Origin of the sequence: Trichococcus patagoniensis, from assembly GCF_003051085.1 — a bacterium.
GTDB classification, from domain to species: domain Bacteria; phylum Bacillota; class Bacilli; order Lactobacillales; family Aerococcaceae; genus Trichococcus; species Trichococcus patagoniensis.
In genome coordinates this window covers 1-199784 of the sequence record NZ_QAOM01000004.1, presented here as the reverse complement: position 1 = coordinate 199784, position 199784 = coordinate 1, and the positions used below count along the sequence as shown (strand labels likewise).

The following is a 199784-nucleotide window of genomic DNA, read 5'->3' as shown; positions in this document are numbered from 1 at the left end:
GGTTTATATACGGAAAAAAACTGCCCCCACATTACTGGGAGCAGTCTGTAAAACTGTTTAAATATTTTACTGTCCTATTGACGGGTGGCACACCAAAGCGAGGCAGCCCCTTCTTCCAATTTTTAATGTTCGTTTGGGTCGTTTTTTGCATCTTCGTGGGTCGGGTGGACGGTTCCGGGCACGTGGTCAGGGCCTGCATAGATCGTATACAACTTGAGTGGTTTGTCGCCTGTGTTGGTGATGTTGTGCCATTTGTCGGCAGGGACAAAGACAGCGTCATCGTCGGAAACTTTCTGTTCGAAATACAGATCATCCTCTGAGTCGCCCATCACGCACAGGCCATCGCCTTCTTCGATGCGGATGAATTGGTCGATGCCATGGTGGACTTCCAATCCGATATCATCATTCGGTTGGATCGTCATCACCGTCACCTGTAATTTTGCGCCGGTCCAGATGGTTGTGCGGTAGTTTTCGTTCTGCAGGGTTGCGTCCTCGATGTTCACTACGTAAGGTTTTTTGCCGTGGTCCTTAAAATCGATACTCATTTGAATTCCTCCTAATTTAAATTAATTATTTTATTGTAATAATTATAAACTAAGTATAGCAATGTGAGCCGGATTTGCAAACGATAGGCTTCAGCTGAGATCGAGTGCCCATCTGCTTCCATTGTAACGCTCCTGAAGCGCTTTCTCAAGGAATCAATGCCATTCGGTCGGATTATTTGTGATATAATTGACGATATAACTTTGAACGTGGAGGTGCGCATGTGTCAATCGATTGGGGAGAAGTGATCACCTGGAGCAATGCCTTTGATATAGTGGATATCCTATTGGTATGGTATCTGGTCTACAAGTTGATCATGATTTTAAAAGGTACGCGTTCCATTCAATTGCTGAAAGGTATCGGGATCATCGTGCTGATCAAACTGGCTGCGGTCACGCTTCAGTTGCAGACCATAGATTGGATCATGAACCGTGTCATCCAATGGGGTGTCGTGGCGGTCATTATCGTGTTCCAGCCGGAAATCAGAAGAGGTTTGGAGCATCTGGGCAAGACCGGATTCAGAAAGAAAGCCAAACGCTCGGTCAATATGAGTGAACGCTTGGTGACGGAGTTGGATAAGGCTGTCCAATATATGGCAAAGCGGAAAATCGGAGCATTGATATCCATCGAGCAGCAAGGTTTGCTGGACGAGTACGCTGCAACGGGGATAAGGATCGGCGGAGAGGTAACCAACCAGCTGCTGATCAATATTTTCATCCCCAATACGCCTTTGCACGATGGCGCGGTCATCATCCAGGATTACAAAATCGCGACCGCAGCAAGTTATCTGCCGTTATCAGAAAGTTCCTTCATCCCGAAGGAACTGGGAACAAGGCATCGTGCCGCAATCGGCCTTTGTGAAGTCAGCGATGCCATCACGATCATCGTTTCGGAAGAGACCGGGGGCGTCAGCATTGCCCATAAGACGAGCCTGTTGCGTGAAATGAACCGCGATGATTTTGTCGCCTACCTGACGGAACATTTAGTCGTGGAGGAAGAGGAAGAAAAGACTACCAATTTCATTCAGGATTTCTTTGACAATACGAAGTGGGGTGGTTCTGAATGAAAAAGCAGCAAGACGATAAGTTTTTGGAAAATAAGTGGGTCGTCAGAGGCCTCTCTTTCTTGATTTCCTTATTGTTGTTCGCCTATGTCTACTCAGAAAACTATGGCTGGTCCACGAGTACCAGCAACAGTTCCATCAGCACCAGCAAGCGGGAAACCATTTCGAATGTCCCGATCCAAGTGAATATCGATACGGACGAGTATTTCATTTCAGGATTGCCGGAAACGGTGGTTTTGACCCTGACCGGGCCGGATAGCGTACTCGTGCAGACGATTTCCGCTGCGGATTACCGCATCGTCACAGAAGACCTGGACGAACTGGGGCCGGGCAACCATACGATCCAGTTGACAGCCGAAAATCTCTCGAATGAAATCGACTATGCGATCACGCCATCGCGTGTGAATGTCGTCATTGAGGAGCGGGTTGCCATCGAGAGCCCGGTGGAAGTCCGCTTCGATGAATCATTGGTCGATCCGCAATATCTAGCGGGTATTCCGGAACTGAGTGCGGACACCGTAACGTTGACCGGACCGGCCTCGACGATAAGCCGTGTGGATAGTGTTTACGTGACGGTTGCGGCTGAAAATGGCTTGACAAATACTGTGAATATGAATACTGTAGTACAAGTAGTGGACGCGGGTGGGAATAAGTTGAATGTTTCCATCGATCCACAGGAAATTTCCGTCCGGATTCCGATTTCTCTTTACGGGAAAGAAGTGCCGTTGGTCATCCAACAGATCGGTGTTCCGCTTGAAGGCAAAATCTATACGATTGAAGTGGATGGGGAATCCAGTGTGACCTTGACAGGCGATAAGTCTGTGCTTGCCAAAATTGATGAAGTGATGCTGCCGGTCAGTGTCACGGGTGTGGAGAGCAACACCACCCAAACACTCACGATCCCGGTCCCGAATGACACTTTGACGGCTACGCCGACCACAATCAAGGTAAACATCCGCGTGTCGGATGCTTCCGAAGCTGCAGCCGATTCGGAGGCCATCACTGATGAAGGGGAATCCTCCTCTTCCACCGACGAAAGCAGCGCTATCGCATCTTCCGCTTCGGATAGTCTGGACAGCGCAGAAGGTCAATCGGAGAGCAGCTCATAAAAATAAACTAATCCAGGAACAGAAAATAAATGAAAAATCTAAAGGAGATTAACAGGTAATGGGTAAATATTTTGGAACAGACGGTGTCAGAGGCGTTGCGAACAGCGAATTGACGCCGGAATTAGCTTTCAAATTAGGCCGTTTTGGAGGATATGTCCTAAGACAGCACGCAAAAGATATCGCACATCCGCTTGTGCTGGTTGCGCGTGATACGAGAATTTCTGGCCAATTGTTGGAATATGCATTGGTTTCCGGCTTATTGTCAGTAGGTATCGAAGTATTGCAATTGGGAGTCATTCCAACACCCGGCGTTGCTTATCTGACGCGTATTCAAGGTGCCGTTGCTGGAGTCATGATTTCTGCATCCCACAATCCTGCAGGCGATAACGGCATCAAATTCTTCGGATCTGACGGTTTCAAATTGTCGGATGAACAGGAATACGAAATCGAAGCCTATTTGGATCAAGAAGGGGACGATTTGCCGAGACCTTCCGCAGACGGCTTGGGTACGGTGGATGAATATCCTGAAGGCGTCCTGAAATATGCACAATATTTGCAGACGACTATCCCGGACGATCTTTCCGGCATCACAGTCTGCCTGGATGCGGCAAACGGGGCAGCATCACCGGTCGTCAATCGTTTATTCGCGGACTTGGAAACAGACTTCTATACAATGGGTGCAAATCCGGACGGCATCAACATCAACAAAGGCGTTGGTTCCACGCATCCCGATGTCCTAGGTAAATTTGTCGTTGAGAAAAAAGCGGATGTCGGCTTGGCATTCGATGGCGACGCCGACCGCTGTATCGCTGTGGATGAAAATGGGCGCATAATTGACGGCGACAGAATTATGTTCATTTGCGGTAAATATTTGAAAGAACGCAATAAATTGAATCAAAATACAATCGTCTCCACTGTCATGAGTAACCTAGGCTTCCATTTAGCGGTGGAAGCTGAAGGCATGACTGCCTTGAAGACACAAGTCGGCGACCGTTATGTTGTTGAAGAAATGCGCAAAAATGGCTATAATTTGGGCGGCGAGCAATCCGGACACGTTGTCTTCCTTGAAATGAACACGACCGGGGATGGCCTTTTGACGGGTATTCAATTGTTGAACGTCATGAAACAAACCGGCAAAAAACTTTCCGAATTGGCTGATGAAGTGACGCTTTACCCACAAGAATTGGTAAACGTACGCGTTTCCGAAAAAGATGGCGTAATGGAGATTCCGGCTGTGAAAGCTGTCATTGAAGAAGTGGAAGCTGAAATGGCAGGCAAAGGCCGCATTTTGGTGCGCCCAAGCGGAACAGAACCGTTGTTGCGCGTTATGGCTGAAGCTGAAACGGATGAAAAATGCCATGACTACGTTATGCGCATCGTAAATGTCGTAAAAGCCGAAATCGGCATCTAAGATAGAAAGCCAGTAAAACATTTTAGGGTCGTGGAACACTGCAATGGTGGTGCTTCACGGCTTTTTTATTTTTCAGCATTTGCCATTCAGGATAATGATTGCAAATGTACACAAGCGTATGATTATATGTATAATGAGTTGGAAACATGCGCGGAAATGTAAGCGAAACCAACGTGATGCGGGATGTACCTTGGTATAAATGAAAGGGAGGTGTGATCATGAGAAGACCAAAACGATCCTATGCGAAGGAAGCAACGTTTGATTTACTGAAAATAAAGCGGTTTGGCCATTATCTCAGCGGAATGATCATGCCGAACGTCAGCGTCTTCATTACTTGGGGGATCATAACGACGCTTATCCAATATTTTCAGGGTCCGCTTCAACAATCCTTTATCGAAATGGATCACCTCATGATTCAGTTTCTCCTCCCTGTTTTGATTGCCTATACCGGGGGGCGCTTGATCGAGAAACGGGCCGGAGTCGTGGCGGCCATCGCGGTGATCGGCATGCTCGTGGATTCTGAAGACCCGCAAATACTGGGAGCCATGGTGATAGGTCCGCTGGCAGGCTGGAACGTTTTTCTCTTCGATAAATATATTTTTCCGAGGGTTAAAGCAGGGTATGAAATGCTGGTCCGTAATTTTTCAGCAGGGATCATCGGCATGCTACTCGGCTATTTGAGTTTGGTCTTCATCGGTCCGTTCATTGCGGGCGTCACGCAGCAAATCAGTCTGCTTGTCGGCTGGTTGATCCAGCGGAATCTGCTGTTGTTGACAAACATTTTTATAGAGCCACTGAAGGTCTTGTTCTTGAACAATACGCTCAACCACGGCATTTTGACGCCATTGGGGATTGAACAGACGGAGGTAGCAGGAACGTCGCTTCTGTTTCTGATCGAAACAAATCCCGGTCCGGGGTTGGGGGTTCTGTTGGCTTTCATTCTGTTCAGCCGGAAAGAACTGAAAGCCAGTGCCAGTGGGGCTTTTATGATCCAACTGATCGGCGGGATCCATGAGATATACTTCCCGTTTGTTTTGTTGAACACCAGGTTGTTCGCGGCAGTCATTTTTGGCGGGATGAGCGGCACGCTGGTTTTTGAGTTGTTTCAAGTGGGTCTGAAAGCGCCGGCTTCGCCTGGATCGATCGTGACGATTCTGGCGAATACGCCGCAGGATATGTTGCTGGGGGTTGCCTGCGGCATTACGGTAAGCACGCTGGTAAGTTTTTTGCTGGCTGCCTTCGTGATCAGAAAAGACCAGACAAAAAAAGAAATTTCAGAAAAGGTGACGAAAGTGACGGAAGTTCAGAAAATTTTATTCGCGTGCGATGCGGGCATGGGCTCAAGTGCGATGGGTGCCAGTCTGATGCGGCAACAACTGAAAAAGAGCGGCCTCGCCATCCCGGTGGATTACACGTCCATTTACCGCGTGCAGGATGATCCGCATTTGTTGCTTATTACCCAAAATGAATTGAAGCATTTGGCCGAGTTTCAAGCGCCGCATGCCCAAATTGTTACGATCGGAAATTTTTTGGATCAGTCCGAGTATACGAAAGTTTTGGCGCTGCTGACGGATGAACAAGAAAACGATGCCGCTCCAGAACAGCTCGGGGAAAAACTGCCGTATCAAAAAGTCATCTTTTTATACGCAGATGGCGTGCGGGGTTCGCAGACTATGGCGGTGCAAGCGTTCCGCAATTTGGCGGAAAAACATAATGTTAGGGTGGACGTTGAAAAGCAGCCCTTGGACCAGGTGATTGCGGACCAAAGGAATCTCTATATCGTCACTGCAAACTTTACTGCTGAAAACGTCCTGCCGGAGTGCCCGCTGCTGGTCGTCGAGCATCTTATTGCAACAAACAAATACGAGAAACTATTAAGGGGGGACTTGTCGGATGTTTCTGACGCCTAGAGAGACCATCATTTTAAAAGAATTGCTGCATTCTGCCTCGCCGGTCACCGTGGAACGCTTGATGAGCCTGCTGAAAGTCAGCAAGCGTACGGTCTACCGCGAATTGGCGAATCTGGAGCTTTCTTTGGGAACCATCGGGGCAAAGTTGGAAAAAGCCAGCCGGGGCAGTTACCGCTTGATCGCTGAGGATGCCGTCAGAGCGGAAATTATCTCCATCCTTTCCGAGGATGAGCCTTCCGAATTGTCCGCAACGGAACGCCAGCATGCCATTTTGCTGCAGCTGTTGAACAGCGATGAGCCGATCGGCATGCAGACTTTTTTGGATGAATACCTGATCAGCAACACCACCTTTTTTGCCGACATCAAACAGTTGGAGCTGCGTTTGGCGCGCCTGCCCTTGACGATCACGCGTAACCGCGGTTATGAGCTTGCCGGCAGCGAAAAGTATCGACGGCTCCTGTTGGCCAATATTTTGGGCATCGAAATCAACGAGTATCACTTCTTCCACTTTTCGGAATTGGAAGATAAGGAAAGTTTCTTTCTGCAATTCGTCAATCAAGAGCAGTTGCTTTTTGCCCAAAAACTGGTGCGCGAAATCGTCGAGCCGCGTTTTTCCGACTTGAGCGATCGGAAACTGGAATTTTTGATTTTGATGCTGACGATTTCCATGGAACGCGTCCCGCGCGGCTACCACCTGGTGGAAGATTCCTATGCGAGCCAGATCAATAAGGAGTTGTTGGATTTGGCGAAGCAAATTTTCGCCAAAATCGCAGCCCACACGAAGCAATTGTATGCTGTCAGCGAAGTCGTTTTCTTCGCTAATCTGTTGGGCGATTTCTTCAGCGACTTGGATAACGATTTTTTTAACGAAAGCTTTGATACGCGCTTGGCGTATCAAGTGAAGCAATTGATCGAAAACGTCAGCCGCGAAGCGGAAGTCAATTTCTTTGAGGATGCCAATCTGTATAAAATGCTCTTGACGCATCTTTCCGCGGCATTGAGTCGTGCCGTCCTCAATCAAGGGAACCTCAATAATCCTATCCTGGAACGGATCATGGCGCAATATTCGGAAGTTGCGGGTGCGATCCGCAATGCCTTGCCTAAAGTGTTCCCGCAGCAGGAATTTTCCGAAGAGGAGATCGCCTATATGGTGCTGCATTTCGCCAATTCGCTGGAACGCAGCCCGAAAGTCATTGCGGTGGATATCGCCGGCATTTCCCCAAGCGGCCTGGCTTCGACGCGCATGCTGGAAATGCGCTTGCGGAAACATTTTCCTTTCATCAATGAAATCGTCTTTTTCCGCATCGCCGATCTGGGGAAACGCAATCTGGAGGAGAAGTTCGATTTGACCATCTCCACTTCCTTGTTGCCCGGCTACAGCGGGAAATATCTGTTGATTTCACCTTTGCTTCTGGAGGACGAGATCAAGCAGCTCAAGGAAGCGTTCCGTGCAATCGATCATACGAAGAGGCATATTCAACCCACGGCGAAGCCGAGCCTGCCCGAAAATGATGACTATCAGGAAGTCATGACGTTCATTGATGAAATCAATCAACTGTTGAAGCACTTTTTCGTCAATCCGCTGGAAAACAGCGCCAACATTTCCGAAACGGTTGCTTTGGCCGTGGAAAACATTTCCTCTGAAATCGTTGCGGAGCCGGCACTGGTCCGGGATAAATTGATGAATCGCTATCAGCAAGCGCCGATCGGGATCCCCAATACCCATTTCGCTCTGTTCCATGCCTCCCATGCCGCTGTCCTGCAGCCTTGTTTTTGTGTCTTTGATCTGCAGACGCCGCTGGAAATAGTCGGCATGGATAAAGAAACGATGACTTTAACCCGGATGCTGGTCATGCTGGCACCCGATCCAATCGAAGAGAATGTCGCCAAAATGCTGGGGAAAATCAGTGGAGCGATCATCATGAACGATTTGGGGATGGAAATCTTCAATTCCGGCAATGAAGCGATCATCTACCAACTGTTGTCCGCGCTCTTGATCGAAGAAGTGAAGAAATGAAAACTGAGGAAGTGAGGGATCCGCATGATTACAATCAAAGATGAGCATATTCTGTTGGATCAAACGTACAGCAGCGCCGAAGCCGCGATCGTCGCTGCCGGAGAATTTCTGGTGGCGCAAGAGTTGGTGTCCCCGCCTTACATCCAATCGATGCTGGCGCGCCATCGCAAAGTGAGTGTCTACGTCGGTAATTTTGTCGCCTTGCCTCATGGGGACAGCGACGGGCAGGCCTATATTGAAGAAGAGGGCATCTGTTTGATTCAGGTGCCTGACGGCGTCAACTTCGGCAGCGGCAAGGAACCGCAAATCGCAACGATTCTTTTTGTGGTAGCCTTGAAGGAAAAACAATTAGAAGCCTTGCAGGACATCGCTTTTTTCTGCTCGGATATCGATAACGTGATGGCATTGAGCGATGCCAAAGATCTGCGCGCGGTCCAAAACATTCTCCAAAATAGCTAACAGACACAAATCAAATGAAGTGCAAAAAGCAAGCAACGTCCCACTCGGTGGAATGTTGCTTGCTTTTTTTGTTTTCGTGCGCCGGCTTAGCCGGAGGAACGCGAAGGAAAGCTGTTGTAGCTCCGGTAAAGAGGGCGTTCCCCGGAGTTGGTCGGTAACAATCCTACTTAACTCCGATGAAGCCGTGCTTATCGGAGAACACAAGCAGAATGTGGGCCGAACTCCGGTGAAGCCTCCGTTCCCCGGAGAAGAACAGTGCAGATCCTAGCAACGGCAACGGCGCCCGAATACGCGTATCAAGACCTGGCACAAATAAACGTGCCAAAGCACGACTATAAACCCGAAAGGGAAGCGCATACAATAAAGACATCAAAAGAAACAGTTTGAAGGGAGAAACAAAAGATGGAACAGACACAACAAGCCTCGCTGAAGGCAAAGGTTCAAAAGTTAGGCAGTACGCTTTCGAGTATGGTGATGCCGAATATAGGGGCGCTCATCGCCTGGGGAGTTTTAACGGCATTATTTATCCCGGACGGCTACTTGCCGAATGAATCCTTCGCTTCGATGGTAGTCCCGATGCTAACGTATTTAATCCCTCTGTTGGTCGGTTATACAGGAGGTAAGGTTATCGCAGGCGAACGCGGTGCGGTAGTCGGCGCCATCGCCACAATGGGTGTGATCGTAGGGACAGAAATCCCGATGATCATGGGTGCCATGATCATGGGACCGTTGGGCGGTTTCGTGATCAAGAAATTTGATGCGATGTTCCAGAGCAAAATCAAGACCGGTTTTGAAATGCTCGTCAACAATTTCTCGGCAGGCTTGATCGGATTCGCTTTGGCACTTGTAGGGTTTCAGGCTATCGGCCCGGTGGTTGACCGTTTGACACAAGCAATGGCGGCTGGGGTGGAAACGATCCTGAACGCACAATTGATTCCTTTAACGAATATCTTCATCGAACCAGCAAAAATTCTTTTCCTGAACAATGCAATCAACCACGGCATCTTGACACCGTTAGGAACAGAACAAGCCAGCGAAACAGGCCGTTCGATCCTCTTCCTGCTTGAAGCAAATCCTGGTCCTGGTCTGGGCGTGTTGTTGGCTTTCACCCTGTTCGGCAAAGGCTCAGCGAAATCAACAGCACCAGGAGCTATGATTATCCACTTCTTGGGCGGGATCCACGAAATCTATTTCCCTTACGTCATGATGAAACCGATGTTATTTCTGGCAGTCATCTCAGGCGGCGTTTCCGGAAGCTTTGTGTTCCAACTGTTGGGTGCAGGTTTGCGGGCTCCGGCTTCACCAGGTTCGATCATCGCGATTTTGGCCATGACACCGATGGGATCCTATCTGCCGGTCATTTTGGGAGTCATCGCCGGTGCAGCAGCGTCATTTGCGGTAGCAGCAGTCATCTTGAAAGCCGACTCCAAAGAAGCGGTCGATACTTTTGAAGAAAGCGTCAAAGCGACCCAAGCCGCAAAATTAAGCGCAAAAGGCTTAGCGGGACAAACAAGCATGACAAACATGACCGGAATCCAACACATCATTTTTGCTTGTGATGCAGGGATGGGATCAAGCGCAATGGGCGCTTCTATCCTGCGCAAAAAAATCAACGCAGCTGGGTTACCGCAAGACGTCACCAACCGCGCCATCAATAATCTGACGGATGCAGCCAACACGTTGATCGTCACTCAGGAAGAACTGAAGAATCGAGCCCAACAGAAAGCACCGAATGCAACTTTTGTGGCGATCGAGAATTTCCTGAATTCGCCAAAATACGATGAAATCGTGGCTACCTTGTCCGGTACCAATCTGAAAAAAACCGTCGTTGCAACACCAGCGCCAGTCCTGGACTTTGACTTGGCGAACATCAATGAAATCATTTTGGTCCATGATGACCGCAAAGGCTCCGCGACTATGGGGCAAAAAGTAGTGGAACGGATATTGGAAAGAGAAGCGCTGAAAATACCTTTGAAAAAAATGCACATCAACGAATTGCAGGCCTCTCCGCAGACGTTGGTGATCAGCAAAAACAGTCTGACACAAGCGGCCAAGCAAAAATTTCCGAAAGCCGTCCATCTGTCAGTCGACAGTCTGATCACAACGCCGAAATATGAGAGCGTCGTCGCCAGCTTGAAGCAAATCGCCTAAGGAGAGGAAGATTTAGATGAATAATTTAGATACAGAAATGATCGTTTTGAATAAAGCTTTTGCTTCAAAAGAAGAAGCCATCCGTTTTTGCGGCCAAAAATTGGTGGAAGCAGGCTGTGTGGACTCGGATTATGTGGAGGCCATGGTGCAACGGGATCAGCTGTTGTCAGTGTATATGGGGAATTTCATCGCAATTCCCCATGGCACTGATGCAGCCAAGGACCACGTGAAAAAATCAGGCATCTGCGTTGTACAAGTGCCTGACGGCGTTGACTTCGGCGACGAGCAGGAAGAAAAATTGGCAACCGTTCTGTTCGGCATTGCAGGGGTCGGGGATGACCACTTGCAGTTGATCCAAAAAATCGCGCTGTATTGCAGCGACGTGGATAACGTCGTGACTTTGGCGGACGCTTTGACAAAAGATGAAATCACTGGCAGCTTAGCCATTGCATAAGGAGAGATGAAAATGAAAGCAGTACACTTTGGCGCCGGAAACATCGGCCGCGGCTTTATCGGGGAAATTTTGAATCACAATGGGTACGCAATCACCTTTGTGGATGTGAATGAAACAATCATCGACGCCTTAAAAACGCGCGGCGCGTATACGATCGAGTTGGCGGACGAGTCACGCGAACAGATCCAGATCGAAAACGTCACCGGCTTGAACAATGCCAAGGAAGCAGACAAAGTCGTGGAAGCGATCGTGGAAGCGGATCTCCTCACGACCGCCATCGGCCCGAATATTCTGCCTAGAATCGCGCAATTGATTGCGCAAGGGATTGAGGCGCGTGCAGCCCGGAACATCCAGCAGCCCATCGATATCATCGCCTGCGAAAATATGATCGGCGGCTCGACGTTCTTGGCGGAGGAAGTCAAGAAATATTGTACGGATACTGCTTACCTTGACGCATACGTCGGATTTCCGGATGCGGCAGTGGATCGTATCGTTCCGATGCAGCAACATGCGGATCCGCTCTTTGTGCAAGTGGAGCCCTTCAGCGAGTGGGTCGTACAAGGGACCGCCTGCAAAAGCCCGATCCGCCTCGAAGGTGTTTCCTATGTGAGCGATCTGGAGCCTTACATTGAACGCAAGCTGTTCAGCGTCAACACGGGACACGCTACGGTAGCTTACACAGGCGCTCTGCAGGGCTACGAAACCATCGATGAAGCGATGCAGGATCATCTGGTCGTCATCCAATTGCGTTCCGTCTTGCATGAAACCGGCAAATTGTTGATCGCGAAATGGGGATTCGATGCAGCGGAACATGAGAAATATATCGAGAAAATCATCGGCCGTTTCCAAAACAAATACATTTCCGACGCGATTTCCCGGGTGGCGCGTACGCCTCTGAGAAAGTTGGGCAATCATGAGCGCTTCATCCGTCCGATGGTTGAATTGACCCAACTCGATGAGATGCCGTTCCACTTGCTGGAAACGATCGGAATGGTCTTCAATTATTTCGACCCGGAAGATGAACAATGTCAAGAACTGAAAGAAATGATCCTGCAAAAAGGCTTGGATAAAATCATTCCGGAAATAACCGGGATCGACAATCAAAAAATCCTGGGCAGCATCAAACAGAACGTCGAGAAGTACGCTTATAAAGTAGCCTAAGCACGGCTTTCCATTTTGGGTATGCAAACTGTGCTCGTTGGGCCGATTGACTGAGTCAATCGGCCCAACGAGTATAATTTTTTCTTAAATAATGTCTGAAACCGGCATCACGAGTGAAACAAGATTAAAAACATTTTGACAATAGAACTGTTTGTAGGATAAAATGCATGTATTCTGGAAAATATAAGGCTAGGAGGATAGAGGAAGAGCAAATGGATAGCGCCAGACTTCAGGGAGCACAGGAACATTGGCCCTGAAGTGACGAGGATTGGGTTTATCGAAGGATTCGGCGGATGACCCAAGGCAAGTGTAGTCTACAGGATTGAAGCAAAAAAGACCCTTTTGCGGCCTCAGAGCCCGAAACGGTCTTACAGAGATCAATCCCCACACCCAGAAAAAATCGAGATAAAAGGGGATTTTTACGCTTATGTGTGGAATAGTTGGATATGTAGGAAAAGGCAATGTACAAGAGGTATTGTTGCATGGATTAGAGAAATTGGAATACCGTGGTTATGATTCAGCCGGTATTTTTGTCGTAGACGCTGAGAACCAAGGTCATGTGTTCAAGGAAAAAGGCCGCATCGCGGATTTGCGTGCAATCGTCGACAAGCAGGTCGATGCGCATGTAGGCATCGGACATACAAGATGGGCAACGCATGGCGTGCCGAGTGCAGAGAATGCGCACCCGCATCAATCGGCGGATGGCCGTTTTACATTGGTCCACAACGGAGTCATCGAGAACTTCAAAGAAATCAAGGATGAATACTTCCCGGGTGTTACTTTCGTCAGCCAAACGGATACGGAAATCGTTGTCCAGCTGATCGGTAAACTTGCTGCGGATGAAAACTTGGATGGTAAAGAAGCTTTGCGCCGCGCTTTGTCGATCGTAAAAGGATCCTACGCTTTCGCTTTAGTGGATGCACAAGCACCGGACGTCTTTTACGCGGCCAAAAACAAAAGCCCAATGTTGATCGGTTTGGGCGATGACTTCAACGTCGTTGCCAGTGATGCGATGGCTACTGTTCAGATCACGAATCAATATGTGGAGATCCATGACGGTGAAATGATCACATTGACGGCTGATGGCGTCACAATCGAAAAGTTGGACGGAAAAACAGTAATCCGTAATCCGTATACGGCCCAAATCGATGCCAGCGACCTGGAAAAAGGGACATATCCTTACTACATGTTGAAAGAAATCGATGAGCAGCCTGCTGTTATGCGTAACATCATCCAAAGATACCAAAACGCAGAAGGTCGCTTGACTGTTCCTGAAGAATTGGTCACTGCTATGTTAGAAGCTGACCGCATCCATATCGTTGCTTGCGGAACAAGCTACCATTCCGGTTGGGTAGGGAAACATTATCTGGAAAAAATTGCACAGATCCCGACAGAAGTGCATGTCGCCAGCGAATTTTCCTACAACCCACCCCTATTGAAAGGCAATCCGTTCTTTATCTTCCTTACCCAAAGTGGGGAGACTGCGGATAGCCGCCAAGTATTGGTGAAAGTAAAAGAATGGGGATACCCAGCTTTGACGATCACAAACGTGGCTGGTTCAACCTTGTCGCGTGAAGCGGACTACACGTTGCTGTTGCATGCAGGTCCTGAGATCGCAGTCGCTTCAACAAAAGCTTACACGGCGCAAATCGCTGTCTTGGCCGTCTTGTCGGATGCGTTAGGCGCGAAAATCGGTCATGATATGGGCATCGACATGGTCCATGAATTAGGGATCGTCGCAAATGCGATGGAAGCGATCATCGATGACAAAGAGCGCATCGCTGAATTGGCCGACATCTACTTGCCGAACACCCGCAATGCTTTCTACATCGGACGCGGTTTGGATTACTTCGTATCGATGGAAGCTGCTTTGAAACTGAAAGAAATTTCTTATATCCAGACGGAAGGCTTTGCTGCCGGCGAATTGAAGCACGGTACGATCGCCTTGATCGAAGAAGGAACACCTGTATTGGCTATCATTACTCAAGCAGACATGGCAAGCCATACCCGTGGAAATATCGAAGAAGTGCGTTCGCGCGGCGCAAACACTTGCGTCTTCGCGATGGACGGATTGGCTAACGACAACGACCAAATCATCTTGCCGGCTGTTCACCCAGCGTTGGCGCCACTGATGACAGTCGTTCCGACCCAATTGATGGCGTACTACGCAACGCTTCACCGTGGCTATGACGTCGACAAGCCAAGAAACTTGGCTAAATCGGTTACGGTTGAATAAAGAACTATCAGTAATTCCAATTAAATGAATCGACTCGAGCAGTACGGAACCCATTTACGGGATTCCGTGCTGCTTTTTTTGGTATGTGTGCCTGTTAATCGGAGGAGAACGACGGAATCGGCTCTCAGCTCCGGTAAGGCGCCCGTCCCCCGGAGGACACCGGAAACATTCAGCCGCAGCTCCGACGAAGCTTTCCTCATCGGAGAACGCAAAAAAATATATGCGGAACTCCGGCGAGTCCTCCGTTCACCGGAGGAACCGGTGAAGTGCCCGCTAACCTTATACTGAGTGAGGGATCAAACAAAAATAGACTGTCTCAGCAAGACAGTCCTCTGTCATTCATATTTGAGGTTGCTATTTTTACAGAGTATCCCAATCGATATCCTCCAGAGCAACGAATTCGTTCTCATGCTTACGTTCGCGGATGCTGTCAGTTGCTCCAGAAGGTCGAAGGTACAAGGTTTCTTGGATAGCATCCCAATCTTTTTTGCTGACCATAACCGCTTCACTTTCTTCCTTTTTTCCTGATATATAGACGGGTTCATGGGATTCGTTGACATCTTTCAATAATTGATAAAAGATTTTTCGAGCTTGGCTAGGGTTGACCATCCGCATTGAGTTTTCCTCCTTTAAGTTGCTTACATCATTGTAGCGTACTTGATTTGGTTCGTCGAAGGGGACGTATGAAATAGTTTGCATTGCTGATAAGTCGAAGAATTTCTAGTTTCCTTGCTATTTTTTTCAATTTCACAGGTCCGATTAGTTCAAAGATAATAGCACTGCAGCGAAGGGATGGTTGCACTAATTCGGTATTTTAATTGAAAAAATTTTTGCTGCTCCTGAAACCGCAAGCGTAAAACATCAGTTTTTCCCAATGATGGCGCGCTTTTTCCTGAATCGGACCCACATCATTATGTTAACCCCTCTCCCACCAAATTCCAGCAGTTGAATTAGTTCAAAAACCGGACACCTTTTCCGGTCCGAGGTCTGTATTAATTTATTTTTTATTTGGTCTATACTCTGGAATATAGAGATTGAAAGGGGATACAAAAAATTATGGCAAACAACTGGTTGGAATTAGACGGAAAAACGGTTATCGTTACAGGAGGAAATTCAGGCATCGGATTACACATCGCGGATCACTTGAAAGAACAAGGCGCAAACGTCGTTGTAGCGGATTTAAGTGTTGAAACGGGAACAAGTGTTTATGGTAAACTGAATGTGAAGACAGATGTGACTTCCATCGAGAGTATCGAGGCAATGGTCGAAAAAGCTGTTGAGAAATTTGGCAAGATCGATGTCTTGGTCAATAATGCAGGCATGAACTTGCCGCGTTTATTGGTGGATGTCTACAGTGACGAAAGAAACTACGAAATCGATGAAGCCTCATTCGACAAAATGACAGCAGTCAATCAAAAAGGAATGGTATTCACTACCCAAGCCGTCGTCAGAAACATGCTGAAGAACAAAGTGGAAGGCACAATCATCAATATCTCTTCCGAGTCCGGCATGGAAGGTTCGGTCGGTCAAAGCATCTATTCAGCAACTAAAGGCGCTACAAATTCTTACACGCGGTCATGGGCAAAAGAACTTGGGAAATTTGGCATCAAAGTCGTCGGTATCGCACCGGGGATCAACGAAAAAACAGGATTGACAACTCCTGCCTACAATGAAGCATTGGCTTACACAAGAAACATACCGGTTGAGCAATTGGACACAGGGTATGAAAAGAGCATTCCACTGGGGCGCGTCGGAAAATTGGATGAAATCGGCTACTTGGTTGCATTCTTATCTTCCAACAAATCCGCTTATATCACTGGTACAACAATCAACATTACAGGCGGGAAATCTAGAGGATAGTATGGGGGCATTTACATGTCAACGGCAAGCGATAGAGAAGTTTTGCTGAGAAGTTTACTTTCAAATCAAGACACAGATTTTCAAAGTCTCGAGGAAGCATCGGGAAAAAACAGCTATCAGATCAAAACGATCATTTCGGAATTGAACGATGTCTACAAGGGGTTCTTAACAATCCGGCACACGGAGGAATCGCAAGTAGCCATCGTCAGAAAGGAGGGGGTGAACATATTCAACACACTTCGTTACAACATCCATCAGGACTTCAATAAAGTAGAATGCAGAGTCGCTTATCTGTTATACCGCTTGATCTGCACAGAAGAGTATCTGAATATCGGAGACCTCTCCGAAGAAATGAGCGTAAGCAGGAGCACTGTGAATAACGACCTTAAAAAGCTGAAGCTGCTTTTGGAGAAATACAATGCGAAAGTCGTCGGAATTCCGAACAAAGGCATCACCTTCCAGTGCAGTGAATTCGGCACCCGCCTGGTTCTCATCTATGAAGTCTTCGAGCTGCTGCAGATGACCTTTCTGCCGGACCAAGAAATTCAGGGGGCACTTGACGGACTAGGCCAAGCCTACAAGTTGGATGAGCAGGCAAAAGAACTGCTTTATAAGGCTTTGGCTGTAAGCGTTCACAGAGTAGCGCAGGGACATACGATCGATTCCGAGATCCCGATGTACAAAAACTTCGAAGCGGATTCGGCAAACATCATCGCCTATATCCAACTGTTGCAAAAGAAATTTTCGGTTTCATTGAATGACCATGAAATTGCTTTTCTCTCTTTTCCGATCAACACAAGGAACTCCGCTTACGTAAAAGGAACGGAGAATACCGAAAACGAAGAGGTTTTGAGACAAGTCGTTTCCAGCATGCTGCAGACGGTACGCGATCAGGTCATGATCGAGATCGATGAAGAAGCCTTCTTCAATAAAGTCAAATATCATCTGCTTTTCTTGATTAACAGGCTCGTCTTCCGGATTCCGAATACGGATCTGTATCTGGAACAGATCAAACTCAAGTATCCTTTGGCTTTCGAGTTGGCGAAGATTTCGCTTTCCGAACTGAATCGGTTGTACCAATTGAGCGCCAGCGCGGATGACATCAGCTATCTGGCTGTGTATTACGCACTGATGCTGGACGAAAGGCAAGCGAACGATTCCAAAGGGAAAAGTACAAAGGATGTCGGCATCATCACTAATCTTGGAAGAGGGAGTTTTGAGCTGATCAGCAGGCAGATCAAAGAAATAGTCGGAAATGAGATGAATATCGTTCACCTGAACACCGACAGTCTGCCGAAAGAAAAATTGAAGCGATTCCGACTGCTGTTCACAACCGAAGAGATCTCCGTGGATACCGAAGTCCCTGTCATCAAGATCGACAGATTGGTCAGCCCGGATGATTTGGCCCAAAAGATCTATGCGGTGGAGAAAGATCAATATAACATCAAATACCTGACGAATGAGAACATCAGTTATCACCTCATCAATCTGAAAGGTCAAATGGGTTACTTTGATTATTTGGAAGAAATCATGTCCTACCTTTCCAGAAGATATCGTCTGTCCGAGGATATCCTGGACCGGTTCGTGGAAAAAGAAGAACGACATACGATGATTTACGAAAATAAGGTAGCTTTCCCGCATTTGACCGACCCCAACATCAATAAGTTGGTGTTTGTCCTGGGAAACATCACGATGGCCAACCGCAATGATGCTTTTTCCTTGATGTTATTTCTGGTGACACCCGAGAACATTTCTGAGCAGCAAGAAAGAATATTGATGCAAGTGTATGATTTTGTCTTTAAGGTCATCAATGATCCCACTTTGATCAATGATTTGAAAAAAGTGGATGATGTACAAGGGTTGATTGAGATGCTGGAGAAAAGAGGTACAAAATAGATGAATAATATGCTTGCATTAGGTATTCTGGTTGTCGGCGCTTTTTTGATCCAAAGCGCATTGGGTTTTTTTCAGATCAAACATTTCGGCACTGAATACAACGAATTGAAGGCGGACGGCAGAGTTGCGATAGGCAAACGGGCAGGGAAACTGACTTCCGGAACGATCATCATGTTCCAACTGGATGCGGAAGGCGTCATCGTCAGAGGCAAAAAGCTTCAGGGGACAACAATCTTGGCCAGGTTCAAACCATACAACAATTTCAACGGCAGACTGATCGAAGCCATCAAAGCGGAGGATCCGGATGTGCTGTCGGAAATAAAGATCACGCGCAAAACCATCATGAATGCGGTCACTAATTACCGGATGTTCATCAACGGAGAAATCATTCCGGAGAAAGAATCGCCATTTAAGGAACTGACCAAAAAAATTACAAACATTAAGTTCGGGTAAATCGTGTAAGAAATAATACATATAATAAGGAGTGTTAAATATGGACTTTCTAGTTAAAGGTGCAGAAAGCTTTATCGGATTATTTCAATTAGGTGCAAATACATTTATGAGCTGGATGACCGGCATCGTCCCAATCGTCTTGATGCTGATGGTATTCATGAACGTCGTGATTAAACTGATCGGTGAGGAAAAAATCAATGGCCTCGCACAACGCTTCTCCAAGTATTCCTTGGTCAGAAACTGTATTTTGCCTTTCTTGGCAGCCTTCATGTTGGGGAATCCCGCATCATTCACCTTAGGAAGATTTTTGCCAGAATTCTACAAGCCAAGTTTCTACGCGGCACTTGCGCAATACAACCACACGAGTAACGGTCTTTTCCCACATATCAATGCAGGTGAATTGTTCGTATTCCTGGGAATTGCTTCAGGCGTTGAAACGTTAGGCTTGAGCACCACACCACTGGCTATCCGCTATCTGCTTGTCGGGCTTGTGATGAATGCTGTAGGCGCATACGTAACCGACTTCACAACTGCTTATGTCTGCAAAAAGTCCGGCATCCAATTGAGCAAAACCGCGAAAGTTCAATAATAAAGACGAAGCAAATGTTGCATATAACAGACCGAATGCATGAGAATGAGAGGGGTATTCATTATGACAAAATATAACAGCATCAAAATTGAAAAAGGTTCCGGCGGCTGGGGCGGACCACTGATCATCACACCAACAGAACAAAAACATAAATTCATCTACATCGTCGGCGGAGGGGAAAAACCTGCCATTGTCGACAGAATCGCTGAACTTACAGGGATGGAAGCTATAAATGGATTCAAAACATCCATTCCGGATGATGAAACGGCGCTGGCTATCATCGACTGCGGCGGCACTTTGAGATGCGGCATCTATCCTCAAAAAGGGATCCCGACAATCAACGTCGTTGCCACCGGCAAATCCGGTCCTTTGGCTAAATACATTAACGAAGAAATCTATGTTTCGAGCGTTGGCCTGAATCAAATCCAAGTCACTGGCGAGACGGCAAATGTAGCAGCTGCAGAACCAGTAGTTGAAGAGAAAGTCGCTTACACTACAGACAAAAAGCTGACGCAACAAAACGCAGAAAAAGGCAGCATAGTAGCAAAAATCGGTTTGGCTGCAGGTAAAGGGATTGCCATCATGCTGCAATCAGCCCGTGAAGCGGTGCAGACAGTCTTGCAGACAATCATCCCGTTCATGGCATTTGTAGCGATGCTGATCGGTATCATCCAAGGCAGCGGCATCGGCAATATGTTCGCTAAACTGATGATTCCGTTGGCAGGCAATGTCTGGGGCTTGATGGTCATCGGGTTCATCTGCTCCTTGCCTATCCTTTCTCCGCTATTGGGACCTGGTGCTGTAATCGCACAAGTAATCGGAACCTTGATCGGTGTCGAAATCGGCAAAGGCAATATCGAACCAAGCTTAGCATTACCGGCTTTGTTCGCCATCAATACACAAAATGCTTGCGATTTCATCCCAGTCGGGTTAGGCTTGCAGGAAGCAGAAGCTAAAACAGTAGAAGTCGGCGTGCCATCCGTTCTTTACTCTCGATTCCTGAACGGTGTGCCCCGCGTATTCGTCGCTTGGTTAGCAAGCTTCGGATTGTATTAAGAAAATAAAAAAACTAATAATCGGAAAAGGTGAAGAAAAATGTCAATTTATTCAACGGTAGTCACAGAAATCGGACCTAATGCTAAGGAGTTTTTAGCTGAAGATATGATGGTATTGTTCGGAGACGATGCTCCAGAAGCATTGCGTCCTTATTGCTTCCTGATCGAACAAAATGCACTGGAGCAGGATATTCAACTAGGACACGCGTTGGTTATCGGCGACGATAGTTATCGCGTCACAGCCGTAGGTAATGTGGTCAACAAAAACCTCAGGGATCTGGGGCACATCACCATCAACTTCAGCGGAGAAACAGTCGCTGAATTGGCAGGCTCGCTGTATGTTGAAAACAAAACAGTGAACGAAATCGCGGAAGGCACCATCATCAAAATCACTGAAACTGTGGGGTAGTAGCATATGTACATAGATTCGAACGACATCAAAGCAATCGGAAGTTTTTTGAAAAGCGGATTTCTGAAAGGAGTCACCACCAACCCGACGATTTTGTCGACCGGTTCCGGCAGTCGCTTCAAACAATTACAAGATTTATTGGCTTTGGAGCCGACGGAACTTTTTGTGCAATTGCTGGGTACGACTTCTGAAGAAATGTTTGCCGATTATGAAGCAATCAAGACATTTGATGCAAATCACCGACTTTCGATAAAGATTCCCGTGACACAAGCAGGCTTGGAAACAATCAACAAAGTGAAAAAGGATGATCCGGAAAGAGCGATCCTGGGTACACTGATCTACTCTGCAGATCAGGGGATCCTGGCCGCCACCGCAGGATGCGATTATCTGGCACCTTATGTGAACAGGATGCTGAACAATGCGATCGATCCATTCAAAGCGATCCGTTCCATGCGGACATTCATCGATGCTAGAGGATACAAGACCAAAATCATGGCAGCGAGCTTCAAAAATTCCCAACAAGTCATCGATTCCTTGGAGTCGGGCGCCCATACCGCCACAATCCCTCCGGATGTCCTGAACAGTATGCTGAACAAGGATTTGGCATTGCAGGCACTGCAGGTTTTTGAAGCGGATGGACAAGCGTTGTTGGCTGCATATGGTGAATAACAACAAGATACGCTAAGGTTTTGTGCAACGGTTCAAGTTGACTTCCGGAAAAATTATGATACGATTAGAATAACAACAAATGAACTGAATATTCTTTTTAACCACTAGGGGTGCTTTACCGGCGGATGACTGTCCGCCAAAAAGCTGAGATCGAAGTAGGACTTCGAGACCCTTAGAACCTGATCTGGTTTGTACCAGCGTAGGGAAGTGGCAGCCTCTTTTGGCTAAGTAAGTCCCTATCATATAAGGAACATACAACCACTTTTTTCCGTTGGGAAGAGAGTGGTTTTTTTGTTTGAAAAAATAAGAGCGGCCGGCAGGATCGATCGGGATCTGGCGGAGCGCTCACAGCTTATGGAGGGACAGCAATGACATTTTCAGCACAAATCCGCCAAGCGGTCGAACCGATCTGGGCAGCCAGTATGGAGCATCCGTTTGTGAAAGGGATCGGGGACGGAACCTTGCCTTTGGAAAATTTTCGTTTCTATATCCAGCAGGATTCCTATTACCTGACGCGCTTCGCCAAAATTTTGGCCCTTGGTGCGGCCAAAGCACCGGACATCGAGACGACCAACCAGTTCGCCGATTTTGCGAAGCACACGTACAGCGCCGAAATCGGGTTGCATGAACAATTTTCGAAAAGGCTGGGCATCACTGCGGAAGAAAGAGCACTCTTCAAACCCGCACCGACCGCTTATGCCTACACTTCCCATCTTTATCAGGCCGGCCACTCGGGGCATTTGGGGGATGTCATCGCCGCGGTCCTGCCCTGCTACTGGCTCTACGCTGAAATCGGGGATACCTTCCAGGACGCAGCACCGGAGGAACCGATCTATCAGGAATGGATCGCTACCTATGGCGGGAAGGATTTTCAGGACCGGGTGGATGAACAGATCGCTCATCTGGATAAAATCGCCGCAGCTGTGAGCGAAGCGGACCGCGAAAGGATGAAAGAGCATTTCATCATCAGCAGCCAGTACGAATACGCTTTTTGGGAAATGGCCTACCAGATGGAGACATGGCCGGTACCGTTGGAGAAATAAGAGACCAAATAAAACACAAAGAGGAGACAGAATAAATGAAAAAAGAATTGAAGCTTACAGATATTTTGGTGACAATCGTCATCGCCATCGCATTCGGGATCGTCTACATCCTATGGGGGACAGTGTATTACGCAGTCCAGCCGTTGGGTCTGCATCTTGATCAGCTGCTGTACGGCATGTGGTTCATCGCCGGTACCGTCGCCTATTTCATCATCCGCAAGCCCGGTGTGGCACTGTTGGCGGAAATCGCTGCGGCTTCGGGCGAATTCCTTTTGGGATCGCCTTGGGGTCTGACGGTTTTGCTTTCCGGTGTGGTGCAGGGATTGTTTGCGGAATTGGTGTTCATGGCTTTCCGCTACAAACGTTTTGACCTGAAGGTTGCCGCTTTGGCGGCTTCGGCATCCTGTGTGGGCTCGCTGTTGGTGGATGCTTTGAACGGGCAGATTGCGGAGCTGGCTCCTTGGAACTTGGCGCTTTACTTATTGGCCCGTTTTGCCGGCTCGATTTTCTTTGCCGGTGTGCTGGCCTACTACTTGGCGGAAGTTTTGGAGGATACCGGCGTGACGAACCTTGTCCGCCCGCTTACGACTGAAGATTTCACGGATATGGATTAAGGAGGACGGCGGAAATGGAGCAGCAAATCTATGTCGAGAAGCTGAAATTGAAATTTCCCGGTGATGCCGAGTTGTTGTTCCGAGACTTGACCTTTTCGGTGGCCCCGGGCGAAAAAGTGCTGCTTTTGGGACCGTCCGGCTGCGGGAAATCCACGCTTCTGCAAGTGTTGAGCGGGCTGATTCCGCAATCGATCGAAGTCCCGGTGAAGGCCGACAAAATCGCGACGCCGGCTTCCTGGGGTTACGTTTTCCAGGATCCGGACAGCCAGTTCTGCATGCCGTATGTCGACGAGGAACTCGCTTTCGTGCTCGAGAATCTGGCGGTTCCGCGCGAGGAAATGGCTGCCAGAATAGACTTTGCGCTCCAACAGGTGGGGTTGGAACTGGCTGACAACCACATCCCGATCGCAAGCCTTTCCGGCGGGATGAAGCAGCGGCTGGCGATCGCCTCGGTGCTGCTTTTGGATCCCGAAGTGCTCTTTTTGGATGAACCATCGGCCATGCTGGATCCGGAAGGAACGAAGGCGATCTGGGAAGTTCTGCAGCAAGTCTGCAGGGACAAAACGGTCGTCATTGTGGAACACAAGATCGATCATGTGCTGGCGTTGGCCGAACGCCTTGTTTTGTTCGATGCATCCGGCCGCATCATCGCCGATGGGCCGAACGAAGCAATCTTCTCGGCCTACAAGGATGAAATGAAAGAGCAAGGCATCTGGTTCCCGGGCGTATGGGAACGTCAGCTGGAAGAGTCGCCGCTGCAAAGAGGGGAGGCGTTCCTTGAAAGGCAAAATCCATTGTTGGAGCTGCGGGATTTCAAAGGCTTCCGCAACGGGGAAACCAAAATCGAAGGAACCGAATTGGCGGCCTGTCCTGGTGAATGGGTCATCATCCAAGGCCAAAACGGAGCCGGCAAAAGCACTTTCCTCCATGCCGTCATGCAGTTCATCAAAACAAGCGGCCGCTGCGAACTGGAGGGAAAGCCGATCAAAAAAGTGAAGAAATTGGCTGAAAGGGTGGCTTTCGTTTTCCAGAATCCGGAGTACCAGTTCGTGGCGAACACGGTTTATGAGGAGATGGCCTATTCGCTCCGTTTGGACGGGAAGGCAGAGCTGGAAATCGGGCGGCTAGTGGAGGAACATCTGGAGCTTTTCCAGTTGAGCGGACACAGGGACAAAAATCCCTTCCAGCTTTCAATGGGGCAAAAACGGCGGTTGAGCGTAGCGGCGACGATCATCCAGGGCCAGCGTTTGATCCTTTTGGACGAACCGACTTTCGGGCTGGATTCCAAAAACACCTTCGCTTTGCTGGGTTTTTTGGAGAGCTACCGCAAAAAGGGCGCTGCGATCCTGATGGTGACGCACGATGAAGTGCTCGCCCGGCATTACGGGACAGCTTTTTGGACAGTTGCCGAAGGAGAAATCCGCGACATGACCGCTTCTGTTGCCGACGCGCAGGCGGAGTTGTGCGCTGATCTGCGCTTGGAAGGGGGGCTGTGCGGATGAAGGAATGGGAACTGGCCAAAGAAACCTGGCTCCACCGCGTCAATCCCAGCCTGAAATTGGGTATGGCGTTGCTGGTCTGCATCGTTGTGTTGTTTGTCCGCAATCTTGAGATGATGGCATTCATCGGAATCGGGCTGTTGCTCCTTTTCCTGCTGTTCACGGGACAACCGCTGAAGCGGATCTTGTTGCTGTTGATTCCGTTCTGCGCGATTTTCGTGTCGACCGCTTCCGCCATGATCCTGTTCGGGAACGGGCAGACGCTTTGGTTCGAATGGGGATTGATCCGCATCACCGAAGAAAGTTTCTTACGGGGCATGCTGATCGGCTTGCGTGCGTTTGTCTTTGCCGTCTTGGGTCTGACCTTTGCATTGACGACCCGACCGGTCAATTTATTTTATTCGCTGATGCAGCAGCTGCGGCTGGATCCGAAATACGCCTACAGTTTCATGGCTGCGCTGCGCTTGATCCCGATCATGACAGATGAGTTCGATACGATCCGCAATGCCCGCAAGGTGCGCGGCGGCGAAAGCGCGAGGGGACTGCGGGGCATCCTCTTCAAGATGAAAGTCTACACAATCCCGCTCTTGTCCGGCAGCATCCGGCGTGCGCATCGCATCGCCGTGGCTATGGAAGCGAAACGTTTTTCCGGCAAGGAGAGCCGGACCTACTATTACGATTTCGGATTTTCCGGAAATGACGTCCTTTTCCTTGCTTATATGCTGCTGTTGGTGGTCATGGGCTATTGGACAAAGCGTTGGATCGGTTGAAGAACCTAGATACTTGGGGAATAGGGTCTATCATATGAAATCTTGTCGGATAACCGGGAAAAATCCGACAACCAGAGCGCGGCCACGCCGTAGGATGTCGGATAACCGGGAAAAATCCGACAACCAGAGCGCGGCCTTGCCGTAGGATGTCGGATAACCGAGAAGAATCCGACAACCAGAGCGCGGTCTTGCCGTAGGATGTCGGATAACCGGGAAGAATCCGACAAGAGCAACGCTTTCTCCTTTCAAAACAAAAAAACAGCAGTGGGTGCCTCTCGATTCGAGGCACCCACTGCTGTTTTTGGTTATAAAGGACTGTTATTCGGCTTGGCAAGATTGATCGCGGACGCCATTCTGGCCGTCGTTGTCAGTGGCGTCCGTTTCGGCCGCACCGTATTGGTTGCCGTCACCGTCTGCTTCGCCGGTGGCATTTTGCTTGTTCTCCTGCTTGGCTTGCGTACCAGTTCCGTCGCACGTTCCGCTTTTCTCGCGGGCGCGCTTCATGGTTGCCTCTTCGTTGCCTTGTTTTTTTGCGCCTTCATTTGTGCATTCGCCTGACTTGATTTGCTCCTGAGTGGCTGTTCCGTTCTGGGCTGCTGAGTCGCTTGCTGCCAGTACTGGTGCGGCACCTCCGACAAATAAGCCTGCAACGGATAGGATAGTCATGATTCTTGTCTTGTTCATTTTTGTTTCCCCCTGGAATGTTTTTTGTTTTTCTTGCTTGACCTAAGAATAATCAAAAAGTATGGCAGAAGCGTGTTTTTTACGGCACATTTGTATGGTATTATCGGGGTGACAACATAATCTCGCCATATTTTTCCAGTATGATTTCCACGAGGAGTGATTACGATGGTAAAGCTATTGATAGCGGATGACAATAAACAGATCACAGCCATCCTGAAGGAGTATGCAGAGAAGGATGGGTACGAAACGGCCGTCGCCTATGACGGCGAGCAGGCGCTGCAGGCGTTCGGGAAAGGCAAATTCGATCTGATCTTGCTGGATGTGATGATGCCGAAAAAGGACGGTTTCGAAGTGTGCCGGGAAATCCGGAAAGCTTCTTCGGTGCCGATCATCATGGTGACGGCGCGGGGGGAAGACTTTGAGCGGATCATGGGCTTGGATATCGGAGCGGACGATTACATCGTCAAGCCGTTTTCGCCGGGCGAAGTGATGGCGCGCGTCCGGGCAATTCTGAGGCGATTGGACCAGACGCCCGAGAACGAGAGCCACCACAAACTCTACATCCATGAAGATCTGGAGATCCGGTTGGATGAGTTCATCGTAAAAATCGCTGGGCATCAGGTCCATCTGACGAAAAAAGAGATCGAGCTGCTATGGATCTTGGCGACGAACCGGAACAAGGTGTTCAGCCGCGACAACTTATTGGACAGCGTCTGGGGCTACGATTATTTCGGCGATAACCGCACGGTCGATTCGCACATCAAACGGCTGCGGGCAAAAATCTACCAGATCCCCCATCCGGCCTGGGACATCAAAACGGTGTGGGGCGTTGGTTATAAATTTGAGGTAGAAGCTGATGAAGTATAAAATAACCCGCAAACTGGTCCTTTATTTCACTGCCGTCATCCTGCTGTTTTCCTTGGTTGTCGGCGGGGCCTTCCTGCTGTTGTTCACCCGGCATACCGAAGAGATCTATCGGGCGGATATGCAGGAGCGGGCCGAGGCAATCGCGGCCGGTGTCGCGGATTATCTGGAGAGCGGAAGTTCCAGTTTTGAGGAGGCAGTGGTCATTACTACTGGAAATGTTTCCGCAAAACAAGCGGGAAATTCCCAGCTCGCACAAAGCGGCGCAACGGGGACAACCGGCCACAGCACGATGAGTGGATACAACACCTACATCACCGCCATCCAGGATATCGCGATGGGCGAGGTGTGGATCGTCGACCAATCCGCAGAGACAATCAGTGTCGGGACCGGCAAAAAAGAGATCACTTATGCGGAACTACCGGGCGCCGCGCTCGCGCTTGTCGATGAGGTATTCGAGGGGGACGTCGCCTTCAGCGAAGGCTTCAGCCCTTTGTTGGAGGATGCCTCCATCACGGTCGGGGCGCCGGTGCTTTCCGAGGAAGGCGAGGTCATTGCGGCGGTCCTTTTGCACGGTTATGTCGCAAATATGCAGACTGCCGTGCGGTCGGGATTTTCGACTTTGGGTATCAGCTTGGCTTTGGCTTTGATCGCTGCAGTCAGCATCGCGGTCCTGTTGGCGAAACGCTTCATCGAGCCGCTGAAAAGGATGGAAGAAACGACGCAGCAGTTGGCGGACAACCATTACGAAGCCCAAACGGGGATCATCCAGAATGATGAAATGGGTTCGCTTGCTGCCAACATCGATATTCTGGCGGATAAGCTGGCGGAAGCCGCGCAAGAAAGCGCCAAACTCGACAAAATGCGCAAGGACTTCATCACGAGCATTTCCCACGAATTGCGCACACCGGTCACGGTCATCCGCGGTTCATTGGAAGCACTGAACGATCATGTGGTCGAGGATCCCGCCAAAATCGATGAATACCACCAACAAATGCTGACCGAAAGCATCCATCTGGAGCGGATGATCAATGATTTGCTGGAACTGTCGCGGCTGCAGAACCCGGACTACCACATGGAGATGACTTCTCTGAATTTTGTGGACGTTGTGGAGAACGCCATCCGCTCCGTCCGCTACATCGCAAGGGAAAAAGGGATCACGCTGACTTTCGCGAAAGAGCCGCTAGCGTTCATGCTGATGGGGGACTATACCCGGCTGCGGCAGATGCTGCTGGCCGTGATGGAGAATGCCGTCAAATTTTCATCCGAAAAGGGCGAAATCCGGGTCAGCTTGACCGCATCAGATGCTGGCTACCGCTTGAGCATCAGCGATGACGGGCCGGGGATCCCGGAAAAGGACCAACCGTACATCTTCGAAAAGTTCTTCAAATCGAATGAGGAAACCAACAAGCAAGGCACCGGCTTGGGCTTGGCGGTCGCCAAGCAGATAGCCGACCGCCACGGCATCGCTTTGTCGGTAGAAAGCACTCCGGGAAAAGGCTCCACCTTCATTTTTGACCTGAAACAATAAAAAAACTCAGCTGCAGCGATAAACGCTGCGGCTGAGTTTTTTTGTTTGTCAGGAGGTTTCTCTGAATTTCCATTGCATATGGTCATAGACATGGCCGCTCAAAATCCGCTCGGAAACGGTACGGAAGCCGACTTTTTCATAGAGTTTTTTTGCCTGCAGATTGTCCTTTTCGCAATTCAGGCCGATGACGGTTTCGCCGGCGACCGAGGCGAGTGTCGGCAGTGCCTGCAGCAATTGGTGGGCGACGCCTTTTCCGCGCGCTGACTGCTTCGTCACGATGGAATCCAGATACCATTCTCCGGCAAACGTTTCGCTGTCGGGGAAAAGTCTGGGCGCTGTGACGCGCATTTCCTTAAAAGCGGTTCGGAGTGCGGCATCGATGATGGGTTCAGTTGCTCCCGGATAGCCGAAGCAGCAGCCGAGGATTTCGTCTGCCTCTTCGTAGACAAGGCCGTTGCGGTAGCTGAACCGGTAGACGTCCTCGTGCATGGCCCGGACCACCGCGGCTTTCAGCACATCCGGATCCAACAGATCCAGCAGCGGCAATTCCATATCCACAAAGATTTCGTGAATCAGGTCATACAGTTCCGGGCAATCCTCTTTTCGCGCTTTGCGTATCATCCACATCGTTCCTTCCGTTATTTTTGATTCCAGTATACCATTAGTTGCGGGGGCGTATCAGTTACTGTCCGTAGCTTTTGCGCTGTGGTAAACTGTTTCGGTAGAAGCGAGCGTCTCGTCCAAAAGGGGGAATCGGTTTGGAAAAGTTTAAGGGTAGCGGGAGTGAGCGAATTGGCAAGCGGATCGTCGTCATCGGCTGCAGTGGGTCCGGGAAGTCGACCTTTTCACGAAAATTGCACCATTTAACGGGTAATCCATTGTATCATCTCGATAAACTATTTTGGCTGCCGGATTGGGAACTGCGCTCCGCCGAGGAACAGGACCGGATCCAAAAAGAACGGATCAAAGAAGACAAATGGATCATCGACGGCAACTATCAACGGACGCTTCCGATCAGGCTAGGACGGGCCGATACGGTTATCTTTTTCGACTACCCAAGAAGAGTGTGCCTTTACCGCGCGTTGAAACGGGTCCTTTTGAACCGCAAGCGTACCCGTTCCGATATGGGGGAAGGCTGCCCGGAGCGCTTCGATTGGGAATTCATGAAATTCATCTGGAACTTCAATAAAAACAACCGCCCGGGCTTGGTCGCCTTGCTGGGGCAGGTGCCGGACGGTATTGTGATCCATCATTTCCGCAGACCGCGCGAGGCGGCAGACTGTTTGTGGGCATTGGGTGAACAAGTGGAACAAAAAGAAGAAGCCGCATAAGCAACGGCTTCTTCTTTTTGTTGTATTATTGGTTTCCTTGACGACGGTACTGTGAAGGCGTGCAGTTCGACAATTCCCGGAATGTTTTTGAGAAGTGTGACGGTGACTGGAAGCCGACCAAGTGGGCAATATCGGCGATTGCGATATTGGTGTTGCGCAACATTTTTTGCGCTTCATCGATACGGATATGGATCAAGTAGTCGATCGGCGACATGCCGACTTCCTGTTTGAAGATCCGGATCAAGTAGAATTTGTTGATGTGGACCAGATCCACCAAGTCATCCAACGTGATGTTCTTGTGGTAGTTCACTTTCATGTAATTCTTTACCGTTTGGATTTCTTTGTGGTTCTTCTTGTTCAGTGAGTTGCGGATCGAGAATTCTTCCAGACGCAACAAGTGGATCAGGATGATCTCGACGAAGCGTTTGCTGACCTCTTCGTAGCCTTGGTTGCGTGTGCTCATTTCATCCAGCAATAAATTCAGGAAAGTTGCGGTTTCTTTTTCACCGTCGTTGTGGCGGTAATAAGAGAAATCGCTTTCTGCGTCCCCGATTTTTGAGAACTCCAGACCGTGGATGCCGACTTCGATGATTTCTGCTGCTTTATCTCCTGTCAGGTCCCAATAATACTCTACATTTGGATTCAATAAGATCAACTGATCTTTTGAAAGCTTTTCCGTCGTTTCTTTCATGATTAAAGAAACATCCCCAGATGTAACGTAGAAAAGTTTAACATAAGGGAATTTTTGGTAGTTTGTAGGTTGGGCCGATGTGATTGTATTCTTTTCGGCGAGTACAATCTTCAAGGAGAGGTTTTTTATGTTGGACATGGTATACATATTTATCCTCCTGACGTAATCTATCTGATAGCAATGGTTCGACAATTTGAAAATTAATTGACTCAAATTCCATATCATCCGAACGAGCCAATAACAATAATAATATACTATTTTTTTAGTTTGTCTAGTATATTTTATAAAAATATAAAAATTTAATCCTTGTCATAAAAAGGCTTATTTGTAATATGTCTGTAATTAAATCTGACATGTACAAACTGTGGGCTAATGATGATAAGTTTGTTGCAGAAAGTATGTTGCCGTTAACGAACCCAATTTATTGATGCGACAGAGGGGGCAAATATTTTGCCATTAAAGCGTATGAATTGAAGGATCGGTTCCGCTCATCCCAATCGCGACCGATTGCAAAAAAGTATCTGGCTGAAGGATCACTATCCATTTTTGGCGTGCAATTTAATGGCCGCTTCAACATGGATTTCCGTTCCCAAGGCAACGGAAAGATTCTCGGAATATAATCGACAGAAAGTCTGTTTTTGTTTATTAAAAACCAGAGAAAAAACAAAATAACTACAGTCATTTGCAGTTCGGAGTCTGTTTAAAGGCGTTTGTGACGATTTTTTATTGTTGAAATTCGCAATATAACTGATGTAAAAATATTTGTTTTATTGGATGCTGATATTTCTGCTGATCAAAAAGTGAGGGACGGGAGAGAACAGGGAGGGATGCTTTTCGTAAAATCCTTATAGGTTGGGATTCATCAGTCACTGTGCTATATTTGTACGCTAATGTGACAAATGTCATTTCATGTATAGTATAGCACCATCGCATGAAAACGTCATCTAATAACTGAACATTTTTATATCAACTGATTGGAATTTGTATAAATTTCAATAAATTCTATGTAGGATGTTTGTTTCAGCTTTCAGTTAATTGCAAAATTTTCAGTATTTGGCAGCCGAACTGGTTCGGTACGTAGGCTTTCTTGCTTTGTTTTGTAAGCAATATGGTAAAATAGATTTAGAGTTGTAAGGGATTACGTTCCGGAGGTGCGGAAGATGAAAGGTGATTACGATCTATTTTTTGAGTATTATTGCGCGGTTTATGACTATGTGCTAGCTGGAAAAGTCGTGGTGACTGAGCATACGTTGCATGATTTCCTGCATACGCAACACTATTATCGATTATCCCGCGAGGCGCAACGTTTCGCGAAGCAGTTTGCTGATGAAGATATCGCTGTGGATCGGCTGCTGCTGAACGAACAAGAAGCACACGAATGGTACCTCTTCTATTACAAACAAAACTTTCCTGCGGGATATCCTTTCAATCATGCGAACTTGGAATTCATGGAAGGGGAATATGAGTTAAAGGACTTTTCGCCGATAATCGGTCCTCTTGGGCACCAGCCCTTGCATGCGGGGATCTTGCGGAAAAGAGTGAATGAAGATTATTTTATTTTCCCTTATTTCAGGAATCAAGTGAAGTTGTCGCACCTCATTCTCAGGCCTATTGTAAACAAATTAATGACAGAAAACAAATATAATGTCAGGAAGTCGATTGAACTCGTTCAGTTGTTTGAAGCTGAGGCAATTGGGTCGGGTTGGAAACCTGACAGAATCAAAGCACAGATGGAAGAAGTGTTGCGGCAACAGTTACACTACCGCGTCAGTTATTCTGACATAAAAAAACTGTGGCTGCAGATGATTTTCATCAGCTTCCGTTACGAAAAGGATGAGACGAGCTATATCCAGTGGGAGCAGCATGATTATGCAGATACCGTCCGGAAATTGGAAAATTTTGCGGCGGTTTTGGATGGTAATCCGGACATTCAGCTGACAGCCGAAGAAGGCGCGTTGCTGAAATGGGTCCGTTTCGTCGTATTTCGATCCCGTGGCATGCATGACAGGGCAAAGGGAGAGGCGCACAAGCTATTGGAACGCGAAGAATTGGTGGTGGGGGCAAGTAGGCAACCGTTGTACACTAAGTTGGAAATTGTGCCCGTCAATGATACTTACAAGGATTTGGTTGTCCGTAAACTGTCGATCGATTTTCGGGATATTTTGGTCTCCTACTTATTGGATAGCTACATAGCCGATCGGAAATATGAAGCAGCCTTTTTCCTGTTGCAACAATCCGATCCTTATTTCAAGCAATTCATCCCTCGTTATTACCGCAGTGCAAACAGCAACAAATGGATGTCCGGGGAGGGCGAAGTTTCGACCGAGCAGCTTTTTCGGGAGCAGTTCCAACGGGTGCGTATTGTTCTGGGGGATCATTGGGTCGATGCGCTGCACAAAGAGATCGAACAAGAAGCGAAGGAAGGCGTTTCCCTGAAGAAGGACGCGTTTGATTGGTTGCTGCGATACTTATACAATGTGATGAGCATCTTCCATGAAATGCAGGAAAGCGAATTGGCCGATCAGATGAACGCCTTTTATGCGCAGATTCGCCTTGCGGAATAAACAAAAAGAAGCAGCCGACAAAATCCGGCTGCTTCTTTTTGTTTATTCTTAGTGCTCGACTTCTGGAGCGGGATTTGTCGTATCCTTATAGTTGAGTTCTGATTCGCAGATACCGCTCCCGTTTCGCACCCCACGATGTGAACAAAAGAGGTTCACTTCGTGGGGTGCTCCAACGTCCGGGTATCTAAACGCGAATCATCACATCCTTATAGTTGAACTCTGAATTGCAGGGGGTTCCGCCTAAGTTGACATTACGTCACGGCCAAAAAACGGCCGTTCTCGTAATGTCCTCTTAGTGCTCACCCCCTAACCGCAATTCATCGTATCCTGTTTTTAATCGTGTCTGAGGGCTTCTACTGGGTCGAGGCGGGCTGCTTTTTGGGCTGGCATCAGGCCGGCAACCATACTGATGATCACGCTGGTGACGATGCCGAATACCGCAAACGCCGGTGTCATATTCAGGATGGCTGTGTCAAACAGATTCTCCACAACAATGTTTCCGACAACGGTGATGAGATAGGCGATGCCTACACCCAGAATTCCGCTGAAAAGACCGATCAGGAAGGACTCGGAAACGAAGATGCGGCGGATATCTTTCTTCCGGCCGCCGATCGCTTTGATGACGCCAATTTCTTGAGTTCGTTCGACAACGCTGATGTAGAGTACCGTCAGAATCATGATGGCGGACACGAACAAGGAGATGCCGGCAACGCCGGAAAGGATGTAAGTGAAAATATCCAACATCTGGGTGAAAGTGGACGCCAGGGCATCCGCTGAAGAACCGCGGTAACCTAAAGCGGCTACCTCATCTTTGATGGATTGGGTATTTTCAGGATCGTCGGATACCAAGTAGACAACGTTCGGCTCCACTTCCATATTGTTCTCTGCAGTCAATGTTTCAAAGGAAGCAGCCGACATGTATACCGACTCGAATGCGCCGATAGCTTGGCCGGCTGTGTAAATGCCGCTGATGATGTAATTTTTTTCCAACGACTCGCCGTCTATGGTAACGTCCAGGGTTACTTCTTTTCCGATGGCTTCTTCCGGAGTAGCGCCCATCTGATTGGCGATGCCTTCTGTGACCAGGATCTCGCCTTCTTCGGGAAATGCACCATGCAGGATGTTGGAATCGGTCATGCCTGAGGTTGTTCCGAAAGTCATGAAGGAGTATTTATTCTCCTCAAAGATGACATTATCGCTTCCGATCGTAAAGGAAGTATAGGCCAGATTGACTTCGGCGACATGCGGAATATTCCGCAATTCCTCAATGTTTTCTTCTTCGAACGGATCGGACTGCGTTACGCCCGCAGGAGGACCCGATGGCGTAGATCCGGCAGGTATCTCAGCCCCGGTGGGAGTTGTGATCATCATGGATGAATCAGTGTTTTCGCTATTGTTGGTTTCGATGACGATGGGCATTTGGACCTCGCTGACCAGTGGGTTGACATTGGCGTTCATCGTTTCGGTCAGGTAGTCATTGACGCCTTCGCCAAGGGACAGCATCACGATGATGCTCATGATTCCGATGCTGCCGCCAAGAGCGATCAGGATGTTCCGGGCCAACTTTTCCTTCATATTAAGAAGGGCCAGACGGATTGCCGCAAAAAAAGTGAGATTTTTACTCTTACTCTTCTGCTGCAGTTCAAACGCGTTGTCGTGCAAGGCAATCTCGCCTTGTCGGATATCCCCGATGATTTTTCCGTCATCGATTGTGACGACGCGCGTGGAGCGGGCCGCTACTTTCTCCGAGTGGGTGACCATGATGACAAGTTTGCCGGTTTTGGCGATGTCCTGGATGATGTCCAAAACCTGGTCCGTCGTCTGTGAGTCCAAGGCTCCGGTAGGTTCATCGGCAATGATGATATCCGGATCGTTGACCAAGGCTCTGGCGATGGCGACACGCTGCTTTTGCCCGCCGGATAACTGGCTGGGTTTCTTTTTGTATTGGTCGTCAAGGCCGAGTTGCTTCAGGACTTCTCTCGCCCTTGCGACGCGGGTCTTTTTATCGACGTTCGACAAGGTCATCGCCAACGTGACGTTATCCAGCACGCTGAGGTGGGAAACAAGATTGAAACTCTGGAAGACGAAGCCGATCTTTTCTTTATGGTAATTCACGAAATCTTTTTCCTTGAACGTGCTCATGTTTTGGCCGTCAATGGTTATTTCGCCTGAGAACTGGCTGTCCAGACCGCCCAACAGATTCATCAAGGTTGATTTACCGCTGCCGGATTCGCCGACGATTGAGACCAATTCGCCTTTGTCCAAGGAAAGGTTGACGTCCTTCAGTGCCTGGAAATCTTCCGAGCCGCTGATCGGGTAAAATTTATTCAGATTTTTTAGTTCGACAAAAGCCATAGTGATGGGTGCCTCCTTATTATTTTAAAAGAAATGACGATGAGTGAGTGTTTACTCACTGTTTGATTAGTCAAGTATAGCGATTCGGGAACGGGCTGTCAATGCTATTACTTATCGGGTCTGAGTCCTTTGACGATCTGTTGGGTCAAATAAGTGATTTCGGCTTCCTTATCACGCTTTGCATCCGTGAAAAGAACGTAATGGGTCAGGTGATTGCCGAACAGGAGGCTCATGATATATTGCCAAATGACGGGATTCGGCCAATCGACGATCTCGTTTTTCTCTTTATATCCGTCGAGGATCATATAAATGCTTTCTATCAAATCTTTGGGGATCATGGTGATGAATTCTTGGCAGCGCTGTTTGTCGTACATCATTTCGCTGATGAAAATTTTGCCGGATTGGAAATGCTCTTCGGGCATCATAACATCCTTGCGCACGATGAATTCCACGAACCGCTCGAACGGCGCGTTCTCTGCAGAACTGCGGAACTGCTGCACTTGGGCGAGCGCTTCCGTTGAGATGATGTCGCGCAGAATCGGGAAAATCGTAGCATAAAGCAAATTTTCCTTGGTTCCGAAGTGCTTATAGATGGTCCCTTCGGCAACATTGGCCGCTTTGGCGATATCCTTTGTGCTGGTGTTGGAGAATCCTTTTGTCGAGAAAAGCACCACGCAAGCATCCAGAATATCCTGCATTTTGGGGGTCAAACCTTCTTTACTACGAATTTTTTGTTTTAAAGCTTCCACAAACTTTTCCATTTAACGTATGCTCCTCTTGGTGATGTTGCTTCCATAGTACTCGGACCGACGGATTATTGCAAGCCGACAACATGACAGGCTGCTTTCGCGAAATACATGTGATAAATCGCCGGAAAGATGCTAAGATGAAAGTATGATGAGAACTGGAGGGAAAAAGATGCACAAAAATAAACTTGTTGTGGTGGGTGTGGGTCACGTAGGTTCGTATGTGTTGGCGGATGCGATGAAATTGAGGCTTTTTGCGGAAATCGCGACAATCGATATCCTGGAGAATGTTGCCCATGGGGAAGCCTTGGATCAGGCGCACGCGACCGCGTTGACCTATATGTCCAATGTGGATGTACACGCCGGGGATTACTCTGATTGCGCGGATGCGGACGTGATCATTATCGCTGCCGGGCCGAGTGTCCTGAAGGATGATAAGAACCCGAATGCCATCCCGGATCGCGCCTCCTTAACCGGGAAAAATGCGGCGGTCATCCGTGAAGTGATGGCTGAAATCATAAAATATACAAATGAGGCCATCATCATTCTGATCACAAATCCATTGGACACGGTGACCTATATCGCGGCCAGCGAATTCGATTATCCGGAAGGGCGGATTTTCGGGACCGGTACGATGCTGGACTCTGCCCGTCTGCGGAAAGTGATTTCGCAACAGTATGGTGTCGATCCTAAGAGCGTGACCGGCTACATGATGGGCGAGCATGGATTCACCGCCTTTCCGGTGGTGAGCCGATTGGCCATCAACGGCATCCGCTACGATGAGTTCGGCACCCATTTCCCGGAAGTGGAGACATTGGATCCCGAAGCAATCGGGGCGGCGGTCGTGAAATCGGCTTATGATGTCCTGAATGGGAAAGGTTGGACGAATGCCGGGGTTGCGCAATCAGCCATCACCTTGGCGCAAGCAGTCCTGTTGGATGAAAAGAGCATCCACCCCGTCTGCACTATTCTGCGCGGGCAGTACGGCCATGACGGCGATGTTGCCTTGAGCATGCCTTGTCTGATCGGCCGCAACGGCGTGGAAAAACAATTCGGGGTCGCTTTGGATGAGTGGGAAACCGCCAAACTCCATGCTTCCATCGACTATATCCAATTGGCGATGAAGGATGCGAAGACGGGTCCGTTCAAAAAATAAAAAATGTAAGGGTGGGACAGCGGAGAGCGATAAACATATATCGCTCTCCGCTCTTTTTATTTTTAAGGTTATGCAGCGCTGTAGGCTCCCGCAAAATTTGACAAATACTGGACAGCGTACCCATAATTAGGGTGTAGGAGTTTCTTCTTGACAGTGATAAATTCACTTTTGGGTACGTTTGCAGTTTTTTGGGAAAGTCAGGTGGAATGATGGTAGCCATTATCGATGTGAAGGGTTTTTCGAAATATTATGGAGATTATCTTGCGGTAGAGAATGTTTCTTTCGAGGTGGAGGAAGGCAGCAGCTTTGCATTTCTTGGGCCGAACGGTGCAGGTAAGAGTACGACAATCAATACCTTGTGCACGATAATCGATAAGACATCCGGAACGCTCTTGATTGATGGGCAAGATGTTTCTAAGCAACAAAAAAAAGTCCGCAAAGCAATCGGCATAGTATTTCAGGAACCTACGCTTGATCAGCAGATGACCGTGCAGGAAAATCTGGTTGCCCATTGTATCCTCTATGGGGTCCCTAAGGATGAAATCGGGGAAAGAATCGGAATCTTGCTGGACCTTGTTGATCTGGTGGAATGGCGGAACAGTTTGGTATCCACCCTTTCCGGCGGGATGAAGCGTCGGGTTGAGATTGTCCGTGCACTTGTCCATTATCCGAAAGTCCTTTTTTTGGATGAACCAACGACCGGACTGGATCCGCAGACCCGCAATCGCATGTGGGAATACATCCTTAAGCTCCAGAAGGAGAAAAATATAACGCTTTTCTTGACGACCCATTATATTGAAGAAGCGGAAGTGTGCGACCGGGTTGCCATTATGGATGATGGGAAAATTATCGTCAACGATAGCCCGCAAGCTTTGAAGGCGCAGTACACGAAGACGCGGGCCATATTGAAGGTGAAGGATCCGCGCAAAGCGGAAATCTGCTTATTGCAACAAGAGTTCCAATATGAAAGGAAAGGGGGATACTTGCATCTTGACGTGGCCGACATGGGGAAGTTCATCGAGATGATCCATTCGTTGAAGCAGAACATTCTGGATATGGAAGTCACAAAAGGTAGTCTGAATGATGTTTTTCTTGAAATTACAGGCAAGGAAATCCGGGAAGGCGGTGACACGGATTGAGAGCCATCTGGACATTATGCTTGCGTAATCTCCGTAATTTTATGCGCAATCGCATCCGATTATTGATTACTTTTCTTACGCCTTTCGCTTTCATTTATGTATTGTCATCCCTCTTTCAAAATCAGCTGCAAGAGAATTCTGTTAACCATGTTATTGCCGGGGTGACCATTGCCACTGTATTTCAAACATCATTGAATATCGCAGCTACGACGATTGAGGACATCAGTTCCGGTTATATGAAGGAAATTCTGGTCAGCCCCATCAACCGATTCCAGATAGCGTTCGGACAGTTGTTGGCAGGTGCCTTGATTGCGACTATGCAGGGTTTCAGCATTTTTGTGATTGGAATGTTTACTGGCTTAGGTTTCGAAAAGCCGCACACAATTGTGTTGGTTTTCCTGTCGATGTTCTTGGTGGGGATGGTCTATTCGGCGCTGGGGCTTTGGATTGCGACAGTGGTGCGCGATGCGCAAACCTATCAAATCGTCGGGCAAGCGGTCGTTCTTCCGCTGGTTTTCCTATCCGGGGCGTATGTGCCTGTGAGCCTTTTTCCGAAGTTCCTGGAGTATCTGTCCTATGTCAATCCCATGACTTACACAACCATGTTTTTTAGGGCGATTGTTTTGGAAAATAACGGAACGGATGCTGAAATGGTCAGAAACGGGTTGGCACTTAATCTCGATGGGTTCATATTCAAACCGTGGATGAGCGGCCTGACCGTATTTGGCTGTGGGCTTGTATTCATTACTATGGCCACAGTTACATTCCAACGGGCGGATTTTACACATAAGCGAAAACGAAGAAAAAAGGCAGAGAGGGTCAGCTAGAATTTTTCCCCATTGTCCATACTGTAATAAAGGAGTGGTAAAAATGAAATTCAAAGACGCAATGCGGACGGCCTATAAAGGGATGGGGCGTTCGATCAGTCGTTATCCGTTGACTGTTCTTTTTCTGATTGCAGTCGCGGTATTGAACAGCTTCATGATCGAAAATCCGCGCGAGGATTATGCCCGCTATCTGTTTACTTTCTTGGTTGGGGCGATGCTGAGCATCGTCGGCCAAATGATTTATGAACGCTTCTTTACGCAAATGAATGCCCGCTATCTGCTGATGGGCGGCGCTGTGTTGCTTGCGACTGGCTACTACTTCGCGGTCGGCCCGCAGACTCAGTACAATATAGCCATCAGTGTAAAAACAGGGGTAGCGCTGTTTGCGCTTTTGATCGCCTTTATTTGGATCCCTTCGATAGCCAGTGTGAAAGTGCCGTTTCATCGAAGCTTCCTGTCCGTGTTGAAGGCATTCTTTATTACGATCCTTTTTTCAGGAGTGTTGACAGCCGGAATCAGCGCCATTTTTTACGCTACTGACTATCTTCTCTTCAACATCGATTACAAAATTCTTACGCATCTTATGAATATCGTCGCCTCCTTGTTCGCACCGATCTATTTCTTGTCGATGACCCCACTTTACCCGGGCAAACGCGAAGAAATGATACCGGATGAGGCATGGGCGAAGCGAGGGGAAACACTCGACCGTCAATTTATGGTTCCTCGTTTCCTGGAGATCCTGATTTCCTACATCATCATTCCTTTGACGGCTATTTATACGTTGATTCTTGTGATTTATGTCGTCATGAACATCCGCGGGGATTTCTGGACAGACAATCTGTTGGAGCCGCTGCTTGTTTCCTATGCGATCATCGTCATCATCGTCTATATCCTCGCCTGCAATCTCGAGAATAAATTTGCCGATCTGTTCCGCAAGGTTTTTCCTAAGATCCTGATTCCGATCGTCGTCTTCCAGACCATCGCTTCCTTCCTGAAGATCAGGGAGATGGGCATAACGCATGGCCGCTATTATGTGATCCTGTTCGGCATTTTTGCTACATTCGCTGGGGTGATCTTCAGCTTCATGAAACCGAAGCACAATGGGTTGATCGCCATCGCATTGTTGGTGCTGTCGGCTATTTCCATCATTCCGCCAATCGATGCCTTCACGGTCAGCAAAAATAACCAAATCAGCTTTTTGGAACAGAAACTGCTGGAAAACGATATGCTCATCGCTAATGCAATCGTTCCGAAAAGCGATGTCTCCCTCAGCGACAAGATCGTCATCACGAAGGTCGCGTCCTATATCGACAACATGGGCTACAATAAAGAGGTGGGTTATCTGCCGAGCGACTTCAATGTCTACAGCGATTTCACCGATACCTATGGATTTGACATGACCTATTCCGAAACGGATTATCCGCAAGGCGAAGGCGAGTTCGTCTATCTGAACTGGGATGCCGATCCTATCGTCGGAATTGCGGGCTTCGACGTCATGGTGCACCAGTATCTTTACTACTCCGAAGTCGAAACGAGCACCGTAGAAAGTACCGATTTCGAAGCGAATGGACAACAATACCAATTGGAAAAAAGATTGGATGGCGCGTATTACGTCCTGACTGTGAAGGATGCGGCAGGAGCTGAACTGATAGCCTACGATACCCGAGAAGTGTACGATACCATTTTTGAGCAGGCCGCAACATCCGGTTTCGACAAAGGGAATCTGACGATTAAGGATGCGACGATAACTACCGAAAATGAACGCATCAGAATGAATATTTTGGTCAATTCCTTGGAACGCACGCCGGATTTCACCGGTGGAGATCTTTACCTCTTCATTGAATTCAAATGAATAAGAGGTCAGCAAGAACACTTTTAAAGCCTTGGATGCGCAAATGGAGCGTATCCGGGGCTTTTTTTATTTTTTTCAGCGAATGATCGTGTGAGGAATGATGACGTATGGGAAACGGTTATTGCTTAGGCTTTTGGAGTTGGTTTTGAATTCCGTGTGAGCTTTTGTGACTGATTTTGTTATGAAAAATTCGACATGAACCGAAAATCCCCTTATAGTTAATTTCATGATTGAATTGCACTTATTAATAAGGTGTTGATCCGACTCTTGTGTGATTAAATCTTACACAAGGAGGAAGGGAGAGATAGATAGTATGGTGTACGGGATGGAGATTGAAGGAAACAAAAAAATATATGATTTCGAATCGGTCATCAGCAGAAAAGACAAAGGCTCCGTGAAGTGGCAACAGATGTATCAATGGATGCCGGATGTAGCCGATGATGTGGTGCCGCTTACGGTAGCGGACATGGAATTCCGGACTGCGCCTGAAATCACGAAAGGCTTACAGGAATATTTGGAAGACAACATATTGGGCTACAGTATTCCTACCGAGGACTACTATCAAGCCATCATCGATTGGCAACGGCGCCGGCACAATTTTGAGGTGGAGAAGGAATGGATCCTGACCAGTCCTGGCGTCGTCTCTGCCTTTTATGCGGCGGTCAGGGCTTATACTCAGCCAGGTGAGGGTGTCATCATCATGACGCCGGTTTATTATCCTTTCTTTGGAGCCATTGAAAACGCGGGCCGGAAAGTCGTCAGGAATCCGCTCTTGAATCGCGCGGACGATTATACGATCGACTTCAAAGGGCTTGAGCATCTCTGCCGCAAGAAAGAGAACAAGCTGATCATTTTCTGCAGCCCGCATAATCCGGTTGGAAGAGTCTGGACTGAAGAAGAGCTGGCCCGTTTAGCGGATATTGTGCTTCGTTATGACATGATCATTGTAGCGGATGAAATCCATCATGACTTGATCATGCCCGGTTACGAACATAAGGTCTTCCAGACGCTTTCCCACGCAGTGGCGGAAAGGACGATCACCTGCACTGCGCCATCCAAAACATTCAATCTGGCTGGGCTGTGCACTTCCAATATCATCATCAAAAATGAGACTTTGCGTAAGAAACTGTCCGCTGCGCTTGGAAGCGTCGCCTGCGGTATGGTCGGGACGCTTGGGTTGGAAGGGTGCCGGGTCGCCTACAATGAAGCGGAACAGTGGCTCGACCATCTGATTCCGGTCATCGACAGGAACCAGCATCTGGTGCGCGACTTCTTCGCCGCAAATTTCCCTAAAATAACCGCACCCTTGGTTGAGGGGACGTATCTGCAATGGGTGAACTTCAAGGCACTGGGATTAGCGCCGGAAGAATTGGAGCGGTTTATGCGTGAAGAAGCGCAGTTCTTTACTGATGAAGGTTATATTTTCGGTGAAGAAGGCGAAGGATATGAGCGCATAAACCTAGCGGCACCGACCAAAGTGATCGAAGACACGCTCAACCGTCTCGGAGAAGCGTTGTACAGAGTTTACGACAAATAAGATAGAGTACGGAACGCGGCTAGTTGTGCGTTCCGTATTTTTCTGCGCGGAAATCATCCACGGCCGGTGAACTCTGTGATATGATGGGTGTACTATTTTTTATCAATCAGAGGAAGGTGTGGGGTTGTGTCGAAAGGAAAAGGGAAAGTGATGCTGTCGATGCTGATTTTCGGGACGATCAGCATCTTCGTTAAGAATATCGATTTGGCCTCTAATCAGGTTGCCTTCTTCCGGGGTGCTTTGGGGAGTCTGTTTTTATGGGGGACTTTGTGGGTGCGCAAGGAAAGGATTCCACTGGCGTTGGTCAGGAAAAATGCGAAGTTCCTGTTGCTGTCGGGTTTTGCGGTCGGCATGAACTGGATCTTGCTGTTTGAAGCTTTCCGTTACACGACTGTATCGAATGCGACCTTGAGCTATTATTTCCAGCCGATTATCATGACGTTGTTGGCGCCGTTCGTCTTCAAGGAATCCTTGACCGCGAAGAAGATCGCTTGCGTCCTGTTGGCGATGTCGGGGATGTTCCTGATCATCGGCGTGAGTCCCAACTCTGGGAGTTATAACCATCCGGTCGGGATCGGTTTCGGGTTGGCTGCGGCGTTCTTTTACGCGGTTGCTATCCTCTCAAATAAAAAAATCAGCGGTCTGGGCGGCATCCCTTTGACGGCTTTGACGCTCGTCATCGCAACCGGAATTCTCACTCCGTATGTCGCCCTTACTTCCGGTTTCGGATTGGGAAAATTGACTGGAGGCTCCATCACCAGTCTGCTGGTTTTGGGGATCATCCATACGGGGATTGCCTATGTGCTGATGTTTGCAGGCGCACAAGCGGTCGAGAGCCAGACCTTCGCTGTGCTCAGCTATGTCGATCCGGTGACGGCAATCGCGGTTTCGGCGCTGTTTCTGAAAGAAGAACTGGCGCCTCTACAGCTGGCGGGTGGCGTGCTGATACTGGTTGCGGCCTTCCTGAACGAATTTCTTGGCAGCAGAGAGAAGCAAATAGCGATCAGCGAAGAGTAGCGGAATAAGCCGGTATGCTTGAGCGGCCGTTCGCCGACCGGAGGAGGATGACGGAATGTGCGTTCAGCTCCGCTGAAGGGGCTGCTCGCCGGAGGACGCCGGCAACAATCGGGCTTAACTCCGGCGAAGCCGTGCTCATCGGAGAACGTAAACGGAATGCATCCTGAACTCCGGCGAAGCCTCCGTTCGCCGGAGAAGAACAACCCATCTGCCGGGTTTTGAGAGTGCGCGAACAGAAAGTAACCATCTAACGGCAAAAAGGACAGTCTCTAAGTGAGCCAGTCCTTTTTGCCGTTAGGCATACATTCAGATGTTAAGCGATTTTCGTCATGCGCTTCAGGATGGCCTGCTCCCACCTGTCATAGTGATTGACTGCGAACTTGAGGAGTGTCCCGTCTTTCCTTTCGATGACCAGCGCTTTGCGGAGGCCGTAAGTGCCCGGGCTGACGCTCTGGATGTCATCATATGGGATGGCGATGTCGTAGATGCCGTCCTCGAATGCTTTTGAAAAAGGTTTGAAGAAAATTTTCGTCATAATCTTGGATACTTCAGGCATATCGAAGCGAAGCTGTTTATCGGTCAGAAAGCCATAGCCGTCCAACGCCGACCGTTCACTGCGGCACCAACTCATCCTCCCGCTGTACAAGGTGATTTCCCCGGATCTGTCTCCCATTTTTTTGAACATATGAATTCCTTCTTCCGCAAACAAAAAAGTGGCAATGTTTCTGCCTTCATTATACCAAGAAGCCTTCTGATGGACCAAAAAATATACAAAAAAACCCGAACAAGTTTGTCCGGGTTCAGTCGAGCAGAAATCCTCGCTACGTATGGCAGTACATAGTTGAGATGGCTTCTGCTCAAGGGTGGAACCAAAATTGATTTCCGACGCTTACTGACTGAGCGATCTCACGTCGGGAGGAGGATCCTGTCATTAAGAAATGAAGGTTCCTCTTTTATGGATGTTTTCAGTATAAGCCATAACTATTTGCGAAAAAAGATGCCGAGCCACTAATGAAAGAAATCTCTCACAACTTGCATCCGTATGGCTTGAACGGTGAGAGAAACCTTTCAGAAGGAGTGGCTTTCCGATGGTCATCACCAAGTGATTCGGCTGATTTTTTTGTAGTAATCCATCTTCAGTGCGACATTGTGATCGTAATCCAGTTTGAAATAACTGGTATAGAGGCAGTCCAGCAAGAACAGCAAAGAAAGTCTGGTCGAAAACGAAGAAATTTTGTTGTAGTGGCTCTCGTTCGAACTCATGTACAGGTGGTGCGTGGCAGCATCCGCAAAGGAGATCTCATCGGTGGATGTGATCAACAGGATAGGCGATTGGTTATTCTTCAGGATCTTTACGATTTCGGGAATAACCGTACCTCTGCCTCCGTATGAGACAACGATGGAAAGATGCGAAGAATCGCTGGCGGCCGCAGTCAGACGTTGATGATATTCTTCGATCGGGACGTTGACGAATCTGCCGATTTCCTGCATCTGGAACTTGAAGTTCTCGGCGAAAAACAGATTCCCGGCTGAGGTATACAGATCGATGGCCGGCATTTTTTTCATCAAAGAAGCCGCCTGCCGTAGCTGTTCCAGATCCAAGTTGTTGAGCGAGGACACCACGGTCTGCTCATAGAGTTCCTGCATCGTCCGTGTGATCTGGAATTGGGTTTCATTGGAATGAATCGGATAGTTGAAATCCAAGGTCGTCCGTTCCTTCAGATAGTCGCCTACCGAAGAAGAAACCAGGATCTTCAATTCGGAGAGACCGGCCAAATCCAATTTTTTGCATAAACGATAAATCGTTGCGTTCGAAATGAAGCTGGCTCCGCTGATTTCTGCGGAAGTCATCTTCACGAAAGCTTCGGGATTTTCTTTTATATATGCAACCAAAATTTTTTCATTTTCTGTCAAGCTCACTAAATTGTCCATTTTGCTGAAGATATTCATGGTTGGCACCTCATTGTTATTACTGCTTCAAAAAAACACGCAGGAAATCCGATTCGGAAAGCAAGGTCAGATTGTGGCCGCTGCCCTGGAGTTCGCGGACAGTCTGGATTTTTCGGCTTTCGCCGGGTGTGCCGATCTTGCGCCAATCGCTATCGGAGACGACCAAGTAGAGCGTTTCATAGCTCAGGTTGACGTCGAAATGGCCGCCGACATCGACGACGAGCTGGGCCAAATCAGTGCGCTTCAATTTTTTGAAACGGCCGGTGAAGCAGACATGCTTGTCGTAAAAAGCGTGCTCTTTGTCGAACAGCAGGCTTTTCGGCTTGAGCGGGGCCGTCTTGGTCCGGGCTGCCGGCTTGCGGGCGCCGCCTTTCGCCACTCCGAAAGCGTGCGAGAACAGTTTGCCCATCCGGTACTGGTATTCGTCCAGAAAGCCTTGGATGTCGTAATCGTATTGCGCCAGCATTTTGCTGGTGATCAGTCCGCAGGCGACCGCATCCTCCACCGCATTGTGGTGATTATCGATCGTCATGCCGAAGTAGTCCAAGACGGTCGGCAAGCGGTTGTTGTGCAGATCCAGCATGCGCTGTGCCATTTTGCAGGAACAGAAAAACTCATTCTGCATTTTCGGCAGTCGATGGGTTTCAATCGTCTGTTGCAGACAGCTCATATCGAATTGGGCGAAGTGCGCCACGAGCGGATATTCGCCGATGAAGGAGCGGATTTCCGGATAGAGTTGGGCAAAGTCGGGTTCCGCGGCGATCATCTCCTCCGTGATGCCGTGGATCTGGATATTCCCGCGGCTGAAATATTGGCGCGGATTGATGAGCGCGTAGTAGCGGTCGACTTCCTTGCCGTCGGAAAATCGGCTCAGTCCGATGGAACAGACGCTGTCACCACGGCTGTTTGCAGTTTCAAAGTCAATGGCGACGTAATCCATGTGTGTGCTCCTTTGTTTGTTTGAATGGGTTTATGCTGCATCAGCGACTATTGCTGTTGCATTTCCATGACTTGTTGGTAATAAGGGATCATACTGCCCAGAGCGGCACCGATGATGAAGAACAACAGCATGCGGATCAGCATATAGGCCCAGCTTTCCGAGTAATCGCGCGCCGGATTTTTATTGGAGAGTCGGAAGAGAAAGAACATGCCGATACCCGCAATCCAACCGATACCCGACAGGAGCGCCTGCGAGGTGACCGGGTTCAGGTAGCCGACCACAAAGCCGACAACCACAGCAAAGACCAGCAAGATCCGCTGCTTCATTTTTTCTGTCATCTATAGTTCCCCCTTTTTGGTAAGCCTATTCTACCATAAAGCCGGCTCAAGGAATACGGGGGTGAACCGGCAAAAAAGGAGCAGATTTTGGATCTGTCGGGCGTTCTAAGCGCAGCGTGACGCAAACAGTCGAGAAAAAGCCTATCTGTCAGGTAATCCAAGCGTCGCGCGCCGCAAACAGTCGGGAGAACGCCTATCTGTCGGGTGATCCGAGCGTCGCGCGATGGAAACAGTCGAGAGAACGCCTATCTGTCGGGTAATCCAAGCGTCGCGCGCCGCAAACAGTTGAGAGAACAGTTATCTGTCGGGTGATCCGAGCGTCGCGCGCCGCAAACAGTCGAGAGAACACCTATCTGTCGGGTAATCCGAGCGCAGTGCGACGTAGATAACCAACATTCTGCTTCTCATTTGGCTGCAAATCAAAAAGCCGTCTCATTAAGAGACGACCCTTAGGAGTTTCACAGGAACAACAAACCATCCAGATCGAGGATGACGATTTCCCGGTGGTTCAATTGTTTGATGAGATGCTGGTCCTCCAGGGAACCCATTTTGCGGCTGATTGTTTCCGGGGTCGTCCCGAGGTAGGAAGCCAAATCCTTCTTCGCCATCGGCAGCGTGATGGTGTCGCCGTCTTTCGTTGCCAATTCGGCAAGGTAGAGGGCTAAACGGGCTTCGACTTTTTCGGTCGCCACGTAGGTCGTCTGCCTTTCTGATTTTTCCAGACGGTTTGAGAATTCCTGAAGTAATTTAAAGGAAATCGCCGGATATTTCAATAAAAAGTGCTGCAGATCGCTCCGTTGCATCCGGCAGACTTGGGTGTCCTTCACCGCTTCGGCGTAGGCTTCATGCTTCGATTCGCTGAAGAGAGCCAGTTCGCCGGTGAAATCGCCCGGGTTGAGGAAGCGCACGAGCTGCTCTTTCCCGGATTCAGCCAGCCGGTAGATGCGGATCAGGCCGGAATGGATGATGTAGAGCGTATCCGAGGTGTCTCCCGGACGATAGAGCAGTTCGCCTTTTTTGTAACTTGCCGGATGGGTGACGGACATGATTTCGTCCATCTGATCCGGCTCCAGGTGATTGAAGATCGGCACGAGCGAAATGCAGGAATTGTGCGTATTGCAGGCGCAGGATTTGCCGCAATCGCGGGCATTTTTCTGAGTATGGTTCATATATATTTAAAATCCTCCTTTTCGGAAAGGGACAGGTAATTGTTCGGTCATCTAAATTGTACCGCAATCCAGTGTAAGTCTGCGATGTTTAGCTTGGAGAAAAAACTTTCTTCCGCTTGAAGCCAATCAAACGCATGGCGTTCAGGATGACGGCCAGGATGCTGGCTTCATGGATGAACATGCCGCTCGCCAGATGGACCGATCCCATCAAGACGCCCGCCAAAAGGATCACGACGACGGCCACTGCGATGGTGATGTTCTGCTTCATGTTGCGCATCGTCGCCTTTGACAGCGAATAGGCATGGGAAAATTGCAGCAACTTATCGGCCATCAGCACGACATCCGCCGTTTCCATCGATATGTCGGTCCCGCCTTCGCCCATGGCCAACCCAATATCGGCGGTCGCAATGGCCGGCGCATCGTTGATGCCGTCCCCGGCCATCGCCACAACGGCTCCGTCCGCCTGCAATTGTTTGACGAAACGCACTTTATCCTCCGGCAGCAGCTCGGCATGGAAGGCATCCAATCCCAATTGTTCGGCTACTGCTTGGGCAGTGTGGCGGTTGTCCCCCGTCAGCATGATGATCTGTTTGATGCCGTTTTTGCGCATCTCGGCCAGAGCCTGCGGTGCGTCCTCGCGGATCTGGTCGGCAATGGAGAAGAGTCCGGCGAGCGTCCCGTCGATGGCGACGAAAACGACGGTATTGCCGGTCTTTTCGCGTGCGACGGCATAACTTTCCGCGCTTCCGCTGATCGGGATACCGGCCTGCGCCATCAGTTTGCGGTTGCCGGCTACAAGGCGGCTGCCAGCGACGGTCGCCTTCAAGCCATGGCCCTTGATGATTTCCGTGTCCGTCGGGGATTCCGCAGTTTCCAAACCGTGATGATGTGCGTATTTCACGATCGTCTGGCCGAGGTGGTGTTCGGAAATGCGCTCGGCAGCGGCAGTCAAGCGCAGCAGTTCGTTGCGGCTGACTGCGTCATTCACGATCTGGATGTCGGTCACTTCCGGTTTTCCCTTCGTCAAGGTGCCGGTCTTGTCGAAGACGATCGTATCAACTTTGGAAAAACGATCCATGACCTCGCCGCCTTTGACCAGCACGCCATGCTTGGCTCCATTGCCGATGCCGGCAACGTTCGAAACGGGCGCTCCGATCACGAGTGCACCCGGGCATGCAATCACAAGGAAGGTGATGGCCAGGTGCAGATTGCGCGTCAAAACGTAAACGATGATGGAGAGCGCAACGATGGCCGGTGTGTAATAATTGGCGAAGGCATCGAGAAAGCGCTCGGCCTTGGATTTGGACTCCTGCGCCTCTTCAACCAGCTCGATGATTTTTGCGAATGTCGTGTCGTCGCCGACTTTTTCGGCAATCATTTCGATGTAGCCTTCGTCCACCAAGGTCCCCGAAAAGACTTTGTCGTCCAAGGACTTGTTGGCCGGGATCGCTTCGCCCGTCACGGCGGCTTCGTTGATGGCTGCCTGGCCTTTCACGATGGTGCCATCGACCGGTATTTTTCCGCCCGGCTTGATGACCAGCCGATCCCCGACGGCAACTTCTTCTACCGGAACCACTGTCTGAACGTCCTCGCGCAGAATGGTGGCCTCCTGCGGCGCCATATCAACCAAGGAACGCAGAGAGGAGCGGGTCTTCTCCAACGTGCGGGCCTCCAGGAAGTCGCCGAACAGGAAAAGGAAAGTGACGACGGAAGATTCCGTGTATTCGTGGATAAAAAGTGCGCCAACGACGGCAATCGTCACCAGCAGCTCGATGCTGAAAGCTTTCATCCGCAACGCCAGATAGGCTTTGTGGGCGATCGGAACCACCGCGATGAGCGTCGCGAGGATAAGAGAGTAGTCGGCTGCGGTTGCGTATCCGAGGGTTCCGAGCGTGAATCCCAGTGCGATCAGGATACCCGAGAGCGCGGTGATGCGGTTTTTGTATGTGTTGATCCATTTGATCATTTAAATGACCTCCTATTGTATTTCCTATAGCTTAAGCATACGCCATCAAACGGGAAAGCGACTTGATGATGGTCAAGCTTTGGAAGCGGAAATAGGCGATGGTGCCTTCGCGGAATCGGCGCGGCGGATGAGGGGGAGCGTAGCCCCAGCTCCGGCGAACGGAGGCTGCGCCGGAGTACGGCCCGCATTTAAGTCGTGTGCTCCGATGAGAACCTGCTCGCAGGAGAAGAGCCCGCACATTACCGCTGTCCTCCGGCGTGGGGAACCTCGTCGGAGGAACGCAGCGTTCCCGGTCGCTCAATGGCATCCGAACAAAAAAAGCTGCCCGCAAATTGCGGGCAGCCAAGTCCTTCGCCAGGACAGATGATTATTTATAGAAGAAAAGACTAGATGGCATCCCCATCAACAACAGCAGCGTCATCGTTCAGGACGGAGGAGTCGAATTCCCCGATGTTGCGGGAAGAAACGACACCGGCCAGCATGCTGTCGTTTACGTTGGTCAAAGTACGCATCATGTCGATGACCGGTTCAACCGAGATGACAAGTCCGGCGATCGTGACAGGCAAGTTCATGGCGCCCAATACGATCAAAGCTGCGAAGGTCGCGCCGCCGCCGACACCGGCAACGCCGAAGGAACTGATCGTAACGACCAGGATCAGCGTCAATACGAAGCCGATGCTGGTGACGTCAATGCCCAGAGTGGGCGCAACGATGGTCGCCAGCATGGCAGGGTAGACGCCCGCGCAACCGTTCTGACCGATCGACAGTCCGAAGCTTGCCGCGAAGTTGGCGGAGGCATCATCGACGCCCAAAGCCTTTGTCTGCGTTTCAACGTTCAGTGGCAGTGCGCCAGCGCTGGAGCGGGCAGTGAAGGCGAAGCTCAATACTGGGAAAGCTTTTTTGAAATAGGTGATCGGATTGACGCCGACTGCTGCCAGAATCAAGCTATGCATTAGTAGAACGACAAGCAAAGCAGCATAGGAAGCGACCACGAACAGCCCCAAGTTGACGATGGCTTGGTAATTCGAGGTTGCCATCATTTTGGTCATCAAAGCCAAGATTCCGTAAGGAGTCAAGCGTAGGACCAAAGTGACGATGCGCATAACGATCGAGTGGATGACCTGAATTCCTTTATTGAACAAAGCGGCATTTTCGGGTTGTTTTTTCTTGATGCCCATATAGGCGATCCCGACAAAAGCGGAAAAGACAACGACGGCGATTGTGCTTGTGCTGCGCAGGCCGGCCAGATCCTGGAAGATGTTGGTCGGGATGAAGCTGAGTACTTGGCCAGGGATCGTCAAGTCAGCGACCTGCGTCTGTTGGGTCGTCAACGCTTCGATCCTTGCGGTTTCGGCGGTGCCTTGCGTGAATTGTGCGCCGTCAAGATTGAAGAGGATGACGGATGCCCATCCGATCAGGGCAGCGATGGCGGTTGTGCCAAGCAACGTGCCGAGAACGGATCCGCTGATTTTGCCAAGATTCTTGGTTTCTTCGATGCGGGTAAATGCGCCCACGATCGATACGAAAATCAACGGGATGATCAGCATCTGCAGGAAGCGGACATAGCCGTTTCCGACGATGTTGATCCAATCGATGGCAGTGATTGTGATTGTGCTGTCCGGTGCAAAAAGCAACTGAATGGCTGCCCCGAAGATGATACCCAAAGCTAACGCGATAAAGACGCGTTTTGAAAATTTGACATGTTTGGCGCCCAAACGGTAAAGTGCGAAAAGCAATGCCACAAATACTGCTAAAATAATGACAATGGAAATGATGTCCATTTGAATTCCTCCTTTGATTTATCTATCCCGAGAACGTAAAAAAGCCCTCGTCCCTATACTCCAAATGCTTGGAATACAGGGACGAAAGCTCTTCGTGATCCACCCTTATTCGCACGACCCTCGCGGATCCTGCCTTATGGAGTACGCAAAATCAGCCATACTCCTGTACGCTATCGGGTACAAACCGAAACGGCACTAACGCACCGTCTTGCTCCGAGACGCATTTTCGCTTACCAGACCATGCCTCTTCCCACCGACCGAGGCTCTCTTTGATGACCGTGAAAGGTACTTCTTCTCTTCAACGCACAACTGTTTTCATTTGTGTTTTCATGATAGCACGCTTATTTTTTAAAAGCAAACGATATCCCTCGATTCGGGAATAAATAGATTCGTGGGAGTGATGGATGCGGGCGGAAATGATGGATAACTGATAGGAATCCATGGTTCTGATCCCGAATCCGGATGAAAAGATGGATAACTATCAGGAATCCATGGTTCTGGCCCCGGATGTGGCTGAAATGATGAATAACTGACAGGAATCCATGGTTCTGGCCCCGAATCTGGATAAAAAGATGAATAATTAACCGTAATTCATGGTTTGGGAAGACACCGACAACAAAAAAGCAGGGGCCGCCTCGAAAATGAGGCGGCCCCTGCTGATAATCTAGGATTCTTTGACCGATTGGACTTCGTAACCCAACTTTTGGATCGTTTCGCTGATGTCGTCACCGGAAGTTTTGTTGCCATCGAACGCGGCTTTGACTTTGCTGGAGTTGAACAACACTTTGACGGATTCGACACCATCGATTTTGCTGACGGCGGATTCGATTTTCTTGACGCAGGACGGGCAAGTGACGGGGCCTAATTGGATAACGGCTTGGCTCATGATTCATTCCTCCTATTTGTCTGGTATTACTATAGTATAGACGGAATTTCCGGCAAAGCACTTGACCGGCATCAAGTATTCGAGATCATTTTACGTCGTAATCGTAGAAGATGCGGCCTTCCAATTTGCAGCGGTCGTAATCTTCCAAAATGCCCTTGACTTGATTGGACAAGTAGAAGAGACCGAACAAGTTGGGGATGACCATCAAGGCATTGAAAGTATCGGCAAGCATCCAAACGATATCGACTTCCTGTAGCGCACCCAAGAAGATGAAGATCGCCACTAGAATCTGATAAGGCAGCACGCCTTTCGTTCCGAAAAGGTACTTGATGTTCGATTCGCCGAAATAGTACCAGCCAATGATCGTCGTGAAGGCGAAGAAAGTCAAACAGATAGCCAAAAGGACGGATCCGCCGCCTCCGAAGGCGATGGAGAAGGCGGCTTGGGTGACTTGCGCACCCTTTAGAGCAGGATCCAGATAGGATTCGGTCACTAAAATGATCAATGCTGTGGCCGAACAGACAATCACCGTATCGATGAAGACACCAACCATCGCGGCCAATCCTTGCTGCACCGGGTGATCAACGTGCGCCACGGCATGCGCATGCGGCGTCGAACCCATTCCGGCTTCGTTCGAAAACAAGCCACGTGCCACACCTTTTTGGACCGCTGCTCTTACGGAAGCACCAGCGATACCGCCGATTGCGGCTTGAGGCGTAAAGGCTCCAACAAAAATCATTTTGAAGGCAGGGACCACATTATCGCGGAAGAGGAATAAAATAACGAGACTGGCAACGATATAAACAAGCGCCATGATAGGAACGACGAATTCGGCAAATGAAGCGATGCGCTTCATTCCGCCTGCGAAAATCAGGATGGCTGCCACAGCGACCAAGAGTCCGGTCACCCATTCCGGAATGGCGAATGCGGTAGTCAAGGCCGAAGCGATCGAGTTGGATTGCACCATGTTACCGATGAAACCCAAAGCTACGATAAGCGAAACAGAGAAAAATTTAGCCAAAGCATTGGAACCGACCCCTTTGGAGAGGTAGAACGCCGGTCCGCCGACAAGATCACCCTTGTTGCGGTCGCGCATCCGATAGACTTGCGCCAGGATAGCTTCGTTGAAGATTGTGCCCATACCGAGGAAAGCGGACACCCACATCCAGAAAATGGCTCCCGGTCCGCCACCTAGGATGGCCGTAGCCACACCTGCCACGTTTCCTGTCCCGACCTGAGCGGCAATGGCTGTCGCAAGGGCTTGGAAGGAAGACATCGAGCCTTCCTGAGAAGCGTCTTTTTTGAACAATTTACCGAAAACTTGTTTGAAAGCTTCCCACATGCGCGTGACTTGCGGGAAACCGAAGCGGATCGAAAAGTACAATCCGGCGAACAGCAGGCCATATGTCAGAAAGTAATCCCATAAGAGAACATTCACATAGTCGGCCAAAAAATTATATATTGTATCCATATAATACCAAATCCTCCAATAAGTGCATACACACCATTTTATTATATATCTTTCACATTCTATCGATATCACCTAGCCATGTCAACGGAATTGTGAAACTTTCATTAGAAAAAGCCGTCACAAGGGAGGAAAGGATTAGATTTCCGTGATTAAAAACACATGTTTCATTCCGGGAGCTATGTTTGCACGCGGCAGTAAGCTCGGTTTTTTGTCCGTTAAATTAGAAAATGATGAGAGTTCAGCCTGGGGCAGGCATTTTGGGATCTTGTTTCGCGGAACAACAAATGGTGGTTGTAAGCGATACATTCTTATTTTGCGGAACATAGCATTGCGAATGCGCTTGTCCTATACTAATGACATCAATTCATATCCGGAAATCACGGCACAGCAACATTCCGGAGCGATCATCACGCCCGAAGCGATGGAGCGGGTTTAACATTGCCAAATAAAAAAAGAGTGGACAAGCTATCCGATGGGGATACTTTGTCCACTCTATTTGTTTGCACTACAACGTCTTCAGCGCTTCTTCGATCGGATCGAGTTCATCGGTTGCGGGAACGGCCGCTTCGCCTTCGATTTCGGCGTCGTATCTTTCTTCGGCTTCCGGAACTTTGGCGGCGAATTTTTGTTTTACGGTGTCGGTCGTTTCCTGGGCCTTTTCTTTTGCTTGATCGACGGCCTCTTGCGCAGTTTCCTTCACGGTTTCTTTGACCTGATCGGTGTAGTCCATCACCTTGTCCAACGCTTCATCGGCTTTGTCGGCCAAATCTTTGCGGATGTCCTTCCCTGGCTTCGGTGACAACAGCAGGGCGATTCCTCCGCCGATCATAAGCCCTTTGACGAAACTGGAAAATTTTCCCATCTTTGGTTCCTCCTTTATTCACTACGAATACTGAATGCAAAAAACGGATTGGGTGCTTGAAGTCAAAACACAGACGATTCTATACCTTCAGTATAAGCCACGCCCGAGCTGAAACAAAACAAAAACAACTGGCCGCCGCTAACTATCGCCCATCTTGCTGTTGATCTGAAGCATGCTCATCCGGCCGGTGTGTTCCAGCATAAATTCTTGACAATCCCACCCCTAAAGGAGGCATTGACACACCTTGGTGGGCTTTCTCAGCGCCAAGGCCGGCGATATGGGAATCCTGGCCGTGAGGAAGGAGCACGAGCGCTCGCTGCTGGTGTATCTGCTCATATTGCCCGGCCTGTTCTTTGCGTTCGCCATCGTCGGTTTTTTGATCGCCAATCTGATCGGCCCGCCGGACTGATACGATAGGAAAAGCGCCCTTTTCGGGGCGTTTTTTGTTTGGGGAAAGGGATGCGCTTTGAACATTAAGAGGTATCAGCTTAATCCGCTTGCTCATCTCCGATGAGCGCCTGCTGGCCGGTGTTGGATGCCTTGCGGAGGTCTGTTCTCCGGCGAAGCCACCGTGGTCGGAGGTGATGATCTTTTTGGGATCTCCTTCTCCGGCAGGGAGTGTCCTCACCGGAGGAAAAGGCCATACGCTTTCAAAATAAAGACAATTTCGGCTCCATTTTTGTCTGTGCGTCCACAATAATTTGATTTCTTGTCCCACAATATTTACATTGACCATCCAAAAGTGATAATATTATTAATGTAACCGATGCCGATAAGATTCAATCGAATGGTAACGATTACCGAAAACTTTTACATAAGCAAAACTGATTAAGTTGTAGGCAATATTTTATGTGTAAAAAGATCGAGGAGGATGGACAATGGCTTTAAGAGAAGACTTTTTATGGGGCGGCGCTACTGCTGCCAATCAGTGTGAAGGTGGATACAACGCAGGTGGACGTGGTTTGGCGAACGTTGACGTAGTTCCCGTCGGCAAGGACAGATGGGCCATCATCACAGGCAAAATGAAAATGTTCGATTTTGACGATGATCATTTCTATCCTGCGTTGGAAGCTATCGACATGTACCACCGCTATAAAGAAGACATCGCACTATTTGGCGAAATGGGCTTCAAAACATACCGTTTATCAATCGCGTGGACACGCATCTTCCCTAACGGCGACGAGCAAGAGCCGAATGAAGAAGGCCTGAAATTCTACGAAGACTTATTCAAAGAGTGCCATAAATACGGAATCGAGCCATTAGTGACAATCACGCATTTCGATTGCCCGATGCACTTGATCAAAGAGTACGGCGGCTGGCGCAACCGCAAAATGGTCGGATTCTATGAGAATCTGTGCCATGCCATTTTCAACCGCTACAAAGGTCTGGTTAAATATTGGTTGACTTTCAATGAAATCAACATAATCCTGCACGCGCCATTCATGGGTGCCGGTCTGTACTTCGAAGAAGGCGAAAACGAAGAACAAGTCAAATTCCAATCTGCGCATCACGAGTTGATAGCCAGTGCAATCGCTACCCGCATCGCGCATGAAGTGGATCCTGAAAACCAAGTAGGTTGTATGTTGGCGGCTGGTAACTACTATCCATATACTTGCGATCCTAAAGACGTATTCAAAGCGCAACAAGAAGACCGCGAAAACTACTTCTTCATCGATGTGCAATCACGCGGCGAATACCCTGCTTACGCACTGAAAAAATTGGAGCGCGAAGGCATCAAAATCGAGATGGAGGAAGGCGACAAAGAAATCCTGAAAGCAAACACAGTCGATTTCATTTCCTTCTCCTATTATTCTTCACGTGTGACTTCCGCTGATCCTGAAGTGAACGCAAAAACAGGCGGCAACATTTTTGAATCCGTCAAGAACCCGTATTTGGATGCAAGTGAGTGGGGCTGGCAGATCGATCCGTTGGGACTGCGCATCACGATGAACGCGATGTACGACCGCTACCAAAAACCATTATTCATCGTTGAAAATGGCTTGGGTGCCGTCGACGTTCCGGACGAAAACGGCTACGTGGAAGACGATTACCGCATCGCCTACATGGCGGCGCATATCGAAGCCATGAAAGATGCCGTGAACTTGGATGGCGTCGATCTGTTGGGTTACACCAGCTGGGGCTGTATCGACCTTGTCAGCGCCGGAACAGGCGAAATGAAGAAACGTTACGGTTTCATCTATGTCGACCGCGACAATGAAGGCAACGGCACGCTGAAACGCACGAAGAAAAAATCCTTCGACTGGTACAAACAAGTCATCGCCAGCAACGGGGAAGATTTGTCGATCTAAGGGACAATTGGTTCGCTTGCTGACGTAGGCGGATATTGCGTAAGACACAAAAAAAGCAGCAGTGAGGCAAAAAAATGCCTCGCTGCTGCTTTTTTTTCGCTGTTTATGCTGATCAGGGTTGCCGATCTCCGGCGAGGGGCTGCTTACCGGAGTGGACGGACGGAATATGCTTGTCAACTCCGACGAGGATCCGCTCATCGGAGTTGATGATTGAAACCGGTTAGCCAGCTCCGACGAAGCCCCCACGCTCATTTCTTCCGGTAAAACGCGGTCGGCCGCCCGACCGTTCCGTATTCCAGCCGCATTTCGATGACCTGTTTGTCCTCCAGGTAACGCAGGTACTTCCGCACGGAAACGTGCGACAGGTTCGCCAGTCCGGTGATGTCGTTCACGGTGAAATCGCCTTTCTGTTGGTTGATGCAGGATAGAATCAGATTCAGCGTTGAAGGGGTCAGACCCTTATCGATGGCGTCGTCTATCTTCTCGACTGATTGGTTTTCCAATGAACGGTGCTGATCCAACTGTTTTTGTGTGATCGGTTTCGGCGAATGGAGCAGCTCTTGACGCTGCACGAAAGCCTCGATGCTTTTCTCAAAGCGTTTGAACTGGAACGGCTTGAGGATGTAGTCGACGATGCCGCACTGCAGGCCGATCCGGATTGCTTCCTGTTCGCCGGCCGCCGTGATCATGATCAGCTCGGCCGGATACTCGCGTTTCCGCAGGGCGCGGATCAGATCCAGACCGCTCTTCCCTTGGATGTTGACGTCGACCAGGAGCAGGTCGTAGGTGTGTTTGCTGGTCAAACGGATCGCTTCTTCATAGCTGCCGCAGGTCCCCGATACGAGGAAGCCGGGGATTTTCTCGAGGTAGCGGCGATTGATGGACAGCACCATCGGATCGTCCTCCACAATCAATACGTGATATACCATCAGTTTTTCTCCTCTCGGTACGCTGTTCTCAAAGAAATTTTGATCCGGCGCTCATTGCCTTCGAATTCCAGTTGTCCGTCCACTCTTTTCAGCAGTTGGCTAATGAACGGCGCGTGGAGTTCTTCCGTCAGCCGCTGCTTCATGGCAGGCTCCAACTGCAATTCATACACGGTCTCCAAGCGGTCGTCCCAGAAGCCGAAATGGATCTGCAGGTCATCCGCCAACCTGTTTTCCAAAATGAATTGGTTCAGGAACCGGATGATGTTGATCCAGCATTGGACAGCCGTATGATCGGTGGTCGGCGGCACATCCGGATAGACTTCGATCATGAACGGGTAGTTCCGCTCCGTGAATTTGCTGCGCTCACCGATCAGAAAGCCTGCGATGACAGGGTTTTTGACCAAAAAAATCATGCGATGCGAAAATTCCTGCTCCGGTTCGAGTATTTTGCCTAAGTAGTCGTTCAGTTCTTCGTATTCCTCCAAGTCCGCCAAACCGTAAATGACATGCAGCTTATTCAGGAAGTCATGCGATTGCGTCTGCAGGGTGGTGGTGTAGGTGGCCGCGTTGAACAACTGATCCGTCAGCAGATAGAGCTCCGTGGCATCGCGCATCAGGATGATCTGGCCGATGACTTTCTTGGAGACGGTTATCGGGGCTGTCGAAAGCAGGTAGTCCACGCCGTCCTGATGATAGATCCGGTCAGTCGTTTTGTCCTGTCCGGCCAACAGCTTCAAATCCTGCGCCACAGGCAACAGCGATTGGATGGGCATGCCGACGATGGCCTCATCCATCTCGTCCCGTTGGAACAGTTTTTTCGCCTCCAGATTGGACAGGACGACACGGTTGTCCTTGTCGGTGACGATGATGGCATCCTTTGTGTTCTCCAGCATCGCGTTGCGTTCCTCCAATAGCCGGGCGATCTCGATCGGCTCCAGGTTGTACATCTGGTTTTTGAGCTGGAAAGCCGTGAAGATCGCGGCGGCCGCGCCGAACAGCAGGCTGACGGCGAAACTGACGGAGAAGGGCTGCATCGTTTTTTTGGCGATCGAAGCGAGCGTTGTCGTCTTGATGCCTATTGCGACGACGCCGATTTCCACGTTTTCCGCATTGAAGACAGGGACGAAAGCGCGCAATGATTGGCCAAGTGTGCCTTGCGCGATCGAAGTCGTTTCCTCTCCCGATAGCGCGGCTTCCTCATCGCCGCCTTGGAACGGTTCGTTGATTTTCTCCGGATCGGGATGGGTGAGGCGGATGCGGTCCATTGTCATGACAACGACGAAGTCCAATTGGTAGGTTTCGGTTATCTGGTCGGCATAGGTCTGCACTTCCGGGTTGGTGGCGCCAGCGCTCAGAGTCTGGATCACCAACGGCTGCGCGGCCACGATTTCGGCGATGGACAAAAGCTGTTCCTCTTCTTGTGCCTGCGTCGCTTCATAGATGCGGTTCGTCAGCAACAAATACAGGACGCTGACGGTCAGAGCCACCGTCACCAATACCATCATGGTCAGCTTCACCCATAAGCGCTGGTTTTTCCATTTTTGTTTCAGTTTGATCATTCGCTCAAATTCCCTTCCTATTACACAGCCATTATATCAAATGGAAAGTAGGCGTTCTCAATTTAATTAATTGAATAACACTTAAATTAATTAAATAATCTATTTTAATTATGGAAGCGGTAGCATAATGAAACCAGGTTAAAGAAAGCGCTTCAAGGAGCGCGGGTAATCAAAAGGAGGAGAAGGAAAGTGAGAGACACGACAAAAGAATTGGAGCTGGAACAGCTCCCGGGCATTTCGGAGTTGACGGTTTTCGACAGATTCAAAAACGCGAAGGTAGGCGCGATTCCGTTGCCGACTTATCTCGTGATGTCAGCCATTATAATAGCTTCTGCTTATCTGGGCGAATTGCCCGTCAACATGCTGGGCGGTTTCGCGGTCATCTTGACTTTAGGTTGGCTTCTGGGAGGGATCGGCGCAAGCATACCGGGATTGAAGAATTTCGGGGGATCGGCCATCCTGTCGCTGATGGTGCCATCGATACTGGTATTCATGAATGTATTCAACCAAAATACGCTGGATGCAGCGAACATGCTGATGAGGGAAGCCAACTTCCTGTATTTCTACATCGCTTGTCTTGTCTGCGGCAGCATTCTGGGGATGCACCGCAAGATTCTGGTGCAAGGTTTGATCCGGATGATCATCCCGATGGCTGTGGCGATGATCGCCGCTTTGATCGTCGGAACTTCAGTGGGAACATTGTTGGGACTGGGTTTTGAGCATACGCTCTTCTACATTGTGACACCGATCATCGCCGGCGGAATCGGCGAAGGCATCTTGCCGTTATCGCTCGGCTATAGCGCCATCACCGGTATCCCGAGTGGGGAATTGGTTGGACAATTGATTCCGGCAACGATCATCGGTAACTTCTTCGCAATCATCTGTTCCGGTGTTTTGAACCGTTTGGGTGAAAAATATCCTGAGAAAAGCGGCAAGGGCCAACTGATCAAATTCGGCGCTGACGATGATATGGCTGATGCCATGCAGGAAGACAAGAGCCCGCTGGACATCAAGTTGATGGGTGCCGGCGTTCTGACGGCCTGCACACTGTTCATCGCTGGCGGACTTTTGGAAAGACTTACCGGCTTCCCGGGCCCGGTGCTGATGATCCTGATTGCTGCAAGCATCAAGTATTTGAGCCTGTTGCCTAAAGATGTCGAAAAAGGCTCAAAACAGCTGTACAAATTCATTTCCGGCAACTTCACTTTCCCGTTGATGGTCGGACTGGGCTTGTTGTACATCCCGCTTAAAGATGTCGTCGGCATGCTTTCTTGGCAGTATTTCGTGGTCGTGATCTCGGTCGTGTTGACCGTTGTCCTGACCGGTTTCTTCATCGGCGGAAAAATGAACATGAACCCGATCGAAGCAGCAATCGTAACGGCTTGCCAAAGCGGCATGGGCGGAACCGGGGATGTCGCCATCCTATCGGCTTCCAACCGTATGAATCTGATGCCGTTTGCCCAAGTAGCTACACGTTTGGGTGGAGCCATCACCGTCATTTCGATGACAGCCTTATTGCGTTTCCTGTTCTAACGATATAAAAAAAACCAAAAACCAAAACGAGAAGAAAGAGAGAGTGTTCACTATGACAGATGTAAAAGAAAAAGCATTGGCAATCAGCAAAAAATTCGGCGGTAAATTGGAGGTCATCTCGAAAGTGCCGATCGAAACGATGGAAGATCTGAGCATCGCCTATACACCGGGTGTCGCAGCTGTCTGCATGGAAATCGCGAACAACAAAGAATCCGTCTATACCTATACTACCAAGAAAAACTTGGTTGCCGTCGTGACGGACGGTTCGGCTGTCCTAGGCTTGGGCAATATCGGACCGGAAGCAGCCATTCCGGTCATGGAAGGCAAAGCCGCTCTGTTCAAACGCTTCGGGAATGTGGATGCCGTTCCGATTTCCTTGAATACGCAGGATGTCGAAGAAATCATCTCCCACGTCGCAGCCATCGCGCCTTCCTTCGGCGGAATCAACCTGGAGGACATCAGCGCGCCTCGTTGCTTCGAAATCGAACGCCGCTTGAAAGAGATGTTGGACATCCCGGTCTTCCATGATGACCAACACGGCACCGCGATCATCGTTCTGGCTGCACTCTATAATTCCTTGCGCCTGACCGGCAAAAAAATCGGGGAAATCCAAGTGGTCGTCAACGGTGGCGGTGCCGCAGGGATCGCCATCAGCGAAATGTTCCTTTCCGCCGGCGTCAAGAATCTGATGGTAGTGGACCGCACCGGAATCATCTCCGAAACGGATCCTGAGTTGGCTGAACGCCATGTGGAAATCTCCAAAGTGACGAACCGCAGTTTCAGAACCGGAACTTTGGAGGATGCAGTGGTAGGGATGGATGTATTCGTCGGCGTATCCGCACCAGGTGTTTTGAAGAAGGAATGGATCGCAACGATGAACGAAAAACCGGTGATTTTCGCGATGGCGAACCCGACACCGGAAATCTTCCCGGATGAAGCAAAAGCGGGCGGCGCTTATATCGTCGGCACCGGCCGAAGCGACTTCCCGAACCAGATCAACAATGTGCTCGCATTCCCAGGAATCTTCCGCGGCGCCTTGGATGCACGCGCCAAAGACATCACGATCGAAATGCAGCTTGCTGCAGCACGCGGTATCGCCAGCATCGTCAGCGATGAGGAACTGAACGTCGACTACATCATGCCGGATGTCTTCACTCCGGGCGTGGCCGACATCGTAGCCGCCAGCGTTATGAACGCAGTCAAAAAAGAGGAAGTACTAGTTTAAAGGATAAAGATATACGAGAAGAGGCTGTCTCCAAAAAGAGGCAGCCTCTTCCTGCCTTCTGTGCGTCCGCTGGTCGGAGGAGAGCGACGGAATGCGTGCCCAGCTCCGATGAAGGCTCCGCTCACCGGAGAACGCCGAAAAATCCGACGACCCGCTTGCGCGCTGTTTCCGGATTGCTTAGTCAGTTTGTCGGTAAAGTGTTTTTCTTTTGTTTTCGATGCACCTATCATGTGTGCAAAGAGCAGTCTAATCTGTTATGGTTGAACCAACAATAAAATCATAAATGGAGGCGCGATCATGAGCGAGAACAATCAAAAAATGGGTTTCAGAATCATCACGGACATTCCCCGGCCGACACCCGAACTGCTGGAGAGGCTGAACAAATTCACAGTGCCGGAGCTGTGCGACGGGATGGATGTTTTCCGGGCGATGGATTACCAGATCAAGCCGATGGTGACGAGGCAAAAAATCATCGGACCGGCCGTCACGCTGCAGTTGATGCTCGGCGACAGCCTGATTGTGCCGAAAGCGCTCGAGGCCGCGCAGCCCGGTGACATCATCGTCATCGATGCGAAAGCCAGCTGCAACAATGCGGTTTGGGGCGATAACCGCAGCCGCGTCGCCAAAGCGATCGGGGTTGGCGGTGTCGTGATCGACGGGGCTTTCCGCGATATTGATGAAAACGAAGCAATCGGCTTCCCAATCTACGCGCGGGCGAATACCTGCGGCCGGGGCACAAGGGGCGCGAAGGGTGAAGTCAATGTGCCGATTTCCTGCGGCGGCGTGTCTGTACGTCCTGGCGACATCATCGTCGGGGACCGCAACGGGGTCGTTGTGATTCCGCTGGAGCATGCCGAAGAAATCATCGAAGCCGCGCAGGAACAAGTCGATAAGATGGAAGCGCAGTTCGCCAAATTCGAAGAGACCGGCCAGATCGTGCCGGCCAGCCTGGAGATGGAATTGAACCGCTTGGGCTACTAGGACAAAAACACCAAAACAAAAGCCATCCGCATACGCGGATGGCTTTTGTTTTGGATGGCGATTGCATTGATGCGGTCAGAGATTCCCCGCCAAAACTACTTTGGTGGGGAAAATCAGTTCAAATCACAGTCAGAAAACCCGCCAAAACTGCCTTGGCGGGGAAAAACGCCAGCAGACGACAAGAGATTCCCCGCCAAAACCATTTTGGCGGGGAAATCCGCCCTGGACGCTCTTTTGGGTTTCAGCTTTCCGCATTCATTTTCAGATTCTGGATGTTCAGGAAATTTTGTGTGGACTTGGCCACACCGCCGAATAGGGTCGCTTTTTTCTTGAGTGAGCTGTTCGCGACTTTGGTTTCGCACGAAAATTTGCCTTTGAGATCGCCTTTAAGAATGCTGATCAACTCAGGGAGTTGCGAATAGATGGAACTGTTGATCACCACCAGATCGGGTTCGTAGATCACCGCCAGATTGTTGACGGCGATGCTCAAATAATGCGCATTGGTCCGCAGCGCTTTTTGGACAATCGGATCGTCTTTTTTGTAGCGTTCGATCACAACGGATGAATTGATGTCCGGCAGCGCCAACGCCTGTTCCAGCTCGTTGTAGATGGCTTGATGGGAAGCGTACTGCTCGAGACAGCCTTCATTGCCGCAAGGGCATTTCCGGCCGTCCGGGAAGAGGATGCTGTGCCCGATTTCTCCGGCAGCGCCTTTTTTGCCGGTCCTCAGTTTCCCGTTTTCGACGATGCCGGCACCGATGCCCGTGTGGATGCTCAGGCTGACGATGCTGTCGGAAGCGGCTCCGAAGGTATATTCACCGAGCCCCGCCAGATTCGCTTCGTTTTCCAGATGGATGTAGAATGGATAAATCTCTTCCAGTTGCGCCTTCAGATCGCTCGGCAGCGTATAGTAGGGCGTAAAAAGGATCGTATCCTGATTGACCAGTCCATGGATCGCAACGCAGATTCCGATGATGCCGTGCGGTGTTTCTTCGGCATGTCGCGTCAATTTTTCAACCATTTCCGCGATATAGGCGAGGACATTGTCGGAAGAAACTTTGATTCCTCTGATTTCAGTTTCATACAGGACTTTTCCGTCAATATAGGCGATGAGCCCTTCGATGTAATTGGGCGCGACATCCAATGAAAGGGTAAGCGCAGCTTTTCCATTGAAAGTCAGCATAATCGGTTTCCGCCCGCCGATCCGGGCTGCATCGCCGATCCGGTCTTCATGGATCAACTCGTCATCCAAAAGTTTTTTGGTGATTGCGGAAACCGAAGCTTTGTTCAGGCCGATATGGACAGATAATTCAGCGCGGGAAATTTCTTTCTGGCTGATAATGGCATTCAAAATATTAGCCTCATTGTTTTCGCGGATTGTGTATTTGCTGTGAATCAATAAAACCACTCCTTCTTCCTTCATGATCTATCATATATCTTCTGAAAGCGCTTGACAACTAAAAAAACATAGTTTATATTATGGTTATGAGTTAGTTGAGCGAACTAACCCAAAGACAACATATCATTTTTTAGGAGGAAAAGAAATGAGTTATTTTTCTACAGTAGATAAAATTAAATATGAAGGCGTTACCACAGAGAATCCAATGGCGTTCCGCCATTACAATCCGTCCGAAGTCGTGATGGGCAAAACGATGAAAGAACATTTACGTTTTGGTGTCGCATACTGGCACACAATGACGCAGGATGGTTCCGATCCTTTCGGCAGCCCAACGAACATCCGCACATGGGAAGGTTCCACTCCGATGGAAACCGCAAAAAACCGTGTGGACGCTTTCTTTGAAATTTTGGAAAAACTTGACGTTGAATTTTTCTGCTTCCACGATGTAGACATCGCCCCTGAAGGTGATTCATTGGAAGAATTCTTCAATAATATTGATGAAATCACAGACCTGATCAAAGCGAAGATGGATCAAACCGGCATCAAACTGTTGTGGAACACAGCAAACATGTTTTCCCACCCACGTTATGTGAACGGTGCAGCTTCTTCCAACAGTGCTGAAGTTTTTGCATATGCGGCTGCACAAGTCAAAAAAGGCCTCGACATCAGCAAGAAATTGGGCGGCGCAAACTACGTCTTCTGGGGCGGCCGTGAAGGCTACGAGTCCTTATTGAATACGGACATGAAATTCGAGCAAGACAATATTGCTCGTTTGTTCAAAATGGCGGTTGCTTACGGCGAGAAAATCGGCCACAAACTACAGTTCTTGATTGAACCGAAACCGATGGAGCCATCGAAACACCAATATGATTTCGATTCAGCAACAACAATGGCCTTTATCCAAAAATATGGTTTGGAAGGCGACTTCAAACTGAACTTGGAAGCGAACCACGCGACATTGGCTGGACATACATTCGAACACGAAATGAATGTGGCGCGCTGCTACGATGCACTGGGATCGATCGATGCCAACCAAGGCGACATGCTGTTGGGCTGGGATACGGACGAATTCCCGACGAACATCTACGATACGACCTTGGCTATGTATGAAATCCTTGAGAACGGTGGGATTGCGCCGGGTGGAATCAACTTCGATTCCAAAGTGCGCCGCTCCTCATTCGAGATGGAAGATCTGCTGTTGGCACATATCGCCGGGATGGACACATTCGCACGCGGCTTGAAAGCTGCCGCCAAATTGAAGGAAGAACGCTTCTTCGATGATCTGAAGGAAAAACGCTATGCCAGCTACAATGACGGCATCGGCGCAAGAATCTTGTCGGATGAAGAAACTTTAGAATCATTGACAGAGTATTCCATGCAAAACGGAGACATCAAACTGGAGTCAAGCCATCTTGAATTCGTCAAATCCCGTTTGAACGACTACCTAGTATAATCCATCCAGAAGTTGTTCGGTTGATGGATGCAACAGAATAGGAGCAAAAATTATGGCGTATGTGTTAGGAATAGACTTGGGAACCAGTTCATTGAAGGGGTTGCTGCTGGATGAGCACGGTAAAGCAGTAGCTTCCGCCCAAAAAGATTATCCGCTGATCCATCCGAAATCCGGCTACAGCGAGCAGGATCCGGGGCAATGGATTCTGGCCTGTGAGTATGTTGTGGATAAGTTAAAAGATGAGGTTGCGGATTTCACCGAAAAATTGGAAGGAATCAGCTTCTCCGGCCAGATGCACAGCTTGGTTGTGCTGGATGAAGACAACAATGTCCTCCGCAATGCGATTCTGTGGAACGATGTCCGGACCACCAAACAGTGCAAGGCGATCACGGCTGCCTTCGGAGAAGAACTGCTTGCGATCACGAAAAATATCGCGCTAGAAGGGTTCACTTTACCGAAAATTCTCTGGATCCAGGAAAATGAGCCGGAAATCTGGGAAAAGGTGCGGCATCTGCTGCTGCCGAAGGATTATCTTGGCTATTGGATGACCGGCACCATGCATATGGATTACTCGGATGCAGCCGGAACGCTGCTTCTGGATGCGGAAAAGAAAGAATGGGCCAAACCGATTCTTGAAAAATTCCATATCCCGGCAACCCATTTGCCTGAATTGATCGGATCTTCCGGTATGACCGGAAACCTGCGACCGGAACTGGCGAACCGCTTCGGCTTTGAAAAGGAAGTAAAAATATTTGCGGGTGGTGCGGATAACGCCTGTGCTGCGATTGGTGCAGGTATCGTGAATGCTGAGACAGGCATGGCGAGCATCGGAACATCCGGTGTGTTCCTTGCATTCGAGGATTCGGCTGAGCAGGATTACCAAGGCAAATTGCACCTGTTCAATCATACCATTGAAGATGGCTACTACTCGATGGGCGTCACTTTGGCGGCGGGCCACAGCCTCAACTGGTTCAAGGATACGTTCGCACCGGACAGCACGTTCGAAGAACTGCTTGAAGGCATGGATGCGATCAAACCGGGGGCAGACGGCTTGTTGTTCACCCCTTATATCGTCGGGGAACGCACGCCGCATGTCGATAGCCGGATCCGCGGCAGTTTCATCGGGATGGACACGAATCATACGATCAAACATTTTGCGCGAGCGGTCCTGGAAGGGATCACCTTCTCCTTGAAGGATTCGCAAGTGTTGATGGAGCAAGTGGCGGGCAAGTCCTTCAAGCGGATTGTTTCTGTCGGCGGAGGCGCCAAAAATCCGGATTGGCTGCAAATCCAAGCAGATGTTTTCGATGCCGAAATCACCTGTCTGGAAGTCGAACAGGGACCTGGATTGGGTGCTGCAATGCTGGCAGCCGTCGGACTCGGCTGGTTCCCGACAGTGACTGCTTGCGCGGACGTGTTTGTTGCCTACAAAGGTGTCGTCCGGCCGATTCCGGAAAATGTGGCAGCCTACCAAGAAATGTACGCGTTGTATACGCAAGTTTACGGAGCTACAAAAGAGATTTGTCACGCGTTGGCGAAAGAATAAGCAAATAGTCGGTTTGGCGACATATCGCCAAACCGACTATTTTTATCGTTTTCCTCCGGCGAACGGAGGCTACGCCGGAGTACGGCCAACATTTAACGTCTGTGCTCCGATGAGGGTGGGCTCGCAGGAGGAGAGCCCGCAAGATACCGCTGTACTCCGGTGTGGGAATCCTCACCGGAGGAGGGCAACGATTTGGTCGCTCAGCTCCGGTCAGAGTTACGTCAACGTTTTCCTCCGGCGAACGGAGGCTTCGCCGGAGGACGGCCCACATTTTGAGTCTGTGCTCCGACGAGGGTAGGCTCGCAGGAGAAGAGCCCACAAGATACCGCTGTCCTCCGGTGGGGGAAGCCTCACCGGAGTAGGGGGCAACTGATCCCGCCGCTTAACTCCGGTCAACGGGCACTCAACCGTTTTCCTCCGGCGAACGGAGGCTTCGCCGGAGGACGGCCCACATTTAAAGTCTGTGCTCCGACGAGGGCAGGCTTGCAGGAGAAGAGCCCGCAAATTACCGCTGTCCTCCGGCCGGCAGCAGCCTCACCGTAGGAACACATCCGATCCGGTCGCTCAACTCCGATGAGCGGCACGCACCTAAATAATTTCCTCAAACACCCAAGCATCGTAAGGCTGCATCCGCATCCGCTTTTCGACCGCTGACTGCTCCACATTCGTCAGCAGCATTCGCCAGTTTTTGTTGGCCACCCTTGTAGGAAGGTCTATCTGGCAGGGTTTCCGGCTAAGGTTCGTGAGGACGAGCATTTGTTTTGTGTCGGTTTTCCGCAGATAAGCGAAGACCTGCGGATGATTTTTCAGAATCAGTTCGAAGGTACTATCCGAAAGTACGGGCTGATCCTTTCGCAATCGGATCAGTTGCTTGTAATGACTCAAGACGGATTGCGCATCCTGTTCCTGCTCGGCGATATTCACATGCGCGGTGTTGCCGTTCACGGACATCCAGGGCAACAACTCGGAAAATCCGCCAAATAGTCCGCCTTCCCACTGCAGCGGCGTGCGTGAATGGTCCCGTGTCCAATGGGTGACGTTCCTTAACGCTTCTTCCGGAGAAGAGCCGCTTTCCAACAGAATGCGATAGAGATTGTGCGAATCCTGGGCGTCGACTTGATCCATCGACTGGAAAGCGAAGTTGGTCATGCCGATCTCCTGGCCCTGATAGATGAAGGGCGTCCCTTTCAGCAACATGTACATTGTCGCAATCGCTTTGGCGGATTTGGGCGATTCGTCCCCCAGAATTGAAGCGATCCGCGGATTATCATGGTTCTCCACGTACAGGGCGTTCCATCCGTTCGACCCCAAGTCCTTTTGCCAACGGGAAAGCACCTTTTTGAATCCCAACAGATTGAGCCGTTCCGCACCCGGCTGGCCTTCGCGCACGTTATGTTCCAACTCGAAGATCATGTTCAGATAGCCGTCCTCTTTGGTCCAATTCACCGCTTTTTTGCTGGAAACGCCGCTTGCTTCCCCGACCGTCATGATCGGGTACGCATCAAAAATTTCCTTCAGCTCTTGCATATAGACTTCGATCCCCGCGACATTCATGAAGGGAGCCCAAGTGTTGTCGGTGATTTTGAAATCCCACGGTTCTTTTTGAATATGGCTGATCGCATCCAGACGGAAGCCGTCGATGCCCAAATCCAGCCACCAGCGGATCATCCGGTAGATTTCTTCCCGCACTTTCGGGTTTTTCCAATTCAGGTCGGGCTGTTCCGGTGCAAACACATGGAAGTAGGCCTGGCCCGAACCGTCGTAAGTCCAGGTCGATCCGCCGAAGAAACTTTTCCAATCGTTCGGCATCTTGTTTTCCATCGCATCTGCCCACAAATAATAATCGCGGTACGGGTTGCTTTTGCCTTTTTTCGCTTCCAGAAACCAAGGATGCTGATCGCTTGTATGGTTCACGACCAAATCCATGATGATTTTGATGCCTGCCGCGTGGGCTTTTCCCAACAATTCCTCGAAATCGGCCATCGTCCCGAAATCGGGATGGATGTCCTGGTAATCGGAAATGTCATAGCCGTTGTCGACATTCGGCGAAGCATAGACTGGGTTCAACCAAATGAAATCCACGCCCAATGACTTCAGATAAGGTAGCTTTTCGATGATCCCCTGCAGGTCGCCGATGCCGTCGTGGTTGGCATCCCGGAAACTCCGGGGGTAAATCTGATAGCCTACCGCATTTTTCCACCATCTGTTCATGCGGCCACCTTCACCACGAAAGCTTGCCAAGGCTTCAGCTGCAGGTCCTTCAAACCGGTAATCTCATCCCCGTCATTCTGGATGATGACTTCGACTATTTCATCCTCAACCGAGAATGGCTGCTTCTCATCGGAGAAGTTGGTCACTACCAGCCAACGTTCGCCTTCGTATTCCCGGTAATAGCCGATGACTTCATCGACCGTATCGACCAGTTCGAAATCGCCCCAAACCATGATTGGATTTTCTTTGCGTAGGCGGATCAGCTTTTGGTAAGTATAAAAAATCGAATCCGGGTCCGCCAATACAGCCTCCGCATTGATGAGCGGATAATTCTCATTCATGCCGATCCAAGGCGTACCGGTCGTAAAGCCGCCGTGCAGGGAAGCGTCCCACTGCATCGGACGGCGGGCGTTGTCGCGGCCCTTGGCGTTGATCGAAGCCAGGATATCCGCCTCGGGATAGCCTTGCGCCAAGCGCTCGTGGTACATATTGATCGTTTCGATGTCCCTTGCTTCCGCAATGGTTGTGATCGGTGTGTTGGTCATGCCGATTTCTTCGCCTTGATAGATGTAGGGCGTGCCTTTCATCATGTGCAGCAGGATCGCCAGCATTTTGGCGCATTCCGAACGGTATTCTTGGTCGTTGCCCCAGCGCGAAAGCATCCGCGGCAAGTCATGGTTGTTCCAGAACAGGGAGTTCCAGCCGTCGTTCCCGAGTTCCGTCTGCCATTTGGCGAAAATCCGTTTCAGTTCGGCGACTTGCATCGGCTGCAGATCCCACTTCTCGCCGTCCGGTTTTTGGTCCAGGCCGATGTGTTCGAATTGGAAAACCATGGACAGTTCGCTGCGTTCGGGGGCGGAATACAGTTTGGCGATTTCCGGGGTCGCTCCCCAGGTTTCGCCGACGGTCAACAGATCGTGATTGCCGAAAGTCGCTTGCTGCATTTCCTGCAGGAATTCATGCAGCTGCGGTCCGTTGCCGGTGATTTCCTCTTCAGGAATTTTTCCGATCAGGTCAATGACATCCATGCGGAAGCCGCCGATGCCTTTAGCGATCCAGCGGTTCATCATCGCGTAGATTTCCTGGCGCATGGTCTTGTTTTGCCAGTTCAGGTCAGGCTGTTTTTTGCTGAAAAGATGCAAGTAATATTGGCCACTCGCTGCATCCCATTCCCAGGCCGGGCCGGAGAAGGCTGAGCCCAATCCATTCGGCACGCCGCCATCTGCAGCCGGATCTGCCCAGACATAATAGTCGCGGTACGGATTGTCTTTGCCTTTTTTGGCTTCGACGAACCAGGCATGCTCGTCCGAAGTGTGGTTGACCACAAGATCCATCACCACTTTGATGTGCCGCTTGTCGGCCTCCGCGATGAAATGCTCCATCTCCTCCATCGTTCCGAATTCATCGAGAATGGCTTCGTAATCGGAAATGTCATAACCGTTGTCGTCGTTCGGCGACTGGTAGACAGGCGAAAGCCAAATGGCCCCGATCCCCAATTTTTCCAAGTAGTCCAATTTTTCGGTCATGCCGGCGATATCGCCGATGCCGTCGCCGTTGCTGTCCCTGAAGCTCCGCGGATAGATCTGATAAACGACAACCTCTTGCCACCAATGTTTTTCCATGCTGCAACCTCATCCCTTATTCATTTCAAAAAATTCATTGCTTAACTGCGGTTCCCAACTTGCAGTAATCATTCTTTCATCAACACAAAACCTTTGCGTTCCAATTCGACCGAGCCGTCCGATACGTCCGCAAGGTTCGAAAACAAGGCCTCCCCGATCAACTCGACCCTTGCCGTATGTTCGCCGGTATTGAAGGCACCGCGTATGACCTCGCCGCCCAGCATGCGTTCAAAAATGATCACGCCGGATTCTTCAGATACTTGCCGCCAATAAACAGTGCCTTCCGAAAGGATTTTTTGCTGTCCTTTGCGGATGCCGTTCAGATTTTTCACGAATTGATGCAGGTTGCGGTCCTGTTTTTCCTCTTCCCAGACCATGCACTTGCGGCAATCCGGGTCCATTCCGCCGGTCAAGCCGATTTCATCTCCATAGTACAGGCATGGGACCCCAGGCTGGATATAAGTGAACGCCATCGCTTGTTTCATGATGTCTTTGTCCTCGTTGGCTTCCGTCAAAAGGCGTGGCGTATCATGGGAATCCAAAATGTTGAACTGCATCTGGTTTGTCTGATCGCGGTAGAGCATCAGCTGGTTGTTCATTTCCGACACCATTTTACTCAATGATAGTTCATTCTTCACAAAATAGCCCATGATCGCATCGGTGAAGGCGTAGTTCATGACTGCATGGAATTCGTCTCCCTGCAGCCAGTTTTGGGAAGAGTGCCAAATCTCGCCGAGAATATAGAAATCTTTTTTGGCTTCATCGCAGACGATCCGGAATTTTTTCCAAAAAGCGTGGTCGACTTCGTTCGCGACATCCAAGCGCCAGGCATCGATGTCGAAGGCTTCTATCCAATAACGGGCGATGTTCAGCAGATAATCCTGAACTTCCGGATTGGCCGTATTCAGTTTCGGCATATGCGGGTTGGCGGCAAAAACATCATAGGTGATATCATAGGCATCTTCATAATTTTCGCCGCGCTTGTACGAAGCGGGGAACTCATTGATATGGAACCAATCGACATATTTCGAATCTTCCCCATTTTTAAGCACGTCCTGCCATTGCGGAGAAGAATCGCCGATATGGTTGAAGACGGCATCCAGCATGACTTTCATGCCGCGCTTGTGGCATTCGTCCACGAGTTTTCTGAAGGTTTCGGCATCGCCAAAAGCCGGGTCGATCTTCAGGTAATCAATCGTGTCGTACTTATGGTTGGAAGAAGCTTCGAAAATCGGGCAGAAATAAATCCCATTGATGCCCAGGTCCTCCAAATAATCAAGCTTGTCGATGACCCCCTGCAGGTCGCCGCCGAAGAAGTTCTGTCTGTTCGGGTCTTCCGAGCCCCAAGCCATCGTGCCTTCCGGATCGTTGCTAGGATCCCCATTGGCGAAACGCTCCGGAAAAATCTGATACCAAATGGTTTCTTTGACCCATTCAGGTGTTTTGTAGCGATCGACTTCATGGAAGAAGGGCATCCGGAAGTAATTATTCGGCATCCGCAAATATTCTTCTTCTAATGGGTAAACACCGTGATCGCCATAGAAGACGGAGATTCCGTCATGGCCTGTTAAGGCGAACGCATAGGATAAGCGTTTTAAAGGTGCGTTCACTTGCACGAACCAGTAATCGTAAAGGTCGGTGGAAAGTGTTTTGATCATTTGAAGCGGTTTGCGGAACCACTCCTCTTTGTCCAAAAAATAAGGGTCCCCGTAAAGCAAACCCATCTCCCGGACGTCTCCGCGGGCGGTCCGCAGACGGACGTGCATCGTTTCTGGGTCATACAGATAGGCAAACTCGCTTTCGGGACGATGGTAAAGCGCTGAAGTATTCATAGTAGTATCGGCTCCTTTTCATTCTTTGTTTTCCCACATTGTGGCACATCGCATAATCGGTTGCAAGAACTTTTAGCAATCGGTTGCATTTTATTTTCAGGATGAGAAATTGTGTCCCTTAGTTTCCCGCTCGTTGAAAAACCTTGATTTACCTATATAATTAAGCTTTTCACAATCAATTGGACTCCTCACAAAGATAAACCGTTTTCTTTTTATGAGAAATAACGCTTGACTATTTAAGCAATCGGTTGCATAATCTAATTTGTAAAGGAAATTCATTTCAAGGGGGACACGAAAGTGAGAACAAATTGGAAAAAATATTTTGGAAGCGGTTTAATTTTAGGGGCGTCTGCTTTAATCTTGGGCGCATGCGGCGGCACAGCTGATACAAGCGATACAGGCTCGGCTGAGAACACATCCGGGGAAGTAGTTGTGGAAGGCGATGTCAAATTGTGGGTGGATACGGATCATGTAGAAGTCTTCAAAGGTATCGTCGCGGACTTCGAAAAAGAATTCCCTGAAGTTACGGTTGAAGTGGCGGCAGGAAGCTCAGCGGATGCAAAAAAAGATGTGTCGAAAGATCCGAAAGCGGCTGCCGATGTTTTCATGATGCCGCATGACCAAGTCGGTCAAATGGCTGAAGCCGGTCTGTTGTACCCGAACACAAAATACGCAGATGAAGTAAAAGCGAACAACGTGGAATCGGCAGTGGAAGGCGTAACCTGGAACGACGAGCTTTATGGCTACCCATACGGCGTCGAATCGCAAGTTCTCTACTATAACAAAGCGAAACTTACTGAAGACGATGTGAAGAGCTGGACGACTTTGTCGGAAAAAGGCAAAATCGGCACAAACTTTGCTGAAGCCGGTGCCAACTATATCTTTGGACCGCTGTTCATGAGTAACGGTCTTTACTTGTACGGTGAAAACGGTGAAGATCCAAGCGGAACTAATTTCAATGACGAAAAAGGTGCTGAAGTACTTGCATGGATCGCAGCCCAAAAGAACAATCCAGGCGTAATCCAGTCCGGAGCTGAAGCTTTGGCAAATTTGGAAGCAGGCGTTTCCGATGCTTTCCTTTCCGGTCCTTGGTCCAAAAATGATGTCATCAAAGCATTGGGCGATAACATGGGTGTTGCGGCTTATCCGACAATCGATTTCGGCAGCGGCGAAGTTCAAATGAAAGCTTTCTTGGGCGTCAAATTGTTTGCGGTCAACCAACAGACAGATGCTCCTTTAGCATCTATGGCTTTGGCGAACTACCTGTCCAACGAAACTTCCCAATTGACTGAATTCCAGGAAATGGGCGTCATCCCATCGAACAAAGTTGTTCAGGAAACAGCGGAAGTGCAAGAAGATGTTGTGGCAAAAGCGGTCATGGAAATGTCCCAAACCACTCATTCAGTCGTAATGCCTAAAGTTCCGGAAATCGTTTCGTTCTGGCCAGCAATGGATGCCATCATCAATGATGCATACAAAGGCAACATCACAGAAGACGAATACATGAATAAACTGGACAAACTGGTCACAGACACATCCAAAGTGACAGAACCTGAAGAAGAAAAAGAATAAAAAAAAGAAAAGCGGAACGGGTTCGTTCAGCCCTGAAAGAAATTTAGGAAATCGGTCCGACTGAGCATCGTAGAGCGCAATAGGACCGATTTATCTAATTTCCGAAGGGCTAACCCGTGAAGCTAGACATCATTTTAGATGTATGAAATATTCTCTTATAAGTTAGAGCAGGGAGGGCGAAAGATCAAGCATCTTTCGTCCCTCTTATTTAAATCATGAAAGTGAGTGGGGAAGCCATGTTCAAGAAAAAAAGTTACGGCCAGCAGATGACCTTTCGGGAATTGTTCAAAGAAGGGGACGTCGCAACAAAACTTTCCTTTGTTGTCATGGGAGCTGCCAATCTTGCCAATAAACAATATTTAAAAGGTTTGATTTTCCTGTTTTCGCAGATCGCCTTCTTCTATTGGCTGATCCGCAACGGACTGCAGGCGCTGTCCATGTTGGCGACGTTGGGTACTCAGGGGCAAGGGCTCGTTTTTGATGAACGCTTAGGGATTGAAGTGCTGCAAGAGGGCGACAACTCGATGTTACTGCTATTATTCGGCATTGCTGCCATTGTGATTTGTGTGCTCCTTGTTGGGTTGTACATCATCAATCTGAAAAGCGCCCGGAATATCCACGAACTGAAGCAAGCGGGCAAAACAATCCCGAGCACGATGGATGATCTGGCGAGTCTGCTGAACGAACGGTTCTACCTTACCCTGATGACGATTCCGTTGTTGGGCGTATTGCTGTTCACAGTCCTGCCGTTGCTCTATATGATTTCGATTGCCTTCACGAACTATGACCACACGCATCTGCCGCCGAAAAACTTGTTCACGTGGGTCGGCTTTGTGAACTTCGGCAACGTCATTTCCGGTAATATGGCAGACACCTTCTTCCCGGTCTTGGGCTGGACGCTGATCTGGGCGACGCTTGCGACTGTCACTTGCTTTTTATTCGGCATCCTGCTGGCGCTCCTGATCAATACCAAAGGCTTGAAATTCAAAGGCGTTTGGCGCACGATTTTCGTCATCACGATGGCAGTGCCGCAGTTCATCTCGCTGTTGGTCATGCGCAATCTTTTGAATGGCGCAGGTCCCATCAACGCAACGTTGCTGAATCTCGGTTTGATCGATTCCGCCATTCCGTTTTTGACGGATCCGATTTGGGCCAAGATCACGGTCATCGTCGTCAACATGTGGATCGGTATTCCGGCAACGATGCTGGTTTCGACGGGGATCATCCAAAACCTGCCGACGGATCAGATCGAGGCTGCGCGGATCGACGGCGCGAACAAGCTGCAGATTTTCCGCAACATCACTTTCCCGCAGATTTTGTTCGTGATGATGCCGGCTCTGATCCAACAGTTCATCGGCAACATCAACAACTTCAATGTCATTTTCCTGTTGACCGGCGGCGGACCTTCGAATTCCGATTTCTACGGTGCGGGTTCGACGGACTTGCTGGTTACCTGGCTGTACAACTTGACGGTCAACACGATGGACTACAATTTGGCGTCCGTCATCGGCATCCTGATCTTCATCCTGTCCGCAGTATTCAGTCTGCTTGCTTACACAAGAACGAATTCATTCAAGGAGGGCTAAAAAAATGGCAAAAGCAAAGAAAACAACAGGATACAAAGCGCAGCGGCGGTATTCGCTGGCTGCGGTCTACGCCATCCTGGCTGTACTGTCGGTCATTTGGCTGTTCCCTATCGTATGGATCGTTTTGACCAGCTTCCGGGCAGAGGGCGGCGCGTTCGTACCGTACATCATCCCAAAATCATTCACTTTGGAAAACTACAGGATTCTGCTGCAGAACACTTCCGGGAACTATCCGTTTGTACGCTGGTTCCTGAACACGCTGTTCGTTTCCGTGATCAGCTGCATCCTGTCGACTTTCATCACGATCGCAATGGCCTACGCACTGTCGCGCCTGCGCTTCAAGATGCGCAAACCATTCCTGAAAGTCGCGTTGGTGCTGAACATGTTCCCCGGATTCATGAGCATGATCGCCGTCTATTACATCCTGAAAGCCCTGAACCTGACGGAAAGCTTGCTTGCTTTGATTCTGGTCTATTCCGCCGGCTCCGCTCTGGGCTTCTACATCGCCAAAGGCTTCTTCGATACGATCCCGATGGCGCTGGACGAATCGGCCATGATCGACGGCGCGAACAAATGGGAGATTTTCACGAAAATCACTTTACCGTTGTCGAAGCCGATCATCGTGTACACGTCTTTGCTGGCTTTCATGGGCCCGTGGATGGACTTCATCTTCGCAAAAATCATCATGGGCGACAACATCCCAAACTACACGATAGCGATTGGCCTCTTCACGATGATGACCCGCACGACCGCCAACTCGCTGTTCATGGCATTCACCGCCGGCTGCGTGCTCATCGCCATCCCGATCACGATCCTGTTCATTTTCATGCAACGCTTCTACGTGGAAGGTGTGACTTCCGGATCCGTCAAAGGATAGGAATGTTAAGTGCATACGCAAAAAGGCGCTCTTGCCGGAGCGCCTTTTGGGCTTTTCGGAGTTTTCGAGGGCTGACGCGATTCCTTCCTGAGTAAATGGTTTTCCGGAGAGTTCGTAGACAGTGTTTTCCTGTTCGTCGCTGATCAACGCAGCAGCCGCAGCAACAGCGTTGTCGGGGCATTCTGGCGGATCCTCGTTTCGTTGTCTCAGTACGTTGAATCTGGATAAACGAAAAAATAACTGCCTCGATTTAAATCGAAAAGAGGTACTTTATATTTTACTTTCGATTTAAGGTGTACCCAAAACTGACACGACACTATGTTGAATTTATCGCTCTCCTCATGTAAATTTAGAGTGTCGAATAAACATACAGAGTAGAAGGAGAAAAGATGAGGGAGGCTATGCTCATGTGCGGCTACGTCAATCAGAATCTGAACTGACTTAGCACTAAAGCCAGTGTTCTATATATTATTTATTACCAAACCCTCGCATAATTTTTAGGTCCTCAGATTCCCATAACATCGAGTGAGGATTAAAATGCTGCACGGTAGAATCTTCCATTAATTCATCATGCTCTCCAAAAAAGGTTGTTTTACGAATCTCCTTTAACAATCCGTTCCCCCTTTCTGTATACGCAGCATTATAAAATATAACTAACATCTCTTTTTCATTTATAGTTGCTCTTAAAAAACCTAAGTAATCTTTTTTAATTTCTTCATCTGATACTTTATCATTAATATATTTTACTATCCTATGAAAAATTCTAAAGTATGCACCAATTCTACTATAATGTTTATTAATAGCACGTTCGATTCCTAGTCTTTTTCTGTCAAAAGATAATAAATTTAAATGCCCTGATTTATATTCGTACAATGTGGCGTTTAACTGGAGCCATTTCTCTGGAATATCGGAATGAAAAGCCCTATATTCTCGAATATACTTATCTAATTTTTCATATGCACCTTCGAAGACAGTATGAGAAAAACAATTTATTTTTTTATTCTCGATATCATTTAAAAAATTTTCTATACTACCGATTTCTTCTAATGCATAGCAGAGGTCGTTATATAAATTCGAATCCTCTGTAACTGGATAACTATCGGAAAAGGTTTCTCCTGTTTTTCTCCTCTCCCAACGTTCTAAGAATTCAGCTGATACGCATTGTTCATTATTTTCAATATAATTTTTATATCCTCTTATGAATTCCTGCAACATCGAACTGATTATATCTTTTCTGAGTAAAAAAAATCTAATCCTGCTTCTAAAAGCTGATTTTTTAGTTCTTTATTAAATTCGGAATATATTTCTTCAAATATACGATCGTCGTTTAGCGTATTTTTTTGATCATTATGTAGTGTTAGTAAATTAAAGAAAGTATTATCAATTTTTTCAACCTCTCTACCTTCCCTATCCTCCTTCAATTGTATCTGTACTACAAAAATTGCTCCAGCTATCCCAATAATAGCACCTAAATATCCACCCCAAAAGCCTAACCAACCGTCGTCCGACCCTTTATTAATCGTATCTATATTAATTAATATCTGAGTCAAGAGAGGGATTATTATAAAGAGTCCAAAAAAACCGCTTGATAGCCATTTCCAATTATCTTTAATATATTTTTTCATGTCAGCTCCTCATACTAATGTATTTTTTACTAAATAAACTACATAATATAATTATATCAGATGAACTCTCTCTTTTCGTATATAAGATGGAAAAGGGTATTTTAATTTGAAAATAAAATTCGTAGTCAAAACTCAAGAGTATTGACTATGCTTCCTTGCTCTAATAAAACCAGGGAATACAAAGGTGTCATAACTTATGTTCAAAAGCGAAGGCGAAAAAAGATGAAATATGGCTATGCACGTGTGAGTACCCGCCAGCAAGATTTGGAAGGACAGCTGCGTCAACTCGAGGAGGAACGCTGCGATCGAGTCTACTTCGAGAAAATTACCGGAACAAAAAGTGATCGTCCCGAGTTTCAAAAACTCCTTCAGGAAATCCAGACAGGGGATACGTTTGTTGTAACGAAGCTGGACCGCTTCGCTCGCAGCACGCAAGACGCATTGAATACGATTAAACTCCTATTCGAGAAGGGCGTTCGAATCAACGTGCTGAATTTAGGAATTATCGAAAACACGTCCACTGGAAGATTGATCTTCACGATTTTCAGCGCTTTTGCGGATTTTGAACGCGATCTGATTGTGGAGCGTACGCAAGAGGGAAAGGAATTGGCTAAACAGAAACCCGATTTCCGGGAAGGGCGACCAAAAAAATTCAATCAGCAACAAATCAATCTGGCCATGAACTTATTGAAGGATCATTATTATAAAGAGGTAGAAAAAATGACCGGAATCAGTAAAAGTACTTTGACTCGCAATAAAAGAAAAATTCAAATAAGTTCTGAGGCATAGAACCTGCATTCCCGGGAATTTATAACGAGGATTTCTTAGGAATTCAGTAATATCAAGGCTTTAAGAGATTTTTCAGCTTAATTACACCTCGTCACAATAAGTATTTATAAGCTACCATTTGATGAACGCTATCCAGTGATTTGTATGGACGAAAAACCCTATCAGTTGACTGATGAGAAACGCAATCCCATTCCGATGCAGCCACTCAAGCCCGAACGGAAAGATAGTGAATATGTTAGGAAAGGGACCTGTAAGTAAACCTCTCAGCTGTTGGTCGTGCATTAACCATAACAGATGGATTATTTTTTATATCTTTTGGATGTGAAAGAAAAATAAAAAATATGTTAATAGCACAACGTTTCAAGGTGTTTTCTGAAAAAATATGAATAATCTAAGAGCCAAGTGAAAAATAAACATTGACATTCCTTAGGATTGTCATATAATGAAAACGTAATCAATTGAATAATCCAAAATTGGGTGTTACTGAAAAGGCATAACCAGATTGGAAGAGTGTTTGTACAAAACACATCTTTCTATTTGGTTTTTTTGTTTTAAAATAGCGGAAATAAAGGAAGAGGGTGTTTATGTGAGGTTCAGAAAAGTATTAAATAATAACGCTGTTTTAGCAGTTGATAACGATGGAAAGGAATATGTGATATTCAGCCGGGGAATTGCTTTCGATTTAAAAAAAGATCAAGAGATTCCTGAAGAAAGAATAGATAGAATTTTTTTCTCTGGAGAAAAAAATTCTATTCAGGAATTACTTGAGACAATTCCACAAAATTATTTTGATCTATCTTGTGAAATAATTGAATTTATTCAAAAGAATTTACAGACCAAAATTAGCAATAGTATTTATATTACTTTAATGGATCATATCTCTTTTCTCAAAGAAAGAGCCCAGAACGGGATGTTACTTAAAAATGCTTTGAAATGGGAAATAAAAAATTTTTATCCAGAAGAATATCGAGTAAGTAAAAAAATAGTTGAATTACTCGAGGATGAATTAGAAGTAACGTTAAACGATGATGAAGTAGCTAGTATTGCATTGCATATTATCAATGCTCAAATGGGAAATTCATCTATTCAAGAAAGTATTAAGTATGTTCAATTAGTAGATGATATCATTCAGATTATTTTTTATCAAACCAATAAAGAGATTCACGAAGAAGATTTAATTTATCAAAGATTGGCAACACACGTAAAATTCTTTGTAAAAAGAATCTATCAGATGAAAGATCATAAAACTCAAGATAATCTCAATCAACCTATAAAAAATAGCTTCCCTAAAGCATATGAAATTTCAAAAAAAATAACAGAATTTGTTGAAAAGAAAGTAGACTGTAAAATCAGCGATGAAGAAATCTCGTACTTAGCGATACATATTCAAAGAGTTTTAATATATTAATATTCGTAGAGAAATAGAAGTGTTACTCTTGAAAGAGAGGCAGAATCTAACTATGAGAGACAAATTTATGTCTTTTATAGTTAGATTTTTTTTGAAAACTATATTACCAGTATTCTAAATATAATTTTAAAAGGAGAGAGAGTTATGCAAAACGAAAAAGAACTAGCAAAGGAAATAGTTGAGAAGGTTGGAGGAGCTCGAAATATAAAAACTGTTACACATTGTATTACTAGATTAAGATTTGTTCTAAAAGACAAATCCAAGATTGACGAAAATGGATTGAGAACTTTAAAAGAGGTTCTAGGGATTGTTGATCGAGGTGGTCAAATTCAAATAGTAATAGGAGGAGGGGTTGAAAGAGTATTTAATGCTGTAGAGCCTTTACTGTTAACTCAAGATAAAGAGGAAGAAAAAGCTACCGATAGTCCAGAAGATAAATCTAAAGAAAATAGTATAGTACAAGTTATTATGAGCTACGTAGCTGCAAGTATTACACCAACGATTACAGTAATTGTTGGTGCCGGATTGATTAACGCTATTTTAGCTGTTGCAGCACAATTTGGTCTAGCAAGAGATAGTGGAACGTTTGTTGTATGGAGTAGTTTTGCGCAGCTTGCATTTACTTATTTGCCAGTATGGATTGCTATATCTGCGGCGCGTTATCTGAAAACAGACAGTTATTTAGCCGCCTTTATTACAGTCTCTACGATTGTATATTTTAGTGGTCCCGAAACGCTTTCTATGTTTGGTGTTAATATCCCGGAAGTAAATTATGCAGGAGCTATTGTCCCAGTACTAATGATGGCTCCAGTATTAGCTTTCATAGATAAGTTTTTATCAAATCATTTGCATAAGAATTTAGTGTTTATGTTTAAACCTCTGCTTAGTATATTAGTAATGCTTCCGTTGCTCCTCTTTATTTTTGGCCCATTAGGAGCATTGGTTGGGACGCTTATTGTCAAGCTGTCTTTTGCATTAATGGAATTAGGTCCTATTTCGATGGCTATATTGGCTGCTCTACATCCGATTACTGTAATATTTGGTATGCATTCTCTTTTCACTCCTATACTAGTGAATGAATTAACAACACTTGGATATACTTATGTATTATCTCGGGCTCTTGCAGCTAACTTTGCAATGGCTGGAGCTGCCTTGGCAGTGGGGGTAAAGTCAAAAAAGATACCTAATAAATCTTTAGGGATTTCTACATCTGTGACTGCCTTACTAGCAGCAACTGAGCCCGCCTTATATGGAGTCCTACTTCCTTTAAAAAGGCCTTTGATTGCATCCTGTGCGGCAGCAGGTGTAACAGGATTTTTTGTTGGACTATACAAAGTTCATGCATATTCCTTAGGTTCATTTAATTTGTTTACACTGAGTTTTACACTTGGTGGAGACTCAATGAATAATTTTTATATTGCAGTCGGATGTGCTCTATTAGCATTTGTTTTAGGATTTGTTTTTACATGGCTCATGGGTTTCAAGGAAGATTAACACATTTAATAATACGAATTGGAGGTAAATTATGAAAGAGAATTTTTTATGGGGCGGAGCTAGTGCAGCAAATCAATATGAAGGTGGTTGGCAAGAAAACGGTAGAGGTATTGCAAATACTGATGTAATGACAAAAGGGACCAAAGATACTCCAAGAGGAGTTACTTATCGTTTGCCTGATGGAACGGAACATCAAACAGGAGGTATAATGATAAATGACTTACCTTTTGATGCTGAAATTAAAGTGCTTGATGGATATGATTATCCATCACATCGAGCAGTGGACTTCTACAATCATTATAAAGAAGATATCGCTTTATTTGCGGAACTTGGTTTTAAAGTATATCGTATGTCTATTTCGTGGACGCGGATTTTCCCAACAGGTCTTGAAGATGAACCAAATGAAGCGGGCTTAAAATTTTATGATGATATATTTGATGAGTTGTTAAAATATGGGATTGAGCCAATGGTAACTCTTCACCATTTTGAAGTCCCTCTAGAATTAACTAATAAATGGGGAGCTTGGGCAGATCGCAGAACAATAAAATGTTTCATGAATTATTGCGAGGTAGTTTTCAAAAGATTCGAAAAAAAAGTTAAATATTGGATAACTTTTAATGAAATAAATAATATATTTTTTGGATTTTTATCATCCGGGTTACGTTCCAGTGATATTCAAGCAACTATGCAAGCTGCTCACCACCAATTCCTAGCTAGCGCTATGGCTGTTAAATTAGGTCATGAGATTAATTCAGATTTCCAAATTGGGTGTATGTTAGCCGCTTCTCGGTGTACAGTTTACCCCCAAACATGCAAACCTATAGATGTTTACGAAGCATGGCAACAATCTAGCAGACAATATTTTTTTTCAGATGTTCAATGTCGCGGATACTACCCTAATTATCAGATTAAATACTTTGAACGTAACGGTATTAAGATAGATATGCATAAAGACGACAAAAAAATACTTGAACAAGGAACAGTTGATTTCATATCTCTTAGCTATTATCGTAGTATGATTAATTCATCAGGCGATATAGAAGAAAATAGTAAAGATCCTCTACAGTTAGGAGAGATAAATCCATATTTAGTTGCAACGGAATGGGGGATTTCTATCGATCCAATAGGATTTCGTATTACTTTAAATAACTTATATGATCGTTACCAACTACCATTGATGGTTGTTGAAAATGGTATTGGAGCTATAGATAAAGTTGAAGACGATGGGACAATACATGATGAATATCGAATTGACTTTTTTAGAAATCATATAAAAGAAATGAGAGCTGCTATTCAAATAGATGGTGTAAATGTTATGGGATATACTTCATGGGCACCAATTGATATAGTTTCAGCAGGAACCGGAGAAATGCGAAAACGGTATGGATTTATTTATGTTGATATGGATGATAACGGAAATGGTAGTTTAAAGAGAATAAAAAAAGATAGTTTTTATTGGTATCAGAAAGTGGTTGCTTCCAATGGAGAATTTTTGAAATAATCCCGACTTGGAGAATTGGATAGTTTACAAAAGAAAAACCAGCTAAAAACCGTTATATCACGGTCTTTAGCTGGTTTTTACCATTTTCAGATGATTGTTGTGTCACAAGTTACTCTCCATAAGGTCTTAGGAATTCCACCGGAACAAATGGCTGGAGCTATTTTCCAATAAAATAAAAAACTGTAAACCGAAAATAAAACATTGTGAAATCAAATTTTTTACTGATATTAATGTACGCCTGAATATGTTTTAAAATCCATAGAAAGTGTCCGTTTCTTTTAGTATATCCCCTGCAGTCCTTATTGCCTCTCTTAACTCTTCAAGCTTATCTTGCACACGCTTGATTCCTCTTCCTAGTTCAGGAGGAATTGCGCTGGTGTCCACCATCATGATTTTTCCTATCGGATAGGTATCGTCTAGTAGTTTCTTCATTTTTTGGTGTTGGATTTCAGTCAGCGCTAATTTTGACATGGTTATCTCTCCTTTAGCTTCATTCCAATTGATGTTATGGGCAATGATTCGCGAATAAGGCTTCAAATCACTCACACTTGTTCCGTATTCTTTTCCTCTAATTTGCTGAGATAACGATAAATGGTTGTACGGGAAACATTCCATCTTTCGGCAATCGTTTTAATAGGCGTTCCATTATCGATTAACGTCTTCATTAGTTCCAAGTCACTTTTACTCAACTTTTCTGGGCGTCCACCAAACCTACCTCGTGCCCGTGCAGCGGCACGTCCGGCTGCAGATCGTTCCAGAATTAGATTCCGCTCAAATTCCGCAAACGCTGCAAACAGGTGGAACATTAATTGACCGGTCGAGCTTGATTTATCCATCGTGATATTTTCTTGTAAACTGTGAAAACTAACACCTCGATTATTCAAACGATTGACGATCGTAATCAAGTCTTCCATATTTCGCCCAAGCCGATCTAATCTCCAAACAACGAGTGTATCCCCTGAACGAACAAATTCAATCGCTGTTTCTAATCCTGGGCGATTACTCTTTGCGCCACTCATGTGATCTGTAAAAACTTTCTCACAGCCAAATTTTTCCAGACTATCTTCCTGGAGATCCAAATTCTGTAATCCAGTAGAAACACGTGCGTATCCAATTTTCAAAAAATCACCTTCTTTTTTATTTCGTTGTACCATAACTTTATCCAGGGTGATTAATTGGACATAGAATTTGTAACGGGTTTATGGACACGTATTTCAGCTCTTTTAAAGAAAAACAATACCAAAAATACAGTGTCCAGAAATGAACCCATTTTCTGGACACTGCTTTTGTGCCACCCACAAAAATGTCATTTTACCCACTCAAGGAAAATGGTTTTAAACTCTATTTCTTTAAGCGCTGTTTCCAGTTATAGTATCCGATATTGACAGAAGAACGAGTACACTTGTGTTTGTGTGCAGAAGTAGGTTTGAATGAGACCACGATATATTGTTTCAGGAATGAAGGGTATAATAGTGAAATAAGCATCAAAACAGACTGGCACAAATATATGGATGGCTGACACCCTCGAAACCGGATCTTATGCAAAGAGAACTGTTTCCTGACCATCGTTTTAAAGTCCGTATCATAAATAAACAGACAACAGAGGATACCCTATGAGTGAAAAACTATTGAAGGATCTATTTTTTAAAGAATATTATTTCTCGGATTTCTTCTTTTTCAATGTAGGATACGAGAAATGCAAGAGCAAGCATCGCTTTTGCCCTTCATTGCGGGACAACTACATCGTGCACTTTGTGATTAGTGGAAAGGGCAGATATACCGTGAACGATACAACGCATCGCTTGGGTGCGGGGGATTTTTTTCTGATCCGACCGAATGAACTGGTCGAGTATGAGGCGGATGCGGAAGATCCTTGGGAATACTATTGGATAGGCTTTTCGGGCAGCAAGGTGAAGGAAATCCTGCATACGAACGGCATCGGAGTCAAAGACTATATAGGCCAAGTCGGCGCAGAAGAAGAGTTGCAGGGGAAATTCGCGCATTTCATGCAATCCGATTTCTTTGACGATTCTCAAAAACTAGTAAATCAGGCTCTTTTCTGTGACATTTTTTCGTTCTTCAAAATCCATAATGGGAATATGGAAATGGAAGTCCAAACCAGCCAAAGGACAAAATACAGTGAAGCCTTTTTATTGTATGTGGAAAATAATTATTATCGGGAGGATTTGACGATCGAAGAAATTGCGAAATCGATGTACCTGCATCCTTCCTATTTCAGCCAAGTGATCAAAGAGGAATTGGGCTTGAACGCCCTGAAATATTTGAATCTGTACCGTATGAACAAAGCCAGCCAACTGTTGAAAACAACCGAATTGTCGGTTGAGGAAATAGCGAGCGCAGTAGGATACCAGAACAGGCACTCTTTTTCACGGGCCTTCAAAAGTCGGTTCCACAGTTCTCCGACCCGGTATAAGCTCGAAAAATAAGAACTACAAAATTGTAACCTGTAACTAAAATCATGCACTTTTGTTTCAGTGAGAATAAACTATACTGGAGACATCAAATGGAAAAAGGAGCATGGATATGGTTAAAATTTGTTTTATTGGTGCGGGAAGCACAATTTTTGCAAGAAATGTTTTAGTAATTAGGCGATTCATCTCGTGACTTCAGTCATGAGATGAATCGCCGTTCGGGATTAGGGGTGCCAGAGGCACCTCAAAGCCCGAAAGTTGACTGCTTGAAATGAATGATCCCCTTGTTTTAATGCGCTGTAATCCATAGGCTATCGCTTGGAAAAGCGAACGTACTTTCGGTATAATGTGTATATGGGGAGGTGAAATCAATGTCAGTAGAAACAGTTAATCGTGGTTATGTGTACAGCGGAACACCAACATCTGATGAAGCAGAACGCTATTTCCGTCAATGTTTTGGTGCAGACAGATTGATGTATAACCTTCACGTAGCTCATTTGTATGCGTACCTTGAAAAAAATGGGCACACCATCGGTGAAAAGCTGCCTACTTTCAAAGAAATGGGGATGCCAACAGTCAAAGAGTTCAAGCAGGTTCGAGTGGACGACGATGGCAACAAGTACCTGTATGAAGTGGATGCATTCGCTTCGAACGAAGCAAAACAGCATTTCAAGAAAGCAATGAATTTATTCAATAAGGACGCGTTCAAAGGACAATTCAAGAAATCTGCACTGAAACGTCAGAAAACGCTTGGGATTGAGCCTACTTTCCGCGACCTTAAAGGGATGCCGAAATTCCATTCCCGCAAGAACAGTAAGCTGAGCTATACCACATTCAACCAAAGTGACAATATCTTCATTGATGAGAACAACGTTCTCCATCTCCCGCTTGCCCAAAAGAGTAAATTGTCAGGAGTGGCAATCAAATTGAACACGCATCGTCCCTTACCGAAGGACGGCCGTATCCAGAATATAACGATAACAATGGACTCTCAAGGAAGATTTGCGGTGACCATCAATGTTGCGTTTGAAATGGAAATCGAAAGCATTGGTATCCCTACTGCTGAATGCATTCTTGGGCTGGATTATTCACAAGCCAATTTCTTCGTAGATAGTGAAGGTAAGAAAGCCAATTACCCACACTACTATCGAGCTATGGAAGAACGTCTGGCAACAGAACAGCGCAAGCTATCCCGCATGGTCCAAGGCTCTAAACGATGGGAACGTCAGCGATTGGTGGCAGTGAAACTCCATACGAAAGTTGCGAACCAACGGAAAGACTGGCTCCACAAAAAGGCCTACACCCTCGCAAATCGTTATGACATGGTTGTAGTGGAAGATCTCGACCTTCGTGCGCTTGGACAAACCTTGAAGTTGGCGAAAAACCAACAAGATAATGGATTCGGCAACTTTCGCCTGTATCTCAAGTACAAACTTGAGCAACAAGGTAAATATTTCGTGAAAGCCCCCAAAAGCTTTGCTTCCACACAAATCTGTTCGGATTGTGGCGTCAAAAACACGGCCCTCAAGGGCGATATTTCCACTCGTGAATGGACGTGTACCAATTGCCATGAACAGCACGACAGAGACCATAACGCCGGGTTGAACCTACGCAATTATGGACTCCGTTGGATTGATGAAGTATTGTTGGCACCATCATTGGTGGTTGCTTAAACATAGAAACAGGTTCGCTTGGTGCCTGACAGTTCCTCTCGCAAGGATTAAAGGGCGTGTCAATGGATGCGTAGTCCGCTGTATACAAACCAGAGCCTCGTAAGAGGCTCACAAGCCCGTGACTTTAGTCATGGGTTGTTGACGGGACGCGATGTTGACGCCAAGTCTCCAAGACGCAGAGATCGCATTATACGATATTGATGAAAAAAGATTGAAAGAATCCGAATTGATGCTTCAGACGATCAATAAAAACTCGAACCAAAACCGCGCCAACATACAGTCTTTCAGCGACAGGAAAGAAGCTCTGAAAGGCGCGAATTTCGTCATCAATGCGATTCAAGTGGGCGGATACAAACCGAGCACGGTGATTGATTTTGAGATTCCGAAAAAATATGGCTTGCAGCAGACGATCGGGGACACTACCGGTATCGGCGGTATTTTCAGAGGATTGCGCACACTTCCCGTCATGTTTGATATCGCCAAAGACATGGAAGAGGTTTGTCCGGATGCCTGGCTATTGAACTACACCAATCCGATGGCGATTTTGACGATGGGCATGCTGAAAGCGACGAAGATCAAAACAGTCGGATTGTGCCACAGTGTCCAAGTCTGTGTGCCGGAACTGTTCGAACATCTGGGGATAAAAGATCAGTACAATCTGGATGAATTCCAATGGAAAATCGCCGGCATCAACCATATGGCGTGGCTGTTGGAAATCAACCGAAACGGCAAAGATTTCTACCCGGAAATCCGCAGTCTGGCTTCAAAAATCGCTGATCTACACAAGGATTCTGTGCGCTTTGAATTGATGAAACATTTTGGCTACTATATTACAGAATCCAGCGAGCATAACGCAGAGTACCATCCTTACTTCATCAAGAAAAATTATCCGGAATTGATAGATCAACTGCAGATCCCGATTGATGAATATTTACGCAGATGCGTTGAACAAATCGAACGCTGGGAAATTCAAAGAGACGAGATCGTCAATGACGGTTCGCTGGAACATACAAGAAGCCGCGAATATGCCTCTTATATTATGGATGCGATTACAACCGGGACGCCAGCCGTGATTGCCGGGAATGTTTTGAATAAAGGTCTGATCACCAACTTGCCGGAAAATTGTTGTGTGGAAGTTCCCTGTTTGGTGGACAAAAATGGCGTTCAACCCACCTATGTAGGTAATCTTCCTACGCAATTGGCCGCATTGGATCGAACAAACATCAATGTCCAGGAATTGACAGTTGAGGCTGCAATGACACTTGAAAAAGATAAAATCTATCAAGCGGCATTGTTGGACCCTCATGCGAGTTCAGAACTATCCATTTCAGAAATAAAAGCGATGGTCGATGAATTGATCGCTGCCCATGGCGATTATCTGCCGACTTATAAATGATAAAAAACAGGTGCGCGCGCAATCGGCTTCGTTGCACCATATGATAAATCGAACGTCTTTATATGCAAAAAACGCAGGAGCCGCCCCGAAAAATTGGGGCGGCTCCTGCGTTTTTGGGACTGGGGCGAGTTCGTCGTGCGAAAACCATGAATAACTTGCGTTTATTCATGGTTTCGGCCGGCATCCGGCCCAAAAAGATGGATAACTCGCGTTTATTCATGATTTCGGCCGGCATCCGGCCCAAAAAGATGAATAACTCAAAGTTATTCATGGTTTCAATCACCGGCTACCGCGGTGACCGCAAATGAGCTTCACTAACAGGCTTTTCACTAGCCGGTATCACGGCTGGAGAAAACCGACGAAATCGAAGGTCTTCAGATCGGGAATTCAGGGTAATAAAAAGAGTGAAATAAGCGCTCAAATTTTTGATTGTCAGGGCTGTTTGATATAATTATGAAAACGCGAATAACGCTATTGTTTTTTCAGTAAAGAACAGAAAAAATTCAGGGTTTGTTTGTCTGGTTTTAAGCGTTATTTTTTTGAAAGGTCTATATTTTTTAACAGGGAAAACGCGAAACATTTGAAAGAGGTGCACTATGGATAAAAAAAGAATTGTCATTTATTCGGTATTGTTTTTAGCGACGTTAGGCATAGCGACACAAGGGTTTACTAGCTTCGGTTTGGGGGGACTCCTTGTTCCGTTCATTTTTACTTTTGTTTACTTCACGATTATTTTTTTCATAGCAACAGCGATTAAAAATAACTCGATTGTTGATATTGGTTGGGGGATGGGTTTTGTAGTTGGCAGTTGGCTGACCTTACTTGTGACTGAAAATCCGACTGTTTTATCGTATTTTATTGTTGGATTTATTAGTGTGTGGGGTCTGAGGTTATCATTGCGATTATTAAAAAGAAATTATGGGAAACCCGAAGATTTCAGATACGCACAGTGGCGTAAAGAGTGGGGCGATAAAGTAGTCGTCATTGCCTTCTTTAGAGTATTTATGATTCAAGGCATCATTAACTTTATCGTCGGATCTGCAAGCTATGCAGTAATCAAATATAACGAATTTAGTTTTGGTTCCTCTCATCAATATTTCGTCTATGCTGCCTTGCTTGTAGCACTAGTTGGCCTATTCTTTGAAGTAGTGGGTGATGAACAATTAAGACGACACATCAGTAAAGGCACACGAACCCTACTACAAACCGGACTATGGTCTATTACACGTCATCCAAACTATCTTGGAGAGATCTTGATTTGGATCGGATTATACGCCAGTGGGATTACATTGTTCTTCACTAATTCTTTGAGCCCGTTGTATTATACCTTTTTAGTCATTTCACCGATTTTAATGAGTACTGTACTAATCAAAGTATCCACGCCATTACTAGAAAAAAATATGGAGAAATATGCTGCATGGGAAGAATATACAAAAAGAGTGCCAATGATTTTCCCATGGGCCAAAAAATAATATCCTGTAGTTTATCGCTAAAAATACTGCGATAAATAAAGATTGCGGAGCTGGGTGTGAGGAATGATTTATTTATTCCTCGCGCCCAGCTTTTTGAATTGTTCAGCAGCTGCTGCTTCCACGGCCGGAACTCCGGCCAAACACCCCTTCTCCTGAATCTGGTACCTGGTTGTCCGATTCATTGCAGTTATCGGACAAGTACGCCAGAATCGAGTGCCTGGTTGTCCGATTCTTCGGAGTTATCGGACAAGTACGCCAGAATCGAGTGCCTGGATGTCCGATTCATTGTAGTTATCGGACAAGTGCGACAGGACCGAGTGCCTGGATGTCTGATTCATTGTAGTTATCAGACAAGTGCGACAGGACCGAGTGCCTGGATGTCTGATTCATTGTAGTTATCGGACAAGTCCGCCAGAATCGGGTACCTAGTTGTCCGATTCTCCAGCGTTATCGGACAAGTCCACCAAAAACTGCCCCCAACCAGAAAAAGCTGCCTCTAAGAGACAGCTTTTTCCTTTTATTCAACATTAATAGTCACGCATACGTGACGGCGACCCCATAATGATCCGACACGCAAGCCAACTTATTCCCGTCGAACTTGACTTCGTAGGTCTCGACCGCTTGCGGGCGGTCGGAGAAAATGTAGTCGATGCGCAGCGGTACTTCGTTTCCTTCCCAGCCGGCGATTGCCGGCGGAACGGTCGCGGATCCGATACGGACAGCTGCAACGGTGTAGGCATCCTGCCAACCGGCGTGCGTAATCAGGTCGTAGCCTTCGTTGCGGGCGTCGGCCGGGTTGTTGAAGTCGCCCATCACGTAGATGGGCTTGCTGCCGCGCATTTTTTTGACAGCCGTCTCAACCGAAGCCCACTCCCGCAAAAACGGATTTTCTTCTTCGTCTTTCCACCAGGACAGATGGACGGAGGCGAAAGCGGCCGCTTCGGTTTCGACGACCAAGGCGCGGCGGGTGTGGATGCTTTCGAAATCATTGACTTCTGAAAGTTGGACCTGAGTGACTGACTGAATCGGCGCTTTGCTCAACAGGGCGACGCCTTCATCGTAGATGTCGTAGCCTACGTGGCAGGGCACCCAGGACCACTGATAAGCGAGCCCTTTTTCGGCCAACGCCTGCACGAGAAAGTACGCAAAATTGTTCTCCTTGATCGGGATCTCCTGCTGCGTCGCGTGGTAGCCTTCCGGTTCGTTGATGACCGGGGCCGAAGAGAGCTGATTCACTTCCTGCAGGGCGATTGCCTCGTAGCCGTTTTCGAGAATGTCGCTGATCAGGGGCGCATAAAAGCTTGTGTCGTCCGTATCGACCCAGCTGTAAGCATTCAACGTCAGTAGTTTCATTTGGTCCACACCTTTCTATCTTCCAAGTAAGTCTATTATATCAGATTTCAGGACATCTGCCTGAGGACCGTACACGACTTGGATGCCTTTGCCTTTGCGGATGACGCCGCGAGCGCCCAATGTGGACCATTTTTTGTCTTCCGCCACTTGCGCTTCGTCTTTGACTGTGACGCGCAGACGCGTCATGCAGGCATCGACTTCTGTGATGTTTTCTTGGCCGCCGAATGCGTTGATGATGTTCCAAACAAGTTTGTCGTTGTCGGATGCACCAGCATCGCCTTCCGGAATCGCAGCGGAAGCAGTCGTTTCTTCAGCTTCACCATCGAAGTCCGTATAGTTGCCCAAACGTCCCGGTGTTGCGAATTTGAAGCGCTTGATCATGAAATTGGCGACGAAGTACATAATGACGGCGAAAGCGATCGTCACCCAGATGTAGTTGACGACATCCAGCCACAAGCCGGCTTTCAGGGACATCGGGACGCGCGTCAGGAATTCCAGCGTACCGAAGGAGTGGACGCGCAGGCTGATGATGTCGGCCATGGCGAAAGCGACCCCTTGCAGGACTGCGTAGACACCGTAAAGCAGCGGTGCAGCGAACATGAACATGTACTCAAGCGGTTCGGTTACACCTGTCAGGAAAACAGCAATGGCTGCCGAGAAGAACATGGATTTGTATTTCGGACGTTTGTCGACATCGACGTTGCGGTACATGGCGTACGCCAAGCCCATCAGGCTGCCGGCTGCCCCGATCATTTGGCCGACTTTGAAGCGGGCCGGAGTGAATGCGTTCAGCAACTCACTGTAGGCTGTTGTATCACCAGTGTTGTTCAAATTCACCAAATCACTGGCCCAAGCCAACCAAAGCGGATCCTGGCCGAACACTTGCGAACCTGCAGCAGCACCCGTCAAGATTGTGTAGGTTCCGCCCAAAGAAGTGTAGTTCATCGGAATCGTCAGCATATGGTGCAGACCGAAAGGCAACAACAGACGCTCCAGTGTACCGTATACGAACGGCGCCAAGATCGGTGCTGTATCCGCGGAGTCGGCGATCCAAATCCCGAAATTATTGATGCCGGTCTGAACGACTGGCCAGATGATTGCCAAGATAAGGGAAATAACGACGGACCCACCGATGACGACGAAAGGCACGAAACGTTTGCCGTTGAAGAAGGACAAAGCTTCAGGCAGTTTGCGATAGTTGTAATACTTATTGAAGATAACGGCACCGACAAAACCGGCGATAATCCCGACGAATACCCCCATATTCAAAGCGGGTGCGCCCAAAACGTTAGTGAAGTAGCCGTTCACCAGGATATCCTGACCGAATAACGTCTTGGTTGTTGCGCCGTCCGTAGCCAACATATCTCCGGTTACTGCGAAAAGTTTACCGGTCGTGCGGTTGATCAGGATGAAGGCAAGCAACGCGGCGAATGCTCCTCCGGCACGCTCTTTCGCCCAAGATCCCCCGATGGCGACGGCAAACAGGATATGCAGGTTGACGATGACAGCCCAGCCCAGGTCTTCGATAACCCCAGCCGTTGTCAGCAACAATTGGACATCCCCCGAGAACATAGCGATCATCTTGCCGATACTGATCATCAAACCAGCTGCCGGCATGACCGCGATGACAACCATCAAGGCCTTACCGAATTTTTGCCAAAAATCGAACGTAAATATTTTCTTCATTTTTAAAACTCCTCTCAAAATGTTAATGCAATCGATTGCAACGTTTACGATTCGAAGTATAGACCAAATCCGGAAATTATGCAAGCGTTCTATTTTAGAATAATATGCTTTTCTAACGCATAGATGAAAGGAAAGGCGGAAAGCCTACGAAAAGTCACAGCAGAAATAATAATGCAACCTTTGCATTGACAATGCAACCGATTGCACGTAAACTATGGGGGAAGAACAAATAAGGGGGAACCAATGATGACACAACAAATTTTTGAAATCGATCCATGGAAAGTGACAACTAAACAATTAGACAAAGAAAACCGCCGCCTGCAGGAAAGTTTGACCAGCCTCGGCAATGGCTATATGGGCATGCGCGGGAACTTCGAGGAAGCCTACACGGGCGATCACCACCAAGGCACGTATCTGGCGGGCGTTTGGTATCCCGACAAAACCCGCGTGGGCTGGTGGAAAAACGGCTACCCGGACTATTTCGGCAAAGTGATCAACGCGATGAATTTCCTCTATATGCACCTCTTTGTGGACGGGGAAGAAGTCGACTTGCATAAGGATGAGCTGAAGGATTTCGAGTTGACGCTGGATATGGAAAAAGGCCGCTTGGAGCGCTTCTTTACGGTCGTGAAGAACGGCAAGGAAGTCACAGTCCATTTCACGCGCTTCCTGAGCATCGACATCAAGGAACTTTGTGCCATCAAAGTGGAAATTACAGCTTCGGAAAAGGCGGCTATCCGCATCGAAAGCGCGCTGGACGGGAATGTCCAAAACGAGGATGCCAACTATGAAGAGATGTTCTGGGAATGGATCGAGCAGACGGATGATACGCTGGTCGTAGAAACGATCCCGAACAACTTCGGCATCGAGCGTTTCACCGTGGCTGCCACGATGCACCACAAAACGGACGGTTTCGAGCCTGCCGGAAACAAGAGCAAAGAACTGTTCGTCTCGCAAGTGTTCGAAGGCGAAGCCGGAAACGGCCAAGTCCTTTCCTTGGAGAAATACGTGACGCTGACGACGAGCCGCGATCATGCGAAGGACGAGCTTTCGGCTGCGGCCGAAGCAATCTACGCCACAAAAGTCGCCGGCCAAAGTTTCGCAGCTTTGGAAGCGAAACAAGCTAATCTGTGGGCAAAACGCTGGGAACTGGCGGATGTCGAGATCGGCGGAAACGATGAAGCGCAACAAGGCATCCGTTTCAATCTGTTCCAACTGTTCTCCACCTATTATGGGGAAGATGAACGCCTGAACATCGGGCCGAAAGGCTTCACCGGCGAGAAATACGGCGGCGCTACCTACTGGGATACGGAAGCTTACGGCGTGCCGTTCTACTTGGCGGTAACCGAACCCGAAGTCACCCGCAACTTGCTGAAATACCGCCACAACCAATTACCTGGCGCTTTCCATAATGCGAAGCAACAAGGCTTGAAGGGCGCGTTGTATCCGATGGTGACCTTCACCGGAGTGGAGTGCCACAATGAATGGGAGATCACTTTCGAGGAAATCCACCGCAACGGCGCGATTCCTTACGCAATCTACAATTATACCGCCTATACGGGCGATGAAAGCTACTTGGCCGAAGAAGGGCTGGAAGTGCTCGGCGCCGTCAGCCGTTTCTGGGCGGATCGCGTGCACTTCTCGCAGAACAAGCAATGCTACATGATCCACGGCGTGACCGGACCGAACGAGTATGAAAACAACATCAACAACAACTGGTACACAAACCGTTTGGCCGTCTGGGTGCTGCGTTATACTCTGGAAAGCTTGGAAAAATATCCGGAACGCGAAAAAGCGCTGGGGATCACCGCAGACGAAAAAGCCAAATGGCAGGATATCATCGATCGCATGTACTTCCCTTATGATGAAGAGCGCGACGTTTTCGTCCAGCATGACACGTTCTTGGACAAGGATCTGAAACCGGTCAGCGCTTTGGACCCGGCTGAATTGCCGTTGAACCAAAAATGGTCATGGGATAAGATTCTGCGCTCTTGCTTCATCAAACAGGCGGATGTGCTGCAAGGCATCTACCTGTTCGGCGACCAATTCTCTATGGAAGAAAAAGAACGCAACTTCGACTTCTACGAGCCGATGACTGTGCATGAATCAAGCTTGTCGCCATGCATCCATGCCATCCTTGCTGCCGAACTGCACAAGGAAGAAAAAGCCGTGGAACTGTATCAACGCACCGCGCGCTTGGATCTGGACAATTACAACAACGACACGGAAGACGGTCTGCACATCACCTCGATGACCGGCAGCTGGTTGACGATCGCGGAAGGCTTCGCCGGCATGCGCGCCAAGGACGGATTGCGTTTTGCACCTTTCCTGCCGAAAGACTGGACGAACTACCAATTCCACATCAACTACCGCGGTCGCTTGATCCTGATCGCAGTGGACGAAGAGGCAGTCAGCCTGACCTTGGTGAAAGGCGAAGCGTTGCCTGTCCGTATCTATGATGAAGAACTGCAATTGGAAGATGAAATCAAAGTCGCACTTAAAAAGACCGTGTCCGTGTGAGCGACACTAAAGGAGAGAAAGAAATGTTGAAAGCAGTATTGTTCGATTTGGATGGCGTCATCACCGACACCGCCAAATTCCATTTTTTGGCCTGGCGCGAACTCGGCAAAGAGTTGGGGGTCACGGTCGACGAAGCCTTCAATGAAGAGCTGAAAGGCGTCAGCCGGATGGACTCGCTCGAGCGCATCCTGGCATTCGGCGGATTGGCTGACAAATATTCCTTGGCTGAAAAAGAAGCCTTGTGCACAAAGAAAAATGACCACTATCTGGAATTGATCCAGGAAATGACACCGGCCGACATCCTGCCGGGGATCCTGCCTTTATTGGAAGAACTGCGCGCAGCCGGTCTGAAGACAATCATAACTTCCGCCAGCAAGAACGCACCCGGCATTTTGGAGTTGCTGCAGGTGAAAGACTACTTCGACGGCATCGTCGATCCGGCTTCAGTTGCTGCAGGCAAACCGGCTCCAGACATCTTTTTGGCGGGAGCAGCCTTGGCTGATGCGGAACCGGCCGAATGCATCGGCGTTGAGGATGCCGCTTCCGGAGTGGAGGCCATCAAAGCCGCGAACATCACTGCGGTCGCGATCGGAGATGCAGAAGTGCTGGCGCAAGCCGACCGCGTATTGCCTGACACAAGCGCATTGTCGCTGGCCGTCCTGCGCGATACGTGGGAAAAGGCGATAGCCAATGGCTAGCTTCATCGGCAGCATCACTGTCCGCGAATGGGGCAGCATCGGAACGGAAAAAGTGTGGCGCATCGATTTGAGCCAGCCGAATGGCATGACCGTCAGCTGCATCAACTACGGCGCCCGACTGATCCGCTTGCTGGTCCCGGATCGGGAAGGCAAAAGCGAAAATGTTGTCCTCGGCCTGGCCGATGCGGAAGCCTACGGAAACGACCTGGCTTCCTACGGCGCGACCGTTGGACCGGTTGCCGGCCGAATCGCCGGAGGCAAATGGGGAACTGTGCAGCTGGAGCAGAACAACGGCGCGCACCATATCCACGGTGGCAGCCGCGGTTGGGGCCAGCAGTTCTGGGATTTCACGACCGAAGAGACGGCAGAAGCAGTGACCGTCACGTTCACTTTGGAATCGACTCCGGAAACGGTCGGCTATCCAGTTAATCTGCAGGCCAAAGTCAGCTATGTTTTGGACAACCAAGGCCGCCTGACGATCACGATGGCAGGCATAAGCGCGGAGGAAACGCTGTTCAATCCGACCAGCCATATCTATTTCAACTTGAGCGGCGACGCCAAACGGCCGGTAACCGACCACACCCTGCAGCTGGCCTGCGAGGAAGTGTTGGAGTTGGATGCCGAAAAGCTGCCGATCGGAGCAAAGCAAGCAGTGGCGGGGACGGCTTTCGATTTCCGTGAACCGACCCGAATCAGTGAAGCCATCCGCAAACGGCCAGAAGGTTTCGATGACGTTTTTCTGATGCACTCGGACGAACAACCGCAGCTGATCCTCAGCGATAAAGGCAGCGGCCGGGAAATGGAACTGTCCAGCAACCGCAGCAGCATCGTGCTTTTTTCGACGACGGACATGAACGAACCTTACCTTGTGAACGGCCGCCCTATGCGGAGCCACCTCGGTTTGGCGATCGAAGCGCAGGAAGTGCCGGACGCCATCCATCATCCCGGCTGGGACGATATTGTCCTGGCGCCAAATACTTTAGCGACAAGGGTTCAAAATTACACTTTTAAATGGTAATCTAGAGATACAAAAATGAACTCTAAGGAAAATGCCTATGACCGTTACGATAAAAGATGTCGCCAGAGAAGCGGGCGTCGCGACTTCAACTGTTTCACGCACGTTGAAGGATAGTCCGCTGATCAGCGAAAACACAAAAGTGAAAGTGCGCCAAGCGATGCATAAATTGGGTTATACGCCCAACTTCGCCGCCCAGAATCTGGCCAACAAGTCCACGCAGACGATCGGCGTGATCCTGCCGGTGGGGACGATGGGGAATCCTGCGCAGAATCCGCTCTTCCTCGAGATGATCCAGGAAATCGGCGTCGTCTGCAACGAACAGAAATACATGATCTCCCTGGCGACCGGGAAAACGATGGCGGAACTGAAGGACAGCGTGCGCCTGATGCATCAACGCAAACTGGTCGATGGCTTCATTCTATTGTATTCAGAGGCGAAGGACCCGATCCGCAAGTTTCTGCATGATGAGAAGATTCCCTACGCACTGCTGGGGAAACCGGATGTCTATGAAAACGAGACGATCTACATCGACAACGACAACCGCCTGTCCGGCAAATCGGCGGCCGACTGCCTGATCCAGCATGGGCACCAACGGATCGGCTACGTCGGGCTGACGCCTTCGCAGGTCGTCGACAAGGAGCGCTACAAAGGCTATTCCGATGCCTTGCGCGACGCCAATCTGACCGTCCATCCGGAACTGTATTTCGAAACGCCGAATGATTTCATGGCTTTTCAGGAGTTCCTCGAAGAGACCAAACCGACCGGACTTGTCGTCGGCGATGACCGCCTGGCCTTGCGGGTCCTGCAGTATCTGCAGCTGGACCAGTACAAAGTGCCGGACGACATCTCCCTGATCAGCTTCAACAATTCCGTCTTCGCGACCCTGTCCCACCCGTTCCTGACGACCATCGACATCCACGTCCAGGAACTGGCCAGACAAGCCGCAGCCCTATTGATCCGCCAACTCCACGAACCGAGCGCCTTGCTGCCGAAGATGATCGTGCCGCATGAAGTGATCGAAAGGGAGACGGTCATGCGGGTGCATGATTGAGGAAACACTATAAATAGCATGCCTCTTGCTGGGAAATTTACTCACTTCGGAGGCCGAATTCCCGGTGACAGCTTCCTCGCCGGGAATTCCGCTCATTTCGGAAGTCGAATTCCCGGTGAAAGTTTTTTCGCCGGGAATTCCGTTCATTTCGGAAGTCGGATTCCCGGTGACAGTCCCCTTGCCGGGAATTAGGCACATTCAACAACCAAATTCTCTAAAACAGCAAGCCTCCTCGCTTCCGATCGCTATCGGAAACAAGGGGGCTTGTTGTTTTTTTGTATGTCTATAATTCAGATAAGATGGTAAAATACCTGAAAATACAAATAGGGGCATAACTTATGAATGAGAAACCAGAATGGCTAAAAAAATTAAAAAATTTGCCGGAAATCAATCTTAATATGAAATTTTTCGGCGGACATCAACAGAAAGTCCCTTTCGGTTGGGTTGCTAAGCGAGAGACGCACTTCGCCTTTGAAATCATGATTATTCTTGAAGGGGTCCAGCATACTGATTTTGACAGTCGGTCTTACGATTTTGTTGAAGGGGATATCATTTTGATCCCGCCAGGCACGTCCCATGAAAACTCATGCACTTCAAAAGAAGGACTGAAGTATTTTTGTGCACATTTCGACATTGACGATCCAGAAATCCAGCAAAATTTATTGATGTATTGTCCGATTCAATTGCGCAAAGATAACATTGTGTTCATTAAAATAAAAGAAATTTTGGAAGCCTATGTCGGATTCTTGGAACAGGAAAAATTTTGTTTGCGAGAAAAGCTGTTAGTAGAAAGGTTATTGATCGAATTGGTAATCTGTTTGCTGGACTATACCACCTACGAACAACAAAAAATGGAAGCTTCCGATAATTCCTCTTTGGTTTTGGCAAAGGCAATCGCTGATACGATTCAAAAGAATTTCCGGACGTTCACGGAATACCCACTGGAAGAAAATCGTTCGCTACTGTCCATGAACGCAGTCTCTGAAGCGATGGGCATCAGTGAAAGTTCCATGTTGAAGATTTTTAAGAAGGTCTTCTCCGTCAGTCCGAAACATTATTTGGATCAATTGCGCTACAATGAGGCGAAATTTCTGTTGCATCAACCCACGCTTTCCATTAGTGAAATTGCTGAAATCATCGGCTACCAGAATCTCTCCCATTTTTCCAGGCAATTTAAAAAATGGAGTAATCTGTCACCAAAAGAGTACCGCGAATTGAATAAAGAGAGGGCTTGAACGGCCTAATCAACTCTGAAAATCAGCCAGCAAATTTTGCGGCTGATTTTTTTGTACGAAAAATGGTAAAAATCATACGTTTTTTGATATATTACTGGCGTTTCATTTCTTTTATTATGAATTCAGGAAAAGTAAACGATTCCATTTTGGGCATAAGGTATTTTCGATTCATCAGCTGAGCAAACCGATTATTGAAAACGGAATCACAAAAAGGAAAGAAAGGTGGTAGCTTATAACAGAAAAGGAATACCGCCGCCCGGCACCGACGCATTTATAAAATCAGGAAAATGTATCCGGATACAAACGCTATTCATTAGGCACCACATGACAATCGAAACAGAGAGGAAGAAGCAAAATGACCACCATTCAAAATCCGATTATTCCGGGGATGGCCCCCGACCCATCAATTATTCGCGTGGAGGACACTTATTATATAGCAACCTCCACCTTTCACTGGAATCCAGCTATTCAAATTTTTCAATCCAAAGATTTAGCCAACTGGGAATTAATTGACTACGCGTTGAAAAATGGCGAAGTAAATCTTAGAGGAACCAACACGCCCGCCGGCATCTGGGCACCGCATTTATCCTACGACCCAGCCACAAAAAAATACTGGTTAGCTTATTCCCATATGGTCAATATGGCTGGACGTGAATTTAATTCTGATTCTTATGCAATTTGGGCAGATGATATTAAAGGACCTTGGTCAGAACCAATCTTTTTAACAGCCATCGGATTTGATCCAGCGATTTTTCATGATGAAAATGGCAAACATTATTTGGCTATTTTGGAATGGGAAACCCGGCAAGGTTATCAAGCACCTGGACATATCGTAATCGCTGAAGTTGATTTGGAAAATGGCGGAATTACCGGTGAATGGCATCGCATCAACCATGGTTTTACAACGCGTGGTTGTGCTGAAGCACCACAAATTTATAAACGGAACGACTATTACTACTTGCTGATTGCAGCCGGCGGGACAGGCTATGGTCATGGCGTAGAGATTGGCCGGTCGAAAAATGTTTTGGGGCCTTACGAACCACATCCGTCTGGCGAACCGATTGTTACCTCCTCTCCTAGACATTTGTTTTCACTAGGTGATCCTGACGCAGGTCATTTTGAAATGTATAATCCCAATTCCGTTATGCAAAAAGCAGGTCATGGCTCCTTAGTTGAGACAACTACCGGTGAATGGTACATGCCCCATTTGATGTCTCGTCCGTTGGAAGGAACTTTACTGAATCCATTAGGACGAGAAACCTCCATTCAAAAAATGCATTGGACCGAAGACGGATGGTTGGAAATGGCGGATGGGTCAAACTTAGCGAAGATGACGGTTGAAGGAATAGATGGCTTATCCATTGATGGAACCAACACGCACGAAATAAAAGACGAGTTTGTCTCAGCTTACAGTCTTCACTTTATGACTCCTTATCGCAATCAAGAGCAAAAATGGGTGAATACAACCGAGCGACCTGGTTATTTACGTATTCATGGCGAAAATTCTTTCTTCTCCCAAATTAATCCGGCCATTATGGCAACTCGGGCGACTTCGTTTGGTTATGAAGTTCAAACCAAAGTGGCTTTTCAGCCGGATCATTATTCAGAAACGGCAGGCGTGGGTCTGTACTATGATTCGAATAATTGGTTGTATCTGCACTTAACTTATTCAGAAGAACAAGAAGCGACGATACTGACCGTTTTGCAAGCAAAACGAGGCGAGCGCATCGAGTACAGCAATCACCGTTTCATAGTGAAGGAAGAAGCACTTGAACTAAAAATCAGATACAAACACGGTACCGCCGATTTAATGTACCGACAAGATGAAGAGTGGGAGCTGTTTGTTGAAGGGATTGATGTTTCTTATCTATCCGATGAAGGTGTAAATGGCGAACCGGGAGAAATTGGCGGATTTACAGCATTGTTCAACTTCATTGGTTCTGTCGATGCCCATCAACGGGATTCGTATGCCGATTTTGATTACTACTACGTCACAAATATTTAGATTTTGAGAGGGGATAAAAAAATGAGTAAAACAGTTTCTTTAAAACGTTTAGTTCCGGGGTTAATTATTGGACCCGCTTCCTGGTTAGGACCGTATATCGCAGCAGTTAGTTTGTTTTTACCAACATTGATTCAATATATTGATGAGGAAAATAAAATTCAGTTAGTGGCTTTGTTTTCAATTTGCGCCATGGTGGTAGCGGCAATTTCCAACATGGTGGCCGGTTATTTATCCGATCGTACCCGCTCGCGCTTTGGTAAACGAACACCATGGTTAGTAGGTGGTGCCGCTGCTTTCATGTTATCCATGATCCTTGCTTCAATGGCTAACAATATTCCATTTCTGTTAGCTAGTTGGATGCTGGGGCAAGTGGCACTAAACTTCATTGTTGCTCCAATGGTTGCTTGGTTGGAACTTGCTCCAGAGAATGGCAAGGCAACAGCTTCAAGTGCTTACGGCGGATTAGGCATGGCATTAGGGAATAACGGATTTACTATTATTGCGGCAATGTTTTTAGGGCAAGTTCGTCTAGGCTTCATTATTTTTGGGATCCTGACGTTTGTAGGCACACTGATTGCTGCAATAATTGTCCATGAGCCTTCCAATTTAGATGAAAAAATAGTGGTGGCTGAGAAGAAAGAAAAGACGTCGTTGAAAGAAGCGATGGCAATTTTTCCTAGTTGGTCAGTTGGTCGGGATTATTATTTGGCTTTGATCGGCAAATTGTTCCAAGGGGTAGGGAATTTCACTGTTACAGGTTATCTGCTGTTCATCATGACGGACTTCTTAGGTAAGGGGACTGCTGACACGCAACACGCTATTCAGTTGATCAACACCATCATGTTGCTGTTTGGGCTTGCGATGGGATTCATCGCGGGACCATTGGCAGATAAGTATAAAGTGTTGAAATTCCCAGTAGGTTTGTCCACCATTTCTTTAGGAATCGGTGCATTAAGTATGTTTTTCCTGCAAAATGATGTTGGAATACTTATCTACGGTTTTACCGCAGGGTTAGGTATGGGTATTTGGAATTCACTGGATAATTTGTTGAATCTGGAAGTGATTCCAGACAAAAATCGGGTAGCCTTTTTCTTAGGCGTCTACAATTTAGGGAATACATTGACGCAAGCGATTGCTCCTGTTCTTGCAGCTTTTGTGATTTCTCAATTCAGCTTTTCTGCTATTTTTATCGTTTCTTTCGTTTTTTCTATGATTGGCGGCTTATCTATACTGTCCATCAAATCTGTTGCAAGATAGTTTAAACGCAGCAAAATTACAAAAGAAGACCAGCAAATCAAGCGATCTGACTGATGGGGGAAAACCGCACATTCCGGCGGCCACCTGAAAGTTTTCTCGTCGGGAAATCGGTTCATTTCGGAAGCCTAATTCCCGGTGAGGTGGCGACCTTCGCCGGGAAATTCGCACATTCAACAGCCAAATTCCGTAAACCAACAAGCCCTTCGTTTCCGATATCCGATTGGAAGCGAGGGGCTTGTTTGTCTGTCTGGTGTATTGCGGTTTTCGGTAATTTATTCATCAGTTTTTTGTCGTAATCCGTTTCATGCTACTCAAATACGGAAAATTTCTTTAGATGAAACCACCTTTTGACGCAAGTCCATCCCCTTGCAGAAGCAGTCTATAAATGGGAATGCTTGCCTCGATAATATTACTTTTGTCAATTTACATACGTGACAAAAGTGTATAGAATGTTAGGCAAGAGAGGGATGATAGGGTGCCTAAAGTAAACAAAATGATGGTCATGATAGTCTCTGTTTGTGTCATCGCGGTTTCAGCAATCTATTACAATTATAAATTCGTCAGGTACGACAGCGACAAGATCATTTTTGGTGCTACCTACATGACGATGAACAACAGTTTTTACAAGGCGATAATGGATGAAATAGAAAAACAAATCAATGACCGCGGGGATATATTGTATACGCGTGACCCGGCTTTGGATGTCGATAAACAGAACGAACAAATCAATGATTTGATGGAGCTCGGAATCGATGTCTTGATAATCAACCCCGTTGACTATTCTAAAGTGAACGATTCATTGAAAAAAGCCAAGGAAAAAGGCATCAAGATAATCGTTATTGATGCGCAGTTGGATGATGATACGATTGCCGATGCCACGGTTTTATCCAATAATTATGACGCGGGCGTGCAGTGTGCCAAGGATATGATGCGTAATCTGGCTTCCGCAAAGATTGTTCTGTTGCAGCATAGTGCGGCTTTATCGTCGGTTGACCGGATCGACGGTTTTCTGGATACGATCAAAAATAATGACAATTACACCGTTGTTGCAAATGAAGAGTGCTTGGGTCAAACGGAAGTGGCGATGCCCGTCATGATGGAAATAATCGACAGAAAAATCGATTTCGATGTTGTGATGGCTCTGAATGACCCGAGTGCATTGGGCGCTTTAGCGGCAATCAAAGATAAACAGATCAACCATAAAGTGCTGGTTTACGGTGTGGATGGTTCGCCGGACATGAAAAAACTGTTGATTGATAGCGATGAAGTTCAAGGGACTGCCTCACAATCGCCTATTACGATGGGAGCGAAGGCTATCGAAGCAGCCTATCAGATTGTGGATGATGAAGAATACGAAAAGTCGATTGTCGTGCCGGTTGCCTTGATCACCAAGGACAACAGCAGCGAATTTGATGTTTTGGGGTGGCAATGATGCTGCATTTAAGAACCAAACACATCGCTTATATCCATAAGGCACTGTTGCTGTTAGTGGTTGTTGCATTTGTCGACGTTCTGGTCGGATTCTTCAACCAGGCTTGACTTACTAGTATTGCTGGCTTCGAGTTCGTTGTGATATTCCCCACCAAATCGGATTTGGCGGGGAATATCTGAGCATACATTCAAACTCCCGTCTAAAATCAAAGGGTGCATCAAAACCGGAATGGTATTTTCCTGTTTTGATGCACCCTATTTGTTTTTGCAGCCAAATTAAGATCGAGCTGTCGACAGGTTGCGACGCAAAGGGCTCCAAAAACCCGAAATAGTGGCGCCGGGAACTACGTTCAATTCGAAAGCCGAATTCCCAGTTTGGACATTCTCAGTAATAGATAATTATTCAAGGGTTGTTATTAGAATTAATATGCAACATAGAAACTTATGCTAGACTGTGAATAAAAGACAGCAAAATTGGTTGAGGTGAGGAAAATGAAATCAGAACAGTTTCATTTAAATGAAGTTGAGAGAAAGAACAAAGAAATTTATTTGTCTGATAAAAATAAGGAATTGTACACCGCTCCTATGAGCTACGAAGAATATTATCGCTTAGTATCAAGCAACACAAAAATAGAAGATTTACGGGCCTTTTATCGAGATACAACTAAGAATGGTACAGGGTTAACAATTGCGCCCAATAAAATATACGCTCAGACGAATATTTTTTTATCACTTCATGGAAGATACTCTTATCCAATTCTTCACAATCATGATTTTGTTGAATTGATTTATGTTTTAAATGGATCTTGTACAAATTTTATTAATGGAAAAGCAATCGTAATGAATAAAGGGGATTTTTGTTTTATGGCACCCTCTACAGTTCATGCAATGTTAGCCGTAAATGATAATGATGTAATCTTTAATGTATTGTTACATGAGCAAAGCTTTAGTCAGTACTTTTCTCATATTTTAACTCGCAGAGATAGGATTGGTGATTTTTTTAAAAATATTTCTGTAGCGAATAATGCAACACCGTATTTATTATTTAAAACAAATGGCAACGAAAAAATTATGAATCGTATGGTGCAATCATTTCATGAATTTACAAATAAAAATTTATTTTTTGAGGACTTGATTGGAGCCTATGTGAACGAAATTTTTATTGAACTAAGTCGCTGTTTCAATCCTGAAACCGTTATCAATAATTCTGAAACAAATGCAGCGGCATTTTTTCATCCAATCTTGAACTTTATTAAGGTGAATTATAATAGTGTTACTTTGAAAGAACTATCTGATATATTTTCATATAGTGAAGCGTACTTAAGCAAATTGATAAAGAAGAATACGGGCCAAAATTTCAAGCAAATTGTTGAAATAGCTCGTTTAGATGAAGCTAAGTATTTAATGCAACATACAGATTATACGTTAACAGAAATCAGTCAGAAAGTCGGTTATTTTGATTCTAGCCATATGAATAAAAATTTTGTTAAACTAGTTGGTCTGCCACCGAACAAATGGTTAAAACAACATAAGCCCGAAATATAAACAAAACAGCACTCCATTTGGTGCGCATCCTAAATAGCCGGATACTATGCATTTTTTGCGAGTATCCGGCTATTTTCTTGTTGCTACATGTTGCTTGGATATTTTTCGACCATGCATAAATTGCTCTAGTTTTGCTGAAAGGAAAATATACATTTAGTCTCCCCATAGCAAATTTTTACTGACTTTATATGGTTTTTTTACAATTTTTATTGAGCCAGACAATTTACTATATATATAAATGAAGCGCATACAAAAAGGGTGTTTTTGTATGGACTGAGTGCGGTGATTTAGAAGCCCGCAACAAACTAGAAATTAAAGGAGATTTATGATGACAAAATTATATGATTTAAAAGTTGTTTCTGGCATTGATGTACATTTTTCTTGGAAATTAGTAGGTGAATTTGATCAAGTATCCTATCAAATTGAGGTTAATGATTCTCAAAATAATTTACTTTGGGATAGTGAGAAGGTTATTTCAGAAGAGCGACATAATATCTTGGCACCCGGGTTTCCATCTGAAAAAAGATTATTTTGGAATCTTACGATTGAACTGAGTGATGGGAGCTTACTAACAGCCAAAGGACCTGAATTTTTTTCCCAAATTAGTGATTGGCAAGCGCAATGGATTGAACCAGAACGTATAAGAAAACCATTAATTGATAAGAAGAAAGCTTGGGAAGTGAAAAAATTTGAAAAAGATCCGATTGAAAGACTAGATGCACCGATTTATTTCAGAAAAGAATTTGAACTTAAGCAGTTGCCTATGGAAGCATTAATTTATATGAGTGCACGTGGCATTTATGAAGTTTGGATTAACAGTCATAAGGTTTCGTCCCTGTTTGCTCCAGGTTACACTTCTTATCAAAAACACATTGACTATCAAGTATCTTCAGTCGCGAACTATTTGAATGTAGGAAAAAATGTAATCGGTTTAGTTTTAGCAGATGGATGGTATACTGGGAAAATTGAATATATAGGAGTAGGGCAACAATATGGAACGGAGAATTCAATTATTTCTGAATTGAAATTGAACTATTCCGATGGTTCCAAAAGCAGTATTTTTACCGATGACTCTTTTAAGTGGACAGATCAAGGCCCTCAGAAATATGCTGATTTATATGTAGGTGAATATTATAAGCAGGCAGATGAATTGCAAAAATGGCTAGAACCAGGATTTGATGATTCTCGTTGGGAAAAACCTGTAATAAAGAAATATGGTTATTCAGAATTAACATTGCAAACAATTCCAGAAATTATTGAAAGTAGAACGATTCGACCAACCATTATACGGACCCCAAAAGGTGAGTTAGTTTTGGATGCTGGAGAAGTGATTGTCGGTTATACATCGTTTAATAATATTTTATTGGCAAAAAATAATATTGTTTCGCTTGAACATAGTGAAACTTTAGATGAAAATGGGAATTTCCTTCAAAACATTCTAGGCCAAAATAAAGAGCAAAAAGATTATTATGAGAGCGGACAAGACGGTGCACACTCGTGGAAAGCAAGTTTAACTTTTCATGGATTTAGGTATGTGAAAATTGAAGGTACGATGGATTGTGATCCAGAACATTATTTGATTCATGTCATCGTCACACCAATGAAGCGTACAGGATTTTTCCGAACCTCTGATGAGCGACTGAATAAATTGCAAGAAAATATTGTTCGTTCTCAAGAAGGAAATATGATTAGCATTCCCACAGATTGTCCGCAACGTGAACGAACTGGGTGGACTGGAGACATGCAAGTTTATGCTCCAACTGCCTGTTATGAAATGGATGTTGAACAATTTTTACGGCATTGGCTAGAAGATATGAAGATTGAGCAGCATGAAGACGGACAAATTCCTCAAGTTATTCCTTGTCCGCCATCGCATGACTATATGAAACCAGATGGCGAAGATGCAGTAAATACTGCCGGCTGGTCTGATGCAGCAATTATTGTGCCTTGGCGTTTGTATGAATTCTATGGTGACATCAAAATTTTAGAGGACTGCTATGATATGATGTTTCGTTACATAAAATCTGTTGAGAATAGATTGGGCCTTCTACCAGAAAACTATAATGAAATGAGTCCAGAACAACAAGCCTACCAAAAATATTTATGGAATACCGATTTTCAATTTGGTGATTGGTTAATGCCAAGTGTGGGTCAAGAGAGTGCCAGCATTACTGGGAATGAAGTAGCAACATTAATGGTGGTGATGAGTACTGACTTAATGAGCAAAATTTGTGGAGTAATAGGAAAATTAGAAGAGCAAAACTACTATCGAGAATTAAATCAAAATGTGAAAGCTGCCTACGTTCAAGAATACATGAATTCAGATGGGACAATGACCAGTGATTATCAAGGAGTATATATTTTAGCTTTAGCCACAGAAACTATTCCCGAAAATTTGAAGAAAAATAGCATTGCCCGTTTGAAAGAACTGATTGCTAAAAATGGTGATTGTTTGGATACCGGTTTCCTTTCAGTTCCGTATCTTTTACCCGTTTTACAAGAATTGGGTGAACTTGAACTAGCTCATCGACTTTTATTCCAAGACAAGTGTCCTTCTTGGCTCTATGAAATAAAGATGGGAGCTACAACAATATGGGAAGTTTGGGACGCCTATTCGGAAAAAGGTGTACCCAAGGCCGATTCGATGAATCACTTTGCTTTCGGATGTGTTGGTGAGTATCTGTTTAGAACGATTTTGGGAATTGATCAAAGAGGGGTTGGGTTTAAAAATGTCGTTATTAAGCCTGACTTTACTTCAGGATTACGATATGCCGATGGTCAATTTGACTCAATTTGGGGACCGATTAAAGTGGGTTGGGAAATTGTAGCTGATGAAGTTACTTTGTCTGTGGAATTGCCGCCTAATGTCAGTGCGGATATTGTTATTAATGATCAAGTTTTTGAAAATATCACCCATAATTTTAATCACGTGAGTAGTTCTCAAACAAAGGAGCTAGAAATTGCCAATAAGTAATCAATAAGTTATAAAAAAGATAGAAGACATTGGTATTTTCCGATTTTTTGGAGAAGCTCAATGTCTTTCTATGTTTCTGGCATATAAAGTTCAGCACGTAGACCAATTTACCGGACGATAGGCAAACGAGCGAGAGGCATGAGCAACTCTCGATAGCTAATTTTTGATTGATTCAAGTCAGGGTTTTAAAAGTCTGGAAGCTTAATCGTATATCACAGCTAGCCCTTGTTCACGTAACTTTTGCAGCGAGGTAAGCATATGATTTATTTGTTCGTCGGAATGTCTTTCCCATGAGGCTAATTCAGCGACTATTTTCAAAGGTGATTTGGAGCGATAGGAACGTGTCGGATTGCCTGGGAATTTTTTGTCGGTTAAGTTCGGATCGTTTTCGAAATCACCCAGTGGCTCCACGATGTAAATCCGCTCTTTTGCTTGGGAGCTTGCTAATTCAGCACCCCATTTAGCAGCTTCCAAAGTTGCGGTAAAATAGATGTAGTTGGATTTCTTGTCTTGATAATTTGATGACTGTTGCGGTTCCAACAGATCCCCGATTTTTAGTTCCGTTTTGGTGCCATGAAAGAATGGGCCTTTATCTAAGACAATTTTTTTAGCATCCATGCTGCTCCACCTCTAGTATTTTTGATTTGTATGTAACAGTATAGTGCAGGAACTGGAGAAAGACTAGTTTAGTGTATCGGTGTAGTCATGAGTACGCTGATAACCGTTTTGAAGGGGAAAATAGATTGTCCGGAAAACAGCATGTTATAAGGAAGCGCTGTTATGTTAATAGCTCTGTAACCGTACTATAAGTAAGCTGAATTTTGGGAATTTTGGTTCGTGAGTAGTATGATGAAGTTATTAATTAATATTATTATGAGGAGTGGTGGGATGACAGCGTATGAATTACCAAAAGTGTGGCAGTGGGAAGAAGAAAATTCAAAAAAAGGTGGCAATCGTCCAACAGCTGGGAGTCGATTCGAACAAAAATTACCAGTCGGAGATGCTCCGTTCCAACTCTATTCACTAGGAACACCGAATGGCATTAAAGTCACGATCATGTTCGAAGAGCTAAAAGAATTGGGTGTAGATGGCGCAGAGTATGACTTGTACACTATTAATATTGGAGTAGGCGACCAATTTGGTTCGGATTTCGTTGAGATCAATCCTAACTCTAAAATTCCAGCCCTGGTTGACCAAAGTCAAAGTCCTCGTTTGGAAATTTTTGAATCAGGTTCCATTCTTCTTTATTTAGCGGAGAAATTTAATCAACTGATTCCGACAGATATTCACGGTCGGACAGAAACGCTTAATTGGTTATTCTGGCAAATGGGAGCAGGGCCTTATGTTGGTGGAGGATTTGGCCACTTTTTTGCTTATGCTCCAGAGCCTATGAAATATCCAATTGACCGCTTCGCGATGGAAACGAAACGTCAATTAGATTTACTCGATAAAACTTTAGCCCAACGACCTTATATAGCTGGAGATGCCTATACCATAGCAGATATTGCCATCTGGTCTTGGTACGGTCGTTTGGCTTTAGGAAAATTGTATGAAGGATCATATGAATTTTTGAATCTGGATGAATACCCGCATCTCTTAGAATGGTCTCATCGCATTGCAGAACGACCAGGTGTTCAAAAAGGTCTGGCAGCGGAGTATCAACCGCTGGAGAAGTAGTTCAAGAAAAAAAGCATTGCGTTTTCTCCTTAAGTAGAACTAAACCCTCATTTAGAAATAGTGCGGAGAACCGATCAAGATGTTGGGTAGGAAAGAGCGGTGCCTTATTACGGACTATTCCGCCGGATGATTTATCGGATGACAAGTTTCTCTTTGATCATTAATTTCGTTGTAACAGCTGACCGACTACTTCAGAGCTGCCTGGCATTAGCATAATTAGCGAAACGACAATAAACAAAACTCCGATAACGAGTGACATACTTACAATTTTAACTGAACGTGAAACATCTTTATTTCTCAGTCCTACCACAAGAAGAGCGATGCCTATAAAGAGCATCAGAAAATACCAAAAACCCATGCGATCTCCTACTTCCTTTTATTATTTATTGAGATAAGTATACCTTTTCATTTCGTATGAATTCTTATATTTATTGTTATATATATATTAAGATTTAAATATCGCTATTCGTTATATTGTGAGTTATCGACAAGGTAAATCACGAAAGAAAATAAAGGAGTCAATGCAGGAAGGCAGAGATATTTTTTTGGAGGTTCCAAAAAAATATTACCAGCCTAGGCATTGACTCCTTTATATTTTTTAAAGCAGTTCTATAAGAGAGCGCAAGCTATTGCTTGATTCCGTCCACGATTTGGCGCAGCCCTTCATGGATCGGCGTTGCCGGGCGGCCGAGCAGTTTTTCGAAGTCATTACTCTCAACATCCAGCGAGCCTACGCGGATGCTTTTTTGGATTTCGACAAGAATCGGGACCACGAAATCCGGCACACCGGCGTCCGCCATGATTTCGGCATAGGCAGCGTCATCAACCTGCTGCACCTGTACCTCTTTTCCAAGCACATCGCCAAGCGCCGCAGCCAGTTCTTCCTGAGTCAAGGGCTTACCTGACAGTTCGTAAATGGTATTTTCATGTCCTTCGCCGGAAAGGACAGCCGCCGCTGCTTCCGCATAATCCTGTTGCAGTGCCCAGCCAACCTTGCCGTCCGCTGCCGATGTCAGCCATGGAGCGCCTGCCAGGACACCTTGAATGCCTGAAATTTCATTCTCCAAGTACCAGTTGTTGCGCAGGAATGAGTAAGGAATCTCGGTTTTCACGATAGCTGCTTCGGTAGCCTGGTGCGTCGGGGCGAATAAATTTTTGCTTTCCTGTGCACTCGCCAAACTGGTGTACGCGATGAAGGAAACCCCGGCGCGTTCGGCCGCAGCCACCGCATTGGCGTGCTGGCGGATTCTGGTTTCGTTGTCCCCGTCCGCAGAAATAAGCAACAAACGATCTATACCTGCAAAAGCGGCATCCAATGTTTCCGGCTGGTCAAAATCCCCCTGGCGAACGTCCACTCCTCGAGCGCGTAATTCTTCCGCTTTCTCTGGGTTGCGGACACTGACTGCCAGTTGATTTGCCGGTACAGTCTTCAATAGAATCTCCATAACTTTGGTGCCGAATTTCCCGGTCGCTCCGGTTACTAATAATTTCATTTTGCATCGCTCCTATTTCTGTTTACTTTTCTTTTGTAACCTAATAATATAGCGGTAGGTGTTTTTTTGAAAGTAGGCACTTTTAAATGACCTAGTCACAAAAATAGGACCATTGCGAAAGAGAGGCGTTTATCATGGCAAGAAGTTGGTTCGGGGACCTCCCTGAGGAACAAATAGAGGCGACGGTCTGTCCCGTCACACAAACGCAAGACATCATTGCAGGCAAATGGAAAATCATCATTTTGTGGAATCTGAGCACACAGACAAGAAGATTCAACGAACTCCAGCGGTTGCTGCCGAATATTTCAAAAGGAATATTGACCAGACAGTTGAGGGAATTGGAAGAAGATAACATGGTTCACCGGGAAGTCTACAAAGAAGTCCCGCCTAAAGTCGAATACTCGCTGACGCCGTTGGGGCAAAGCTTCATCCCGATCCTCCAGAGCATGGGCGAGTGGAGCAAAAAGAATTTGGGTGCGAAATAGGCTGACGAAGACGGATGAGGATGGTGCCGGGTAGCCGTAGGAGCTCGGTTTGAAATGGTCGTCAGCTCCGGTTAAGCTCCGCTCCCCGGAGGACAGCGGTAACTTTCGGCCGGACCTCCGACGAAAGTAGCCTTATCGGAGGACGATAACGAAATGTTGGGTGAACTCCGGCGAAGCCTGCGTTCACCGGAGGAGAGCCTGTTAGCAAAGTATAGAACATGAGTGGAAATTCAGTACTTAGTCCGATGCCTCCCAGCCTCTCAAGCGTTATAATGTAAGGGAAAGAGAGGTTGGGGATCATGAATTTTCTAATGAATCTGATTTGGTTTGTTTTGGGCGGTTTCATCAGTTTTGCTTCCTGGGTCGTGATAGGCGTTCTGTGGTGCTTGACCATTGTCGGGATTCCGGTCGGCATGCAATGCTTCAAGTTCGCGGTGATGGCGGCGGTGCCGTTCGGAAGGGAAATCCGCATCAGCGAGAGCGGCACGTCCTTTGTGATCAATGTCATCTGGATGCTGTTGGGCGGCGTGGCATTGGCGGCTGAGGAAGTCATCCTGGGCATCATTTTCTGCCTGACGATTGTGGGCATTCCGTTCGGTATGCAGCACTTCAAGCATGCCAAGTTGGCTCTGTTCCCGTTCGGGGCGGAGATCTACAAGATTGGCTAACATCTGAGAATAGAAATTAGAGGATGTATTTTTGTAAATATATTTATCGCGCTGTGGGGGGGAGTGATTGGCGAAGGTGAGTTTGGGGTTTCGGACTTGCTGTAGGCGAATCACTCCCCGTTTTTTGTTATGGGAATGAGATGCAGAGAAATCTTGGCCTGTAAAGTTTTTTTCGGTAATTCTCGGCAATAACAACCATCCGCCTTGCAAATGATTACGCAATCATTTGCAAGGTGGATGGGAAGATTCTGGCGATTCTAGATGAATGAACGAATAGATGTAAAATAATTGACCATCCATGTTATCCGTTGACAACTCCTTTTTTCTTGCGTAAGCTTTGAACTAAATTCAAGCAATTACAATTGCGGCAGAAATGCAGACGAAAGGGATGGGGATATGAAAGCGGTACTATTTGATTTGGATGGTGTGATCACGGATACAGCGAAATTTCATTTTTTGGCGTGGCGTGATTTGGGAGCGGAGCTGGGCATTGAAGTGGATGAGGCTTTCAACGAGGAACTGAAGGGTGTAAGCCGCATTGATTCACTGGAGCGCATATTGGCGCAAGGCGGGGTTGCGGATAAATATTCCTCAGCCGAAAAAGATGAATTGTGCGTCAAAAAGAATGCGGATTACTTGGAATTGATCAAGGAAATGACGCCGGCCGATATCTTGCCGGGCATCATTCCGCTGTTGGAAGAGCTGAAATCCGCTGGCATCAAAATGATCGTGACTTCCGCAAGCAAGAACGCTCCGGGCATCCTTGATCTGCTGCAGGTGCGGGCGTATTTTGACGGCATCGTCGATCCGGCGACTGTCGCAGCCGGCAAACCGGCGCCGGATATCTTTCTGGCGGGCGCACAGTTGGCGGGCGTCGCTCCGGCTGACTGCGTCGGGGTTGAAGATGCGGCTTCTGGCGTTGAAGCCATCAAAGCGGCCGGCATTGTGGCGGTCGCGGTAGGCGATGAACAAGTTTTGGCATTGGCCGACCGCGTACTGCCGAGCACAGCCGACCTGTCGCTAGCTGTATTGCGGGAAACGTGGGAAAACCGCAAAAAATAACGGATAGAAGTGGACTTGCCGGCTGGCAAGTCTATTTTTATTGTCCTTCTTTCGTTTCGGATTTGTTGGGGAGGCCTGTTCTCCGGTGAAGCAAGCATTCGCCGGAGAACAGGCCTCCGAGCATTCGATGAACTCCGGTGAGCGGGTCCTCATCGGAGTTGAGCGTCCGAACGCTTCCGCTCCTCCGGCGAGGCAGCCCTTCACCGGAGGAGCGGCACATTCCAACCCAATCCCAACCCCGCGGCCCCCGCGCACATTGCGCGCAGTCCATACACCCGCGGATACCTTAAAAAATGTCGGATATAAACTATCAAATGGCATGGAATCCGTTCCGGAACACGGTTAAACTGTATAGTGAGAGTGGGCATACCTGCAAATGAAAGCGTATACCAGAGAGGGTGGATGAAATGATAGAGCAAAAATTTAATGACAAGTGGAAATTCTGGGAGAACAAGGACTCCTTTGCATTGGTATGGAATGTGCCGGAAACAGCCAAGGAAATCACGGTACCGCATGATGCGATGTTCGAAAATAAACCGCACGCAGAGAGCCTGAACGGCGGCAACACCGGCTATTATGACGGGGCATTCTATAATTATGTGAAGACGCTCCACGCCCCGGCTGATTACAAAGAAAAAACGGTTTTTCTGAAATTCGAAGGCGTGTATATGAACGCCATGGTCTACGTAAACGGCGAGCTGGCAGGCAAGAATATGTTCGGCTACTCGACTTTCTATGTGCCGCTTAATGCTTTTCTGCGCTACGGCGAAGAGAATGAAATCCGTGTCCAAGTCCGCAACGGCGCGATGACGAACAGCCGCTGGTATTCGGGCGGGGGGATCTACCGCGATGTCTACCTGCTGGTTTCGGATGTGACGCATCTGGTGCCGGAAGGGATCCAGATCAAAACGGCGGAAGCCGATGAAAGTTTGGCGGTGCTGGACATTGCGACAGAAGTGAAGACAAGGCAGTATGCACCGTGTCATTTGGTGTTGGAAAACGTGATCCGTGATGTGGAAGGGAACGAAGTCGCGAAAGAACGCTCGCCTTTTGTGTTGTTCGAACAAGAAGAACGGATCATCAAACAGCGTGTGACCGTGGAAAACCCGGATCGCTGGTCGGATGAAAATCCAAGCCTGTACACCTGCGAAAGCAAGCTGTACGCCGATGGGGAATTGCTGGACGAAGCAGAGACGACTTTCGGCATCCGGACGTTGCAGGTGGATGCGAAGCGCGGCTTGCGCGTGAACGGTGAAACGGTGAAACTTCGCGGAGCCTGCATCCATCACGACAGCGGCCTGTTGGGTGCCGCCACTTACGAGGACGCCCAATTCCGCCAAGTCAAACTGCTGAAGGAAGCCGGCTTCAACGCGATCCGGATGTCCCATCACCCGATGGCGCCTGCGATGTTGCGCGCTTGCGACCGCTTGGGCATGTACGTGATGGACGAAACGTTCGATATGTGGAACCGCATGAAATCCGATTATGATTATGGCCTCTATTTCCAAGAATGGTGGGAAAAAGATGTGACAGCGATGGTCCGCAAGGATTATAACCATCCGGCGGTCATCCTTTATTCAGTCGGAAATGAGATTCCCGAAATCGGTCTGCCTCACGGAGCGAAAGTCTGCCATGATCTTTGCGCCAAAATCAAATCGTTGGACGACACCCGCTTCACTTTGGCAGGCATCAACGGCGTTTTTGCGGCCGGAGACAAGGTCGGTCAGATTGTCGGCGATGTCGTTTCGGATCTGCAGGAGAAAGGCGAGATCGAAGGCAATGTCAACGACTTCATGACGCTGATGGATGGTCACTTGGACGATATCGTCGTGCATCCGGCCATCTCGGAACGACTGGAAACGGCTTGCAGCCCGTTGGATATCGCGGGTTACAACTATATGACGGCCCGCTATGAGGGAGACAGCGTGACTTACCCGAACCGTGTCATGGTCGGCAGCGAAACGTATCCGCCTGAAATCGCCCGCAACTGGGATTTGATTGAAAAACTGCCGCAAGTGATCGGTGACTTCACTTGGACCGGCTGGGATTACTTGGGAGAAGCGGGCATCGGTGTGCCGGCCTATCAATGGGGCGAAGGCGGTTTTGGTGCCAGATTCCCTAACCAATTGGCTTATGTGGGAGATATCGACCTAACCGGTATCCGTCGCCCGGCTTCCTACTTGCGCGAAATCGTCTTTGGTTTGCGGGAAAATCCGTACATCACGGTCCAAAATCCGCACAGATACGGCCAGCATTTGATGAAAACGCCTTGGATCATGAGCGATAATCTGTCGAGCTGGACGTGGCAGGGGTGTGAAGGCAAGCCGGTGATCGTCGAAGTGTATGCGCCTGGGACGGAAGCCGAATTGTTCCGCAACGGCGAATCGCTTGGCAAACAAGCTTCCGGCAAAGCGGCAGGCTACCGCGTGCTTTTCGAAACGACCTATGAGCCGGGAGCCCTGACGGCCGTAGCTTACGAAAATGGGCAAGAAATCAGCCGCTTTGAGTTGGCGACTGCCGGAGCAGACCGGAGCTTCGTCTTCGGATCGGAGGAAATCATGGACGAGCTCATTTATGTTCCCGTCACTTATTGTGATGCGGCCGGAACGGTTGCGACCGATGCCGATCAAACCATCAAATTGGCCGTTTCCGGCGGGGCAACTGTCATCGGTTTCGGCAGCGGGAATCCTCAACCGGAAACCACTCTCGAAAACGATGAGACGCAAACGTTCAATGGCCAAGCGATGATCGTCCTCAAGAAAAATACCAAAGCGGAAAATGTCGTCTTGACCCTGACGGCAGCGAACGGAGACGTGGAATCACTGGAACTGTTCCTGTATGAGTCGGAATCAGATCAGCTGGCATCTCCCGTCGCAGAAGGAGCAATGGTATGATCCGGAATCCTATTTTGCCGGGCTTTTATCCGGACCCATCGATTTGCCGGGTTGGGGATGATTTTTATCTCGTGACTTCCAGTTTCAGTTATTTTCCGGGCGTTCCCATGTTCCACAGCAAAGATTTGGAGCAATGGGAACAGATCGGCCACGTGCTGGATCGTCCAGAGCAATTGCCGCTGACGCATGAAATGATTTCGGCAGGCATCTTTGCCCCGACAATCCGTCACCACAACGACACGTTTTATATGATCACGACAAACATGAGCATGGGCGTCGTCAACTTTATCGTAACGGCCACAAACCCGGCCGGTCCCTGGTCGGATATGCAGATCATCGAAGGCGCGGACGGCATCGACCCTTCGCTTTTCTGGGACGAAGACGGGAAATGCTATTACACAGGGACTACCCGCTTCGATGACGAATCCGGATCCAGACAAGGCATCTGGTGTTCCGAAATCGATCTGGCCACGTTCGAGTTAATTGGCGAGCGCCACATCATCGGGACTGGGGCGCAAGTGAACGCGGAAGCGCCGGAAGGACCGCATTTGTATAAGAAAGACGGCTATTACTATCTGCTGATTGCGGAAGGCGGAACGGAACACTTCCACGCCGTAACGATCAGCCGCAGCAAGTCGATTTTTGGGGAATATGAGAATTACCAAGGCAACCCGATCCTGACCCATCGCCACCTCGGGAAAGGCTTTCCGATCTGGAATGTCGGCCATGGTGATTTGGTCGAATTGGCGAACGGCAATTGGTACATGGTTTGCCTCGGTTCACGCTTGGCTGAGGGTCGGCACAAGATGTTGGGCCGCGAAACCTTCCTCGTGCCGGTCGTGTGGGAGGACGGCTGGCCGGTCGTCAGCAAAGGCACAGGCAAAGTGGAGTGGACGTATCCCTCGCCCGGCTTGCCGGATTGGCAACCGACTGTGCGTACCGTCAATGATTTCAAGGATCCGCTTGTTGAAAATTTCGATAAGGAACTGGGATTTGCGTGGAACTTTTTGGGCACCCCGCATGAAACCTTCGCCAAGGTAGAGGCTGGTCAATTGCGCCTGAAATTATTGCAGAACACGATGGTCCCTTGGGAATTCGATAACACGGACGGAAGTGTCTTCAGCCGCATCGCGAAGATCGGCAAAACAAAAGAAAACATCAGCTTCGCAGGCAGGCGCCAGCAGCACTTGGATTTTCAGGCGACAGTCACTGTTCATTTTTCTCCCGAAGAAAACGAGACGGCGGGAATCGTCGTGCTGCAGAATGACGCCAATCAGCTGCGGTTGGAAATCGCTAAAAATCAGGAGGGGGTGCCTGTCGTGCGCTGCCTGCGGGTAGTATCGCACTATGATCAAGCGGGCATCCAGCACTTCAGCGAAGCGGTAGTAGGCGAAATCGCTGCTGCGCCGCAACAAACCGATTATGTGCTGCAAGTGCAAGGGAACGGCTCACGTTACAGCTTCTATGCGGGGCCATCCATTGAGGAGTTGGCTTCGGTTGCGGATCAAGTGGATGGATCCTTCATGGGTTCGGAAACCGCGGGCGGCTTTGTCGGTGCCTATATCGGGCTATTTGCTTCCGGAAACGGGCAAACAAAAGAAAAATATGCGGATTTCGAAACCTTCATTTACGAAGGATTCGAGCAAAAAGAAGGGGAACAACAGCGATGATGGATATCCAGACGCAAAAAATCGAAGCCTTGATCGGCGAAATGACCTTGGAAGAAAAAATCGGACAGCTGCAGCAACGCGGACCGTCCTTGGTGGGCGCCTTTGAGGTCAGCTTCGAGGAACTGCTGGATATGATGTTCGACGGAAGGATCAGCCAGGAAGAATTCGGGAAACTGATGAGCACGGCTGAACAAGATTTTCATGAGGAGGAGTTGCGTGCCGGGAAAGTCGGCTCCTACAATGGCGTCGGCGATGCCCGGACCGCGAACCGGCTCCAGAAAATCGCCGTCGATGAAACCAGATTGGGGATTCCGTTGCTGTTCGGCTACGATGTGATCCATGGTTTCCGGACGGTGACGCCCATCCCTTTGGCTGAAAGCTGTGCCTGGGATCCGGAGCTATGGCAGAGAACGGCCAGAATGTCAGCGGAAGAAGCGACGGCAGCGGGCATTCACATGACGTTCGCCCCGATGGTGGATGTCGCAAAAGATGCCCGATGGGGCCGCGTCAGCGAAGGGGCCGGAGAGGATACCTTATTGAACGGCGACTATGGCGCAGCCAAAGTGCAGGGTTTTCAAGGCGAGAATCTGGCGAAAGCTGATGCGATGGTAGCCTGCCTGAAGCACTTTGCGGCTTATGGAGCCGGTGAAGCGGGCAAGGATTACAATCGGGTGGACATGTCGCTGCAACGGTTGTGGGAAGAGTATCTGCCGGCTTACAAAGCCTGCATCGATGCCGGGGCACGGGCAGTCATGCCCGCTTTCAATGATCTGAATGGCGTGCCGTGCACGGTGAACGAATGGCTGTTGAGGGATGTTCTGAGGGATGAATGGGGATTCGAGGGCATCACCGTAAGTGATGCGAATGCCATTGCGGAATGCGTCAACCACGGCGTCGCAGCGGATCGGCAAGCGGCGGCCAAAGAAGCGCTGCAGGCAGGGATCGATATGGATATGACTTCGAATGTCTACGCCGAGAATCTTGCCGGATTGATTCAGTCCGGAGAAATTGCAGAAGATTTACTGGACCAAGCTGTTTATCGCATCCTGAAGCTTAAAGCTGAACTGGGATTGTTTGAAAATCCTTACCGGACCGATGAAGAAAAAGAAAAGCATACCTTAGTGAGGCCGGAATACCGGGCGCTTGCCCGCGAAGCGGCGACCAAATCGATGGTATTGTTGAAAAATGAAGCCGTCCTGCCGCTGAACTCGCAGCAAAAGATTGCCATATTCGGCGAGCTTGCAAATGATTCCGGCCAGATGACCGGCGCTTGGGCAATCGGGGCGCGGGGAGAAGACTGCGTCAGCCTGGTTCAAGCCTTGGATGCGCAGGGGATCGACTACGCGTATCATCCCGGTATAGTGGACGGGATTTTGGCAATAGCTGAGATCAACCAGTTGGCGGAAACGGCAGATGTGGTGATTGTGGCTATCGGCGAGCAAAAAGAAGAGAGCGGGGAAGCCGCTAGCAAAGCGGATATCTCTTTGCCGGCCATCCAATTGGAGCTCGCGGAAACGTTGCTTCGGACAGGAAAACCCGTGGTTGTAGTCCTCTTCAACGGCAGGCCGCTGGCTATCCCGACGATTGCGGAGCAGGTCCCCGCTATTCTGGAGGCTTGGCATCCAGGGATAGAGGCCGGCAACGCAATTTTGGATATCCTGTATGGCGTGGTGAATCCGAGCGCAAAACTGACCACAACCTTCCCGCACGCAACGGGACAATGCCCGTTGTATTATGATCACATTGCCACCGGCCGTCCGGGAGGGAAGTCCAAATTCACTTCAAAATATTTGGACACGCCGCTTGAACCCCTGTATCCGTTCGGTTATGGCTTGAGTTATACAACCTTTACCTACAGCGGCCTGCAAGTTGAAACTGCAGAGGATGCGGTCCGATTATCTGTGACCGTAAAAAACAGCGGAAATCGTGAAGGCGAAGAGATCGTCCAATGCTATGTGCAGGATAAAGTGGCGAAAAGGGCGCGGCCAGTCAAACAGCTGAAGGCCTATCAGAAGGTCTTGCTTCAGCCGGGGGAATCGATTACGATGGAATTTGCAGTGCTGTTCGAAAAATTGGGCTACTACAACCAGAAAATGGATTATAATTTGGAGGCTGGCGAATTCACGTTTTTTGTGGGCGGGAATTCCAGGGATACCCTTTCGGAAACAATCGATCTTTCATTTGGTTAATCGGAAAAGGCGCGCTGAAGAAACGTCGGTTGCGCCTTTTATTTATTTTCACATAAAAAAATTCTGCGGGTAAAAAGTTTTTAAAACAACAAAGTAAACCCTTACGGAAATAAAAATAGAAATATTAAAAAATGTCGGATTATCAGTAAATAATAACATGGCTGTTTGGAAAGCGGTTTACTATAATAACAGTATCAAGCTTGATAGAAAAAAGGAGTGATATGTTATGGCAGAAAAGACAGAAGCAACAGTGTTCGTGGAGAAGGCAACAAATCCGCCAAAAGAAAAAATCAGTAACCTATTCGCCTGGTCGCATGCTACGTCAGTAAGTGGAACCGCTATGTTGATAGCAGCTATTATCGGAAGTTATTTCGCAGTATATATGACGGACACAATGATGATCCCAGCAGCCGCAGCATCCATGATCATGTTTGTTGCGACTTTATGGGACGCAATCAATGACCCGATGATGGGCGTGCTTGCCGACCGGACGAAATCAAAATGGGGACGTTATCGCCCGTATTTCATCTTTGCGCCAATCCTATTGACCATTTTCGGGACATTGATTTGGTTGAATCCCGACTTCTCGACAAACGGTAAAATCATGTATGTGCTGGTGACCTACATCGGCTACGGCATGACCGTAACAATGTACACGATGCCACAAATGGCAATCCTGCCTGCGCACGTGAAAACAGATGAACAGCGTAACCGAGTCATCATGATGGGAGCAGGAGCGACAGCGGTCATGTTCACAGTCGGCGCATCATTCACCCCGCAAATGAAAGCGTTCTTCGAAGGGGCGTTCGGCGTATCGAACGGCTATATTCCGTTGATGATCGTGCTGGGATTGATTTCCTGCATCTCGTTCTGGAGTTTGTTTGCAACAGCGAAAGAAAAATATATCGCTCCTGTAAGTGATACGCCGCTCACACAAGATTTGAAAAAAATATTGCGTCATAAAGAATTGTCGCCATTCGTTATCGTTTGGATCATGGCTTCGATGGGATACGGCTTGATGTTTGCGAGTTCGGTATTCTATGTTATGTATTTCTTGGGCCGTCCGGATTTGATCTCCATCTACATGTTGGTCGTTTCCATGGGTGCCTTGGTTTCGATGGTTGTCTTGATGCCGATTTGCATGCGCATCTTTAAAACAGCTCAGAGAACATTGATTGTCACGCAAATTGCGGCGATCATCTGCTATGTGACGCTTTTCTTCGTCGGCAACAAGAGCATGACGCTACTTTATGTCATTACTTTCATCGCTACATCCGTGGCATCCATGTCAAATGCACTGGTCAACGTATTGGTGAACGATGCCATTGATTATGTCCAATTCAAAGACGGCATCACAGCAAACGGCGTTATTTCATCCATCAAAGGATTTGCGCAAAAATGCGGAAATACCGTTACAAACTCAGGTATTCTGGCTGTGCTCGCTTGGGCAGGCTACAGAGCCGGTGAAATCGGCAATCAACCTGAGAGCACGATGTTTGCCATCAACTTCCTGCGTTTCGGCGCGCCAGCCTTGATCAGTGGCATCCTGTTGATCGCCTTGAAGTTCAATCCGGTTGAAAAACACCGCGCAGATATTCTGGAAATGAAAGAGCTGATCCGCGATCACAGCGAAGACAATCATGAAGCGTGATGAACGGTAATTTTTAAGCAAAAAAAGGGTGCTGTCTCCAAAAAGGGGCAGCACCTATCTTGGTTTATTGTGGCCGCGTGTGCGGCCGATAGCGTTCGAATGCTTTTGGGTGCCTTCGAGGGCGTCAGCTCCGGTGAAGGGGTGGTCCATCGGAGTTACCGAACTGAGCAGGGCTGCCATCTCCGATGGAGCCCGGCTCATCGGAGATGAGCAGTATGATCGGCACCTGAACTCCGGGGAACACGTGCTTCACCGGAGTTCAGGCCCCCGCCTCACTCCGCCCCAAAAATCCACGCAAAAAACGGACCGCCTCGAAGCGAGGCGGTCCCATTTTTACACTGTTCAAATGAACGGGTTAAAGGATTCTTCGTTGTTATGATGCTGTTTGCGGTACTGTACCGGGGAGACCTGATAGGTTGTGCGGAATACGCGCGAAAAATGATCCGTCGATTTGTAGCCGACCTGCGCCGCGATTTCGCTGATCTTCAGGTTGGAGTTTTCCAGATATTCGATGGCATGCGCCAAACGCAGCCGCCGGACCAGGTCGGTAAAATTGTAGCCGGTATTTTCCCGGATCATGGTCGAAAGGTAGGGCTCGCTGTAATGGAATTCCTCAGCCAAACTGGACAAGGAAAGCTCTTGGTAATGGTGCTGGATGTACTGCAGGATGACGGAAAAATCCGTGCCGATGTGATAGTTATGGAATTGCATGCTCTCGCTGTAATTGCGCAGCAAGTTGGAGAACATCAAGTTGATCCAATTGATGCAACTGCTGTTGCTGTAGCTGTCATAGCGGTGGCATTCGACCATGGCGTTGCGGATAAAGGCTTTTAACTCATCATTCTGCGCGGTTGTGAACAACAGGAAATTGGGACTCGTATCATCCTGGAGGATCTTGCGGAAAAAGTAGGAGAGCAGGTCCTTGCCCGACAACAATGAAAAGAAGATCGTGTCGAAGGAGCTTTTCCGGAGCATGATCGTATACACAATGGAGTGATCCTCAATCAGGATATCGTGGCTGGAAGAAGGTGCGATGATGCACAGTTCGCCTTCCTGCAGGGTGGATGTCTCGTCCTCAAAAGTGAACTGGCAGGTGCCGCGCACGACGTAATTGATTTCAAAAAAGTTATGCGTATGCGGATTCGGCCGGGTAAATTTGGGATGGCGGATGATGAAGACATCGCGCTTGGGAGGAATGATATCCGCTTCGACGACCGAGGACGAGGAAGGGATCTGCGGCGTCAGGGAGAGGACAAAGGAATCGATGATATCCTCAAATTCATCGTCCGACATGTTCTCGAAAAAGCCGGTGACCTGCGGCATTTCCAGCGTTTCCTGCAGCAAGCCTTTGCGGTAAAGATAGTCCGTCATTTCGACAAATTGCATGCGTTTGCCGTATTGGCGGTAGAAATTTGTCATTTGTTTTTGGAATTCACCGTACGTGATATAGTAGGGCATTATTTTTGTTCCTCCCCATCAGAGCTGGATTAGCGGTTGTTGGAAAAGTATAGCAGACAACATTTTTTAATACAAGAAAGCAGAGGAGCAGTCAGATATGAAAATAACCATAAAGATAAATGGATTGACGGAACCGAAAGGGTATCAGTTCGAGCCGCTGCTGGTGAGCTGGATTGTCACCGATGCAATCGGGAAAAGTCAAAAGAAAACCGAAGTGACGGTTGCGAAGGATGCGGATTTTGAAGAAGTGGTTTGGGTAAAAGCAGGAGCGCTTGTTGCGACTGGGACGAAAGTCGATCTGGATTTGCGGCCGCGCACGCAGTACTTTGTGAAAATCACGGTGGAGGATGAAATCGGCAACCTTGGCGAAGGCATCACGCACTTCGAAACCGGAAAGATGGACGAAGCCTGGGAAGCACAATGGATCGGCACACCTGCTGGTTATCCCTACCATCCGATCCTGTCCACGGACTTCGCTGCGGAAAAACCCGTCAAAAAGGCGATGCTGTACATGTCCGGGGTCGGGCTCTACGAAACCTATCTGAACGGCGAAAAGGTGACCGATGAGGTGTTGACGCCGTTCCTGAATGATTACCGCAGCCTGATCCAAGCCCAGACCTATGATGTGACGGGCCTTGTGCAGGAAACGAACGACTTTGAGATTCTCTTGGGGAACGGCTGGTACAAAGGCCGTTATGGGCTGGAAAGCCAAACGGATTATTTCGGCGACCAATTCGCGGCCATCGCGGAACTGCATCTGATGTTCGAAGACGGCAGCACGCAAGTCGTCAAAACGGATGAAGAGTGGCAGTACCGAGCCAGCAACATTCTGGCCAGCGGCATCTATGACGGCGAAACAATCGATGAGCTGCATTGGAACGCTAAAGCGAATCCGTTGCAGCCGGTCGTGGAAGTGGCTATCGACCAGTCGAAATTGCAGGACCGCATCAGCCCGCCTTTGCTCATCCAGGAAGAGGTTGAAGTCGCACAGATCCTGACGAGTCCGGCAGGCGAAACGATTTTGGATATGGGCCAGAACTTTGCCGGCTGGTTAAGCTTTGAAGCTGATTTTCCGGCGGGAACGAAGATCCATCTCGAATTCGGCGAAATCCTGCAGAACGGGAACTTCTATAATGAAAACTACGGAACCGCTACGGATGGCTTCACCTTCGTATCCGATGGCCGGAAAAAGATGGTCATGCCGCACTTCACCTATTTCGGCTTCCGCTATGTGCGCGTGAGCGGCTGGGTCGGTGAGATCAAGTCCGAGCTGTTCAAGGGGCTGGCGATCTATTCCGATCTTCAGCAGACCGGCTTCATCGAAACCGGCCATGAAAAACTCAATCGTCTGTATCAAAACACCTTATGGAGCCAGAAATCGAATTTCCTGGATATGCCGACGGACTGTCCGCAACGGGCCGAGCGCTTGGGCTGGACCGGGGATGCGCAAGTCTACGCCCCGACGGCTTCCTACCATATGGACACGCGGGCTTTCTACCGTAAATTCTTGATTGATATGCGCCAGGAACAACTGAAGATGGACGGCAGCATCCCGAACTACATGCCTTCGATGGGTTCGAACGGCGGAGCGGCCATCTGGGGGGATGCCGCAACGATCATCCCGATGACGCTTGTCCAGATGTACGGCGAATCCGAGGAACTGGCTTTGCATTATCCCTTAATGAAAGATTGGGTGGAGTGGAACATCCGTCAAGTGACCCAGCACAAGGGCGCCGCTGCGGGGCTGGTGGACTTCGGCTTCCAATTCGGCGATTGGCTGGGTTTGGATGGCGCAACGCCGAGTTCATTCAAAGGCGGCACCGATGATGCCTATATTGCGACGGTTTATTATTGCCATAGTCTGGAGCTGTTGGCTGAGGCTGCCGAACTGCTGGGCAAAGAAGCGGATGCACGCAAGTATCGAGAGCTGGCCGATCAAGTCCGCGCCGTCATTCTGCATGAATATTTCACGCCGGCTGGCAGGCTGTCCGTCGATACCCAAGCCGCCTATATCGTGGCTTTGAAATTCGGCATCTATCGCGATAAAGCGATGCTCCTGCAGCAGTTCAACAGCCGTCTGAAAAAAGATCTCTACCAGATCAAGTGCGGGTTTGCCGGAGCGCCGTTGCTGTGCCAAGTGCTCGCCGAAAATGGGCTGGTGGAGTTGGCCTACGAATTCCTGCTGACGGAAGATTATCCGGGCTGGCTGTACGCGGTCAATCAAGGCGCAACGACGATCTGGGAGCGTTGGAACAGCGTACTCGCGGACGGCAGCATGAATCCGGCCGGCATGAACTCGCTGAACCATTACAGCTACGGATCGGTCATGGAATTCGTTTACCAGTCCGTTGTCGGCATCAGTCCTGCTGGCTATGGTTTCTCCAAAGTGCGGCTGGCGCCTGAACTGCATGCGCAGCTGAAGTTCGTGAAAGGCCGCTACGAGTCTACGGCCGGAACGTATGTGAGCGAATGGGAAATTTTGGAGGACGGCCAAGTCCATTGCCACTTCGAAGTGCCGTTCGATGGCACGGCGACAATCGTATTGCCTAACAGCAACGAGGAGGAAAAAGTCGTCGGCGCCGGCGTCTACGATTATACGTATTGGCCGACGCGCGATTTCCGATACCTTTACGACGAACATACGCGCATGAGCAAAGTGATGCGGGATGATGAAGCATTTGCGGCAGTACGTGAAGCGGCGCCCCGAATCGGTGAGTTTCTGGACCGTGCCGACAAGGCGCAGCAAAATATGACGCTGAAGGAATTGAGCGGGCTGTTCTATACCGGCATCAGCGCCGAGATGGCGGAAGCTGCTTTGGAAAAGCTGAAAGCATTCAAGGCGTAAGACAGAGCATTGGCAAAACTGAAGCGCGTTGCGTGAACACCTTAAAAAATGTCGTAAACAGGAAAAGAACGACCCCGTTGCGCGCGGTCCATTGCGTCGGGAACTGCTGTATAATTAGCGTTAAGAAGGAATAATAATAAAGGTGTGATGAGATGGTACGTCTAACAGAAAAGCCGTTTTTTTTATCGGATGAACAGGTTTCTTGGGTAGGAAATACACTAAGTGAGATGACAATGGAAGAAAAAATCGGGCAAATTTTCTGCCCGATTGCGGGGAATCCAGAAGATCACGCGTTGACGGACTTTGTGCAGAAATATCAGCCGGGCGGGATGATGTTCCGCCCGATGCCGGCGCAAGCGATCCGGCAGGCTCACGGGGTTCTGCAAAAGGAAAGCAAGATCCCTTTGTTGCTGGCTGCGAATCTCGAAGCCGGCGGAAACGGCATCTGCTCGGACGGAACCTATTATGGCCGGCCGATGGGTGTTGCGGCGACAGCCGACAATCAGGAAGCCTACCGGTTGGGTTACGTTTCCGGACGTGAAGCGAACGCTGTCGGCTGCAACTGGGCGTTTTCTCCGATCGTGGATATCGATATGAACTTCAAAAATCCGATCACCAACGTCAGGACGTTCGGCTCGGATGTCCAGCAAGTGATCGACTTTTCGCTGCAGCAGATGAAAGGCCTGCACGAGAACGGCATCGCCACGGCAGTCAAGCATTTTCCGGGGGACGGCGTGGACGAGCGCGACCAGCATCTGGTGAGCACCGTGAACAGCCTGTCCGTCCCGGAATGGGATGAAAGTTACGGAAAAGTGTACCGCGCCATGATCGACGAAGGTGCGTTATCGGTCATGATCGGGCATATCCTGCAGCCAGCCTACAGCAAAGAACTCAATCCCTCTTTGGAGGACAAAGACATTCTGCCTGCTTCATTGTCATCAGAACTGGTGAATGGCCTGCTGCGTGAGCGCCTAGGCTTCAACGGCGTAGCGGTGACGGATGCGACTCCGATGATCGGCTACAATGCCGCGATGTCGCGCAAAAAAGCGATCCCGACGACGATCAACGCCGGCTGCGACATGATTCTGTTCAACAAAAACATCGACGAAGACTATCAAGCGATGCGCGATGCGGTCAGCTGCGGCGACGTCTCCATGGAACGGTTGGACGAAGCGGTCACCCGTATTCTGGCGATGAAAGCCAGCATGGGTTTGGTGGCGAAACAGCAGTCGGGCAGCCTGATCCCTGATCCGGCAGCATTGGCTACGGTGGGCTGTGTGGAACATCTGGAACTGGCAAGGAAGAGTGCGGAAAAAGCGATCACTTTAGTGAAGGATACGCAGAATCTGTTGCCGATTTCGCCCAAGAAAACACCGCGCGTGCGCGTCTATATGTTGGAAGATCGCTTGAGCGGCGGCTTCAAGGACGGCGGAGCTTCGGATGGGGCCTTCATCGAGAAACTGAGTGCAGCCGGCTTCGCGGTCGAAACATTCAATTACGGCCAACTGGACTTCCACGAGATTTTTGAGGGAGGCGTGGATGACCTGAAGGCGAAAGTCGATCTGGTCATCTATGTCGCGAATTATGATACCGCAAGCAACCAGACAACGCGACGGATCGATTGGGTCCGCATGATGGCTGCTGACGCCCCGTGGTTTGTCCAGGACGTCCCGACTCTCTTCGTATCCTTGGCCAATCCGTATCATCTGTTCGATGCGCCGATGGTCAAGACTTACATCAATGGCTATTCCGCGAACGATACCGTCAGCGAAGTGCTGGTGGAAAAATTGATCGGCAAGTCCGCGTTTCAAGGCAAGAGCCCGGTTGATCCGTTCTGCGGGGTATGGGGAACGAACTTATAAGGAGTGTAGAGAATGATTGTTGAATCAATAAAATTATATCCGGAACGCGATGATGTCACGCTGACGACGTATGTTTTGCAGGATTCGCCGGAATTGTTGAATGGCGTTGCCCGCCCGGCTGTGCTGATCTGCCCTGGCGGGGCCTATCTTTCCTGTTCCGACCGTGAAGCTGAGCCGGTTGCGATGAAGTTTGCGGCGATGGGTTATCATGCTTTTGTCTTGCGTTATTCGGTTTATCTGGAAAAGGACGAAGCTTTCGAATCGATTTTTGGAGGCGTCGAAAGACGAGAACATACGGTCTTTCCGGCTGCGATCCGCGATATCGGCAAAGCCATGCTGACCATCCATCAACACAGCGAAGAGTGGCTGGTTGATACCGATCGGATTGCCTTGTGCGGCTTTTCGGCAGGCGCGCACAATGTCGCGACGTACTCCGTCTATTGGGACAAACCGATCCTGACCGAGCATTATCAGGTGTCGGAAGAAAAACTGCGTCCGGCTGCCACCATTCTGGGCTATACGTTGAGCGACTATTTATTCATGAAAGAAACAGAAAAAGACGAAATGGCAACAATATTATTGGATGCCTCTTCTGTGGCGTTGATAGGCGAAGCGTCCCCCAATGATGCGAAATTGATCGAAGTGAGCCCGGCGTTATTGGTGACAGACAAAACGCCACCGATGTTCCTGTGGGCCACCGCATCTGATGCGCTTGTCCCGGTTGGGCATACATTGCGGATGGGAATGGCCTTGTCCGAGCACAAAATCCCTTTCGAAATGCACATCTTTGAAGACGGCCCGCATGGATTGAGCCTCGCCACACAAGCAACAGCTAACGCTAAAAACTTAGTAGATCAGAATGCAGCCAAGTGGATAGACTTGGTGGAAGCGTGGCTATTGAAACGCTTCAGTTTTGAGCTGCAGGACGAAATCAGATGGGGTTAGTGAGTGATACGGAGCCGCGTAAGCGAACCTCAGCTCCGGTGAGGCTCCCGCTTGCCGGAGTTTGCCGGTAACTTTCGGTCTGTACTCCGACGAGGCCGCTCTCATCGGAGAACGCAGTTAAAATGTTGGGCGAACTCCGACGAAACCTCCGTTCACCGGAGGAGGGCAGTGTCCCTCCGAAAATCAACAAAACAGAGATAAAAAAAGAAGGAACTTTCTCATAAGTTAGAGAAAATCCCTTCTTTTTGTTGTATTTGGACATTTAATCGGCCATCCTAGAACCCATGCCGTTCGACTTCCAACAGCACAAAAGTCTTCTCCGCCATGTCGTATTCGTATTTGAAGACGCAACAGTTCGTGATGCCGTCCTTGATGATTTCGTGGGGATCCTGCCAGGCGCGCAGGAAGTGGATGCAGGCGCCGGCGTGTGAAACGGCGAGGACAGTCTGGTGATCGTCCTGCTCCATGATATCGGTGCAGGTCCGCACCATCCGCTCTTTTACCGCATCGCCGGATTCGCCGCCGTACTGCACGAAAAAGGTGCTTTTGTCTTTGGGATTGAGGTCCTCGCTCTCGCCTTCGAAGGTGCCGAAATGCATTTCCTTCAGGCCTTTCAGGCGTTGGTAGGGCATCAGTTCGTTCGTCACGATTTCCAGCGTATCGCACGCGCGCTCGGCGGTGGAGCTGTAGGCGTGATCGAGGTCGATATCGTCGAAATAGGCGCTGGCGATTTGCGCTTGCTGGATGCCCAGCTCCGTCAAAGGCGAGTCGCAGGCACCCTGGATTTTTCTGCGGACGTTGAAAAGGGTCTGGCCGTGGCGCATCAAGTATAATGTTTTTTTCATATGAGGACCTCCTGGTATGTGAAACGTATGCATATTGATTATACTACTTGCTTCAGGGGTAACGTCAATAAGGATCCGTTACGGGCTGGTCGGAGGAGCACAAAGGCTTTTGAGGGCGCAGCTCCGATGAAGGATCCGCTCATCGGAGAACGCCGGCAATAATCGTACTTAACTCCGGTGAAGCCGTGCTCACAGGAGCACAAAGACAGAATGTTGACCGAACTCCGGCGAAGCCTCCGTTCGCCGGAGAAGAACAGTACAGATCAAAAAATCACCCGCAAAGGTCTTTGCGGGTGATTTTTGTTAAACGGCTAGTTCTTCGTTTCATCCGGAGGACAATCGTTTTTTTCCTCAAGGCTTTCTTCTTCATTTTGATCGGGCATCATCGCCCCTAAAGGAAAGGTCGGCAAGATTTCTTCCGAGCCTTTCAGGCGGTATTTCAGCGCGCCGGACGGGCAAGTATGGATGACGCGCGCCACTTCTTCGGGCGAATCCGCATCAGCCAAGATCCAAGGTTTTCGTTTCGTATCGAAGATTGCGTGATTCCCCCGCACGCAGTTGCCGGAGTAGGTGCAGACGCTTAAGTTAAAGTAAACATCAACCTTTTCCCCTGTGTATTTTCGATAGCCATGCGCTAACAGTTCAGACTCATTCATAATAATGGCTCCCCTTCCGGACCGCTTTTTTGAAAGCGGGTTCATTTGCGTCTATTATATCATTCTGATCTTGGAATCAGTACAGGAAAGGTAGCCATATATGGCGATAAGTAGTAGACTGGGGTTGGAGAGCAGGGAACTTTTCGATATCCCTGTGTGGCATGAAAAACAAAAAGATTGAGGTGAGTACAAATGGACGCAGATAGTAGTCAGGGTATAGCAGACAAACCACCTAGGCGCGGTTTTAGCCTGATTGCTTCCGTGCGGAGCCATTTATCAGGTCTGTTTGTATCCTCAGCCCAATCGCAGATTATATAAACCGGGAACTTGTCGTCTTGAATCCGTCTGTTATGCCTTCAAAAAGCTGAATCAATTTGGAGGTGTAGACATGGAATTGAATGAAATGTTGTTAAACGCAGTAGCAAACCAGAATATTACGGAATTGAAAGAGCTTGTCGGCGATCACTATCCTGTAGATGTCGCAACGGCTTTGTTTGAATTTGAAGATGAAGAGTTGGCCGCTTTGCTCAACTTGTTGGAAGCGAAAGAAATCGCCGCCATCATCGAGGAAGCGGAAGAGGAGCTCCAGCAAGGGATGATTGGCTTGTTGGACTCGAAGAAGATCGTAAGATTCTTTGCCTATATGTCGCCCGATGATATTACCGATATCCTGGGAACAATCGGTGTCGGACAACGCAAAGAAATCTTGGGCATGATGAAAAAAAGCGACTCAAATGAGATCCAGATGCTGTTGGGTTATGGACCGGACACGGCTGGGGGGATCATGACCACCAAATACATCGCCCTGAAAAACGAACTCAGCATGAAGGATGTGCTGCAGGAAATCCGGCGCATCGGCCCTAAAACAGAAATCATCGAGACGATTTTCGTTGTCGATAGGGCGAACGAATTGATCGGATCGGCGGATTTACGGGATATTTTGGCATCCGCCGAAGAGGTCAAGTTGGAGGAAATCATGAATGACAATGTCCTCTCGGTCCGGCCGGAAACCGACCAGGAGGAAGTTTCCCTTATCGTTTCCAAATATGACTTAAAAGTTATTCCGGTTGTGAATCGCAAGAACGCAATCCTCGGCATCATCACAATCGATGACATCATCGATGTCATCGTCGAAGAGCAAACCGAGGACTTGCTGATGCTGTCAGGGGTAAGCAAAGATGAAAAGGTCGGCAACAAAATCAGCACCTCCGTCGGCAGAAGGCTGCCTTGGCTGGTCATCAACCTGATGACTGCCTTCCTGGCTTCCTTTACGGTCGGGATGTTCGAAGACGTCATCATCCAAGTGGTTGCGCTCGCAGCAGCGATGCCGATTGTCACCGGGATGGGCGGGAATGCCGGATCCCAGACATTATCCGTGGTCATACGGAGCATCGCTTTGGGGGAAGTGGACATAAAGAACGACTGGAGATATGTATTCAACGAAGTCGGTTTGGGGCTGATCAATGGATCGGTTACCGGATTGATCACCGGCCTCATTCTTTACTTGAGATACGACAACTTCTTTTTGGGCCTCATCATTTTCATAGCCATGATCGGAAATCTCATCATCGCGGGTTTCTTCGGATTTTTAATTCCCTTGGCACTGAAAAAATGGGATCTGGATCCGGCGATTTCTTCATCCATTTTCCTGACAACGGCGACGGATGTCTTCGGCTTCTTCCTATTTTTGAGCTTGGCAAAAATGTTCTTGCCGTATTTGTTGTGATAGGGACTTATTTCGATATTTATAAAAGTTCCGAAAGAGAAGGTATCTTTATCATTTTCCGCTCCTCCAAAGTTCTAAGGAAAGAAACTTTCCGATTGATTCCTCGGGCGGAGCATAGTCGTCGGCAAGGCCTCCTGAGGGCAAGTGTTGTATAATGTAAACAAATCAGTTTTCTGGGGAGTTTCCTTTTGGATTCCCGGCAAAATAGCATGATTGCGGTTGTCGATTTACTTTTCAAGGAGGTATGGCCATGTTTGATGGGAAACGGAGGATGGGAATCCTTTTTGCAGCACTTATTTTGGCGTCTGTTGCGTCTGGCTGCGCGAACGGACCAAGTAGGGATCCCTCAGCCAAAGAGTTGGCATCAACCAAATATGATCCCCACGCTTTGGATGTATTCCATGTGGCCCTTGCACCCGGTGCGGATGAATCGGAGCGGACGTTCAGTTGGCATACCCGGGATACGAACAAAAAGGGTTTGGTGGAGCTGAGCCGTTTGGATGAAGAGGGGAATGTCCTGTCGAGCGAGACGTTCGAGGCGACAGTTGAAGACATTTTGCGCGGCCGTTCAAGACATAAAGCGACTGTCTCCGGACTGGAGGAGAACCAGCTTTATTCCTATCGATTCGGGGACGGCCTCAGTGCTTGGTCGGAGTCCTACACGTTCCGGACACAGGCGGAGGGGGAGTTCAACATCCTGTTCTTCGGCGATCCGCAGATTGGAGCGGGCGATGGAGTATGGAGCGATGCGGACGGCTGGAACAGGACCGTGACAGCCGCGACGGAAATGTTTCCCGATACGGCCTTCCTTGTTTCATCAGGTGATCAGGTGAACAGAGCTAATGAGTTGAGCCAATATGATGGCTGGTTCTTCCCGGAGGAGCTGACCGCCTATCCCGTCATGACCATTGCCGGAATACATGATGAATCCCCGTTTACGGATTATTTCAATGCTCCGAACGAAACTGGCTTGGGAGAGGATTCCGAAGGCAGCGATTTTTATTTCACTTACGGGAACACCTTGTTCATAGCGCTGAATTCCCAAAGCAGCGACATCGCTGAGCACAAGGAAGCGATGGAGTTGGCGATTGCGGAAAACCCGGATGCGACCCACCGAATCGTATTCCTGCACAAGTCGCTCTACAGCAGTGCGAGCCACGCGCTTGATGAAGATGTCCTCGCCTTGCGCGTCGGCTTGGTACCGGTCTTCGATGAACTGGATATCGATGCGGTACTGATGGGGCACGATCATGTCTATGTGCGGACCTACCAGATGAAAGGCGATGAAGTGATCGGGGAAATTGCCTACAACGAGGAGGGGGCGGCCGTCGATCCGGACGGCACCGTCTACCTGACCGGCAATTCGGCATCCGGTTCCAAATATTATGATATGCAGGACGCCTCGGTTTACGAGCGCTATGCCGCTGTCGCGCTGCAATTGGAGGAGCCCACCTACATGAACATTAAGGTGACCGACGATTCCATCACCTTCACGACCTACAAAACCTCCGATCTCTCGGTCGTGGATGCGTATCGAATTGTGAAGACGGATTTGGGGGACTGAAAGGGAAAATAATAGAATGACTTTTCGTTGCCCTAAGGTGATTTTTCCTTGGTGGGAACGATTTTTTTGCGCCAAAATGAATCCATTTTTTGCTGAAAGATGGTATAGTGTCAGTGCATGCATCATCGAATCAGAGCTGAACCAGAAAAGAGGGAATAAATGGTGAACCTAAGCCAAAGCCAAAATCTTACCCAAACGCAAACCCAAAAGCAAGCGCTTTCTCAAACGATGCTACAAGGCATCCATATACTTCAGTTGGGCAACCTTGAGCTGCACGATTATCTGAATCAGAAAGTTTTGGATAACCCGTTTTTGCAGATGAAAGTCAGGGAGTCGAGAGTTTCCCGAAGCGGCGGCCAAGCCAATGATTTGAGTTGGATTCCCGACCGGAAACAATCGCTTTATGAATACGTCACGGAGCAGGTTATGTTGGCCTACCGGGATACCTATCTCCGCACCTTGATCTTGTGGTGGATCAACCAGTTGAACGATAAGGGCTATGTCATCAAAAGCATCGAGGAAGCGGTTGCCGAAACGAAGGCGGACAGCATTCAATTGGTGGATGCGTTGACGCTGCTGCAGCAACTGGATCCTCCGGGCATCGGTGCGCGCAACCTGCAGGAATGCCTGATGCTGCAGACGGAACGCAGAGAGGATGCGCCCGATATCGCCTATATCGTGTTGGAAGAATCATTCGACGATCTGATCAACCGAAAATGGGCCGCCATTTCCAAAAGGTACGCTGTGCCATTGGAAAATGTCCAAAAAGTTTTTGATTTTCTCCAGCATCTGACGCCCTCTCCGGGAATGGCCTTCCAGACTGACGAGCAACTCGCAGTCAGACCGGATATAGTGGTCACCGTCAAAGATTCGCAGTTGGTGATCAAAGAAGCCCGATACGGCGTGCCGATCCTTTCCTTCAACAAAGAGTATGCAGCGGAACTGGAACAAATGAAGGACAAGGAAGTTGCAAAGTACGTCCGGGACAAAAAGAAAGAATACGAGTCGCTGCAGGAAAGCTTGTCGCTCCGCAGCGAAACGATCCTGCGGGTCAGCACGGCGGTCGTGCACAGGCAAGCGGCGTTCTTCTTTGATGAAGCCCATCCGCTCCTTCCGCTGCAATTGAAGGACATCGCCGAGGAACTGGGTCTCCATGAATCCACCATCAGCCGGGCGATCAACGACACTTACATCCAAACCGACTCGGGCCTCTATGGACTCAAGCACTTTTTCTCGCGCAAGGCCAAAACGGAAAATGACGATGCGCTCTCCACAACCTCGGTCCAAAAGCGGATCCAAAAACTGATCGAGGAAGAGGACAAGCGCAAACCACTGTCCGATCAAAAACTGGTCGAGCTGTTGAATGGCGAACAGATTGACATCTCCAGACGGACGGTGGCGAAGTACAGAACGGAACTCAACATCCCATCCACTTCCAAAAGGAAAAGATTCGACTGATCCGAAAGCCTCAAAAAGGAGCATTACGATAAAGAAAACCGCATCAGAATGGTGTTCCATACCCATTCTGATGCGGTTTTCTTATTTTTTTTCCAACTTCGAACGATGGAGGCGACTTTATCTGGAGCCTCCGCTCTGATTGGGAGTGTGAGGATGTTCACACTTATTTTGTAAGTGAGTATATCAGTCACGCGCTTTATTTTTGTTATCATAAGGGGAAAGCGCTGGCGATTCAGCCGTTTGCGTAGGCTTCCAGCTTGGAAAGATCGAGTATGCGGATTTTTTTGATTCCAAAGCAATGATTTTTTCGTCCTGCAAATCCTTGAATGTCTTTGAAACGGATTCTCGGGTCGCGCCGATGATGGTGTTGACGTGCAACATCGCGGACGGCATCGGCTGGGGATTTATCCTGTACACGTTCATCAAAGTGTTCTCCGGTGATCGGCAAGCTGTTCCGAAAATGATGTACGGTTTGACCGGCATCTTTGTGCTGTATTTTGTGCTGAAATTCATTTAAAGCAACGTTCTTTCGAACCCAGTAATAGGGAGCTTAATCTTTTAAGTATCAACAATTCCTGAATGCTAAAATAATCAAAAAGCAAAAAGCTTGTCTCTTTTGGAGATGGGCTTTTTGCCTTTTTAGCGATATATAGGATTGCGGGATTTTTTATCAAGAGATTCGGTCTCCGCATGGAGGCAGCGCCCCTTATTTTTTCGGAAAAGAAAATATTTTGAATTAATGCTTGCAAGCGGTTTCGAAGCGTGTTATATTATTTGTGTAATCGGTTACACATTTACAACTGATGGAGGTGAAGGAGAATGGTGACTATCAAGGAAGTTGCAGAATTGGCGGGAGTATCCGTCGCAACCGTTTCAAGGTTCATGAACAACAGCGGATATGTGGGAAAGGCTTCGCGCGAGAAGGTCGAAAGAGCAATCAAGCTATTGGATTTTTCGCCGAATGAAGTGGCGCGGTCCCTCTACCAAAAAAAATCCAAGCTGATTGGCTTGCTGCTGCCGGATATCGCAAACCCATTCTTCCCGTTGGTTGCTAAAGGTGTGGAAGATAAAATCAACGAGAGTGGCTACAGCCTCATCCTTGGGAATGTGCAAGGGGATGTCGAAAAGGAAAAAGAGTACCTGAAGATCTTTGCGCAGAATAATGTGGCGGGCGTCTTATCCGCTGTCCATGGGAGCACAAAGGAATTCCACGGCATGCCATTTGTTCTATTGGACCGTGTCAACGAAGATATCGAATTTGCTGTTTACACCGATAATTTCCACGGGGGAGAATTGGCAGCGCAAGCCGTCAGCGACCGGCAAGCGAAGCATGTCGTCATTATGGTCGGACCGAAAGATGTGCCAAGCTCGCATGAGCGTCTGGCTGGGAATCTGAAGGTGCTGAATGAAAGGAATATTCCTTATCAGCTGTATCAAACCGATACGTTCCAATTCGATTCCGCTGAAAAGACCGCACAGCATTTTTTGGATCAATTTCCCCACGCAGACAGTGTGATCGCGTCCAATGACGTGTATGCATTGGCAGTCATGAAGGAAACGGTGAAAAGAGGGATCCGCATCCCGGAGGAATTGCAGATCATTGGCTACGACGACATGCCATTTGCAGCTTTGGCATTTCCCGGACTGTCGACGATAGCCCAACCGGCTTATGAGATAGGCTATCAAGCCGCGGATCTTCTTTGCAGACATATCGAAAACAAAATTATTCTGAAAAAAAGGATACAACTGCCTGTAACGCTAATAATAAGAGAATCATTGAGGGAGAAGATGGAAAATGAGTAATATTATGGTATTAGGAAGTATTTCAACTGATTTTGTCGTCACAGCCGACAGACGCCCTGAAACCGGAGAGACCATTACAGGAAAGGACTTCAGGACCACTTTCGGCGGGAAAGGCGCTAACCAAGCAGTTGCCAGTGCGCGCTTGGGCGGCCGCGTTTCGATGGTAGGGACTGTAGGCGAGGATCTGTTCGGTACGGAACTGATTGAGAACTTGAGAATAAATGGAATTGATACAAGCAATGTGGAACGGGTTACACATTTGCCGTCAGGTTCAGCGCACATCACGATTGTTGATGGTGATAACGCCATCATTTATATACCGGGTGCGAATAATGCATTCGATAGCGCGAGGTTACAACATCTGGAAACAGAACTGGAAAAAGTCGAGTTGATGGTCATCCAGAATGAGGTGCCGCAAGAGATTGTCGAAGCCGTTATCGGACTGTGTTTTGAGAAAGGCGTAAAAGTGCTGTATAATCCTGCACCCGCAAGAACAATGGATGAAGCCTTGCTGGAGAAGGTTACGTTTATGACACCGAATGAGAGCGAATACAAAATCATGTTCCCTGAATTATCCCTTTCGGAAGGAATCAAAAAATACCCAGGGAAACTGATTGTGACACTTGGATCCAAAGGCGTTTGTTACCATGATGGAGCAGTTGAACGGAATGTTCCGGCGTATGTTGTCGGACCAGTGGACACTACCGGAGCGGGGGACACGTTCAATGGGGCATTTGCGGTAGGGATCGCATCAGGATTGGATATCGAAGCCAGCCTGCAACTCGGAAATCTGGCAGCGGCATTATCCGTACAAAAATTTGGAGCGCAAGGCGGCATGCCGACACTAGCGGAATTAAAGGAGAATGAACATTATGAAAAAACATGGAATCTTGAATAGTGATATCGCAAAAGTTTTGGCGGATTTGGGGCATACGGATAAAGTTGTGATCGGTGACGCAGGCCTTCCGATACCGGAAGGCGTCAAAAAGATCGATTTATCCCTACGTTTACAGGAACCCGCATTTCAGACCATTCTGGAGTTATTGATGGAAGAGATGGAAGTGGAAAAAGTATTTTTGGCTGAGGAAATCAAGGAACAGAATCCAGACCAATTCGAGCGGACGATGGAGCGGATGGCAGGCGTGGATGTCGCTTTTGTCACTCATGAGACTTTTAAGGAAATGACGGGCGATGCGAAGGCGATTATCCGGACAGGGGAAGCGACCCCTTATTCCAATATCATACTGCAATCAGGAGTCCTATTTTAGGAGGGAAAGAAATGGAAGTTGTGATGAACGGAATCACGAAAAGCTTTGGCACCAACTACGTGTTGAGGGGTGTTGACTTCACGATCAAAGCCGGAGAAGTCCATGCCTTGATGGGGGAAAACGGAGCCGGCAAATCGACGCTGATGAATATCTTGACCGGACTTCATAAGCCGGATGCAGGCGAAATCTTGATTGATGGCAACCAAAAGCAATTTGATAGCCCGAAGGAAGCAGAGAAATTCGGATTGAGCTTTATTCATCAAGAAATGAACACCTGGCCTGAAATGACGGTGGTCGAAAATTTATTTCTGGGAAATGAAATAAAAAATGCGATCGGATGGCTTGATAACAACAAAATGAGAGCGCTTGCCGATGAAACGTTCCGTGAGCTGGGGGTAACCTTGGATCTGGATGAAGAAGTGAAGAATTTGTCGGTAGGGCAGCAACAGATGATCGAAATTGCGAAATCTTTGCTTTCCGATGGTGAAGTGATCATCATGGATGAACCTACAGCAGCCTTGACGGAAAGGGAAATTGAAGTATTGTTCCGGATTATCCAGAACCTGAAGGAAAAAAATGTGGCCATCATCTATATTTCCCACAGAATGGAAGAAATCTTCAAAATCAGCGACCGCATTACGGTCATGCGTGACGGTGTATCCGTCGATACGAAGCGGACAGCGGACACTACCAACGATGAAGTGGTGCGTAAAATGGTCGGTAGGGACCTCGCGGATTACTATCCGGCGAAGACCTCCACAATCGGAGCTGTCGTTTTCGAAGCAAAGCAACTTTCATCCGAACGGAAATTTCAGGATGTATCCTTCCAAGTCAAAGCAGGAGAAATTGTTGGTTTTTCGGGGCTCATGGGAGCAGGTCGGACTGAAATTATGCGGAGCATCTTTGGGATTGATCCGCTTGACGGGGGTGAAATTTTTCTTGAAGACAAGAAAATCACCATTTCCGATCCGAATGATGCCATTCGGCAGGGCATCGGCTTCTTGACGGAGAATCGGAAAGAAGAAGGTTTGATTCTTGACTATTCCATCAGTGAAAATATCAGTCTTCCTTCAATAGACGGTTTCCGCAAGAATGGACTTATCGACACGCAAGCTGAGAAGGATTTTGTTGAGTTGTTGATGGAACGCTTGCAAGTCAAAGCCGAAGGGTGCGAGGATATTGTTTCAGGATTATCCGGAGGGAACCAGCAGAAAGTCGTTTTGGCCAAATGGATCGGCATTGGCTCCAAAGTCCTGATTTTGGACGAACCGACGCGCGGTGTGGATGTAGGTGCCAAACGTGAAATCTATCAATTGATGAACGAACTGGCGGACAGAGGCGTTGCCATCATTATGGTTTCAAGTGATTTGCCTGAGGTGCTGGGTGTCAGTGATCGCATTGTAGTTGTTCATGAAGGCAAAATATCCGGTGAGCTGCAGCGTGGAGAGGCGACAGAAGAGAAAATCATGAAATTAGCAACGGGGGTAATGTAAATGAATCTAGGAATACAAGCCTTAAAAAGTAACAAAGAAAAAGGCCCAGCAACAAAAAAACTGAATAAATTGGGCCCTCTGCTCGCATTAGTTGTCTTGATCATATTTGTCACAATCATGAACCCGAACTTTTTGGCTCCTGCCAATCTCCTGAACCTTTTGAGACAAGTTTCCACAAATGCACTTATCGCTTTCGGTATGACCTTCGTCATCATTACGGGCGGGATTGACCTTTCTGTAGGTTCGACGCTTGCCCTCAGCAGCGCCTTGATGGCGGGCATGATCGCTTCCGGTCTGAACCCTGTCATTGCGATGGGAATCGGTTTGTTGCTTGGCGCATTTTTGGGAGCCTGCAATGGTGTAATGATCACAAAAGGGAAAATGGCACCCTTCATCGCGACGCTGGCAACGATGACAATCTATCGCGGACTTACTTTAGTGTACACGGATGGTAATCCGATCACCGGTATCGGAGACAGCTTCATCTTCAAATATATGGGCCGAGGTTACCTTTTCGGCATTCCTTTCCCGGTGGTTGTGATGCTGCTCTTCTTCGGAGTGCTGTATGTGCTTCTGCATAAAATGACTTTCGGCAGAAAGACTTTTGCGCTTGGTGGGAATGAGAAGGCTGCTTTCATTGCCGGCATCAAGAGCGACCGCATCAAAATCGCCATCTATTCCATTTCCGGACTGATGGCTGCAGTCGCTGGTATCATCATCACTTCACGATTGAACTCTGCTCAACCGACTGCCGGTAATGCCTACGAAATGGACGCAATCGCATCCGTTGTTCTTGGCGGCACGAGTCTATCCGGAGGACGCGGAAGATTAGTTGGGACATTGATCGGGGCACTGATCATCGGAACGCTGAACAATGGTTTGAACCTGCTGGGTGTATCGAGTTTCTATCAGCAAGTCGTTAAAGGTGTTGTCATCATCATCGCTGTTTTATTGGATCGTAAGAACAAAAAATAGGAGGAATAAAAAATGAAAAAACTATTGGGATTGACTGCTGCTTCGATGTTATTATTGGCTGGATGCGGGGGCGCTACATTGGAAGGCGACAACGCGGAAAGTGTTGCTGTCGAGGAGAAGGAAGCTTCTGAATTGGTCGTGGGTGCCTCTATTTCAACTTTGAATAATCCGTTCTTTGTTTCACTGGAAGCCGGCATCACAGGATTAGCGGAAGAAAATGGCACGAAAATCATCACTGTCGATGCCCAGGATGATACGGCAAAACAGACGAATGATGTGGATGACCTTATCCAACAGGGAGTCGATGTGTTACTGATCAATCCGGTCGATTCGGCGGCGATTGCTCCAGCTGTGGAGGCTGCAAACAGCGCAGGTATCCCTGTCATCACAATCGATCGTTCCAGCGATGGCGGAGAAGTGGTTACCTTGGTTGCATCAGATAATGCAGCCGGAGGAGAGTTGGCTGCGGAATACATTATCGAATTATCCGGAGAAGGAGCCAACACAGTCCAATTGGAAGGCGTTCCCGGCGCTTCTGCAACCCGTGAAAGAGGGGAAGGCTTCACGAAGATAGCTGAAGAATCGTTGAATCTGTTGGACAGCCAGACAGCCAATTTTGACCGCGCTGAAGGGTTGACGGTTATGGAAAACATGCTGCAAGCACATGCGGATATCCAAGCCGTATTTGCTCAAAATGATGAAATGGCATTGGGTGCAATCGAAGCAATCGAAGCTGCCGGTTTGACCGGGAAAATCCAAGTGGTCGGATTTGACGGAACGGAAGATGGCATGAATGCTGTTGAAGAAGGAAAAATGAGTGCAACAGTCGCGCAGCAACCTGAAGAAATGGGTAAACTGGCTTTACAGGCTGCCTATGATTTCTTTGCCGGTAAGGAAGTAGATAAGTACATTCCTTCTCCGCTTGAGTTGGTCAAAAAATAAGCAACTGAAAAATTGAGTAGCTTGCTGCTGCTCGAGGAGATGGATAACTGGCCGTTATCCATCTTTTTTGTCCGGCGCCGCGATTCGAATATGAATACAAAAAAACCGATTCTTGTGACGCAAACAGCGTGAGAATCGGTTTTTTTGATACTGAAAATCGCAAAGCTTCAGATGATCGGAACAGTTGCCGGATTGTATCAATATTTTTCCTTTTCAACAGAAAATCACTTGTAAATCTGCCGCTATAATGGTACATTCTCATTATAATCTAATCTTTAGATGAAAGAAGGTAGCTTCATGAACTATGTATTTATCTCCCCCCATTTTCCCAGTAATTTCAAGAATTTCGCGGTCGGTCTGAACCGTGCGGGCGTGAATGTTTTCGGTATCGCCAGCGAGCCCTATGAGTTGCTGGATGCTGACTTGCGCGGGAGCCTGACTGAGTATTACCGCGTCAATGACATGGAAAATTATGACGAAATGCTGCGCGCTGTGGCCTATTTGACTTACAAGCACGGCAAAATGGACCGGATCGAATCACACAACGAATACTGGTTGGCACAGGATGCGCGTCTGCGCACTGATTTCAACGTCTTCGGCTTCAAAAATGAGGACATGGCCTTCGCTAAATTGAAGTCCGCCATGAAAGAAAAATTCAGCGATGTCGGAATCCGCGTAGCGCGCGGGCGTGTCATCGGCGATTATCATGACGCCCTCGGATTGTGCCACGAATACGGCTTTCCGGTCTGCATCAAGCCGGACTCCGGCGTCGGTGCGGCGGATACGCACAAAATCCGTTCCGAAGAGGAGCTCGGGCACTTCTTCCATGTGAAGAATCCTTACGAGTCCTACATTCTGGAGGAATTCATCGACGGAAAGATCGTCACTTACGATGGTCTGACCGATGCCGCGGGGAATATCCTTTTTGATGCCACGCTGGTTTACGAAAAAGCCGTGCTGGAAATTGTGGAAAAGAATGCGGATATGTTCTACTATGTGGACCGCAATATGCCGGATGATCTGCGCGAAATCGGCACCAAGCTCGTGCAGGCTTTCAATGTCCGCGAGCGTTTCTTCCACTTTGAGTTTTTCCGTCTGCCTGACGGTAGCCTCGTTGCCCTGGAAGCCAACCTGCGTCCGCCTGGCGGGCATACGATGGATATGTGGAACTGGGCAAATGACGTCGATCTCTATGCAGCTTACGGAAATCTGGTTGCGACCGGCCATTTCACAGCGCAGATGAACACGCCTTATTATTGCTGTTATGTCAGCCGGAAGGGCGTCCATCCTTACCGCTTCACGCATGAAGAAGTGATGGCCCGTTACGGCGGCAATGTTGTCCTGTTTGAAGAGATGCCCGGAATTTTTGCGGCCATCATGGGCGATTTCGGCTATGTCATCCGTGCGGCAGAATATCAAGAATTGATGGAAATCATCCAGATGATTTCCGTAACCGAATAGACTGGGGGAAAAGAGATGCACGTAGAATATTCATCACAATGGAGCGGCCACCTGAACCGCGAAATGCGTTTCAACCGCTATGGACATGCCGGGAAACCGATCATCGTCTTCCCTTCATCCGGCGGCAGCCATAACGAATACGCAGACTTCGGCATGATCGAAGCCTGCCAGTGGTTCATCGACCAAGGCTTGGTACAGTTTTATACGCCAGACAGCGTGGACAACGAATCCTGGCTCTGTGAGTGGAAAAGCCCGTACGACCGCGCCAACATGCACGAGCGCTATGACCGCTACATCGTGGACGAACTGGTGCCGCACATCAAGTATCAGACGGGGTATCAAGGATCGATGATTGCGACCGGCTGCAGCATGGGCGGTTATCACAGCCTGAATTTTTACCTGCGCCATCCGGATGTGTTCGACAGCGTCATCGCGCTGAGCGGTCTCTATGATGTCCGTTATTTCTTCGGCGATTATCATGACCGCAACGCCTACGAAAATTCGCCGATCGACTATCTGTGGAATCTCAACGACGGCTGGTTCCTGGACAAATACCGTTCCGGCAACATCATCGTCGCGACCGGCCAAGGCAACTGGGAAGAAGTCAGCATCCGCGATACGCAAAAAATCGAAGAAGCGCTACACTTCAAGAACATCCCCGCCTGGATCGATTTCTGGGGCGAGAATGTCCACCACGACTGGGAATGGTGGCGCGTCCAGATGCCATATTTCCTGGGCAAGTTGAATGAGCAAGGGAAACTGAATTGATGATGATACCGTCCTTCCGGCATTTTGCCGGAGGGCTTTTTTGGTGCGTGATGATGGATGCGGGGGCCGGATTTTTTTGCGTGTGAAGATGGATAAATGGCCGTTATCCATCTTTTTCGCCTCCGGACCGCCAGAAAAGATGAATACATGGCTTTTATCCATGTTTCTATCCGTACATAGCTAAGCTGAGCAACCCTATGTGCTTCCGTACGACGTATGTCGCAGGGGGCCTTCCTGCGACAGCATCTATACAGTAATGAAAATCACCCGATTTCTGGTGCAGTAGCTTCAAAATTGATTATAATAATACTATTATTCTGGGTTGTCCAGTATTAATAGACAAACACTGGTGGTTGCACCGCGCTTTGAAGCGGATATTTTCCTTGATGGGACGGCATTTCCAGGATTCGGCCCAGTCGATTTTCAATTTCAGGAAAACGGTTGGGCCGAGATAAGCTTCAAATGAAAAGGGTTGCAAGTTATACTAAGTTTCGTAAGGAGGGTGTACATGTACGACAATCGATTAATGATTCTCCTAGGCATTGGCAGCGCAGTAGCCGAAACATTGGCTGAATTGAAGCCGACTTTGCAATATCGCGTCGGCGTCCGCGAAGCTTTCGGTCAAGTGGGCAAGGCGGATTACTTAAAGGAACAATACGGTTTGACAGTGGAAACCATCGTCGCACAGGCCAAAAATTTGGTTGATCAAAAAGCCAAGGTCGGCGTGAACGTTTAACATCTGAAAAGGAACGGAAAACAGGGGAAGATCCTGGTTTCCGTTCCTTTTTTTGTTGAAGTATTTAATTTATACCTTGAAAGAACTAAACCAAAATCGCTTTTTCTAGTGGAGACCCGTTCTTATGAGAGCCTTCCATTTTGTATTCGCCTGAAAATTTAGAAACTTTATCCATATTTGTAATGACTACTATGATGGATGAATCTTTCTTTTCATTCGCAAGAATTTGTAGATCCATGTGAGCAATTTTTGTTTGTGGTGTAACAGATTCTCCTTTTTTAACGAATACATCAAATCCCTTCCCATTTAAACTTACTGTATCGATACCCATGTGAATCAATATTTCTAAGCCGTTATCAGTAGTAATACCAATGGCATGTTTCGTAGGAAATACTGTATTGATAGTTCCACTAACTGGTGCATAGATATCTCCGGAATTTGATTTCATAGCATAGCCATCTCCAACTAGCTTACTGGAAAATACATCATCTGATACATCTTCTAATGGAACATAGACACCGTCAGTTACTGATAGTAATTCTACTTCATTAGCTAGCGAGGTACTTGATTGATTGGGTACCGTCAAATAAACAATGATGAAGGAAAGTACTAAAGCAATCCCAATGCCTAAAACTGCAAAGATGAAGTATTCTCCGATGTAGGCTGGCAAACTAAAAATACTTGAGAGAATATATCCGTAAATTCGAACTCCAAAGAAACTAATGAAAGCAGAAGCAACTGAACTTCCGATAGAAGCAGCAATAAATGCTTTTTTGTATTTTGTTAAAACCCCAAATAATGCAGGTTCCGTAATCCCAAGTAAGCCAGAGACAGCAGCGGAGACAATAATTGATTTTTCTTCTTTTGTTTTTACTTTGGTATACATTGCTGCAGTTGCGCCTGTGATGGCCATATTTGCCATCAACATCATAGGCATCAACATGTCATACCCTTGGGTTGCAAAATTTTGTAAGGCGATTGGTGTCATCGCATGATGTAGTCCAGTTAGGATGGCAATTGGACGAATTACTCCGACCACTACACCCGCTAGTACTGGCGATATGGTAAATAACCAGCTTACTCCATCGGCCAATAGATTTCCTAAATGAATACCGATCGGGCCAATGACTACTAAAGTGACTATACCGGAAAGAAATAAAGAAATTGTAGGTGTAAAAACTGTCCTTAATACTTCAGGTAAATGTTTGTCAACCCATCGATAAATGTAGCTAAGCGCTAATACCGCAAAAATTATCGGGATTACGGTTCCGGCATAGTTGAAAACAGGTACTGGTAAAATTCCAAACAATAAGAATTGTGAAATTTCTCCTGCTACAACTGCTTCTGTCATTGTTGGAAATTGTAAGGTAGCTGCAATAGCAATTGCCAAATACTGGTTTGTTTTAAATATTTTTGCAGCGGATGCAGCAACAAAGAAAGGCATAAAAGTAAAAACACCACTTGCTAACATATTGATTACTTGATAAGTCGGAGTGGTGTTAGAGATCACATTTGATGCAACCAGACCGGCTATTAGACCCTTGATCATTCCAGCGCCTGCGATAGCTGGTACGATAGGTCCGAAAACTCCTGACACAGTATCCATAAATACTGACACTAAACCTTTATTCTTAACTTCTTGTTTAAGCTCATTACTAGCAAGGTCAAGGCCTAATTGCTTTGATAGTGGTGCGTAGTAATCTTCGACATTTGTGCCAATAACAATCTGTAATTGATCACTCTGATATTTCGTACCTATAACTTCCGGAATATTATTGAGATTATCGTAGTTAACCTTTTGAATGTCTTTAAGGTTAAACCGTAACCGGGTCATACAATGCCAAGCATTGTTTACGTTCTCTATGCCGCCAATATTGTCAATAATCTGCTTTGCAACATCTTCATGTTTCATCATACTCATCCTTCACTCGTTTATTTTTGCGTAGCTATGTGTCCGCTTGCAAGATGAATCATAGCATAATATCTACGATTGTAAAACCAGTCCTAATTACATGCAAATGACAAAAAAACGTTGATGTATAAGTGTTGTTTCGTCCGGTAGTCTGAAATTGGACTGGTTCTTTCCTCTATAAGCATTGTTTTTTATTCCAAATTGACAGCGTATATACGGACATGATTCAATAGCAACGTAAGGGACACTAATTTAAGGGATGATGATAAATGATGCCAACCATAATTACAGATATAAAGAGTTTTGCAATAAAGCCAGATAGACATAATCTAGTTATCGTTAAAATTGAAACAAATAAAGGCATTTCCGGTTTAGGGTGCGCAACGTTCCAATTTAGGCCATTAGCGGTGAAATGTGTAATTGATGAATATCTAAAACCACTTTTGATTGGTCGAGATGCCAACCACATTGAAGATTTATGGCAGATGATGACAGTAAATTCATATTGGAGAAATGGTCCTATTACTAATAACGCTATATCAGGTATCGATATGGCTTTATGGGATATCAAGTCAAAATTAGCTGGTATGCCGCTGTATCAGTTGTTGGGTGGGAGAGCACGGACAGCTATTCCTGCTTATACTCATGCAGTAGCTAAGGATTTAGATACTCTCTATGATGAGATTGATAAGTTTTTAGAGGAAGGATACAAATATATTCGTTGTCAACTAGGATTTTATGGAGGCAATGCTGAAACTGTAGCAACACCTGAGAATCCATTAGAAGGATCTTATTTCGATCAAAATGAATATATGGATACCACTTTGGAAATGTTTGAAGCAGTTCAAAACAAATACGGTAATTCATTTCAAATGTTGCATGATGTCCACGAAAGGCTTTCCCCGAATCAAGCAGTTCAATTTGCCAAAAAATCAGAAAAATATAATTTATATTTTCTGGAAGATATTCTTCCCCCAAACCAAAATGAATGGCTGGATCAAGTACGCAATCAAACTTCTACACCAATCGCTACAGGGGAATTGTTCAACAATCCAATGGAATGGAAAGAATTGATTATCAAGCGTCGGTTAGATTATATGAGAGCCCATGTCTCCCAAATCGGCGGTATAACTCCTGCGCTGAAGCTCGCTCATTTTTGTGATGCGTTTGGTGTTCGAGTGGCTTGGCATACACCATCAGATATCTCACCAGTCGGATTAGCAGTAAACACTCATTTAAATATCCATTTGCATAATGCTGCAATTCAAGAGAATATTGACATCCCACAAAATACAAAAAGAATATTCAAAAATATTCCTGAACCCGAGAAAGGTTTTTTCTATCCAATTGAACGTCCTGGAATTGGAATAGATTTCATAGAAGAGATGGCTGAAGAATTCCCTATCGAATACCGCCCGCATGAGTGGACTCAAAGTCGGGTACCTGACGGGACGCTAGTAACACCGTAGGCAAAGCCAATTAGGCTAACTTTGCCTAGATTTATGTGTGTCTTTGTCAAAAGGGGTGATATAGGTACAAGTGTAATCTATTGCTGTAAGTTCGCTATATTCGTACACTCGCCCATCATCCAACAGACACCGATTTGTAATTTTCATGGCGGGTGTTCCCTTTTTGCACAAGAGTAGTTCTGCCTGAGTTTTGGTTACAGCAGTTGGACTATAACTAGTAATATAGTGAGAAATATTATAACCAAGACTTTGAACATACTCTTGGATGGAATGTTCAATATGAACTTGATTCAGATTTGAAAACAGCGAAACGGGCATTTTTGAAACTTCAATTTGTTCAATTTTATAATCAACAACACGTACACGCTGAAATGTCCAAATTTCTTCGGAATTTCCCAACTGAAAGATTTGCTCTTCTTCAGGAGTAGATTTTTCTTTAGTAATGGAAATCATTTTTGAAGAAATCCTTTCATAAGGAGTTCTAGTCAAGGAGTTGAAAATTAACGGATTATTTTGTAAGTTCTCATAAACATACATGCCCGAGCCTTGCACAACTTTTATTATGCCTATTTCATTCAAATTTTTAATGGCTTCTTGGATAGTGTAACGGGAGACATGATAGGCTTCTGCCAACGCCCGTTGATCAGGTAATTTTCCATTCGGAAATTGTTTCTGATAGATTTTACTTAATAAATCTTGGATAATAAATTCTTTTTTTTTCACGTTACAAATCCTTTCCTGATAAAACCGGTGATTTACTTGTTCTAAGTATATTTTCTATTCCTGAATTGTCAACTTCGATAGTTTTCGCAACACAACCTGCATTCTCAGGAAAGTCGCCGGTATTGAAGGAATTAGTGCAAGTTTTTGAATTGTAAAAGAAAAATAGAAAGTGGGAAACAAATGAAACGCGTATCTATTTTGAATCGTTTGGAAAAAACGGGGGTCGTGGCAGTCGTCCGCGGCGCCACAAAAGAAGAGGCTCTGAAGGCCAGCCACGCGATCGTCGCGGGAGGGCTGAAGGGCATCGAACTGACATTCACGGTCCCGAACGCGGATGAAGTGATCCGCGAGCTGGCGACAGTCTACAAGGATCAGCCAGAAGTCGTGGTCGGAGCAGGGACGGTATTGGACGCCATCACCGCACGTCTGGCGATACTGGCCGGTGCCGAGTTCATCGTCAGCCCGAATTTCGACAAGGAGACGGCTGAAATCTGCAATCTTTACCAGATTCCGTATCTGCCGGGCTGCATGACGATCACGGAAATGAAAGAAGCGCTGAAGAGCGGCGCGGATATCATCAAACTGTTCCCGGGCAATGCCTACGGTCCGAGTATCATTTCCGCCTTCAAAGCGCCGATGCCGCACCTGAACCTGATGCCTACAGGAGGCGTCAGCCTTGCGAACATGCAAGAATGGTTCGATGCCGGCGTCATCGCGGTTGGCGTCGGCGGCAACCTACTGGCACCCGCTGCGACCGGTGATTTCGCTAAGGTGACCGAAGTGGCAAGGCAGTACGCGGATAAGTTTGCGGAGATCAAAGGTCTCCTTGAACTCGAGAAGACGGATTAACGGTATTTATCCATGGTTTTCGACCGGGAGCGGCTCGAAAAGATGAATACTTTTCCGGTATTCATCTTTTTCGCCTCCGGATCACCAGAAAAGATGAATACATGGCTTTTATCCATGTTTTGTCCATACGCATGCATAAACGACCAAACCCGATCAATCCACTGTTCGCTTCTGCCTGTCAATCCTGTTCGGAAACGTGTGCTTTTCAGGCCGTGGCTGCGATGGTAGACTTTGTTTATCAAAGAAAGCCATACAGAAAAAAGCAAAGAAGAGGAAAGTACTTGCGGGATTGTCCTTCAGAGAGCTCTTGGTCGGTGGAAAAGAGCGGACGGCAGCACAGGAAAAATGGCCTCGGAGTTGATGCGTTGACAGGGATCTTCCTGCAGGCGCATCCGGACGCCCCCGTTAGACAGGCAACGGTATCGAGCGCAGCAAAAGGCTCCGTACCGGTTGAGGCGGCAAGCGCAAGCTTTCCGCGAAAAAAGGTGGTAACGCGATCTGACAGTCGTCCTTTCTGGAATCAATCCAGGGAAGGCGGCTTTTTATTTTACACTTGGCTAGCTTCAGTTCTAAGCGAACCCGCTCAGCTTTTCTTACATTCGAGGAGGAAAATATATGACAGACAACAACAGAAAACAATTGATTTTTGACACTTTCGACAACAAGGAAACGGAGCGTGTGCCGGTCGGCTTTTGGTTTCACTTTGTTTTCGACGATGCTCAATTCCGTGGTTTGGAGGACAGATCGGTTTTGGATAGAGTGATGGATGGGCACAAGGAATTCTACGACGCCTTCAACCCTGATTTCGTGAAGATCATGAGCGACGGCTTTTTCGGACATCCGAGTCTATTGGAGAAAAAAATCGAGCAGGCGGATGACCTCTACAACGTCAAGGCTGTGGGACCGGATCATCCGTGGATCACGGAGCAGGTCAAGACCGTGAAACGGATCAAAGAATCCTTCAACGGCGAAGTCGCTACTTTCTACAACATCTTTTCGCCAGCGAACTATATCCGGATCGCGTTCGAGGCGTGGGACAAGGAACCGGAAAAATTCCCCCGTTTCTTTGAAGAGGCGCCGGAAGCACTCGCTTATGCTGCGAATGAAATCGCCAAGGATATCGCCTTGCTGAGCCGGAAAGTGATCGAAGAAGCGGGTGCGGACGGCATCTACCTGAGCGTGCAGAATGTCCAAAGCAGCGCGGCCACGAAAGAAGCTTATCAATCCTATATTGCGCCGAGCGAATTGGATGTGTTGGCGGCGGCGAATGCGGCCAGCGACTACAACATCCTACATATCTGCGGCTACCAACATTATCAGAACGATCTGTCGTTCTATCAGGATTACGAAGCGAAAGCCTACAATTGGGCGGTCCACACGGAAAAAGTCAGTCTGAAGGAAGGCAAGGAATTCTTCGGAAATAAAGCGGTGATCGGCGGCTTCGACAACAACTCGGGTACGTTGCTGGACTCGGGAGACAAGGCGGATATCGCCCAATTCACGGCCGACATCATCCAAACGACAGGCGATACGGGGGTCATCATCGGAGCCGACTGCACCGTCGATCCGGCAATCGAACTGGATCGGTTGGAATTGGTAAGGCAAACAGCTGCAGGCATTTCCGGCAAAAACAGAAGACAAACGACGTCGCTGCACAATTGAAGCGAACCCGACACGGCGACGGCGGTGTTCGCCAAAGCCGGTCAATCCTGATAGCAAATCGGTATTATTTTTAAAACAATCACCATGTTAGAATCAAGCACATAACTCAAACAGCGACCTCCAGAGATATGGAGGGCAAAGAAAGGAGGGGGTCCTATGGTCGGGATCGTCATCATCGGTTGCGGGGATGTTTCGAAACAGAGGCACGCCCCTCTAAGCCACAAAAACGAAAAAGTCGATCTGATCGGATTCTATAACCGTACGATTGCCAAATCGGAATCGTTCCAAAAGAAGTACGGCGGAAAAGTCTATCGGACACTTGAGGAAATCTGGGAAGACGGAACGGTTGATGCCGTCATCGTCGCTACGAACGAACAATCGCACAGCCCCATCACCGTCGCCGCGCTAGAAGCAGGTAAGCATGTGCTGTGTGAAAAGCCGATGGCGGATTCGGTGGCCGAGGCAGAACGAATGCAGCAGGCAGCCGAAAAAAGCGGCAAAAAACTGATGATCATCCATAATCAACGGTTGTATCCCGCACATCAGCTGCTGAAAAAATTGCTGAGGGAGGGGACACTCGGAAAGGTCCATGCTTACCGGACGACATTGGCCAACCCAGGTCAGGAAAATGACGGTTGGGGTACGGCATTCCCTGATTTCTACGACCGCATCGGACATACGAACGGGGCTTTGGCGCAAGTGGGCATCCACCGCATCGATTTGCTGAACTACTTGTTCAGTGAAGATCCCGTCACCGCAGTGCTGGCTCAGACTGCGACGCAAAGCAAGCAGTTGGAGGACGGACGCCCGGTTCCTTATGAAGATTATGCGGTACTGCAACTCCAGCATCGCTCGGGCATCCAGGGAACACTGCTGACCCACTGGTTCGATTACTCGAACGATCGGCAGACCGTCATCTACGGCGAAAATGCCACAGCCGCAACGTATGCGGATGGGCATCCGGTGGCACTCTACCGGAAGAACGGGGAAAAGACTTACTTGGATGATCCATCGCAGGACGGCTTATATACAGAGCCATTGACACCGATCGTCGACAAGTTTGTCGAAAGCATCGAACAGGATACAGTTCCCTTCGTCACAGCAGAACAGGGGATAACCGCATTGCGCATTCTTGCCGCCGCTTACCGATCGCAAGCAACGCAGACATGGACACCAATCGAACAGGAGGACGCACAATATGACAGAAACATTTAATGGAAGAAAAAGAATAGAAGCAGCCATCGCTAAGCAACCATTGGACAGACCGGCCATCTCCGGTTGGCGCCATATGCCGTTGGTTGATCGGGACGTCGAAGCGTTTGCCGCAGCGACGATCGCCTTCACGGACGAGAACGATTGGGATCTGATCAAGCTGATGTCGCAAGGGCAATTCTTTGCGGAAGCTTACGGAACGCCGATCACCTTTTCGACGGATGCGAAGGAATGGGCAGGCAAAATCCTGGATTATCCGATCCGGACCGCAGCTGACCTGACACGTTTGCAGCCGCTGCAGGCGGACAATCCGGTGATCCGTCGCGAAGCCGCTTTTGCCAAGAAGATCGTGGAACACTACAACGGCGAAAAAGTTGTCGTCGGCACCGTGTTCTCGCCGTTGTCTTGGTTGAAGCAGTTTGCGCCCGGGAATGATTCGATTGCGCACATCGTCGACGGACCGGAAGAAAGCCCAATCGCAGCTTTTCTGGAGCATCACCGCGAAGAACTGAAGGCAGCGCTCGATGTGCTGCATGCATCAAATAAAGTGTTCGTGGATGAATTGATCGCTGCGGGCGTGGACGGTTTTTTCATCGCCGAGCAATACAGCCAGCGCGGCGACATATCTGAAGCCGATTATGCAGCTTTCGCCAAACCTTACACGGATGACCTTTTGGCTTACATCAACGACCGCACTTGGTTCAACATCCTGCATGCACATGGGCATGTCGATCTGGCTGTGGAACGTTTTATCGATTACGATGTCCAGGCAATAAACTGGGAAGACGGCAGCGATCACGCGGAGGATCCGACCCGATTGAGTTTCCGCAAGCTGCGTGCATTGACGGATAAGTTATTGGTCGGCGGTATTTCACCGAAAACCGATCTGACGTTCTCGGAGCATGCGCAGGAAGTCGAGGACTTATTGGTCGATCGTTTGGCGGATGTCCTCGCCGAAACCGGCGATACGGGAATCGTATTTGCGCCGGGATGCGCGATTTCATTGGAAGCTAACCCGGATTTTTATAAACGCATCCATGCGGCTGCCCAAAAAGTGCAGGCGACAATCATAAAAACAGTGAACCATTAAACGAATCGGAAACATACAGGAGGAGTACATTATATGAAAAGAAAAAGATTATTCACAACGGTTGGTTTATTGGGGATTACATTGTTGGCTGCTTGCGGGCAGACAGGTGCGGAAACGACAAGCGAGGCAACGAGCGATGCAGCGGCAGAAAAGACGGAAGTGACCACCGTAACGGTAGCGCACACGCAAAGTTCGGCGCCGATGAATTATGTGGATGAAAAGGGCGAGTCGACCGGCTATGAAGTCAGCGTATTGAAAGCCATCGACGAGTTGTTGCCGCAGTATGAATTCGAGTACGTTCCGACTTCCGATGAGGATCTGCTGATCGGGATCGAATCCGGCAAGTACGATGTCGGAACGAAAGGCGCTTGGTACACAGAAGAACGCGCCCAGAAGTTTATATTCCCTGAAAATTACATCGGAGCAAGCAGTATCGGAGTGCTGATCCGTTCGGAAGATGCGGCTGAAATAACCGATTTGGAATCATTTGCGGCAGCCGGCAAGAGCCTAGTTCCAATATCGCCGAACAATGCGCAATATAACGTGATTCAAGCTTTCAACGCGGAGCATCCGGACACACCGATCGAACTGACTGCGGCAGATGTATTCGAAATTGCGGATGCCTATACATGGTTGTTGGAAGGCCGCTATGACGGCTACTTCGCTGTCAAGACCGCTTATGAGGTGAATGTGTTGGCGGAAGGCGCGCCGTACAGCCAATACAAGGATGACTTCTCCTACTTCGTCTACGAAGCGTTGCCGACATGGCCGTTGTTCAACAAAGAACAGCAAGAACTGGCCGACGCATATGATGAAGCCTTCCTGCAATTGGAAGCGGACGGCACAATCGATGATTTGATGATCGAGTTCCTTGGCGAAAATACATTCCAATACGTGAAAGAATAACAATAAGAGTGCCGACGGGGATGGTGTGCCGGGGAAAGCATCAGACTTAGAAGCGGATCCGGCATCAGACCCGGCAAATTCCCGAATAGGAGTGGCGCATCCGAGAAATTGGTCTCGACTCAAGACGATATTCCCGAATGCTAGCTAAACATTCGAGGAATCGACCACGATCACAAGCAAATTTCCCGAATACCAGACAGATATCCGGGAAATCGGGTCCCCCGGCGTTGCCGGAGAGCAGAACGGGACAGACTGACAGACAAAGGGAGGGAGCCTAAAAATGAATCGTCCATTCGACATCACTTATATTTGGAAGGCTGTGCCGGACATTTTATCCGGCCTTGGCGTTACGCTGCAATTTTTGATCGGAACGATCGTGATCGGAGGGATCTTGGGATTCTTGGCTACCTGGGCAAGGCTCAGCGGTCCGAAATGGTTGCGGGCAATCGTCCATAGCTATATCTGGATCATCCGCTGCACGCCTTCGATCGTCATGATGTTCTTGGTCTTTTACGGCTTGCCGGAGATGCTGTTGGGCGTTTTCGACATCAACATCAACAGCTGGAACCGCCTCTACTTTGTCATCATCGCTCTGTCTCTGCTGTTTTCGGCGCCTTGCTCGGAAATCATGCGTTCGGCTTACTTGGCAGTCGCTAAAGTGCAACGCGAGGCCGCCCTCAGCATCGGACTGACCGAAGTACAAGCATTCAGAAGGATCGTTTTGCCCCAAGCACTCGTGAGTGCGTTGCCGAATCTCGGCAATTCGTTCATCCTGCTGATGAAGGAGGGGGCTTTGGCCTATACGATCGGCATCGTCGACATCATGGGCAAAGGCCAGCTGATCATCGCGCGGAATTTCGGCGGTTATTCGATCGAGACCTACATCGCGCTGGCGGGCATCTATTGGCTGTTGACGTTGGCGATCGAGAAGGCGTTCAAGTTGGCGGAAGACAAATTATCGGCAGGAAAACAACCGTTGCGCGCGGCATAAGAGAAAGGAGCAAGACGCATGACCATTGATTTAGCCTATGTGCAGGAAATTTTGATCCTTGTGTTGAAGGGCATCCCGACAACGCTGCGCTTGGCCTTTATCCCCTTGCTCATCGCGCTGCCGTTCGCTTTCCTGATTGCGGTGGCGAGACAGCAGAACATCAAGGTGCTGGCCCGGGTTTCCCAAATTTACGTGTCCTTCATCAGAGGGACGCCCTTGATCGTCCAGATTCTGGTGATGTACAGCCTCTTACCGAGTCTGCTGAATGTTCTCGTGAAAAGCTGGGGGCTCGATTACGACATCTTCGGCATCAATCCGATCTATTACGCCTACATCGTCTTTACTTTGAATACGATCGCGATCCTGTCGGAAGTTTTCCGCTCGGCCCTTGAAACAGTCGACAAACGCCAGCTTGAGGCGGCCCTTTCGATCGGTCTGCTGCCGGTCCAGGCCTACAGTCGCATCGTGATTCCGCAAGCATTGGTGGCGGCAACGCCGAACTTGTGCAACAGCACCGTCAATCTGCTGAAATCGACCTCGCTGGCCTTCCTGATGTCGGTCCAGGATATCACGGCCATCGCCAAGACGGAAGCGGCATTCGGCTACAATTATCTTGAGTCCTATCTTGTGATTTTCATTGTGTACATCGTCCTCTGCTCACTCGTTCAGGTATTCTTCCAACTGCTGGAGCAACGCCTGTCCGTCTACAAGCGGGGACGTAAAATTACGGCAAAATCAGAAAACGATAAGCAACCGGAGTATTTTGAAGATGCAAGAAAGGAGCGATATCATGCTGGAATTGAAGAATATTCATAAGAAATTCGGTGAATTGGAAGTTCTGAAAGGAGTGGATATCGCAGTCGAAAAAGGCGACATTGTCGTAATCCTGGGCCCGAGCGGATCGGGAAAGACGACTTTGTTGCGCTGCATCAACTTTTTGGAGCGCGCCGATGAAGGCTCGCTGCATTTCGACGAGATCCAGACCGATTTTACGAAAGCGAGCAAGAAGGACATCAACGCGGTTCGGAAAAAATCGGCCTTCGTTTTCCAAAATTATGGTCTGTTCGACAATAAGACGGTGTTGGACAATGTCACCGAAGGCTTGATCATCGGACGCAAAGTTCCGAAAAAGGAAGCCATCGAAACCGCCATCCGTGCATTGGAAAAGGTCGGCTTGAGCGACCGTTTAGCCTATTACCCTTCGCAATTGTCGGGTGGCCAGCAGCAACGTGTCGGCATCGCCCGCGCGCTGGCGGTGAATCCGGACGTCATCCTGTTCGATGAACCGACATCGGCATTGGATCCGGAACTGGTCGGCGAAGTGCTGCAGGTTATCCGCAAACTGGCCGAGGAAGGCACCACCATGGTCGTCGTCACGCATGAGATGACCTTCGCCAAAGAGGTGGCCAACCGGGTCATCTTCATGGATCAAGGCGTGATTGTGGAAGAGGGCACCCCGGAAGATATTTTCGGCAATCCAAAAGAAGCCCGCACCAGAGGGTTCCTGCAGCGGATCCTGGCCCGGGCGTAAGCTCGGGAAAATCCCCCTGCATCGCTCATCCCGCCGTTCACAACGGGGGACGGGCTTTTTTTGCTTTGCGGGATATATCGGTTCTGCCTATCACAGCTGTTCGGAAATCGGGATTATCCCTAAGCCAGACTGAATGGTAAGCTACTTGTACATACATATCAAAGAAATGAATTCCAATATAGGAATAAAAAGTTTGAAAATCGTCAGGAGGAACAGTATGTTAAAAGAGAAATGGGTCATTACATCAGCGCTAGCGATCAGTTTGGTGTTGACGGGCTGTTCAACAGGGGATGCCGCTAATACAGAAAGCAGCGAAGGAGCGGCTGCTTCATCCACTACCACCGCCGCGGAGCAAGTCATCACGGTCACGAACACCGGAGATTTGGCTTCCTTGGACAACGCAGTCTCCGCGGACAACGCCAGCTTGGTGGTGCTTGAGAACGCAAATGAAGGTCTTTACCGCGTCGGCGACGATGGTGCGTTTGAATTGGGTATCGCCGCCGAGGAGCCTGTCGTCAGCGAGGACGGACTGGAATATACTTTCAAGATAAGAGAAGATGCGAATTGGTCGAACGGTGATCCGGTGACCGCGGAAGATTTCGTCTATACCTATCAAAAAATCGTGGATCCGGCGACGGCTTCTCCGAACGTCAATAAACTGTATCCCTTGAAGAATGCCGAAGCGATCAACAGTGGGGAATTGGACAAGGCGGAACTGGGTGTCGAAGCAATCGACGAGAAGACCGTGAAGTTCACTTTGGGTAACCCGACCGCTTATTTCAAGGATCTGTTGGGGACGTCTTCCTACTTGCCGCAGAACCACCAAGTGGCGAGCGAATTGGGCAGCGCCTACGGAACGAACAGTGAAAATGCCGTCTACAACGGACCTTTCATCGTGGAGGGCTGGGAAGGCACGGACCTGAACTGGACGATGGTTCCGAATGAAGCTTATTGGGACGCGGAAAACGTCCAATTGGATCAGATCAATTGGGAAGTCAGCAAGGAAATCGCCACGAACATCAATCTGTTCGAATCCGGATCAGTCCAGTTGACGCAGATCAGCAATCCTTATATCGAAGAGTACAAAGGGTCCGAAGCTTTGGTGACGGAGCCGAAAGCTTTGTCCGGCTATGTCTGGTTCAACCAAGGCCGCACAAGCACAGCCAACGTCCATTTGCGGAAAGCTTTGTCTTATTCTTTCGACAAGGAAGCCTATGTGAACACCGTTTTGAATGACGGTTCCGTACCATCGAACGGTTTTGTGCCTTCCAATTACGCCTTCAATCCGGAAACGGAAGATGATTTCCGCGACGAAAGCGGTGATTTGGCCGTCTACGATCTGGAAACAGCGCAGGCCGAGTGGGAAACCGCGAAGGAGGAGCTCGGAATCGAAACGCTGTCGATCGAATTGCTGACTTCCGATACCGAAACATCCAAGACAACTGCCGAATTCCTGCAATCGCAATGGCAAAAGAATTTGCCCGGTTTGACGATCACGATCCGCAATGTGCCGCTGAAGAGCCGGATGGAGTCAACCACGAACGGGGATTATGACATCGCCTATGGAACATACACGCCTAGCTATGCCGATCCGATCGCCTTTTTGGAGATGTATGAATCCACAAGCGGCCTGAACAGTTCCCGCTTCGCGGATGAAGGTTACGATGCGTTGCTGGATGACACCAGAAGCACGTATGCCAATGATCCGGAAAACCGTTGGGAAGCGTTGTTGGCGGCCGAAGAGACGTTAATCGCCGAGAACGCCGTGAACGCGCCGATCTACCAAGGCGCCAATGCCAACCTGATCGATCCGTCCTTGAAGGATGTGCAGATCCAACCGGTTGGATCTGCGATGTACTTCCGCACAGCTTACGTGGAAGAATAAACCGATAAGATACCGAGAACAAGCATGAAAATAAATATCCGCTTAACGGTCTCCTGTCAGGGGTGTCCGTTAGTCGGATATTTCCTTTTATAAAGATGAGAGAAAGGCGGATGAGGAATATGTACGAAAATTTATTGGAAAGATTCATCGCATACGCAAAGGTCGACACGCGGTCGGACGACAGCAGCTACACGGTGCCGTCGACGCATAACCAAGTGACATTCGCCTTGGAATTGGCGAAAGAACTGATTGCAATCGGCCTGGAAGAGGTAGAATATAACGAGATGAACGGCTTTCTGACGGCAACCTTGCCGAGTAACATCGAAGAGCCTGTGCCGGTCATCGGCTTCATCGCGCATTTGGATACGGCCGATTTCAACGCGGTCAACATCCGTCCTCAAGTCCATCCTGCTTATGATGGCGGTGATATCGTCCTGAACGAGACTGAACAGATTGTCCTCTCGCCGAAGGAATTCCCGCGCTTAAGCAACTATATTGGGGAAACGGTCATCACGACCGATGGAACGACCTTGCTGGGGGCAGATGACAAGGCCGGCATTGCTGCTATCGTGACAGCCTGCGAGCAGTTTCTTGCGCATCCGGAACGGAAACACGGGAAGATCCGTCTCGCTTTCGGGCCCGACGAGGAACTGGGGGCGCGCGGAGCGAAATTGTTCGATGTGGATCATTTCGCGGCCGACTTCGCCTACACGATCGACGGCGGACCAATCGGAAATCTGACTTACGACAATTTCAATGCAGCCCAGGCGGAACTCACCATCCGCGGCACGAGCGTTCATCCTGGTTCCGCCAAGGATACGATGGTCAACGCTTTGTTGGTTGCCAGTCAATTTGCAACGGATTTGCCTCAAAAGGAAACACCTGAGCACACCAGCGGCTATGAAGGCTACTACTTCCTGACTTGCCAGAGCGGCAACGTCGACGAAGTCAAGCAGACCTATTATATCCGCGACCATGACCGGGAAAACTTCGCAGCCCGCAAGCGGTTCTTCTCCGACCAGGTGGAAGCCTTCAATGCCCGGTTTGCCGAGCCGCGGATCGCGCTGACGCTTTTCGACCAGTACTACAATATGCGCGATATCATTGAGCAGCATCCGGTCGTCGTCGATCTGGCGGTCCAGGCTTATGAATCCTGCGGCATCATACCGGTCTTCAAACCGATGCGCGGCGGAACGGACGGCTGCATCATCTCGCACAAAGGTCTGCCGACCCCGAACCTGTTCTCCGGCACCGAAAACGGCCACGGGAAATACGAATTCGTCACATTGGAGACGATGGCGAAATCCATCGATGTCATCATGGCGATTGTCGAACAGAACGCTGCGCTTAGTGGAACTGCTGAGGCTTCCGGGAATACCGGTAATGTTGCGGTTACCGAATCCAGCAGGGGAATTCGCTAACTGTAAACGGATTTGATACCAAAAAAACGGATTCCGCTCAGGAATCCGTTTTTTTAATATATAGCCTAGGTTACCGGATACTTTCCGGCCATAGCTTTTTTCTACCTCAAACAGTCTTTATGGAATTGCAGATGCTCTTCAATAAATGATGCGATCGTAAAGTAACTGTGATCGTAGCCGTCCAATTTTTCGTAGGTCACTTTCTTGCCATCAGCGGCTTGCAGGAAGGCTTCTTCGTTCAGCTGGACTTCGTAAAAAGCATCGGCTTTTCCCTGCGAGATATGGATGGGCGGGACAACAGCAGTTTTCGCGATCAAGTTCGTCGCATCCCAATCCGCCCAAGCTTTTTTATCCGGACCCAAGTAGGCAGTGAAAGCTTTTTGCCCCCAAGGAACGTTCGTCGGGTTCAGGATTGGGGCGAAAGCGGAAATGGAGCGGTAGCGTTCCGGATTCCTCAAGCCGATGACCAAGGCGCCGTGTCCGCCCATCGAATGCCCCATGATGCTTTCTGATCCCGAAAAATTCGGGATCAGACTGTAGACAAGTTGAGGCAGTTCTGTAGTCAGGTAATCATACATCCGATAATTTTTTGCCCACGGTTCCTGGGTCGCATTCAGATAGAAACCGGCGCCTTGACCGAGATCCCAGTTTCCGTCATCTGCCACATCCGTTCCGCGCGGGGAAGTATCCGGCATGACAATGGCCAGTTGGTGCTGGCTCGCATATTTTTGGAAGGCGCCTTTTTGGCTGAAGTTGTCGTCAGTGCATGTCAATCCGGAAAGCCACCAGATCAAAGGTATCGACTTGTTGTCCGTTTGTTTCGGCAAGAACAGGCTGAAAACCATATCGCAATCCAGCGTTTCAGAATAGTGCCGGTATTTTCTTTGTTCTCCCTCGAATACTTTATGCGTTTCGATCAACTGCGCTGTCATCGTTCTATTCTCCATAGGTCAAGATTGTGCGGATCGATTCGCCTTTGTGCAACAGGTCGAAGGCTTCGTTGATGTCGGTGAAATTCAGATGATGGGTGATGAAGCTGTCCAGATCGATTTCACCGTTCATGAAATCGTCCACCATTCCCGGCAATTCCGTGCGGCCTTTGACACCGCCGAACGCGGATCCTCTCCAAACGCGTCCAGTCACCAATTGGAACGGGCGTGTGTGGATTTCTTTGCCGGCACCGGCGACACCGATGATGATGCTTTCGCCCCAGCCTTTGTGGCAAGCTTCCAAAGCGGCTTTCATGACTTCAACGTTGCCGATGCATTCAAAACTGTAATCCACGCCGCCGTTTGTCATTTCGATCAACACTTCCTGGATCGGACGCTCATGTTCGCTTGGATTGACGAAATCAGTGGCACCCATTTTTTTGGCCAGTTCCCATTTGTCGGGATTCATATCGATAGCGATGATGCGTTTGGCTTTGGCTTTTTTCAAGCCTTGGATCACGGCCAAACCGATTGCACCCAGCCCGAATACTGCAGTCACTGCGCCTTCTTCAACTTTGGCCGTGTTTTCTACAGCGCCAAGGCCGGTCGTCACCCCGCAGCCGAACAAAGCGACTTTATCCAGCGGCGCTTTCTTATCGATTTTGACCAAGTTGATTTCGTTGACGACCGTGTACTCGCTGAAAGTGCTTGTCCCCATATAGTGATAGATTGGTTCGCCGTTGTAGGAGAAACGGGTCGTTCCATCCGGCATCAAGCCTTTACCCTGGGTTTCGCGTACGGCTGAACACAGATTGGTCTTTCCGGACAGACAGAATTCGCATTCCCCACATTCGGGCGTGTAAAGAGGAATGACATGGTCCCCTGGCTTGACTGAAGTGACTTCATCACCTACGGAAACGACCACACCGGCACCTTCATGGCCAAGGACGGCAGGGAATACGCCTTCCGGATCTTCGCCCGACAAAGTGAAGGCATCCGTATGACAGACGGAAGTGTAAAGTATTTTCACCAATACTTCTTTGGATTTCGGCTCGGCCACATCTATCTCCACGATCTCCAACGGTTTGCCTGGTCCAAAAGCGACAGCTGCTCTACTTTTCATAATTATATTTCCTTCTTTCTTGAAAATGGTATTTCTTTCTATTTCAGAATACTATATAATGACGGATGTGTTAATACTGACATAATTGTCACTATGGATAATTTTATGAAAAGAGGCTATCCGATGATCCAATACCAAGAGAAAGAATTTTACAATACAAAAGATTTAGCCTTATCTGTTGTGGGTGGGAGATGGAAAATTGCGATCATCTGGTCCTTGCTGCACAACGGCACGCTGCGGCTGAGCGAGTTCAACAAAATCCTCCCTGACATCAACCAACGGATGCTGATCCGGCAGTTGCGGGAGTTGGAGCGCGACCTGATCATTGCCAGGACGGTCTATCCCGTGGTTCCGCCAAAAGTAGAGTACCATCTGACTGACATCGGCAAAGAATTGGCGCCGGTTGTCGAATCAATCTGCGACTGGGGAGATCAATATCTGAAAGTCATAACGGCAAAATAGGCTCTGATTGAATCATTAGCCGGATGATTATAAGGCTGCAAGAATCCTGAAAACCCGCCAAACCCGTTTTGGCGGGTTTTTAGTGTCGAAAGGTGAGTGGGATACCCCGCCAAAAACCAGTTGGCCGCTTATCTCAGCGAATATAACGCAAAATAAACGGCCAAATGACCGTTGGCGGATTATTTCAGCCAAATCAAAAGAAAAGTACCCCGACACACTCCTAAAATAAAAAGTAACCTTCAACCGACATAATAGTTGTACGAACAAATAAACTATGTTATCTTGATTTGTAAGTACAACTATTTGTGTGGAAACGAATAAAAGCGGTTACAAACATAAAGGAGGCGTTTCTTATCATTACCAGATCAAGAATATCCAAATTGTTGCTTTGCGGGTTGGCCATCAGCATGGCTGCTGCGGTCCAGCCCCAGTCACAGGTGCACGCATCGGAAACGGACGAAGCCCTGACTTTCTCGAATGCATCGGTCCATGATCCGTCCATTATCCAAGATCAGAAATCCGGGATGTACTATGTGTTCGGTTCACATATCGCGGCGGCAAAATCGACTGATCTGATCAATTGGCAGAATTTCACCAACGGCTATGCTAGTGTGGACAACACGATTTATGGGGACCTGAGCGAAAACCTTTCTGAATCTTTCGCTTGGGCAGGGGAAGACGATGCCGACAGCACGGGTGGCTACGCAGTATGGGCACCGGATGTCATCTGGAACAAGCAATACAGAAACACAGACGGCAGCAAAGGCGCCTACATGTTGTACTACAGTGTTTCCTCTACCTATATCCGTTCGGCGATCGGTCTCGCTGTGTCCAAGAATATCGAAGGACCGTACGCGTATGTCGATACGATCATCTATTCCGGATTCCAGGAAGAAGAGGCGTATGATGCGAACAGTGACGTCAATAAGCAATGGGAGAGCACGAATATCGACGAACTGATCGAAGAGGGTGTGCTGGAAGAGCCCAATCCAGAGTGGTTCACGGAAAACGGTGCCTACAATAATGCAGAATACACGAACGCCATTGATGCGAATATCCTTTATGATAAGCAAGGGAAACTGTGGATGACATACGGTTCGTGGTCAGGTGGGACGTTCATTCTTGAGCTGGATAAAAAAACGGGCATTCCGCTTTATCCGGGCCAAGACGGAGTGACTAAGGACGGCAGGATGATCGATCGGTATTTTGGAACCAAAATCGCTGCCGGGTATGGGCGTTCGTCGGAAGGGACTTATGCCGTCTACGACAAAGAAGCAGGCTATTATTATCTTTACTTGACGTACGGCGGACTAGCGTCGGATGGCGGTTACCAAATGCGCCAGTTCCGCTCGAAGTCGATCACGGGACCTTATGTGGATGCGGCCGGCAATGAAGCTGTTTATCCGGAGTCCTTCGACAAAGGCGTAGGCAATTTCCCTGGGGTCAACGATCACGATGCGATCGGCAACAAGCTGATCGGGAACTTCCTGTTTAGCCGGGAATTGGGTGAGGACGGAACCGGCGACGGTGTCGGTTATCTGTCGGCGGGGCACAACTCCTATTACATCGATGCAAAAGCCGATAAGGAATTTCTCGTGTTCCATACTCGTTTCCCGAACAAAGGCGAGACGCATGAAGTGCGTGTCCATCAAACGTTCAAGAACAGCAACGCTTGGCCGGTTCCGACGCCTTACCGCTATGTAGGCGAAACGATAACGGGAGTGACGCAAGCGGAAGTCGCCGGTACGTATAAGTTCATCAACCACGGCCATGAGATCACAGGCCAATTGACGGAATCCACATTTGTGCAGTTGCAGGATAACGGCACGGTTGCGGGTGCGCAGGAAGGGACTTGGCGGCTTTATGATGGCTATCGGGCCGAGCTGAAACTAGCAGACGGCACCTATGACGGGGTGTTCATCAGCCAATGGGATCCGACGACAGAAGCGTGGGTCATGACCTTCAGCGGCATGTCCGAGAATGGACAGGTCATTTGGGGAAGCCAAACGAGCACGGCAACGGACTCGGAACAGATGGAGAAAATCAAAGCGGAGCTTACGGAGTCCATGCCCGATTCCGTCATGAAGGACATCGTATTACCGACAACAGCTGCGGGCGGCAGCACCATCCAATGGACTTCCTCCGATCCTGCGGTCATTTCGGAAACAGGCATCGTCACTCGTCCTGAAGCCGGTCAACCGGCAGCGCTCGTGACGTTGACCGCACTCATCCAAAATGAGCTGCAATCGGAGCAGCTCAGCTTCGCGATCCAAGTCGAACCGAAGGAAGCCGGCAAACTTTCAGCTTATTATTCCTTCGATGGGACCTACACAAATGCGGCAGGGGATCAGACCGAGGCGCAAGTTACCGGAGACCGAATCAACAATACGGGTGGGGCTGTATCGTTCGTGGAGGGTGTCAAAGGGCAGGCCGCTTCGTTCGACGGCAAATCCGGACTGTCGCTTGGAAAAGGGTTGATCACCCAGAATGCCTATACGGTGGCTTTTTGGATCAAACCAACCGAACTGAAACAGTTCACGACCGCCTTCTTCGGTGCGGCAACGGAGCAAAGCTGGATCAGCTTGACACCTGTTGGACCGGCAAATCAGACGATGCTCTGGTCCGGACAGCAATGGTATGACGCGCCAATCGGTTCCACCATTACTGCGGGTGCGTGGACCCATCTGGCCTTTACGGTAGATGCCGGCCAAATCTCCGTCTATGTCAACGGCGAGGAAAAGTTTACAGGAGAGGCATTCCCGAACATCTTTGAAGGCTCGGCAGCAGCGTTCAGTCTGGGCGTCAACTACTGGGATCAACCGTTCAAAGGGCTGATCGATGAACTGTATATCCAAGACGGCATCGTCCTACCGGCGGATGAAATCAAAGCACTGTACGAGGAAGCACCTGCAGCAATCCCGGTTGCGCCTCTTGCCGAAGAATCCATCAGTCAATCGACCTTATTGTATGGAGCGCTTGTTTTCGGAGCAGTGGCAGTCGCAAGGGTACCGTTGCAACACCTCAAAAAATCGGAAGAATAGTCTACAGCAAGAAACCAGCGCCTGGCTCGAGATGAGTGAGTCGCTGGTTTTTGATGCATTTGTGGTCGTCATCCACCCGCCGTTCAGCCTCCCGAAAAGGGTTCTGGCTTTACTTCAGGATGCGTTTGTTCGATAATGAACATGTATGCGGCTCATTTTTCTTACAAAAAATTGATTGAAAGGAGGATGATGAAATATGCTTACACTTTTTCAAACGATTGAGCCGTTGGAATTGCTGTTCATCATTGGTGTGGCCGGCACTGTCCTGACATTCCCGATCAACGATATTTTGTCCGTGGGATTCTACGACATCACTGACTTTTTCCTGGGTATTTTGACAACGAGCCTGCTCGTCAATGCGCTGCAAAAGCCGGATGAAGACCTGGTCGGAGTGTTTGTGGGCATTTTTCTGGCTGTTTCCGCACTCATCATCGCCTTCAAAATTTTCTTTGTACTTCCCTTATTGAAACGCGCGGAAAACAGCACCATCACGAGTTCAAAAGATTTGGAAGGCAAGGAAGCAACGGTGACGGTTCCGATCGGACGGACCGCGATCGGGGAAATCATCGTATCGACCGGATTCGGTAAAATGAACCGAATGGCGCGCATCTACGCCAATCCGGACACGGAAAATCTGCTGAACATCGCCAGCGGGGAAACGGTGTTGATCATTGAAATCCGGGATAATATCGCATATGTTATCCCATACGAAAATGCAATACAGACTCTGAAGGATGAACGCAGCACTTGGAATCAAAAAAAATATAAAGGTGGGAAATAAATGACGAATTTTTTGGATCAGTTTATGGGTATTGGTATTTTAGTGGTTTTACTGGTGGTTGCTTTGATTATTTTCATCGGGCGATACAAGACGGCTTCGCCGGATAAAGCGCTGATCGTCAGCGGGAGTTTTCTTGGCAGCAAAAATACGCATATCGACAAAGCAACAGGCAACACGATGAAAGTTGTCCGCGGCGGCGGTACGTTCGTCATCCCGGTATTTCAGACGGCCAAGGAATTATCGCTCTTGTCCAGCAAGCTCGAAGTCAGTACGCCGGCGGTCTATACGGAGGAAGGTGTCCCTGTTTCTGCGGATGGGACGGTCATCATTAAGGTCGGTTCCACAGTGGAAGAAATCGCCACAGCGGCCGAACAATACTTAAGCAAGCCTACAGAGGATCTGGAGAACGAAGCCCGGGAGGTTTTGGAAGGCCATCTGCGTTCCATTCTGGGTTCCATGACTGTCGAAGAAATCTATAAGAACCGTGACAAGTTTTCACAAGAAGTGCAAGCGGTCGCCAGTGTGGATTTGGCCAAGATGGGCTTGATCATCGTTTCTTTCACTGTGAAGGAAGTTACAGACGAAAATGGCTATCTGGACGCTCTTGGACAACCGCGGATCGCCCAAGTCAAACGGGATGCGCATATCGCTCAAGCAGAAGCCGATAAGGAAACGCGCATCAAGCGTGCCCAAGCGGAACAAGAATCGCAACAAGCCGAAATTTTGAGAGAGACCCAAATCGCGGAATCGAATAAACAAAAAGAATTGAAGCTGGCAGCATTCCGCCAAGAACAGGACGTAGCCAAAGCGAAAGCGGATAACGCCTATGCTTTGGAAAAAGCGCAGCTGGATATTTTGTTGAAAGAAAAAGAAATGAACGTTGAAATCACGGAACGTGTGAAACAAATCGAACTGGAAGAGAAAGAAATCGTCCGGAGAGAAAAACAATATGATGCAGAAGTGCGTAAGAAAGCCGATGCAGAGCGCTATGCCATCGAAACAAAAGCGGCTGCCGACAAACAGAAATCAATCTGGGAATCCGAAGCGCGAGCCAAGGAGAAAGAGCTGAACGGTTTGGCGGAATCCGCCAGTATCCTTGCGATCGGGGAAGCTGAAGCGAAAGCGAAGGAAGCTTTGGCCAACGCGTTGAAACAATACGGAGAAGCAGCCATCTTGACGCTGTTGATCGAGAAATACCCGGAAATCGTGCGTGCTGCGGCTGAGCCGATTTCCAATATCGATAAAATTACGGTAATCGACGGCGGCAACGGCAGCCAAGGCGCTGCCAAAGTAGCCAACTATGCCAGCCAAGTCCTGACGGCTACCCAGGAAGGGCTCAAAGAAACAACCGGGATGGATGTGACGGCATTGATCGAATCTTTCATCGGAAACAGAAATATCGGCAGTAAATTGGGCGCCATCCAAGAAACATTGGCGGCAGAAATTACTGAAGAAAAAACTAGTCCATCGAGAGCAGGCAACGAAGCAGAACCGGAAAAAGCCTTCTCTTAAAATCAGAATCCTTCGGAAGCATAAGAGCTCCGGAGGATTTTTTGTTGGAGCAGGAAAATAGAAGAAGTGCTGTGGTAAAATATAGGTATGATAAATAAATCACAAATGGAAAAGGGGCACACATATGGCTTATCAGGTTTTTCGATCGCCCAGCCGGTATATTCAAGGCGTAGGCGCTATAGACGTATTAGGGAAGGAAGCGGCTGTCTACGGGAAGAAGGCGTTCCTGCTCACGGACGATTTTGTTTGGGGCTTGCTCCATGAAAAGGTGGAACGGGCTCTGGAGGGTTTTCCCTACCATTATGAGGCCTTCACTGGCGAAGCCTCGTTGGAGGAAATGGTCCGTTTGGCTGACGATGTAGCCGATGCAACGGCGGACGTCATCATCGGGCTTGGCGGCGGCAAAATCATCGATGTTGCGAAAGGTATTGCAGCGGCTTGCGAATTGCCGGTTGTGATTGTGCCGACTACTGTATCCACGGATGCCCCGACCAGCGCCATCTCTGTGCTCTATAAGCAGGACGGGCTGTTCGACCATTATCGTTTCTATGCGAAGAACCCCGATCTGGTGCTTGTTGATACGCAGATCGTCGTCCAAGCGCCGATCCGATTCTTCGCAAGCGGGATGGCGGATGCATTGGCGACCTGTGCCGAAGCGTTGGCGACGAAAGCCTCCGGTGAATTGGCGTTGGCCGGCGGTTTGCCGACGATCGCCGGCACCGCGATTGCGAAGGCCTGCGAAGAAACTTTGTTCAGGGATGGCCTCAGCGCGTTCGCTGACGTCCAAAAAGGATTGGTGACGCCGGCTGTCGAGGCGGTCGTGGAGGCGAATACGCTGCTTTCGGGACTGGGATTCGAAAACGGCGGTTTGGCGGCCGCACATGCCATCCATAATGGCTTCACGGCCATCAAAGGCGAAATCCATCGCTTGACGCACGGGGAAATAGTCGGCTTTTGCCTATTGGTCCAACTCGTGCTGGAAGAGCGCCCGCACGAAGAATTTCTGAAATACAGCCGCTTCCTTGAAGCAATCGGCATGCCGACGACATTGGAACAGGTGCATCTGACCGGAGCCACACGGGAGGAGCTGCTTGAAGTCGGAAAACTTGCGGTGGCGCAGAGCAACACCATGAAAAATCTAAGCAAAAACATAACGGCTGAGCAAGTCGCCGATGCCATTTTGGCGGTGGACGGGCTCGTCGGAAAGGAATGATCGGGATGATCATCGGAGTGCCGAAGGAAATCAAAAACAACGAAAATCGGGTAGGTGTGCTGCCTGCAGGTGTGCAGTTGCTGGTCCAGAACGGCCATCAAGTCCTTGTCCAAAGCGGGTGCGGCATCGGCTCGGGATTCGAGGACGGACAGTACGCAAAAGCAGGGGCGGCAGTGTTGGAAGACGCAGTCCAAGTCTGGGCCGCCGAAATGGTCATCAAGGTGAAAGAGCCTTTGGAATCGGAATACAAATACTTCCGTGAGGACCTGATTCTGTTCACCTACCTGCATTTGGCGGCCGCGCCGCAGTTGACGAGGGTTATGCTGCAAGCGGGCATGACCGCGATCGGCTACGAAACGATGGTCGGCAAAAAAGGCGACTTGCCGCTGCTGACTCCGATGAGCGTCATTGCGGGGCGTCTGTCCGTCCAGATTGGTGCGCAATTCCTGGAGAAACCGTACGGCGGAAAAGGCGTTCTCTTGAGCGGTGTTCCGGGTGTGGCGAACGGCAAAGTCGTCATCATCGGCGGCGGTGTCGCCGGCCGTAACGCCTTGCAGATCGCTTTGGGGCTCGGCGCCCATTGCACGATCCTGGATGTCCGACCGGAAATCTTGACGGAAATCGAGAATTTGTACGGGAACGCAGTCATCACGCTGCTTTCGAACGAGTGGAACATTGCCCATGCCGTCAAGGATGCCGACGTCGTCATCGGCGCGGTCCTGATCCCTGGCCGGAAAGCGCCGACGTTGGTGAGCGAAGAGATGGTCAAAAGCATGCAGCCCGGTTCCGTGATCGTCGACATCGCAGTGGATCAGGGCGGCATCTTTGAAACCGAAGACCGCACGACCACACATGATGATCCGGTCTATGAACGGCATGGCGTACTTCATTATGCGGTTCCGAACATGCCGGGAGCCGTTCCGCGCACGGCGACAATCGCTTTGACCAATGTCACGCTGCCTTACGCATTGGAAATCGCGAACCAAGGCGCGCGGCAAGCAGCGGCCACCAACCCGACCATCATGACGGGATTCAACGTGCACAGAGGAAAGTTGACGAACAAAGATGTCGCCGAATCGATCGGGGAAAGCTACACGGCTATCGAAACTATGTTGTGAAAGAGATGGACTGCCTCGTAGCGGGCAGTCCATCTCTTTTGTTGTAGAACGCAGTCCGCGCTGCGGTTGTCGGATACTTGGGGTTTATCCGACAAATTCTGAAGACGCCGCGTAGTGGTTGTCGGATACTTTGGGGTTATCCGACAAATTCCGAAGCCGCCACGCGTTGGTTGTCGGATACTTTGGGTTTATCCGACAAGTTCCGAAGCCACCGCGTTGCGGTTGTCGGATACTTCGGAGTTATCCGACAAATTCCGAAGCCGCCACGCGTTGGTTGTCGGATACTTTGGGGTTATCCGACAAATTCCGAAGCCACCGCGCGTTGGTTGTCGGATACTTTGGGGTTATCCGACAAATTCCGAAGCCGCCACGCGCTGGTTGTCGGATACTTTGGGTTTATCCGACAAATTCCGAAGCCACCGCGCGCTGGTTGTCGGATACTTGGGGTTTATCCGACAAATTCCGAAGCCACGCTGCGGTTGTCGGATACTTCGGGGTTATCCGACAAATTCCGAAGCCACCGCCCGCTGGTTGTCGGATACTTGGGGTTTATCCGACAAATTCCGAAGCCGCCACGCGTTGGTTGTCGGATACTTGGGGTTTATCCGACAAGTTCCGAAGCCACCGCGTTGCGGTTGTCGGATACTTTGGGTTTATCCGACAAATTCCGAAGCCACCGCGCGCTGGTTGTCGGATACTTGGGGTTTATCCGACAAATTCCGAAGCCGCCACGCGTTGGTTGTCGGATACTTTGGGGTTATCCGACAAATTCCGAAGCCGCCACGCGTTGGTTGTCGGATACTTTGGGGTTATCCGACAAATTCCGAAAATAACGCACTTGTATTTTCCTGCACAGTTTACTATACTATTTGTACGGACATATACAGAGGAGCGCAACTAATGAAAACAAAATACCAGGTGATTGCCGATGAAATACGCTCAAAAATACTTTCGAACGAATTTGTGGTAGGCAAAGTCATTCCGCCCGAACTGCAACTGCAGAAGGACTATGGGGTCAGCCGCCATACCGTGCGGGAAGCGATCGCCTTGCTTGTGAACGAAGGCTTTCTGCGCAAGGAGAAAGGTTCCGGGACCTACGTCGACGACAGTTACCAACGGCGGGGTGACGGGGTGTCATCCAGCAAAACAATCGGCGTCATCACGACCTATCTGTCGGACTATATTTTCCCGTCGATCATCCGCGGCATCGAGCAGAAGTTACGGGAGAATGGCTACTCGCTATTGTTGGCCAGCACGAACAACGACGTCGATCAGGAGCGGGAGTGTCTGGAACAGATGCTCAGCCAAAATGTTTCGGGCCTGATTGTTGAACCGACAAAAAGCAATCAATACAATCCGAATTTGGCTTATTATTTATCTTTCAAGGAACGTGGCATCCCGGTCGTCATGATCAATGCCTATTACGAAGAACTGTCGGTCCCTTTCATCTGCGTCAATGACACGAAAGCGGGCTATCTTGCCACGAAACATCTATTCGAGCAGGGCCATCAGCATTTGGCGCTGATCACGAAGATCGATGACCTGCAAGGGAAATACCGGATGAAAGGCTTCATCAAAGCCCACGAAGAGATGCGGACAAATTTCGATCCGAAAAATGTTTACACGTACACTACGGAAACGAAAGCGCAAGTGTTCGAAACGATTCGGGAGAAGTTGGCGAGCAATCAGGAAGTCACCGGTATCGTCTGCTATAACGATGAAGTGGCGCAGGGTTTGATCCAAGCTATAGCGGCCATGGGAAAACGGGTCCCGGAAGATTATTCTGTGATCGGCAACGATGACTCATTCTTGAGCACAGCGGGGAGCGTCAAGCTGACGACCCTTTCCCATCCTAAAGAGGAATTGGGCGAGGCCGCTGCCGAATGGATCATGATGGCCGTCCAACAAGAAATGACAGGAAACAAAATATTCGAGCCGGAACTGATTATCCGCGACTCGGTCAAACGAATCTGACAACAGAAGAAAGAGGCTGTCCCAGAGCTGGGGTGGCTTCTTTTTGTGTTCGGACAAATTTTGCGATTATCTCTTTACATGTACGGACATATGGCATATAATAAATCCAAGAAGAACGGACAGCATCCTCAAAAGGGTGCACCGCAAAAAGGAGGAAACGTTTTGACTGAGAAGTTACAAGCGATAGTCACTGATATCGAATCGCGGCAGACAAGCATCGGAATCGAATTTGGATCTACCCGCATCAAGGCGGTGCTGATCGATTCCCGCTTCGCTCCGGTCGCATCCGGGAGCTATGAATGGGAGAACCAATTAGTGGATGGCATCTGGACATATTCAGTGGAGCAAATTTGGGAGGGCCTTCAAACAAGCTACGCAGAACTGACACGCGAGGTCAAAGAAAAATACGGCGTAACCTTGACTGCAGTCGGATCGATCGGATTCAGCGCGATGATGCACGGCTACATGGCATTCAATCAGGAAAATGAGTTGTTGGTGCCGTTCCGGACTTGGCGCAACGCCACTACAGCTGATGCCGAAAAGGAATTGACCGCACTGTTCAACTACAATATCCCGCAACGCTGGAGCATCGCTCACTTGTATCAAGCGGTTTTGAATAAAGAGGAACACACAAATGAAGTCGCTTTCTTTACGACTTTGGCAGGCTACATCCATTGGCAACTGACAGGCAAGAAAGTTTTGGGGATCGGCGACGCATCCGGGATGTTCCCAATCGACGTCGAGAAGAAAAATTATGACGAACGCATGCTTAATCAGTTTGACGCAGTTGCCGCAGCAAAAGGTATGACTTGGAAATTGGCCGATCTGCTGCCGGAAGTATTGTTGGCAGGGGACGCGGCCGGTAATCTGACGGAAGCGGGAGCCAAACTTCTCGATCCGACAGGCACACTCGAAGCGGGAATCCCGTTGTGTGCACCGGAAGGGGACGCCGGAACCGGGATGGTCGCCACCAACAGCGTAGCGGAGCGCACCGGGAATGTATCCGCCGGCACATCGGCATTTGCGATGATCGTTTTGGAAAAGGACTTGAACGAAGTGCATCCGGAAATCGATCTTGTGACGACACCGGCAGGCAGCCTGGTCGCGATGGTCCACACCAATAACTGCTCATCCGACATCAACGCCTGGGTCAAGCTATTCCGTGAATTCAGCGAAGCAGCCGGTTTCACAATTGATACGGATAAATTATTCGCCACACTGTTCAACAAAGCGCTTGAAGGGGATGCCGATTGCGGCGGATTGCTCTCCTACGGTTACTACTCCGGCGAAAACATCACCCATCTGGCGGAAGGCCGACCGTTATTTGTCCGCACACCGGAAAGCAACTTCAACTTGGCCAACTTCATGCGCGTGCATCTCTTCACCGCTTTCGGCGCCATGAAGATCGGCATGAACATCCTCAAGCAGGAAAACGTCGCGATCGACAAAATTGTCGGCCATGGCGGCATCTTCAAAACGCCTGAGGTCGGCCAGAAAGTGTTGGCTGCCGTCATGGACGCACCGGTCACCGTCATGGAGACAGCTGGAGAAGGCGGCGCATGGGGCATCGCGTTGTTGGCTGCTTTCATGGATCGCAAAGAAACGACAGAGAGTTTGGATGCATTCTTGGACAAAAAAGTATTCGGTGCCGATGAAGGCGTCACGATCGCTCCTGATGCGCGCGACGTTGCAGGTTTCGGCACATTCATCGATCGTTACCAAAAAGGACTGGCGATCGAGCAAGCTGCAGTCGAGCATTTGAGTTTGAGATAGAAGGGAAGGAAACATCTTGCTGGAACTATTAAAAGAAGAAGTTTTTCAAGCCAATCTGGAATTGCCGGATCGGGGCTTGATCAAATATACGTGGGGAAACGTCAGTGCGGTCGACCGCGAAAAAGGCTTGTTCGTCATCAAGCCCAGCGGTGTCGGCTATGACGACATGAAGGCGAGCGATATGGTTGTCTGCGATTTTGACGGCAACGTTATCGAAGGGGAATTGAACCCGTCATCCGACATGCCGACGCATGCGGTATTGTACAAGGCATTCCCGGAAATCGGCGGCATTGTGCACACGCATTCGACTTGGGCTACAATCTGGGCGCAAGCCGGTTTGGACGTGCCGGCCATGGGTACGACCCACGCCGATACTTTCTATGGCACGGTTCCATGCGCCCGTTTCTTGACGCAGGAAGAAATCGATCGTGGTTACGAGGAAGAAACCGGAAATGCCATTGTGGAGACATTCCGCGAGCGCGGCATCAAACCGATGGAAGTTCCCGGCGTACTGCTGCACGGGCACGGTCCCTTCACTTGGGGCAAGGATGCGAAAGGGGCAGTCATGAACGCGGTCGTATTGGATGAGGTCTGCAAAACCAATCTCTTTGCCCGCCAACTGAACAACTTTGCGGAAGAACTGCCGCAGCGCATCCTGGACAAACATTATTTGCGCAAACACGGAGAGAACGCCTATTACGGGCAGAAAAAATAGAAAATCAGAAAAAACAGAGGAGCTGGGAATATGTTAGAAGTAGGGAAAAAAGAATTTTGGTTCGTAGTAGGATCACAACACTTATACGGCGAGGAAGCTTTGCAAACAGTAAAAAATAATGCGGCGGTCATCGTGGAAAGCCTGAACAACAGCGGCAAGTTGCCTTATCCGCTTGTGCTGCAGGAATTAGCGGTAACACCCGATACGATCACGAAAATCATGAAAGAAGTCAATTACCGCGATGAAGTTGCGGGGGTCATCACTTGGATGCATACCTTCTCGCCGGCCAAAATGTGGATCCGCGGTACGAAATTATTGCAAAAACCGTTATTGCATCTGGCAACCCAATTCAATGAAAGCATTCCATGGGCAACGATCGATATGGATTTCATGAACTTGAACCAAGCAGCACATGGCGACCGCGAGTACGGCTTCATCAATGCGCGCCTGAAAAAGAACAACAAAGTCGTCGTCGGCTATTGGGAACGCGAAAACGTCCAAACCCAGATCGCGGAATGGATGGACGTTGCGGTAGCCTACAATGAAAGCTTCTCCATCAAAGTGGCGCGTTTCGGCGACAACATGCGTAACGTTGCCGTGACGGAAGGCGACAAAGTGGAAGCGCAGATCCAATTCGGCTGGACAGTCGATTACTACGGTATCCGTGATCTAGTGGACTATGTCGATGCGGTCGAAGATGCAGAAGTCGATGCTTTGTTCAATGAATACAAAGATTTGTATGATTTCGACTACGGCGATTATGAGCAAGGCAAGTGGGAAGCGCATGTCAAAGTGCAGGCACGTCAGGAAATCGGCATCCGTCGTTTCTTGGAAGCGGGCGGCTACACTGCCTTTACTTCAAACTTCGAAGATCTGCATGGCTTGCAACAACTGCCTGGGCTTGCAGTACAGCGCTTGATGGCAGAAGGCTACGGATTCGCGGGCGAAGGCGACTGGAAAACGGCAGCAATCGACCGTTTGATGAAGATCATGTCCCACAACATCGATACCGGCTTCATGGAAGACTACACGTATGAAATGGCTGAAGGCAGAGAAGCAATCCTGCAATCGCATATGTTGGAAGTCGATCCAGGACTGGCAGTCAACAAACCGAAAATTTTGATTGCACCATTATCAATGGGGAATCGTGAAGAGCCTGCCCGTCTTGTCTTCGATGGTAAAGCAGGAGACGGCGTTGTCGTTTCGATGGCTGACTTCGGAACGCACTACAAATTGTTGGTGAATGAAGTTGTTGCTTTTGAACCGACTGAGGCAGCTCCGAACCTTCCAGTCGCACGCGTCCTATGGGAAGTGAAACCTAATTTCCACGACGGCATCCGCGCTTGGATCGAAGCTGGCGGCGGACATCATACGGTCGTTTCCTTGAGTTTGAGCACAGATCAGATCCTGGCTTGGGCAAAACTGGTCGGGTTGGAAGTAGCTTTGATCAAATAGATTTTTTCGGTCGGTTTGACAGAAAATCGTCAAACCGATTTTTTGGAGGATATTTGTGAAAGTTCTAGCAAATGTTTTCAGGGATTAAAAAATATAAAATAAAAAGGAGCAAGAAAATGACTGCATTTGATTCAAAAGAGTATCTGGACAAGGTGGATGCCTTCTGGCGCGCCGCTAATTTCATCTCCGTGGGACAACTGTACCTGAAGGATAACCCATTGCTGCAACGCCCGATTGAGGAAACTGATGTGAAGCTTCATCCAATCGGCCACTGGGGAACGATCTCCGGACAGAATTTCATCTATGCCCACTTGAACCGCGTCATCAACAAATATGACCTGAACATGTTCTACGTCGAAGGGCCGGGACATGGCGGCCAAGTCATGGTTTCGAACTCCTATCTGGACGGCTCCTACACGGAAATCTATCCGGAGATCACCGAAGATCTGGAAGGGTTGACGAAACTCTACAAACAATTCTCCTTCCCGGGCGGGGTCGCTTCCCATGCGGCACCGGAAACACCAGGGTCGATCCATGAAGGCGGCGAATTGGGATATTCCCTTTCCCATGCAACAGGGGCCATCTTCGACAATCCGGAAGTGATCGCAGCGACCGTAGTTGGTGACGGGGAAGCGGAAACTGGTCCATTGGCGGCTGGTTGGTTCTCAAATGTGTTCATTAATCCGGTTACCGATGGTGCGGTTTTGCCGATCCTGTACCTGAACGGCGGCAAGATCTCCAACCCGACAATCCTTGACCGCAAATCGAACGAAGAGCTGACTCAGTACTTTGGTGGCATGGGCTGGGAGCCGTTGTTCGTGGAAGGGACGGAACCGGAAGCGGTCCATCCGATCATGGCACAAGTGATGGATACGGCTGTCGAAAAAATCAAAGCAATCCAAACAGAAGCCCGCAAAGGCTCCGCTGCCGAAGCGAAGATGCCGGCTTGGCCGGTCATCATTTTCCGCACACCAAAAGGCTGGACGGGTCCGAAAACGTGGGACGGGGAACCGATCGAAGGCGGCTTCCGTGCCCACCAAGTGCCGATTCCGGTGGATGCACACCACATGGAACACATCGATGCGCTAGTGGATTGGATGCAGTCCTACCGTCCCGAAGAGCTGTTCACGGCTGACGGCCAATTAGTGGCGGAATTGAAAGAAATGGCACCAAAGGGCGACCGACGGATGGCTATGAATCCGATCACGAACGGCGGGATCGATCCGAAACCGTTGAACATCCCGGATTGGAAGCAGTATGCCGTCGATACGACCGTTCCAGGCGCAGTCATTGCCCAGGATATGATCGAATTCGGCAACTTTGCCCGCGACCTGATCGTCGAAAATCCGGATAATTTCCGTATTTTCGGACCGGATGAAACCAAATCGAACCGCCTGAATAAAGTCTTCGAAGTGACGAACCGCGTCTGGATGGAAGCGATCGATCCTGCTTATGACGAGTGGCTTTCTCCATCCGGCCGCGTCATCGATTCGCAGTTGTCCGAACACCAAGCGGAAGGCTTCCTGGAAGGCTATGTCCTGACTGGGCGTCATGGTTTCTTCGCCAGTTATGAGGCCTTCCTGCGCGTCGTCGATTCCATGATCACCCAACATTTCAAATGGTTGCGCAAAGCCAAAGAACAAACATGGCGCAAACACTATCCATCCTTGAACCTGATCGCAACATCGACTGTTTTCCAACAGGACCATAATGGCTACACCCACCAAGATCCGGGTCTGTTGACGCACTTGGCTGAGAAGAAACCGGAATTCATCCGGGAATACTTGCCGGCGGATGCGAACTCTCTGATGGCCGTGATGGCGGAAACGATGGCTTCCGAGGAACAGATCAATCTGATCGTGTCTTCGAAACACCCGCGTCCGCAATTCTACTCGGCTGAAGAAGCGGAAGTATTGGTGAAGGATGGCTTGAAAGTCATCGACTGGGCTTCGACTTGCGGAGACGAAGAACCGGATGTCGTGATTGCAGCTGCGGGGACGGAACCGAACTTGGAGGCACTTGCGGCTGTGACGATCCTGCACAAACAGTTCCCGGAATTGAAGATCCGTTTCATCAACATCGTGGATCTGTTGAAACTGCGCCATCCGGACGTGGATCCGCGCGGCTTGAGCGACGAAGCCTTCGACGCCTACTTTACGGCGGACAAACCAATCGTCTTTGCCTTCCATGGTTTTGAAGGCTTGATCCGTGACATCTTCTTCGATCGCCACAACCACAACCTGCACATCCACGGCTACCGTGAAAACGGGGACATCACGACACCGTTCGACATGCGTGTCTTGTCGGAGATGGACCGTTTCCACTTGGCGCAGGATGCAGCCAACGCCGTCTACGGTGAAGCAGCGGCAGCCTTCTCGCAACGGATGACGGATACGGTGGACTTCCACCACAACTTCATCCGCGAGAACGGCGATGACATCCCGGAAGTGATGGAATGGAAATGGGAAGCTTTGGAAGGTGCGGCAGCAGCCAAAGAGCTGATCGCAAGCAAAGCGGACTGACTTAAGAAAGACTGTTAAAAAAATCAAAAAGATGCGTTTCCAGCCTTGGAGCAGTTTAGTTGCTCTGAGGGATGGGAACGCATCTTTTTCGGGTATTTATCGATAGCGATAAACAAAATGCTGCTCGCTGGTTGTCCGATACATTGGCGTTATCGGACAACGGGAATCAAGTTTGTGTGCTGGTTGTCCGATACTTCTGCGTTATCGGACAACGGGAATCGAGTTTGTATGCTGGTTGTCCGATACATTGTAGTTATCGGACAACGGGAATCGAGTTTGTATGCCGGCTGTCCGATACATTGGCGTTATCGGACAACGAGAAGCGAGTTTGTGTGCCGGCTGTCCGATACATTGTAGTTATCGGACAATGAGAAGCGAGTTTGTGTGCCGGTTGTCCGATACATTGGCGTTATCGGACAACGAGAAGCGAGTTTGTGTGCCGGCTGTCCGATACATTGTAGTTATCGGACAACTACGACGGATAATTAAGTCCGTTAGCCCGAAAATCATCAGCCCGCCTGCAGTAGGTCGTATTGCGATTGGTAGAGATGGTGATACAAGCCTTTTTGATCCATCAGTTCTTCATGGGTGCCTGCTTCGGCGATGTTGCCGCCAGCCACGTAGAAAATCCGGGAGCTGTTTTTGATCGTTGACAGTCTGTGGGCGATGATGAAGGAAGTCCGATTTTTCAGGAGTTTCTGGAGGCCTTCCTGCAGCAGTTCCTCTGTCCGGGTGTCGATGCTGGCGGTCGCTTCATCCAGGATCAGGATCTTCGGATCGGCAAGCAAGGCCCGCGCAAAGGAAAGTAGTTGGCGTTGGCCGGCCGAAAGGGTGCTGCCGCGCTCCTCCACGACAGTATGATAGCCGTCCTTCAGGTGTTGGATGAAGTCGTGGGCGCGCACAACCTTCGCCGCCGCGATCACTTCCTCTTCGGTAGCGTCCAGCTTCCCGTAGCGGATGTTCTCCAGGATCGTGCCGGAAAAAATGAAAGTATCCTGCAGCATCACGCCCATCTGGCTGCGCAAGGAATGCAGTGTGACCTCGCGGACGTCGTGGCCATCAATTTTGACGCTGCCTTCGTTGATGTCGTAAAAACGGGTCAACAAGTTGATGATGGTAGTCTTGCCCGCTCCAGTCGGCCCGACCAAAGCGATACTTTGGCCAGGTTCGATATGGAAGTTGACCTTGTGCAGAATATCTTTGCCGTCTTCATAGCGGAAGGTGACGTCCTCGAAGTCCACTGCTCCGGAGACCGATGGCAATTCGTAGGCAGTCGGCGCATCCTGGATGGAAGGCACCTCGTCCAATGTTTCGAAAATGCGTTCCAGATAGGCTGTCGCTGTGATCAAGGAATTATAGAAATTGCCGATGTTGATGACGGGATTCCAGAAATTATTGATGTAGCCGATGAAGGCGATCAATGTTCCGGTGGACACGGATACGCCGATTTGGCGGATGCCCACAAAATAGATCAGGCAGGTCGTCAGGACGGAAATATTCAGCACACCGGGCCACATCAGAAATTGGATTTTGACGGCTTTCATCCAAGATGCACGGTATTCCTCGCTGACTTCATTGAAGATGTCATAATTGACCTGTTCCCGGGCAAACGATTGGGTGATTTTTATGCCCGAAATGCTTTCGTGAATATAGGCGTTGAGATTGGATTGTTTGTTGCTTAATATCTGAAAGGCTATCCGCTGGCGCTTCTTGATGAAAAGGACCAAGCCGAACAGCACAGGCAAGAGGGCCATACTGTACAAAGTCAAACGGACATCGATTAGTAACATGAAGCCCAGTGTGATCAAGACATTAAAAAGATCCGATATCAGATTGATAAGGCCGTTGCTCAGCAGGTCGCTCAGCGTATTGATGTAATTGACTACGCGGATCAGGATCTTGCCGTGGGGCCGGTTATCAAAGTATGCGAACGGCAAGCGTTGCAGATGCGCAAAAATATCGTAGCGCATGTCCTTGAGAATATCCTGGCCGACTTCGGTGATGGCGTAGATCCGATAGCGCATGCACCAACCGATAAGGACGAGCGAAAGCAGGAAAATTCCGCCGAGTCCCAGCAGCTGCGGGATGTTTCCTGCGGGTATCAGGTCATCGATCGCTATTTTTGTGAAATAGGGGCCCGCCATGCCGGCGATGTTCGCCAGGATGATCACAGCCAGTATCTTCGAAATAGATTTTTTGTAGGGGCGGATATAGCCGGCCAAGCGCCGGTAGTGCCCCCAATTGAATTCTTGCTCTAAGCTTTCATCGACATCATAGGTGTTGCGTGCCATTGTTTTCGCCTCCAGTCAATCCGAGTTGTTTGCAGTAAACGTCATAGTATTTGCCGCGCTTGGCCAAAAGTTCCGCATGGGTTCCTTGTTCGACGACTTGGCCTTTTTCCATCATCAGGATCAGATCCGCATCGCGAACCGAAGAAATCCGATGGGCAATGATGAAGGTGGTCTTGGATTCCGTCAAACCGAACAGTTCCTGTTGGATTTTCGATTCGGTTTCCATGTCGACCGCGGAAGTGGTGTCATCCAGAATCAGGATGGCCGGATCCTTCGCCAACGCCCGTGCCAAAGAAATGCGTTGCTTCTGCCCACCGGAAAGGCCGACGCCCCGTTCGCCGACGACAGTGGCATATCCTTGCGGCATGCTGGTGATAAAGCCATCCGCATCGGCGATCCGGGCCATCTGCTGGATGTAGGAGCGGTCCACCTGCGGATTTCCGAAAGCGATGTTGTCTTCGATTGTGTCGGAAAACAGGAAGACGTCCTGCATGACCATGGCGATGTTCGCCCGCAACTGGCGGACCGGATAGTCCTTGGCATTTTTGCCGTCGATCAGGACGGTTCCCGAAGTCGGATCGTAGAATCTGCCGACCAGATTGACTAGCGTCGTCTTGCCGGAGCCGGTTTCGCCCAAAATACCCAACGTCTGTCCGGGTGCAATCGTAAAGGAAACGTGCGACAGGATATCCGTTTCGGGGTCGTCGGAGAAGGCGAAGGAAACTTCATCGAAGGTGACGGTCCCTTTGATCCGAAGGTGTTCCTCGGCAGCCGTAACCGGGATTTGTGCTTGTGTATCAAGCATGTCGCGGATTTTGACGCAGGCCGCGGAGAAGCGCTGCACATCATTGATGAGCCAGCCGCTCATGCGCATCGGCATATTCAGCATCCACAGGAAACCGTTGAACGCGACCAGATCCCCCATGGACATCTCTCCGCGGATGACATACAGGCCGCCGAGCACCAAGGCGATCGCGTTCAGTGTCCCGGCGAAACCATCAAGCCAAGGCAGATAGGTACGGGATACGATCGCTGAATCCATATTGCGGCGTTTGAAGTCTTCGTTGTGCTTCGTGAACTTTTCGATTTCATGCTCTTCCCTTGCGAAAGCTTTGACGATGCGGTTGCCCCCGATGTTTTCTTCCACCATCGAATTCAGCCGCGAGAAACTTTCCCTGATCTGGAAAAACAAAGGGAAGGCTTTTCCGGACATCTTTTGCGTCAGGATGAAGATGACCGGCGTGACCGCCACCAACGCCAGCATCAGCGGAAAGTGGATCGTGCCCATGACTGCGACGGCCATCACGAACCAGAGGATGCTTTCAAGTATATTGTAGGTGACCCAGGAGACAAAATGGCGGATCGCGTCGGTATCCCCGGTCATCCGGGCCATGATGTCCCCGACCCGGGTATGGTTGAAGAAGTCGAAATCCAGCTCCTGCAGTTTCCGGTACATGTCCTGGCGCAGCACGAAGAGGGAATTTTGGCCGATTCGCTCGAACAGCATCTGGTAGCTGTAGCGGATGCTCGTCCGGAAGAGCGTAATGCCGATCATGATCGCCAAAATCGGCACCAACAAGTCATCCTGACCGCCATCGATGACTTTGTCGACCAATTCGCCCGCCAGAAGCGGATTGACGATGATCAGGAGGGCATTCAGGAAAATAAACAATAAAGCCAGTAAGCCTTTGGATTTGTATGCCCGTGCATAGCGCCAAATCCATTGATAATGATTCATAGGATAGTCCTCCTCAAAAAAAGTGTATGTTAACAGGTTACTGTTTTTTAGAGGAATGAGAATGGCTTTTCTTCTTCAGATTCCTGTACAATATAAGGGTATTCAACAGAAAGGACTTTTGCTATGGCTTATACACACGTACAAACATTCAATCCCGAAATTCTTTATGCATTCGACCCATTTAATGAGTCCGGAAATTATTCGAAAACGCACAGCCACAACTTCCTGGAGATCAGCATTCTTCTCGAAGGGGAAGCTGATTATTTGGTGGACGGAACGCGGCAGGATTTGGGGGAAGGCACTGTCATGCTCTTCAACCCGGGCGTCAAACATGCGGAAAGCCAAAAAGAGGGCACGTTTTCGCATCAATTGCATATCGGCTTGACGAACCTTTCGCTGAACGGGCTTCCCCGCAATCATTTTCCGAATAAGCGCGCGTTGCTGGACTTGGGCTGTTATACGGAGGCCTTCATGGAGAAGGCCTGGCGGGTGACGAAGGAGTTCAACGAGCAGCGGAGCGAATACCAGCTGATGGGGAAAGGGCTGATATTGGAAATGTTGGGGTTGTTGCTCCGCAGTCTGGAGGACGGATCCGATAACACGCTTCCCCCGGCGCTTTCCCAAACGGCCGTGCGCCAACAGCATCTGGTGAACCATGCCGTCTATTACCTGGAAAACCATCATTCTGAAGAAATCACGCTAGAACAATTGGCGCAGCAACTCTTCGTCAGTCCGGCCCATCTTTCGAAAATCTTCAAGGAAGCGACCGGCTTGAGTCCGATCCATTACCTGATCCACGTGCGCCTGAAGCATGCGAAGGAACTGCTGAAGAAGGAAGACTGGACCATCAAAGAAGTCGCCCAAGCGGTCGGCTATCAGGATGCGTACCACTTCAGCAAACTGTTCAAGAAATACTACGGCACCGCGCCTTCGCAAATCGCCAAGGAACAGCGGACGGTTTAGGGAATATTGTTACAAAGAAAGGGCTATATCAGAACCAGAACAGAATTTTCTGGTTTTGATACAGCCTCTTTATATGGAAATTTAATTTGTGCTCAGAGATACCCCACCAAAACCTATTTGGCGGGGCAAAATGTCCAAGGGCGACAAGAGATACACCTCCAAAGCCAATTTGGCGGGGAATTCCGCCTAAGTTGCTATTACGTCACGGCCAAAAAGCGGCCGTTCTCGTAATAGCCTCTTAGTGCTCATCCCCTCCCGCGATTCATCACGCTCTAGACGCGTTCGAAAAGTCAGCTCCCACTAACGTTTCACACCCCGCGAAGTGAACAAAAGAGGTTCACTTCGTGGGGTGTTCCAACGCACGGGGAGCTAATCGACTTTTCTCACGCTCTTGTATGATTTCTTCGATATTCTTTCGGTGTCTGGCCTTCTCTCTTTTTGAAGAGGTAGCTGAAATAATTGGGATCGTTGTAGCCGATATCCATCGCGATGGCAGACAGCTTGTCATCCGTCCCGGCCAATAATTCTTTGGCATGCTGCAGGCGGCATTCGGTCAGAAAATCGATGAAGGTCTGCCCCAAAGATTGCGAGAAGATGGTGCTGAAGTGCGACGGACTTAGGTTTACGGTATCGGCCACGACATTCAATGAGATGTCGGGATCGGTAAAATTCTCCTTGATGAATCCCAAAGCTTTTTGGATGACGCTCTGATATTTTACCATGGAAGGGTGGATGTGGGCCGCCATCAGGAAAGCCAACAATTTTTCGATGACTTGGGTATATTCCGCCGCATCAGCCGCCACCGCCGCCAATTGATCCAAGTCGTTCATTTTTTCCAGCAAAGGTTGCTCTGAACCGGGCTTCTTTTTCTGGACAAGGTTGCCCAGCTCGGTCAGCACGAAAAACCGGAAGAGGCGGTTGCGTTCCTCGGTATCCCCGGGCGTTCCTTGAAGCTCCAGCACCAGTTCCTCCAGTTCGTCCGCCTCGGTCTGGGCAATTTTCTGGGCCAAATCGAGTTTGAAAGGATTCGTCGGGGAAACTTCACCGTCCTTGATGTCATCCTCGTAGCTTATGATCCGCTCCGTCCGCAGCACGCCATAGGTCTGGAGCATATTCTGCGTGTAACGGTAAGCTTGCGGGATTTCGCTGAGCCGTTCGACGATTGGTCCAATCGAAACAATCAGGTCATCCGCTTCTTCATCCTTCAGTTCATGGACAAGCGTCTGAGCCAGTTGGTAACTTTTTTCCAACAGCCTGTCCGTGTCACTGTCCATCAGTAAAAACTTGATGAAGCGGGATGAGATGCTGGAGAAAATGATGCTTTCATCCGCTCCGAAGAGAAAATTCAGATAATTGCTGAAGCGGAAATAATCATCGAAGTTTTTGTCGTAATGATTGGTAGCCAACACGACACAGGTCTTTTTCCCGACCACCGAGCGCTTCAAGACGGCGGATTCCTGCAGCACTTCCGGAACCGACAGATCGCCGCGGAAGATGCCGTTCAGAAAATGATTTTTTTTCAGCTCGAAGACGAAATTATCCGCATGGGAATCCCGATCCATGACGGGTTCTTTCTGTTTGTCCAACACCGCGATGACGGCTTCGAGCGTTTGGGTCAGTTCGGTATCTCTGATCGGCTTCAAAAGATAGGCATCCGCCTGCACTTGGATGGCGGTGCGCGCGTATTCGAAATCATCGAAGCCGCTGATGAAGATGATGCGGATCCAAGGGAAGATCTTCCGAACTTCCTTGGCCAGACTGAGACCGTCCATGAAGGGCATCCGGATATCGGTCAGCAGGATGTCGGGTTTGACGTCCATGATCGAAGCCAAGGCCATTTCTCCGTCTGAGGCTTCCCCGGAAAAGATCAGCGGGTGTGTTTCGGCAAGGGACAGCAGTTGGTTCCGCAGGCTGTCGCGGATCAGGTGTTCATCCTCGACAATAAAGACTTTATACATGCTTGTTCGCTCCTTTTAGGTGATCTTCGGTACCGTCACTGTGACGGTCGTGCCTTTTCTGTAGGTGCTGTCGATATCAAGGGAAGCAACATTGCCGTAATACAACAACAAACGCTTCCTGACGTTGTAGAGGCCATACCCGCCTTCTCCGGTTTCATCAACGGTAGCTTGGGCAAGCCGTTTCCGGATTTCGAGGAGCCGTTCCTCCTGCATGCCGATGCCGTTGTCGGTCACGAAGAATTGGATCGTGTCATCGTCGTCGGTCGCTGCGACGGTCACATTTCCGGCCCGGCGGACATGCTTGGTTCCGTGGTAGACCGCATTTTCCACCAACGGTTGCAGGATCATCTTCAGAACTTCCGTCTGGAGGATTTCCTCCGGGATGTCGATGGCGAACGTCAGCATGGCGCCGTAGCGGATCTGCAGGATCGTCAGATAATCTTCGACGTGGCGGATTTCTTTCTCGACCGTGATCCAATCCTGGCCTTTGCTTAAGGAGATGCGCAGGAAATCGGAAAGGGCGTAGGTCATTGTCTTCACCTGTTCGCTGTTGCCTTGTTCGGCCAAAGACAGGATGGCATCCAAGGTGTTGTAGATGAAGTGGGGCGTAATCTGCGCCTGCAGGACGCGCAGTTCGCTCTGGGCCAGATCGAATTGCTTCACGGCGTTTTCTTCAATGAGGACACGCAAATTCTGCGCCATGTCATTCATGCTCTCCGTGACGACGCGCAACTCAGCGACTTCCGGCTCTTTTGCTTGGTAATCCAGATGCCCTTGCGAGAGTTCTTCGGAAAGCACAATCAGATCATTCAAAGGTTCCTGGATCAGTTTCGTCAGGAAACGGTCGTTCTTGCGGGCGTAATAAACGATCGTGAGCACGATAACGAGCTCGAACAGGATCAGGTAATAGAGCGATACAAGCATATCATCGCTGGTTTTTCCCGCTATTTCGATCTCGACGCGCACAAAGTCCTGCAGGATAGCATAAAGCAGGACCGTGACGGCATCGACTTGGACCATGATGGCTTCATTTTCATCGAATGGCCGTTCGTTGGCGATATTGCTTTCCATTTCGGAAATGTATTTGTCCAGCGTGTCCAAAGTCCGCAAAGCGACATCCAGTGTGGCGGATTCCTTTGCGGTAGTGGTATTGGCCTGGATCTCTTCGATGGCCTGGCGCACCTTTTCCAGCTCGTTGCCGGACTCGTAAGCGGGGACATCGATGAGTCCGAAGACCAGATCCCACAATTCCTCCAACACATTTTCCTGGACGATGGTCGAAACCGCATTCGCCTCTTCGACGTTCGCCAGTGCGCTGCGGTAAATCAGGATATTGCGCGTGTAAAAAATACTGATGACCAGTAAGGGAATCAGGGTGATGCTGAAGAGCAGCCGATTGGTCTGCTGGAAAATCTCTTTGATGCTGGCTATTTTTTCCATCATGTTGCCTCCCTAATAGTCCCTTGGCGGAATGCTGTCGAGGTTCCCCTTATCAGAGAAGACAGTTTCGGGCATATAAATTTCATCAGGGATAGTATTGCCGTTCAAATAACGCTTGATGGTGTTGCGGACATACCAACCGGCGTTCGGATTGCATTCGACGACTGAATTAACCTTGCCGGCGCGTAGGTTTTCGATCATTTCCGCTTGCCCGTCGATGGTGACAATGATGATGTCCTGGCCGGGGACGATGCCGTTTTCTTCCATTATCTCCAGTATACCCAGCGTCATCTCATCGTTATGGCTGTAAAGGACATCGATGTCTTCCCAGCCGTTCTCCTTGATGTAATTCCGGAAGACATCCTTCGCCTTGGAACGGATAAAGTCCCCTTCTAAAGAGGCGGTGATGGAGATCCGCGAATCGCGGCTTATCACTTCCATGAACCCTTCACTGCGGAAATTGGTAGGCGAAGTATTCGCAAGCCCTTTCATTTCCAAGATGTTCACGGTGGACTGTGAGCTATTTTGGAAATGATTGGTGATGTAAAGGCCAGCTCGATTTCCTTCAGCCTTGAAGCTGGAACCGATGTGCGTCAAATAAAGATCCTCTTCCTTTGTACGGATATGCCGATCGACAATTATGACGGGTATGCCCGCATCTTTTGCTTCCAACAGAACAGCATCCCAACCATTTTCCACAATCGGTGTGAAGACGATAAAATCCACTTTATAGGCGATAAAGGTGCGCATATCCTGGATTTGGCGGTCTTGATTCATGAAGCCATTCCGGTACAGCACCTCGTAGCCTTCCTTGCCTAATTCATCCAGGATCGATTCGGTGTGGCGTTTGCGCCAATTGCTCTCCGTCCCGGATTGCGAGAAGCCAACGACAATGTTCGCCGCATCTTCTTCTGTATTCGGAGCATTTGTACAGCCAGCCATCAGGAAGAGGAACAAGAGCAACCGTAATAAATATTTCATGACTGGAAAACTCCTTCCTATATTATGCAGTAAATAAAACGCTGCCATTCGAATAGTTTAGCACAGTTTATCGGACGTTCGAAAAAAATCAAAGAAAATCGGAAAAAATCCCTATGGAAACGGATACAAGTCAGGAAAAATATCAAGAAACGGAATAAGATATTGAATGTAAGCGGTATCGGTTAAGGGTACAATACGTATATCAAATAAAACAGCAGTGGAGGAATTCGGGATGAAATTCAATTGGAAAAAAAGTTTGCTTACAGCAACAACGTTACTATCCGCAGTCGTGCTAGGTGCCTGCGGAAGTGGTGACGCAGCTACAGGGGACGCCGGTTATGTCGGGATCGCGATGCCGACGAAGTCAGCCGAGAGATGGATTGCAGATGGCAACAACATGGTTACTGAATTGGAGAAATTGGGCTATAAAACGGACCTGCAATACGGTGAAGACAAAGTGGAAAACCAAGTGGCGCAGATCGAAAACATGATCACTAAAGGCGTGGATATCTTGGTCATCGCTTCCATCGACGGATCGGCTTTGACGGATGTGCTTGGAAAAGCAGCAGACGAAGGCATCGAAGTCATCGCCTACGACCGCCTGTTGATGAATTCCGAACACGTCGACTATTATGCAACTTTCGATAATTTCGGAGTCGGAGTGCTGCAAGCTTCCTACATCGAAGATGCCTTGAATTTGAGCGAAGGTGAAGGCCCATACAATATTGAATTGTTCGGCGGATCTCCAGACGACAACAACGCCTTGATCAATTACAACGGTGTGATGTCCGTGTTCCAACAATACATCGAAAGCGGCCAATTGGTCATCCCTTCCGAACAAACGAAGTTCAACCAGATCGCAACCTTGCGTTGGGACGGATCGACTGCACAAGCGCGGATGGATAACCTGTTAAGCGCGAATTACACGGATAAAACTTTGGATGCTGTCTTGTCTCCTTATGATCCGATCAGCTTGGGGATCATTTCTTCCCTTAAAGGTGTTGGCTACGGTTCAGCTGAAAAACCATTGCCGGTCATCACAGGTCAGGATGGAACGCAAGCAGGCGTGAAATCGATCATTGCCGGCGAACAGACACAAACCATCTTCAAAGATACGCGTATCTTGGCTCAAAACACAATCGAAATGATCGAAGCGATCTTCAACGAGGAAGAGGTTCCTGTAAACGATACAGAAACGTATGATAACGGCGTGAAAATCGTACCGACTTATCTGGCTAATCCGATCTCAGTCGATAAAGAAAATTATCAGGCTGAGTTGATCGATACAGACTACTATTCTGAAAAAGATTTAGGCTTATAAAAATGTGAATAATGGAGACTTCCTTCGCGATGCTGAGGAGGTCTCTTCCATAGAGGAGAGGTATTATGGCGGATTATATATTGGAGATGCGGAATATCGTCAAAGAATTTTCTGGTATCCGGGCGTTGAATGATGTGAATCTAAAAATCGAGCGTGGCGAAATTCATGCGCTCTGTGGTGAAAATGGTGCGGGTAAATCCACGCTGATGAACGTGCTGAGCGGCTTGTATCCGTACGGCAGCTATGAGGGGGATATCGTCTATAACGGCGAGCCCTGCAAATTTAAGAATCTGAAGGACAGCGAAAATGAAGGCATCGTCATCATCCACCAGGAGTTGGCGCTCAGCCCCTATCTGTCCGTAAGTGAAAATATTTTCCTGGGCAACGAACAGGCAAGGCACGGCATCATCGATTGGGATCTGACGGAGAAGAAGACGGCCAATCTGCTGAAGACAGTCGGGTTGAGAGTAAATCCGAATACGCTCGTTTCCCAGATTGGGGTCGGGCAGCAGCAATTGGTCGAAATCGCGAAAGCTTTCTCGAAATCGGTACGCCTGTTGATTTTGGATGAACCGACAGCCGCACTGAATGAGGAAGAGAGTGCCAATCTGTTGGAGTTGATCAAGGAATTCAGAAGGCAAGGGATCACGTCCATCATCATTTCCCATAAGTTGAATGAAATCGTCAATGTGGCTGACCGCATCACCATTCTGCGCGACGGCAAAACGATCGAAACGCTGGAAAAAGAGGCCATCAACGAGGAACGCATCATCCGCGGCATGGTCGGAAGGGACTTAACGAACCGTTATCCTGAACGCCATCCGAATCTCGGCGACGTCTACTTTGAAGTGAAGGATTGGACGGTCCATCATCCGATTGATGCGCACCGCGTGATGAACGACAAGATCAACTTCAATATCCGCAAAGGCGAAATCGTCGGGATTGCGGGATTGATGGGGGCAGGCCGAACCGAATTTGCGATGAGTGTCTTCGGACGCTCCTACGGCAGCAACATTTCCGGTAAAGTCTTTAAAGAAGGACAGGAGATATCGGTCAAGGATGTGCCGGCAGCCATCGAAAACGGGCTTGCCTATGTATCCGAGGACCGCAAGGCATTGGGGTTGAACTTGCTGATGGATATCCGCGAGAACACAACCCTCGCCAGTTTGGGGAAAATCAGCAAGCAGGGTGTTTTGGACAAAGAAAAAGAAGTCCAGATAGCCGAGGAATACCGCAAAAAAATGCGGACAAAGACGAGCTCGATTTACCAAAAGGTCAGCAGTCTAAGCGGTGGGAACCAACAAAAGGTGGTTCTGGCCAAATGGCTGATGACGGAACCGGATGTGCTGTTCCTGGACGAACCGACTCGCGGAATCGACGTCGGCGCCAAATATGAAATCTACACAATCATCGAGGAGATGGCTGCTGCAGGCAAATGCGTCTGCATCATCTCATCCGAGTTGCCTGAGATATTGGGTATGTGCGATCGCATCTACACGATGAATGACGGCAAATTCACGGGTGAGGTTTTACGGAAAGACGCAAACCAAGAATCGCTGATGAATCTAATGACTAGGGAAGAAGAAGGTGTATTATAGATGGAAACAACGAATGGCGTAAAAAAAGAAAAGCAAACACTTAATCTGAAAGCAAAAGCGCTGGATATTTTCAGCAAATACAGTATGGTCATCATTTTGGTCGGCCTATTGATTGCCTTTCAACTGATGACGGACGGCATCTTCTGGCGACCGCTGAACATCACGAATATCGTATTGCAAAACAGCCACATCTTGGTGCTGGCCGCTGGTATGTTATTGGTAGTTTTATTGGGACATGTCGATCTGTCTGTGGGTTCCGTGATGGCTTTCGTGGGTGCAATCTCCGGAATCTTGATGGTGAACTGGAACGTCAGCCCTTGGTTGGCGGTGCCGATCTGTATCGCGATCGGAGCAATCATCGGCGCTTGGCAAGGATACTGGGTAGCCTACTTCGGTATCCCGGCCTTCATCGTAACTTTGGCGGGATTGTTGATGTTCCGAGGGTTGACGCAAGTCGTTCTTGGCGGGCAATCCTTGGCGCCTTTCCCGGCAATATTCCAAAAGATTTCCACAGGCTATTTGCCTGATTTGACGGACGGCAGTATCCATCTGTTGACGATGATCCTGGGCGTCCTCATTGCCGCAGCGCTCGTTTTCGGCCAATGGCGCACACGCGAAAAACGCAAAAATAATCTGTTCGAAGTGGAATCGATGAACGCTTTCACGCTGAAAGCAGTCATGACAGCAGTGGTAATGATCGGTGTGACTTATATCTTCGCTTCTTACCAAGGCTATCCTGTCATTTTGGTCATCTTGGGAGTCATCGTAGCAGCCTATGCGTTCTTGACGAACAAAACCGTTGCGGGACGCCAAATCTACGCAACCGGCGGAAATCGTAAAGCGGCAGAATTGTCCGGTATCAAAACGAAAAAAATCACTTTCTGGGTGTTCGTAAACATGGGTGCGATGGCTGCATTGGCCGGCTTGATCTTGGCGGCGCGTCTGAATGCGGCCACACCGCAAGCGGGTACTTCCATGGAATTGGATGCGATGGCAGCCGTATACTTCGGCGGAGCTTCCACTTCAGGCGGGATCGGTACCATCGTGGGAACGATCGTCGGCGGTTTGGTTATGGGTGTCTTGAATAACGGGATGTCCATTCTCGGTGTCGGTGTCGACTGGCAGCAAGCGATTAAAGGTTTGATTTTGTTGCTGGCCGTCGTTCTGGATATCTACAACAAGAAAAAGAAAGCAGCATAAGGGGTTGAAGCAGATGACCGAACAAAAGACAGCCTTATTGATTTGTACGGCAGGCATCACGACCGGCTTGCTGGTGAAGAATGTGCAGAACGCGGCGGATGAAAGGGGTCTGGACATCCATGTCTACTCCGCGCCGGCGATCATCGCGGAGCAGGCGATCCAAAGCCAAGCGATCGATGCGCTGATGATCGGCCCGCAATCCAAATACGAAATCGCGCGCCTGAAAGATTTCCTGACCTATAAGGCCGTACCTTACAAGCTGATCTCGAGGGAAAATTATGAGATCCTGGACGGGGAAGCTGTTCTGGAGGAGATCATTGCGTTGATCGGGAAATAATCACAAATAATAGCCAGCACCGGGAAAAATGGTGCTGGCTATTTGCATTCAGAAAAACTATTTTTCATCTTCGGTTGAACCTGTTACGTTGTTCTGAGATAGATTCCGGCGGTATTGTCCAGGGGAGCAATTCATATGTTTACGGAACACACGAGTGAAGTAGGCTTGATCATCAAATCCGAGCGACAAGGCGATCTGTTGGATGCTGCTATTCGAATGACGGACTTCCTGCAGTGAAGCCTGAATTTTTACTTTTTGGACGAATGTAGTGAAGGAGACACCTGTCTCTTGCTTGAATTGCCTAGATAGAGAAGAACGGTTTCGCTCAAAATAGATAGCCACATCCTTGAGCGAAATAGCGCTGTCCATGTGGTTATGGATATACTGGATGACATTACGGATAATCAAAGAGCAATCGCTGTACCCATATATTTTGTACAAGAGAGCATATTCTGATAGAAGCCAACCTGCCATCCCCTGAAGACGCTCTTGATTCATTTCTGCTTGGATGCGGTGTGAACCTTTGTGCCACGTTTGATGGATTGAATAGGGAGGGATAGCGGTTGAAAGTAAGACCATTCGGCATTCCGCATTCAAGTCATGCAATAAACGCTTCAAGGATTCCAACGTTAGACCTTGGGAAGCATGGAAATCGGCTACATACTGAGGCAGTACCGTGAAGGCGGTATCCAGATTACCTAGTCGCAAAGCTTGAAAGAAGGAACGGTGTGTTTCCAGAAGTACTTCATGATATTTTTGTGTAAAAGCCAATTCCGTATCGATATAATTCCTTAAAGTATCCGCATATCTCGGTCGGAAACTATGCTGGACGATATTATTGGGATTGAAAGCGGGCAGTTCTCGACTCAAAATTACTGTAAGAACGCGAAGAATCCGTTGAAGCGGGATAATGGGCAAACCTTGGTAATAGCTCACCAGCCATTTGGACTGCGACTCATTGAGTTTGGCTCGGCGAAAGAACTTTGCTAAATTTGTTTCGGAAAAATGTTCCTCCAAAAAAGGGCCTAAGTAAAGTAATTTGGTGGCATCCGGTTCCGGAAAGCGGAACAAGATCGTTGTATATTCCAATGAACTTTTTAGACAAAGTATATGGTTGGTCGGAATGTCGGCAAAAAATTGCAGCAGCTCCTCATGAGAAGGCAAATCTTTCTTCAACAGTTCATCGCGCAGACCGAAATTGATGATATCAAAGTCTGTAAAGGGATATTCCAGCACGCGTACCGGTAAGTCGAAAACTGCCTCGAAGACATTCCGGATGTATGAATCATGATTTTCCACCAAAAAACCTCCTAATAGGCAATTAAAATATGAAAAAAGCAAATATAATCCAAAACACTAGATGAAGTGTACACTAAAATGAAAGCGTAGTCAAAAAACACTTTCTTAATGGTGAATTGACCAACGCATTATTTGGAGGAGGATTTAGATGGTGGATTTGAGAAAAAAACCTTATTATCTGAGCGAGGAAGCAGTTCAGTGGGTGGAAGACACAATCAAGGGCATGACGGAGGAAGAGAAAATCGGGCAGTTGTTCATCGGTATGATCCGTGGAATGAATGAAGAGCAGATCCAGCAACAGATAGAGGATTATACGAAGATATATCACTTGGGAGGTATCCGATACATGAACATGCCTCCAGAAGCGCTCTATCAGCAGAACACTTTGCTTCAAGCAAAATCGAAACTACCTTTACTGATTGCAGCCAATGCAGAAGCTGGAGGGAACGGAGCGGTAGGGCAAGGGACTCCAGTCGCGACCGGAGCCGCGATCGCTGCCGCGGATTCAGAGAATTTGGCATATCAAGTGGGGAAGATAGGCTCAAAAGAGGCTGCAGCTATTGGATGCAACTGGAATTTTTCACCGATTGTAGATTTGACGACCAACTGGCGGAACACTGTGGTACAAACACGGGCGTACAATGATAATCCGGATGATGTGATTCGTTATTCACGAGCTTATCTCAAAGGAACCGAAGAAGAAAATTTGATCACTTGCATCAAGCATTTTCCAGGTGACGGAACTGAGGAGAATGACCAACATTTAATGATGGGGGTTAACGATCTCGAAAAAGACGAATGGATGCGTACATTCGGAAAAGTCTTCCAAACACTTATCGATGATGGTGTTATGACGGTTATGGCAGGACATATCGCATTGCCTTCTTGGCAAAGAGCATTGTCTGTGGAACCTTTGGCGGATAAGGATATTAAGCCGGCTACTTTGAGTAATGAACTGATTACAGGTTTGCTGAAAGAGAAAATGGGGTTCAATGGATTGGTAGTGACAGATGCGTCACACATGGTCGGTTTGACCAGCTCAGCGACGCGCGGTGAATTAGTGCCAGGAACCATTGCAGCAGGTTGCGACATGTTCTTGTTCATGGACAATCCGGCCGAAGATTTCGGTTATATGTTGGAAGGATACCGAAATGGAATAATCACTGAAGAACGGCTCGAGGATGCACTGATGCGTATCCTAGGACTGAAAGCAAAGAAAAATCTTCACAAAAAGCAAGCAGAAGGAACTTTGATGCCTCCGAAAGAAGGGTTATCCGTAATCAGCTCTACAGAACATAAAGAGATTGCGCGCCAAGCGGCGGATGCCTATATTACGTTGGTGAAGGATTCACAAAGCATGCTACCGTTGACCATCCAAAAACATCGCCGCATTCAACTTATTTTCATTGAAGGGGATGGAATGGTTGTGGCCGGAAAAGCCATGGGAACAGATTCCAGCAAAACTAAAAAAACATTGATCGAAGGCTTGCAGAAAAAAGGATTTGAAGTTGAGGAGCTTGTGGCTACAGACATCCTGACTGCGCAGAAGTTAAGTGCAGGCCAAATGCGGGAGCAGTATGATGCTGTTCTGGTTGTTCTGGATGTGGTGAGTTTCGTTATGGTCAATTCCGTCCGCATCAAATGGCCGACACCTGTGCAACAGCCATGGTATGTGAAAGAAGTTCCGACCGCCTTTATCAGTCTGAATTTGACTAATCATCTGATCGATTTGACGATGAGCCGTACGTATATAAATGCACATATGGACCATGATAGCGCAGTCGAAATGCTGATTGAAAAGTTGGTCGGCAATAGTGCGTTCAAGGGACGTTCGAATGAAAATGTTTGGTGTGGACGCTGGGATACGAAACTTTAGGGGGAAAAAGAATGGATCAAACAGAATTGGATGTTGTTTCATTGGAGCAGGATGTACGCCCATTCGGTATGAAAGACAAAATCGGCTACATGCTTGGGAATATAGGGAATGACTTCACCTTCCAACTCGCTTCAACTTATTTAATGATTTTCTTGACGAATGTATACGGTATCAGTCCAGCATTTGTAGGAACTTTGTTTTTGGGCGCGCGCTTGTTGGATGCTTTTACGGATATCGGGATGGGAGTCATTGTCGATCAAAGTCAACCGACCAAAGATGGGCGCTTCCTTCCTTGGGTAAAAAGGATGGCATTGCCGGTGTCACTGGCGAGCCTGATGATGTACAACATTTTCATTACGGATTGGTCGATGGGTGCAAAAATGACTTATGCCGCAATAACGTATGTTATCTGGGGAAGCATAACTTATACCGGCATAAATATTCCCTATGGCTCTATGGCTGCTGTTATTTCTTCTAAAGCAGCCGATCGAGCGGCTTTATCTACTTTCCGTACATTAGGTTCTCTGCTTGCGGGTTTATTGGTGGGAGTGTTGGTTCCGATTGTGATTTATACTAAGGATGTATCCGGTAATCGAGTCGTAAATGGGAACAATTTCTTCATAGCTGCTGTTGCTTTCAGTATCATTGCTTTTATCTGTTATATGTTATTCGCCAAATTAAGTGTTGAGCGGGTATCTTTGCCCGTGCAGGAAAAACAAAAATTGAATCTGAAGGATGATCTAAAGGATTTAATCAAAGACCGTGCTTTTATTGCGGTGATTTTGAATGCATTGTTGATTTTGGTTGCCCAGTTATCTGCAGGAACACTCAATCAATATCTGTTCCTCGTTTATTTCAAGAATACAGCGCTCTTGCCGCTTATTAACCTGATCAGTCTGGTGGGCATGGCGGCTATGGTTCCATTCGTAGGCAAAATCACGAAGCGCTTTGGTAAAAAAGAGGGTGGGTATAGAGGTCTGTACATTGCTTCAGCAATCTATTTCGGCCTATTCCTTATTCGCCCTTCAAATCCCTGGATATTCGCCATCGGAGTGCTTTTTGCAGGAATCGCCGTGAGTTATTATGTCATGGTATCCTATGCCTATATCACCGATGTCAGCGATAATTTTCAGATTCATACCGGAAAGAGAAAAGATGGGACAATTTATTCCGTATACTCTTTTGTGCGTAAATTAGGCCAAGCTTTGGCAGGCGGGATTGGAGGTTGGGCGCTGGCTTTCATCGGATATAATCAAACTGCGCTCCTCCAGACTGCTAGCGTAGAATCTAATATTTTCTTGATTTCTGTTGGTATACCTGCAGTTTGTTACCTGTTGGGTGCCATCGTTCTGAATTTCTTATTCCCATTGAATAAGAAAAAAATAGAAGAAAATGAACGCATTATCCAGAATATGGAACATTGAAGGGAAATTCCCAAATAAATTAAGCTAGGTTTGAGCGCATTCTCTTCGAATGACTTTCAAACCTAGCTTTTTTGATTTGCCCTGCTTGAAGGGGTTATGATGGAATCAGCTATAATTCAGTAGTTTCCCTAACGGCGTAGAAGTTTCCGTCCCTGTCTGGAAAGTTGAAGGTCCGGGCGCCGCCCATTTCGATGATTTCGCCGACCGTCTCGTTGTTTTCCTTGAAGCGCGCGTACAGCCCATCAAAATTCGCGATGTCGAACAATAAGG

The 199784-nt window shown here is 48.4% G+C and carries 160 protein-coding genes, 1 riboswitch and 1 other annotated feature; of the genes, 114 read left to right on the top strand and 46 right to left on the bottom strand.

What is annotated here, in order from left to right; all coding sequences use genetic code 11:
* Positions 1 to 122: 122 nt before the first annotated feature.
* Entirely contained in the window at positions 123 to 545 is a 423-nt protein-coding gene (locus C8U37_RS04015; RefSeq protein ID WP_108031983.1) for a cupin domain-containing protein, read from the bottom strand.
* Positions 546 to 766: 221 nt separating this feature from the next.
* Between C8U37_RS04015 and cdaA the strand changes: the two genes are divergently transcribed.
* The 10 genes from cdaA (at position 767) to glmS (ending at position 14514) form a co-directional block, all read left to right on the top strand.
* Entirely contained in the window at positions 767 to 1609 is an 843-nt protein-coding gene (gene cdaA / locus C8U37_RS04010) for a diadenylate cyclase CdaA (protein ID WP_108031982.1), read from the top strand.
* Positions 1606 to 2715, top strand: a complete 1110-nt coding sequence (locus C8U37_RS04005) for a CdaR family protein (protein ID WP_108031981.1) — start codon at positions 1606 to 1608, stop codon at positions 2713 to 2715. Before cdaA ends, C8U37_RS04005 begins: the two co-directional genes overlap by 4 nt.
* 58 nt (positions 2716 to 2773) lie before the next feature.
* On the top strand, positions 2774 to 4126 hold the full coding sequence (glmM, locus tag C8U37_RS04000) for a phosphoglucosamine mutase (RefSeq protein WP_108031980.1): 1353 nt from the start codon (positions 2774 to 2776) through the stop codon (positions 4124 to 4126).
* Positions 4127 to 4344: 218 nt separating this feature from the next.
* Positions 4345 to 6036 carry a PTS transporter subunit EIIC gene (locus tag C8U37_RS03995; protein ID WP_108031979.1) on the top strand — a complete coding sequence of 564 codons (1692 nt, stop codon included), beginning with the start codon at positions 4345 to 4347 and terminating at the stop codon, positions 6034 to 6036.
* Complete coding sequence (locus C8U37_RS03990; RefSeq protein ID WP_108031978.1) at positions 6020 to 8053, top strand: BglG family transcription antiterminator; 2034 nt, start codon at positions 6020 to 6022, stop codon at positions 8051 to 8053. Before C8U37_RS03995 ends, C8U37_RS03990 begins: the two co-directional genes overlap by 17 nt.
* 24 nt (positions 8054 to 8077) lie before the next feature.
* On the top strand, positions 8078 to 8512 hold the full coding sequence (locus tag C8U37_RS03985; protein ID WP_108031977.1) for a PTS mannitol transporter subunit IIA: 435 nt from the start codon (positions 8078 to 8080) through the stop codon (positions 8510 to 8512).
* Between the two features lie 402 nt (positions 8513 to 8914).
* Positions 8915 to 10663 (top strand): PTS mannitol transporter subunit IIBC, encoded by a 1749-nt coding sequence (locus C8U37_RS03980; RefSeq protein WP_108031976.1) that lies wholly within the window; start codon positions 8915 to 8917, stop codon positions 10661 to 10663.
* A 16-nt stretch (positions 10664 to 10679) separates the two neighbouring features.
* Entirely contained in the window at positions 10680 to 11117 is a 438-nt protein-coding gene (locus tag C8U37_RS03975) for a PTS mannitol transporter subunit IIA (protein WP_108031975.1), read from the top strand.
* Between the two features lie 12 nt (positions 11118 to 11129).
* On the top strand, positions 11130 to 12278 hold the full coding sequence (locus tag C8U37_RS03970) for a mannitol-1-phosphate 5-dehydrogenase (protein WP_108031974.1): 1149 nt from the start codon (positions 11130 to 11132) through the stop codon (positions 12276 to 12278).
* A 427-nt stretch (positions 12279 to 12705) separates the two neighbouring features.
* Positions 12706 to 14514, top strand: coding sequence for a glutamine--fructose-6-phosphate transaminase (isomerizing) (glmS, locus tag C8U37_RS03965; RefSeq protein WP_108031973.1), 1809 nt, complete (start codon positions 12706 to 12708; stop codon positions 14512 to 14514).
* 360 nt (positions 14515 to 14874) lie between these two features.
* Here the strand turns inward: glmS and C8U37_RS03960 are convergent, their stop codons facing one another.
* Positions 14875 to 15129, bottom strand: a complete 255-nt coding sequence (locus tag C8U37_RS03960; protein WP_108031972.1) for a type II toxin-antitoxin system Phd/YefM family antitoxin — start codon at positions 15127 to 15129, stop codon at positions 14875 to 14877.
* Positions 15130 to 15570: 441 nt separating this feature from the next.
* Between C8U37_RS03960 and C8U37_RS03955 the strand changes: the two genes are divergently transcribed.
* The 11 genes from C8U37_RS03955 to C8U37_RS03905 all read left to right on the top strand — a co-directional run bounded on the left by C8U37_RS03955 (position 15571) and on the right by C8U37_RS03905 (position 25371).
* Complete coding sequence (locus C8U37_RS03955) at positions 15571 to 16374, top strand: sorbitol-6-phosphate dehydrogenase subunit (RefSeq protein ID WP_086630049.1); 804 nt, start codon at positions 15571 to 15573, stop codon at positions 16372 to 16374.
* A 15-nt stretch (positions 16375 to 16389) separates the two neighbouring features.
* Positions 16390 to 18270, top strand: a complete 1881-nt coding sequence (locus tag C8U37_RS03950) for a BglG family transcription antiterminator (protein WP_108031971.1) — start codon at positions 16390 to 16392, stop codon at positions 18268 to 18270.
* Positions 18271 to 18723 (top strand): transcriptional regulator GutM, encoded by a 453-nt coding sequence (locus C8U37_RS03945; RefSeq protein ID WP_108031970.1) that lies wholly within the window; start codon positions 18271 to 18273, stop codon positions 18721 to 18723.
* Between the two features lie 40 nt (positions 18724 to 18763).
* Complete coding sequence (gene srlA, locus C8U37_RS03940; protein ID WP_068561270.1) at positions 18764 to 19312, top strand: PTS glucitol/sorbitol transporter subunit IIC; 549 nt, start codon at positions 18764 to 18766, stop codon at positions 19310 to 19312.
* A gap of 63 nt (positions 19313 to 19375) precedes the next feature.
* Positions 19376 to 20368 (top strand): PTS glucitol/sorbitol transporter subunit IIB, encoded by a 993-nt coding sequence (gene srlE / locus C8U37_RS03935; protein ID WP_108031969.1) that lies wholly within the window; start codon positions 19376 to 19378, stop codon positions 20366 to 20368.
* A gap of 39 nt (positions 20369 to 20407) precedes the next feature.
* On the top strand, positions 20408 to 20776 hold the full coding sequence (locus C8U37_RS03930) for a PTS glucitol/sorbitol transporter subunit IIA (protein WP_086630045.1): 369 nt from the start codon (positions 20408 to 20410) through the stop codon (positions 20774 to 20776).
* Between the two features lie 6 nt (positions 20777 to 20782).
* A complete protein-coding gene (locus C8U37_RS03925; protein WP_108031968.1) occupies positions 20783 to 21445 on the top strand; it encodes a transaldolase family protein in 663 nt (220 codons plus the stop codon).
* Between the two features lie 96 nt (positions 21446 to 21541).
* A riboswitch (TPP riboswitch) is annotated at positions 21542 to 21668 on the top strand.
* 145 nt (positions 21669 to 21813) lie between these two features.
* Positions 21814 to 22488, top strand: a complete 675-nt coding sequence (gene tenA / locus C8U37_RS03920) for a thiaminase II (protein ID WP_108031967.1) — start codon at positions 21814 to 21816, stop codon at positions 22486 to 22488.
* Between the two features lie 35 nt (positions 22489 to 22523).
* Positions 22524 to 23102, top strand: coding sequence for an ECF transporter S component (locus C8U37_RS03915; RefSeq protein ID WP_108031966.1), 579 nt, complete (start codon positions 22524 to 22526; stop codon positions 23100 to 23102).
* Between the two features lie 14 nt (positions 23103 to 23116).
* A complete protein-coding gene (locus C8U37_RS03910) occupies positions 23117 to 24604 on the top strand; it encodes an ABC transporter ATP-binding protein (RefSeq protein WP_108031965.1) in 1488 nt (495 codons plus the stop codon).
* Complete coding sequence (locus tag C8U37_RS03905) at positions 24601 to 25371, top strand: energy-coupling factor transporter transmembrane component T family protein (RefSeq protein WP_108031964.1); 771 nt, start codon at positions 24601 to 24603, stop codon at positions 25369 to 25371. Before C8U37_RS03910 ends, C8U37_RS03905 begins: the two co-directional genes overlap by 4 nt.
* Positions 25372 to 25689: 318 nt before the next feature.
* On the opposite strand, the gene C8U37_RS03900 is transcribed toward C8U37_RS03905, so the two are convergent.
* Positions 25690 to 26055, bottom strand: coding sequence for a hypothetical protein (locus C8U37_RS03900; protein ID WP_108031963.1), 366 nt, complete (start codon positions 26053 to 26055; stop codon positions 25690 to 25692).
* A 165-nt stretch (positions 26056 to 26220) separates the two neighbouring features.
* Here C8U37_RS03900 and C8U37_RS03895 point away from each other — a divergent pair, with 165 nt between their 5' ends.
* Together C8U37_RS03895 and C8U37_RS03890 are read left to right on the top strand one after the other, a co-directional pair.
* Entirely contained in the window at positions 26221 to 26922 is a 702-nt protein-coding gene (locus C8U37_RS03895) for a response regulator transcription factor (RefSeq protein WP_108031962.1), read from the top strand.
* The gene (locus C8U37_RS03890; protein WP_108031961.1) at positions 26912 to 28450 is read left to right on the top strand and encodes a sensor histidine kinase; all 1539 of its coding nucleotides are present in this window, start codon (positions 26912 to 26914) and stop codon (positions 28448 to 28450) included. The genes C8U37_RS03895 and C8U37_RS03890 overlap by 11 nt, the downstream gene beginning before the upstream one ends.
* Positions 28451 to 28498: 48 nt before the next feature.
* Here C8U37_RS03890 and C8U37_RS03885 read toward each other — a convergent pair whose 3' ends face one another.
* Positions 28499 to 29071, bottom strand: a complete 573-nt coding sequence (locus C8U37_RS03885; RefSeq protein ID WP_170100182.1) for a GNAT family N-acetyltransferase — start codon at positions 29069 to 29071, stop codon at positions 28499 to 28501.
* 137 nt (positions 29072 to 29208) lie between these two features.
* Between C8U37_RS03885 and C8U37_RS03880 the strand changes: the two genes are divergently transcribed.
* Positions 29209 to 29781, top strand: a complete 573-nt coding sequence (locus C8U37_RS03880) for a P-loop NTPase family protein (protein ID WP_211306118.1) — start codon at positions 29209 to 29211, stop codon at positions 29779 to 29781.
* Between the two features lie 25 nt (positions 29782 to 29806).
* Here the strand turns inward: C8U37_RS03880 and C8U37_RS03875 are convergent, their stop codons facing one another.
* Complete coding sequence (locus C8U37_RS03875; protein WP_170100181.1) at positions 29807 to 30619, bottom strand: AraC family transcriptional regulator; 813 nt, start codon at positions 30617 to 30619, stop codon at positions 29807 to 29809.
* A 1013-nt stretch (positions 30620 to 31632) separates the two neighbouring features.
* On the opposite strand from C8U37_RS03875, the gene C8U37_RS03870 reads away from it, so the two are divergent.
* Positions 31633 to 33036, top strand: a complete 1404-nt coding sequence (locus tag C8U37_RS03870; protein WP_108031958.1) for a hypothetical protein — start codon at positions 31633 to 31635, stop codon at positions 33034 to 33036.
* 333 nt (positions 33037 to 33369) lie between these two features.
* Here C8U37_RS03870 and C8U37_RS03865 read toward each other — a convergent pair whose 3' ends face one another.
* Together C8U37_RS03865 and C8U37_RS03860 are read right to left on the bottom strand one after the other, a co-directional pair.
* Positions 33370 to 35391, bottom strand: coding sequence for an ABC transporter ATP-binding protein/permease (locus C8U37_RS03865; RefSeq protein ID WP_108031957.1), 2022 nt, complete (start codon positions 35389 to 35391; stop codon positions 33370 to 33372).
* Positions 35392 to 35498: 107 nt separating this feature from the next.
* Positions 35499 to 36152: a TetR/AcrR family transcriptional regulator gene (locus C8U37_RS03860; RefSeq protein WP_108031956.1), complete on the bottom strand. Its 654-nt coding sequence runs from the start codon at positions 36150 to 36152 to the stop codon at positions 35499 to 35501.
* A 157-nt stretch (positions 36153 to 36309) separates the two neighbouring features.
* Between C8U37_RS03860 and C8U37_RS03855 the strand changes: the two genes are divergently transcribed.
* The 6 genes from C8U37_RS03855 (at position 36310) to C8U37_RS03830 (ending at position 43665) form a co-directional block, all read left to right on the top strand.
* Positions 36310 to 37293, top strand: coding sequence for a lactate/malate family dehydrogenase (locus tag C8U37_RS03855; RefSeq protein ID WP_108031955.1), 984 nt, complete (start codon positions 36310 to 36312; stop codon positions 37291 to 37293).
* 206 nt (positions 37294 to 37499) lie between these two features.
* A complete protein-coding gene (locus C8U37_RS03850) occupies positions 37500 to 38432 on the top strand; it encodes an ABC transporter ATP-binding protein (protein ID WP_245879750.1) in 933 nt (310 codons plus the stop codon).
* Positions 38429 to 39259, top strand: a complete 831-nt coding sequence (locus C8U37_RS03845) for an ABC transporter permease (RefSeq protein WP_281257480.1) — start codon at positions 38429 to 38431, stop codon at positions 39257 to 39259. Before C8U37_RS03850 ends, C8U37_RS03845 begins: the two co-directional genes overlap by 4 nt.
* 43 nt (positions 39260 to 39302) lie before the next feature.
* Entirely contained in the window at positions 39303 to 41111 is a 1809-nt protein-coding gene (locus C8U37_RS03840) for a DUF4153 domain-containing protein (RefSeq protein WP_108031953.1), read from the top strand.
* Between the two features lie 313 nt (positions 41112 to 41424).
* Positions 41425 to 42648, top strand: coding sequence for a MalY/PatB family protein (locus tag C8U37_RS03835; protein ID WP_211306117.1), 1224 nt, complete (start codon positions 41425 to 41427; stop codon positions 42646 to 42648).
* Between the two features lie 126 nt (positions 42649 to 42774).
* Positions 42775 to 43665, top strand: a complete 891-nt coding sequence (locus C8U37_RS03830) for a DMT family transporter (protein WP_108031952.1) — start codon at positions 42775 to 42777, stop codon at positions 43663 to 43665.
* Between the two features lie 313 nt (positions 43666 to 43978).
* Here the strand turns inward: C8U37_RS03830 and C8U37_RS03825 are convergent, their stop codons facing one another.
* The 9 genes from C8U37_RS03825 to C8U37_RS03785 form a co-directional block, all read right to left on the bottom strand.
* On the bottom strand, positions 43979 to 44350 hold the full coding sequence (locus C8U37_RS03825; protein WP_108031951.1) for a hypothetical protein: 372 nt from the start codon (positions 44348 to 44350) through the stop codon (positions 43979 to 43981).
* Between the two features lie 410 nt (positions 44351 to 44760).
* On the bottom strand, positions 44761 to 45615 hold the full coding sequence (locus C8U37_RS03820) for a MurR/RpiR family transcriptional regulator (protein ID WP_108031950.1): 855 nt from the start codon (positions 45613 to 45615) through the stop codon (positions 44761 to 44763).
* Between the two features lie 19 nt (positions 45616 to 45634).
* Positions 45635 to 46555 carry an exonuclease domain-containing protein gene (locus C8U37_RS03815; RefSeq protein WP_108031949.1) on the bottom strand — a complete coding sequence of 307 codons (921 nt, stop codon included), beginning with the start codon at positions 46553 to 46555 and terminating at the stop codon, positions 45635 to 45637.
* Positions 46556 to 46602: 47 nt separating this feature from the next.
* Complete coding sequence (locus C8U37_RS03810) at positions 46603 to 46893, bottom strand: hypothetical protein (RefSeq protein ID WP_108031948.1); 291 nt, start codon at positions 46891 to 46893, stop codon at positions 46603 to 46605.
* A gap of 458 nt (positions 46894 to 47351) precedes the next feature.
* Positions 47352 to 48062: a Crp/Fnr family transcriptional regulator gene (locus C8U37_RS03805; protein ID WP_108031947.1), complete on the bottom strand. Its 711-nt coding sequence runs from the start codon at positions 48060 to 48062 to the stop codon at positions 47352 to 47354.
* An 88-nt stretch (positions 48063 to 48150) separates the two neighbouring features.
* Positions 48151 to 50028 carry a heavy metal translocating P-type ATPase gene (locus C8U37_RS03800; RefSeq protein WP_108031946.1) on the bottom strand — a complete coding sequence of 626 codons (1878 nt, stop codon included), beginning with the start codon at positions 50026 to 50028 and terminating at the stop codon, positions 48151 to 48153.
* Between the two features lie 386 nt (positions 50029 to 50414).
* Positions 50415 to 51809: an L-cystine transporter gene (locus C8U37_RS03795; RefSeq protein WP_108031945.1), complete on the bottom strand. Its 1395-nt coding sequence runs from the start codon at positions 51807 to 51809 to the stop codon at positions 50415 to 50417.
* Positions 51810 to 52473: 664 nt separating this feature from the next.
* Positions 52474 to 52695, bottom strand: a complete 222-nt coding sequence (locus C8U37_RS03790; RefSeq protein ID WP_108031944.1) for a heavy-metal-associated domain-containing protein — start codon at positions 52693 to 52695, stop codon at positions 52474 to 52476.
* Positions 52696 to 52780: 85 nt separating this feature from the next.
* A complete protein-coding gene (locus C8U37_RS03785) occupies positions 52781 to 54166 on the bottom strand; it encodes an alanine/glycine:cation symporter family protein (RefSeq protein ID WP_108031943.1) in 1386 nt (461 codons plus the stop codon).
* Positions 54167 to 54311: 145 nt separating this feature from the next.
* Here C8U37_RS03785 and C8U37_RS14385 point away from each other — a divergent pair, with 145 nt between their 5' ends.
* On the top strand, positions 54312 to 54602 hold the full coding sequence (locus C8U37_RS14385) for a hypothetical protein (RefSeq protein ID WP_146161803.1): 291 nt from the start codon (positions 54312 to 54314) through the stop codon (positions 54600 to 54602).
* A 69-nt stretch (positions 54603 to 54671) separates the two neighbouring features.
* Here C8U37_RS14385 and C8U37_RS03780 read toward each other — a convergent pair whose 3' ends face one another.
* A complete protein-coding gene (locus C8U37_RS03780; protein ID WP_108031942.1) occupies positions 54672 to 55028 on the bottom strand; it encodes a YtxH domain-containing protein in 357 nt (118 codons plus the stop codon).
* 244 nt (positions 55029 to 55272) lie between these two features.
* Here C8U37_RS03780 and C8U37_RS14435 point away from each other — a divergent pair, with 244 nt between their 5' ends.
* Both C8U37_RS14435 and C8U37_RS03775 read left to right on the top strand, forming a co-directional pair.
* Positions 55273 to 55437, top strand: coding sequence for a hypothetical protein (locus tag C8U37_RS14435; protein ID WP_170100180.1), 165 nt, complete (start codon positions 55273 to 55275; stop codon positions 55435 to 55437).
* A 469-nt stretch (positions 55438 to 55906) separates the two neighbouring features.
* Positions 55907 to 57337, top strand: coding sequence for a 6-phospho-beta-glucosidase (locus tag C8U37_RS03775; RefSeq protein ID WP_108031941.1), 1431 nt, complete (start codon positions 55907 to 55909; stop codon positions 57335 to 57337).
* A gap of 248 nt (positions 57338 to 57585) precedes the next feature.
* On the opposite strand, the gene C8U37_RS03770 is transcribed toward C8U37_RS03775, so the two are convergent.
* Positions 57586 to 58266 carry a response regulator gene (locus C8U37_RS03770; RefSeq protein WP_108031940.1) on the bottom strand — a complete coding sequence of 227 codons (681 nt, stop codon included), beginning with the start codon at positions 58264 to 58266 and terminating at the stop codon, positions 57586 to 57588.
* On the bottom strand, positions 58266 to 59825 hold the full coding sequence (locus tag C8U37_RS03765; RefSeq protein ID WP_245879749.1) for a Spo0B domain-containing protein: 1560 nt from the start codon (positions 59823 to 59825) through the stop codon (positions 58266 to 58268). The genes C8U37_RS03770 and C8U37_RS03765 overlap by 1 nt, the downstream gene beginning before the upstream one ends.
* 234 nt (positions 59826 to 60059) lie before the next feature.
* Between C8U37_RS03765 and C8U37_RS03760 the strand changes: the two genes are divergently transcribed.
* From C8U37_RS03760 to C8U37_RS03750, 3 genes are all read left to right on the top strand, one after another.
* Entirely contained in the window at positions 60060 to 61358 is a 1299-nt protein-coding gene (locus C8U37_RS03760; protein ID WP_425445657.1) for a 2-hydroxycarboxylate transporter family protein, read from the top strand.
* A 52-nt stretch (positions 61359 to 61410) separates the two neighbouring features.
* Entirely contained in the window at positions 61411 to 62583 is a 1173-nt protein-coding gene (locus tag C8U37_RS03755) for an NAD(P)-dependent malic enzyme (RefSeq protein WP_108031939.1), read from the top strand.
* 297 nt (positions 62584 to 62880) lie between these two features.
* Entirely contained in the window at positions 62881 to 63564 is a 684-nt protein-coding gene (locus tag C8U37_RS03750) for an RraA family protein (protein ID WP_108031938.1), read from the top strand.
* 241 nt (positions 63565 to 63805) lie between these two features.
* Here the strand turns inward: C8U37_RS03750 and C8U37_RS03745 are convergent, their stop codons facing one another.
* Positions 63806 to 64963, bottom strand: coding sequence for an ROK family transcriptional regulator (locus C8U37_RS03745; protein WP_108031987.1), 1158 nt, complete (start codon positions 64961 to 64963; stop codon positions 63806 to 63808).
* Between the two features lie 145 nt (positions 64964 to 65108).
* Between C8U37_RS03745 and xylA the strand changes: the two genes are divergently transcribed.
* On the top strand, positions 65109 to 66416 hold the full coding sequence (gene xylA / locus C8U37_RS03740) for a xylose isomerase (RefSeq protein WP_108031937.1): 1308 nt from the start codon (positions 65109 to 65111) through the stop codon (positions 66414 to 66416).
* A 52-nt stretch (positions 66417 to 66468) separates the two neighbouring features.
* Complete coding sequence (xylB, locus tag C8U37_RS03735; protein ID WP_108031936.1) at positions 66469 to 67962, top strand: xylulokinase; 1494 nt, start codon at positions 66469 to 66471, stop codon at positions 67960 to 67962.
* A gap of 588 nt (positions 67963 to 68550) precedes the next feature.
* Here xylB and C8U37_RS03730 read toward each other — a convergent pair.
* The 3 genes from C8U37_RS03730 to C8U37_RS03720 all read right to left on the bottom strand — a co-directional run bounded on the left by C8U37_RS03730 (position 68551) and on the right by C8U37_RS03720 (position 73627).
* Positions 68551 to 70173 carry a glycoside hydrolase family 13 protein gene (locus C8U37_RS03730; protein WP_108031935.1) on the bottom strand — a complete coding sequence of 541 codons (1623 nt, stop codon included), beginning with the start codon at positions 70171 to 70173 and terminating at the stop codon, positions 68551 to 68553.
* Positions 70170 to 71795, bottom strand: a complete 1626-nt coding sequence (locus C8U37_RS03725) for a glycoside hydrolase family 13 protein (RefSeq protein WP_108031934.1) — start codon at positions 71793 to 71795, stop codon at positions 70170 to 70172. Before C8U37_RS03725 ends, C8U37_RS03730 begins: the two co-directional genes overlap by 4 nt.
* A 68-nt stretch (positions 71796 to 71863) precedes the next feature.
* Entirely contained in the window at positions 71864 to 73627 is a 1764-nt protein-coding gene (locus tag C8U37_RS03720; protein WP_108031933.1) for a glycoside hydrolase family 13 protein, read from the bottom strand.
* A 297-nt stretch (positions 73628 to 73924) separates the two neighbouring features.
* Between C8U37_RS03720 and C8U37_RS03715 the strand changes: the two genes are divergently transcribed.
* The 3 genes from C8U37_RS03715 to C8U37_RS03705 all read left to right on the top strand — a co-directional run bounded on the left by C8U37_RS03715 (position 73925) and on the right by C8U37_RS03705 (position 77662).
* A complete protein-coding gene (locus C8U37_RS03715; protein ID WP_108031932.1) occupies positions 73925 to 75199 on the top strand; it encodes an extracellular solute-binding protein in 1275 nt (424 codons plus the stop codon).
* A 236-nt stretch (positions 75200 to 75435) separates the two neighbouring features.
* A complete protein-coding gene (locus C8U37_RS03710) occupies positions 75436 to 76785 on the top strand; it encodes a carbohydrate ABC transporter permease (RefSeq protein ID WP_108031931.1) in 1350 nt (449 codons plus the stop codon).
* Between the two features lie 4 nt (positions 76786 to 76789).
* The gene (locus C8U37_RS03705) at positions 76790 to 77662 is read left to right on the top strand and encodes a sugar ABC transporter permease (RefSeq protein ID WP_108031930.1); all 873 of its coding nucleotides are present in this window, start codon (positions 76790 to 76792) and stop codon (positions 77660 to 77662) included.
* 468 nt (positions 77663 to 78130) lie between these two features.
* Here C8U37_RS03705 and C8U37_RS03700 read toward each other — a convergent pair whose 3' ends face one another.
* Both C8U37_RS03700 and C8U37_RS03695 read right to left on the bottom strand, forming a co-directional pair.
* Complete coding sequence (locus tag C8U37_RS03700) at positions 78131 to 78877, bottom strand: putative phage abortive infection protein (RefSeq protein WP_108031929.1); 747 nt, start codon at positions 78875 to 78877, stop codon at positions 78131 to 78133.
* A gap of 8 nt (positions 78878 to 78885) precedes the next feature.
* Positions 78886 to 79287, bottom strand: coding sequence for a hypothetical protein (locus tag C8U37_RS03695; protein WP_108031928.1), 402 nt, complete (start codon positions 79285 to 79287; stop codon positions 78886 to 78888).
* Positions 79288 to 79509: 222 nt separating this feature from the next.
* Between C8U37_RS03695 and C8U37_RS03690 the strand changes: the two genes are divergently transcribed.
* The 4 genes from C8U37_RS03690 to C8U37_RS03675 all read left to right on the top strand — a co-directional run bounded on the left by C8U37_RS03690 (position 79510) and on the right by C8U37_RS03675 (position 84479).
* Positions 79510 to 80076, top strand: coding sequence for a recombinase family protein (locus C8U37_RS03690; protein WP_108031927.1), 567 nt, complete (start codon positions 79510 to 79512; stop codon positions 80074 to 80076).
* A gap of 514 nt (positions 80077 to 80590) precedes the next feature.
* On the top strand, positions 80591 to 81484 hold the full coding sequence (locus tag C8U37_RS03685) for a PRD domain-containing protein (RefSeq protein WP_170100179.1): 894 nt from the start codon (positions 80591 to 80593) through the stop codon (positions 81482 to 81484).
* Positions 81485 to 81628: 144 nt separating this feature from the next.
* On the top strand, positions 81629 to 82978 hold the full coding sequence (locus C8U37_RS03680; protein ID WP_108031925.1) for a PTS transporter subunit EIIC: 1350 nt from the start codon (positions 81629 to 81631) through the stop codon (positions 82976 to 82978).
* 31 nt (positions 82979 to 83009) lie between these two features.
* Positions 83010 to 84479 carry a family 1 glycosylhydrolase gene (locus C8U37_RS03675; RefSeq protein ID WP_108031924.1) on the top strand — a complete coding sequence of 490 codons (1470 nt, stop codon included), beginning with the start codon at positions 83010 to 83012 and terminating at the stop codon, positions 84477 to 84479.
* 249 nt (positions 84480 to 84728) lie between these two features.
* On the opposite strand, the gene C8U37_RS03670 is transcribed toward C8U37_RS03675, so the two are convergent.
* Positions 84729 to 84950, bottom strand: a complete 222-nt coding sequence (locus C8U37_RS03670; RefSeq protein WP_108031923.1) for a hypothetical protein — start codon at positions 84948 to 84950, stop codon at positions 84729 to 84731.
* 71 nt (positions 84951 to 85021) lie between these two features.
* Positions 85022 to 85633, bottom strand: a complete 612-nt coding sequence (locus tag C8U37_RS03665) for a recombinase family protein (protein WP_211306116.1) — start codon at positions 85631 to 85633, stop codon at positions 85022 to 85024.
* Between the two features lie 459 nt (positions 85634 to 86092).
* Between C8U37_RS03665 and C8U37_RS03660 the strand changes: the two genes are divergently transcribed.
* The 5 genes from C8U37_RS03660 (at position 86093) to C8U37_RS03640 (ending at position 91452) form a co-directional block, all read left to right on the top strand.
* Positions 86093 to 86926, top strand: coding sequence for an AraC family transcriptional regulator (locus C8U37_RS03660; protein WP_108031921.1), 834 nt, complete (start codon positions 86093 to 86095; stop codon positions 86924 to 86926).
* A 356-nt stretch (positions 86927 to 87282) separates the two neighbouring features.
* Entirely contained in the window at positions 87283 to 88584 is a 1302-nt protein-coding gene (locus C8U37_RS03655) for an RNA-guided endonuclease InsQ/TnpB family protein (protein ID WP_108031920.1), read from the top strand.
* A gap of 151 nt (positions 88585 to 88735) precedes the next feature.
* Entirely contained in the window at positions 88736 to 89980 is a 1245-nt protein-coding gene (gene melA, locus C8U37_RS03650; RefSeq protein ID WP_108031919.1) for an alpha-glucosidase/alpha-galactosidase, read from the top strand.
* A gap of 62 nt (positions 89981 to 90042) precedes the next feature.
* Positions 90043 to 90288, top strand: a complete 246-nt coding sequence (locus C8U37_RS03645) for a hypothetical protein (protein WP_108031918.1) — start codon at positions 90043 to 90045, stop codon at positions 90286 to 90288.
* Positions 90289 to 90576: 288 nt separating this feature from the next.
* Positions 90577 to 91452, top strand: coding sequence for a DUF1295 domain-containing protein (locus C8U37_RS03640; RefSeq protein WP_108031917.1), 876 nt, complete (start codon positions 90577 to 90579; stop codon positions 91450 to 91452).
* Positions 91453 to 91986: 534 nt separating this feature from the next.
* On the opposite strand, the gene C8U37_RS03635 is transcribed toward C8U37_RS03640, so the two are convergent.
* Together C8U37_RS03635 and C8U37_RS03630 are read right to left on the bottom strand one after the other, a co-directional pair.
* Positions 91987 to 92805: an endonuclease/exonuclease/phosphatase family protein gene (locus C8U37_RS03635; RefSeq protein ID WP_146161801.1), complete on the bottom strand. Its 819-nt coding sequence runs from the start codon at positions 92803 to 92805 to the stop codon at positions 91987 to 91989.
* A gap of 15 nt (positions 92806 to 92820) precedes the next feature.
* Positions 92821 to 94491 carry a PTS transporter subunit IIBC gene (locus C8U37_RS03630; protein WP_108031915.1) on the bottom strand — a complete coding sequence of 557 codons (1671 nt, stop codon included), beginning with the start codon at positions 94489 to 94491 and terminating at the stop codon, positions 92821 to 92823.
* A 246-nt stretch (positions 94492 to 94737) separates the two neighbouring features.
* On the opposite strand from C8U37_RS03630, the gene C8U37_RS03625 reads away from it, so the two are divergent.
* From C8U37_RS03625 to C8U37_RS03580, 10 genes are all read left to right on the top strand, one after another.
* Entirely contained in the window at positions 94738 to 97011 is a 2274-nt protein-coding gene (locus C8U37_RS03625) for a glycoside hydrolase family 65 protein (protein WP_425445656.1), read from the top strand.
* Positions 97012 to 97034: 23 nt separating this feature from the next.
* The gene (pgmB, locus tag C8U37_RS03620) at positions 97035 to 97709 is read left to right on the top strand and encodes a beta-phosphoglucomutase (protein WP_108031913.1); all 675 of its coding nucleotides are present in this window, start codon (positions 97035 to 97037) and stop codon (positions 97707 to 97709) included.
* Positions 97702 to 98727 carry an aldose epimerase family protein gene (locus tag C8U37_RS03615; RefSeq protein WP_108031912.1) on the top strand — a complete coding sequence of 342 codons (1026 nt, stop codon included), beginning with the start codon at positions 97702 to 97704 and terminating at the stop codon, positions 98725 to 98727. The genes pgmB (C8U37_RS03620) and C8U37_RS03615 overlap by 8 nt, the downstream gene beginning before the upstream one ends.
* 37 nt (positions 98728 to 98764) lie before the next feature.
* On the top strand, positions 98765 to 99778 hold the full coding sequence (locus C8U37_RS03610) for a LacI family DNA-binding transcriptional regulator (RefSeq protein WP_170100178.1): 1014 nt from the start codon (positions 98765 to 98767) through the stop codon (positions 99776 to 99778).
* 338 nt (positions 99779 to 100116) lie between these two features.
* Positions 100117 to 101013, top strand: coding sequence for a helix-turn-helix domain-containing protein (locus tag C8U37_RS03605; RefSeq protein ID WP_108031910.1), 897 nt, complete (start codon positions 100117 to 100119; stop codon positions 101011 to 101013).
* 355 nt (positions 101014 to 101368) lie between these two features.
* Positions 101369 to 103018 carry a glycoside hydrolase family 43 protein gene (locus C8U37_RS03600; RefSeq protein ID WP_108031909.1) on the top strand — a complete coding sequence of 550 codons (1650 nt, stop codon included), beginning with the start codon at positions 101369 to 101371 and terminating at the stop codon, positions 103016 to 103018.
* 21 nt (positions 103019 to 103039) lie between these two features.
* The gene (locus C8U37_RS03595) at positions 103040 to 104275 is read left to right on the top strand and encodes an MFS transporter (RefSeq protein ID WP_108031908.1); all 1236 of its coding nucleotides are present in this window, start codon (positions 103040 to 103042) and stop codon (positions 104273 to 104275) included.
* Between the two features lie 475 nt (positions 104276 to 104750).
* On the top strand, positions 104751 to 105707 hold the full coding sequence (locus C8U37_RS03590) for a sugar ABC transporter substrate-binding protein (protein ID WP_245879748.1): 957 nt from the start codon (positions 104751 to 104753) through the stop codon (positions 105705 to 105707).
* 491 nt (positions 105708 to 106198) lie between these two features.
* Positions 106199 to 107251 carry an AraC family transcriptional regulator gene (locus C8U37_RS03585; protein ID WP_108031907.1) on the top strand — a complete coding sequence of 351 codons (1053 nt, stop codon included), beginning with the start codon at positions 106199 to 106201 and terminating at the stop codon, positions 107249 to 107251.
* Positions 107252 to 107579: 328 nt separating this feature from the next.
* Positions 107580 to 110225, top strand: coding sequence for a family 78 glycoside hydrolase catalytic domain (locus C8U37_RS03580; protein ID WP_108031906.1), 2646 nt, complete (start codon positions 107580 to 107582; stop codon positions 110223 to 110225).
* 201 nt (positions 110226 to 110426) lie between these two features.
* On the opposite strand, the gene arr is transcribed toward C8U37_RS03580, so the two are convergent.
* Positions 110427 to 110843 carry an NAD(+)--rifampin ADP-ribosyltransferase gene (arr, locus tag C8U37_RS03575; protein ID WP_108031905.1) on the bottom strand — a complete coding sequence of 139 codons (417 nt, stop codon included), beginning with the start codon at positions 110841 to 110843 and terminating at the stop codon, positions 110427 to 110429.
* A 270-nt stretch (positions 110844 to 111113) separates the two neighbouring features.
* Here arr and yghU point away from each other — a divergent pair, with 270 nt between their 5' ends.
* The gene (yghU, locus tag C8U37_RS03570) at positions 111114 to 111902 is read left to right on the top strand and encodes a glutathione-dependent disulfide-bond oxidoreductase (RefSeq protein WP_108031904.1); all 789 of its coding nucleotides are present in this window, start codon (positions 111114 to 111116) and stop codon (positions 111900 to 111902) included.
* 160 nt (positions 111903 to 112062) lie between these two features.
* On the opposite strand, the gene C8U37_RS03565 is transcribed toward yghU, so the two are convergent.
* Entirely contained in the window at positions 112063 to 112260 is a 198-nt protein-coding gene (locus C8U37_RS03565; RefSeq protein WP_108031903.1) for a hypothetical protein, read from the bottom strand.
* Positions 112261 to 112528: 268 nt separating this feature from the next.
* Positions 112529 to 113395, bottom strand: coding sequence for an SDR family oxidoreductase (locus tag C8U37_RS03560; protein ID WP_108031902.1), 867 nt, complete (start codon positions 113393 to 113395; stop codon positions 112529 to 112531).
* A gap of 134 nt (positions 113396 to 113529) precedes the next feature.
* Here C8U37_RS03560 and C8U37_RS03555 point away from each other — a divergent pair, with 134 nt between their 5' ends.
* The 7 genes from C8U37_RS03555 (at position 113530) to C8U37_RS03520 (ending at position 124014) form a co-directional block, all read left to right on the top strand.
* Positions 113530 to 113880: a winged helix-turn-helix transcriptional regulator gene (locus C8U37_RS03555; protein WP_108031901.1), complete on the top strand. Its 351-nt coding sequence runs from the start codon at positions 113530 to 113532 to the stop codon at positions 113878 to 113880.
* 299 nt (positions 113881 to 114179) lie between these two features.
* A complete protein-coding gene (locus C8U37_RS03550) occupies positions 114180 to 114548 on the top strand; it encodes a YccF domain-containing protein (RefSeq protein ID WP_108031900.1) in 369 nt (122 codons plus the stop codon).
* Between the two features lie 396 nt (positions 114549 to 114944).
* Complete coding sequence (pgmB, locus tag C8U37_RS03545) at positions 114945 to 115610, top strand: beta-phosphoglucomutase (protein WP_108031899.1); 666 nt, start codon at positions 114945 to 114947, stop codon at positions 115608 to 115610.
* Positions 115611 to 116017: 407 nt separating this feature from the next.
* Positions 116018 to 118504: a glycoside hydrolase family 2 TIM barrel-domain containing protein gene (locus C8U37_RS03535; protein ID WP_108031897.1), complete on the top strand. Its 2487-nt coding sequence runs from the start codon at positions 116018 to 116020 to the stop codon at positions 118502 to 118504.
* Complete coding sequence (locus C8U37_RS03530; RefSeq protein WP_108031896.1) at positions 118501 to 120174, top strand: glycoside hydrolase family 43 protein; 1674 nt, start codon at positions 118501 to 118503, stop codon at positions 120172 to 120174. Before C8U37_RS03535 ends, C8U37_RS03530 begins: the two co-directional genes overlap by 4 nt.
* Positions 120171 to 122363, top strand: a complete 2193-nt coding sequence (locus C8U37_RS03525) for a glycoside hydrolase family 3 N-terminal domain-containing protein (RefSeq protein ID WP_108031895.1) — start codon at positions 120171 to 120173, stop codon at positions 122361 to 122363. The genes C8U37_RS03530 and C8U37_RS03525 overlap by 4 nt, the downstream gene beginning before the upstream one ends.
* Positions 122364 to 122589: 226 nt before the next feature.
* Positions 122590 to 124014, top strand: a complete 1425-nt coding sequence (locus tag C8U37_RS03520; protein WP_108031894.1) for an MFS transporter — start codon at positions 122590 to 122592, stop codon at positions 124012 to 124014.
* Between the two features lie 342 nt (positions 124015 to 124356).
* On the opposite strand, the gene C8U37_RS03515 is transcribed toward C8U37_RS03520, so the two are convergent.
* Entirely contained in the window at positions 124357 to 125472 is a 1116-nt protein-coding gene (locus C8U37_RS03515) for an AraC family transcriptional regulator (protein ID WP_108031893.1), read from the bottom strand.
* 97 nt (positions 125473 to 125569) lie between these two features.
* Between C8U37_RS03515 and C8U37_RS03510 the strand changes: the two genes are divergently transcribed.
* The 3 genes from C8U37_RS03510 (at position 125570) to C8U37_RS03500 (ending at position 131124) form a co-directional block, all read left to right on the top strand.
* A complete protein-coding gene (locus C8U37_RS03510) occupies positions 125570 to 128317 on the top strand; it encodes an alpha-L-rhamnosidase (protein WP_108031892.1) in 2748 nt (915 codons plus the stop codon).
* Positions 128318 to 128469: 152 nt separating this feature from the next.
* The gene (locus C8U37_RS03505; RefSeq protein ID WP_108031891.1) at positions 128470 to 130179 is read left to right on the top strand and encodes a glycoside hydrolase family 3 protein; all 1710 of its coding nucleotides are present in this window, start codon (positions 128470 to 128472) and stop codon (positions 130177 to 130179) included.
* Between the two features lie 12 nt (positions 130180 to 130191).
* Positions 130192 to 131124, top strand: a complete 933-nt coding sequence (locus C8U37_RS03500) for an alpha/beta hydrolase (RefSeq protein ID WP_108031890.1) — start codon at positions 130192 to 130194, stop codon at positions 131122 to 131124.
* Between the two features lie 275 nt (positions 131125 to 131399).
* Here C8U37_RS03500 and C8U37_RS03495 read toward each other — a convergent pair whose 3' ends face one another.
* Both C8U37_RS03495 and C8U37_RS03490 read right to left on the bottom strand, forming a co-directional pair.
* Positions 131400 to 131969: a histidine phosphatase family protein gene (locus C8U37_RS03495; protein ID WP_108031889.1), complete on the bottom strand. Its 570-nt coding sequence runs from the start codon at positions 131967 to 131969 to the stop codon at positions 131400 to 131402.
* A gap of 311 nt (positions 131970 to 132280) precedes the next feature.
* Positions 132281 to 132625 (bottom strand): (4Fe-4S)-binding protein, encoded by a 345-nt coding sequence (locus tag C8U37_RS03490; RefSeq protein WP_108031888.1) that lies wholly within the window; start codon positions 132623 to 132625, stop codon positions 132281 to 132283.
* A 388-nt stretch (positions 132626 to 133013) separates the two neighbouring features.
* On the opposite strand from C8U37_RS03490, the gene mgtE reads away from it, so the two are divergent.
* From mgtE to rpoN, 3 genes are all read left to right on the top strand, one after another.
* Positions 133014 to 134351 (top strand): magnesium transporter, encoded by a 1338-nt coding sequence (mgtE, locus tag C8U37_RS03485; protein ID WP_108031887.1) that lies wholly within the window; start codon positions 133014 to 133016, stop codon positions 134349 to 134351.
* A 250-nt stretch (positions 134352 to 134601) separates the two neighbouring features.
* Positions 134602 to 135915 (top strand): purple acid phosphatase family protein, encoded by a 1314-nt coding sequence (locus C8U37_RS03480; protein WP_170100177.1) that lies wholly within the window; start codon positions 134602 to 134604, stop codon positions 135913 to 135915.
* A 159-nt stretch (positions 135916 to 136074) separates the two neighbouring features.
* Positions 136075 to 137373: an RNA polymerase factor sigma-54 gene (gene rpoN, locus C8U37_RS03475; RefSeq protein WP_245879747.1), complete on the top strand. Its 1299-nt coding sequence runs from the start codon at positions 136075 to 136077 to the stop codon at positions 137371 to 137373.
* Between the two features lie 183 nt (positions 137374 to 137556).
* Here rpoN and C8U37_RS14820 read toward each other — a convergent pair whose 3' ends face one another.
* Positions 137557 to 137754, bottom strand: coding sequence for a hypothetical protein (locus tag C8U37_RS14820; protein ID WP_425445655.1), 198 nt, complete (start codon positions 137752 to 137754; stop codon positions 137557 to 137559).
* On the opposite strand from C8U37_RS14820, the gene C8U37_RS14630 reads away from it, so the two are divergent.
* The 10 genes from C8U37_RS14630 (at position 137672) to C8U37_RS14540 (ending at position 146819) form a co-directional block, all read left to right on the top strand.
* Positions 137672 to 137890, top strand: coding sequence for a hypothetical protein (locus C8U37_RS14630; protein ID WP_245879746.1), 219 nt, complete (start codon positions 137672 to 137674; stop codon positions 137888 to 137890). The genes C8U37_RS14820 and C8U37_RS14630 overlap by 83 nt on opposite strands.
* A gap of 302 nt (positions 137891 to 138192) precedes the next feature.
* Complete coding sequence (locus C8U37_RS03460; protein ID WP_108031883.1) at positions 138193 to 139176, top strand: LacI family DNA-binding transcriptional regulator; 984 nt, start codon at positions 138193 to 138195, stop codon at positions 139174 to 139176.
* Positions 139169 to 140074 (top strand): ribokinase, encoded by a 906-nt coding sequence (gene rbsK, locus C8U37_RS03455; protein WP_108031882.1) that lies wholly within the window; start codon positions 139169 to 139171, stop codon positions 140072 to 140074. Before C8U37_RS03460 ends, rbsK begins: the two co-directional genes overlap by 8 nt.
* Positions 140049 to 140444 carry a D-ribose pyranase gene (gene rbsD / locus C8U37_RS03450; protein ID WP_108031881.1) on the top strand — a complete coding sequence of 132 codons (396 nt, stop codon included), beginning with the start codon at positions 140049 to 140051 and terminating at the stop codon, positions 140442 to 140444. The genes rbsK and rbsD overlap by 26 nt, the downstream gene beginning before the upstream one ends.
* Positions 140445 to 140455: 11 nt before the next feature.
* Entirely contained in the window at positions 140456 to 141937 is a 1482-nt protein-coding gene (locus C8U37_RS03445) for a sugar ABC transporter ATP-binding protein (protein WP_108031880.1), read from the top strand.
* On the top strand, positions 141938 to 142912 hold the full coding sequence (locus C8U37_RS03440) for an ABC transporter permease subunit (RefSeq protein WP_108031879.1): 975 nt from the start codon (positions 141938 to 141940) through the stop codon (positions 142910 to 142912).
* A gap of 12 nt (positions 142913 to 142924) precedes the next feature.
* Positions 142925 to 143854: a substrate-binding domain-containing protein gene (locus tag C8U37_RS03435; RefSeq protein WP_108031878.1), complete on the top strand. Its 930-nt coding sequence runs from the start codon at positions 142925 to 142927 to the stop codon at positions 143852 to 143854.
* A 297-nt stretch (positions 143855 to 144151) separates the two neighbouring features.
* Positions 144152 to 145315 (top strand): ATP-grasp domain-containing protein, encoded by a 1164-nt coding sequence (locus tag C8U37_RS03430; protein ID WP_211306115.1) that lies wholly within the window; start codon positions 144152 to 144154, stop codon positions 145313 to 145315.
* A 15-nt stretch (positions 145316 to 145330) separates the two neighbouring features.
* Complete coding sequence (locus tag C8U37_RS03425; protein ID WP_108031876.1) at positions 145331 to 146083, top strand: esterase family protein; 753 nt, start codon at positions 145331 to 145333, stop codon at positions 146081 to 146083.
* 508 nt (positions 146084 to 146591) lie between these two features.
* Positions 146592 to 146819, top strand: a complete 228-nt coding sequence (locus C8U37_RS14540; protein ID WP_211306114.1) for a hypothetical protein — start codon at positions 146592 to 146594, stop codon at positions 146817 to 146819.
* An 85-nt stretch (positions 146820 to 146904) separates the two neighbouring features.
* On the opposite strand, the gene C8U37_RS03415 is transcribed toward C8U37_RS14540, so the two are convergent.
* Positions 146905 to 148731: a glucose PTS transporter subunit IIA gene (locus C8U37_RS03415; RefSeq protein ID WP_108031875.1), complete on the bottom strand. Its 1827-nt coding sequence runs from the start codon at positions 148729 to 148731 to the stop codon at positions 146905 to 146907.
* A gap of 269 nt (positions 148732 to 149000) precedes the next feature.
* On the opposite strand from C8U37_RS03415, the gene C8U37_RS03410 reads away from it, so the two are divergent.
* Positions 149001 to 150200, top strand: a complete 1200-nt coding sequence (locus C8U37_RS03410) for an enolase C-terminal domain-like protein (RefSeq protein WP_108031874.1) — start codon at positions 149001 to 149003, stop codon at positions 150198 to 150200.
* Positions 150201 to 150215: 15 nt separating this feature from the next.
* On the opposite strand, the gene C8U37_RS03405 is transcribed toward C8U37_RS03410, so the two are convergent.
* A complete protein-coding gene (locus C8U37_RS03405; RefSeq protein WP_108031873.1) occupies positions 150216 to 150923 on the bottom strand; it encodes a GntR family transcriptional regulator in 708 nt (235 codons plus the stop codon).
* Positions 150924 to 151103: 180 nt separating this feature from the next.
* Between C8U37_RS03405 and C8U37_RS03400 the strand changes: the two genes are divergently transcribed.
* The 10 genes from C8U37_RS03400 to pepT all read left to right on the top strand — a co-directional run bounded on the left by C8U37_RS03400 (position 151104) and on the right by pepT (position 162470).
* Positions 151104 to 151772, top strand: coding sequence for a bifunctional 4-hydroxy-2-oxoglutarate aldolase/2-dehydro-3-deoxy-phosphogluconate aldolase (locus tag C8U37_RS03400; protein ID WP_108031872.1), 669 nt, complete (start codon positions 151104 to 151106; stop codon positions 151770 to 151772).
* A gap of 256 nt (positions 151773 to 152028) precedes the next feature.
* Positions 152029 to 152288 (top strand) — a binding site (T-box leader).
* A 99-nt stretch (positions 152289 to 152387) separates the two neighbouring features.
* A complete protein-coding gene (locus C8U37_RS03385; protein WP_108031869.1) occupies positions 152388 to 153434 on the top strand; it encodes a uroporphyrinogen decarboxylase family protein in 1047 nt (348 codons plus the stop codon).
* A gap of 156 nt (positions 153435 to 153590) precedes the next feature.
* The gene (locus tag C8U37_RS03380) at positions 153591 to 154649 is read left to right on the top strand and encodes a Gfo/Idh/MocA family protein (RefSeq protein WP_108031868.1); all 1059 of its coding nucleotides are present in this window, start codon (positions 153591 to 153593) and stop codon (positions 154647 to 154649) included.
* On the top strand, positions 154633 to 155736 hold the full coding sequence (locus tag C8U37_RS03375; protein ID WP_108031867.1) for a uroporphyrinogen decarboxylase family protein: 1104 nt from the start codon (positions 154633 to 154635) through the stop codon (positions 155734 to 155736). The genes C8U37_RS03380 and C8U37_RS03375 overlap by 17 nt, the downstream gene beginning before the upstream one ends.
* A 33-nt stretch (positions 155737 to 155769) precedes the next feature.
* The gene (locus C8U37_RS03370) at positions 155770 to 156642 is read left to right on the top strand and encodes a transporter substrate-binding domain-containing protein (protein ID WP_108031866.1); all 873 of its coding nucleotides are present in this window, start codon (positions 155770 to 155772) and stop codon (positions 156640 to 156642) included.
* A gap of 280 nt (positions 156643 to 156922) precedes the next feature.
* The gene (locus C8U37_RS03365; protein WP_108031865.1) at positions 156923 to 157633 is read left to right on the top strand and encodes an amino acid ABC transporter permease; all 711 of its coding nucleotides are present in this window, start codon (positions 156923 to 156925) and stop codon (positions 157631 to 157633) included.
* Between the two features lie 24 nt (positions 157634 to 157657).
* Positions 157658 to 158449, top strand: coding sequence for an amino acid ABC transporter permease (locus C8U37_RS03360; RefSeq protein WP_211306119.1), 792 nt, complete (start codon positions 157658 to 157660; stop codon positions 158447 to 158449).
* Complete coding sequence (locus C8U37_RS03355) at positions 158424 to 159164, top strand: amino acid ABC transporter ATP-binding protein (protein WP_108031863.1); 741 nt, start codon at positions 158424 to 158426, stop codon at positions 159162 to 159164. Before C8U37_RS03360 ends, C8U37_RS03355 begins: the two co-directional genes overlap by 26 nt.
* Before the next feature lie 217 nt (positions 159165 to 159381).
* Positions 159382 to 161049, top strand: coding sequence for a peptide ABC transporter substrate-binding protein (locus tag C8U37_RS03350; RefSeq protein WP_108031862.1), 1668 nt, complete (start codon positions 159382 to 159384; stop codon positions 161047 to 161049).
* A gap of 119 nt (positions 161050 to 161168) precedes the next feature.
* The gene (pepT, locus tag C8U37_RS03345; protein WP_108031861.1) at positions 161169 to 162470 is read left to right on the top strand and encodes a peptidase T; all 1302 of its coding nucleotides are present in this window, start codon (positions 161169 to 161171) and stop codon (positions 162468 to 162470) included.
* Positions 162471 to 162571: 101 nt separating this feature from the next.
* Here the strand turns inward: pepT and fghA are convergent, their stop codons facing one another.
* Both fghA and C8U37_RS03335 read right to left on the bottom strand, forming a co-directional pair.
* Positions 162572 to 163402 carry an S-formylglutathione hydrolase gene (gene fghA / locus C8U37_RS03340; protein ID WP_108031860.1) on the bottom strand — a complete coding sequence of 277 codons (831 nt, stop codon included), beginning with the start codon at positions 163400 to 163402 and terminating at the stop codon, positions 162572 to 162574.
* 4 nt (positions 163403 to 163406) lie between these two features.
* A complete protein-coding gene (locus C8U37_RS03335; protein WP_108031859.1) occupies positions 163407 to 164522 on the bottom strand; it encodes an S-(hydroxymethyl)glutathione dehydrogenase/class III alcohol dehydrogenase in 1116 nt (371 codons plus the stop codon).
* A gap of 123 nt (positions 164523 to 164645) precedes the next feature.
* Between C8U37_RS03335 and C8U37_RS03330 the strand changes: the two genes are divergently transcribed.
* The 11 genes from C8U37_RS03330 (at position 164646) to C8U37_RS03280 (ending at position 181088) form a co-directional block, all read left to right on the top strand.
* Entirely contained in the window at positions 164646 to 164984 is a 339-nt protein-coding gene (locus C8U37_RS03330; protein ID WP_108031858.1) for a winged helix-turn-helix transcriptional regulator, read from the top strand.
* 380 nt (positions 164985 to 165364) lie between these two features.
* The gene (locus C8U37_RS03325) at positions 165365 to 168025 is read left to right on the top strand and encodes a LamG-like jellyroll fold domain-containing protein (protein ID WP_211306113.1); all 2661 of its coding nucleotides are present in this window, start codon (positions 165365 to 165367) and stop codon (positions 168023 to 168025) included.
* Positions 168026 to 168221: 196 nt separating this feature from the next.
* A complete protein-coding gene (locus C8U37_RS03320) occupies positions 168222 to 168806 on the top strand; it encodes an NfeD family protein (RefSeq protein WP_108031857.1) in 585 nt (194 codons plus the stop codon).
* 12 nt (positions 168807 to 168818) lie between these two features.
* Positions 168819 to 170318, top strand: coding sequence for a flotillin family protein (locus tag C8U37_RS03315; protein ID WP_425445654.1), 1500 nt, complete (start codon positions 168819 to 168821; stop codon positions 170316 to 170318).
* 124 nt (positions 170319 to 170442) lie between these two features.
* On the top strand, positions 170443 to 171531 hold the full coding sequence (locus tag C8U37_RS03310; RefSeq protein WP_108031855.1) for a glycerol dehydrogenase: 1089 nt from the start codon (positions 170443 to 170445) through the stop codon (positions 171529 to 171531).
* Between the two features lie 5 nt (positions 171532 to 171536).
* Positions 171537 to 172649, top strand: coding sequence for an alanine dehydrogenase (gene ald / locus C8U37_RS03305; RefSeq protein ID WP_108031854.1), 1113 nt, complete (start codon positions 171537 to 171539; stop codon positions 172647 to 172649).
* A 900-nt stretch (positions 172650 to 173549) separates the two neighbouring features.
* Complete coding sequence (locus tag C8U37_RS03300; protein ID WP_108031853.1) at positions 173550 to 174623, top strand: GntR family transcriptional regulator; 1074 nt, start codon at positions 173550 to 173552, stop codon at positions 174621 to 174623.
* A 162-nt stretch (positions 174624 to 174785) separates the two neighbouring features.
* Positions 174786 to 176396 carry a xylulokinase gene (locus C8U37_RS03295; protein ID WP_108031852.1) on the top strand — a complete coding sequence of 537 codons (1611 nt, stop codon included), beginning with the start codon at positions 174786 to 174788 and terminating at the stop codon, positions 176394 to 176396.
* A gap of 16 nt (positions 176397 to 176412) precedes the next feature.
* Positions 176413 to 177111, top strand: coding sequence for an L-ribulose-5-phosphate 4-epimerase (locus C8U37_RS03290; RefSeq protein ID WP_108031851.1), 699 nt, complete (start codon positions 176413 to 176415; stop codon positions 177109 to 177111).
* Between the two features lie 30 nt (positions 177112 to 177141).
* Entirely contained in the window at positions 177142 to 178566 is a 1425-nt protein-coding gene (gene araA, locus C8U37_RS03285; protein ID WP_108031850.1) for an L-arabinose isomerase, read from the top strand.
* Positions 178567 to 178682: 116 nt separating this feature from the next.
* Entirely contained in the window at positions 178683 to 181088 is a 2406-nt protein-coding gene (locus C8U37_RS03280; protein ID WP_108031849.1) for a phosphoketolase family protein, read from the top strand.
* Positions 181089 to 181597: 509 nt separating this feature from the next.
* Here the strand turns inward: C8U37_RS03280 and C8U37_RS03275 are convergent.
* Both C8U37_RS03275 and C8U37_RS03270 read right to left on the bottom strand, forming a co-directional pair.
* On the bottom strand, positions 181598 to 183379 hold the full coding sequence (locus C8U37_RS03275) for an ABC transporter ATP-binding protein (RefSeq protein ID WP_108031848.1): 1782 nt from the start codon (positions 183377 to 183379) through the stop codon (positions 181598 to 181600).
* Positions 183360 to 185117 carry an ABC transporter ATP-binding protein gene (locus C8U37_RS03270; protein ID WP_108031847.1) on the bottom strand — a complete coding sequence of 586 codons (1758 nt, stop codon included), beginning with the start codon at positions 185115 to 185117 and terminating at the stop codon, positions 183360 to 183362. The genes C8U37_RS03275 and C8U37_RS03270 overlap by 20 nt, the downstream gene beginning before the upstream one ends.
* Positions 185118 to 185240: 123 nt before the next feature.
* Between C8U37_RS03270 and C8U37_RS03265 the strand changes: the two genes are divergently transcribed.
* The gene (locus C8U37_RS03265; RefSeq protein ID WP_108031846.1) at positions 185241 to 186080 is read left to right on the top strand and encodes an AraC family transcriptional regulator; all 840 of its coding nucleotides are present in this window, start codon (positions 185241 to 185243) and stop codon (positions 186078 to 186080) included.
* A 383-nt stretch (positions 186081 to 186463) separates the two neighbouring features.
* Here the strand turns inward: C8U37_RS03265 and C8U37_RS03260 are convergent, their stop codons facing one another.
* The 3 genes from C8U37_RS03260 to C8U37_RS03250 are packed head-to-tail and all read right to left on the bottom strand — an operon-like array spanning position 186464 to position 190459.
* Complete coding sequence (locus tag C8U37_RS03260; RefSeq protein WP_108031845.1) at positions 186464 to 188038, bottom strand: response regulator transcription factor; 1575 nt, start codon at positions 188036 to 188038, stop codon at positions 186464 to 186466.
* Positions 188039 to 188053: 15 nt separating this feature from the next.
* Positions 188054 to 189478: a sensor histidine kinase gene (locus C8U37_RS03255; protein WP_108031844.1), complete on the bottom strand. Its 1425-nt coding sequence runs from the start codon at positions 189476 to 189478 to the stop codon at positions 188054 to 188056.
* 12 nt (positions 189479 to 189490) lie between these two features.
* Positions 189491 to 190459: an ABC transporter substrate-binding protein gene (locus tag C8U37_RS03250; RefSeq protein WP_108031843.1), complete on the bottom strand. Its 969-nt coding sequence runs from the start codon at positions 190457 to 190459 to the stop codon at positions 189491 to 189493.
* Between the two features lie 232 nt (positions 190460 to 190691).
* On the opposite strand from C8U37_RS03250, the gene chvE reads away from it, so the two are divergent.
* The 4 genes from chvE (at position 190692) to C8U37_RS03230 (ending at position 194915) form a co-directional block, all read left to right on the top strand.
* Positions 190692 to 191780: a multiple monosaccharide ABC transporter substrate-binding protein gene (gene chvE, locus C8U37_RS03245; RefSeq protein ID WP_108031842.1), complete on the top strand. Its 1089-nt coding sequence runs from the start codon at positions 190692 to 190694 to the stop codon at positions 191778 to 191780.
* A gap of 65 nt (positions 191781 to 191845) precedes the next feature.
* Positions 191846 to 193378, top strand: coding sequence for a multiple monosaccharide ABC transporter ATP-binding protein (mmsA, locus tag C8U37_RS03240; RefSeq protein WP_108031841.1), 1533 nt, complete (start codon positions 191846 to 191848; stop codon positions 193376 to 193378).
* A complete protein-coding gene (gene mmsB / locus C8U37_RS03235; protein WP_108031840.1) occupies positions 193379 to 194578 on the top strand; it encodes a multiple monosaccharide ABC transporter permease in 1200 nt (399 codons plus the stop codon). It begins immediately after the preceding gene.
* Between the two features lie 13 nt (positions 194579 to 194591).
* The gene (locus tag C8U37_RS03230; RefSeq protein WP_108031839.1) at positions 194592 to 194915 is read left to right on the top strand and encodes a PTS sugar transporter subunit IIB; all 324 of its coding nucleotides are present in this window, start codon (positions 194592 to 194594) and stop codon (positions 194913 to 194915) included.
* A gap of 57 nt (positions 194916 to 194972) precedes the next feature.
* Here the strand turns inward: C8U37_RS03230 and C8U37_RS03225 are convergent, their stop codons facing one another.
* Positions 194973 to 196214, bottom strand: a complete 1242-nt coding sequence (locus C8U37_RS03225) for a helix-turn-helix transcriptional regulator (protein ID WP_108031838.1) — start codon at positions 196212 to 196214, stop codon at positions 194973 to 194975.
* A 148-nt stretch (positions 196215 to 196362) separates the two neighbouring features.
* Between C8U37_RS03225 and C8U37_RS03220 the strand changes: the two genes are divergently transcribed.
* Positions 196363 to 198090, top strand: a complete 1728-nt coding sequence (locus C8U37_RS03220; RefSeq protein ID WP_108031837.1) for a glycoside hydrolase family 3 protein — start codon at positions 196363 to 196365, stop codon at positions 198088 to 198090.
* A 68-nt stretch (positions 198091 to 198158) separates the two neighbouring features.
* Positions 198159 to 199514 carry an MFS transporter gene (locus C8U37_RS03215; RefSeq protein WP_170100176.1) on the top strand — a complete coding sequence of 452 codons (1356 nt, stop codon included), beginning with the start codon at positions 198159 to 198161 and terminating at the stop codon, positions 199512 to 199514.
* Positions 199515 to 199784: the final 270 nt, after the last annotated feature.

Coding starts and splice junctions, on each gene's coding strand:
- C8U37_RS03410 (WP_108031874.1), top strand. CDS start 149,001: ATGATGCCAACCATAATTACAGATATAAAGAGTTTTGCAATAAAGCCA.
- C8U37_RS03490 (WP_108031888.1), bottom strand. CDS start 132,625: ATGAATGAGTCTGAACTGTTAGCGCATGGCTATCGAAAATACACAGGG.
- C8U37_RS03530 (WP_108031896.1), top strand. CDS start 118,501: ATGATCCGGAATCCTATTTTGCCGGGCTTTTATCCGGACCCATCGATT.
- C8U37_RS03660 (WP_108031921.1), top strand. CDS start 86,093: ATGAGTGAAAAACTATTGAAGGATCTATTTTTTAAAGAATATTATTTC.
- C8U37_RS03825 (WP_108031951.1), bottom strand. CDS start 44,350: ATGTTCAAAAAAATGGGAGACAGATCCGGGGAAATCACCTTGTACAGC.
- C8U37_RS03400 (WP_108031872.1), top strand. CDS start 151,104: ATGAAACGCGTATCTATTTTGAATCGTTTGGAAAAAACGGGGGTCGTG.
- C8U37_RS14820 (WP_425445655.1), bottom strand. CDS start 137,754: ATGTTGCACGTCAACACCATCATCGGCGCGACCCGAGAATCCGTTTCA.
- C8U37_RS03330 (WP_108031858.1), top strand. CDS start 164,646: ATGATCCAATACCAAGAGAAAGAATTTTACAATACAAAAGATTTAGCC.
- C8U37_RS03605 (WP_108031910.1), top strand. CDS start 100,117: ATGAATGAGAAACCAGAATGGCTAAAAAAATTAAAAAATTTGCCGGAA.
- C8U37_RS03215 (WP_170100176.1), top strand. CDS start 198,159: ATGAAAGACAAAATCGGCTACATGCTTGGGAATATAGGGAATGACTTC.
- C8U37_RS03335 (WP_108031859.1), bottom strand. CDS start 164,522: ATGAAAAGTAGAGCAGCTGTCGCTTTTGGACCAGGCAAACCGTTGGAG.
- C8U37_RS03435 (WP_108031878.1), top strand. CDS start 142,925: ATGAAAAAACTATTGGGATTGACTGCTGCTTCGATGTTATTATTGGCT.
- yghU (WP_108031904.1), top strand. CDS start 111,114: ATGACAGCGTATGAATTACCAAAAGTGTGGCAGTGGGAAGAAGAAAAT.
- C8U37_RS03855 (WP_108031955.1), top strand. CDS start 36,310: ATGCACAAAAATAAACTTGTTGTGGTGGGTGTGGGTCACGTAGGTTCG.
- C8U37_RS03925 (WP_108031968.1), top strand. CDS start 20,783: ATGTACATAGATTCGAACGACATCAAAGCAATCGGAAGTTTTTTGAAA.
- C8U37_RS03580 (WP_108031906.1), top strand. CDS start 107,580: ATGACAAAATTATATGATTTAAAAGTTGTTTCTGGCATTGATGTACAT.
- C8U37_RS03425 (WP_108031876.1), top strand. CDS start 145,331: ATGCACGTAGAATATTCATCACAATGGAGCGGCCACCTGAACCGCGAA.
- pepT (WP_108031861.1), top strand. CDS start 161,169: ATGTACGAAAATTTATTGGAAAGATTCATCGCATACGCAAAGGTCGAC.
- melA (WP_108031919.1), top strand. CDS start 88,736: ATGTTGACGCCAAGTCTCCAAGACGCAGAGATCGCATTATACGATATT.
- araA (WP_108031850.1), top strand. CDS start 177,142: ATGTTAGAAGTAGGGAAAAAAGAATTTTGGTTCGTAGTAGGATCACAA.
- C8U37_RS03720 (WP_108031933.1), bottom strand. CDS start 73,627: ATGAATACTTCAGCGCTTTACCATCGTCCCGAAAGCGAGTTTGCCTAT.
- C8U37_RS03510 (WP_108031892.1), top strand. CDS start 125,570: ATGAAAATAACCATAAAGATAAATGGATTGACGGAACCGAAAGGGTAT.
- mmsB (WP_108031840.1), top strand. CDS start 193,379: ATGGAAACAACGAATGGCGTAAAAAAAGAAAAGCAAACACTTAATCTG.
- mgtE (WP_108031887.1), top strand. CDS start 133,014: ATGGAATTGAATGAAATGTTGTTAAACGCAGTAGCAAACCAGAATATT.
- C8U37_RS03265 (WP_108031846.1), top strand. CDS start 185,241: ATGGCTTATACACACGTACAAACATTCAATCCCGAAATTCTTTATGCA.
- xylB (WP_108031936.1), top strand. CDS start 66,469: ATGGCGTATGTGTTAGGAATAGACTTGGGAACCAGTTCATTGAAGGGG.
- C8U37_RS03705 (WP_108031930.1), top strand. CDS start 76,790: ATGGCAAAAGCAAAGAAAACAACAGGATACAAAGCGCAGCGGCGGTAT.
- C8U37_RS03320 (WP_108031857.1), top strand. CDS start 168,222: ATGCTTACACTTTTTCAAACGATTGAGCCGTTGGAATTGCTGTTCATC.
- C8U37_RS03255 (WP_108031844.1), bottom strand. CDS start 189,478: ATGGAAAAAATAGCCAGCATCAAAGAGATTTTCCAGCAGACCAATCGG.
- C8U37_RS03975 (WP_108031975.1), top strand. CDS start 10,680: ATGAATAATTTAGATACAGAAATGATCGTTTTGAATAAAGCTTTTGCT.
- arr (WP_108031905.1), bottom strand. CDS start 110,843: ATGGATGCTAAAAAAATTGTCTTAGATAAAGGCCCATTCTTTCATGGC.
- srlE (WP_108031969.1), top strand. CDS start 19,376: ATGACAAAATATAACAGCATCAAAATTGAAAAAGGTTCCGGCGGCTGG.
- C8U37_RS03795 (WP_108031945.1), bottom strand. CDS start 51,809: ATGGACATCATTTCCATTGTCATTATTTTAGCAGTATTTGTGGCATTG.
- C8U37_RS03625 (WP_425445656.1), top strand. CDS start 94,738: ATGACACAACAAATTTTTGAAATCGATCCATGGAAAGTGACAACTAAA.
- C8U37_RS03770 (WP_108031940.1), bottom strand. CDS start 58,266: ATGGTATATCACGTATTGATTGTGGAGGACGATCCGATGGTGCTGTCC.
- C8U37_RS03860 (WP_108031956.1), bottom strand. CDS start 36,152: ATGGAAAAGTTTGTGGAAGCTTTAAAACAAAAAATTCGTAGTAAAGAA.
- C8U37_RS03710 (WP_108031931.1), top strand. CDS start 75,436: ATGTTCAAGAAAAAAAGTTACGGCCAGCAGATGACCTTTCGGGAATTG.
- C8U37_RS03520 (WP_108031894.1), top strand. CDS start 122,590: ATGGCAGAAAAGACAGAAGCAACAGTGTTCGTGGAGAAGGCAACAAAT.
- C8U37_RS03640 (WP_108031917.1), top strand. CDS start 90,577: ATGGATAAAAAAAGAATTGTCATTTATTCGGTATTGTTTTTAGCGACG.
- C8U37_RS03555 (WP_108031901.1), top strand. CDS start 113,530: ATGGCAAGAAGTTGGTTCGGGGACCTCCCTGAGGAACAAATAGAGGCG.
- C8U37_RS03835 (WP_211306117.1), top strand. CDS start 41,425: ATGGTGTACGGGATGGAGATTGAAGGAAACAAAAAAATATATGATTTC.
- C8U37_RS03535 (WP_108031897.1), top strand. CDS start 116,018: ATGATAGAGCAAAAATTTAATGACAAGTGGAAATTCTGGGAGAACAAG.
- C8U37_RS03585 (WP_108031907.1), top strand. CDS start 106,199: ATGAAATCAGAACAGTTTCATTTAAATGAAGTTGAGAGAAAGAACAAA.
- C8U37_RS03440 (WP_108031879.1), top strand. CDS start 141,938: ATGAATCTAGGAATACAAGCCTTAAAAAGTAACAAAGAAAAAGGCCCA.
- pgmB (WP_108031913.1), top strand. CDS start 97,035: ATGTTGAAAGCAGTATTGTTCGATTTGGATGGCGTCATCACCGACACC.
- C8U37_RS03375 (WP_108031867.1), top strand. CDS start 154,633: ATGACAGAAACATTTAATGGAAGAAAAAGAATAGAAGCAGCCATCGCT.
- C8U37_RS03725 (WP_108031934.1), bottom strand. CDS start 71,795: ATGGAAAAACATTGGTGGCAAGAGGTTGTCGTTTATCAGATCTATCCG.
- C8U37_RS03505 (WP_108031891.1), top strand. CDS start 128,470: ATGGTACGTCTAACAGAAAAGCCGTTTTTTTTATCGGATGAACAGGTT.
- C8U37_RS03275 (WP_108031848.1), bottom strand. CDS start 183,379: ATGGCACGCAACACCTATGATGTCGATGAAAGCTTAGAGCAAGAATTC.
- C8U37_RS03810 (WP_108031948.1), bottom strand. CDS start 46,893: ATGACAGAAAAAATGAAGCAGCGGATCTTGCTGGTCTTTGCTGTGGTT.
- C8U37_RS03790 (WP_108031944.1), bottom strand. CDS start 52,695: ATGAGCCAAGCCGTTATCCAATTAGGCCCCGTCACTTGCCCGTCCTGC.
- C8U37_RS14540 (WP_211306114.1), top strand. CDS start 146,592: ATGTACGACAATCGATTAATGATTCTCCTAGGCATTGGCAGCGCAGTA.
- pgmB (WP_108031899.1), top strand. CDS start 114,945: ATGAAAGCGGTACTATTTGATTTGGATGGTGTGATCACGGATACAGCG.
- C8U37_RS03840 (WP_108031953.1), top strand. CDS start 39,303: ATGAAATTCAAAGACGCAATGCGGACGGCCTATAAAGGGATGGGGCGT.
- C8U37_RS03755 (WP_108031939.1), top strand. CDS start 61,411: ATGACAGATGTAAAAGAAAAAGCATTGGCAATCAGCAAAAAATTCGGC.
- C8U37_RS03800 (WP_108031946.1), bottom strand. CDS start 50,028: ATGATCAAATGGATCAACACATACAAAAACCGCATCACCGCGCTCTCG.
- glmM (WP_108031980.1), top strand. CDS start 2,774: ATGGGTAAATATTTTGGAACAGACGGTGTCAGAGGCGTTGCGAACAGC.
- C8U37_RS03365 (WP_108031865.1), top strand. CDS start 156,923: ATGAATCGTCCATTCGACATCACTTATATTTGGAAGGCTGTGCCGGAC.
- fghA (WP_108031860.1), bottom strand. CDS start 163,402: ATGACAGCGCAGTTGATCGAAACGCATAAAGTATTCGAGGGAGAACAA.
- C8U37_RS04015 (WP_108031983.1), bottom strand. CDS start 545: ATGAGTATCGATTTTAAGGACCACGGCAAAAAACCTTACGTAGTGAAC.
- rbsK (WP_108031882.1), top strand. CDS start 139,169: ATGAGTAATATTATGGTATTAGGAAGTATTTCAACTGATTTTGTCGTC.
- C8U37_RS03930 (WP_086630045.1), top strand. CDS start 20,408: ATGTCAATTTATTCAACGGTAGTCACAGAAATCGGACCTAATGCTAAG.
- C8U37_RS03890 (WP_108031961.1), top strand. CDS start 26,912: ATGAAGTATAAAATAACCCGCAAACTGGTCCTTTATTTCACTGCCGTC.
- C8U37_RS03355 (WP_108031863.1), top strand. CDS start 158,424: ATGCTGGAATTGAAGAATATTCATAAGAAATTCGGTGAATTGGAAGTT.
- C8U37_RS03600 (WP_108031909.1), top strand. CDS start 101,369: ATGACCACCATTCAAAATCCGATTATTCCGGGGATGGCCCCCGACCCA.
- C8U37_RS03780 (WP_108031942.1), bottom strand. CDS start 55,028: ATGGGAAAATTTTCCAGTTTCGTCAAAGGGCTTATGATCGGCGGAGGA.
- C8U37_RS03525 (WP_108031895.1), top strand. CDS start 120,171: ATGATGGATATCCAGACGCAAAAAATCGAAGCCTTGATCGGCGAAATG.
- C8U37_RS03300 (WP_108031853.1), top strand. CDS start 173,550: ATGAAAACAAAATACCAGGTGATTGCCGATGAAATACGCTCAAAAATA.
- C8U37_RS03655 (WP_108031920.1), top strand. CDS start 87,283: ATGTCAGTAGAAACAGTTAATCGTGGTTATGTGTACAGCGGAACACCA.
- C8U37_RS03875 (WP_170100181.1), bottom strand. CDS start 30,619: ATGTATACCATGTCCAACATAAAAAACCTCTCCTTGAAGATTGTACTC.
- rpoN (WP_245879747.1), top strand. CDS start 136,075: ATGGTGAACCTAAGCCAAAGCCAAAATCTTACCCAAACGCAAACCCAA.
- C8U37_RS03415 (WP_108031875.1), bottom strand. CDS start 148,731: ATGAAACATGAAGATGTTGCAAAGCAGATTATTGACAATATTGGCGGC.
- C8U37_RS03960 (WP_108031972.1), bottom strand. CDS start 15,129: ATGCGGATGGTCAACCCTAGCCAAGCTCGAAAAATCTTTTATCAATTA.
- C8U37_RS03515 (WP_108031893.1), bottom strand. CDS start 125,472: ATGCCCTACTATATCACGTACGGTGAATTCCAAAAACAAATGACAAAT.
- C8U37_RS03645 (WP_108031918.1), top strand. CDS start 90,043: ATGCAAAAAACGCAGGAGCCGCCCCGAAAAATTGGGGCGGCTCCTGCG.
- C8U37_RS03665 (WP_211306116.1), bottom strand. CDS start 85,633: ATGGTACAACGAAATAAAAAAGAAGGTGATTTTTTGAAAATTGGATAC.
- C8U37_RS03870 (WP_108031958.1), top strand. CDS start 31,633: ATGAAAGGTGATTACGATCTATTTTTTGAGTATTATTGCGCGGTTTAT.
- C8U37_RS04005 (WP_108031981.1), top strand. CDS start 1,606: ATGAAAAAGCAGCAAGACGATAAGTTTTTGGAAAATAAGTGGGTCGTC.
- C8U37_RS03690 (WP_108031927.1), top strand. CDS start 79,510: ATGAAATATGGCTATGCACGTGTGAGTACCCGCCAGCAAGATTTGGAA.
- C8U37_RS03550 (WP_108031900.1), top strand. CDS start 114,180: ATGAATTTTCTAATGAATCTGATTTGGTTTGTTTTGGGCGGTTTCATC.
- tenA (WP_108031967.1), top strand. CDS start 21,814: ATGACATTTTCAGCACAAATCCGCCAAGCGGTCGAACCGATCTGGGCA.
- ald (WP_108031854.1), top strand. CDS start 171,537: ATGATCATCGGAGTGCCGAAGGAAATCAAAAACAACGAAAATCGGGTA.
- C8U37_RS03730 (WP_108031935.1), bottom strand. CDS start 70,173: ATGAACAGATGGTGGAAAAATGCGGTAGGCTATCAGATTTACCCCCGG.
- C8U37_RS03895 (WP_108031962.1), top strand. CDS start 26,221: ATGGTAAAGCTATTGATAGCGGATGACAATAAACAGATCACAGCCATC.
- C8U37_RS03910 (WP_108031965.1), top strand. CDS start 23,117: ATGGAGCAGCAAATCTATGTCGAGAAGCTGAAATTGAAATTTCCCGGT.
- C8U37_RS03280 (WP_108031849.1), top strand. CDS start 178,683: ATGACTGCATTTGATTCAAAAGAGTATCTGGACAAGGTGGATGCCTTC.
- C8U37_RS03250 (WP_108031843.1), bottom strand. CDS start 190,459: ATGAAATATTTATTACGGTTGCTCTTGTTCCTCTTCCTGATGGCTGGC.
- C8U37_RS03805 (WP_108031947.1), bottom strand. CDS start 48,062: ATGAACCATACTCAGAAAAATGCCCGCGATTGCGGCAAATCCTGCGCC.
- C8U37_RS03630 (WP_108031915.1), bottom strand. CDS start 94,491: ATGAAGAAAATATTTACGTTCGATTTTTGGCAAAAATTCGGTAAGGCC.
- C8U37_RS03765 (WP_245879749.1), bottom strand. CDS start 59,825: ATGATCAAACTGAAACAAAAATGGAAAAACCAGCGCTTATGGGTGAAG.
- C8U37_RS03955 (WP_086630049.1), top strand. CDS start 15,571: ATGGCAAACAACTGGTTGGAATTAGACGGAAAAACGGTTATCGTTACA.
- C8U37_RS03500 (WP_108031890.1), top strand. CDS start 130,192: ATGATTGTTGAATCAATAAAATTATATCCGGAACGCGATGATGTCACG.
- C8U37_RS03565 (WP_108031903.1), bottom strand. CDS start 112,260: ATGGGTTTTTGGTATTTTCTGATGCTCTTTATAGGCATCGCTCTTCTT.
- C8U37_RS03785 (WP_108031943.1), bottom strand. CDS start 54,166: ATGGATACAATATATAATTTTTTGGCCGACTATGTGAATGTTCTCTTA.
- xylA (WP_108031937.1), top strand. CDS start 65,109: ATGAGTTATTTTTCTACAGTAGATAAAATTAAATATGAAGGCGTTACC.
- C8U37_RS03380 (WP_108031868.1), top strand. CDS start 153,591: ATGGTCGGGATCGTCATCATCGGTTGCGGGGATGTTTCGAAACAGAGG.
- C8U37_RS03370 (WP_108031866.1), top strand. CDS start 155,770: ATGAAAAGAAAAAGATTATTCACAACGGTTGGTTTATTGGGGATTACA.
- C8U37_RS03445 (WP_108031880.1), top strand. CDS start 140,456: ATGGAAGTTGTGATGAACGGAATCACGAAAAGCTTTGGCACCAACTAC.
- C8U37_RS03260 (WP_108031845.1), bottom strand. CDS start 188,038: ATGTATAAAGTCTTTATTGTCGAGGATGAACACCTGATCCGCGACAGC.
- C8U37_RS03680 (WP_108031925.1), top strand. CDS start 81,629: ATGCAAAACGAAAAAGAACTAGCAAAGGAAATAGTTGAGAAGGTTGGA.
- srlA (WP_068561270.1), top strand. CDS start 18,764: ATGGACTTTCTAGTTAAAGGTGCAGAAAGCTTTATCGGATTATTTCAA.
- C8U37_RS03610 (WP_170100178.1), top strand. CDS start 98,765: ATGACCGTTACGATAAAAGATGTCGCCAGAGAAGCGGGCGTCGCGACT.
- mmsA (WP_108031841.1), top strand. CDS start 191,846: ATGGCGGATTATATATTGGAGATGCGGAATATCGTCAAAGAATTTTCT.
- chvE (WP_108031842.1), top strand. CDS start 190,692: ATGAAATTCAATTGGAAAAAAAGTTTGCTTACAGCAACAACGTTACTA.
- C8U37_RS03900 (WP_108031963.1), bottom strand. CDS start 26,055: ATGAACAAGACAAGAATCATGACTATCCTATCCGTTGCAGGCTTATTT.
- C8U37_RS03615 (WP_108031912.1), top strand. CDS start 97,702: ATGGCTAGCTTCATCGGCAGCATCACTGTCCGCGAATGGGGCAGCATC.
- C8U37_RS03885 (WP_170100182.1), bottom strand. CDS start 29,071: ATGATACGCAAAGCGCGAAAAGAGGATTGCCCGGAACTGTATGACCTG.
- C8U37_RS03560 (WP_108031902.1), bottom strand. CDS start 113,395: ATGAAATTATTAGTAACCGGAGCGACCGGGAAATTCGGCACCAAAGTT.
- C8U37_RS03750 (WP_108031938.1), top strand. CDS start 62,881: ATGAGCGAGAACAATCAAAAAATGGGTTTCAGAATCATCACGGACATT.
- C8U37_RS03670 (WP_108031923.1), bottom strand. CDS start 84,950: ATGTCAAAATTAGCGCTGACTGAAATCCAACACCAAAAAATGAAGAAA.
- C8U37_RS03820 (WP_108031950.1), bottom strand. CDS start 45,615: ATGAATATCTTCAGCAAAATGGACAATTTAGTGAGCTTGACAGAAAAT.
- C8U37_RS14630 (WP_245879746.1), top strand. CDS start 137,672: ATGATTTTTTCGTCCTGCAAATCCTTGAATGTCTTTGAAACGGATTCT.
- C8U37_RS03695 (WP_108031928.1), bottom strand. CDS start 79,287: ATGAAAAAATATATTAAAGATAATTGGAAATGGCTATCAAGCGGTTTT.
- C8U37_RS03480 (WP_170100177.1), top strand. CDS start 134,602: ATGTTTGATGGGAAACGGAGGATGGGAATCCTTTTTGCAGCACTTATT.
- C8U37_RS03230 (WP_108031839.1), top strand. CDS start 194,592: ATGACCGAACAAAAGACAGCCTTATTGATTTGTACGGCAGGCATCACG.
- C8U37_RS03970 (WP_108031974.1), top strand. CDS start 11,130: ATGAAAGCAGTACACTTTGGCGCCGGAAACATCGGCCGCGGCTTTATC.
- C8U37_RS03350 (WP_108031862.1), top strand. CDS start 159,382: ATGTTAAAAGAGAAATGGGTCATTACATCAGCGCTAGCGATCAGTTTG.
- C8U37_RS03635 (WP_146161801.1), bottom strand. CDS start 92,805: ATGAAACTACTGACGTTGAATGCTTACAGCTGGGTCGATACGGACGAC.
- rbsD (WP_108031881.1), top strand. CDS start 140,049: ATGAAAAAACATGGAATCTTGAATAGTGATATCGCAAAAGTTTTGGCG.
- C8U37_RS03850 (WP_245879750.1), top strand. CDS start 37,500: ATGATGGTAGCCATTATCGATGTGAAGGGTTTTTCGAAATATTATGGA.
- C8U37_RS03950 (WP_108031971.1), top strand. CDS start 16,390: ATGTCAACGGCAAGCGATAGAGAAGTTTTGCTGAGAAGTTTACTTTCA.
- C8U37_RS03985 (WP_108031977.1), top strand. CDS start 8,078: ATGATTACAATCAAAGATGAGCATATTCTGTTGGATCAAACGTACAGC.
- C8U37_RS03700 (WP_108031929.1), bottom strand. CDS start 78,877: ATGTTGCAGGAATTCATAAGAGGATATAAAAATTATATTGAAAATAAT.
- C8U37_RS03980 (WP_108031976.1), top strand. CDS start 8,915: ATGGAACAGACACAACAAGCCTCGCTGAAGGCAAAGGTTCAAAAGTTA.
- C8U37_RS03945 (WP_108031970.1), top strand. CDS start 18,271: ATGAATAATATGCTTGCATTAGGTATTCTGGTTGTCGGCGCTTTTTTG.
- C8U37_RS03270 (WP_108031847.1), bottom strand. CDS start 185,117: ATGAATCATTATCAATGGATTTGGCGCTATGCACGGGCATACAAATCC.
- C8U37_RS03385 (WP_108031869.1), top strand. CDS start 152,388: ATGACAGACAACAACAGAAAACAATTGATTTTTGACACTTTCGACAAC.
- C8U37_RS03990 (WP_108031978.1), top strand. CDS start 6,020: ATGTTTCTGACGCCTAGAGAGACCATCATTTTAAAAGAATTGCTGCAT.
- C8U37_RS03995 (WP_108031979.1), top strand. CDS start 4,345: ATGAGAAGACCAAAACGATCCTATGCGAAGGAAGCAACGTTTGATTTA.
- C8U37_RS03675 (WP_108031924.1), top strand. CDS start 83,010: ATGAAAGAGAATTTTTTATGGGGCGGAGCTAGTGCAGCAAATCAATAT.
- C8U37_RS03815 (WP_108031949.1), bottom strand. CDS start 46,555: ATGGATTACGTCGCCATTGACTTTGAAACTGCAAACAGCCGTGGTGAC.
- C8U37_RS03220 (WP_108031837.1), top strand. CDS start 196,363: ATGGTGGATTTGAGAAAAAAACCTTATTATCTGAGCGAGGAAGCAGTT.
- C8U37_RS03595 (WP_108031908.1), top strand. CDS start 103,040: ATGAGTAAAACAGTTTCTTTAAAACGTTTAGTTCCGGGGTTAATTATT.
- C8U37_RS03865 (WP_108031957.1), bottom strand. CDS start 35,391: ATGGCTTTTGTCGAACTAAAAAATCTGAATAAATTTTACCCGATCAGC.
- C8U37_RS03915 (WP_108031966.1), top strand. CDS start 22,524: ATGAAAAAAGAATTGAAGCTTACAGATATTTTGGTGACAATCGTCATC.
- C8U37_RS03495 (WP_108031889.1), bottom strand. CDS start 131,969: ATGAAAAAAACATTATACTTGATGCGCCACGGCCAGACCCTTTTCAAC.
- C8U37_RS03775 (WP_108031941.1), top strand. CDS start 55,907: ATGGCTTTAAGAGAAGACTTTTTATGGGGCGGCGCTACTGCTGCCAAT.
- C8U37_RS03310 (WP_108031855.1), top strand. CDS start 170,443: ATGGCTTATCAGGTTTTTCGATCGCCCAGCCGGTATATTCAAGGCGTA.
- C8U37_RS03430 (WP_211306115.1), top strand. CDS start 144,152: ATGAACTATGTATTTATCTCCCCCCATTTTCCCAGTAATTTCAAGAAT.
- C8U37_RS03460 (WP_108031883.1), top strand. CDS start 138,193: ATGGTGACTATCAAGGAAGTTGCAGAATTGGCGGGAGTATCCGTCGCA.
- glmS (WP_108031973.1), top strand. CDS start 12,706: ATGTGTGGAATAGTTGGATATGTAGGAAAAGGCAATGTACAAGAGGTA.
- C8U37_RS03905 (WP_108031964.1), top strand. CDS start 24,601: ATGAAGGAATGGGAACTGGCCAAAGAAACCTGGCTCCACCGCGTCAAT.